The following is a 162796-nucleotide window of genomic DNA, read 5'->3' on the forward strand; positions in this document are numbered from 1 at the left end:
AAATAAAAACAGCTGTGTAAGTGATTACACAGCTGTTTTTATTTTTTGGATATTTCCGTATCTATCCATTGATCCAGACGGATGATACTTTGTTTTGCTCTCTCATAATCAATAGTTCGATAATGATGCATACCGCCTTCTTCTTCATCCTTTTCATCTGCCCATTTCACGATTTGCTGCAATGGCGTCCGTACGATATCGTTTGAAGGCAAAAATGAATCCGTATGAAATAAAATGGCCAGGGCAATTGTCTTTGCCTTTATTGGATTTTCACCAAGACGAATTAAAAGCTTATGGGCACGTTCTGCTCCTTTTATAGCGTGAATATCATTCTGCTTGTACAATTCATAATCCCATTTTCCGTTTTTATACCATGTATAATGCCCCATATCATGAAGAAGTCCTGCTTTTGACGCAATATCCACATCTAATTTTTGCTCTCTCCCCAAGTGAAAAGCATGATACGCCACTGCAATCGCATGGGCTAGTCCCGAGCGATTTAAATATTTTTGTGCAATATGATGTTCAAAGATATTTATTAATTTAACGTCTCGCATTTGCTCTCCCCCTTCTGCTGCATATATTTCATATATTATATGATAATCACTAAGACTTAGCTATTTTAATATCATAAAAAAATAAAAAAGGCAGTGAGCTTTTCTAACATGGCCCACTGCTCTTTTATAAAATTAATTATCCTACCGTTTTGATTTACGGTAGCCCGCATCCAGAGCTTCCTTTTCAGTACAAAACCAAACGATATTATCGTTCGTGGAAGCATAATAAGAACCACCTGGAACATGAAAAATATGAGAATTTGCATTTCCTTTAATTTTCCCTTTACAGTCAAGATTTGATTCTTGAACATCATTTGGGTTATTTTGATAATTGCTTTCCACAGATGTGCCGGATTGCGAAGCAGGTGACTTTTCTTTTGTCACTTGATTGTTCGAAGCATGATAACCATCTTCCTGAGCATAATTTTCAATGGACCAAATGCCAATACCTTTTTTTTGAGCCTCTTTTTGAATCGCATAAAATTCATCCACATATTTCGTATTGGGCGCATAAATATAGGCAACTCGCGCAAGGCCTTGTTCAAGAAGCATCTCATTAAACATTTTTCCATTAACATAAATATAAGCAAGCAAACGACCATACTTGTCACGGCCATTACCAATTCCAGGTTCTATTTCTATCTTCGTTCCAACAGAAAGGATTTTTTTCGTGTATTCAGATGCCTCTGGTCCAAAGGGCTGAACCCCTAGGCGGGGGTGATGTGTTTCCGGTGTATCCACACAAAGCATCCGAATCTTTTCGACTTTTCCATTTAGGTTGACCTCCACCGTATCGCCATCTATATTTTTAACGATTGTGGCAGATAGTAAATTCTTATTATTAACCTCTTCAGATGAAGAAGGTTCTTTTTCATTCTGAACAACTGGCGTTGTTGAATTTTTATCTGATTTGACTTTTTCTGCGACTTCACTTCCTGAACATCCTGAAAGAATGAATGATATCATTACAAAGAAAATAAATAATGGTTCAAAAAACTTTTTATTCATCAGTGATCCCCCTACCCGATTACCTATCAAACAGAAAAAAGAGAGAAGAAAATTTCTTCTCTCAATTTTAATTATTTTCAGTCGCTTTGGTTCCTTTATTCCCTTTTGGTCCTAAATATTCGTAATCGTTCGGATTAATAGGTGTATATCCCTGAGGCTTATAGAATCTTAATAGGTCTTTATAAACAACCTCATCGGACATTTGAAGTTCACTATTTACCTTATCACTAATATCCTTACATGCATTGGCTTTATCCACCACTGCACCAGTCGCAGTGGAATAGCATTTATCTTTAATCTGAATAACCTCAGGTGAGACAAAGTCTCCATTTCTGAATAGAGCCCAATTGCGGTGATCTTTTGATAATAAATCTGATCCAAACTCCATGTAATCCTTAGTATCAATTCCTAATAAATGCAGTAGAGTAGGACGAACGTCCACTTCACCGCCATACTGCTTTTGAATACCGCCTTTTACACCTGGAACATGAATAAATAATGGAACTCGCTGCAAATTAGCATTGATTGTTGGCGTAATTTCATCAACCCCAAGAACCTTTGCCATTGCATCATTATGGTTTTCTGAAATTCCGTAGTGATCACCGTACATAACAATTACAGTATTATCATATAAACCAGAAGCTTTTAAATCGTTAAAGAACTGCTCAAACGCTTGGTCCATATAATGTGCTGATTGGAAATATTGGTTAACCACTGTATCCCCAGTATCGCCTGCAGGAAAATCAGTATCTTTTGGATCCATTTCAAATGGGAAATGGTTCGATAAAGAAATAAACTTTGTATAGAAAGGCTGTTTCAAGCTAGTTAGTAATGGCATTGATTCTTTAAAGAAAGGTTTATCCTTCATGCCATAGTTCTTTGTATTTTCATCACTCATGCTATAGTATTCAGCATCAAAAAACTGATCATAACCTAAAGCTTTATACATTACATTTCGATTCCAGAACGTTTTATAGTTCCCGTGGAATACTGCTGAATTATACCCATAACCCTTTAGGATTGAAGGAGTTGCTTGATAAGTGTTTTGTGCTTTATTAACAAAAACGGCACCCTGGGCCATTGGATATAATGAGTTTTCCATCAAGAACTCGGCATCAGAGGTTTTTCCTTGCCCTGTCTGATGATAAAAGTTTTCAAAATAAAACGTGTTTTTGTCATGTGTTAGCGAGTTAAGAAACGGTGTTACTTCCTGCCCATCAGGCATTTTATAATTAATCATAAAGCTTTGAAATGATTCCATTGAAATATAAATGACGTTCATTCCTTTAGCTTTACCAAAATATTCAGGGTTTGGAGCAGCATAATTCGCTTTACGATAGTTCTCAACATCAGTAATATCACTTGAATCAGCTAATGCTCTTTGACTTGATGATTTAATATTTTGAATCACATCATAAATCGTAAAGTTATAAGCACCTAGATACTTCACTAAATAATTTCGGTCAAAGGAACGGCTTAAGAGCTGCGGGCGATCCTTTTCGGCTAGACCAAGATTAAATAAAAACGTAGTAATTGAAAAAAGCAAAACAATTTTAAAGGATTTTCTGTTCGTTACCGTTACTTTCTTAAATACTGTTAATGCTAAAGCAATTAAGATAAACATATCGGAAAAATAAAAAATATCAAAAGGTGACATTAATGAAAGGGCACTGTCCCCTAGTTGTCCCGCGTTTGTCTTAGTCTGCATTAAAACTGGCACAGTAATAAAATCATTAAAAAAGCGATAATAGGCAATATTAGCGTACAATAAGAACGATAAAAAGAAGTTGGTAATAATCATGACAAGCTTAGTACGCTTCTTAAAAAGCAGTGCAATTCCAAAAAAGAAAAGCGCTGAGCTTAATGGGTTAATCAATAATAAAAATTTCTGCAGGTTATTATCAATGCCTAAGTTAAATTCAATTTGATATGCCGCATATGTTTTGATCCAGAATAATACTACGGCAATGGCGAAGAATGTAATATGACTATTGCTGAATTTTTTAGGTAGTCTAATTTTATTCATCTCTATAATTCTCCTCTCACTTACCAAAATAAGCTCCGGTAAACGAACCTCAATTACTATAACACAGATTCTTATAAAATAAAAACATAAATTATGCCATTTTAAGTAATATATGACCTAAAACGTACGTCTTTTTTCTAAACCATTCGACAAACCGATTTCCCCCTTCGGCTTGTTCAAACCCGTGTCAATTAAATATCCCTTTAATCTTATGTTGGTTATATGTTGGACATGACTATTTTCAATCCTCAATTATATAAGACGATTTCACTTATAATTAGTTTCATCTTTTTCACCATTTAATTTCACCCAAATGATGGAAATCCTAAAACGAAAGTGATTTTCATCTATTCTATACCTGAAAAATAGAGGATGCAATATGATTTTTTACTTATCTTTAAAGATGGGGATTTTGCATGACTTCCATGGTTACTGGTTAGTCTAAACATATAGTTATTATAAAAAGGAGAAATAAATATGCCGAGAATAAGGCCTGAATTTACGAAGAGTCCATATTTCGTTGATGAACCCGGAAACTGGCATTTAAAACCTGGTGCACCAAAGGACTTGCAAGTTGAACTGACTAATTATTTGAATAATCTAGAAGAAATTGAACAACCAGGTACGATCAATGGTATCCAAATTGAGCCTTATGAACGATAATCATCAAGTTCAACCGAGTTTCTACTATAATATAGACATTCAGAAAGCGGTTACAAAAATAATTTTTAGGAGTGAAAATATGAATGTAAATCGTGTAAAACAAATATTATCTTCTTCCGCTGATATTGAGGTCAAATATAACGGCTCTTCCGTATGGATTGACCAATTAAATGAAGATGGAAAAACAGCAACAGTCCATTTACGGGGGCCACTAGAAGAAAGAACAATAGTGGAAATTGGTGAACTGATCGAAGAATAATTCATTTAAATACCATAAGTAAAGGCAGGTTTGATACCTGCCTTAAATCATGTCCTCATTTTCCTTATCAATGTCGCCTGGTTGCGGCTGTTCTTGCTGCACAATACTTCCAAGCACTTCTCGTTTATATTTACCTGCATCCTTCCCAGCGCCCGGCGCAATATTTGCCATTGGCAGCTGCTCTAATTCTTTCCCTCTGGGCATTATGCTTCACTCCTTTTTTATAACATATCCATTGAGATTCTAAATTATAAAAATGATGTCGAAAAAAAGGTTTTTTAAATTATATGGACTTTTTAGTCGAATCGTAGTTTTTATTAATTACCTCGTTTTTTTATGGAAATGTAATAACAAAAATGATAATGTTCTCAACAAGTCTGCTGATTTGCGCTCCAGGCGCATCGCTTTCCGCGGGCGTGCCGGAGCGAATCAACAGGCCAGCGGTGATGAAGATCCAAACAAAAAAATGCCGAGAAAAATACCCTTTCCCGACAATCTGACCAGCCATTTAGCTGGTTTTTTATTGGCAGTTAAGTATGCTATGTTTCGCAAGGAGTTGAATTGTCATATCATCCATCGGAGGATTATGCAGACCTGCTCGTACATCTCGATAATATCGCTGCAGGGGATTTTGTAACGAAAGGCTTTTGGCGCCAACGATTCTCATGGCAAGGTCTACTATAGAAATAGCCGAATTTGTAACCGTTAACTTTGCAGCACCCAATATTGGTCCCATCTTATCCCTTTCTTGTTCACTCGAAATATCCCATTGTTTTGCAACGCTATATAAAAAATACTCTGACTGCATAAGTTTTAACTCTATTTCTCCTATTTTTTGCTGAACGTTTGGCAAATCGATTATGGTGCCTTGAATACTATTAGGTGCATAGTTTTCAGCAAATTGGATGGCATACTTTTTAGCGGCTTTTGCAATTCCAAGATAACAAGCCGGGATATGAAGAAGCCAGCCGTTTGCTCTTTTGTTTTCGAAGCGAACTCGTTCAACGAAGTTCTCATCAGGTATCATTACATTGTTAAGAATTAAATCATGACTCCCTGTGCCTCTTAAAGCGATACTGTCCCACGTTTCTTCTATCTCGACCCCATTTGTAGACCGTGGAATGAGGAAGTTGCCAATTTCATTTGAATCTTTTATCGCTGCATTGACAATAAAATAGTCAAGAACAGGAGACATTGTCGTAAAGGTTTTCTTGCCATTAATCAACCAATTATTTCCGCTTTTTTGTGCGTAAGTCACTGGCCTGCCCCCGCGTGTTGGACTTCCGGTCATTGGTTCTGATTGAGCACTATTAATTAAAGCGCCCTGTTTCACCTTTTCACAAAGCACTTTAAAAATGCCTTCATCCCATGGTTCTTTTTCACTTAGATTAAGAAGGATTCCCATATGCCAGCCTATTGATAGAGCGGTTGCACCATCGCCTTCGGCAATCATCTCCTGTAAGCGAATTAACTCATATAGGGAAATTTCCTCCCCTCCGTATTTTTTCGGGACTGTTAATGAAGTATAGCCAGAGGTTTTTAAATCCTGAATATTTTCAAACGGAAAGCTCCCTTCAATATCTATTTGATGGGCCCTTATAAGAAACTTTTTTGATAGATTTTTCATAAACGCTAATCGCTCGTCAAAAGATTTAATATCATGAAAATTCATCGAACATCGCTCCCATTTTCCATTGTTATTTCTATAGTAACATGCCAGCAACCATCCATCATTTTTTATTATGAATGCAAAAATAATAGAGAGAAATTTGTCTATTTTTGGTATAATTTGTTATTATACGGTAACTTGAAAGGGAGCTTTGATGTGGCAGATTTTATAAAGGATTTGTTTCTTCATTTTTTTATAATAATGATCATTCCTCTTGTCCATAAATTACTTTCAAAACAGAAAAAAGAAAGGAATTTCCAAATTGCTTTTAGCTTGCAGGTACAAAATTTAAGCTTGTTTTACCAAAACAGCCCCCCAATTAATTGGGGGGCCTCTTTATTGAAGATTAGCAAACCGCTCAAGGTCACGATTTTCACCAATAATAACTAAGACATCACCATAACCGATTTTTTCATCTGGTGAAGGTGATATATTAATTTCGTTATCATGGCGAATGGCAATTACACTAATATTATACTCTGCCCTAAGGTCTATCTCTCTTAAAGTTTTTTCCACCATCCTATCAGGGATTTTCACCTCTTCAACACTATAATCCTTTGAGATTTCGATAAAATTCAACACGTTAGGTGATAAAAGCTGATGAGCCACTCTAATTCCCATATCACGTTCAGGAAATACGACCCAGTCTGCACCAACTTTTTTAAGCACCTGACCATGAAGCTTATTTAAAGCTTTTGCGATTACCTTTTTAACCCCCAGCTCCTTTAGGAGCAAAACGCTTAAAATGCTAGCTTGGATATCATTGCCGATGGCCACGATCACATTGTCAAAGTTAAGGATTCCAATTGATTTTAATGCCTCTGAATCAGTTGAATCCGCTATGACTGCATGTGTCACATACGGATGGGAGTCCTCCACCCTTTCTTCATTCACATCAATACCAAGTACTTCCTGGCCGGATTCATATAATTTATTGGCAATACTTAACCCAAACCTTCCTAAACCAATTACTGCGTATTGATCAGCCATATCGTCAATATACCTCCTTGATGTTTTTACCCGATCATGATTTTGCCCTATGGATATCTGAATGCATTTGGGTTTCTCCGCATTGTTACCGCAAAAGTCAGTAATAAGCACCTATTAAAATGATGGAGGCAAAACCCAGAACGAGAATCTTAGGTGGATTAGGAAAATTCTTTTTTCGCTGCATAATATTCCCCCTATCCTGCGTAATATCCAACCTTACTTTTTCCAAACTTTTACCTAATTATTTTGTAATTTTAATAGAATTGTGTCCAACCTCACAGTCAATTAAAGAAAATTGTTTTATAATACTCAAAGAAAATTTTCCCAAACAAAATGCTTTTATCGAGGGGGATTACTTTATGAACCAAGGAACAAAACAACTTTTTATTCAAACGGGAAGTCTTGTTGCTGGCTTTATGAACTGGGTACTTATTTCATCACTTATGCCTTTTATCAATGCGGATATTCAACTTTCCTCAACTCAGATTGCCTGGGTAACTGCCGTTCCTGTTATTTTAGGCTCCCTTCTTAGGGTTCCGATAGGTTATTGGACGAATCGATACGGTGCAAGAAAATTGTTTTCAAGCAGTTTTATCATTCTCCTTATACCTATTGCTGTAATTAGTTATGCGAATTCGTTACTAATGTTAATAATAGGCGGTTTTATGCTTGGAGTTGGCGGAGCAATATTTTCAATCGGTGTCACTTCTTTACCTAAGTATTTTGAAAAAGCTAAACATGGCTTTATAAATGGGATTTATGGGGCAGGGAATATTGGAACAGCGGTTACATCCTTTTTAGCTCCTGTTTTAGCCAATCAATTTGGCTGGAGAATGACTATAAAGATATACCTCATTGTCATTTTGGTTTTTGCCTTAATTAATTTTCTCCTAGGGGATCGTGAAGAAAAGAAAGTTATTCATCCATTATCCGAGCAAGTCAAGGAAGTATATAAAAACCCAAAACTTTGGTTCTTAAGCTTGTTTTATTTTATTACATTTGGTTCATTTGTGGCCTTCACCATTTATCTGCCTTCATTCTTAGTCAATCATTTTGAATTGAATAAGGTAGATGCCGGCCTGCGGACGGCAGGCTTTATTGCTTTAGCAACATTATTCAGACCTATCGGCGGCTGGCTCGGGGATAAAATCAATCCATTTCTTATCCTTATGGCAGTATTTTTCAGCCTGACATTTGCTGGATTTCTATTATCATTTACCCCATCTTTACCTATATATTCCTTTGGCTGTTTGCTAGTTGCCTTCTTTGCCGGCATCGGTAACGGGGCCATCTTTAAGCTTGTCCCGTTATATTTTTCAAAACAGGCAGGTATTGTCAATGGGATTGTTGCTGCAATGGGCGGCTTAGGAGGTTACTTTCCGCCGATTATACTAACCATTCTCTTTAATTTTACAGGTCATTATGCAATTGGATTTATGTCTCTATCAGAATTTTCATTAGCAAGCTTAGTCATTGTTGTTTGGCTTTTTTATCAGGAAAAACTGGATATATCCTCAAAAATTGTTAACCATGCCGTTGATGGAATCTGTGTAACCGATAATAACGGGATCATTCAAAAGGTCAATCCGGCCTTTACAAAAATAACTGGTTATACACAAAAAGATGTAATCGGGAAAACACCTAGCGTTCTTCAATCTGGTGAACATGACAATGAATTTTATAAAAGTATGTGGTCTGAATTAAAAACAAATGGAGTTTGGGAAGGTTTCATTTGGAACAAACGGAAAAACAATGAGATATACCGGGAATGGTTAACCATAACCGCTATCAAAGACGACATAGGGGAAATTAAAAATTACGTTGGCATGTTTTACGAAGATATGGTTAAGCCCGCAAAAAAATAAATCATGCGAAGGGATCCTCTATTGAGGGTCTCTTTTTCATTTGTTTTTAGTTAAAAATGTGATAAATATTACAACTTTTTGTCATTGCACCACAGTTCACAATTCCTTCACCATTTTTGTGACGTACGTCACAAAATTCATGTTACCATCTGATTTATAGTAACAACATAAACAACATTTACTCTTTCAAAGATAATTTTTAAAAGAATTTTAGGGGGAATAAAAAATGGCTCGAATTAATTATTGGAATCCAGAAGATGAAAAGTTCTGGAACACAGAAGGAAAAAAACATGCCAGGCGAAACCTATGGATCTCTGTTCCTTCATTGATGCTTGCATTCATCGTTTGGCAGATTTGGTCAGTTGTTGCAGTACGTCTTAACGATATCGGTTTCCAATTTACGGAGGAACAATTATTTACACTCGCTGCAATTCCGGGACTAGTCGGTGCAACCCTTCGTTTTGTCTATACATTCGCAGTTGGTTCAATAGGAGGAAAAAACTGGACTGTAATATCTACCGCCATTTTAGCAATACCGGCAATTGGAATTGGTTTTGCTGTCCAGAATCCAGATACTCCGTTTTCTGTCATGCTTTTGCTTGCAGCTCTTTGCGGACTTGGCGGTGGTAACTTCTCTTCTTCTTCTGCTAATATCAGCTTTTTCTTTCCTAAGAAGGAAAAAGGAACAGCCCTTGGTATTAACGGCGGTTTAGGTAATATGGGTGTATCAGTCGTTCAATTCGTAACACCTTTAATTATTACTTCAGGAACTTTCGCATTGGTCGGTGACAAACAAGTATTAGCAAACGGCCAGGAAGTATGGTTACAAAATGCAGCATTTATTTGGGTAATCCCAATCGTAATAATGACACTCCTTGCTTTATTTAAAATGGATAATGTCCCAGGCGCTAAACAATCTGTTGCAGATCAATTTGTCATCGTAAAACGTAAGCACACATGGATTATGACCGCTCTTTATGTTGCAACATTTGGTTCATTCATTGGGTATTCTGCGGCATTTCCGCTTTTACTAAAATCTCAATTTCCTGAACATATCTCACTTGCCTTCCTTGGTGCGCTTGTAGCCGCTGCTGCAAGACCTGTTGGCGGCTGGCTTGCTGACAAACTTGGCGGCGCAAAAGTCACTGCCTATGTATTAGTTATCATGGGGATTGGTGCAGCAGGAGTTATTTATTTCTTAAATGGCAAACAATTTGCAGGTTTCTTAATGGCTTTCTTGGTATTGTTCCTTGCATCTGGTATTGGTTCTGGCTCAACATTCCAAATGATTCCTAGCATTTTCATTCCTAAAGAAGCAGCACCGGTAATTGGCTTTTCAGCGGCCTTCGCTGCCTATGGATCATTCTTTATTCCTAAACTTTTTGGATGGTCTGTAAATGCAACTGGTACTCCAGTAACAGCTTTTTATTTCTTCATCGGTTTTTATGTTGTCGCCTTTGGTCTTAACTGGTTCTTCTATCAGAGAAAAGCAACTGTGGCCAAAACGATTGCTAAGCAAGTTGGATAATAAAAAAGAGTGTCAGGCACCGCGACGGTAGCTGACACTCTTTTTTTATTAATCTAATATTTTTATTGTAATTTGCTTTTTGCCCCATTGAATCGCTTTTTGTTCAGAAGGAATAAACACATCTATACGATTTCCTTTAATTGCTCCTCCTGTATCAGCAGCTGTAGCGACTCCATATCCTTCAACATATACTTTACTTCCTAATGGAATGACTTTTGGGTCCACTGCAATTACCTTTGCATTAGGGTTGGCGTTTAAATCAACACCTGTAGCTGTTGTGCCGGAACATCCTTCACAGGAGGCCGTATAGGCTGTAGCCTTAACAGTAATTTCCTTTGTCTTCTCAGGTTCACTTACCTTAGCCTCAGGCTTAGGAGCAGGTGCAGGTGCAGATGGAGCAGGAGCTGGAGCCGCTTTTGCTTCGACCGGTTTACTTACTGCAACTGATTCAGTTTCACCTGGGCTCCCTGTTGCAGCTGTTTTAACAGGCTCAGGCTTATTTATATTCTTATTGGTCAAACCTTGATAGATTACGAGATTTAAACCTGGATGAATTAAATCTGTGTTCAATTCATTCCATTCTTTTATTTGAGTAACCGATACTTGGAATTTTTGAGCAATATCCCATAATGTATCATCCTTTATTACCGTATATTGCTTTTCTGTTGCAATCGTTAATACATCTCCTGGATGAATCAGGTCAGTAGAAAGATGATTCCATTTTTGAATGTTTTCTACAGATGTATTATGTACTTTTGACAGATCCCAAAGGGTATCTCCTTTTTTTACAGTTAATTCTGCCGCATGTACATTAGCGCCTACAGTTCCTGAGAGTGCAGCAACTGCGATGAATGTTTTTAATTTACTTATCATTGTTTGTTCCTCCCATGTTCTCTCGTTGCTAACTTGTACTCATAATAACATGAAATTTTCTGAAACAAAGAACAGGGAGATGTTAATTAAATGACAAGAATGGCAATTATATTACGATAATATTTCTGATTAACTGAATAATCTGAAATCAAAATAAGAATAGTGCAGATTTTATCCACACTACTCCTTAATACAGACTAATTTATTTTTGCAATCGAAACAGCGCATGCTTTATATTCGGCTGTTCCAGAGATTGGGTCATATTCATTTAATGTTAATACATTCGTTGGGGTTTCACTCCAGTGGAAGCTCATAAACACAAGGCCAGGGACAACTTGTTCCGTAATCTTTGACTTAACCTCAAGTACTCCTCTTCGCGAACGTACCTGTACAATCTCCCCATCGGTAATGTCTAAAGCCACAGCGTCATCTGGATGGATATCAACTGTTTCTTCAGTTTGTTTAATTTTCACACCTGCGGCATAATGACGAGTCTGAGAATGAGTATTATAGGACTCATATCGTCTGCCGGTTGTTAACATAAACGGATACTCCTCATCTGGCAATTCCAATGGAGCCGTATAATCCACCGGTACAAATGGTGATTTTTTAGCAAGTGGGTCAGCTCGATGGAACCTTTCATGCATAATGAAGGTACCTGGATGTTTTTCATCAGGACATGGGTAATGGATGCTGTACTCTTTCTCAAGCCTTTCATAAGATATACCGCCGTACATCTCCCAAGCAATTCTTCTGACTTCATCCCAAATTTCTTCACTGTTGTTATAATGCATTGGATAACCCATCAACGTAGAAAGCTCACAAAGAATTTCCCAGTCTTCCTTTGTATTTGGATGAGCCTCAACCGCTTTACGAACCCTTTGAATTCTGCGGTCTGTATTTGTGTATGTTCCCTCTACCTCTCCCCACGACTTAGCTGGTAAGACTACATCCGCCATTTTTGCAGTTTCGGTTAGGAAGATGTCTTGAACAATTAATAAATCAAGCTTTTCAAATAATGTTTTTGTATGATTTATATGAACATCGGCAAGAAGGGGATTTTCTCCAATAATATATAATGCTTTTAACTCCCCCATTTCTAAGCGATCAAAAGTACGTGTTTGTGTATCGCCAGCCTGAGGATTGAGCACAACGTTCCATTCTTTTTCATAACGGGTGCGAAACTCTTCATTTGTTAGGCTCATTGCACCAGCAAGTTGATTTGGTAAACAGCCCATATCCCCTGCCCCTTGAACATTATTTTGTCCCCTTAGAGGCATAATTCCTGTACCTTGCTTCCCAATGTTTCCGGTTAGTAGGGCAAGATTGGCAATATCAAATACATTGTTAACACCGCAGTGATGCTCTGTAATTCCAAGGGTATAGGCAATCATAGATCCACTCGAACCCGCATACTCTCTAGCCGTTTCCACGATATCTTTAGCTTCCAGCCCGGTTATGGATGATGCATACTCTGGTGTGTAAAGCTCTACTTGTTGTTCAAGTTTTTCAAAGTCTATTGTAAATTGCTCGATAAATTGTGGGTCGTAAAGTCCTTCCTTTAAGATCACATGAATAAGGGCATTGATTAAGGCAATATCTGTGCCGACGTTGATTTGAAGATGACGATGGGCGATTTTGACCATATCTATTTTCCTTGGGTCAATCACGATTACTTTTAGCCCTGATTTTGCTGCTTTTTTAATACGATTAGCAATAATCGGGTGAGCTTCAGTCGTGTTAGATCCCATTAACAGCAATACTTCAGCCTTATCAAAGTCTTCAAGAGTATTTGTAGGGAAACCGCTTCCAAAAACAGTTGCCAGACCGGCAACGCTCGGAGCATGTCACGTTCGGTTACATCCGTCGATATTATTGCTATTAATGACGGTTCTCATGAATTTTTGTGTAATATAATTGGATTCATTTGTACTTCTTGCACAAGCGAACATGCTGATCGCATTAGGACCCCAATTGGTCTTAATTTCCGATAACTTATCTCCTATTAATCGATAAGCCTCTTCCCACGTTGCTTCAACAAGCTTACCGGCTTTCTTAATAAGCGGAGACGATAACCTATTTTTGGCGTGCACATATTCATAAGCAAAGGCACCCTTAACACATGTTTGCCCTTTATTGACTGGTGCTTCCTTGTCACCGCGGATTTTCATAATTTTATTATCTTGGACTTCAAGAACTAAACCACAGCCAGTACCACAATACCCACAAATCGTTTTTACAAAATTAGGTTCTCCCACTGTCTTCCCTCCCATAAAAAGATACATACCTATATAATCATATTAATCTATTTATCACGATTGTAGATTTCTTTTTTTCAAAAATATTGTACATTTTATGAATGACGAAAATGGGAATAAAAAAACGAGAGAATGGTTTCTCTCGTTTAGTTTAGGCTGTTTTAGCTGGCAATAAGATATTAAAGGTTGTTCCCTTGTTTAGTTCACTTTCAACAAAGACTTCGCCATTGTGGCTTTCAATAATTTTGAAGCTTACCATCAGCCCTAAACCATTGCCAGTTTTTTTGGTAGTGTAAAAAGGTTCACCAAGTTTGTTTAACTTATCCTTTGGAATCCCTACACCCGTATCCTGAATCGAAATCTGAACATTATTTTCATGTATCATCGTTTTTACGTGCAAATCACCGCCGTTTGGCATTGCTTCAATTCCATTCTTAATGAAATTTAAAAACACCTGCTTTAAACGGTTCTCATCACATTCAATTTGTATAATTTCTTGATTACAGTCAAAATCCAGACGGACATTTTTCTTTCTTGCCTCAAATTCAAGTAAGGAAACCACATTTTTAATAACTGGGACAACATTTTTTTCTTCTAATTCGACTGCCTTTGGTTTTGCCAAAACCATAAAATCCTCAACAATGGTATTTACCCTTTCAATTTCATCGAGAATAATGTTTAAAAACTCAAACCGCTCAGGATCCTTCTCATCTAACTGCAAAAATTCCGTATAGCCTTTCATAGAAGTCAGCGGGTTACGAATTTCATGTGCTACTCCTGCGGCTAATTGTCCCACAGCAGCCAGTTTATCCTGGCGATGAAGAACTTCTTCTGTTTTCTTTCTTTCTGTAATATCATTGCGGATCGCTAAATATTGATATGGCTTTCCTTGTTCATTTAAAAATGGAACAATCGTGGTATCCACCCAATAATACGTTCCATCCTTGGCTTTATTTCGAATTTCACCTTTCCAGACCTTCCCCTCACCAATGGTTTTCCAGAGGTTTTTGAAAAACTCCTTAGTATGCTGGCCAGAATTAAGTATTCTGTGATCTTTTCCGATTATCTCATCACGACTATATTTTGAAATCTCACAAAACTTATCATTGACACTAGTTATGATTCCACGTGAATCAGTAAACGCTACAATAGAAGATTGGTCAAGGGCAAATTTTATATCATTATTTTCTTTGATGGTTTCTTTTAAATGCTCCTCAGCACGTTTACGATCGGAAATATCTGTTCGAATGGCTACATATTGATATGGTTTTCCCTTGCTATTTAGAAATGGAACAATCGTGGTATCGACCCAGTAAAGTGTGCCATCTTTAGCACGATTGCAAATTTCTCCTTTCCATACCTTGCCTTGTCCGATGGTACTCCAAAGTTCCTTAAAGAAATCTTTTGAGTGATATCCGGAATTGAGAATTCGATGGTCCTCACCAATTAATTCTTCGCGGTTATACTGGGAAATCTCACAGAATTTTTCATTTACGGTGGTAATCCTTCCTTTTTCATCCGTAATGGCTACGATGGATGATTGGTCGAGGGCAAAGGTGATATCGCGAACTTCTTTGGTTGATTCTAAAAGACTCTTCTCCGCTAATTTGCGCTGTGTGATATCTGAACGAATCGCGATATATTGGACCGGCTTCCGCCGCCTATCTAAAAATGGAACAATGGTAGTATCCACCCAATAAAAGGAGCCATCCTTTGCTTTATTTCTTATTTCTCCGCGCCAAATTTCCCCTGATTGAATGGTCTTCCATAAGTCAGTAAAGAACTCTTTTGGATGATATCCAGAATTTAATATCCGATGGTTCTTACCAATTATTTCATCCCGGGAATACTTTGAAATTTCTTCAAATTTATCATTAACATAAATAATTGTTCCATATGGGTCTGTAATGGCAACAATAGCGGAAGCATCCAATGCTGATTTAATGTCCTTTAAATTTGTATCTGAGGCAGCTAGTTGTTTGCTGATCAAGGTGCTCGAGACAATTAGGCCGCCGATAATAAGGACGGATACAAATATCACCAAATAAATAAAAAAGGAGCTATCTTTAAAGGACCCATTTATTACTTTAGTTGTGGAGGCAATAATAGAAGATTTTTTTAACAAAATATTCCCTTCTGCAATGGCTCCAGATATGATAATAGCACTTACTGGTTTTAACCAGACTAGGTTTCCAAATGTATTGCTTTTTGGAGAAAAAAGAATCCATAAAGAAAATAAAAAGGAAGTAAAAATTAATATGCCTGAAAAAATAAATAAAAGTACATTATATTTAATCGTCACGTTCATTGCATAAATACCAATAACATGGATTGCGATTACAGCAAGTGCTAATAAAAAGCTCCCAATTATCAAATGGTAAAAATGGATTTTTCTACTAAAGAACGGGATAAAGGCCAACCCTGTAAAAGCTATGCCAATAAATATGGAAAGAATGGTTAACGGAATATGATAACTGGATAGCAAACTTGTATCAGATGCAATCAGCCCCATGAAATTCATAATCCATATTCCTACGCCCATGGAAATTGTCCCGCCAAGGAACAACAGCCGTTTATTTTGATCCGATGACCGGATTAAGGTAAACATGTCTAATGCTGTATATGAAGCCATTATGGTTAAACCAATCGCAATGATAAAAAAATAAGGGTGAAACGTTTCTGCCATTTCACTCATTAACTAGCTTCCCCCTTTATTCTAGTCTATTTCTACTATGATTGTAATGTAATCAAATCGGTTATGGAAGTCCTAATTCGTAGAAAACCCATAGTAAAATTTATTTTAACATTTTTCTCCTTTGTCATGATTTAAATCAATTCATTGGTAATCTCAACCGTGATAAAAGTCTTATTTTTAAAATAGTTAAAATTTTTCAAAAAAAGGTCTACACATTTTCTGATTTTTTGTTTATACTGTACTATAACAAAGGGAACAAAAATAAACTGTATTAATAAAGGAGGAGTTTTAAATGTTAATGAATCCAGTAGAGTTTTTCCGTACGTTACCTAAAAAGGAATGTCCAGAATGCGGCCAGCATATGGAGGAGCAAGCTGAATCTTACTTAATGGAATGTGATCGTTGTTTGTCAAAAAGAGAAGAATAAATTTTTGCCCTTTCTGTACTATAACAAATAATAAATTCATATCTGTATTATCAAAGGAGGAGTTTAATATGTTAATGAGCCCGGTTGAATTTTTTCGTAATTTGCCCAAAAAACAATGTCCAGAATGCGGCCAGCATATGGAGGAGCAAGCTGAATCTTATTTAATGGAATGCGATCACTGTTTATCTAAAAAAGAGGAATAAAATGAAAACTCTCCTGAGAAGGAGAGTTTTTTATTTTCAAGCAATGTAATGGCCTTGTTAATTTTAAAACTGTTGATTGGAGCGGAAGGCGCGAATCAACAACTAAGTTAACAGAGCAGTTTTCAAAAAATTCCTTTTTAAAAAGAATTAAGTAAGCATAATCCTTTTTTAAGAAGCAAAACCTGTTCATAAGGAGTTGATTCGAATGGCGAAAAAAGAAGATTACCTATCGACTGCACCAAAAGAAAAACTCATTACTGTTAATACAGGTGCGGTTTTTCCTAACTTAAAAAATGTCCCCGGAGACTCAGTTGACGAGCATGAGGCACTTGAGGAAGCAAATACCATTATTGCAGAAGGTGAAATTGGCCAGCAAAACGAAAATCTATAATAAAAAAAGGACTGTCCGATAACAGACAGTCTTTTTAAAAACACATGTATTATATTTTAGGAAGCTCACGAATTTCCTGTGCCATATGATTGCCACACATTGGACAAAGTAAATCGTCTGTAACAAAATCCTTTCTCATCCAGCCAATACATGAATCATCCATACAGGAATAAACTTCGGTATCCACTAGAATTGTCTCAATTTCTTCGTCTTTTGCCCGTTTGCCATAAAAAATTGGAACCGCCTCCTTTTTTTATAGTATGTCCTAAAAAATACCTTTCATTTCGAGAAATTTTTTTGCTAAAGGAGAATAAAACAATATGAAGTTGAACTCAAAACGATTTACGGTTGCAGGTACAGATATTGAAGAAGTAAAGAGGTTAAATGAACAGTCAGGTTTAAGCTACAATGAAGTAAAGCAGTTATTGGCTGAACAATACATCAAGAATATCAATAAAGGAATAAGAATTTAATAACGAAAGCCTTCCTGAACTGGAAGGCTATGCTTTTGCCTTTTTTAAATATGAAGGTTTTACTGTTCCTTTTTTCGTAAGTTTTAGATGCTGTTTTTGATTTGAAGTCGTAGATAAAAACACATAGGTGCCACCTACAAACAGCCCTCCGCCGATAATATTTCCAATGGTAACAGGAATTAAATTATGAAATGCGCCTGCAAGGGTTATCGTATCTGGATGCGGCAGGATTAAGGCAAGTGAAAACGTCACCATATTGGCCACACTATGCTCGAATCCAGAAGCAACAAAGGCAAACACCAACAGCATCATAACAGCTATTTTGCCTCCATCTCCTTTCACGTGCATAGGGATCCAAACAGCTAAACAAACAACCCAGTTACAAAGGATGGCTCGAAAAAATAACTCCATCGTTGAATATTCCATTTTATGAGCCGCTGTTTCCATTAAAAGCTGACTATTATCCAGCGTTGAAAAAATCCCGGAATACAACACTAGCAGGGCGAAAAAAACAGCACCTATGAGATTTCCGGTATAGCATGCAATCCAATTTTGGAGTGTATCCTTCCATGAAGTTTGTTTATTTAATGTACTCACTGTGAAATACATAGTATTACCGGTAAATAATTCGGAACCGCCATAAATAATTAAAACCAGGGCGATTCCAAAAAAGATGGAAGTCATCAATGATGCCACTGGTGAGTGAATATCAAAAAAACCTTCTCCCAACCGAAATGATAACATAATGCCAAATCCAATATAAATGCCAGACAGAGCTGCTCTTATTAAATACTTAATGACCGATTCATCAAGTATTTTTTTCTTTTTTAATGCAAGACTAATCACTTGTTCCATTGGTTGAAGTTCCATAAGAAAGACTCCTTCTGATTGTGAATTAATTCACATATAATTTATATAAACATCATAAACCTCCATTTCCCTTTTGTTAATAAGTAAACCTTGAACGATATTTGACAGTTTATAAAGCGATTTCAACCCAATGCTGTTGATTTGTGTTCCAAATAACATAGGTCAAAATCAATATTAGCCTTTAATATAGCCAAATGAAAAAAGCTAGAACTTTATACAAAGTCCTAGCAAAATTTGTTATTCCGTATGATCGATAATAATTTTTTCCTCGTGCCTTTTCGAAAGAATTTTACTTTTTTTCCTGTTCTCTTTTGATTGAAAAATAATATCAAAGTCATAATCCTCTGGATATAGTTCACTTGCTGCAATATAAAGAGTTAACCTTTTGTGGTTTACTGACACTTTTTCCCCTTTAATTTGTACTACATAATTCCCTTGTGAATCTGGCCCCTGATAAACGATACCAAATTCATTAGCAGGTGAAACCTTGACATTGTCACCCTGTTGATATTTTGGAATTTGCAATTCTGTTCTGCTGGCTTTTTTTTGGTTCTGATATTTATTGATAATTACCTGTTTCTCGATTTCCTTCAGTTTCCATGGATCTGTTATGGCAGTTGTATAATTTTTTTCTTCCTTATAGGTAATCCTATGTGCCTTTTCAATTATTTTCGGATGAATGCCAAGCTTTAAAGCAATCGCAAACGCCTGGCTTTCCCCTCCCCTGCCAATATTTAAGCGATATGTTGGACTAAGTGTGTTTAAGTCAAACTCCATTGACCCATTAATAAAACCATGGTGATTTTCAGCAAATTCCTTAATTTCACTATAGTGAGTGGTTGCGAGGATGATAGCCCCTTTTTCATAAAGAGTTTCCAAAATCGCCGTGGCCAGGCCCATTCCTTCCCCTGGGTCTGTACCTGAACCTAGTTCATCTAATAGTGCCAGGGTTCTGTTATTTGTCTCTTTAAGGATGTTAATAATATTTACGATTCTTGAACTAAAGGTGCTCAAATTTTCGGAAATGCTCTGACCGTCCCCAATATCTACTAAAATCCTTTCAAAGATACATATTTTACTTCCTTCCGCTGCTGGAATATGGAGACCACATTGTACCATTAAGGTTAAAAGGCCTACAGTTTTAATTGTAACCGTTTTTCCTCCAGTATTAGGACCAGTAATCACTAATGCTTTTTGACTTTGCCCTAATCTAAACGATAATGGCACTGCCTTATCACCTAATAAAGGATGTTTTGCATCAATGATCTCAATTTCTTCTAAATCATTAACTTCCACTTTGACCGCATTAATTGAACGGCAGTACTTGGCCTTGGCGAATAAAAAGTCGTAATGCACCATGATTTCGATTGCAAGGTGGATTTGCTGCTCTTTTTCTTCGACTAATCCCGTTAAGAAATACAACACTTTTTGCACTTCTATCTCTTCATCAGCTTGCAGCCATGTCAGCTGATCCTGAAAAACAGCCATTTCTTCAGGTTCAATAAAAAGCGTGGAACCCGATGCTGATGTATCAAGCACCGTGCCTTTTATTTTATTCCGGTATTCCTTCTTAATAGGTATGACATATCTTCCATTTCGCTGACTGATTACATTTTCTTGCAAATAAGTTTTATATTTATTTGAGCGGATCAACTGCATGCTTTTTTCTTTAAGCCGTTCCTCGTGAATGGCCATTTGTTTTCTAATTTTTAGCAGATCTTTAGTTGCATAGTCATCAACTCTTCCATTTCGGATGCAGCGAATAATCTCGCTTGCCAGCTCTGGCAATTCATCGATTGTATCGACATAGGCGGAAACCCTTGGTGCATAAAATTCCTTATCCTTCATGTATCTTTTCATTTTGCCGCAGCAATCCAAAAAATCATACAGCTTTGATAGTTGATCAGGCCTTAAGGCGGCACCTTTATTCAAATTCTTTACTAGCGCATCCATTCCATACATCCCAGAAATGGGTACACTGGAACTCTTCTTTAAAATGTGAACAGCTTCGGAAACTTCATCAAGCCAAGCCTCTATTTGGTTTTTATTTGTTGAAGGTGACAGCTGCAGAATTTTTTCTTTTCCTTCTTTTGTTAACGCATACTGTGCAATCGTTTCTTTTATTTGTTGAAATTCTAACGTTTGAAAAGTATGTTGATTCAATTTTGTTGCCTCCTTTGTAATAAAAAAAAGCCGCAATGAACAATGTCATTGCGGCTGAAAAAAACGAGTTTAAAATACTCATTTTTTTATACAAAATTTATCCAAAATAAAAACTGTCTACAAGAGTGTACACAGCATCATTGGTAAAAGATGTATGCGTATGTTTGCCCATTGTTCTTAACTTCATTCCAACCATACTTAAATAAGCCTTCTCTGTACATAAAAAACAGACAAGCGCCATGGAATGAAAATATCCAATTGATTGGATTAGTTAAGAACGACACCTAACATAAAACATACTCCTTCTAAATTAAAAATTATAATTCAACTTTAGAATACGATATTTGGAATAGATTGTCAACAAATGTTCGGCAAAATAGGCTTTTGTTCACAAATTATCCATATCATTTTTCCGTGAACTTCTTTATCCTTTTGATAGGAGGGATTCAAAATGAAAAAGATTTATCTTATTTGCAGTCTAGCGGTGTTCCTTGGTATTACTGCGGGAATATCGTTTTTTCTAATACGCGATGCAAACGCTAAAATACCAGCAAATGTGACCCTAATTAACCAAAATAAAGAAAACTATAATTTTGGCAAGGATCAAACGAAATTAAAACTTGTTGAATTCATCTACACTCATTGTCCTGATATCTGCCCAACAACGACGCAAAAAATGGTGGGCTTAAAAAACGATTTAGTAAAAAGCGGTGTATTTGGCAAGGATATCGAATTTATCACCATCACAATTGACCCATATCGTGACACACCTGAAATCTTAAAAGGTTATATGAAGGGTTTTGAAATTAATAATGATGACAGCTGGCAGTTCTTAACTGGAGATAAACAAAAAATAAAAGAAGAACAGCAAAAAATAAAGCAGGTCACGGGGGCACTACAATTTCAATATAAAGACCCAGGGAATGGCCAATTCATTCATTCAACCTTTACCTATTTAGTAGATGAAAACAATACATTTATTGAAAAATTTCCGATGGGAAAAGAATTTAATAAAAAAGAAGTATACGAAAAAATCATGGATGAAATAAAGTAATAAAAAAAGCGGTTAATCCTTGAGGGATTAATCGCTTTTTATTACCTATTTTCCTATTTAATTCACGGATGAAGGAAATTTTTTAATTTGCTGTAAAGATAAAAGGTAATTTGACTTTGGTTTTGTTAAACTCGCTTTTATTCCTGCTTTTTTTAATTTGTTAACGAGATCAGTAAGCTGTTTTTTTGCCATACTTATCACCTTCTTTAATACTTCTTAAACCAATTCTACAACAAATTTATGAATAAAGTGTGAAAACGGGGAAAATTTTTTAGAAAATTTTTCTTACCCATCATTTCATTCCAATAGAATTCGCCCTTCCCTTGTTTTAATGATATAATTAATAGATATTTTGTTTTGGAGGATGTTTTAAATATGATTACTGTAAGTAACGTAAGTTTGAGATATGGTGACCGGAAGTTATTTGAAGATGTGAATATTAAATTCACTCCTGGTAATTGTTATGGTTTAATCGGAGCAAATGGTGCCGGTAAATCTACTTTCTTGAAAATTTTATCAGGTGAGATTGAAGCACAAACTGGAACTGTTCAATTAGGCCCTAATGAACGGATGGCCGTTTTGAAACAGAACCATTTTGAATACGAAGAATTCGAAGTTTTAAAGACCGTTATTATGGGTCATACAAGACTTTACCAAGTCATGCAGGAAAAAGACGCCATTTATATGAAAGAAAACTTCACCGATGAAGACGGCATGAAAGCTGCTGAACTTGAAGGTGAATTTGCCGAATTAAACGGATGGGAAGCCGAACCAGAGGCTGCTATTCTTTTAAAAGGGCTCGGAATCGGCGAAGATCTTCATTATAAAAAAATGGCCGATTTGACAGGGTCTGAAAAAGTTAAGGTCCTGCTTGCCCAGGCATTATTCGGCCGCCCTGATGTCTTACTTTTGGACGAGCCGACCAACCACTTGGATATCAAAGCGATACAATGGCTGGAAGATTTCTTAATTAACTTTGAAAACACTGTTATAGTCGTATCCCATGATCGTCATTTTCTAAATAAAGTTTGTACCCATATTGCGGATTTAGACTTTAGTAAAATTCAAATTTATGTTGGGAACTATGACTTCTGGTATGAATCAAGCCAGTTAGCATCAAGAATGGCATCTGATGCCAATAAGAAGAAAGAAGAAAAAATTAAAGAACTACAAAGTTTTATTGCCCGGTTTAGTGCAAATGCCTCTAAATCGAAGCAGGCAACGTCCCGTAAAAAACTCTTAGAAAAGATTACATTAGATGATATCAGACCATCATCCCGCCGCTACCCATTCGTTGGGTTTACACCAGATCGTGAAGTTGGGAATGATTTATTAAGAGTTGAAGGGTTAACAAAAACCATAGATGGTGTAAAGGTGCTTGATAATATCAGTTTCTTTATGAATAAAGGCGATAAAATAGCACTTGTTGGCACAAACGAAATCGCTAAAACGACGCTTTTTAAAATATTAATGGGCGAAATGGAAGCGGACAGCGGCACTTTTAAGTGGGGAATCACGACATCACAAGCTTATTTTCCGAAGGATAACTCGGAGTATTTTGAAAACAGTGATTTAACCCTTGTTGATTGGCTTCGTCAATTCTCTCCAAAGGATGACAGTGAAAGCTTTTTACGTGGATTCTTAGGAAGAATGCTATTCTCTGGTGAGGAAGTACTAAAAAAAGCAAGTGTCCTTTCTGGAGGAGAAAAAGTTCGCTGTATGCTTTCAAAAATGATGCTAAATGGAGCCAATGTGCTGCTATTAGATGAGCCGACAAACCATCTGGATTTGGAATCAATCACAGCTCTTAACAATGGATTAATCAACTTTAAAGGGTCTATGCTGTTTTCTTCCCATGACCACCAGTTTATACAAACGATTGCAAATCGTATTTTTGAATTAACACCTAATGGATTAGTTGATAAGCAAATGTCTTATGATGAATACCTAGAAAACGATGAAATTCAGAAACAAGTAGCAGAAATGTATAAATAATAATAGAAGGCACCATGAAATGGTGCCTTTTTCATTTACATTCTTTTCTGCTTTCTTCTTGAGGAAGGCTCTGCTCTTGAGCCTGTTTCAGTCATTGTTGTTCCTTGCCCTTCTACCTGTGGTGAGTTAAGTCCAATTGTAGACGGATCTGCTTTCTTCTTACTTCGTTTACCCACTTGAAACACCTCCCATTTTAGCTTTTGGAAGATTATCGCAACTTATGCGGAATATTTCTTTGAAACTTAGACATGATAATTTACAGGAGGAGGTGTTTAGAATGGCAAAAGTTGGAGTTGAACAATCTCTTACAAATATTTCACAGGCTCTTCGGGAAAAAGGATATGATGTTGTGGATTTAAAGCAGGAGTCGGATGCTCAAAACTGTGATTGCTGTGTCGTTTCCGGCCTTGATTCTAACGTAATGGGAATGCAGGATACGACAACAAAAGCGTCTGTTATTGATGCGAACGGCTTGTCTGCTGATGAGGTATGCCAGCAAGTTGAAAGCAGACTGCAATAATTTTTTTGAAAGACTAAAGGTTACAACTTTAGTCTTTTTTCTTACACTTCTTTTTTCGCATGTATATTAACCCGCGGGCTCTGTTCCGTTGAAGATTTTTTTAATTCTCCCGGCTTTTCTCCTCCTTCTTCGTCGGTTAACGCAGGAGTAAATTCACTTCCATATGTAGCTCCAATATTCAGTTTTCCCTTTAACTCTTTGATTCCAAGCTGTCCAAAATTATTATTTAACTCATATTTATCCAAAATGATTTTTTCTATATTTATTTTTTCAATAATAATAGGCGCCTCTTGGCTTTTTCCTTTTAATTCAGCTGGAATTTGTTCTTGAATTGTTTGCAGCGATTTTTTCAATTCTTCCAAATTCATTTCTAAGAAGAGTAATTTTTTCTTTAATTGCTTTTCGTAATCATTTTTACCGAATATATGGAATAAATCTTTTAATGACATGCTCACAAACGCTCCCTTACTTCCTGCCTTACTCTTAAGTATATGGGGAAATCAACTTAACATGTCCAAACTAAAAAGGAGGATGCAAAAAATGTTCTTTATTCCAACAGTAGATAATCTTGGGGTCATAAAAATCACAGGAATTGGCCTAGGCTCAACCTTTACCATTGGAAGTGCACAATTGATTTCACGGAAGAATACGAACAAGAAAAACCAAGGATTCGGGCAGCAATTAGCTGACTTTTCTACCATTTCTGTACCAATTTCTACAGTTGAGGATGCTGATATTCTAGACGCAATTGTCATTAACGGCTAGTCTATGGGTATGATTTCACCTTTTTCAATGATTCGCTGATAACCTACAAATAATAACCCATTCCAAAATTTTGCACTTAGTTGATTAGGGGCAATGGTATCTGGCAAGGTAATCTGCCTAAGAAAGTCACCATAAAATCTTTCTGTATATGTCTTTTTTAAATGCGGATGGAGTGGTGATGCGTTGCCTTTTATAGTTAAAATATTTCCGTTAAGCCCTAATTCAATATTTTCTTTCGGGACACCGGGGAGTTCGATCAACACAATAACTTCACTTTCACCTTCTAAAATATCAATGATAGGATAGGTGCGAAGCTTTTCCTCCTGTCCCGTTTTCCTATTTACTCCATCACTAGGGGAATTAAATTGCTGGTCGCTCATCATAAATTGTTTTGTAAATTCCTGATCAAAAATATTGGTCCAGAAATCCCCGCCATGCATATTCTTGGCAAGCTCCATCCATTGTTTCAATTTATCCATTTCCATCTAGCCACACCCCCTTCATGCTTATTTCCATCATACTACTTATCTCTAGAAATTAATCCAACTTTTCTTTATACCTCATAAAGATTTCGAAACCGCATATATTTATAAGCAAGTATAAGGAGGGAGATAAAATGCCAGCTCCAGTTCCATATATTAATATAAATATATTCATGATTAAAATTAATTCCTTTGAAAATGCTTCTGCCGTAAATATTGGGCAAAACCTTTTAGCCGAGTGGCATAATTCTGATAAAAAAAATCAGGGCTTCGGACAGAATTTTGGTGATCGTAGTGATTTTGTGGCAACTAGAAGTTTTGTGGATGATAAGGATCAAATTGACTCCCCAACCTCCTTCGACTCTCAACCAATCAATACTGTAAAGGAGTGATCTTTCTTGTTATTTGCCCCAATGGTTGTCAATTTACTTGGTTTCAAAGTCAATATTATCGATCAGGGGTCTAATATCATCATGGGTCCCAATCAACAGTTCGATTTATTTGTTTCAACAAAACGGAATCAGGGATTTGGAGAATTGAACGGGGACCTTTCGACTGTCAATATCCCAATTCAGGCGGTTACAGACCCAGATGTCATTGATAGTGCCTCTGTAAAAACCAGTATTGTTTAAACCATGACTCAAAAACTGCCGCCTGGCAGTTTTTTTGCTATAATGGTTAAGAGCTTAAAGTATTGGATGGATAAACTTGATACATAATGAATTTTGGCCTCCTATTTTATTGTCGCTTAAAGTGGCTTCCCTTTCTGTTATTTTAGTATTAATTTCCGGTACCCTTATTGGCAGACTGTTAACCAAAACTAATTTCAAAGGAAAAGTATTTGTAGAAACTTTTCTTTTACTGCCTATTGTTTTGCCGCCTACCGTAATAGGCTTTTTATTAATTTATTTCTTCGGCAGGAATAGTCCTGCCGGTATATTGATTGAGGAATTATTCCAAAGCACCATCATGTTTACCCCTTGGGCTGCGGTAATTGCGTCAACGATTGTCGCCTTTCCGCTGATGTACCAAACGGTTAAAACAGGTTTTCAATCTGTTGACAAAGATATTGAACAAGCTGCACGGGTTGATGGTGCGAACGAATGGAATGTCTTTTTACTCGTCAGCCTTCCTTTATCAACAAAATCAATCATTACCGGTATCATTTTAAGCTTTGCAAGAGCGCTTGGAGAATTTGGTGCAACTTTAATGTTTGCTGGTAATATTCCTGGTAAAACACAAACCGCCCCCACCGCAATTTATATTGCCATGGAATCTGGAAACATGAAATTAGCCTGGTTTTTAGTCATTGCAATGGTGCTGCTCTCCTTTTTGATGTTATTAGCCACAAACTTTACCCAAAAATAAAGCGATGGAGAGGTACCTTCTCTCCATCGCTTTATTTATGAATTATATTTTTTTCGTGAATTTTTTCGGCATGCTAATATATAGCACAGAAATCCCAAGTATTATAACTCCCATAATAGCATTAAGCTCCGTTAGTTGCTTATTGTGTGCTTTTTGAGCTTTAGTGGATGGCGCAGGTGAATCGGTTTTCTTTGAAACAGTTTTTGGCTCCTTATAATGAAGAGGAACCTCCTGTACCATTTGCCCTTTTGTATTTTTTATTAACAAGATTCCGTTTTGAGCTACTTCCTTTGTTGCCCCTTTTACATCTTCTGTAATGACCGTATCTTTATCAAGGTAATATTGTTTCTGATCTTTTTGATAGATTTCCCCTTGTTTGAGAATAGCGTTTTGAAAGTGTTTAAATCCAAAATCAAACAAAGCTGCAGTATCTTTATATTTATCATTTTTAAATTCTGATTTCAGAACGACAGCCGTTAATTTAATTTTGCCATTATCAGCTGTTGTGGCCAAGGTCTGCTTGGATTCAGTGGTAAAACCTGTTTTTCCGCCAGTAATTCCAGGATAAGGGAGTTCCCCCTTTAGTATGCGGTGATGTGTAACGAGCTTGGTACTCCAAGCTTGTCCCACCCACATGAGTTCTTTTGTGCCAAAGATTTCTTTAAATATTGGGTTTTTCATTGCATAATTTGTGATGAGTGCCATATCCATTGCGGTCGTGTAATGGTTCTCGTCAAACAATCCATTTGGATTCGTAAAATGAGTATTTTTTACACCAATAGTAGTATTTAAATATTGATTGATATTTTCTGCAAAATGCTGAACACTTCCATCTAAGAGTTCAGCAATGGCAACTGCTGCATCGTTTCCAGAGTTAATCAGCATTCCTTGAATAAGCTTCTTTAAGGGGACTTGTTCCCCCTCTACCAGATAGACCCTTGTACCATCTTGTCTGACTGCATTGGCGCTGACTGTTGCAATACTGTTTATATCCCCTTTTTCAATCGCATAGATGGCAGTTGCAATTTTAGTAACGCTTGCAGGATACATTTTTTGTTCGGCATTTTTCGAATATAAAACGGCACCTGTCTCAGAATCCAACAGGCAGGCAGCCTCACTTTTAATTTCTAATGGAGGTTCCTCTGCTGCAAAGGCTTTCATTTGCCACGAGAGTACAACAAGGAAAACTATGAAATAAGTAAATATCTTTTTCAAAACAAAACACCCTAACTTAAACTATTTCCTATTTGATTTTATCAGATTCTTTTTAAAAAAATAGTATTTTCAAAAAATTGATATAAAAAAAACCTGTCCGTAATCGTAACAGGTCAAAAATGGTTAAGCTCTTTTCTTCGATATTAGTAAAGTTATTTGGGTCATGATTAAGGGTAGAGAGGCTTTTCTTCGATAAGCTAAATATTTCGGTTCCCAAACATTCGTATACTTTTCTTTGAACTTTCTTAAGTCTTGGAAATGATAAATAAAGTGGCCATGAAGGAAAATTTGGGCGGCTATTTTCTCACTTAAAAATGCAAACTTCGATAAGCCAACATTAGCTAGAGGTGCCATCCCCATATTAAAGCGGTGATAGCCATTTACTTTAGCCCAATCTATTAAAGAAAGAAAAAGAAAATCAATAATTCCAGGCTCTACCTCCGGCTTAAATCTCATTAAATCCACTGATATGGTCTCTTTGTCATCGTAGACATACATGATGCTCATAAAGCCAAGAATTTGTTTATTTTCATCACGTACAATTGCAAGAGGAGCCCTATTTAGATAATCTTCATCAAAGAAACCAAGGGAAAAGCCCTTCTCTGATCTCCCTTGAAGCCAATCATTTGAAATCTCTCTTAATTCAGCAAAAAGTTCATTCGAAAAAGGTGGCTGAATTAATTCAAAGGAGTATTGGTCGCGATTAAATTTACTTCTAAGTGCACGAAGCCCTTTCATTTTGCTCCCTGAAAGTGAGAAGTCCTTCAAATCCACAAAGGCTTCTTCCCCTAATTTAAAGAACGCAAACCCGTGACCATGAAGGAATGGGAGCATCTCGTCACTTACTTGATAGAAAACAGGCGTAAATCCATGGAGATCAGCAATTTCCTGGAATTCCTCTATCGCACTCGATAATTCACTCTTTTCCCCTATTGGATCCCCTAGTACCACTAATTTATCAGCATATTTTTGAAATGGTATTAAAACATTTTTATGTTTATTCCAAAAGATGTATTTATCATGTAAAAAGATTAGATGAGTTAAAACTTTTCCATGATACTTCTTCAAATGGTGATTGATTTCATCTTCAAAATCAGAAGACCTTTCCAATTTCCACTTCTTCGGCAAGCTTATGAAATAGCCAGAGATAAGAATTAATAATGCAATAACAAGCCCGATACTCGCACTCTTAAATAAATCACGGTAATCGAGAATTACATACGGCAAAAATTTTGTCGGAATGGCTAATTTCGCCTCAGGTAAATTTAGATAGCCGATAATGAGATACGTTGAGGTGATAATTAAAATGATGGTCATATCAAAAATCGTTTTTCCCCAAGTCAGCACATAACTCTCCCGGTAAAATTGATCTTTAGAGATTCTTAGTAACAGTGCTACAATAATTAAAAAAATCGCTTCCTCATAATCAATCCCTTTAAAAATGGAGAATAGTGCAGCGAGGATTAAAGCAAACATAGTCAAATCGTAAGTCCGCTTTACACTGTATTCGATCCCGCGAGACAATCCCAAAAGTAAAAATCCTGCAGCAACGGAAAGCTGATGGGATACATTTATAATCGGAAAAGATAGCAGCTCCTGTGCAATTCTTAACCGGGACATAATGCCAGGTACACTCGCTGATAATAACAATATTAACCCTGATAAAAATACAAGCACTGTCAGGATAATATGACTTAGTCCTTGAATAATAGCCTTAGGCAAAGAGTTCCAGGATTTGTTCCACTTTTCCCAATATAGTTTTACAAAAAAGATTAAACTTGTGAAAAATGGGATGAAATAATATCCAATTCGATAAAAAAGAAGCAAGACCAAGATTTTCTCTTCAGGGATATGTAATTCTTGCATTCCCCACAAAAAAACCAAATCAAACGAGCCTAGTCCTCCAGGAATCATACTAATGATTCCAGCACAGGCTGCCACAATATAAACAGGAAAAAGCTGTTCAAAGGTAATTGCTATCCCCAATACATTACATAAAACAAATATCGCTATAAATACAGCTAACCATTCAATGATCGAGATGATGACAAGTTCAACTGCTATTTTGTTTGTAAATTGGGACTGATTGTCCTTTTTTGATTTTAAAATATGTATAAATAAAAAGATCGGAAGATATAAACCAACGCCCCAAACAGCAAAATAGAGCCATTTTGTATCAATAAACAAGGGAAAATGATGATAACCAAGAGCTACAATCCATGAAAGAAAAGAGATTCCCGTTAAATAAAAAAGAGAAACGGAAGCAATTACACCTAAAAGCCGCCGTTTATCATGCTCAAACTTATGAAAGAAATAAGTTCTTAACATGGCTCCGACCAATCCGCCAAAACCTATTAAATTTGAAAAGGAATTGGCAATAAAGGATTGTTCTAACAGCTCCCTTTTTGGAACTTTTATTTGTAAAATCCTTACAAGGACAACATCATACAAAAGCATCGGCAGAACAGCACAGAAAGTAACAGCAAAAATTAATAATACTGTGAAAATATTAAGTTGATTAAGTTCATTTTTGAGTAATTGTAAATTTAAATCCCCAGTAAATTTTTTCATTTCAACTATGGCAAAAATTAATAAAAATAATGGGAAAATAAACTTTACTACTTTTAAGATTTTTTCTTTTTTAATCCCCAATAAAATAACCACCTATTTTTTCATTCCTAATCTAACTATAAACTTTCCGATAGGAAAAATAAAAGAAAATTAATTCCAACTACCTACATTGTTGACATTTTATTTACCGTTCAATCGTTTATCTAATATTGTAAAAAAAGAGACAAGTTTTCATACCTCCTACGCATAAGTATTAAATAGGACAAATTATCGAGGGGGGTTTCAAGTGAAATTTTTAGTGTTAAAGAAAGAAACACTTCTATTTTTTCTAGCTGTGGGTGTCGTTCTTGCCACCATCTCTGCTTGGTTTATGTTAAAAGCAGGCGATGTGACTGTATTTAATCAACAAGCGAAAAAGGATACTCGAGAAATTCATATGGTCACTGCAGAATTTAAATCAACGATGAAGAATGGTAAAGAAATTGAGGCTTACCGTTGGGATCCCGGCACCATTTCTTTAGAAAAAGGGGAAAAGGTTAAACTATATATCAGTGGAATAAACGGCGAAGCACATCCCTTTTATATTGAAGGAACAAAGATCAAGGGTACTGTGAAAAAAGGCGAAGAAACAGTAGTCACGCTTCAATTTAAAAGAGAAGGAACTTATAGGCTAATTTGTGAGACCCACTCGGACCGGTCACATAATGGGCCGATGATCGCTTATATAGTCGTCGATTAGAACAGGAGTCTTTCTCCTGTTTTTTTGTGCTGTTTTTTTCTTTTTCCTATAAATATATTGATAACATTGACTTCCTCTTGTACAACAGATTAATATATAGCAAAATTTTTTATAGTACAGAACTATTCGTTGTTCAAAAATTGTTCAAATTTCACCCGAAAAACCCCTTAGAAATATCGATTTCACAATTTCTTAACATATGCTCATAGTTACACAAACTTACGCTGTTATACTTAAGGTATAAATAGCACTTCAAACTGTTATATAAAATTACTAATTAAATTTAGAGGTGAAAGACAATGGAACAATGGAAAGGATTTACAAAGGGAGTTTGGACAAAAGAAGTAAATGTTCGGGATTTCATTTTGAAGAACTATACTCAATATGAAGGAAATGATTCCTTTCTAGCTGGTGCAACAGAATCAACAAAGCAATTATGGGCCCAGGTTATGGAACTCACGAAGCAGGAACGGGAAAAAGGCGGAGTTCTTGAGATGGATACCGAAACCGTTTCTACTATTACCTCGCATGGCCCCGGATACCTGGATGAAGAACTTGAAAAAGTAGTCGGTGTTCAAACAGATAAGCCTTTCAATCGTTCCATGCAGCCTTTTGGCGGGATTCGGATGGCAAAAGCAGCCTGCGAAGCTTACGGCTATCAACTAAGTCCTGAAATTGAAAGAATCTTTACCGAATTCAGGAAAACCCATAATCAAGGTGTATTTGATGCTTATACAGATGAAATGATGCTTGCCCGTAAAGCTGCCATTATCACAGGCCTGCCAGATGCATATGGACGCGGACGCATTATTGGTGACTATCGCCGTGTTGCCTTATATGGTGTTGATTTCTTAATTGAGGAAAAGAAAAAGGATCAACAGAATACCAGCAAGGTAATGACAGAAGAAAATATCCGGCTGCGTGAAGAAATCGCGGAACAAATTCGTGCTCTCTTTGAATTAAAAGAGCTAGGAACTTCCTATGGATTTGATATTTCCAACCCCGCCCAAAGTGCACAAGAGGCCTTTCAATGGTTATATTTAGGATATTTAGCTGCCATTAAGGAACAAAATGGTGCAGCAATGAGCCTTGGACGGGTTTCTTCCTTCTTAGATATTTATGTCGAAAGGGATTTACAAAATGGATCCTTAACAGAGGATGAGGCACAAGAACTAGTTGACCATTTTGTTATGAAGCTCCGACTTGTTAAATTTGCCCGGACTCCTGATTATAATGAATTATTTAGCGGTGACCCAACATGGGTAACCGAATCTATTGGAGGAATGGCTCAAGACGGACGTTCACTTGTAACGAAAAACTCTTTCCGCTTCCTTCATACCTTGGACAATTTAGGACCAGCTCCAGAACCAAACTTAACGGTTTTATGGTCACCGCAGCTCCCTGAAAACTTTAAACAATATTGTGCGAAAATGTCGATTAAGACCAGCTCCATTCAATACGAAAATGACGATATTATGAGCCCCGAATACGGCGATGACTACGGAATTGCCTGCTGTGTGTCTGCGATGGAAATCGGCAAACAAATGCAGTTCTTCGGAGCACGTGCGAACCTAGCGAAAGCACTTCTCTATTCGATTAATGGCGGGGTAGATGAAAAGCTTAAAATTCAAGTTGGGCCTGAGTATCAGCCAATTACCTCAGAAGTATTAATTTACGAAGAAGTAATGGGGAAATTTGACTTAATGATGGAATGGCTTGCAGGCCTTTATATAAATACCTTGAATGTCATCCACTATATGCATGATAAATACAGCTATGAAAGAATAGAAATGGCTTTGCATGATACAGAAATAATAAGGACAATGGCAACTGGTATCGCTGGTTTGAGTGTAGTGGCAGATTCACTTAGTGCCATAAAATATGGCGAAGTGAAGGTTATCCGGGATGAAAAGGGGATCGCTGTTGATTTTGAAACTTCCGGTGACTTCCCTAAATACGGAAACAACGATGATCGGGTAGATAGTATTGCAGTCGAAATCGTGGAGCGTTTTATGAAAAAGCTTCGGAAACACCAAACTTATCGCAATTCTGAGCATACTATGTCTATTTTGACTATTACTTCTAACGTTGTTTACGGTAAGAAAACGGGAAATACACCTGATGGCCGCCGTACGGGAGAACCATTTGCACCTGGTGCAAACCCAATGCATGGCCGTGATACAAAAGGTACATTAGCTTCCCTTTCTTCCGTTGCCAAACTTCCATATAGCTATGCAATGGATGGAATATCCAATACCTTCTCCATCGTACCAAAGGCATTAGGAAAAGAAGAAAATAATCAGATTTGTAATTTAGTTTCTATCTTAGATGGCTATGCAATGAAAACCGGTCATCATCTAAACGTTAATGTCTTTAACAGAGAAACACTTTTAGATGCGATGGAACATCCAGAGCTATATCCTCAATTAACCATCCGTGTGTCTGGTTATGCAGTAAACTTTATTAAATTGACAAAAGAACAGCAGCTGGATGTCATTAACCGTACTTTTCATGATTCTTTGTAATTTAACTATTCGTGGGCTCTTTTTAGTGGAGCTCCTGCTTTTAAACGAAAGGGGAACATCATCATGATTGGAAATATTCATTCTATCGAAACACTTGGAACAGTCGACGGACCAGGAATACGTTATGTTGTTTTTACACAGGGCTGCCTTTTGCGGTGCCAGTTTTGTCATAACGCGGATACTTGGGAAATCGGTACCGGTAAGCAAATGACCGTTTCCGAAATCATGGATGATTTAATGAGTTATCTCCCCTTCCTTCAAGCCTCTGGAGGCGGTATAACAGTTAGCGGCGGGGAACCATTGTTACAGATTCCTTTTCTCATCGAATTATTTAAGGAATGCAAAAAGAAAGGAATTCACACCACCATCGATTCCTCTGGCGGCTGTTTCTCCCATTCTAAGCTTTTTATTGAACAGCTTGAAGAATTATTACAATATACGGATCTCATTTTATTAGATTTAAAACATATCGACCGAAAAAAACATATCCAATTAACTGGAATGACAAATGATCACATTCTCGTATTTGCCAAATTTTTATCCGGCCTTAATGTACCAATTTGGGTAAGACATGTCCTAGTCCCAACCGTTACGGATGACGAAGAAGATTTACAAAAGCTCGGTGAATTCATCGGTACACTGGTAAATGTCCAAAAGATTGAAATTCTCCCCTATCATAAACTCGGAGTTTACAAATGGGAAGCTCTAGGACATGAATATCCATTAAAAGATGTAGAACCTCCAACCGAAGAAAAAGTAGATTCTGCCTATCATATGTTAACAGCCCATTGGAATTAAAAAGCGGAACAATTCCGCTTCAGGCTGTCGAAAAACTTTCGATAGCCTTTTATTTTATTTATACACTTTAGTTATTCACCGCGTTACTTTGTTATAATATTATTTGTTTAGACTTTGGAACATGTCTGGTGATTGGCGCTCCAGGCACTTCGCTTTCCGCGGGCGTGCCGGGGAGCCTCCTCGGCGCTGAAGCGCCTGTGGGGTCTCCCCAGCCCCGTACTCCCGGAGGAGTCTTCGTGCCTTCCGCGCCAATCACCATAGTGTTTTTCAATAAAGTCCTTTACTTAACTAATACATAATAAAATGTGGTGAAATCAATGTTTAAGCCAAAAGAATCAAGCCAAAGTGAATATGAATTTGTGTCTATTGATGAATTAGTTCCTAACGACCACCTCCTCCGTCTTATCGATAGATTTATTGATTTTTCATTCCTTCTTGAAAAAGTTCGGCCATTTTATAGTAATGAAAACGTCGCCCATCTGATCCCCTTATTCTTTTTAAAATGATGTTTATTGGTTATCTTTTCGGTATTCGTTCCGAAAGACAACTAAAAAGAGAAATAAAAATGAACATCCCCTCTGCTGGTTCCTAGGTCTGAAATTCCACGATCCGGTTCCCCATCACTCTACAATTAGTTGGAATCGTCAACATCGTTTTAAAGATACTGAAATCTTTCAGGATATTTTTGATGAAATTGTTGTTCAGGCAATGTTAGAAAAAGTGTGTTGCAATACCTTAAGTTGATTTGCCTCCCTGTTGATTGGAGCGGAGGGCACTCGACTCCTGCGGGATAGAGAGGTCACTGGAGACCCCGCAGGCGCCAAGCGCCGAGGAGGCTTCAGGACCTCCCCGCGGAAAGCGAGTGCCAGGAGCGGAAATCAACAGGCCCAATTGCAGGGACAATCTATAAAATTGTTATTTAGATTCTGACAACATAAAAAATTGCCGAGAAAAATACCCTTTCTTGACAATCTGAAGCGGAACAATTCCGCTTTTTCTTTTTACAAAAAACTATTAGCAATCTCTTCATCTTTTGGCATTTTAGCAAGGATTAAATTGATTATTTCACTATTCTCCTATATACTCTTATCATTGGCTATTTTTGCGAGGTGAAAATTTTTGTTTCAATTACTGATGGATCATTCAGATATAAATGCCTTAACGGCTCTTTATGTCAGCATTTATTTAGGAATGATGCTGAAATACCTTTGGGCTTGGGGAGTGGAATATTCCTTTACTGGCTCGCAGACAAATCCTGCATATACAAAAATTATTCACCCTTCGTCTTTTTATAAGAAAAAAAGCCGTTTAAATGGGAGTTTTATCCTGATTAGAATTGTTAAATATATTCGTAGAAAAGAATGTTCTCAGGATGATTCCGAGGAACCTATTTCCTTCCTTTTTACTTAACATTCAAAATCACATTTTTAGGAGGAAATATGAAAACAAAACGTTCTTCACTCATTCTTGTTGCTTTATTATCCTTAACAACGCTAATTCTATCTGCCTGTTCTTCTCAATCTCAAAGTGGTAATAACAATGGATTTTTCCACACCTATTTTGTAAATCCATTTTCGACGATCATCCACTCTACGGCAGATTTTTTGGGCGGAAATTATGGCTTAGCGATTATTATTGTTACCCTTATTATCAGACTTGCATTAATGCCATTTATGTTACGACAATATAGAAATCAGATGAATATGAAGGAAAAAATGGATGTCTTAAAGCCTGAAATGGACGCTATTCAAAAGAAAATGAAGGCTGAAAAGGATCCAAAGAAAAAGCAAGAGCTTCAAGCTGAAATGATGGGGCTTTATCAAAAGCATGGCGTTAATCCTTTAAATATGGGATGCTTGCCAATCCTCATTCAAATGCCGATTTTGACAGGCTTTTATTATGCAATTCGAGGTTCAAAGGAAATTGCCCACCATAAATTTTTATGGTTTAGCCTTGGACACCCTGACATTTTTATTACGATTATCGCCGGGCTTATATATTACTTCCAGTTTAAAGTTTCACAATCCAATATGCCGTCTGCCCAGCAGGAACAAATGAAGTACATGGGGTTATTATCACCGTTGATGATTGTTATGTTTTCATTTAGCGCCCCAGCTGCTCTTCCGCTTTATTGGGTAGTAGGCGGTACGTTCCTAATCGTTCAAACAATGATAAGCCGTAATCTGTATCAATCGAAAAAAGCGGCGGAAGTTGCTGTTAAACAAAAATAATTCACTCCTTAACAGAAGCATTGATTTCCGATGCTTCTTTTTTACCCTATTTGTGCTTAAGGATAGTTTCTTTCCATTTTGGAATGCTATTCTTGTACAACTAAGAAAAAGGGGTGCTAAAACAAATGAAAAAAGGATTATTCTTAACATCTGCCTTACTTTTTAGTCTTTATCTAACTGGTTGTGCAAATAAAAATGTAAATGATGATGTAGCCAACCGGAACAGAAATGAGATTGAACCTGGACGGGTTAATTATCAAAACCCGAATCATGGCGGTCCAGCTATCACAGGTGTTGATACCAGTGACTCTGAACTTGACCGAAATATGAACATGCGAAATGTCCGTAACAACGTTGGGAATAATCAATCAAAAATGAGGATTGCTGATAAGGCAGCTGATAAGGTAACCAGCCTTTCTGAGGTTGACAGCGCCAATATCATTGTTACAGATAACAATGCCTTTGTTGCCGCTAAACTGGACAATTCAGCCCGCAATAAATTAACCGGTGATATCGAAAATAAAATATCGCGAAAAGTAAAATCTGTTGACCCGGATATTGACAATGTATATGTATCGGTTAATCCCGACTTTTATGATCGGATGAACACCTATGCCAATGATATTCGGAATGGAAGACCTATTTCAGGATTAATCGATGAATTCTCCAAAACGATTCGACGTGTTTTTCCTGATGCTCGATAATATAAAATAAGGACTGCAGGCAATGCCTTGCAGTCCTTATCTTATGCATCTTGAAAATACTCTTTGTAAAAACCGCCAACTTTCCCGGAATTATCTATAATGTAATAAAATTCTTCTGTTTCATTTTTTACATCATAGATTTTCTCAGCAGTTAACGCGTTATGAACGAGGTATTTTTTTGCATCCGTATGAACACACTTCACTTTTTTTACTGTTTCACGATCACGCCAAGATAAATGGATCATTGCTGCCACCGTCCCTATTAGTCATTGTCCATTTCCTAGTATAATCAAAATGGATTGTATTGTGCAACAACTCACCATATTAGATTGAAATTAATTTTTAACTGCTTCGATAGCTTTTTCTTTTAAAAGATATTTTTGTATTTTTCCTGAGGCCGTCATTGGATAGGCATCGGTGAACTCAATGTAACGAGGGATTTTGTGCCTCGAAATTTTCCCGATGCAAAATTCTCTGATTTCTTCTGCCGTTGCCTCCTCGCCCTCTTTTAAAATGATCCAGGCCATCACTTCTTCTCCATATACTTCATCAGGGACACCAATTACCTGAACATCCAGTATCTTCGGATTGGAGTAGAGAAATTCTTCAATTTCACGTGGATAAATATTTTCTCCACCTCTAATAATCATATCCTTTAAACGGCCGGTTATTTTGCAATAGCCGTTTTCACCCATCACGGCCAAATCGCCTGTATGGAGCCATCCTTCAGCATCAATTGCCTCATTTGTAGCTGATTGGTTTTTATAGTATCCCTTCATCACATGGTAGCCTCTAGTACAAAGTTCTCCTTGATTCCCAAAAGGAACTTCTTTTGATGTACCTGGTTGAACTACTTTAACCTCGACTTTCGGAAGGGCTTTTCCTACGGTCTCTACGCGTAAGTCAATCGGGTCATCCGTTCTAGTTTGGGTTATCACAGGTGATGCCTCTGTTTGTCCATAGGCAATCGTTATTTCTGTTGCTCCCATTTTCTCAATAACTGCCTTCATAACCTCAATGGGGCAGTTCGAGCCTGCCATTATTCCCGTTCTTAAAGTTGATAAATCATATTTCTCAAAGTCGGGGTCATTCAATTCTGCAATAAACATCGTAGGGACTCCGTGAAGTCCTGTACACTTTTCATCCTGTACTGTTTGTAAAACCCTTTTCGGGCTAAATTCCTGCACAGGAACCATTGTCGCACCCACTGAAACACAAGCCATTGTCCCTAGAACACAACCGAAGCAGTGGAAAAATGGCACTGGAATACAAAGTCTATCTTGTGCGGTCAGCTTCATACAACTGGCGATATTAAAGCCATTATTAACGATATTATTATGGGTAAGCATTACACCTTTAGGGAAACCCGTTGTCCCAGAAGTATACTGCATATTTATGACATCATCCGGCTCCAGTGAATCCATTCTCTGATTTAATTCTTCATCAGAGACCGATTGGCCAAGCTTCATTATATCAGCCCAGGAATAGGTTCCAGGATAGCGTTTGTCCCCGAGGACTATGACATTTTTTAGATATGGCAGACGGCTGCTTTCCAGCTTACCTGGTTCCGATGTCCTTAATTCTGGTGCAATTTCATAGAGCATATCAATATAGGAGGATTCCTTCCATGCATCCATTAGAATAATGGTTGTGGAATCTGATTGTTGCAGAAGATACTCAAGTTCCGCTGTACGATAGTTGGTGTTAACGGTAACTAGTACTGCTCCCATCTTACCTGTTGCAAATTGAGTAATCAGCCATTCAGGAGTATTGGTCGACCAGGCAGCAAGCTGTTCACCCTTATCTATTCCTAGTTTCATCAAACCCTTAGCTGCAAGCCGGCAAATATCATTAAATTCGCGATAAGACCATCTTAAATCCCAATCTGAGTATATCACTGCTTTATTGTCGGGCTGTAATTTTGCTTTTTCTTCTAAAAGCTCACCAATGGTAACATTTAATAATGCCGACATTCTTCCATCCCCCTTATGTACATAAAAATACAATAAAACGCTTTCAAAAGTATGTTACCATATTTATACGAATATTCAATATTTTTAAAATATAATTCTTTTCTGTGAACACTCTATGAACATTTTATGAACCTTTTTTATTTTTAAGAATTAGGGGTTCTCAAACTAAAAGAAAACCATTACAATAGTAAAAACTGAATATTCAATCCATTTTCCAAGGAGGCATTCTCACATTGAAAATTATGAGTAATGAGCAGCTGGTTGTAACGTATCGGGACGCTTTGAAGTCTGGTAAGGAAAAGGAATGGATTAAAATATTAAAGGATGAAATTCAACGACGTGGATTAAGACCATTTAAGAATCGACAATGAATCGTAACATGCCAAAAACCGCTGAACCATTATTCAGCGGTTTTTCAATTTCCCCTATCCCTCGAGAAGCAAACTCTCTGGGTCTTCGAGCATTTCTTTTATTTTACTTAGGAAGCTTACCGCCTCTTTTCCATCAACAATACGATGGTCATAAGAAAGAGCCACATACATCATCGGACGGTTCTCCGATTTCTCTTTATCTATCGCAACAGGTCTTAGCTGAATTTTGTGCATTCCAAGAATTCCAACCTGTGGTCCATTTAATATCGGAGTTGACAGTAATGAGCCAAACACCCCTCCATTGGTAATCGAAAAAGTTCCCCCCTGTAAATCGTTTAAAGAAAGTTTATTGGTTCTTGCTTTTTCGGCAAGTTGCATGATATCCATTTCAATTTCCGCAAATGTTTTCCGATCGGCATCTCTTACCACGGGAACAACGAGTCCTTCTTCTGCGGCAACCGCAATACCTATATCATAAAACTTTTTAACTAACAGCTGATCCCCCTGAATTTCCGCATTTAAATAAGGAAATTTCTTTAGAGCTGCAACAACTGCTTTAGTAAAAAAGGACATAAAGCCAAGCCTGACTTCATTTTCCTCGAAAAATTTATCCTTTCTCCTTTTTCGAAGGTCCATGACCGCTGTCATATCAATTTCGTTAAAGGTTGTCAGCATGGCAGCGGTTTGTTGTACCTCTACAAGTCTTTTAGCAATTGTTTGGCGCCGGCGCGACATTCGCTCGTATAAAATGGGTTTAGAATCATTTTGACTCGACACCATTTCTTCAGCTTTTCCTACTTTTTGAGTATTATTTTGTACCGGATGTTGATAGGATGAAACATCCTGCTTTCTTATTCTTCCTAGAGGATCCACTGCAGGAATATCATTCAGATTGAGCCCTTTTTCTCTAGCTAGCCGTCTGGCTGCTGGGGAAGCAATCGGACGGGAATTTAATTCTTCTTTCTTTTCTTGACCATCGGCAGCAGCAGCTATAGGTTGTATTGGTTGATGGGCTATTGGCTCAGGCGGTTTTTGTTCAGTTTCAACCACAGTATTGCTTTGACCGCTCTCATCAACAGCAGCAATCGTTTCCCCTACTTGCACCGTATCACCTTCTGCAAATTTCTGTTCAGTAAGCGTTCCTGAAAAATCTGAAATAATTTCTATATTGACTTTATCCGTTTCTAGTTCGACAAGATAATCGCCTTTTTCTACATGTTCCCCAACATTCTTTAGCCACTTCGCAATCGTTCCTTCTGAAATCGATTCAGCTAATTCCGGTACTTTAATTTCAGCCATGGTGTAAACCTCCTTTTTCTGGCCTTGTTAAGGCTGCTTGAAGAATTTTTGATTGGGCAAGTTTATGAACATTCGGTTCCCCTTCCGCTGGGCTTGACCGGCGCCGGCGGCCAATATAGTCAACCTTCATTCCGGCTGGTACAATTTCATTAATTCTCGGCTCCACAAAATTCCAGACTCCCATATTTTTTGGCTCCTCTTGAGCCCAAGCCACTTCTTTGATATTTTCGTACTTTGCAAAAATTCCTCGTAATTCATCAGCTGGAAATGGATATATTTCCTCAAGTCTAATGACCTGAAGCCAATCATAACTGTCAGATTCCTTTACCTGCTCTGCAATATCAATGGATATTTTTCCAGAACAAAGGACAATTTTTTCAACCTTTTTATCGTCTCTATCTGATTGGAAATGTTCCATTACCGGTTTAAATTCTCCTTCACTTAAGTCAGCAGCCGTCGATGAAACAAGCGGGTTACGTAAAAGGCTTTTCGGCGACATAATAATTAGCGGCTTTATCTCTTCCTTTGTTAGCATAGCAGCCTGACGTCTTAACAGGTGAAAATACTGGGCAGCACTTGAAAGGTTTGCGACCGTCCAATTTTTTTCTGCAGCGGATTGTAAAAATCTTTCGACCCTTCCGCTGGAGTGTTCTGGGCCTTGCCCTTCATACCCATGCGGAAGCAACAAAATTAGACCAGACTTTTGTCCCCATTTTGCCCTTCCGGCAGCGATGAATTGATCAAATATAACTTGTGCGGCATTGGCAAAATCACCATATTGTGCTTCCCAAATCACTAAGGTTTCTGGTGAAAAGACATTATACCCATATTCAAAACCAACTACAGCGGCTTCCGTTAAGGGACTATTATAAACCGCAAATGATGCTTTTGCTGACGAAAAATGATGAAGCGGTGAATAGGTTTCACCTGTTTGACTATCATGGAGCACAAGATGACGATGGGCAAATGTACCGCGCTCTGAATCCTGTCCTGTAAGCCTAATAGGGGTTCCTTCAGCCAAAATCGTCGCAAATGCAAGGTTTTCAGCTAAGGCCCATTCGATTTTCCCATTTTCTTCAAGTGCCTCTGATCTTCTTTGCAATATTTTTTCTAGTTTGTGGAAAACGCTGAATTCCTTTGGCCATTGAAGCAATTCGCTGTTCAGACTTTGAAGTATTTTTAAAGGAACCTTGGTGATAATTGATTCATGTTCTTTCTTGAATTTTGGTGGTTCAGGAACACTTATTTCCGTATCTTTCTTAATCATTGAAACTTTTTCATTGGCATTTGCTAATCTATCCCGGATTTGTTTTTCTAGTTCTGCTAACTCGTCTTGTTTTATGACGCCTTGATCCATTAAACTCTTCGCATAGATTTCTTTGACGGTAGGGTGCTTAGTTATCAACGAATACATTTGCGGGCTGGTTGTCATTGGCTCATCCATTTCATTATGGCCAAACCTTCTATACCCGATTAAATCGATTAGAAAATCTTTTTGGAATACATAGCGATATTCTGCGGCGAAAATAGCTGCAGCGATACAGGCCTCTGGATCATCCGCATTTACATGCAGGATGGGAATTTCAAATCCTTTGGCAAGGTCACTTGCATACCTGGTCGAGCGTGAATCCGCCGATTCCGTGGTAAAGCCAATTGTGTTATTGGAAATAATATGAATGGTGCCGCCTGTACGATATCCCTTTAACCTGCTTAAATTGAGTGTTTCAGCGACAATTCCCTCTCCAGGAAATGCTGCATCACCATGAATTAAGATTGCAAGCGCAGATTTACTATTATCTTCAGCATAACCAGGCTTTGTTCGATCGTCCTGTGCCGCCCTTGTAAATCCTTCTACTACCGCTCCAACATATTCAAGGTGGCTTGGATTATTGGCAAGCGATATTCTAGCCCTGACAGAATGATCGCCATCCAACTCTCTGTTGAGCCCAAGGTGATATTTGACATCGCCAGTCCAGCCAAAGTTGATGCCTGTTGATCCTTCCGATGGGACAAGTTCTTTATTTGGGGCATGCTGAAACTCTGCAAATATCATTTCGTATGGTTTATTAAGGACGTGGGCTAGGACATTTAATCTGCCTCGATGCGCCATTCCAATATTAATATTTTCAGCACCATCAATAACAGCCTCAGAAATAACCTCATCGATGAGCGGGACCATTGCATCAAGTCCTTCAATTGAGAAACGCTTTTGACCAACAAACGTTTTATGGAGAAACTTTTCAAATTCTTCGACTTCCACAAGCCTTTTTAAAATATTTTTTCTTTTTTCATTTGTTAGGTTCGTACGAAAACGGCTGTCCTCAATTCTTTCCATTAACCAATTTTTCTCTCTGACGTCATGTACATGGTCAAATTCAAATGCAATCGATTTTGTATAAATCTCTTTTAAATAAACAAACGCTTCTAGTGCGTTTTGATAAGACGATGGGCTATTTTTTGTCAGAATATCAGCCGGTAAATTTTTTAAATCCTCCTCACTGATTCCATGGCTTTTTAATTCTAAGTGTGTTACATCTGGTTTTTGATTCCCTAACGGATAAATATTTGCTGCCAGGTGACCGTAAGTACGGATATTTTCAGCAAGCTTTACAGCTGCAAGGATCTTTTCACTCTCAACCAACGGTGCCTTCAGATTTGTTACTGGAACAGTAATTCCTGCTTCGATAAAATCCTCCTCGTTTAATTGTTCAAAAATCACTCTCATATCCTGCTCAACTGACAAAGGATCCTCATTATATTTTTCAAATTGTTCCATTAAATAGCCAAGATTAGGCCCAAGAAAATTATTTAGGAAGGCTTTTTTATTTGCATTTGGTCTGGTCATTCATCAATCCCCCTTAAAACGTATGTATCCTGTCGGACTTTAAATGAATCTATATATCTTTACGTTTACGACCCTGTTTAGTGTGTGTAATTTTGAACAAATAATTTCATATGAACAACAAAAAAAAGACCGAACCGGTCTTTTTTAAAGGAAAACTTTTTTTAAAGATATGTGCTTAAGTGTTTTAGAGTTTATTTTTCGTTTTTCGATAATATTTGGTTCTAAAAATTCTTTTACTTCTTTTTGCCCACAATTTAAGCATGTAGGAGAATGAGCACTAACACTGAACATATTAATACCATCTTCAAAGGTAAAGGCACCATGTTCTTGGCAATCAACTAACAGATGATAACTTATCTTCGACTCCCTCATTGCTCTCAACCCTTTCTACAACTTGGTCTTGATTCTATTATAATAGGATATCGTTATAATTAGTTGTGTTAAAATTTAGAATTTTCTCTATTAATTGATCGGAAGAATCATGCTGACCTTTGTTCCCACGCCTTCTTTACTTTCAATCGAAATGGACCCATTGTATTTCATAATTAACCGTTTGGCAATCGATAATCCTAAACCCGTTCCTCCGTTTTCTCGGCCACGCGCTTTATCTACTCGATAAAAACGATTGAATACTTCCGGTATATGTTCACTAGATATGCCAATTCCTTTGTCGGTAACAGATAAAAATATTTCACGACCTCTTTTACAAGCGGAAATCCAGATAGTTTTATTTTCCTGTGAATACTTGATCGAATTGTCGATGAGAATAATCAGGATTTGTTCTAAATGCTGCTCAGCGATCGCAGCTTTAGGAATTGGCTGTTCTATTTCAAGTTTAAACTGGTACTCGGGATGAACAATCTCGATATTTTTAATCAAGTGTTGTAAAACAGCAGGAATATCCGCTTTATCCCCACTTTTTACACGTGGATTTTCAGCACGTGTTAATAGTAGTAAATCATTTATCAGCTTTTTTAACCTTGATAGTTCCTGTAATGAGGCATCAAGGGATTCATCAAGAATAGCAGGATCCTTTTTCCCCCAGCGATTTAATAACGACAAATGCCCTTCAAGGATTGAAACGGGTGTCCTCAATTCATGGGAAGCGTCCTCCACAAATTGTTTTTGCTTCATGAATGACTTCTCTATTTCATCCATCATTTCATTAAAAACGTTTGTAAGGTCTGTTAATTCATCCTTATGCACGTATAATTCCACTCTTCCTTGAAAACCATTTTCTTTTATCCTTTTCATGGCTCGGGCCAAATCCCTGACTGGTCTTAGCAGCTGTTTTGAAAGAAAAAACCCGCTAATTGCACTAAAAAGAATGGCCGCTGACCCAAAAATGGTCATGACCCAAAAGAGATTACTCATCATTTTATGATAATTGTTTAATTGCCGTACGATCTCAAGGGTTCCTTTAAACTTTTGACTCATTAAAGGGTATCTCGCAACAATAGCTTCATTACCTTCGATGGACACTCTTTCAGTCGTTCTATTTTTTGCTGGAGTTGGCTCTAACACTGAAAAATCGCCATTTTTATCAGAAACAAGCAGTTCTCCCTTTTGATTGTACACCCTAATCAACTGATCTTTATCGTTCATTTTTCTTATAAAGACTTCACTGTTTTCTATATCCTGTTGAGATAAAGGGCCCGGCTTAACTTTATAAAAGGCAGCAATATCTGTGATGGTTCTATTTATGGCAATTTCTTCTCGATTCAACATCCATTTTGACACGGTATGATATTCTAAAAGGCTAAACAAGAAAAAGGTTAGAAAAATGGCTGTTGAACTGCTTAAGACTAATTTAGTCTGCCAGGGAAGCCGTTTTAAAAAATAGCCTATTTTCTTTTTCATCTCATAACATATCCTGTTCCGCGCACTGTTTGGATATAGCTGGCTTCATTTTGATCATCAATTTTATTTCTCAGATAGCGCACGTAAACATCCACTACATTAGTTTCTACCCCAGTGCTATAACCCCAAACTTTATTTAATAGTACTTCCCTTGTTAGAACTATATTAATATTGGTCATAAAAATCACTAAAAGGTCATACTCGCGTTTGGTTAAAGCAATCACCTTATCGCCTTTTTTAACCACACAGGATTCCAGTTCAACTACAATATCCTTAAAGGTTATCGTTGTTAATTCTGTTGTTCCTAATGCTTCAACCCTTCTAAACAAGGACCTCAATCTGGCAAGTAATTCCTCGATTGCAAATGGTTTAACAATGTAGTCATCTGCCCCGCTATCCAGGCCGGAGACACGGTCGAGAACACTATCCCTTGCTGTAATCATAATGATTGGCAGGGTCTTATTTGCCTGTCTGATCCTGCGGCAAACCTCGAGACCATTTAATTCCGGCAGCATTAGATCAAGCAGGATGGCGTCCCAGGTTTCAGTAAGGGCCAATTGCAACCCGGTACGGCCATCTGAGGCAACTTTTGTTTCATAACCTTCATAATTCAATTCAAGCTCAATAAATCTGGCTAAGTTTTTTTCATCTTCAATGATTAATAATTTAGGCATACTTCCACGCTCACAATGTATTTTCTTTTATTTTAACTGATGTTTGTCATGAAAAAAATTAATTACTGCATGTACAATTTCAATCGACTGGTATGACATAAGAGAAAGTGCGGTTAGTGAAAAGAAGCCAACAATGACAAAACGAACCCAAGGCATCTTGCATTCCTCCTTTTCCAGCAGTCTAAGCATTTAAGCTAGAATTGAAGCCATTATAGCGCTGAAAAAGGAAAGCAGTATGAAAAGAAAATGAGAATCTCATAAAAATAAATGTTGATTGGAGCGGAAGGCGCGAAGACTCCTGCGGGAGGCTCCCCGAACCGCCCTAAGGTGCGCGAAGCGCCTGGAGCACAAATCAACAGCAAAATGATAAAGAAAAGCACACGTACGAAACGTGTGCTAACGATTGGAAACCCTCATTTTGGTTAAGCCTGTTCTTAGCAGCAAGAAAGAAGCAAACCTAAGCAAAATGAACTTATTTAATCTGAATTATTAACAAGCGGGTTCCCAAATATTATTCATACAATTACATCATACAAGAGAAATCATAAAGATAAATGAAAATATCATTAAAAATAGATTAGAAATGATTATTTAGAACGAGCTGAGGGTTTACCGAAAAGTCTTTTAACATTGTAGAAATTTTATCCGCAGCGTCAATGGGGTTTTCGGCAATAATATCAAAAAATTCTCCTTCGTAATCTCCTCTCGCATGATCATAGCGTGGGTCATAATAGTGCTCAAGTAAAATTCGTATCATTTCAGGATAATTTTGATCCTCTAATGTTTGCATAAGTACTTTTTTAATATCATTATCCTTTATCCTTCTTAACACCTTTTCTAAACTAACTGAAATTTTTTCCAGATACCAAGGCTGATCTTTATAGGGCAGTACATATTCGGTAACAAGCTGCCGAACTCGCTGCTCTATTGGTGAATGAAGATAAATGTTAATGCCTTTAAACTTGCTGGTCATTAATTCCTCCGGCTGGACTGCTTTGCCAATTCGCTTGCTTTCTGCCTCAACTAGATAATAGTCAAAACCGTGGATTTCTTGTAAACCTTTAAAAAGAAGAGCGTCGAATGTTTTTTGGTTATATCCTTCACCTAGACCAATGGTACCAAAAATCGAACCTCTATGGCCGGCCATTTCTTCAAGATCCAAAACAGCATATCCCTTCTTTTTTAAAATTTTCAAAACCTCCGTCTTGCCGACACCAGTCAAACCATGCAATACAATAGCTTTGTTCGGCAGCATCGTTGGCAAATTTTCAAGGATATAATTACGATAAGCCTTATATCCGCCGACCAAACGCCATGAATAAAGACCGGCGAATTCTAAAAATGTTACGACTGCCTTGCTGCGCATTCCGCCGCGCCAGCAATGGATAACCAGTTCTCCATCCGTATTAAAGGATTTAATAGTTTGAAGTAAATCGGGTATTTTAGGAGATACAAGCTCCATCGCTCTCCATTTTGCTGCTGCCTGTCCAACTTGTTTATAAATAGTCCCTATTTCTTGGCGTTCTTCGTCAGTGAATAAAGGCACATTTATTGCTCCAGGAATAGCACCATCGTTAAACTCAATTGGCGAGCGTATATCAATGATGATCGGATTCTTCATCGTCATAAGTTCTTCAACAGTTTTTTCCTTCATAGATATTACACTCCCTGTAAAATAAATATTAAAACAAACAAAAACTTCCTCTATGGGAAGTTTCGTACAAATGTTTTTCAGCAAGAAAAAAATTTTATATATTACGAGTATAATCATATTATAAGGGAGATAATCAACTCTATCAAGAATTTCAAAATTCCTGCTAGCATTTAACACTTTTTCCTATCCAATTTTTGATTCTTGTTTAAAAACAGACATTAATTTTTCCATTTCCACTAGATCATTTCTTTCAAATAACTCCACTATTTTACTTCCGACAATAACACCATCACAATTAGCTGTTAATTCTAATGCCTGATGTTCATTAGAAACTCCAAATCCAGCCAAAACAGGAATCGGACTAACTTCTTTCACCTGTTTTAAAAATTGATGCAACTCACTGTCGTATTCATTTCTCGTTCCTGTAATCCCCTTTATTGTTACAGAGTATAAAAATCCTCTCCCCTTACTAGCAATCGTTTTTATTCTTTCGATTGGAGTTGTAAGGGTAACAAGACGAATTAATTCTACCTGTTCTTCTTCAAGCTGGGGCGCAATAAGCTCCTCTTCTTCCACAGGCAGGTCTGGAATTATACAAGCGTCCACGCCCGCATTGCTAATATCACGGACAAATTCACTGATCCCATAACAGTAAATAGGATTTAAGTAGGTCATAAGGATAATCGGAATAGTAACAATCTTTCTTGCTTTTTCGATTTCAGCAATAATCCCTTTTAAGGTTGTACCTTTTTCTAGTGCTCTAATCCCGGCCTGCTGTATCGTAGGCCCGTCGGCTACCGGGTCAGAAAAAGGGACACCAACTTCAATGGCAGAAGCCCCAAACTTTTCTAGTAAAACCAGGCGGTCTACTAAACAGTCCAATCCGCCATCCCCTGCCATTAAATAAGGAACGAACGCTTTTCTTTGATCGTTTTTTAATAAAGTAAAAGTTTGTTCGATACGATTCATGATTATTTCTCCCCCTCAAGCCTGTTTTTCACAGCATCCACATCTTTGTCACCGCGTCCGGACAAGCAGATAACAATACTTTCAGTAGTATCCATTTCTGCTGCAAGTTTTACAGCAAAGGCAACCGCATGGGAACTTTCAAGTGCCGGAATGATTCCCTCCAGCTTTGATAAAAGCTGAAAGGCGTCTAGTGCCTCTTTATCGGTGATAGATTGATAGTTTGCCCGGCCGATATCTTTTAAATAGCTGTGTTCTGGTCCCACACCAGGATAATCAAGACCCGCGGAAATCGAATGGGCTTCTTGAATCTGACCATTTTGATCCTGAAGTAAATACATTAAAGACCCATGTAATACGCCTGGTTTGCCTTTTGTTAAAGAAGCAGCATGATATTCTGTATCAACACCTCGACCAGCTGCTTCTACGCCATAAAGCTTGACTTCCTCATTCTCAATAAACGGATGGAACATGCCCATTGCATTACTTCCGCCGCCGATGCAGGCGACAACTGCATCAGGAAGCTTTCCTTCAAGCTTATAAAATTGTTCTTTTGTTTCTTTGCCGATTACACTTTGAAAGTCCCTAACCATTTGTGGAAATGGGTGCGGCCCCATTACAGACCCTAATAAATAGTGGGTATCATCGACATTGGCAACCCAGTACCTTAAGGCCTCGTTCACAGCATCTTTTAAGGTAGCACTACCAGATGTCACACTCACAACCTTTGCACCCAGCAATTCCATCCGAAACACATTTAGTGCCTGCCTTTTGATATCTTCCTCACCCATAAAGATGATGCAATCAAGATTTAATAAAGCACAAACCGTTGCCGTTGCCACACCATGCTGCCCGGCACCTGTTTCAGCAACAATCTTTCTTTTCCCCATTCGTACCGCAAGAAGTGCCTGACCAATCGCATTGTTAATCTTGTGTGCACCCGTATGATTTAAATCCTCGCGTTTTAGAAAAATTCTAGCTCCCCCAGCATGCTTTGTAAGATTCTCGGCAAAGTATAATGGAGTTTCTCTCCCCACATAATCTTTTAATAATCTTTGAATTTCAGCGTGAAAGCTGGGGTCCTTCTTTGCATCTTCATAAGCCTCACCAAGCTCAATGACTGCCTTCATAAGTGTTTCTGGTACGAATCTTCCGCCGAAAATGCCAAAATGGCCTTTTTCGTTTGGTAATGTATATGTGTTCATTTTGTAATCCCTCCAATTAAGCTTCCTTTTACCTTTTCAATAAATGTTTTTATCTTCTGGAGATCCTTTTTTCCATCCGTCTCGACTCCTGAGCTTACATCAACCATAAAGGGTTGAATTATATGGATGGCCTCTTCCACATTGCCTGCGTGCAATCCTCCGGCAAGAATGACCCGTTTTCGATTTATTAGACTTAAATTGACCTCGCTCCAATTAAAAACAGTGCCATTTCCACCTCGATATTTTCCTTTTGGACTGTCAAGTAACAAATAGTCACTCGGAAAATTCTTATAGGTTTCTAAATTCTCATTTCCCTGAAAGCTAATGGCTTTGATTACTGGTAATGATAGTGATTCGCTATAAGAAGCACTTTCATCACCGTGTAATTGGATATGAGTAAGGCCGACAACGGACGCAATTCTTTCTATTTCTTCCTTTGATTCATTAACAAATACCCCAACTTTAAACACTTCTTTAGGTAAAAAGGCAGCTATTTCTTTTGCCTTATCAACCGAAACCTTCCTTTTACTTTCTGCAAATACAAACCCCATGGCATCAGCACCAAATTGGGCGGCCGCAATTCCTGTTTCCACATCGGAAATCCCGCAAATTTTTACTTTCATCTTCGTGCACCTTCCTTCAGAGGTAAGCGAAAATCCAAAAAGGATTGTTTCACGTCTGCACTTTTCATGAAAGCCTCCCCGACTAAGATTCCATTTGCACCTGCATTTCTTACCCGTTCCACATCTTCTTGACAGTGGATGCCACTCTCACTTATGAGATAGGCACCCGCATCTCTTACAACAGTTGCTAATTGCTCTGTAACTTCCAACGAGACGTGAAAGGTTTTTAAGTCACGATTATTTACGCCAATAAGCTTGGCACCAGTTTTCAGGGCCGTTTCCAGTTCCACCAGATTGTGAACCTCCACCAATACTTCCAACCCTTTGCCCTTTGCGTATTGAAAAAGTTCCATTAACTTAAATTCGTCTAATGCTGCAACAATTAGCAAAACAATGTCTGCGCCATGAGCTGCTGCAAAATCAATTTGAACTTGATCAATAATAAAGTCTTTACATAGAATCGGCAGGTTCACTGTGTTTCGAACCGTCAGCAAATCTGAAAATGAACCTTTAAAAAAGCTTTGATCCGTCAGGACAGAAATCGCGGAAGCTCCATATTCTTCATATAAACCTGCCTGAATGGCTGGTGGAATCTTATCGTTAATAATTCCTTTAGAAGGCGATGCCCGCTTAAATTCGGATATAATGGAAATTTCTTCAGCTGTTTGCAGCTTTTGAATAAACGACCTTCTCTGGCGTACAACGGAATGCAATGACTGTCTCCCTTGAAGGAGTAAGGGAAGTTCTTTTTTCTTTTGAGCAATAATTTCATCTAAGATTGTTTCCACTTAAATCGCCTCTTTCTTACCGGATGCTTGGGATTTTTCAATTAAGCTAGTTAATTTTTCATAAGCAGCACCGGAATCAATGATTTCCCTAGCAGCTAGAATTCCGTCCTTAATGGAATTTGCTTTGCCCGCTGTAAAAATCCCCATTCCTGCATTAAGCAATACCGTATCACGGTAAGCACCTTTTTCACCTTTTAACACTCTGACTAATATTTCGGCATTATCTTTTGAATCCCCGCCCTTGATACAACTATTATCATATTGCGGGAGATTGACCTCTTCTGGATGGAAGGATTGGCTCGTTATGATTCCATCCTCTAAAAGAGTTAGATAGTTTTCTCCTTGGAGGGAAGCTTCGTCCATAAAACCTGCCCCATTAATGACAATGGCTCGTTTACGGCCCAGCTTCTTTAGAGCATCGGCAAACACATTTATTAAGTCTCTTCGATACACACCGAGCATTTGATAGTCTAAATCAATCGGATTTGTCAGCGGTCCGATAAAATTAAACACTGTTGGTATTTTCAATTGTTTTCGAACGGTCATTACTTTTTTCAATTTTGGATGGACATTCGGTGCAAATAAAAAGGATAATCCTATTTCTTGAAGAATTTCTTCTGTTCTTTCTGCTGTCAGATTTAAATTCACCCCTAAGTACTCTAGAACATCGGCACTTCCTGTCTTGCTCGAAACACTCCTATTTCCATGTTTGGCAACAGGGATTCCGGCGCCAGCAATTACAAAAGCAGAGGTCGTGCTGACATTAAAGCTCGAGGAACCATCCCCTCCTGTTCCACAATTATCAATTACACCTGGCAATCTCTTTTTAAAGTTCAGGGTATTGGCCTTCATTGCTTTGACAATGCCCGTTATTTCATCAACTGTTTCTCCTTTGGACTTCAACCCCATTAGAAAAGCAGCTATTTCTGATTCTGAAACTTCTTCACCTAAGATGAAATCGACTGCTTCTTTCATCTGGCTTTCAGAAAATGATTCACGCTCAGCTAACTGGAGTAAATAATTCTTCATTCGTCCTCATCCTTTCAATCTCAAGTAAAAAGTTTTTCAAAATTTGTTTCCCAGCTGGTGTTCCAATTGACTCCGGATGAAACTGCAGACCATAGACTGGATATTTCCGATGCTTAATCGCCATAATTTCTTGGTCATCATTTGACTCTGCAACACTTTGAAGGACTTCAGGCATACTGCATTTCTCAATAATCAAGGAGTGATAGCGCATGACTTCCAATACGTCCGGCAGGTCTTTAAAAACTCCTTCACCATTGTGAGAAATGATGGATGTTTTACCATGTTTGATTAATTCAGCCCTTTGAATTTCCCCTCCGAAAGCCGCTCCAATCGCCTGATGGCCAAGGCAGATTCCTAAGATTGGGTACTGTTTATAATAGGTTTGAATCACTTCAATACAAATTCCGGCATCCTCAGGTTTACCTGGCCCGGGTGAAAGAATTATCGCTTTAGGTTTTAACTCTTTAATTTTGTCAACGGTGATTTGGTTGTTTCTAATTACCTCAACCTTTTCCCCAATTTCACCTAAATACTGATAAAGGTTGTAGGTGAATGAGTCGAAGTTATCAATCAATAAAATCATTTCTCACCCTCCAAAAAGGAATTTAATTTATTTAACGTTTCTTGATATTCTGATTCCGGGTTCGAGTCGTACACAATCCCTGCACCAGCTTGAATATAGGCAATGCCCTCCTTTAAAATCGTCGTTCTGATAGCCAAGGCAAAATCCATATTTCCGCTAGCCGAAACATATCCAATCGCACCTGAATATAGCCCTCTTTTTGACTTTTCTAATGAGTTGATAATCTCCATTGCCCTAACTTTTGGGGCTCCTGAAACAGTCCCTGCCGGTAAGCATGCTGCCAAGGCATCAATCGCTGTTTTATCCGAATTAAGAACCCCGCTCACTTCTGATACCAAGTGCATCACATGACGGTATTTTTCAACTGCCATATACTTATCAACTTGAACGGTACCGAACTCACAGATTTTCCCGAGATCATTTCGGCCAAGATCGACCAGCATCTTATGTTCAGCTAATTCTTTTTCATCATTTTTTAATTCCTCTTCTATTTTTGAATCTTCTTCACTGGTCCTGCCACGTCTTTTTGTACCAGCGATTGGATTGGAAATGACTGTAGTCCCCCTTGTTTTTATTAAGCTTTCGGGTGATGACCCAATTACGGTATAGGCATCAAAATCGATGTAGAACATATACGGAGTTGGATTATGTGCTCGATGCTTCCGGTAAAGGGATAAAGGGTCTCCTGCAAAAGCTGACTTCATTCTTCTCGAAAGGACCACTTGAAAAATATCACCTGCTAAAATATGCTCTTTTGCTATCTCAACATTTTTGATAAAGACCTCTTGACTCGTTTCAGAATAAAAACCAGTAAATTTAAATGGCTCCTCGTTTTGATAGAAAGTAGGCTTTTTTAGTTCTTCAATTCTCTGATCAATCCGTTTTTCTATTTCTGTTATCGGATTCTCTTTAGAAAGCTGACATCCGCAAATCATAACCTTTTCTTCAAGATGGTCAAAAACGATAACTTCTTCATAAAACATTAAGTGAACATCCGGCATTTCCATTCCATTTGGGAATTCTTCTCCAATAATTTCATACTGCCGGATAATGTCGTATCCTACATATCCAACTGCTCCTCCAATAAACGGAAAAGGCAGCTCTTTAAGGCTTTTATGAGGTAAAAGCTCCTTTAAAACCTCGATTGGATTTCCCTGCACTACTTTTTTTTCACCAATACGATTGAAAATTTCATTACAATCCCCTTTTGAAATTAGCTCAAAGGCTGGATCTGAACCAATAAAGGAATAGCGGCCCGAGTCATTGTATTTATGCGAACTTTCCAACAAGAATTTTTTGTTACCGCTGATTTTTTGTAAAATCGAAATCGGTGTGAGAGTATCTCCTTTTATTTCCTGTACGATATATTTGGATTTAGTTGTCATGATCAAGCTCCCTTCTGAATAAAAAAAATCGCCCTCTATATGCGCATGGAAAAATTGCGCATATAGAGGACGATTCTCGGACCGTGGTGCCACCTCCATTTGAAGCAGGAACAAACCTGCTTCCTCTTTCGGATACAGAATAATTTCATTCGATATCCTATCCTTTTAACGGTGGAATTCCGTGCATCCCTACTTTTTGTTCAAGATGCCTCTCACAAGTCCATTCCACAATTCCTTTCTTATCGGGCTCTCACCATCCCCGACTCTCTGGAAAGAAACAAAATTGTGTACTCCTCTTGTTCAACGATATTTCAATATTGATTTATAAATACAAAAAGGGCCCTCCATCCAAAAAAGGACGGAAGACCCGTGGTGCCACCTTCATTAGCTAAAAAATTAGCTCACTTTACCGATATCGAAGCAAAAAGCTTTAATATCTGTCTCTTGTAACGATGAGATCTTCGCCAAAGCCTACTGACCAATCAAGGAGGTTCGGTTTGGAGGCTCGGAAGTCCATTCCCTTAAACGTCAACACTGATTTACACCAACCATCAGCTCTCTTGAGAATCCGTTAAAGGTACTACTCTTCGTCAATGCCTTACGTTCATATTATTGTTTATTATATTATTACAATGCAACCTTCATTGTCAACTGTAAATTTTTTTAATCTTCAAAATCATCATTAAGATACTTGAATCAACTTCCATTTAAAGGATTAGTTTTTTAAAACTGATTAAGTGAATATTAACAGTAGAAAATAATTTAAGGCGGGATCGAAGATTAATGGAACATATTGAACGGTTAGGCCAAAATCCACGAGATGCAAAAAAGAAACAGTCTCGGGCAGGGCAAAAGAAGTCCAATGAGGTTTCAAGTCAAAAGTGGGCTATTATCTCGCTATCTTCCATTCCATTAGTGATGACCTTAGGAAATTCGATGTTAATTCCAGTTTTACCAACTATGGAAAATAAATTATCGATTTCCTCTTTTCAAACCAGTATGATCATTACGGTATATTCCATCGTTGCTATTTTTTTAATCCCAGTAGCCGGATATTTATCTGATCATATAGGGAGAAAGAAGGTCATTATTCCAAGTCTTATTATCGCCGGAATTGGCGGACTGCTATCTGGCTGGGCAGCATGGAAATTTGATAATGCTTATTGGCTGATTTTAATTGGACGTGCACTTCAAGGTGTGGGTGCTGCCGGAGCAGCCCCAATTGTTATGCCACTCGTCGGCGACATGTTTAAGAAAGACGACGATGTCAGCTGTACACTTGGTTTAATTGAAACCTCCAACACCTTTGGAAAAGTATTAAGTCCGATTTTGGGTGCATTTTTAGCCGGATTTATTTGGTTTTTACCTTTTTTCTCTTTTCCAGTTTTTTGTTTTATTTCTGTGTTAATGATGATTTTTCTTGTTAAATGTCCCAAAACATCTGCTAAACCAGTCCCGTTTAAGGATTTTTTTATAAATGTCAAGAAAACCTTTACGGAAAAAGGGCGTTGGCTTTATGCCATCTTTTTTATTGGCGGCATTCTCATGCTCGTCCTATTTGGAATTCTCTTCTACCTGTCTGAAATATTTGAAACGAAATATGGGATAAAGGATATCAAAAAAGGTTTCTTTTTAGCATTACCGCTTGGGGCACTTTGCTTATCATCCTTTATTAGCGGCAAGGTTATTAAAAAAAATAAAGTATTAATGAAATGGTTAACCTTTGGCGGAATGGTTGCTGCTGCATTTTCTATCGCTGCCCTCTGGTTTTCCATTCAGCTGTGGTATATGCTCACAATGTTTTTAATAAGCGGGGTAGGAATTGGTATCGGTCTCCCTTGTCTCGATGCCTTAATTACCGAAGGGGTTGAGAAAGAGGAACGGGGTACTATAACATCTATATACAGTTCTATGAGGTTTATCGGAGTAGCGGCTGGGCCTCCGATTATTGCTTTGTTTATGAAGCATTCTAATCACTGGATTTTTATCCTTCTTAGCAGTTTAAGTATTTTGGCGGCCCTGGTCGCGCTGAAAGCCATTAAACCGCAAGAAAGCTGAGGAATTGCCCTCAGCTTTTTTTACAATTCTATATTCTTGGACTCTGATATACAAGTGTTGATTTTCGCTCCGGGCATTCGCTTTCTGCAGGGAGGTCCTGGAGCCTATTCTTTTAGTCTTGGTTTGGCTGGATCACAATTTGGCATATCTGTGTTTGTTGATTCAGCTATTTTCATGAGGTAATAACATTCTTCACGTGACATATGATCTGCCATTAGCGGTGAAAACGTACCTAGAGCTTGAGCACTTAGTTCTAACTCTTCAATTTCATGGAGGAAATTTTGAAATAATTTGATTTCTAAGACGGCATCTGAATTCATTTTATCCAAGGCTGGGAATGAGGTGATGTTCGTCCTTAAATAGCCAGCCAATTCAACTGCTTTTAAATAAAAATCCTCAAAATGCTTTGTGTACATATCACTTTTTTCTTTAAGTCTTTTTTCCACTCCGTCTAAATTGGAAGAAATCGCTCCGGCATGCCCGGCAGCATCCAATAACCAAACGAGATGATGATGAAGCTCATGGTAAACAGGCGGAAGCCGGCCTGATTTTAAGTTCGTAATGATACGTAAATATTCTTCTAATTCATTGACCATATGATTAAGAAAAGTTGGAGAAAGATGGATTTTTATCTTAGCGATTAAATGTCTTTTAATTAAACTTAATTTAAATTCCCGGAGTTTTAGGACCTCTGTTTCAGCATTAACCGTTAATTGTAATACATCTGCTGTTTTGGCCTGCCCAAGAAGATTATCAAAAATTTGAATAAAGGCTGCAGCTTTTTCGATTTCCTCTTTTTCAAAGGGTGCTAAAGCTTCTAGAATAAAGCGGGAATGATCCCCTAATATTTGGAGCCAGAATCGGTGCTCAAATCGTGCTGTTTTCTCAAAATCATCATTCATGATAATGCCCCCTCAGGTAAAAATACACATACCAATCTGATGTTATTCCGGCTGCTTTCGTTTTATGATAAAAAAAATTTGCCGGCAAACATGGTATGCCGGCTTTTAACAAAAATTATTTGACTGGTTTCTTAAGGAATCCGATTAAAAGAGCTGATACTACTGAGCCAATTAAAATGGCCATTGCATACAGTAAAGCACCATTTTCTACTAATGGGACAACGAAAATACCGCCATGCGGGGCACGGAGTCCGATTCCAAATGCCATTGAAAGCGCTCCTGCAATGGCCGAACCAGCCATAATGGAAGGAATGACACGAATCGGGTCAGCTGCCGCAAATGGAATTGCTCCTTCTGTAATAAAGGATAAACCCATTACATAACATGCTTTACCTGCATCTCTGTCCTGTTCATTAAATTTATTTTTAAAGATTGTTGTGGCAATCGCAATTGCAAGAGGAGGCACCATACCTGCAGCCATAATGGCTGCCATAGGTCCGTAAACACCACTAGCCAATAATCCTGTCCCAAATACGTAGGCAGCCTTGTTTACAGGACCACCCATATCGAAAGCCATCATTAAGCCAAGGACAATACCTAAAACAACAGCATTACCTGTTCCTAGATCTGTTAACAAATTGGCAATTTCCTTATTAATCCAGGCCACTGGATTATTAACGACATAGTGCATCAAAAACCCAGTAATCGCAATGCCTAACAAAGGATAAATCAAAATACTTTTAATTCCCTCAAGTGAACGTGGAAGTCCTGCAAATAATTTCTTTAAAAGTAGTACAATGTATCCTGCAAGGAAACCGGCAACCAATCCACCAAGGAAGCCTGCTCCCCCGTGAGCTGCCATCATACCGCCTACCATACCTGGAGCGAAACCTGGACGATCGGCAATACTAAGGGCGATAAAACCGGCAAGAACAGGGACGATAAGTGCAAAAGCATTATCACCGCCAATTGCCTTGATTACAGCTGCAATTGGATTGTAGGAAGGATCATCCGGATTAGCGGAATTATAACCAAACATAAAGCTGATGGCAATTAAAATCCCACCACCGACAACAAACGGAAGCATGTTGGATACACCGTTCATTAGATGCTTATAAAAACCTTTACGCGCAGTTTTTGGCTCGGAATTTTTTTCATTTTGGCCGCCATTTCCATTATAAATGGGAGCATCCTGTTTTACTGCACGGTTAATTAATTGTTCCGGGCGGCGAATTCCCTCGGCAACGGCAGCTTGAATCACATGTTTGCCTTTGAATCTTTCCATTTCTACATTGATATCAGCAGCAATAATGACAGCTGCAGCATTTTCAATATCATCCTTCGTTAAAACATTCTTTGCGCCGCCTGAACCATTTGTTTCAACCTTAATGTCCACTCCCATTTCGGCAGCCTTGGCTTTTAAAGAATCTGCGGCCATATAGGTGTGCGCAATACCAGTCGGACAGCCTGTTACAGCAACAATTGAATCTTTCTTATTGGAGATTACCGTTTCCTGTTTATCTTCTTTATCAAATCGGTTAATCGTATCCAAAACTTCCTCAGCTCTGGTTGCTTTCAAAAGCTCGTAACGTACTTCAGCTTTCATTAACATACCGGAAAGACGAGCTAATGCTTCCAAATGTGTATTATTCGCACCTTCAGGGGCAGCAATCATGAAAAAGAGATGTGCTGGTTTCCCATCTAAGGATTCATAATTTACACCAGAAGCAGATTTACCAAATACAATGGCAGCTTCATTAACCGCTTTTGTTTTCGCATGAGGAATGGCAATCCCATCACCAATTCCTGTAGTGCTTTGAGACTCACGCTTTAAAATCGCTTCTTTAAATTCTGCTTCATCGGTGATTTTTCCAGCTTTAAATAGAACCGAAACAAGTTGATCAATTGTCTCTTCTTTTTGATTGCCTTCAATATTTAATAGAATCGTATTTTGGGATAACAATTCAGTAATTTTCATCGTCTTTTCTCTCCCTTAGAGAATTTCTTTTATATGCACCTGTGAGAGGAGCTCATCTACTTTTTCTTTTGTACATAATCCAAATGAAAATGCCGTTGCACTACCTGATGCAACACCATATCGAAAAGCTTCTTTGAGGTCTGAAGTTCTTTCGTAAGCTGCCAGGAATCCTGCAACCATCGAGTCTCCTGCTCCAACGGAATTTTTAACCTCTCCTTTTGGCACTTCAGCCAAATAGGCAGTGTTCTCACTAATCAATACAGCACCCTTGTCTGCAAGCGATACAATTACATGTTGGGCACCCATTTCGGCAAGTTTTTTCCCATATGGGATAACTTCCTCCGCAAAAGTAAAAGCAGTGTCGAAAAGCTCTCCAAGTTCATGATGATTTGGTTTGATTAAAAACGGTTTATAAGGGAGAACTTTTTTTAGCAGGTCTCCTTCTGCATCAACAACAAATTGCACTCCCGTTTCCCTACAAATCTTCACTAGCTCTTCATATGTCGTTTCAGGCAAAGAGGAAGGTAAACTTCCTGCCAAAACCAATAAATCGGTTGAACCTAACTGACGAATTTTATCCTTTAGCTGATGAAAATCTAGGTCGGTAATGGTAGGCCCCTTGGCATTGATTTCAGATTCTTGGCCTGTTTTCAGCTTGATATTGATCCGGGAATCTTCGGCCACCTTCACAAAGTCTGTTTCAATGTTTTCTTTATTTAGGGATTGCTCGATATATTCTCCGGTAAAACCACCTATAAAGCCTAACGCCTTACTCTTCGCCCCATATTGTTTTAAAACCCTGGAAACATTAATCCCTTTACCTCCTGGAAACTTTGCTTCACTTACCGATCGATTTAATTCTCCCAGACTAAAGCTTTCCAATTGAACAATATAGTCAACAGATGGGTTTAACGTTAATGTGTAAATCATGAAGTCACTACCTTTATGGATGTCTTATTTACATACTGATTTTGTATTTCTTCCTCTAATTCATTAGTAATAATAGATGCTTCATGGATGTCAGCAATTTTCGCGAATGATATTTCAGCAAACTTTGTATTATCGGCTAAAATATATGCTTCTCTTGAAAGAGAAATTGCCTTCTGCTTAACCATAGCTTCCTCCTGATCCGGTGTTGTAAAGCCGAACTGCGGGTGAATGCCATTCACTCCCATAAAGCATTTGTCAAAACGATACAGGTCGAGACTGGCTAAAGCTCCTCGTCCAATAAAAGCATTTGTATTCGGTTTTATTAGTCCACCGATTAGATAAGTTGAAATTCCTTTATTTAATAACGGTGTTAAGTGCATTAAACCATTGGTCACTACCACAATATTTTTAAGCGGTAAGAATTCAATCATTTCAATTACCGTTGAACCTGCATCAAGGTAAATCGAATCTCCCTCCTCCACCAAACTTGCGGTATACTTGGCTATCAGTCGTTTTTCGTGAAGGTTTTTGGCGGATTTCTCAATCATGCTTGGTTCTTGGAGTTTGCCCTGTAATCTGGAAGCACCGCCATGAATTCTCTTTAAAAACTTTTGATCCTCTAATTGTGATAAATCCCTGCGGATTGTAGATTCCGAGGTATTAGTTATGTCTATAATTTCTTGGATTTTCACGACACTTTTCTCTTTTAATAATTGGAGAATTACGCGATGTCGTTCTGGTGTTAACATATTATCACCACCTGAAATTTCTTTTCTTGCTTTAATATTACTGAAACCGATTGCAAAAATCAATCATTTTCTTTCAAAAACAATCAATTCGTGATTGTTTTTGAAAGTTTTTTGACAATTGATCACAAAGAGCAATAAAAAAAGCACCAGTTAAGTTGGTGCTACTAAATATTATTTCACCAAAATAAGATTTAACTAAGATTACTTCTCGGATTTTCAATAAAAATGTGTATAATAATAAAGACTAATAAAAAATAAAGGATGATACCCTTGAACATTACTGGCCATACAGTAGAAAAACTAGAAGATCCTTTCGGCTTATTATCTGGGGATCGCTACGAATTTTTCCTAGATTTAGATATTGATGAAGAAGATGAACTCTTTTCAGATAAAGGTGTAGGTTTAAAGGTCATTTTCGTTGTGGATCAAAATGAAGCAAAGCTTTCTACCTATCATTTTTTCGAAAAAGGAAGCGAAAAGGTGCTGGACTTTGCCCTTGAGGAAGATGAGGAAGAGCTGGTTCTTACATATTGTAAAGAAAATGCTATTGAATAATAAAAAGCAGGGTATCAATTTACCCTGCTTTAAATCTGTTTACATAAAATTCTTACTATGATTATGAATGACCTGAAGCTCTTTTGTTGTTTGCTTCATTTCACTTTTGCATATTGGACAACGGGGCTCTTCACTGCTTTTAAAATTGTCGCGAATCCAGCATTTACAATCCTCTGAACTACAAACCCAAATTTTTGTTTCCTCTAATTTGATTTCTTCGTCATTTCTTCTACCAAATGCCACAACTTTCACCCCTTGTTTTTAGTACATTAAAAAAGTGAATATAGATAAAAAGGTGATGCCCTAACAGTGCATCACCCTTTTAATTAACAAAATTAAGCTTTTTGAACGTTAGCAGCTTGTGGTCCACGAGCGCCTTCAACGATTTCGAAAGAAACTGCTTGGCCTTCTTCTAATGTTTTGAAGCCTTCTGATTGAATAGCTGAGAAGTGAACGAATACGTCTTGACCGCCTTCAGCTTCAATGAAACCGAAACCTTTTTCTGCATTAAACCATTTTACTTTACCGTTTTTCATGGATATTACCCCCAAAAAATTGTTCACTTTAAGTCAATTTTACATTTAAATAAAAAAGCCGCAATTGCACTTTTGGGGCAATAGACATCACCCACATCATTCGTGCAGTTACGACTACTTAATCCAATAAATATTTAACGAACATTAAAGCGTAATTTAATATTATACCCAATCCTGTCTTTTGTCAATCAAAATCACCCTTTATTAAAATTACCTTTTAAGAATATTTCCATAAAGTTGACTGTGAATTTTTGAAAATCCGCATCCAGTCCAATGTAATCAAGGGATTCTGGCGGTTCTTTTTCTGGTCGCGGACGAAAATCAGCGATACTCTTTCCCTTGGCTGTTCCGAACTCCTCCACTCTTACTCTCCTGGGTATATATTTGACCAGATCGGGTTCCGTTAAAGCCATTAAGGGGACGACATCATGAAGTGGAGCCCCTTTAATTCCAGGTACATTTTTTTGATAGGCTTTAAAATAGTAATCAAATGCTGGAACTATTAACGGTCTAAAAGGGGTAGGGCTATTTTCACCAATATACTGAATAACATCGGGAGATATAAGGGCTTTATTGGTAATGTTTAATGGATGTAAGTAAATATTATGTGCTTTTTCCATGACGGTATTTGCGGCAATGGGGTCGACAAAAAAGTTGGCTTCCGCCTCCGCTGAAATATTCCCAGGTACTAAAAAAGCTCCTCCCATAATATAGAAGGCTGATACATCCTTTAATGCCTGGTTTCCATATAAAATAAACATTAATGCCAATTCTGTTAATCTTCCGACCGATACAATAATAATATTGTTTTTATATTGAGTAACAATTTCAAGGATTTTATTAATATCATAAACCTTTACATTTTTGATAGTATCAGGAGGTTTAATCGGGCCTAATCCTCCCTGGCCATGGATTTCTGGATAATATCGCACTAGTTCTCCAGATAATGGACCAGCAGTACCTGCAATAATAGGAATGTCCTCTCTGCCGCCCAGATTTAATAAATAGGCTGTATTTTTAATCGATTTCTCTTTCGGTGTATTTCCATAACCACTTACAATTCCTACCAGGTTTATTTTCGGATTTAGTAATGCGTACATAATCGCAAAGGAATCATCGATTCCTGGGTCGGCAATCATCAGTACATTATAGGCCATTACCACTCCTCCGATTTCATTGATAAACTAATACTTATAAAAAAGTATGCTGTCTATCTATATGTAAGAACGGAATGAAAAAAGCCGACTCGATAAATTCGAATCGGGCAACTGCCGTATCTTATGCTTGTTTCTTTATTTTTACTGTTGTTTTCTTCTTTGGAGCAGCTGCTTTATTTGGCTTTGTTCGATCAATAGATGCCTGTAAGGCAGCCATTAAATCAGTCACATTGGAAGGAGCTTCCTTCGCTGCAGCTGTTACCGTTTCTTTTCCGTTCCGTTTTGATTCAATTAATTCCAACAATGCTGTTCGGTATTCATCCGTGTATTTTTCCGGTTCAAAATTGGAGGTCAATTGATCAATTAATAAGATTGCCGTATCCAATTCTTTTTTTGTTACCTTATCTTCTGAAGGTACATTTGGTACATCCCCGGCTTTACGGACTTCGTCTGGATAATGGATGGTTTCCATCACCAATGTGTTTTCATATACACGGATCACGGCCATTTGTTCTTTTGAACGAATAATGATTTTGGCAAGACCCACTTTCTGTGATTCCTGAAGCGCTTTTCGCAGCAAAGAATAGGCTTTGCCTCCCCCTTCATTTGGGGACATATAATAACTTCTATCAAAATAAATCGGGTCAATCTCTTCCATGTTGACAAAATCAATAATTTCTACTGCTTTATCTTCGTTTTCCTTGCGTAGCTTCTCGAGGTCATCATGATCAAGTACGACAAACTTTCCTTTTGTATATTCATATGCCTTGACAATATCTTCTGGTTTTACTTCCTCTTCACACACTGTACAAATCTTTTCATACTTAATCGGGGCATGACATTTATTATGAAGGGTCCGAAGCTTAATATCTTTATCCTCTGTAGCCGTATGAAGCTTGATGGGAATGTTGACAAGCCCAAAGCTGATACTTCCCTTCCACATCGTATGCATAACTAATTCTCCAATCTTTTTATTTTTATTGTTCGATTCCACAGGTTAAACATTCCCTAAAACAATTGGAAATGGATGAAGTCAAAAATTAAATAGCAAACTAAACAGAAAACGAAGGGAACTTTCAGATGAAACCTATGCTGCCTAGTTTGACCTTTGAGCTGCCCAATCAATCGGATTGGCTTTATGAGGTTAAATATGATGGGTTCCGAGCTATTTTGGAATGGACTTCAAGTGGGATTCAATTAATAAGCCGAAACGGAAAATCATTATTGCCCCAATTCCCAGAAATCGAGAATTTTTTGCTTCAATATGAAAAACAATTTCAGCCCTTTTTACCGCTTCAGCTTGACGGTGAACTGGTTCGGCTTGAAAATCCCTACAAAGCAAATTTTGCAGCGATTCAAGTTCGCGGCCGCTTAAAATCAGCCAATAAAATTACGGAACAGGCTGAATCTTCCCCCTGCCGCCTTATGGTTTTTGATTTGCTTTTATTAAAAGGAAAATCGCTTTATGCAACTGCCTTTTATAAACGAAAAGAAGAGCTTATGAAATTATTTCAAACAATGGGTCTAGCTCATGAACCTGATCCGCAAAATGACTCGCTTCTTCAGCCGGTCATTGCTCATCAGGATTTTGATGAATTATGGGAAAAAGTCATTTTATATGATGGGGAAGGGATTGTTGCCAAACAAAAAAACAGTCTTTGGGAGGAAGGGAAACGTTCCTTACAATGGTTAAAATACAAGAATTGGAAATATGTCACCTGTTTTATAACCTCTTATGAAAAAACAAATGGGTACTTTTATGTTGGCGTTTATAAGGATAAGAAAGTTTTAGGGATAGGCCAGGTTCTGTTTGGATTTAAACCGGATGAAAAGCAGGCACTACAACAGACCATAAAACAAAATATGATTCGTGATGATGGGCAATTTATCCATGTAGAACCCGCCATTTGTATCGAGGTGAAATACTTAGAGTTATATGAAAACCAATTGCGTGAGCCCCACTTTGACCGTTTTCGCTTTGATGTCCAACCAAAGCAGTGTTCATACGAAAAATTCATGTTTGGCCAAAAAAACTTACCAAATAACCTGGAAATTACTCATCCTGATAAGCCCTTATGGGATAAACTCGAAATTCGGAAAGCTGATTATATTCTTTATTTACGTGAGGTTTCACCTTATATGCTCCCATTTTTACATAACCGTTTGTTAACGGTAATCCGCTATCCACATGGCATGTTTGGAGAAGCCTTTTATCAAAAAAACTGCCCAGAGTATGCTCCTGAATTTGTTCAAACACATTTAACAGATGGAATCGACTATATTCTTTGCAATAATCTTAAAACCTTGATATGGCTTGGAAATCAAATAGCGATTGAATTCCATGTTCCCTTTCAAACGATAAACAGCAAGGGCCCCAGTGAAATTGTTTTCGATCTGGATCCTCCTTCTCAGGATGAATTTCATTTGGCAATCAGAGCGGCTTTATTTATCAAAGAAGTACTCGACCAGTTAAATTTGATCGGTTTTATCAAAACGTCTGGCAACAAGGGGCTGCAAATTTACCTGCCATTGCCTGAAGGGGAGTTTACTTACGAGGATACAAGGCTGTTTACCAGCTTTATTGCTGAATATTTAATCTCAAAGGATCCTTATTCTTTTACGATTGAAAGAATGAAAAAAAATCGAGGAAATCGGTTATACGTTGATTATGTTCAGCATGGAGAGGGCAAAACTATTGTTGCCCCCTATTCATTGCGGGGAAATCAACATGCCGGAGTGGCAACACCTCTTTATTGGGGAGAAGTAGATGAAAAACTCGATCCAAAAAGCTTTACTATGCAAAATGCCCTTGCTCGAATCCGTAAACAAATCGACCCCTTCAAGAATTATCAGCAAACGAAGGCTATTCAGCCCTTTGGCCCAGTGCTGGAAGTTTTAAAAAAAGGTACAGCAAAAAAAGGATAAGGTGATTCCCTTATCCTTTTAGTGTTTCGTGAATAAATTGCTGGGCATCAGCTTGCAGCATCTCGTATGCATTTTGCTCCGTTAAGTCGTTTCTTGAAGTCATTGAATATGACTCTTTATCCAGATCAACCTTCACTGTACCCGTAAATAGGTATGTTGCATTGCCAATTAAGTCAATGGAATAGGTTCCGTTGTCATGATGGACAATACATTGGACCCGTCCGCCATTATTATAGACCTTAATCGTCTGTTCGAATTCATTTAACCCTTGTAAACAAGTGACTAAAGCAGAAGCAGACATCGCGGTACCGCAAGCATTTGTAAAACCAACCCCCCGTTCAAAGGTACGGACATAAATGGAACCTGTCTCGAGCGGTTTAACAAAACTGACATTAACTCCGTCAGGAAACAATTCATTAGGACCGTTTACTTTTTCACTAAGTTCTTTTTGGATATCAAGCTGAAGCTGGTCTTTATCAACGATTGCAATTAAATGTGGATTCGGTACTGCAAGTGCCGTAAACTTTAATTCATTTGATAACTCTTCAATTTTTTCGTTCCGTAATGTAGCTTGATTTAAATTTAATGGCAGTGCCGTCAATTCAAAAAGGACTGGGGAAATTTCCACTTGATAGGTATGAACCTCCGGAACCAGGTCCTTTTGTTTACTTACCTTTAAATCTGCTTTCATTGTTTCTACGACCGCTTCATTTAGCCCCTTTAGTTCGCAAATGTATCGTGCTACAAGACGAAGCCCATTTCCACACATGAATGCCTCTGAACCATCCGCATTGAAGACCCGCATTCTCCCATCAGCATGGTCACTTTTCATTACAAAAAGGATTCCATCTGCACCTAATTCTGTTTCCCGATTACACAATAACCGTGCAAGATTCGCCCTCTCTTTTTCCGAGAATGTATAGTTATTGGTTAGTTCATCGATAATGAGAAAATCATTACCAGACCCATGCCCCTTGATAAAGTTAATTTCCAAATTCATTACCCCCACAATAGCATTTTATTGTATCATATCATCTTTCGACAAAGAATTCATGAATTAAAAATGCCATCCCCAGAAGCTTGTCCCTTTCGGATTTAAGTTCACTTAAGGTAAGCACAGGGGTATTAGGATTTGGAAACAATGGACTCCATTCAAAAGGCATCCAGCCCCTTCTAAGGCGCCCTAATTGTTTATTATTTTTATTAATCACTTCTTCATCCATAAAAACAGAAGAGCCTTTCACAGCGCCAATCATTCTGCCCGAATTGTCGAGCAATACTTTCTTTCCTTTCCTCCATGGATGTTTCTTAATTTCGAGACAGCCTAGGTGGTTTTGGTATTGGTCGTACACATTTATCGTAGTCAGCATTCTTCTTTTAACGTGATAAAAACCAATTACTTCCTCCTTCGCATTATAGAGAGCATAAGTTTGCCGCCTGTATTTTTTAATTCTGCCCGCTAAATGACCATTCGGAAAATAGAGCTGTAATTCTGAAGATTGTGTATTCATAAAAAGCACCAATAATTCACTGGCTTCAAATAAAGAATAGGTAGTGCTTTTAGAGTTAGACATGTTCCGAGCAATGGCAATCGACTGATGAATTTTATAAAGATAGAACTGAAAACTAAAAAAACTATAAATAATAAATGGAAGGGTTAATAGCATCATCTGCTGATTTTTAACAAAAGAAATATTTCCGAAAACAAGTAAGCTGGCGGGTAACAGAGCTGCAATACTACCATTTAAGTGGATTTTGGCGGCATCACGGTAATATTCGTATATTTTCATTTTGAAAACCCCTTATCGATTCCTAATTCTAGTTTATTTATCTGCTATTAAAAAAATGATAGGAGATTTTCGATTTTAATAGATAAAAAAGAAGAGTCCGATTAAGACTCTTCTTTTTTATGGATATATTCTAAGATGGTTTTCATTGATTTTCGAGCATCCTCGTACCCCTGATTATAAAGTTCTTCAAGTCTTCCAGGATTTCGTTCCATCCGGCCAACCTTAAGCGGCTGGGTGGGGCGAATTATCAGTACCCTGCCCTTTTTCTCTTCTTCCTCGAGATAGGCAACCGTTTCATTATAAACTTGGTATCGTTCCCTAAGCGATCGTTGCAATCCTTTATACTCAGGATACTTCCGATCAACAAGAAAGTGAAATTTTGAAGGCTTTTTCTGGTAGCCCGAATTTCTAGTTAGAACAACCACATTTTTCAAAAATCCATCCTGCTGTGCCTTTTTGATGGGGATTGGGTCAGTAATGCCGCCATCCAGTAATATTTTTTCTTTAAACCGTACTTCTGGAGCAATAAACGGAAGTGAACTTGAGGCACGTAATACCGTTAAAAAGTCCTTCCCGTACTCTCGTTTGGTAAAATAGACAGGCTGGCCAGTCATACAATCTGTTGTACCGACGACAAATTCGCCGGAACTGTTATAGAAGGCTTCATAATCGTATGGGACATGTTGGTTAGGAATCTCATCGAAAATAAAATCCATCCCAAAAAATTGACGATTCTTAAAATAATTTTTCCATGAAATATATCTAGGATCAGAAGCATATTCAATCGTTACAGTCTTATTTCTTCCTTTTTGCTTCGACAAATAGGAAGCGGCATTACATGCACCAGCAGATACGCCGATGACATAAGGAAAAAACAGCTCCTGCTCTAAAAAGTATTCAAGGACTCCAGCAGTATAAACTCCACGCATCCCACCGCCCTCTAATACCAAACCGACTTGATTTATCACACTGCTTCTTCCCTTCATCCATAGCTATAATAATAGTCATTATAAGATATATGCACCTATTTGCAAAACGAAATGACTCTGCTATACAGCAAGCTCTTTTTTCCGAAAAATCATAACACTTAATGCCAACAGAATGATGATACAGACTCCAGCCAACAAACCTGCTGGTAAAAGATACTCCGAAACTCCTTTATCTAACAAAAGTTCATTCGCATAGGACGTTAATTGAGCGGGGCTCCATTCAAGCCAGCTAGATAAAGTACTTGACACTATACTCACAATAATAACAACAGCTAATGAGATAAACCCAGCCGTTCCCGACGTCCTAAGCATAGAACTAAAAAATACAGTCACAGTTAATATAAAGGTAAACCACAAGGCATATAAGAAATAGCCTTGCAAAAATTCGCCAAACGGAACCCAATCAAATAATAAACCTGTATAATACCATGTTGCTAGACAACCAATAAAAAAAGAAAACCACATTATCAATACTCCCCCAGCCCATTTTGATGTTATAAAGGAAGTAAATGAAACCGGCTTTACCAAAATCATTGCTGCAACACCGCTTTTTCTTTCCGCAGCGATAATCCCCATGGTCGAAAGGACAATAATTAAAACACCTAGAGTGGTGTATTCCCCCAGTCCTTGCATAATTACCTCACGGGCCGTCGGCGTCGGAATCTTAATGACAGCACCTTCAGGCAAGCCCCCAAGTGAATCAATGATTTGCGGCATGTAATATGTGATTATTGGCTTCTGAACACCAATTAAGATAAAAGTAATTGGCATCCAAATCCATTTAAAGTTTCTCCACATTTCTAACAGCTCTTTTTGCAAAAGCGTCATCCACTGGCTCATTTCCTCACCACCTTCATAAAAACATCTTCCAGTGTAATTCTGCTAAGTTCAAATTTTTCAAGCGGCCAGTTTTTCTCTAAAATTTCTTGCAAAAAGATTTGTCTTGCACGCTCAATATCCTTAACGAATACACTGTTCCGTTTGCCATCAATATTCACTGATTGTGTTAATTCATGATTGGCAAAATAATTTTCAATTTCCTCCGATTTGGATTTAAAAATAAAGTCAATTTTTGCTTGCTGGTGGCGGTCACGAAGTTCATTCATTGTCCCGGACTCTACGATTTCTCCATTATGTAAGAACAATATCTCGTCACAAACCTCTTCGGCATCATTTAAAATATGGGTGGAGAATAGAATGGTCGTCTCTTTCTTTAACCCTTCTAACAGATCTAATACTTCCCTTCTGCCTAATGGGTCAAGGGCAGATACAGGTTCATCAAGCATAATCAACTCTGGACTGTGAATAAGTGCCTGGGCTATACCTAATCGCTGTTTCATTCCTCCGGAGTATTTTCCAACCCTCCGATTTTTAGCATCCATAATCCCAACAAGCTGCAATAATTCTATGGCTCGTTCTTTCGCCTGTTTGTGCTTTAAACCAGCAAGCTTTCCGGCATAGATTAGGAATTCAAGCCCTGACATCCATTCATAAAAAACAGGAAATTGTGGGAGATAACCAATGAAACGACGAATGTCCTCACCTTTTTTGGCATCGGTAAAAGTAATCGTGCCGGAAGTAGGTGCCATCAAACCGGATAGCATCCTTAATGTGGTTGTTTTTCCTGCGCCATTAGGTCCTAGAAGCGCAATACATCTTCCCTTTTCTAAGGAAAAATCCAGCCCTTTAATCACCTCCGTACCCTGGAAACTCTTTTTCAATCCAGATATTTGAATAAGGGACATTAGTTATTTCTCCTTCCAATCACAAAGTAAAGGATTGGACCAATAATATTTACAAACAAAATAATGATCACCCAAAGCCATTTGGGACCATTAGTTTTTTCAATCCTTACTAAATCAATAATAGAAACAATTAATAAAATAAGCTGAATAATGACGATTGGCAATAATATGGGTGTATATTGAGCTAAAGCATCCATTTTTAGTTCCCCCTTTGTTTTCTTAAATACATTTATATGACGTTTGAACTATAAAAACGTTCAAAAAACCCGGCAAATTTTTTTGCCGGGTTCACCATTTATATTTATTTAAGCAATCTGAAAATGAGCGGGAATTGATATTGATTTCCCTCGTACGCTTTCACAGCTGCAATAATTGTGAAAATAAAAGCCGCAATGCCTACTGCCCATAATAAGACAACGCCAATTAAAAGAAGTACCAATATTCCAGATATGACCGAGTAAACAAAATAAGAAATAGCAAAATTAAAATATTCTTTCCCATGATAATTGATGAATGATGATTCATCTTTCTTTATTAACCAAATTATTAAGGGTCCTAAAACCGGAAAAAATATACTTAGCACATATATCCCTGCGGCCAATAACCTTTCTTCACTCTTTACCATTTTTATTTCCCCCATTGAAAAAGTATTTTTCTCTCTACCTTACTATTTACGCTGTACACTATTAAAGGTTTCATTAAACACATCAAATTCCGCTCTTTTTTTGAAAAAGCCGAAAATTCCCTACTTTCCCTTAGGGACACTAGTTGGTAAAATAGATAAAATACTAATATTAAGTTTCAGAAAGGCTAAATTATGACGAACATACTTTTAAAAAATGCAACAATTTATCCGATAACATCAAAACCGATCAAATACGGTGATGTTCTCATAGAAGAAGGGAAAATAAAAAAAGTTGGCAAAAATATTGTTACTAATTCGAACGTTAAAATCATGGACTGCAGTGAATTATTTCTTTTTCCAGGCTTTATAGATGTTCATACTCATCTAGGACTTTACGATGAAGGTACGGGTTGGGCAGGTAATGATGCCAACGAAACGGCTGAAGCACTAACTCCCCATATCCGTGCAATGGACGGCGTTTATCCATTAGATCCCGCTTTTTCAGACGCTATTAAAAACGGCATCACCACGGTCCATATTATGCCAGGAAGTGCGAATGTAATTGGAGGAACTACTTCCGTCATTAAAACATCTGGGAAAAACATCAAAAAAATGATTGTTCAAGATGTTGCCGGATTAAAAATTGCTTTAGGTGAAAATCCGAAAAGAATACACAGCCACGGCAATAGTGACTCCATTACACGAATGGGTATCATGGGGATGCTTAGAGAGGCCTTTTACCAAGCGATTCATACTGATAACCCTGATGACTTACGAATCAGTCCATTAATCATGGCATTAAAAAGGGAGATTCCAGTTCGAATACATGCTCACCGTGCTGATGATATCATCACAGCGTTACGATTTGCAGAAGAATTTAATCTGGACTTAAGAATTGAACATTGTACCGAGGGACATTTAATAGCAGAAGAACTTGCAGGAATTGGTTTAAAAGTGTCTGTAGGTCCAACCCTGACAAGAAGGTCAAAGGTCGAATTAAAGAACAAAACCTGGAAAACTTATCAAGAATTGACTAATCATGGTGTTGAAGTATCGATAACGACTGATCATCCTTATACCCCAATCCAATACTTAAATATATGTGCAGGCATCGCCACTCGCGAAGGGTTACCCGAGCAAAAAGCACTTGAAGGTATTACGATTAATCCGGCAAGAAATTTAAGAATAGATCAGCATGTTGGCAGTATTGAAGTGGGAAAGGATGCTGATTTGGTGTTATGGAGCCATCATCCTTTCCATTACTTAGCAAAGCCAAAATGGACGATGATTGCTGGTGAAATGATTTATTCAGACCTGTAGAAGGTTGTAGAAAATTGGAATAAAATCTTGTTGAAAATGTGCTAAAAACCTATTTCTTTTTTTGATTATTTTTAGTATCATACACTAAGTAAGTCTGTTTTAAGTCCTGAAAAATTTGGAGGTTTATGGACATTCCGGTTTAACAAAAAATGATATAGGGAAGGCAAATGGTGCGCCACCAGTTTTTCTGGTTCTAGTGGGTTCGATTCCCACCCCGAAATTTTTTACGCAACTTTATAAAAAATTTCGAGGGTGGGCCGCTTCTTTTGACATGGGATCGGTATGCCCTAATGGAGGGATAATCATGCTAAAGAAACGTGATCTACATGACAGCCATACATTATATGAATTAATGACGCATCCAGATGTCTTCCCTTTCGTTCGCCAAAAAGCGGCTTCCTACGATGAATTCTTATTTATCACGAAACAAACGATTGAAGCAGAAGAGCGCGGAGAATTAATTTCCCGTACTATTCTTGATGAGTGGGGTACTCCAATTGGAACCATCAATTTGTTTGACATTGAAGAGAATGCCGGATTTTTGGGAACCTGGCTTGGAAAGCCTTATCATGGGCAAGGCTATAACAGCCCTGCTAAAGAGGCCTTCTTCCAAGAACTCTTTTATGAGTTAGGGATTGAAACTGTTTTTATGCGGATTCGAAAAATTAATATTAGGTCTATTAAGGCTGCCGAAAAACTTCCTTATGTTATAAAGGCAAATGAATCAAGAAAATCACTTTATGATCAATTGAATGCTAATGAGGAAGTATATGATTTATATGAAATTCCAAAAGACTTGTATACGCTGCATTTTCTCAGAAATGGGTCTTCTCAGGACGATTCTTCACATTTATTGGAAGCATAATAGCAATCGGTTAACACCGATTGCTTTTTTATTTGTATAAAAACTAGATCGTTGATTTACGCTTCAGGCGCGAGCGGTTCGCGGGCAGTCCGGGGAGTCTCGCGCCTTACGCTCCAATCAACTTAGTTATAATTTCAATAAAAAAAGACCAAGACGTAATATACGCCCTAGTCATTCATTTTAGTAATAAAGTTATATTATTAATCCGTTACATTTTGTTCCAGCGATTCATTTACCTCGCTAAGACCCATTTGGAGCAAAAATTCTTCTAATTCCTCATTGGTTAATGTTTCAAAACGGCCATCATGAAAAAATATTTGAGTTTGATTAGGATTAATTCTATTGATATTAAAACTCATTTTCTTTGCTCCTTTCATCGATGATTATTTCCTATTATCCACAAAATAACCGTTTTTAATTCCAGAAGATTAAATGTTTTAACAATTAAAAAAAGACCTGAATTTAAACAGGTCCTAGATCTTATGTATTTTGCCGAGGACGTCTATCCCGCCAGTGACTGGTATGATGCTTCCTGTAATAAAATCAGATTTTTCATCAGCGAGAAAGGTTATGACTCTTGCGATATCTTCTCCTGTTCCCTGCCTTTTGACAGTATTTTGATCGGCTGACAACACTGCTTCCTCTATTTTCTTTTCCTTCCATTCGTTAATGATATCTCCTGGACTAACCATATTGGCCGTTATTCCATTCTCCGCTTCTTCAATTGCGATCGTCCTCGTTAGTGAGGCTAAACCTGCTTTTGCAGCTGCAAATGTGGAACGATACACCCATCCAGGTGCGGTTTCGACACGGTCAAACCCGAGCGTGATAATCCTTCCCCATTTTTGCTGTCTCATTCCTGGAATGAACAGCTTTGATAAGTAAAAAACAGCACTCAAATTACCTTGCAGAAGGTAGTTCCATTCTTCGAAGGTATATTCGGTCATTTTCTTTCTCTCATGAATATACGGCCCGGCATTATGAACAATCATCTCCACAGTTCCATATTCAGTCAGAATTTGATTAACCATTCGAATGCAATCTTCCTTATTTGCAACATCCCCTTGAACTGCGATGTTTTTCGTACCAAACGTTTCCGTTAAATTTTGTGCTAACAAAACAGCTTCTGATTCACTTGTACGATAATTAATCACAACCTGATATCCTTTTTCTGCAAGCTTATAGGCGGTCATTTTTCCGATGCCAGAGGCTCCGCCTGTAATCAAAGCCGTTTTTATTTTCACGACCATTACCTCACTATTAAAAAAATTTCTCTCTTTACTATATGTTAAAAAGATTCATTTATATATGCAAATTTTAAACAAATGTACCCTTAAACAATCAGCACAAGTTTTAATAACGGATGGGCGAGTGTTTGCATAGTATGAGTGTGAGATATCAATAAAAAGGATGTGACAGGATGCAGACTGTAATCAACATTTTCAGCTTGAAAATTAACAGTGTCTCTAACAACGGGTCTGTCAACATCGGTGAAGCCCTTCATAATGCCCATACTGCCAATACAAAATCTCAGGGTCAAAATACTGCTTATGGTGATTTTGCACCTCCGAACGCCGCAATGGAAAATGTCTTTATTGATCCTGATGTCAATGATATGGGAGATATCGCAAATCCGTCGAACGTCTTTAGCAATCCGAGATAAAGGACTGAAAAAAATGCCTTTTCAGATAAATGTTTTTAATATTAAAACAAATTCAATCGCTAATAACGCCAATATTTCTCTGGGGCCTTCCGTCCAAAACAGCCATACAGCCAACCAAAAGTGGATTGGTGCGAATTTAGCACTAGGAGACTTATCACCATCAAGTTCCTGTTCCTTTAATGGATTCGTCGATCCTGACGTAAGTGATCAAGATCAAATCGCCAACCCTTCCTTCCCAATTTCGACTCAATTCTAGACTTTAGAGAGGATGAACAAAGATGTTCCCTTGGAATATTTTCCCTTTTAATAAAAATATGAAGGATACCATGAAAAATATGAAGCCTGAAGAAATTGAAAATTTTGTCCAGGATCTCATGCGAAAAATCATGCCTCAAAACATGATGGGAATGATGAACCCTCAGGATCTAATGAACGGTTTTCAATCTTCCGTTTCACAGCAACCGCAAATGACAGGAGTGTTAAATTCTGCTGCCTTTGAAACACATGATTTTGTATTTGTGAGAATTCCGCTTAAAAGTGAAGAATGGCTCAAACAACTCCGCATTTATCACACGTCTAACAAATTGATTGTTGAACATATTCCTGAGCAGGAAGATAAACATACCATAACCTTGCCGGCAATTGTCCGAAAGAAAGGGGCAGCAGCCAATTATAAGGATGGAGTCCTTGAGATTAAAATTCCCAAAAATATAGATATGCAATATTCACAAATCGACGTGACAGAAATCTTGTAGCCGTCGATTTTTTTTGCATGTTTTTGACAAGGAAAAATAAGATGAGAATAGGGATGATTAAAATGGGGTGGTATGATGGAAGTTGATAAATTAAAAAAATGGTTAGATGTGGCCCAGCAATTTCAATCCGAGAAATTTTGGAATCAAATTTTCAATGAAAATAATAGACCTTCTTCAAATAACAATCTTTCCTTAAATCCTCTATCAGCCGTAAATGAATTTTTCCCAAAATGTGATTTATACGAAACGGAAAATGAACTTATTGTCGAAGCCGAAATACCAGGGTTAGAAAAGGAACATCTCCAAATCTCCGTGCAGCAACAGATCTTGACAATCAAGGGAGAATTTAAAGCCTTACACCAAAATCGAAAATATTATATGAAGGAACGAGTAAGCCGCTCATTCAAAAAGGAATTAATATTACCATACCCGATATTCGTTCAAAAGATAAAATCTGAAATTCGCAATGGTGTATTAACCTTAACCATGCCAATGAACCGTGAGGAAGTCGAGGATATCCCTATCACCTTCGATCAATCCAATCCTGAATAGAGGGCTTTTATGCGATTTCTATTTCGCTTTTTTATCTCCAAAAAAGCTTTTTTACAAAAAATCACGGAATTAGAAAAAAAGATTTCCATCCTGGAAGCCAATTTACACGAATCTAAATCTTCCCCTGATGAAACCATCCAAAAAGAAAACCAGACGACCATTAAAATTGAACACCTTCAGGTTGATAAAATCATTATTGAACATTTAGATTATGCCAATAACTTTGGTCAATTAGGAATTAAAGATTTGTCAGGTAAATTAAATATTGGCACAAGCTATGAAGGCGATCTTACTAAATTAGTTGATGAAAAAATTGCAGAGAAGCTTTCAAAACAGGCTAAGGTAAACCTAAAAGCTAAAAAAGAAGATTAAGACAGCCATTGCGGCTGTCTTTTAATGTCCCTCTTTTTGCCCCTCCATGTTCATCCTTCCATGGAATCTTTCGCGTTGGGATCCTCTTTTTCACTAGGAGTTCCGACAACAAACTCTTTTTTAGGCATATTGTGCATATCCCTAGCTGTAACATGTGTAATGATATAGTACGTACCTTCTTGGTCAAACGATTTCTCAAGACGGTAAATGCCATTCTTTGGGTTTTTAATCGCGATTTTTTGATGCTTTTCATCCTTCGAACGCCAAATCTCAAATATCACTTCATCAGCATCATTAACCGCTTCCTTTCCTTGAGAAACTTTTGCTTCAAAAGTGACAGGCTGATTTAATTTTGCCGGTTCCGGATTGATTGATAAATTCACTTCCACCATTTCTGGCAGATCGGCTGATTGCTCCTCTTCTTTACTGCAGGACACAGCCACAATCAGGAATAGAATAGAAATAATACCGATTACAAGCTTTTTCATTATAGGTCACTCCTATCTTAATTCTTCCATCATTTCAATATGAAGCGCGATTAACTGTATTTTAACTTCCTCCGCAATTGTAGAATCGACAACTCTCTTAGTGGCGGAGTAGTATTTTTCATACTTGCTTTTCCTTATTCTAGGATGGGAGTTTTTGTCCAATAGCTCCCTTTTAAGGGCCTCATGTAATATTTCTTCACTACTTTTTTCACCCGGTGCTAATAACCGATTGTTCCAAATCGAGCGGTATTGTTCTAATAAAGCATCAAAATTCATAGGCAAAGATATCCCTCCTCTTTCCTGCCATTGCCATTGTTACATATTTACTATCATTATTGCAAAAAATAAATTTTAACAATATAAAGAAAGGAGAAAACTATGTCTACGCCCTATAAATGCCCAAATTGCAAAACAAATCGAAGCCGCTTTAATATTATTCAACAAGTCTCTCATTCAGTAAAGCTTGACCCTCATTCTGGTGCGGTTGTCAGGGAATATGGTGAAAATGAATTAGAGCCGTTTCACATCCCCTATAATGGACCTGAATATCGGATTCAATGCGCTGCATGCGGCCTGATTGAGGAAGAACGAACCTTTATAAAGTTTGGTGAGCAGCCAATATAAACGAAAAACACCTTATTTTTAAGGTGTTTTTCGTTTATTTTAGGCTGTTTTCTTTTAGAAAGTCCTCAGAATCCACTTTCCAAGCATCTGCTGGGGAAAAGCGAATTAAGTGAATGTTCCCATTGAATGATTGACTTCCCCTATTCTTAATAAACCAATCCACTACGACTGGTACATCTAAACTAATTTCCTCAGTTAAATCCTCTGGAGGAAGCTCCTCCATCCTAGAAATTCTAACATTTTCGACTTTAACTAAAATGGGCTTCCACTTAATATTTTGCAGAGAGGCCTCAGCAGTAATCTGTTTATCCTGCTGTTTAAAGCCGGCTATGTAGGCATTTATAACATCATATGGATTCGCTTTTCCTAAATAATCATCTAGTTTTCCAGATGCCTTCAACACCATGAGCATATGTGATAAATCCATTGAGTTGGTTCGGTGTGTTGTACTGCCATAAAAATGAATACAAAAATGTCCTGGAAAATTATTCTTAAGTGCTCCAGCTCCATGAGGCATTCCATGCATGGAGGCCCCAATCCATTGGTCTTTATGCATTACGATAATCGCACGCCGTTTCCAGCTCCATTTTCCCCCATAGATTTTCTTCATGATCTTTGTATCTTTAGTGGTTAAAGGCTGTACATCTGCATGATGACTACCTGCACGGCGCTGTACTTTAAATTGTTTCCCCGTTTCAATGTCCATGACGGTGAATTTGGTATACTTTGGTAAAATATGATTGACTTCATTCCAATTTAACATCTCTATTTTATAGCTAATATCTGTGGAAGCTTGAACACCTTGTCCATGTAGGAGGATGACAATTAATACGAATAATATCGATACTCTCTTCATGAAATCCCCCCTTAATGTGAATTTTTCTACATTAAAAGAGTTACCTGAAGAAGAAATTATCATGCATGGATTTAACGATTTTTCTTATCATTTTCAAGGATAAAAAGCTGTGTTTGAATTTGTGGCCAATCGATATTCTCCCCAATAAATACAAGATTTAACGGTAAATTCATATACTCCTTCATGTACAAAGGCATGCCATAGGAAAATTGAAAAAGAAATGGATGGTCTGAATACTCAAACTTGATATATCCTTTAATTCGATATACAGTATCAGGCAAACCTTTCAAAAATTCTTCAAATTCAGTCTGTCTTATTGAAGTAGTAAATTGGTAAACAAATGTGGTTAAATTTAACGGAATCTTCAGCGATTTTTTATCGAACGAAACAGTAAGATTTCTAAGTTGGGTTATGGAAACCTGAGAGTAATTCGTCAAGAGACATCTTGCCTTTGGATTGACAGCCTGCATTTCAAAAGTAATATTAGCCTGCTGGCCCTCCGTTAGTTCATTCATTTTGTTAATGAGAATGAAATCTGCATGTCTTACTTGTTCAAGGATGAGCTGCTGCAGCTGCGGACTTAGTGACTTTCGGTTGAGCCATCTTGTACCGTCGACAGTAGTAATGATCCCTTTTATGTCAAGCTTATCCGCAAACAACGGAGAAAGGATTGCATCTAGAACCTCTACAGGGTGTGCAGCCCCTGTTGTTTCAATATAGATAACCTCTGGTTTCTCATCTAATAACAATCCTTGCAGCTGTGCCTCAAGCTTATCTTGAATCGAGCAGCAAATACAGCCGCCCAACAATTCCTTTAAGGACACATCATTATCATCAATGGCATCCGAATCAATGGAGACCTTTCCAAGTTCATTCATCATCACTGCTACTTTTCTTCCAGTTTTCTGTTCATCCTCAAGCAATCGTTTTAACAACGTTGTTTTTCCACTTCCTAAAAATCCAGATAATATATAAACCTCAGCTTTTTTCATCATAAAATCCCTTCTTACCTTCTAAGATTCTTATATTATAGCTGAAAAAGCGGATGAAAAAATCATCCGCTTTTAAAAAGGTTAATTGCTTCTTTTAAAAGAACCGGTGCTAATGCAGCTAGTTCTTCCACTGATTTGTCAGCATTAATTAAAAAATCCTCCACCTTTTTTTTCGTTACTTCCGATAATCCATCCGAATATTTTATTTTTTGAATAACGGAATCCATTTCAGATTTGAATCCGTTATGAAAAAACGAGTTTAAAGGAGCGTAGCCTAAAAAGGAAAATAAAATTACAGCTATGCATAGCTTTCTCATGGTTCTAATACTTCCTTCCATTCATTTACTGTCCATTTTAGGAAAGAAGCTTTAGAAATATACTGGAACATATAAAAAACCCGACTCCTATTGGAATCGGGAATTGTAGGCTATTTCATGATGCCTTTTAACACTTCAACTGCCTTTTGCAATTGAGTATCACTCGTTTTGATTTTTTCTCTTAAAAGATCCATTAGCTTCAAAGTAGCGTCACCTTTTAGCACCCCATTTTCTGGGAGTTTCTGTGCTTTTTGGAATGCGATAACAGCTGCTTTCGTTTTTTCATCAAAGAAGCCATCCTCACGGCCTGGATCGTACCCAATAGCTTTTAACATTTTTTGCGCTGTCTGAACCTCAGTTGAAGAAGTAGAAAGCGCTAGCTCTTTATCTGGATTAATGATTGGCAATGTTGCATATTCAGGTAAGGCTACTTCGTAATCTGGTTTAATTCCTTTTTTATGAATCCAATTGCCGTTTGGTGTCAGCCATTTTGCGATGGTGTATTTTAAGTTGGAACCATCCGCAAAATCTGAAGCAGTTTGAACCGTTCCTTTGCCAAATGACTTTTCCCCAACTAACGGAACACCAGCAGATTCTTTTACAGCTGCGGAAAGAATTTCAGAAGCACTCGCACTTCCTTTGTCAATCAAGACAACTAAAGGAAGGTTTGGATTACCCTTATTTTCAGAAGGTATTTCCGTAATCTTACCGTTACGGTCTTCTTCTTTAACAATAACTTTTCCTTTTGGGACGAACATACTGGAGATTGTTACAGCTTGATCCAATAATCCTCCAGGGTTTTGCCTTAGGTCTAATACAAGGCCCTTCATACCCTTCTTTTGTAAGTCATTCAATGTTTTAACAAGCTCGTTAGATGTATTGCTTGAGAAACTGATAATTTGGACCTTGGCAATTTGGTCATCCACCATTTCACCATAAACAGTTTCAATTGGTATCTCATCTCGAACAATAGGTACACTCATTGGAGCACCAGTGCCAGCTCTTTGAATAGATAATTCAACCTTCGTACCCTTTTTACCACGAATCATTGTCACGGCTTGGGTTGAGTTCATACCCTGCAGGCTTTTACCATCCACTGATAGGATGATGTCATTCGGTTTTAAGCCTGCTTTTTCAGCAGGTGATCCTTTGATCGGTGAAACGATTGTAATATGGCCGTCTTTTTCTTGAATTTCTGCACCTATACCCTCAAATGACGAGGAAATGCTGCTATGAAAACTCTTTGCTTCATCTTTACTCATATAATCTGAGTAAGGGTCATCGAGAGCCTCAACCATTCCGTTGATGGCCCCATTGATCAGCTTATTTTGACTTGTTCCCTTATAGTACTTACTTTTCAATGTATCATAAGCTTCATATAGCTTATTAAATTCCTGCCTATCGCTAGCAGCCGGCACGACCTTTTCTTTGCCAAACGAGAAGGCAACTGTTGTTATTCCTGCAGATAGAAAAACGATAAAAAACAAAAGCATAATAAAATGGAATTTCTTGAAACGGATATAACTTGACCTATTTTCCGTCATTTGCTCCTGTTCAACCTTTTCCAGGTCTTTTTTCTCTTCCTCCAAAGCCTTCACCACTTTCATTAACCGTAAAAAATATGAAATGTCCAAGTTAAGCATTTTAATTTTAACCCTTAGTGTTTAGAATAACATCTTTTTAATAAATTTAACAAAGAAAAAGTAAAGAAAATAGAGCAAATGCTTGAAAGCTAAAAAAAGCACCTGCCATAAGGAAGGTGCCATTGACATTTTTTATTACGTTAAATCTTTACTCTTTTCAAGCGAAGCGAATTCGTTACTACGGATACTGAACTAAACGCCATCGCAGCACCTGCAACCCACGGAGCTAACATTCCCATTGCCGCGATTGGAATACCTCCAGCGTTATAAATTAAGGCCCAGAAGAGATTTTGGCGGATATTTTTTATTGTCTTTTGGCTTAATGAAATCGCTTTTGGAATCAAGGTTAATTCTCCGCCTAAAATGGTGATATCGGCCGCTTCAATGGCGACATCGGTCCCGGTTCCAATTGCAATTCCAATATCGGCAACGGCAAGGGCAGGTGCGTCATTTATTCCATCACCAACCATCGCAACCCTTCTGCCTTTTAGCTGAAGTTCTTTTACATGATTAGCCTTTTCCTCAGGTAAGACTTCCGCGATTACTTTTTGGATTCCTACCTGGGCAGCAATCGCTTTAGCTGTCCGCTCATTATCACCTGTCAGCATAAAGACCTCAATCCCTAGCTGATGTAATTGATGGACCGCCGTTTTAGCTGTCTCTTTGACGGTATCTGCAACAGCTATGACACCCATAATGGTGGAATTGATAGCAATAAACATTGCTGTTTTTCCTTCGTTCTCAAACCGATGCAAGTCATGTTCCACATCTGAATAGGGGATTCTTTTTAGATTCATAAGCTTGCGGGTGCCGATATAAATTTCCTCATAGCCTATTTTCGCTTCAATCCCATAACCTGGTATGGCCGCAAATTTTTTTACTGGTAGAGTACTTGTCCTATTTTCCAATCCAAACTTAACAATCGCCTCTGCAAGTGGATGCTCAGAAGACTTCTCAGCAGAGACCAGATATTGGAGGACTTTTTTTTCATCCCGGTAGGCGATAAAATCCGTAACGATTGGTTGCCCCTTTGTAATCGTTCCTGTTTTGTCCAAAACAATCGTGTCAATTTTATGGGCTGCCTCTAAATGCTCTCCTCCTTTGAAGAGAATACCCACTTCCGCTCCTTTACCAGTTCCAACCATGATGGAAGTCGGAGTTGCCAGCCCAAGTGCACATGGACAGGCAATAACGAGGACAGCGATGGATGTTTCTAATGCGGATGGGATATTCCCGGGATTAATAAACAGATACCAAATAAAAAAGGTTAGGACTGATATGGTAACCACCACAGGGACAAAGTACCCTGAAATAATATCAGCAATCCGTTGTATTGGAGCCTTATTTCCTTGAGCCTCCTCAACAATTTTGATAATTCCTGCCAGAGCTGTATCCTTTCCCACCTTTACAGCTGTCACTGTGATCGTTCCATTTTTATTTATCGTCGAACCAATCACCGTATCACCTGGGGATTTCTCAACGGGAATAGATTCTCCGGTAATCATTGATTCATCAACTGAAGTTTTACCTTGGATTACTTTTCCGTCAACCGGAATTTTTTCTCCAGGCTTCACTAATATAAGGTCTGACACCATTACTTCATTTATCGGAATTTTGAATTCGACCCCTTCGCGAAGGACGATGGCTTCCTTTGCCTGCAAGCTAAGCAGTTTGGAGATTGCAACCGTTGTTCTTCCTTTTGCCATTGCTTCAAACAATTTGCCAAGCAGGATTAAGGTGATGAGCACGGCACTAGTTTCAAAATAAAGATGGGGGGAATATAGGTGATTATTAAGCGTTTTTAAACCTTCAAAAAGACTATAAAAATATGCAGCAGAGGTTCCCAGTGCCACTAAAACATCCATATTAGCACCTTTATTTTTCAATGCATTATAAGCGGCAATATAAAATGGTCCCCCTATATAAAATTGGACTGGTGTTGCCAAAATTAATTGAAACCATGGATTCATCAAAAGGTGTGGCATGGGCAGGTTGAGCTCTACTGGTACATGATCAAGCATGGTATAAAGTAATGGAAAAGAAAGAATAATAGATAGAATAAGTAATTGTTTCTTATGTTTTATTTCTTCTTCCTTTAGCTGCCTTTTTTCCTCTCTTTGCATTTTCTCCTTGGCTCCATAGCCAATTCTTTCAATTCTTGCGATAATGTCATCACTAGTAACAAGATCAGTCTCATATGAAATAGCGGCACTTTCCATGGCTAAATTAACATTAGCTTCAACACCGTCCATTTTATTCAAAACCTTTTCAATTCTGGTTGAACATGCCGCACAGGTCATCCCTGATATATCTAACTTTAGCTGCTCTTTCACTTTGTTCACCTCAATTAATACAGTACCCTGGCATCCTATGTTTTTCGATGATATTTGTCACTAGCACTAGTTTTGCTTTATAATAAATTCTCCATAAAAACAAAAACCTCCTCCTTTTATGGAAGAGGGGTTTGAATATTATTCTTTAATGGCTGCTTCTAAAGCCACTTCAATCATATCGTTAAAGGTTAATTGTCTTTCTTCAGCAGTTGTTTCTTCTCCTGTTAAAATATGATCACTTACAGTTAAAACAGAAAGTGCTTTACGACCAAATTTAGCTGCTAATGTATAAAGTGCGGTTGTCTCCATTTCAATCGCTAAAATCTGATATTTCGCCCATTTTTCCAGCTCAGCATTATCGTTATAGAAGGAGTCAGCGGTAAAAATATTCCCCACTTTTAAATTTAGCCCTTTCTCTAAACCAGCATCAAAGGCCTTCTTTAATAAATCAAAGCTTGCACAAGGGGCGAAATCAACATGACCAAAGGTTAGACGGTTTATATTGGAATCAGTTGAACTTGTCATAGCAAGAATTACATCACGTACCTTAACATCCTTTTGAATAGCTCCACAGGTTCCAACGCGAATTAAATTTTGGACATTATAGCTTTGCATCAATTCATTTACATAAATAGATATGGAGGGAACTCCCATCCCAGTTCCTTGAACGGAAATTCTCTTACCTTTATATGTACCAGTATAGCCAAACATATTTCGAACTTCGTTATAGCATTTTGCATCCTCTAAAAACGTTTCTGCAATATATTTTGCACGAAGCGGATCTCCGGGAAGCAATACCGTATCCGCAATTTCGTTCTCTTTTGCACCAATATGTACGCTCATTCAAAATCCTCCTAACAAAAAGTAGTACAGTATTATTCTGCACCATTGACAATATAACATAAACAATTTTCAATAGAAAAGCTTATTTAGAAACGGACATGAAATTTTAAAATTGTGGGAAGCTATTTTTAGAATTAAAAGGAGGTTGAGTTTTTTGGGAAAGAAACATCGAAGCCGCATAAATGGACAAAAGAAAAATAATCATATCCCTGCAGAGGCAATCGTAGCTGAACACGAAGCACATGCAAAGGAACATAATGCCTCAGGCGGACGTAAAAGCTAAGAAAAAAACCTAAGGATGTTTTCCTTAGGTTTTGTCATTTTTTAGAGAAGCATGATTCGATTAATCGGAAACCAGCCGCCAGGCTTTAATTGATAATAGTGCTGACCACCGCGGCCTTCATCAATTAAAATGATATCACCGGTCGTTAGAAATCTCCCACTATAATCAGCAGGGATTCTGTCCGTCACATTAAAGCAGCTGAAAGTCTCCTGCAAACAATGATCTCTGCTATTTGCTATAATCGTTGTTCGATATACCTCTTTATGCCCCTTATTTTCCCGGTACTTTGGAGTTTGAAAGATCGTCACATCATATTGAATACTTGCTCTTCTAGTTAATACTTTGATCATCATATACCTCCAATTATTAGAATTAATTTTATATTCTAAATAATTGGCGATGACCTATGTCGAATCCTTCTAAAAAATTCCACTTTTTTTGTCGAATATCATTTTTTTTACTTATTTGCCGCTGATTCATGTGAGATAATAGCGAATTGACAGAGAATGCTTAGGAATAACCACCGATAACCGTTTGGATTTTTTGTGCTAAATATGGAATATCTGCATTTGTAACCGATAAACGCACATTCGTTTCATCTGTTCCCATTGCTTCAGAGAATAAACCTGATAGACCTCTAGCCCGGCGATCGACTTGGAGCATTATTTCCAGGGCTCCATTACTTGCTGGGAAGAAAACGACTTCAAGTTCATCTAAGCGGCCGCAGAAGGGTCCGGAAGTAGGTACGAATTCAAATTCTTGAACAAAGGGAAGGCGTCCCCGCAATCTTCTTGGCGCCTCTTCACAATCAGCTTCCCTTATTCTAAAGCCGAGATTATCAATAGCATTAAATACTGCAGTCATTAATGGATTAGGGACCACCTTTAACTGATCCTGATCATTTGGGTCGACTCCACCTTTAATATCAAGACCAGTCGAAACCCAAACCTTAGATCTGCCGATTGTCAAAGGAGCATCATAGGGCAATTGGAAAGTAAACGGAATTTCTTTTCGTTCATTTGACCTAATGGTAAAGGGTGTCGTTAAGCGGAAACGATCGATAGTAGCTGTGACCGTATACTTTCGGTCATCAGATTCTCTTAAATAGGTAGTGTTTAATGCTAAATAAATTTCATCAATTTGCTGCTCTACTTTGCCGCCTCTAATTTCTACAACACCCTTAACGGTCTCTCCCGGCATATACGTATCCTTTTCTAATTTTGTGTCTACTGATGCAGACCCAATCCCTACACTAGCAAATACTTTGTTAAAGAACGACATTTTTTTCTCTCCCTTGATTAAGTATAAATTGTTGAATATCATCTTTTATTTGAGCGCAATTGTCATAAGCTATATCGATTTGCAGGAGCCTGCGAATGATGTGTTTAGCTTGATCCGATATCTCCAATTCCTCTTCCCAGCTTTTTTCCGGTTTATTTTCGTGAAAGGTAAAATTGGAATAAAGCAAAAATAAAAGAAAATGGCCCAGTCCATAGAAATCCGCCTGTTGGTTCACTTCTTTACGTAAGTCCAGTTCCCGGCGTTTTTCCTTGCTTTTAAAATTCAAAGGTTTTGCAAGTCCTAAATCAATAAGCCTAATCTTAGATCCGTCTAAAATGACATTAGGAATACGGATATCGCGATGGATAAGGTTACGACAATGCAGATATTCAATATGTTCTAATAATTCGAAAGCAATCCTAAACGCTGCCCTTTCAGGAATGACCATTTTTTCAGCAAAAATCAATTGTTCAAAATTCTTGCCGTCAATAAATTCCATTGTATAATAGGGGATTTTTTTAAATGTCCCGTCCTCAAAATACGTTGGGAATCCTGGATTATCAATCGAATTTAATAATACTTTTTCCAACTCAAAGCTTTGTTTTCCAGCCTTAGTCATTCTTTTGTGAAGGCGAAGTGCTTTTAAAACCTTTTTCGTTTGAGTAACTAAATCAAATACTAGATAGCTGTGCCCATAGCTGCCCATACCGAGATGGCTGATCACCTGATAGCGGTCAGCCAGAATCTTTTCATTGGCGAATGGTCTTTCGAAAAGATTGGAAAATAATAAAATGATTTTTTTTACCATTTATTTAACTGCTAAAGAAACTAGACATAAAACTGCCGCTTTTATGCTTCTTTTTATAATGATGGTGCCCTAGATGGTTGTGATTATAATGGTTCATTTTCTTCCAGGCACCACTTGATGAACTGTATTTATGATGCCCATGGCTCAGTTTGCTCTTAATAATTGATTTAAGGATTTTTTTGAACATTCCAATCCCTCCTCATCTTCGTACCAATATATACGAATAAAAAAAATAATGGTTTCGCTATTTCAAAAAAAATAATTCCTTACATCGAATCAAACAAAAAGCGAGCACAGAATGCTCGTCTTTCGTTTTCATCTATTTAAAGAAGAGGTTTTTCCCTTCTTTCATTCAATGTTTATTATTCATCTTGCACTTCTTCATCGATGATACTTTTCTCAATTAAATATTCAAAGGTAATGTCAGCGAGTTCTTCCAATTCTTCTTCACTAGGAACGTATCCCCTTTTTACAAGCTCATGAAAGAAAAATTCGGCAATTTCTTCTGTATCAATAAATACTTCAATTTCTCTCATAGCATCGCCCCCTTTTTACAGAATGTATGATGTACATGGCCTTTTCATGCTATTTCAATTTATTAAAAAAAGAAACATGTCTTTTTTTAATCGGACAAGCATATGTTGAAGTAAAGAATCCTACTTGAGGTGATATCATGTTAAATTTACAAACAAAGTTCGAGGCATTGATGGAAGATGTTAACAAAGAAGATGGGCTCACTGTCAGAATGATGGAAAACTTCCTCGGCGCGATGTTTTTTCTGATTAAGTGGGCAGGAATTCCTTTTGTTTTGTATTTACTGTTTGCGGTTACACGCTTATAGGTTACACATGGCTTTTGCCATCGTTACTTACAAGGCTTTCTAATTTTCTGAGGATAACGCGCATGACTTGATAATATTCTTGATCATGAAATAATTCATATAAAATTCGATAATCATTGAAAATATCTAAGAGGTTGTCAATTAGTTCCTTCTTTTCCTTTTTACGCTCAATTTCTTCAAATTCCGCTTTCCTTACCATGTTTTGCATATTAGGATTTTTTGTTGGTTTTTCCTGCTTATTCACTAAGTATAAGAGGCCTAGTTTTTGAATAAATGTGTCTGCACTCTCTGCATCCGCTACAAGCGTCAGTTCCTCTTCTCCTGCTTCAAGCCACTCCCCATCACTTACCCTGGATAGCTCATAAATAACATCTTCCCATGCATCATCTTTATAGCGCCATATTTCGGTCCGAAAGCCAACCACTTTAAATAAATCTGCTCCATAACCGGCTACTTGAACCAAATCACCGATAAAAAATTTATATTCTATATCAATTTGCTCCTGTTCCATTATCGTGCCGTCATATTCAGATAGTAATTGCAAGGCTTCCTCAATGAACAGCCCATCACTCTTATTTACTTCATACACATACTTTCCGTCGAGCCATTTTACATCTGAGACTCTGCCAACAGTACCATATATTGTAATCACGACCGTATCACCGATCTTGTACTTCGGTTTTTTTCGTTTTGCCATGTCCTCCCATCCTCTCAAATGATTAGTCGTGAATTTTGATTACAATAGTATATGCGCACCTATTTATAAAAGCGCATGACAAATATAAAATGAAAAAATCGCCTCCAACGGGGAGACGATTTTCCTTTTAAACTTTATTTTCCGAAATGATGTACATCTGCCAGGCCTCATCAAAAATAGACATCGATTCCAAATAATTACCATTCAATTCAAGATACGAGCTTAATTCGTGGTAATCAGATGAATTTTTTGGAAAACTATGATCTAAATAGGCATGATTCGCAAATAGGCTGATTGCGTCCTTTGGAGCGGGATGCCGATATTTCATTAGGAAATGATAAAATGATTTACTCATGATTAACGCCTTTCTAATCCGTTTTATTTATATCCCATACTATAACGGATATAGTTGTCAGCGTAAAGTTTCACATACCAAAAGCAGCCTGACATTAAGGCTGCTAAAGTTTAGGAAGAGAAATCAAAGTAATTTTTCTTTAATAGCCTCGGAATTGCCATTAGTTCTTCAAATGTAATTACTTTTCCAACCTTACGGCAATCAATTAAATATAATTGATTCTCAATTTCTTTTACAATCGGCTCACTTTGATAGACCATCGAACAATCCGGACAAGAGAGGGTCGGCGTCTCAGAGATTTCAATTGCCCTGGTTCCATCTGGGATTTCCCAATAAACCGAACCTGTCATTCTCTTAACATTTGTGCCGCTGCACCATTCACATACCATTTACCCTAAACCCCCTCTGCAGTGTTGCTGGAATTAGTTGTTTCATTACTTTCCTTTTCTTTTTCGGTTTGTGCCTTAAATTTCTTATCCTTCAATTCATCCCGTTTGCTTCGTTTATCTTTAAGCGATGTATGGGCAGGGTCTTGGTTGTAATCCTTACGCCGGTTCAGCCTTGATAATCCTTCTGGAACGAGATTAAAGTGCTGGTCATTCATAATCCCCGATATCCCGGCAAGGGAGCGTTTTTCTTCCATATCTGGATAGACCTCTTTAAAGTAGTTTTCCGCCCTGCCTGGGACATAGTTTTCCGGTTCAGGATACGAAGTAATAACGCCCTCAAAATTCCGTAGGACAACCTTTTCCGCACTTTGGGAAATTAAATAATTCGGCTGAAGGGCAATTTTTCCGCCTCCTCCTGGTGCATCAACGACAAAGGTAGGCACAGCATATCCGCTTGTATGTCCTCTTAATCCCTCAATAATTTCAAGGCCTTTTGAAACAGGAGCGCGAAAATGCCCGATACCTTCTGAAAGATCACATTGATAAATATAGTATGGCCGTACACGAATTTTCACGAGGTCATGCATCAGTCTTTTCATGATTGGAACGCTGTCATTAATACCTGCTAGAATAACAGACTGATTGCCGACTGGAACACCGCAATTGGCAAGCATTTCACAGGCACGTTTCGATTCCTCGGTGATTTCGATGGATGTATTAAAATGGGTGTTCAGCCAAACCGGGTGATATTTTTTTAATATGTTACAGAGATTTTCCGTAATCCGCTGCGGGAATACAACCGGAGCCCTCGTACCAATCCGAATAATTTCTACATGCTCGATTTCCCTTAGGTTCTTTAGAATATACTCCAAAATATTATCATTAATAAGCAGTCCATCCCCTCCAGAAATCAATACATCCCTTACCTGCGGGGTTTGCCTGATATATCCAATCGCTGCATCCAGCTGCTTCTTCGGAACACCCATGCCAATTTGCCCGGAGAAGCGCCGTCTTGTACAATAGCGGCAATACATGGAACATTGATTGGTTACTAAAAAGAGCACCCGGTCTGGATACCGATGGGTTAACCCTGGAACGGGAGAATCTTCATCTTCGTATAATGGATCTTCGAGGTCATATTTAGTCTTATAAATTTCTTTAGAAATTGGTACAGACTGCATTCTAATCGGACAGCGTGGGTCATCCTGATTCATCAAGGAAGCATAATAGGGTGTAATATTTAAGGGGATGGTTTTCGTCGAAATTCTTACGCCCTCTTCCTCATCCGGTGTCAAATTAATTACTTTTTTCAAGTCATCTAACGTTCGAATCGTATTGGTTAGCTGCCACAGCCAATCGTTCCACTGTTCTTCGGTAACATCTTTCCAAAGCTCAATATCCTTCCAATGCCTTTTTGGCTTATATAAAAATTGTTTCATCACAATTCCTCCATTCGTGACCTTTACTTAATAATATGCAAGAAACGTGCCAATGCTTAAAAGCTTGAGCGCCCGTTTGGAGGAACATAAAAGCGCCGAAAATTCGGCGCCCTCAGTCTAGTACTTTTTTAATTTTATATTGTAACGTTTGTCTTGGGATCTCTAATATCTTAGAAGCTTGATTGATATTTCCATCACTTAACTCCAGTGCATTTTTTATTAACCGTTTCTCTAACTTTTCAATATTTTTCCTAAGTGAAAGCTCTCCAGTTGAATCAAAACTACTTTCTTGAGGTACAGAAAGATGCTTCAACATCATTGGCAAATCCTCGACCGTCAGGTATTCTTCTCCAGAGATATTCATCATATATTCAATCGTATGCTTTAACTCGCGTACATTCCCTGGCCATTGATACTCCATGAAAAAGGATTCACACGAATTTTTAATACCCTTTATGTTTTTAGCCAATATAATGTTGAATTCCTTAATAAAGTGTTCTGTTAGAAACAAAATATCTTCTTTTCGCTCCCTTAACGGCATCAGGGAAAAGGTGAACACATTTAACCGGTAATAAAGGTCTGACCTGAGCTTCTGGTCATGAAGTGCTCCGTTTGGATGTATATTCATCGCGGCTATGACACGAACATTCACAAGTATGTTTTCCGAACTCCCGACCCTTCTAACCATTCCATCCTCTAACACTCTTAGCAGCTTTGCCTGCAGTTCAACCGGCATGGTATGTAACTCGTCTAGAAAAAGGGTTCCCCCATCTGCCAGCTCAAATAGACCTTTGCGTTCAACCGCCCCAGTGTAGCTTCCTTTAGCTGTCCCAAAAAGAATACTTTCAAGCAGGGTTTCGGGGATTGCCGCACAATTTTGCGCTATGAATGGACCATCTGAGCGCAGTGACTCATGATGGAGGCCCTGAACAAATAATTCTTTTCCAGTGCCGCTTTCCCCGTAAACAAGAATTGGAGAATCCGATTTAGCTAATCTTTTCGCCTCTTCCTTCAAGCTGTTGAAGCGCTGATTAACCGTCAATAAATCCCTTAGGGTATACCTAACCTGCTTGGCAGACTTTTTCTTGCTGCTTTTATTTAACCCTTTTTGCAGATCTAGTAACCTTTCTGCAAACAGCTTCATTCTCGAATAATCTTTAGCGATTTCAACGGCACCGATGATTTCTTCGCCTAAAAAGATTGGCAGAGTCGTATTCATCGTATCAATTCTTGTCCCATGCAAATTCATATATTCCTGGGTTTGATTGTAAATCGGCTTTCCTGTTTTTATGACCCTTAACAAAGTACTGGATTCTTCTGAAAGGGACGGAAAGGCGTCAAATAAATGCTTCCCCAATACTTCCTTTACTGTCATACCATCATGCCTTGCTGCCACTTCGTTATAATATATCGTTTTTCCTTCCGTATTGACCACATGAATTCCTTCATCAATACTCTTTAGAATGGCACTTAGAACTTCTTGCGTTAAAGCGGTTAATTGGGCCATTTATTTCACCTGCCTTTTTGATAGGATAAGGTGCCGAAAAATGGTCATACCTGAGCCGAAAATTTAGCAGTTTGCCAGATTCTTTACCCACATATTCATATTTTCTAACTTGTCAAAGATATAGCAATTATTCATTAACCTTCCCCTATAGGAATACCCAAGCTGGTATAAAACAGCATTCATGCCAAAGGATAAGGATCTTGCTATCGAATAGGCACAAAAGATTCCTTTTCTTTTCAATTCAGCCTCAAGTTCTTGAAGAATAAGCTTCATTAATCCATACTTCCGGTGTTCTGTCAGGGTCGCACAATCTGTTAATTCCGCATTTTTATAAAATCCATTGATTTCGGCAGAGGCAGCGCTGACTATTTTACCCTGATAAAAAAATGCATAATAAATCGTTTCATCCTTCATGGTCTTTTTAATATATTCCGGATCATGCATCGGAGTGGGATAGATTTGAAACACTTGGGCATACAGGGCGGCAAGCTCTGCCGCATAGTTTTCGTCTGCCTTTTTCAGTTCATATTCTTTGGGAGGAAACGCTTTTTCGACCGATGTATCTAATTGATAAATACTGTGGATCATCCCGTCTTCTGTAATCCAATGGTCGTTTTTCTTTCTTTCTGGTGTATAAAACTTTGAAAAAAAATGAGCATCGGATCCAAGAAAATAACGATCGACGACCGCTTCAGGCTGGAGAGCATATTCGAGTAATTTCAGTAAATCTTCTGTACGCGCCTTAAATATTAGCTTTTCCACTTTGTGCTGTTTAACAAGTTCTTCTGCTTTAGCTACTAGCAGGTTCAAATTCCCCCGATAATCATCCACCCGAATTCGTTTATTAAAAGGGTCCAGAAAGACCTCCAGGAAAAAATGACTGTCCTCCAAATAAATCGTTTCTGATGTTTGATTCATTCAATACCCTCCTTTAACACCCTGAAACTATTTGAAAAAAAGTCTGGCCTAGAATTAAGCCAGACATCGTGATGTTATTCCATCTTAAAGCTAATTAATTTTAATTCGGTCATTTCCTCAACGGCATATTTGATTCCTTCTCGTCCCATGCCGCTTAACTTCACTCCGCCGTAAGGCATTTGGTCAACGCGAAACGTAGGAATATCATTAATCATTACACCGCCAACTTCCAATCTTTTCGCCGCCTGAAGTCCATGATGGATGTCATTGGTAAAAATTCCTGCCTGCAGGCCATATTTTGAGTCATTGACCATCTCAATAGCCTCATCCATGGTCCTAAACCGATTGATATGAACAACAGGAGCAAAAATTTCTTCACAAGAAACCTTTTCGCTTGCGTCTACATCGACCAAAACAGTTGGCTGATAAATTCCATCCGAATTACTGCCGCCAATTTTTATCCCTGCACCGCTTGCAACTGCTTCATCCACCCACTCTTTCGTACGCTGAACATCTCCTCTTGAAATCAATGCGGAGATATCTGTATCTTCATCCAATGGATTTCCGGTTTTGAGTTTTTTCACTTCTTCTACGAACTGTTCCGTAAATACTTCCAATAGCTTTTCATGAACAAATATCCGCTGGATGCTAATGCAAACCTGCCCCTGGTAGGAAAACGCGCCTGTGACAATCCTTGGGATGACCTTTTCAAGGTTGACCCCTTTGTCGACAATTACAGCTGAGTTTGAACCTAATTCCAGGGTTACTCGCTTTAAACCGGAGTTTTCCCGGATATATCTGCCAACTTCAGGGCTTCCCGTAAACGTGATCATCTTTATTCTTTCATCTTTCATTAAAATATCGCCGACACTGCGTCCGCTTCCGGTAACCACGTTTAAGGCTCCCTCCGGTAACCCTGCCCGGTGAAATAATTCAGCAATTTTATATGCCGACAATGGGGTTTGGCTCGCCGGCTTTAACACCACTGGATTCCCTGCTGCAATCGCTGGTCCTACTTTATGTGCAACAAGATTCATAGGGAAATTGAATGGCGTAATTGCTGCGATGACACCAATGGGCTCTCTAACCGTAAAAGCAAGCCTTCCTTCCCCGCCTGGCGCTGCATCCATAGGAACTGTTTCCCCATGGATTCTTCTTGCTTCATGGGAAGCGAAGGTATAGGTCATGATTGTCCGGTCCACTTCGGCGCGGGCAGCTTTAAGCGGTTTTGCAGCCTCTTGAGAAATGATCTTAGCACATTCCTCTCTTTCTTCCTTTAGAAATCCTGCTACTTTTTCTAAAATTTCCGCACGGACAAATGCTGGCAGCGATGCTAATTTTGCTAAAGCCTGCTCAGCCGAAGCGATAGCATCCAGGACATCGTTCTTTCCGGCAACTGCGATATCCGCAATATGCTCAAGATTATAAGGGTTCTTTAATTCCGTATAGGTTGCTGCAGGACGGTATTCTCCGCCAATCCATAGTGACTGTTTCAAAATATAATCCTCCATTCCCTTGTTTTACCATTATTTTACCAATTTATTTGAAAGAAGGGGTTCAAATTGTCTTACTTTTTTGACAACAATGATGAATGGCTTTTTCTAACACTTCCATCCCCTCATCCAGCTGCTCATCCGTTATAACAAGTGGAGTTAATAAGCGGATGACATTGCCATATAATCCCGCTGTCATGATAATAAGTCCATTTTGATGGGACATTTTAATGATTTCCTGAACAAGGTCTTTATTAGGTGTTTTGGATTTAGAATCCGTTACAAATTCAATGGCACACATTGCGCCGAGATGACGAACTTCACCAATTTGTGGATAATGAGTTCTAAGTTTATCCAACCTAGTTTGGAAGGTCTTGCCAATTAATTCCGCTCGACCTAATAAGCCTTCGTCCTCAATGGTTTTCACCACTTCAAGTCCGGCAACACAGCCAAGAGGGCTGCCGCCATATGTGCCGCCAATTTCTCCTACGTTAGGAGAATCCATAATTTCAGCGCGGCCGGTCACGGCACTAATCGGCAATCCTGCCGCGATAGATTTAGACATCGTTAAAAGATCCGGTACAACATCAAAATGCTCGATGGCAAACATTTTTCCAGTGCGGCCAAATCCAGTTTGAATCTCATCAGCAATAAACAAAATCCCATGCTTTTCACATATTGCTTTGACTCCTTTCACAAAGCCTTTAGAAGGGATAACAAATCCCCCTTCACCTTGTACCGGTTCCATGATCACCGCTGCTATTTCTTCTGGAGGAACTTCACTTTGGAAAAAGGTTTCAAAACGCTGAAGAAGTGCAGCATCTAACTGTTCTGAGGAGTCAAATTCTGAGCGATAATAATAAGGGTATGGCCACTTATAGGTCTCGGGTGCAAAAGGACCGAACTCATATTTATATGGTTTGACCTTGCTTGTTAAGGACATCGCCATATATGTTCGTCCATGAAAGCCTCTTTCAAATGAGATGATCGCTTTTCGACCGGTATATTTTCGTGCTATTTTCACAGCATTTTCAACAGCCTCTGCCCCGCTGTTTAAAAAGAAGGTTTTCTTTTTATGATTCCCGGGAGTAATCCGGTTTAAAGTTTCGGCGAGCTCAATATAGGGCTCATACATCATTACGTGAAAGCACGGATGAAGATAGGCATCAATCTGGCGGTGTAGTGCCTCAACGATTTTTGGCGGACAATGGCCGACATTTAATGAGCCAATCGCACCAGCAAAATCAATAAAGGTATTGCCATCAACATCAGTAATTAATGCTCCTTCCCCTTTTACCGCAAAGGTTGGGATGGTATTAAAGGGTCCTTTTGGTACATTGTGTTCTTTCCTTGCTAACAGTTCAATTGCTTTCGGACCGGGAATTTTTGTTTTCAATTGAATGGAGCTCTTTTTTGTTTCCTTTTTGTTACTCATCCACTTCACACCATTCCAATAAAGTAAAGGCAATAATCTCACTAGCAGCAAATAGATCCTCTAAATTAATATGTTCGTTAGCATCATGGGCTGTCTCCGTAATTCCCGGCCCGAAGACTACGACAGGTGTGTTCCCAACATTTGATAGGATTCCTCCATCCGTTCCCCATGGACTAGCTTCTATGGCCGGCTGATTTCCTTTAACTTCTATGAAACTCTTTGACAGCTCTTTTATCAAAGGATGATCGCCCTCAAGGCTTCCTGGCAGCCATCTGCCGCCAAACCACTCAATTTGCAAAGGGTTCTCGCAAAGCCATTCATCCTTTTCGTTCAATTCTCGTAAACAAGTTTCCATTTCTAATTGGGCAGTTTGAATCGTTTCCTCTGGAGATACTCCCATTCTTCCTTCGAGTATCGCGGTGTCAGGCACGGAAGATGGCCACTCACCACTTTTGATTTTTCCAATATTGATTGGAATCGGAATTGGGATTTTTTCGAATAGAGGATCGGAAATCCTTGCATTTCTATCTTTCTCTAATTGTTGTAATCTTTGAATAACAATTAAAGATTTTTCAATAGCGCTGACCCCTTCATACCTCGTACCCCCATGTGCAGCCCTTCCCTTAACGGTAATTCTGAACCACATCGACCCCTGCTGTTTTGGGAAGATTTTCATATTTGTCGGTTCCGGAATGATTGCCCCGTCTGCCTGATATCCCCGGAGTACGGCAGCAAGTGTTCCAGCACCTCCGCTTTCCTCCTCAATAACACTTTGAAAAATAACATCGCCCTTTAACTTTATTCCATTGGCTATTAACGATTCTATCGCCATAATAAGAGCAACATTCCCGCCCTTCATGTCGGTTGCTCCTCTTCCATAAAGCTTGCCGCACTCTATCATTCCACTAAAAGGGTCCTGCTTCCAGTTACTTACATCTCCCACAGGCACCACATCGATATGTCCATTAAGAATGATCGATTTGCCTCCACCTGTGCCTTTTAGAACGGCAACTAAATTGGGATTTCCTTCGAAACTTTCCCGGTCACAACAATAGGCTGGATGATTCTTCAGCTCATCGCCGCCAATCTCCCATATATCCAGTGTTAAGCCAAGCTGACGGCATTTTTCGATAACAATTGCCTGGGTCCCGCTTTCATTTCCTCTTGTACTATCCTCTTGAACAAGGATTTGTAGCAGTCTTGCTCCCCTAGCCCGATTTTCCTTTAGCCACTGCTTAATGCGGACTTTATTTTTTTCCATGTGATTCACTCCTTTTGCACAGATTTTGCTAGTATGGTATTCTACGAATATTTTCACTTTTATTAAATTCACTGCCCGTCTTAGTGACGACATTTTCTAAACTATATGGCGCAAATAATTCGGTCAGAAGCAGTCCATCTTCTGTTACTTTGAATACGGCCATTTCCGTTATAATCAGATCGACACACTTGGATGAGGTTAACGGTAAAGAACAGGCTGGAACAATTTTGGGATTGCCATTCTTATCACAATGATTCATGACTACAATGACTTTTTTCGCTTTTTGGGCAAGTTCCATCGCACCTCCCATTCCTGGAACCTTTTTTCCTGGTACAATCCAATTCGCTAAGTCGCCATTCTGACTAACTTGAAGGGAACCTAAAATGGTAATATCGACTTTTCCTCTACGGATCATCCCAAATGCAATGGCACTATCTGTGTAGGAACCTCCACAGGTGAGGGTGACAGGAAATCCTCCAGCATTGCATAAATTTTCATCCTCTTCACCCTTGGTCGGACTTGGTCCCATGCCGGTTATGCCATTTTCAGCATGAAACATCACCTTTGTTTCTTCAGATAAATGGTTAGGGACAAGAGAGGGGATGCCGATCCCGAGATTCACGACCATTCCATTTTGAATTTCCTCGGCTGCCCTTCTAGCCATTTGATTCCGAATATCTACTCCCATGCCCATTTCCAATTCACCCCCTTCGAAGGTATGACATAATTGACGAACACTCCTGGGGTAATGATTTCATCCGGGGCCAGACTTCCCATTGGAACAATTTCTTCCACTTCCGCAATCGTAATGTCCCCAGCCATTGCTACGAGTGGATTAGTGTTGCGGGCACTTTTGTCATAAATCAAATTCCCGTACTCATCGGCCTTTTTCGCAAACACGATTGAAACCTCTGCAGTTAAGGCGGTTTCCACAAGATAGTTCTTTCCATTTAGTGTAAAAAGAGGTTTATTCTTTGCCACAATCTCATTATCCATGCCAATATCGGAAAGGATTGCCGGCAGACCAACTCCCCCGGCACGAATTCTCTCAGCCAAGATCCCTTGTGGTGAAAACTCAACCACAAGCTTTCCCTCGTGCATTTGCTGGCCGGCAAAGGGGTTAGAGCCGATATGGGAGGCAATTACTTTATTGGCCCGCTCCGCTTTGACCAATTTACCGATTCCTATGGTTGGAAAACCAGTATCGTTTCCAATTAAGGTAAGGTTTGTAACACCTTTTTCCAGAATTCCATCAATTAAGGTCGGCGGCGATCCAACCCCGCCAAAACCTCCAAACATCAATGACATACCATCATGGAATAATTCCATGACATTCTCAAGCGTCGTAATTTTGCCGAAGGGATTTTCCATTTACACATCACCTGCCATTTATGGATTCATTTGGTTTGAAAAAGCTTCAAATGTTTCTTTTAATAGTGCAGCAAGTTCCTCGATTTCCCTTTTTGAGATTGTTAAAGGCGGGGAGACGATGATAGCGTCACCGTTTACACCGTCGATTCCCGCACCTGCTGGATAAATGAGCAGCCCTTTTTCTTTGGCGAGGGACACGATTTTCTGTGTGACTTGCGCACTTCTTGGGAAAGGAGTTTTGGCACCGACTTCTTCGACAAATTCTATACCTTGCAGCAATCCTTTACCTCGAATGTCACCAATAAACGAAAATTGGCCTTTTAATTTTTCGAGCTGATTTTTTAAATAAGTACTCTTACAATCTACCTCTTTTAAAATTTCGCTTTTCTCTAAATATTCCAAAACAGCTAAGGAGACAGCGCATGTTTGGGGGTTAGCGCTTAATGTATGGCCGCTCATCACGGATTTAGAGCCTGCCAATATTGGCTCCATTACCTTTTCGCTTGCAACGGCGGCAGCTATTGCTGCGTATCCCGCCCCCATTCCTTTTCCTAAGGCGACTATATCCGGCGTAACTCCCCATTGCTCGCAGGCAAGCATTGTCCCGGTTCGTCCAAACCCAGTCATCACTTCATCAGCAATAAAGAGAATGTCATGGGCTTCACATATTTCTTTAATCTGTTTGAAATAATCCTTTGGCGGCGCGATGGCTCCTCCTGCAGCACCAATCACAGGTTCAGCGATGAAAGCAGCTATTTTGTCCGCACCAATTCGTGTAATGGCGGTTTCTAGTTCTCGGGCGCATAAATAATTACAGGATGGTGCCTCTAGGCTGTAGGGGCATCGGTAACAATAAGGAGGGTTGATGACGGGAAATTCTTCTAAGAGGGGGACAAATCTTGCTCTTCTTCCTGTATGCCCCGACATCGAAAGGGCTCCAAGTGTGATTCCATGGTAACTGACCCAGCGGGATAATATTTTGGTTTTGGTTTGAATTCCTTTTTCCTGCCAATATTGGATGGCCATTTTCATGGCTGTCTCGGTTGCTTCTGAGCCGCTGTTGACAAAAAAGCTCCAATTAAGCCCTTCAGGTGTTAGCTCAGCAATTTTCTCAGCAAGCTTTTCGGCCGCTTCACTGGTAAATTGCGAGCGATAGACAAAGGAAACTTTATTGGCCTGCTCATTCATCGCGTCAATAATTTCTCTTACACCGTGGCCAATATTAGCTGTAACAGCACCAGACGAAGCATCCAAATATTTTTTTCCTTCTTTATCAAATAAATAGACCCCTTTGCCATAATCAATCACTGGGTATGTTTCATCAAGCATTGGTTTAATTAAAAAAGAACGCTCCATGGGGCGGACACCACTTTCTTCTTAAAATAAGTCAGGCCTCATAGAAATTGTATGAAACATCTATTTGTTTCTTTCATCTTATTTTTAATCGTTATGGAGAATAAAAAAACAGACACCTATGGGTGCCTGTTTAGGTAACGATCATCCTATTTTTAAGTTAACCAAATCCTCATCCTGTTCTGCTAACTGACGGAAATAGTCTGTCTCTTCATTTTCGATTACAAAGTCTAGGACTTGCTGTGCTTCAGAGGTACGGTTGAGTAACGCTAAATAACAAGCCTTGTTGTAATGAGCAAGTAAGTTTTCATCTTCCATTTCCAAAACCCGATTAATCATTTCTAATGCTTTTTCATTTTCATTTAAATAACTCAAAGTAACACTTAGCTGCAATTTAATGGAGGGGTCGAAGGGATGAATTTCCATTCCTTTTTCCAGCAAATCCTTAGCTTCAGCATATTTGCCTTGTTTATTTAACCATCGGCCTAAATGGGAATGGGCATGATTTTCAAATGGATTTTCAGCAATTACCTGTTTCATTCTTTTTTCAGCCTCTGCTAAGTCTCCTTGTTCACCAATAATATAGGCGGCAACCGATTGAAGATGGGAATTTTCAGAATCCTCCTGTAAACATTTTTCAAACAACGGCCATGCAGCTTGATAGTCCTTGGAATCCAAATAGATCATGCCTAATTGATAGGCAATCCTATCATCCCATGCAGCGGATATTGCCTTCAGCAACACCTTAATTGCGTCATCCATTAAATCAAAATCCTCATAAAACTTAGCAAACCGGCTTACAAGATTCAGATTGTCAGGATTCAATTTTATAGCCGTTTCGTACAACCCAATTGCTGTTCCAAAAATTTTCATTTGTTTAAATCGATTTTTCAACTTTCGGACAAACCGAGTAAATACATTCCCTTCATCCTCTTCCAACCAGTCAATTCCCCTGAAATGTTCCTCTACAGCTTCAGCAGCCAGTTGGAACATAGAACCCTTTTCTTCGCTCGTTCCGTTGAAATGATGAAGGAATTCCTCAAGGGCCGTCCATCGATTAGAAGCTGCGGTAAATTGGATAAGCGTCTTAAATAAATCTTCATCCTCGTAATACTTATTTAAAAGTTGTTTCAGTCGTAAAGATACCTTTTCCCACTTTTTCAGTTTAATAAACAGCTTGGCTTGGTGGTGAAGCAGTTCTGGCTGTTCAGGTTCTATGTCCAATGCAGCCATTAAAGTACTCACTTCCGCTTCTATATTTCCAAGCGCTCCGTGTGTATAGGCAAGCATGTCGAGTCTCCAGGCCTCCGGGGACGAGCCTTGCAAATTTTCTAGCTTGTTTAATAAATTATGCAATCCTTTCTCATCCAAAATTGAGGTCAAGTATTCCACATTTACATTTATCGGGGCAATTTCCAGGAGACGAAGTAAATAGTCCACCTCTTCTTCCGGCTTTTCCTGGTATAATGCTATTTCCGCAAGCTTTAGATAGGCATGAACGACTTTTGCATCCAGCTCTAAACACTTTTTATAGGCATCCTCTGCTAAATCAAGCTGATTCAGGTTAAAGTAAACCGCACCTAGACGGTAATAAGGAAAGGAATCTACTCTAACTTTTAAAGCGGATTTGTAGGTAGCAATCGCTTGAGCATATTGCTGTTTTTCTTCATATAAAGTCCCTTGAAAACATTTATATTCAATAATATTAGGATGTTGGGCTGATTTTTCACCGAGGAATTCAATCGCCCGGTCGACAAGGGTTGTTTCTTCCACCAAACCCACATAGATTTCTAATGCATCATACAGGTTAGAGTGTATAAATTCCATTCCCTTTTCAAAAAGACTTAACCCATCCTCTAATAATGGAAGGATTTCCTCCTCTTTTGCCCAGTCAGCAAATATCCTGCCACAGTTAATTAAAAATTCACTGTCATTTTCGAAACGTCCTGCATTCTTTTTTAAATATTGAACAGCTTCTTCTTTTTGGTCGTCATTAGCCATCGATTCTGCCATTCCAAAATAGGCAAATCGCTCATCAGGAAATAAACTTATACAAGTTTGATAGATATTAATAGCTTTTGACCATTCTTCTTGGTCCTTATATAAATCCCCAAGCCGGACATATATTTGAGAGGATTTTGCCAAATGTATGCCAGATAACAGTATTTCCTCCGCTTTTTCCCACTGATCAAATTCCAACTCTAACAGGTCTGCGGCAGCAAGATAGGCAAACGGGGTTTCATTGTCTAATTTCATAGACACTAAGTATCCTCTTAATGCTTTCCGGAGTTTACCTAATTTTTGATCCAGATGTGCTCTCTCATACCATGCATGGGCATCCTTGGGCTCCTCTTTGATGAGCGCATTATATAGCTTCCGGGCATTTTCATACTCGTTCTTTTCCCTTAAGACTGCTGCATGGTTCATTCGGATAAATCGGTCGTCAGGAGCAAGCATCATACTAATCTTTGAAAAAAACTCTGCTTGCACGATATCCTTTTGATATAGATAGGAAAGTGCTAAATAGCTCCAAATATAATATTGATCAGGATCAAGCTGGAGCGAGCTCCTGAAGAAATGGGCTGCTTCTTCAGGTTTGTCAAAATAGAGTGAAATTCTGCCTTTTAAAAAATGATATAAGGTACTAAATGTTTTCCGGGTCGTCTTGGCCAGCTGATCCTCAGAAAGTTCCATTTTTGACAATCTTAAGTAGGCCTGTGCAACATGGAGGTTGAAGAAATCACTATTTGGATATTCAAGTAAAAGCTTCTCTGCACATGCAATGATAAAATCTCCATATTCATCAAAGGAAAAATGCTTTACAACATAAATGGGAGTGTACGGAATTTCAATGTTTTCTTGCAAGAATTGAAAAAAGGATTCCTTGTATCTACTTTCGTCCTCTTCCATTTTTTCACCGAAATCATGAAGTGTCCGAAAATAGGTGTCCTCTTCATGGGAAAGGAAGACTATCTCCTCAGCTCTTTCATTAGGCACCGCAACAATTGACATATAATTGGTTGCGCGATTGGCTTTTTGAAGCTCTTCGCTCGAAACATACATCCCTTCTAGCATGTTTGGATCCTGGATATGGTAAAAGTCAAACCGGCTGTCATAGCCCGTCATTACTTGTACATGGGATGAATGTTCAAAATCAACACTCAACAGGATTGGTATGCCCTGCTTTAATAACTGCTCATAGCGCTCCTTGTTACCAATAAAGTATCGGCAGGAAAACCCAAGTTCTTCAAGATAGGCAACAGTGGTCGATAGTCTAGAGCCCGTAAAATCAAAAATGTGGCTGGCAATTTCATCCTGCGTTTTATTCATCCCGTAATAATTAAGGATCATTTCTAAACTGGCCGGGACGCAATAATTGCTCTTTTGAACGATGGGTCTTATCTTTAGCTTGATTAACTCTCCAGCTTCTTTTTTCCGAATAAAAAGTGAAGATGTTAAGCTTTCCTCTTTAATAAAGTCTTCCAGGCGAGTGAAATCCTCAAGTTGATAGAAAGCATTCCCTGTCAAATGGCGGAAATACTTTTGATAGACATGCAGAGGAATGCGTTCGTTCAATTGCTTAATTACTTCTAGCATTTCACAGGGCTTTCCAAGGTCGCGGTAGCGTTTTACTTTTTCCACAAGGAAGGTAAGCGTTTCTGGATACAGTGCTTCCCCTTCCTCTATAAGTTTTAATGCCTCCATGGGGCGGCCGTTGGCAGCATATAAATCGGATAATAGTAAGTAACAGTAACGGCCACGCTCTGGATCCTTTAAACCCATTTTCAGGAATTCCTCTGCCTTTTCTCGATTCCCCATTTGCAAGTGAATATACCCAAGCTTATCCTCAATAGGCCTGGAAGATTCTTGGAGTTTTTCAAGTAACGGATCAATCTCCATGAAGCGTTTCATTTCTAGTAAACAACGAATCTTGGAAAAATACGCGCTTTCCAGGCTTTCACTTTTGCTAATATCTTCCTTACTTTCAGTTATGACATGTGTAATAATTTCTTCTGCCTCCAGGGGTCTCCCGCCATCCAATAATTCCTCACAATACCAGGAGGCCGTTAACAGATTCTGAAAGCGCCGGTAGGCAAAACGGACGATAAAGGCACTATAGTTATACATTAAAAAATGGTCAGTACACTTAAGTATTATTTTAAAATCCTCTGCGGACTCTATTTTTTCAAATTCCTTTTTCAAATCAGTGTATCGTAAAGATTTCAAACGAGAAATTTCGCCATTTAATACCTCAAGGGCCTGATAGAATTGTTCCTGTTCATAAAGGGCTTTAAGTTGAGTAATAATCGTCATTTTACACCTCTGCATTCGAAACCTTTTCTTTTAGTCTAGCATATTAAAAAATGCTCGATATTCCTAGAGAATTCCAGAAAAAAATAAAAAACCCGCTACATAGCGGGCTTAAGCCATTACTGTTTCTTTCTTTTGTTCTGTTGCTGTTTTTTCGATAATGTCTCTTGCAATCCAGACGCCGCAGGCGCTTGCCTGGGCAAGACCCCTCGTAATACCGGCACCATCTCCGCCAACATACAGGCCGCTGATTTCTGTTTCAAATCGGTCATTTAATTTTGGTCTGGCGGAATAGAATTTTGCTTCCACACCATAAAACAAGGTATGTTCAGATGCAAGACCAGGTGTTACTTGATTCAATGCCTCTGTCATTTCAATTAAGCTTTTTAATGTGTTATATGGAAGGACTAGTCCAAGGTCACCAGGTACCGCTTCTTTTAATGTTGGTTCTAAGAATCCCTCTTTAATCCGTTTCTCCGTTGATCTTCTGCCCTTTAAGATATCGCCATATTTTTGGACGATTAGTCCGCCATTCGAAAGGCTGTTTGCTAAGCGGGAAATTTCATGCGCATATTCATTCGGCTTATCAAACGGATCGGAAAACGTGTGCGAGACAAGCAGGGCAAAGTTCGTATTCGGGCTGCCTAGCTTTGGATTCTTGTAGGCATGACCATTTGCCAGCATGATGCCGGAATGGTTTTCAACCACGACATGGCCTGATGGGTTGCTGCAAAAAGTACGCACCCTGGTTCCAACAGATGTATTAAAAACAAATTTTCCTTCATATAAATGCTCATTGATTTCCTGCATGACAATATTGGAAGTTTCCACGCGGACACCAATATCCACTTGGTTGCTAATCATTTTTAATCTGCGGGTTTTCAACATATCGGTAAGCCATTTAGAACCGTCTCTTCCTGGCGTGATAATCACTTTATCAGCGTAAATATTTTGTTCGCTTTTTAGCTTAATTCCCCTAACCACATGACCCTCAGGAGTTTTTTCTGTAAGTAAATCTTCTACTTCTGTTTTAAATTGCATCTCAATCTTATCTTTTAAATATTCAAAAATACTTTTCAAGATTTCGAGGTTTTGTTCTGTACCCAAATGGCGAACCTGGGCACGCAACAGCTTAAGTCCTGCAGCAAAGCCGCGGCGTTCGATATCCTTTACTTCTTCAGTTAAAGGGTCTGTTATGCTTTGGGTAGCCCCGTGCTGTAAATTGATTTCGTCTACATAGCGAATTAGCTCCACTACTTGAGAGTCAGACAAATAGTCCGTCATCCAGCCGCCAAATTCACTTGTGATATTAAACTTCCCGTCCGAGTATGCACCGGCGCCACCAAACCCATTCGTAATCGAACAGGCAGGCAAACATCCAGCAAAATCCTTCTTCCCAGCGGCCGGTGGACACTTTTCAATTTTCTTTTGTAAAATTGGGCAATTACGTCGATAAATATCATGTCCTTTATCAACTAATAAAACCTTTGCGTTCGGCATTTTTAGTGTAAGTTCATAGCAGGCGAAGATTCCTGCAGGTCCGGCACCCACTACAATCACATCATATCTCGTATTCATTGTCCAATTACCTCCAAAGTCGTTTTACTCAACATTGGTAAATATATCATGCATTTTTCCCACCGTCAACATTAAATACGAACTATTTTTTATATTATGTATATATTGTTCGTGTTTTAGTTATTAATCTGAATGTTAGAACAAAACTAAGGCTGACTTTTCTGAGTCAGCCTTTTTCCATTTTAATAAGCCCAGCTTGCGCCGATGATGATTAACAAGATAAATAGAACAACGATTAAGGCAAAGCCTCCAAACCCGCATCCTGCTCCAAATCCTACTCCTCCAAAACCTACTCCGGGATAACCGCAGCAGCCATCATAACCAAATCCATGACCATAATGCATATAAGAATCACTCCTTGAGAAATTGTTCTAAATTATTCTTTCCTCTGCTACTTTATGAACTAGGTACTTGACCTGTCTGTGCATTCGCCTATATTATGAAAGACAATGAAAATAAAGCAGGTGAATTGATGAAATCGATATTGAAAAATTTTATTAATGGCATATTAACGATTGTGCCGATCATTCTTGTGATCTATGTGATTTATAAAACCTTTATGTTTTTAGATAGTCTGCTTGGAAATACGCTTAAGCCTTATTTTAAAGATGATTACATACCTGGAATCGGCTTACTGACTACTATCGTATTAATAACTCTTTTAGGCTGGTTATCTACGAAATATTTAACTGGTAAGATTATTAAACTAATTGATAAGCTTCTCGAAAAAATCCCCGTTGTCAAAACAATTTATTCCGTGATTAAAGACACCGTCCAATCGTTTCTAGGTGATAAGAAATCTTTTTCCAAGGTTGCCCTTGTCACGCTTCCTGGAACGGAAATGAAAAGCATTGGTTTTATTACATCTGATCAGTTGGAAACCTTCCATGACCCGCTTAAAGACCATGTAGCGGTTTATATTCCCCAAACCTTCCAAGTTGCCGGGTTTACATTTTTAATTCCAAAGGAGCAGGTTGAAGTGATTGATGTGAAGGCGGAGGATGCGATGAAATTTGTCCTCTCTGGCGGGATGACCTCATCAAGTAAGCAAAATGGAAAAAATGCATAAAAAAAAAGCCGCTCCTCGCGGCTTTTTATTTTGCTTCAAATAGTTTTGAATATTCCGGGTAGCCTTCTTCTGCTAATCTTTCTTTCGGAATAAATTTAAGGGCAGCGGAATTAATGCAGTACCGTAATCCTGTTGGATTTGGACCATCATTAAACACATGGCCTAAATGGGAATCTGCCGATTTGCTCCTCACTTCGGTGCGAATCATAAAATGGCTGAAATCCTGCTTTTCGGTCACTTCATCCTCATGTAACGGCTTGGTAAAGCTCGGCCAGCCGCAGCCGGCATCGAACTTTTCGAGAGAGCTGAACAGCGGCTTTCCGGAAACAATATCGACATAAATGCCTTCCCTTGTTTCATTCCAATATTCATTGCGAAAGGGAGGCTCTGTCCCATTATTTTGTGTCACCTCAAACTGCATCGGTGTTAAATCTTTTTTCAACTGATTCAAATCTTTATTTTTCATTCGTGTTTCCTCCCCAGTGACTTTGAATATATCCGGCACGTCCTGAGCCAATTTGATACCGTTCGTAATCGGCTGGATTTTTCTTATAATATTGCTGGTGATACTCTTCGGCCGGATAAAAGGTTTGTGCCGGCAGAATTGGTGTCACAATCGGTTTGTTAAAGCGGCCGCTTGCCTGCAATTCTTGTTTGGATTCTTCCGCCAGTCTCTTTTGCTGCTCATCATGGTAGAAAATCGCTGTCTGATACGATTGACCGCGATCGTAGAATTGACCGCCTGGATCAGTTGGGTCAATTTGCTGCCAAAACAGCTCAAGCAATTTTTCGTATGGAAAAACCTCAGGATCAAAGGTTATTTGAACCGCTTCATAATGCCCGGTTGTATCACTGCACACCTGCTGGTATGTCGGATTTGCCACAGTTCCCCCTGTATACCCGGAAATCACACTTCTAATGCCCGGCTGTTCATCGAACGGTTTCACCATACACCAAAAACAGCCGCCAGCAAATGTAGCTAGTTGGTTTGTCCTTTCCATGTTCCCACCCCTTCGTTTACTTTGATTAAAAGTATACAAAATCTAAATCCAAAAATAAAATTCCCTGACTGAAATATAAAAAAGTACCGGATCAGTCATGTTGCTGATCCGGTATAAAGTCTCTTAATATTTACTTCGCTGCTTTATTTGCTTATTAATATTCTTCCATTGCTTTCTGACTTCCGCTTGTGCCCGCTTATCTGATTTTCGTTCAATAAACGCAAGCTCTTTTTGCAGCTTATTGTAACTCGACAGGCGTTCGGAAGAAAGTGTTCCTTCATGAATGGCCTGCACAACAGCACAGCCAGGCTCATCTTTATGCTGACAATCACGAAATTTACATAAATCTGCTAATTCTTCAATATCCGAAAAGGTCTCTGAAAGGCCATCTGCACTTTCCCAAAGCTGCAGCTCCCTCATTCCCGGAGTATCAATTAACACACTGCCATTTGGCAATAACACCAGTTCTCTGTGTGTCGTCGTATGACGCCCTTTATCATCGCCCGAACGAATTTCTTGAACCAGCTGCTTATCTTCACCGAGCAATCGATTCGTTAAAGTTGATTTTCCGACACCTGAGGAGCCGAGCAAGGCGATCGTTTTTCCAGGCTGCAAAAAAGGTTCAAGCTTTTCTAACCCTTCATTTGCCTCGGCACTAATAGGTATCACCGGAACCCCGCCGAAGGCAATCGCTTCGACCTCCGCCGCCTTCTCGGTTACATTGGTGCAAAGGTCGGCTTTGCTTAAAACGATAACCGGGTTTGCCCCGCTTTCCCATGTTAATAAGAGGTACCGTTCTATTCTACGTAAATTTAAATCCTCGTTTAAGGAATTAACAAGAAAAACCGTATCCACATTGGCAGCCACTATTTGTTCCTCCGCCGTATCTCCTGCCGATTTTCGTGAAAATTTACTATTTCGCGGCATAATTGCCAGGATCGTTCCTTTACCTTCCGCAACTCTTGGTTTCAAGCTGACCCAATCGCCAACAGCAGGAAAGTCCTCTCTCAACTGAGCATTAAAACTGAATTTCCCGGATACCTCACATAATAATTCTCCCTGCTCAGTCCATACTCTGTACATTCGTTTATGCTCCAGCGCCACTCGGCCAAGGAGACATTCGTCATTTGTTTTTAATAGTTCAAAATTATTTTTAATCGTTTCGGTTAAACCAATTGTTTCTAAATTCATCTTTATTCCTCCAGCGAATATTTTTCCAAAACAAAAAACCATAGGCACACACAGCCCATGGCTTTATTCGCATACGAAAATAAAGACAAAAATACCTAAACGGATTGGTTTTGGGCTGTGCAAACAATATTCAAATCACGGAATACATTCTTCACTTCAATTAACATTGCACATCACCCACTTTCAAGCATATTTGATATAAGTATATGTTTAAATTATCCATTTGTCTATAAAAAATGCAAAAAATCCATTTTGCGGAATTTGATGATAGGCACCTGACTAGGAAAGTTTGAATAAATTAAGATGTAATTAACTAGCTGGGAGCTGAATCGAATGTCTGAAGAACGAACACACATCGATTACCTTCAAAAGGCCGCGATGTATGATATGCTGGCGCAGTTTTATAAATACACTGCCCCAAACCTTCATATTCATTACTATTTAAAACATGTGAAATACATGAACAAAGCCTTGTACATCATGAGGAATCATTCTCAGGAAGAAGCTATGGTCCGTTTCGTTCACACCTCCTATGATTCCCCTGAAGTTGATATTTATATTAATGGACAACGGGCAGTCCGAGAGCTTGGATTTAAAAGTGCAAGTAACGCGCATTCCTTAAAAGCTGGCAAATACCATATAGATATTTATCCCGCCGGAAATTTAGTGGACAGCATCCTAAATAAAACAATTACGGTCGAGCCGGGTAAATCCTATACCCTACCTGCCATTGACTCGGTCAAAAAAATGCGTCTTCTTATGTTTGAAAATCATCCTGAAGTACCAGCAAATGAAGCGAAGGTCCGCTTTATCCACTTATCACAGGATACCAAGGGACTTGATATTGCTGTCAAGGATCGGGATGTGATTTTCCCGAATATATCTTATAAGCAGGCAACGGAGTATTTAGGGCTAACACCTATGACGGTAGATCTGGAGGTGCGAGAAGCAGGCAGCAGGATGGTGCTTTTACCAATGCCTAAGGTCCAGTTTAAAGTAAATGAAAGCTACACAATTGTTTTTGTTGGCGGATTAAAGGAAGAACCCGAACTACAATTTATCACTTTAAAAGATGAATGAACACAAAATAAGGTGCCTCTAACAAGGCACCTATTTCACGGGAACTAATATCGTAAAGGCGATATCATCCTTTTTTAAATTAAATTTTTTCACTTTAATTTTGAGGTCACTCTTAAGCTTCAAATTTTGCATGTTCACATACACTTTTTTTTCATTCGGGCGAATGTCTACTCCCATAGGAATCTTATAGTTTTCACGAATAAAGTTCAGCACATATGAAATTGGGAGATTTAATCGTCCGATGGACATCGTCTTTTGTTTTAAGACTAAATCCCCATTTTTAAGCGCCTTCGGTTCAAAAGTTAATTTCAAATTAATTTCTTCACTAAAAAATGGCAGAATTCCGTATAACTCCACTTCATCACCCAACACAACCCGATAATCAATCGACGAATCGGCAGCTTCCTCCTGCAAATAATGATTGATCAGCCGATTTAAATCGTTTTTATTTGAGTTGACCTGGAAGGAAACATAATCTCCACTTGGGCCTTTTAATTTTCCGTTTTCTTTATCATCTGGCGGAATCATGATCAGCGACAGCACGATAATACCGCACAGAAGGTTAATTCCTAACAAGAGGAGAAAACCTATTTTCCATTTATTTTTCATAAAATCTAATTCTCCTCTGTACTAACCATATAGGGCTTCTTTTCAAGATCAGGGATTACCTGTTCACCGAAGGTATCATTCAACCTTTCGGCAATCAATTCATAGCCTTTGTCATTTGGATGAAAATTATCAGTATACAATAAATTTTCATCCGCATTTAAAAACACATCTTCAATAGGGACAAAATAGGCATTGGGGTAATTGGCAATCACGGTTCTTCCAGCATTATTCCAATCAGATACAATCGTATCCATTTCTTCAATATCTGGAAACCATTTTGAGAAAGGATTATATAATCCGACTAACACAATTGAGGCATTTGGATTTTCATGGACAATGGTTTCAAAAATTTGAGTTAAATGCTTCCTATAAGTCTCTTTTTCCTTATCAAAAACAGAAAGCTGCAGGTTGGATAGATTGTCCCTAACCACTTTCATAATATCGTTTCCGCCAATCGTAATGACCACCACATCTGCCTTTTGCAGGACAGACTTCATTTCTTGTGATTGGAGCCTTTTTAACAATTGGGTAGTCCGATTGCCTTTGACACCATAATTATAGAAATCCACTTGTTGGATTCCTTTATCTTTTTCCAGCAAGGTGTCTAAATAAGGCAGGTAACCACCTTGATTGGTACTATCACCGACACCTTGAGTTAATGAATCTCCAGCTGACAATACCGTTAATTTCCGTGGTAAAAAATCAGCGGGAACCGGCTCAAAAACTTGCGCCGCCGTTTGCTTTGCCGGATTTAGAGTCAACTGATTAGACCCAGAACAAGAAGATAAAAATAAGGCCGAGAGAATTAGAGGGGTGAAAAACTTTTTCATCTTTATTCACCTTCCTTCTAAATTATTGTTATTATAACACGATGAGAAAAATTCAAAACAAATATGCCTAATTTCCTTTTAAAGCAAAAAAATAGACCTCCTTAGAGATCTATTGCAATGTTTTGATATTATCGATGATTTCATCATACGGAACATCCTTAAAACCAGAATACGATTTTTTGATTTTTCCATCCGGGCCCACTAAGTAAAAATACGTTTGATGGATAACTTGGTCCCCTTCAACTGGTTTTTTTACCAATGTCTTAAAGGTATTCATGGCATATTTTTCAATATACTGTTGAGAATAACCCGTTAAGAGTGTCCAGTTATGAAGGTCCGCTCCATATTGTTTTGCATAATTTCCAAGCTTTTCAGGTGTATCCACCGTTGGGTCTACACTAAAAGAAACAAACTCGACATTTTTTAAGCCTTCGTCCTTAACCATTTTTTGCAGCTTGGTCATATTTGCTGTCATTGGCGGGCAAACATCGGCACAATTTGTAAACACAAAATCCGCAACCCAGATCTTCCCTTTTAAATCCTTCAAACCAAATGACTTATTGTTATTGCTGGTAGCAGAAAAATCTTTTACTGGCCAATTAACAGCACCCTCTATTTCTTTTTTTCCACATGCTGAAAGTAAAAGCATTAACATAAGTAGTACGACAAATGATAATCGGAGCTTCATATTTTCACCTACAACCTTTTCTTTTCCATTACGTGAATAGTTTAACAAAGATTAGAAAAAGAAGAAAGAAAAAGGCGCATTAATCAATAACTCCTGTTTTAACAATCCTATTTTTCACATGGACCTCAAAGTTTGCTCGCTTATATATTTCTCTCCATTCCTTTTTGGTCAGATTTTTCCCGCGTAAATGTGCTTTATATTCATTTCCAATTCCCACTGGATCCACGCCTAGTTTTTGAAAGTACTTCATTAATCCTTTGATGTCTTTCTCCATCACCTGATTTAGTTTTTTTTCAATAAACTTAACAGAGGCAGGATTCGAATAGTCCAATGCTTCCGTGGATTCCAATAAGCGGGAATCCAGCTTTACCTCTAATTTAAATTTTAGATTTTTCTTGTCAATTAGTTTGAGCTTAGCATGACTGTTTATATTATCAATGTCAATAAACAATTTGCTGTACACATCTCGAATCGAATGCTCTCCTTTTTTCATTCGAATCTTTTCAAAATCAGAACGTTTAAAACCAAGTTCATGGGTCCCTGCGTTATACTTATCAGATAAAATTTTTAAATAAAAGTGCTTTTTTGGGCCAAGCTCGGCAACATATCGGTCATCCTTAAAAAGGGCTAAAGCTTTAATGATTACATCTCGATTTTGTACCTTTAAAACAGGCAGCACCGGGTCTTTCCCGATATCATAATAATTATGATTGAATTCCTGGAGGGTGGGAGAAAGTATTTGCTCACTTTCAACATTTTGTTTGATTAAATTGTATAGGTAAGTTCCAAGGCTGATTTTAGAGTTTGTTTTGTCCACGTCCAAAATATCTTTAGCCGAGCCGTCTGCAATTGTTAGATATACCATATTTCCAACAGTGGAATCACGATTGAGTGCATCAACCAGCTGGATGACTCCTTTTTCTGCCAATTCCTTGCTATAAATTACACAGCGCATCTGTCCAGTGACTAGCTTTTGATTGGATTGCAGATTCTGACCTTGTCTTAAACCCTTACTCGTATTCGCTGTTGTGGTAATCATTTTTGTAATGTTTTGTGCCACTGGATCAAACTGATGAACGACTATTGTTCCTCTAATCACATTTTTCTTTTCTAAATCATAGCCTACGGCTGTTACAAGACCCAATTTTTCAAGCTGTTTTGGCTCGACACAGCCGGAAACAATAACTACACATAAAATCAAGACTGTGAAGAAAATTCGTTTACGAACCTTGAGCATTGGCTGCCTTCCTCCTCATAAACCTTTTCTTCATAAATACCATGGCAGACAGCATCACAGGATAACAAAATGCCAGGACAAATCCCATTTTTGCGACATAATCTGTTACAGTATTCATTTGAATCCTAGTATGTACGAAAAAAGCCAGAGCCCAACCTAGAATCCCAATGATCCAAATTCCATGTTTCTGCTTCATGTTGATGACCCTGCTAAATCCCTTTGATGCCGCCCAGAGATATGCACTCATATTGGGTAAAATAATTAACATCCAAAAGGAAACGGCAATAAATTCAAATCTCTCCAAATTAGGAAGGCGTACAATTTTAAACATCGATAAAACAGGCCAAATGGTACGAGCCAAACTATCTTCGGCAAAGAACATAATGGAAACAAGTGTGACAACGCTAAAAAGGATCGTTGTATATAAATTTCCTATTTGTGCATACAGCAGAGAATTTTTTTTATCCTTAATAAAGGGATAGAAAAACATTAATAATTCAAATCCCATCATGGATAGGCAGGAACCGTACATCCCTTTTACAAGGTGCTTGAAATCAACATTTAAAATGGGAAATAAGTGGGTCGTATCAGCATATTTCATTGGTACAATGAGAACGGTGGCAAGCCACAATGTACCTAAAACAGCCAGGAAAGCTAATCCGACAACAATTCTAACTCCCCCTTGAACGGCATAAACAGACAAAGCAATTAGGACCAGGGAGAGCTGCCATGTCGGTAAATTTGGAAAGATCCAAACCTGGACAATCTCGATATAATTCATAAAAATAGTAAAAAAGCAGGCCGCTAAGTAGATCATATAAATGATGTTCAAAATATTGCCCAACCATTTTCCAAACATATCAACTTGAATTCCATACAAATCTGCACTGTCATATTGTTTAAGCATTAAGAACATGGCCCAAATGACAATACCCGTAATCACCCCCGCAAGAAAGACAGAGATCCAGGCATCATGTTTGGAATCTAAATAAACAATTCGTGGAAGTCCAACAATTCCCACCCCTGTTTGCACTTTATGAATAAAAAACACAAGGAGAAAGGCGTTAAATAAAAGCCCTGCTCGTGGATGTAAATTCACCTTCATTTCTACCGCTCCTATTCATCTACATCCTTCTTTTGTTTTGCCTTTTTGAGTGGATACCGATCATTGTCAATCGGCTGATTTGTTACAGGCCTTTTAGAAAGATACTCAAGGGGATACCTGAACATACTGTATCCTAAATCCGAAAGTCTCAGTGGATAGGCTGGAGATAAATAAGGCCGGCCCAACGAATCTAGTCTTAATAGATGAATCAGGAAAAAACAAAAGGCAACCATTATACCAATCCCACCCCAAAAGCCGGCTAAAATAATAATCGGAAACCGGATGATCCGGATGGCCGTACCCATTAAATAACTCGGTGTTGTAAACGACCCAAGGGCACTAAGGGCAATAATAATAATTAAAATATTACTCGTAAATCCCGCATCCACTGCTGCCTGCCCGATGACGATACCACCAACGATACCCATCGTCTGCCCCACTTTAGTAGGCAGTCTTGCACCCGCTTCTCTTAACATCTCGATAATAAATTCCAGCAGCAATGCCTCAAATACAGGAGGGAAAGGGACATTGGACCTTGATTGCCCTAAAGAAACAAGCAATGGGGAAGGAATGACTTCATAATGGTACGTTAATACGGATACATATGCTGGGGTCAAAAGCACGGATAAAAAAATAGCTGTTAGACGGAGCATCCGTAAGAAAAAAGCCATATTCCAACGCATATATATATCTTCGGTTGATTCAAAAAAGGTAAAAAAAGGAGTTGGCCCATAAAGAGCTGCAGGACTGCGATCCATTAGCACTGCAACCTTACCACTTAATAAGGCAATAGAAATTCTGTCCGGCAGTTCCGTTGTCATTAACTGCGGAAATACAGACCAGCTATTGTTTTCAATCAATTGTCCAAGTACTGTGGTATCAGGAATATAGTCAACCTTCAAATTTGAAATTCTCTGCCTAAAGGTTTCTACATTGTTTGGATCAGCGATATCTTTAATATAGACAATCTTAATTCTTGCTTTTACCCTTGTATTAACTTCAACATCCTCAAAGCATAATTGCCCATCCTTAACATTACTCCGCAAAATATTCACATTAATCGGAAGAGACTCAGTAAACGATATTTTTGGTCCGTAAACGAGCGCTTCTGTTTCTGCCTTTTCCAGAGACCTTTCAGCTGTCTTGCTTACATTTGCCAGCAGTCCGCAAGGTTCACCATCAACATAGATGTAGGCACTTCCTTCGATTATAGACTCGACAATTTCTTGAAGCTGATTGGAAGCAGATATTTGAGCAATCGGAAGAATTTGGGCAACCTCTTCAACCGTCATATTCTTTGAAAAGTTGGTTTGCAAGGTTTGAAGGATAAATTCATCAAGGCTGGATTTATCAATTAAACTACTTAAAAAGCTTGTTAAAATCTTTTTCCCATCTTTTTTAATGGTTCGAAAGCTGACATCTGAGCAGGATGCAAGTGCCTCTTCTAATTGTTTTTTAAGTTCATCGACATTTAAACTATGCGATTTATGTTCCTCTGCCTGCTTTTTTTCTGATCTCCACTTGAACATATTCAACACCTTTAATCCGTCTGTTTTTTTTATTTTTACCAAAAAACCAAATTATACCCAAAAGAAAACCGGGCATACATTTCATGAGTTAGAAAGGTTTCTTTCATAAAATGGATATGGTATGATGAATGAGTATTCATTCATATTTTTTGGAAAATTGGAACCTTTTAACTAATAGAGGTGTTTATCATGAAGCGTTTTGGACCAATCATGGTTTTAGAAGGCCCAAATAACAGTAAGGTCCCTTATTCCCGAAGCTTATTCATCAATGATTCCGAAAAGCTTTTGGTCGATACCGGAGCAGACCCGAACCTATTAAAAGAGATTTATGAGGATTACGGACTTGACTTAATCATCAATACACATTACCATCCTGATCACACTCGCTTTAACTACTTTTTTACGGACATCACAAAATGGATAAACCCCATTGAATTTGAAACGTCACAGTCTATTGAAAGGGTGGCTAAGGCGAATGGCGTTTATCAGGAATGGGGCCCGATTGGTGTAGAGAAATGGAAAAAAAACCTCCCGCAGGAATGGGTGAAAAACCTTGGAGAAATATCGGGGATCTATGATTATGAAGTGGAATATCGCTTTGGAAAAGTAAAGGTACATTTTCTTCATACACCTGGTCATACAAGCGGGCTGTCATGCCCTTACTTCCCGGAACAAGGCGTTGTATTTGCTGGTGATTACGATATGACCTCTTTTGGTCCATGGTATAACGGTACTGATGGGGATATTGAGGATTTTATCACTTCAGGTAAACGTCTGCTGTCCCTTGATGCAGAAACCTATATTACCGGCCACCAAAAAGGGATTTTTTCAAAGCAGGATTTTCAGAAGGCGATGGATAAATTCCTTGGAATCATTGACAGGCGCGATCAAACTATTGAGAAATATGTCCGTGAAGGACTTTCGTTTGAAGAACTCACAAGCATAGGAATTTTCTACCCGAAAAAAAGTTTGGAAAATACCATTCTTAAAACATGGGAACGGAGCGGTATCCGCAAACATCTGGACAGATTAGGCTTGTCGGTACCCGAAGCTGGCAAAGAAGCAGTAAAGACAAAATAAGGATGGCGCCCTTTGATGGCACCATCCTTTTATTAATCGACGTAATACATTAAGGCTAAAGCACCTGGTCCAGTATGGGTACTGACAATTGGACCAGTGTAATCAATTTCGATGTCTTGTAGGCCGGTTAATTCCATAATACTTTCTTTTATTTTTACCGCCAGTTCATGTGCTTCGGCATGAGCAATTCCGACGCCGCGAATCGTCTTCCCTTTTACATCCTCAGCAAACTGCTTGACCATAAATTTGACAACCTGGGAATGACTGCGCACCTTCGTAACGGGTGTATATTCCGCACCCTCAAGTGAAGCAATCGGCTTGATATTTAAGAGAGAGCCGATAAAGGCCTTGCCTTTTCCAATCCGCCCGCCTTTAACCAAATTCTCTAACGTATCCACCATAATATATAATTTCGTATGGTCGCGAATCGATTCTAAACGGTCAAGGATTTCCTCCATGCTTTTCCCCTGCTTTGCCATTTCGGCTGCTTCCTTAACTTGAAAGGCAAGGGCCTTGGAAATAAATTTTGAATCGACTACGGTCACTTTTGACTCTGACATTTGGGCCGCACTTTCTGCTGAGCGAACCGTACCGCTCATTTTTCCGGTCATATGGATAGACAGGATTTCATAGCCTTCTTGGCCAAGGCGATCGTAAACTTCTAGAAAAGAACCCGCTGAAGGCTGGGAGCTTTTCGGCAATTCATTTGCAGCGCTCATATTTTCAATAAATTCAGCCGGATCTAAATCCACCCGGTCCAAATAGGTTTCTCCATTTATCGTTATCGATAACGGCACGATTACAACCCCCAATTGTTCAGCCGTTTCTTTGGAAATGTCTAGCGTTGAATCGGTTACAATTTTAATTTTGCTCATTTGTTCACTTCCCTAATGTTACTGCTTTGTATTATACAGGTTTAGGGGATTGATTGGAACAAAATCACGGGTTTTCGTTATTCATTTTGTTAAAAGAGGGCTATGAAACCCCGGCATTTGGAATAAACAACTCTTAATTTCGTCTCTCCATTTTTTTATGAACTTTTGGGCATTAGGAGCCGCTCTTAATTCCCTTCTCTTCATCTTTTACAGACTATTGGGTATTAGGAACCTCTCTTAATTACCGTCTCTTCATTTTTTACAGGCTTTCGGGCATTAGGAACGTCTCTTATTTACCGTTTCTTCATTTTTTACAGGCTTTCGGGCATTAGGGACGTCTCCTATTTACCGTTTCTTCATTTTTTATGAACTCGAGGGCATTAGGACCCGCTCTTAATTACCATCTTATAATTTTTGGAGGCTAACAGGCATTATGCCAAGCTCATAATGGACATTTATCATTAATATAGCCAATAACAAAAAGAACACCGGTTTCCCGGTGCTCCCCTTACATTAAGCATTATTCTTTAATTCTGCCACTTTAAATAATTGTTCATAATCCGGCCATTTCATGACCTTCTTCAAGTAGTCTTTAAAGGAGTAGCATTTTTTAGGGCTTGGCTCCTTGTAGATTGACGTAATATACGTCTGTAAACGGACTTGGATCATAAATTTATAAGTGCTATCTTCCCCCAATACAGGAATTTCGACGACTTTAACCTTCTGTCCAATATCATTTTTGAACTCTAGGCTTTTGAATAACAAAATATCAATCCTCTTTTTCACCCGTTTGATTATATTATACATCTTTTACTTCCCGAAATGTGTCTAAATATGCTTGGGTGAAAAAATATTTTGTGAACATTTTAATTGGAATTTGATTTAATTAAGAATAATGGAGGGGTGTTTTTACGGTGACGGTCTGCATCTAGGAGGTTGGCTTTGGTGAGGTCGTGATGGCAGTAGGAACAGAGCAATGTTCCGGTGTCACAGCTGCTGAAGGAGGGTTTATGGCAATGGAGGCAGTTTTTTTATACATTTCAATAGCTCCGTATCAATTGCTAGATAGTAAACTAAAATAATCATTTTATGAATTTTATTTCCATAAAAGAAGAGAATCCAAGTTAGTCCTGAAGTAAAAATGAAATATAATGGTATCTCATGGATTTTGGATTGGTAAAAGATATTTTTTGGAAAATGTAAAAATAGACCTTGATTTTTACCATTATTTATGAAGTTCCACCGAAAAAGTTAAATCATTTTTTTCAAAAGCAGCGATTGTTCCTAATGGGAAATTAATGAAATCCTTGGATTTCCCTTCAAAAAGTGGGCCAGCAGCATTTGATACCCTTAAAATAAACTGATTATATAAATAATCATCTCCAGATATCTTTCGAGTTCTTACTGAGTAATTAAAATCCAGGTTTGCATCATTGTTTACCTTTAAAATGGACTAGGATTATTTACTTGTAAAAATTGTTTTGATTCTTACTCCCCCTTTTAATTTTTCTTTAATCATTTTTGTTCTTATTAAAGAACAAACCTACAAAATATTATCTCCTACTATAAAAATATTTGTAAAATGGCAATTTCCCTTAATTTCAAAGGTTTTTTACGATTTTTCTCTTGTTTTCTCTGATTTTCTAATTGAAATTGTATTTTATAAAGAATATACTGTTCTTTATAATGTACTTACATCAAGATTAAAATTGGATTAAAATTAAAGGGGTTTGGGATTATGATCGGGATTAAGATTAAGGAGATGAGGCAGGAAAAGGGTTATTCTATTAGTGAGCTGGCGAATATAGCAGATGTTTCAAAATCGTATTTAAGTCATATCGAACGAGGATTACAATCCAATCCTTCGCTCCAATTCTTATACAAGGTCGCTAAAGCCTTGGGGACAAATCTTGAATATTTATTGGAGAAGGAACAAACAGAAAATGATGCCCCCATTGAATTAGATGATGAATGGGTCGTGCTAATAAGAGGGGCTGTGGAGGATGGACTAAAGAAAGAAGACTTCCGGGAATATCTTAACTATATAAAATTTCAAGCCTGGATGAAGGAACAAATGAGTAAGTAATAGAACGTGAAAAAAGACCTTAAGAGCGGTAATCCACCCCTTAAGGTCTTTTTATTTATGCTTCCACTAATTCTTCTTCCTGTAGCTTTTTCAACCGTTTCCGGTATACAAACTTTGATAAGTTAATACTGACCTCATAAAGCAATAAAAGCGGCAGTGTTACGACAAAGTCAGACATAAAGTCAGGCGGTGTGATCACAACCGCAATAATAATTAAAACGAAATACGCGTACTTTCGGATTTTTGCTAGCACAAACGGATTGATGATTCCTAATGAAGTTAAAAACATAACCACCACTGGGAGCTCAAACAAAACTCCAAAAGGAAGAGTCATATTCATAATAAAACTAAAATAACGTTCCGCAGTGAAATTCGTGACAAACATGCCCTGTCCCATATTCACGAGGAAATCTAAAACCATCGGGTAGATGACAAAATAGCCAAAGGCCAGTCCGCTAATAAATAAGAAAAATAATGCCGGGACGTAAGATAATGTAATTCTTTGTTCATTCGGTCTTAGCGCTGGCTTTACAAATAACCAAATTTGTAATGCTAAAACAGGAATCGTCGCAGCCACGGCCACAACAGTTGCGAGCATAAAGTAAATCCACATAATGTCACTTGGTCCAAGAACCTGCAGTTTTTGATCTCCGACAAACCATTTATAGATATCATCAACGTAAATAAAGGCACCGATAAAAAAAACAGCAAAGGATATCACCGTTATGATAATCCTTTTACGCAATTCCTCTAAATGGTCTACTAAGTGTAATTCTTTATCTTCCATGTACTTCCCCTGCCAATTTTAAAGGTAAATATGATTTAATAAATATCGAGAAGAAAAAGGTGCAAGACACATATCTTACACCTTATTTAGTCAACTTTTCTTTTTCATCCTTAATATCTTCCATTACATCTTCTGTTAATTCACGTGTTGATTTTTTAAATTCTTTAAGAGTTTGTCCAAAAGCACGACCAATCTCTGGAAGTTTCTTTGGTCCGAAAATAATCAGTGCTAACACTAAAATTAAAATTAGTCCTGGAACGCCGATATTCGAAAACATGGATCTACATCCCCTTTAACTTTTGTAATTTCTACTACGATTATAGTATTGAAAAATCGATTTGGGTAAATTTTATGCAATATTTCATATTAAATTCACAAAATCTACAAAAAAAATATATTTGTGATAATTACCAATTGCTAAGTATAAAAAGCTCTCCTTAGACAATTTAACAATAACCAGTTTTATAGTCAATGGCAATTTATTTAATAGAATTTTTATAATATTTTGACAACTATTTTTTTTTTGCATATAATTTGAACATCAGGAACATATACTAATGGAAATTTGAAAGGGAATGGATGTGAAATGGTTGGAATTTTCACTTTGTAGTTTTGACGGAGCCCTGCCAGTGGAAGTGACCATTGATGATGACAATGGTAGATACACCATTCGTAAAAGCGATCGGAGTGGAGAATATTTTAATAGCCCAAAAGAATTAATCGCCTGGGTCAAAGCACATTTCCGTGAAGAAGAATTTTGCCATCCACATGAATTTAGAGGCATGCTTGCAAAACTGACAGAGTATGAAGTAAATGGATCCTATTTTTAAAATAAAGGTTAAGAAAAGCACCAGCGATGAGCTGATGCTTATTTTTATGTTACTCTTTTCGGTCATAAATCCGAAATTCATAATCGTAGGGATTTTTTTCATCCTTTATTCCTTTTTCACAAGAAATTTGTTCCCACTGTTTAGGATCAAATTCAGGGAAAAAGGTATCACCGGCAAATTTTTCGTGAATATGGGTGATGTATAGGCGGTCTGCATATGGGAATGTTTCTTTAAATATTTCCGCCCCGCCAATAACAAAAATTTCATCGCTTTGCTCGCGGCAGTATTTAACAAAGTCTTCGATTGAATAAAAAACGGTACAACCTTCGGATTCGTAACCTTTTTGACGGGTAATGATGATATTCTCCCGGCCCGGCAGTACCCTGCCAATGGATTCGTGCGTTTTCCTGCCCATAGCAATCGGATGCCCCATTGTAACCCGTTTAAAAAACTTTAAATCCTCTGGCAGGTGCCAAGGCAATTGATTTTCTTTGCCGATTACTCTATTTTCGTCCATGGCGACAATAAATGAAATCAAACGCTGTCCCCTCCTTTGTTATAGAAATTCATGTTAAACAGCTACCTCTGCTTTAATATGTGGATGCGGGTTATAACCAGTGATTTCAAAATCTTCAAGCTTATAATCAAAAATCGATGAAGGTCTAGTTTGTATCTTTAGTTGTGGCAAGGATCGCACTTCACGGGATAATTGTAATCTCGCCTGTTCAATATGATTAAGATACAAATGAACATCCCCGCCAGTAAAAATCAATTCCCCCACTTCGAGGTCACATTGCTGGGCTACCATATGTGTTAACAGTGCGTAACTTGCAATGTTGAAGGGAAGACCTAAGAAGGTATCGACCGATCTTTGCTGCCACATACACGATAGCTTGCCATCTGCAACATAAAATTGAAAGGCATAATGACAAGGTGGCAGTTTCATTTCATCCACTTCACCAACATTCCAGGCATTGACAAGCAGTCGTCTAGAATTTGGGTTTTGTTTAATCTCGTTAACGACCTGTTCAATTTGATCGACAAACTCTCCGTTTTTCTTTTCCCATTTTCGCCATTGGGATCCGTATACCGGGCCAAGTTTTCCATATTTTTCGGAAAACTGATCATCCTCTATGATTCGTTTCTTAAAATTTTCCATCTCTTGATCATACAGTTTTTTAAATTCCTCATCTACTTGACTTCTGATTCCAAAGTCAGTCATATCAGGTCCTTGGTATTCATCGCTTTCAACCCATTTCTTAAACGGCCATTCATTCCAAATATTATTGTTATGTTCAAGTAAATAACGAATGTTCGTGTCCCCTTTTAAAAACCATAATAGTTCACTTGCTACCAATCGAAAAGGCACACGTTTCGTTGTTAAGAGCGGGAATCCTTTGCTTAAATCAAATCGGATTTGCCGGCCAAATACAGACAAAGTACCAGTTCCTGTGCGATCCCCTTTTTGCACACCATTTTCTAGTAAATCTTCCAGTAACTCTAAATAATCTCTCATTTATAATTTCCCCTCTGTATGTATTCTTCTTTTTTACAACGAGTTTAAATTTCTTTCAGTAAAAAATTTTATATTTATGATATTAGATTATTACCCCAAATTAATTTTAGATTAATGTCAGAAATGAGTATAGCATTTTATAACAAAATGCGAAATCCACCTTTGTCCAAAATAAAAAGACAAACCCCAGTAACAAAGGCTTTATCCCTTGATTATTATTAATTTTTTAAATGATTTTCTATTAACTCAATAAATAAATTGATAGATTTTGTGTGCAGTTCAGGAGATATAGTTATAACCGAAAAATTTCTCTTTATTGGTGTCCCTTTAACCTTTAATGCTCGAATGGTATCCATTAGTCTTTCTTTTTTAAAAGTAAGTTCAGATAAGTAACTAATCCCAAGCCCCGCTTCAACTGCTTCTTTAATAAGCTGAGTGCTGCCAAACTCCATCAACCTTGGAGGACTTATTTGTAAAGCTTGAAATAATTTTTCTGTTGCATCTCTTGTCCCAGATCCCTCTTCACGGACAATCCAATTTTCTTGTTCCAACTGTTCTAGTGAAACTTCCATTTTGGAGAAATTTTGATAATTCCCCCCTGCCACGATAAACATTTGGTCTGTCGAAACTGTTTTGATAGCTATATTTCGCTGAGATATATCCCCTTCCACAATCCCTACATCGATTTCATGACTGGTGATTGCTCTGGCAATATCTCTTGTGTTCCCAATCTGCACCGAAGGGATGATATTAGGAAATAGATTCTTCATTCTTGCAAGTATATGTGGTAACACATATTCTCCAAAAGTATAGCTCGCACCGATTTTTAATGGTCCAGTAGGCTCGTTATTTAATTCATTCACCAACATCGTCATTCGTTTATATAAGGCAGTTATTTCTTTTGCATGTAGGTAGACAATGTTACCCGCTTTAGTAAGCTCTACACTTTTGTTTGTTCGCAATAGAAGTTTGGTGCCAATGTATTTTTCTAATTGTTGTATTTGCTGGCTGACGGCAGGCTGAGTCATATGAAGCTCTTCCGCAGCTCTAGAAAAGTTTCTTTTATCAGCTACAGAGATAAAAACCGATAATAGTTGATCCATCTGTTCACTCCATCTATCGTATTTACTTATTACAACTATAATAATCATTTATTTTCCTTATTGTAAATCATTCGATACGATAATATTAACTAATGCGAATGAGGGGATGAAAAAATTGGAACAAAAAGCTTTAATCAATTCCAGTCCTATCGGGCATAAAAAAGCTGAAAAAAAGTTAAATGTTTCTTTGATATATGGAATAGGTTTTACATTGATTATCGCCTTGTTCGGTTTTATATTGGCAGCACTACCAGGTCTTAATCATATTGGACCACTTGCGTGTGCCATTTTACTTGCAATGATTTATAGACAGGTTTTTGGATATCCTGAAAGATTGCGTACTGGGATTCAATTTTCATCAAAAAGACTTTTAAGGTTGGCCATTATCCTTTATGGCCTAAAGCTTAACATGGCCGTAGTTTTCCATCAGGGATTGCCCTTTTTGTTAAGAGGAGCCGGTACGATTATTTTTTCAATTGTTGTCTTGATGATCATTGCAAAATGGCTGAAAGCAGATCTTAATCTTTCATTTTTATTAAGTGTTGGTACTGGTATTTGTGGTGCTGCTGCTATCGCAGCGGTTTCACCAATTGTTAAAGCAAAAGATGAAGATACGGCTATGGGTGTTGGCATCATCGCATTAGTCGGAACAATATTTTCAATCGTTTATACGTTAATCATTCCTTTATTATCTATTAGTCCAATAGATTACGGAAATTGGGTTGGAACCAGTCTGCATGAGATAGGTCATGTTGCTTTAGCCGCTGCACCTGCAGGTCAGGATGCGCTTACTCACGCATTACTAGCTAAACTTTCACGAGTATTTTTATTAATTCCGGTTTGTTTTATCCTTATGCTTTGGATGAAAAAGAAAGGTAAATTAGAAGGAGAGGCAAAATTCGAATTTCCATGGTTTTTAATTGGGTTTATCGCGATGAGTTTTGTGGGGAGCTATATCATAGGCCACGGGATTTTACTATCCGAAAAGGTAATGTCTGATATTGCAGCTGTCACATCATTTCTTTTAACCATGTCTATGATCGGATTAGGATTTAATATTAGCTTAAATGAACTGCGTACCAAAGCAATTCGCCCACTTATTGCTATTTTAATTGCTTCTTTTCTATTGTCACTTCTAACCTATATGTTAGTTTAGTTTTTAGGGAGACAATTTGAAAAAAGCAAAACTAAAAAATCCTTTGATAATAAAATAGAAGCACGAACATAACTGAGGTTTGTGCTTCAATTTCTATTCAATTTTTATTTTAAAAAATTAGTTTAAATTTTTAATAAAAAGATACGTTTCAGGAGCTTTGAAACGCAAGAGCTCTTTCGTCTCTTTATTTAAATAGTACATCGCAAAGCTTTCAGCAAAATATTCTTCCGGATATAAGAAATAACTGGTACCAGGGAAAATTAGATTGTGTTCCTTTTCCCAAATATCATGAAATTGGGTAGTTCCGCTTATGTCATTGTAAACATATCGGTCAATGGAATGGGCCATTTCATGGAGCTCTAAGTTAACAGATCCGTGACCTTTCCCCTTTTCGCTTGCACCGATTTTCACCAGAACAACCTTTGAACCGCCTATTCCTGGGACATCATCCCACGTAACGTTGTTTTGATAGCCTCGTGGTGTTTGCCCCGCCAGATTACTTGCTGTAGGGTTGTCGGTAAGTTTCCCGGTAAACAGCTTAAGGTTAATGCCTTGGTTAGTGATTTTATCTAAAATAGTACTTGGAAGCGAACCTATTCGTGTTATGATCGCGGCAGCTTCTTTTTGATTGAATGGCTGTTTCGTAAGTATGATAATTTGATTTAGTTGGTCTAGCGATTTATTTGTAGTAAGTGATTGATAGAGGATAGAATTTCTCGGATAATCCACAAGTCTAACACCATCAATTGCCGCCTGAGATGTGGTATTTATGGAAAGGAACAAGCAAATCATCATGATTGCAATTACCCATTTACGCATGCTAATTCCCCCAATTTGTACATTATTGTTTTAGTAGAATTATAACATGGTAAATAGATTGGTAGATTCGGAATTTCATAGGTAAAAATGGGGATTATTTCTAATTTAAGATTTTATAAAGATAGTTCATTAACCGTTACAGCATAGATTGGGCTCCCTCGGGCAATGAAAGAGCATTTCATTTACCTTACTCACTAAATTTAGCTCCCACCGGCAATGAAATGGCGTTTCATTTACCGTACCCACTTAAATTTAGCTCTCGTGGGAAATGAAATGGCATTTCATTTCCCGCACCCACTTAAATATAGCTCCCTCAGGCAATGAAAGTGAATTTAATTTAACGTACCCACTAAAATATTGCTCCAACGGGCAATGAACCCCGATGCATTATCTTCAAAAAAGAAAAAGCCGCCAATTCGGCAGCAGCTTTCCATATCAAAAAATTAAACTTCCAACCCAAAGTTTCGGCATAGTGAAGCTAGGCCGCCTGAGAAGCCGCTGCCGACTGCATTGAACTTCCATTCGCCGTTATGGCGATAAAGCTCGCAAATGACGACAGCCGTTTCTACGGAGAAATCCTCGCCGAGGTCGAAACGAAGGATCTCGCGATTCGTTTCTTCATCGACAACACGGGCAAAGGCATTGCTGACCTGCCCGAAATTCTGGTTTCTTGCCTCGGCATCATGAATTGTGACCGTAATCGCAATCCGGCTTACATGCGATGGGACTTTACTTAAGTCAATTTTGATTTGTTCGTCATCGCCGTCTCCTTCACCGGTGCGGTTATCCCCGGTATGTTCAACAGAACCGGAAGGATGAACTAAATTATTGTAAAAAATAAAATCTAAATCCTGTGTCACCCTGCTGTTTGCATCCGTTAAAAACGCCGAAGCATCCAGATCGAAATCATGGCCGCCATGATAACGGTTTGTATCCCAGCCAAGACCGATAATGGCCTTCGTTAACCCCGGATTCGTTTTTGTTAAATCAATTCTTTGTCCTTTAGATAAGTTGATGCCCAAAAGTATCACCTCATTATGAATATGATCGAACTACTTCACTTAGGCTTGCTGCATTGGTGCCGCTGCCGATTGCCGCAAATTTCCACTCATTGTTATTGCGATAAATTTCGCCGGTAACAAGACATGTCAAGCCGCTATAGTTATCGGATAAATTATATTTGATTAACTCTTGATTGTTGGTTGGATTTACAACTCTGATAAATGCATTGCGGATCATGCCAAAATGCTGCTTTCTCTTTACACAGTCATAAATATTTACAACGAAAACCAGCTTTTGAATATTAGCAGGTACTCTGCTTAAGTCGATCATAATTTGCTCGTCATCGCCATCGCCAGCTCCTGTCAAGTTGTCGCCGGAGTGCTGAACGCTGCCGTCATTGCTTTTTAAATTGCCAAAATAAATCACATCTTTATTGTTTTGCAACTTGTCATTGGCACCGAGCATAATGACTGAAGCATCACAGTCGACGTTCGCGGAAGACCCGCCGCCGCCAAACAAAGAACCTAATAATCCGCCGCCACCGCCGCCTTGCACAGGGTCCCAGCCTAATCCTACCATGATTTTCGCAAGCCCAGGGTTCCCTTTTGTTAAATCCACTCTTTGACCTTTTTGTAAATTAATTGCCATATCAATCACCTCATTAAATTATTGTTGTTTCATTTTCTTGAAATTATCTTGAAGCTGCTCTAACCGCTTTGTTCCTTCTAAACGCATGCGTTTGTTTTCTTCTTCAATCGCTTTTGTTTCCTGCATGCCCTTGATGATGATGTTCCAGGATTCTTCAATCGTTTCAATTTTAATGCTTGGGCCGCCGGCAAGCCTTGCGATATCCGTGCTTTGCTGGGAAATGTTTTGTGCGTTTTTCAGGAGCATTTCATTAGTGCGGCGGTCAAGCTCACTCATCGAATCAGCTACAAGCTTTTGCCTTTTTGCCGCGACTGCCTGAATTAAACCATTTTTAAAAATTGGAATCGTTGTCACAAAGGCTGAATTGATTTTTCCAATCAGCTTCGTATTTCCTCTTTGCAATAACCGGATTTGCGGTGCCGTTTGCAGCGCTACCATTTTGGCCATTTCTAAATCATAAATACGCTGTTCTAAAAGCTCGATGGCATTCCGAAGGGAATCGAGCTGCATGGAAGCTAGCTGATCTCCTGCGGCTGCGCGGGCTTCAAGCTGCGGCAGCTGGTGGTTTTTTAGGTCCTCCACTTTGATTTCGCCTGCCACTACGTATTTTTCCAGCGTTAAGTAAAATTGATAGTTTTGTTCATACATTTGCTCGAGCATTGTTGTCGACTCGACCATTTCTTGACGGTATTTTGAAATTTCTATATAGACCTTATCAATTTCTGAACCCATGGTTTGATATTTGCCAAAAATCTTTTCGATCATCTTTTCGCCTTTTTTGAACAGCTTGCCAAAAAAGCCGGGAGATGATTTTTGAAAGTCCTTTGGATCAAAACGGTCCATGATGCGGCCTAGCTGTTTGAGCAGTTCCCCGGAATCTTCCACCTTTGTTGTCCGCATATTTGCGAGGATTTGATCGGAAAAGCGTGAGACCTGTACCGCTGGTTCTTTCCCAAACTCTAATACTTGAATCTGGTCGCGTTCATCAATGGTGCGTGCTAAATTTTGAATTTCTGGCTCTTTGCGAAGAGCCAGCTTTATATCAGATACTTTTGTTTCTGTTAATACGTCATCAGTGCCGGCCGGCGTTAAGCCGCTTGAAGGATTTGGCGATAGATTCACTCATTAATCTCCCCTTAAATTTTTTAAGATTCCTTGAAATAGACCTTTTTTAAAAAGAGAAGGCTCTTTATATTCCAAATCAAATACCATGTCTTCGAGCCAGTGTTTATCAAATAACCGGTCATCGAGATAATTTTCGATATCATTGTGCCCGGTGGGATTATACAAAACAATATCTACACCAAATTGATTGAGTATAAGTAATAAAGCTGCATCAGCCCTTGAAAGCATACCAGTTAATTCATTGTTGAATAAAATTAATTTAGGAACATGCTGGGAATAGTCAAACTTCTCCAATAACTGAATCACGTTCTTCGGGATAAACATTGACTGTGTAAACAGAAAAATTTTTACATCTTCCATGGTTTCCATTGGCAATGGCTTTAAATCCGGTTCATGGCAGATTTCTCTGATTGCATTTGCCATTCCTTTTTGCAGTCCTGTTGGTAAAAAAGAATATGGCCAATAATGGGATTGCATTATCTTTTCCGGGCTTATTAAGCCATCCCGGCCCAATGCGTTACGGTAATGGTAGCGAAAATCGCTATTGCTGGATATCGCAAAAGGCAGCTGGCGAATGAGAAAACTTTGTTCGAATTGGCTAAGAGATTGCAGCCGGTCCCAATATTCTTTTCGATTTTTACTAACTCCAAGTACTTTGGCAAAAACGGACGGGATCTTGACATGTCCATTCTCAACAGAAAAATCTGGGCGAATCATCGCCGGTTCCTTACTAAGGATAAACAGCTCATCATAAGTAGTCTTCAGCGTAATGGATGAGGGAGTATACTCCCTTAACTGCCAAGGCTTGTAAAGACCCGATCCCTCCTGATTAAGAATCGTTTCAATTTCTTTTGAAGCCCTGTATGCCACTGTCGTTTTCCGGCTCCGTTTTTCTTTAGGAAAGGGTTCCGCCGGCTGCTGGTTTGGATATTGATGGGTGAAGACGGGTTCGTGAATCATTCCTCCCAAAACATCTTTACCATCCGGATGAAAAATAACAATGTCACAGCCAAGTTTTGCTAAATAAAATAAAAAATATTGATGACTCTTTTTAAAATCACCGTACCACAAAAACTTTGGCATTTCTTTTTCAGGATTGGCTTTTTCGAGAACGGGCTGCAAATGATTGACCGACCACTTGACCACATCTACGAGAACCCGCCTTAGCTCGTGATTTTTCAATCCGTCATTCTCCATGCTTGCGTATAATTCCAGCATTGCTATCATGGCCTCTCTCAGCTTTCGATGAATAGCAGGGACCAGTGATTTTAGTAAAAGCTGGTCGCCATCCAGAAAAGCAGTAAAGCGATTGATCGATAGCTTCTGTTCCTGATGAATATTCAGCACTTTTTGAATTGCTTGAAAGTGGGCGTTGTTGATGGATTTATCAAGTGAATCTTCACTTAACAACTGTAAGCCCCAATCATGCGCATTCACATAATCAAAAAGCTGGTTATAGTATTCATCTGTATCTATGGGTACGCCAAAGAATTTCCCCAGGACCTGCCCAATTTGAATCGTTCCATTTTCTAATGAGTATTCCGGCCGTTCCGGTAACATTTTTTTTAATAATCCGTGCCAATTTTCAAATGAAAGGGCCCCAATTGGTCGGACGATTAACTGATTATATGATGGGTGCATTCATAATCCCTTCCTCTGAAAGCGAAAGATTTTTCAAACCTAGCAAATTATGTAAGGTTACTATTTCATCATATCACAGTTATAAAAATGGTTCATTTCTTTATACGAAAGTGTTCGAAAAATGTTTCATTTTTAGAGCAATTTCCACCTTTTTCACCTTTTTCCTTGTCCCTACATATTATTTGAGTACTCAAACTTAAGTAGGTGACACGAATGCGGTTTTTATATAAGCGGCCGAAGATGAAACTAATCGATGAGGAAATAAATGACGTCCTCGAAGTGATGAGTGCAAGCGCTTTTATTTATCTGGATTTACTTGTGTTCAGTTTAATCTTTACACTTCTGCTTGTTCCCGTACTCCATTCGATTGGACTGTCCATATTATTTTTTATTGCTTGCTTTATTCTTTTTTCTTCCCTCTATTATTTTGTTTTCACTCGGATATTAAAGTAAAACAGTGCTTTAAAAACTGTTGGAGAATTTCTTCCCCTGCCAAAGCACCTGAGTTTCCGGTTAACATTAGTCCGGGTTTCTTGGACACGCTGGCCAATTCACCATGGTTTGGGACAAATCGATATTGGCAGATATCTAAAAAGTCCAAATCTAAAAGCGAGTCACCAGCGCCGGCAATCGCCTTTATTCCTTCCCGCTGACAAATATATTCTAGGGCGGCGCCTTTACGAATGGCCATCGGCATAAAGTAAAGCTTCTTCCCTTGTAATGAAATTCTCCAGCTATACTTTGCGGCCAATTCATTTAATTCACTTTTGACATTTGAATCGGGGAAACCATTTAATATGTAATAGAAAAATAGATTTTCTACTTGCTTTAATTGCCCATCTAAATGGTACCCCTCACGCTCGAAAATCGATAACAATTCTTCCGGAGAAGCCGAATCCATTGCTAACGTTTGAAAAATATGATTTGACCATTCCTCTAATAGTTCACCTTGATATAAAATATTGGCACCATTTGTGGTAATCGCATATTTTAACGAAATATCTTCGGTAAAAATCGTAAATCGATTAAATTGTTCTGTCGTTCTTGTGGTCACTGGGATAAATAAACTATGACGGGAAATCTCCTTTAACGTAAAAAAAGAGGATTCCGTCATATAGGCAACCCACCTGCCATCTTTTTTTTCGACAGGTTTAAGTAGAGTCCCTTCCGGAATCCCAAGCTCATCAAGCGCTCTTTTAGAATAAACAAGAGTCCGGTCTAGATCAGAGGCAAAAATCATCTATTTTTTCTCCTTCACTGATTTGATTAGACCGCAGCACAAATAATTCAAGTCAGGGTATTCGACTACTTCGACACCCTTTTCTTTTGCCAGCATGAGAATGTGCTGGACGAAAGGACTGGAAGAATCACGCATCAATATTTTCCATGGGACTCTCCTAAGCAATACCCTGGTCGTTTCCCCAACTCCTGGTTTTATATAATTGGTACTTTCAATCGCAAATTCAGCCTGGATTTTCTTAACATCTTTCATCCCTAAAAAATCAGCTTCAATTTCCGAATCTCGTTTTTGCACAAAGAGTTCATATGCTTCTGCATCAATATACGCAAACTCCTCATCTATTAACCTAATAAATTCATTTGATACATCCTCTGCTTGAAGCTCCCTGTAAAACTTTGCCCCATGAAAATCTTCTGGACCAATATATTGATCATTTAGAACGGTTCGGCTTACAAGGCCCGAGACAGTGGAGTTTAAACAAGCGCTCGGAATTAAAAAATCCTCTCTTGTTCCAAAAAGCTTGGTACAATAGCCTGGGTCTGCCATAACTGCGAGCTTATCATCAAGGGCAATTCCATACTTTTGCTCAAATTCCTGACAGGCCTTTATCAGTTCTATTGAAATCGCGCCTTTTCCGGTCCAGCCATCCACGAATTGAATGATTCCATCGGGATGTTCGTTAAGAATATATTGAATGGCATTTTCGTCAATTCCGCGGTCACGGATAATAGAAATACTATAATGCCTTAGGGACAGATTGTAACGCCTTTTTAAATACCGCTTGATGAGGATTCCGACTGGTGTTCCGGCACGGGCCAGGGAAACGAGAACCGTTCTTTCTCCCTTTAATTGATAGATTTGCTCTGCCACAATGCCAATACACAACGCCACTTTCCGCTTATACTCATGGAGGGTTTTCCAAAATAAATCAACATACTCTTTTGGAGGCTGGTACTCGATTGGCAACGATTCACTATAATGACCGCCTGATTGCATCCTAACTTCCCGGTTTTTGGTCGAATCCTCAAGCTTAATGGCACTTAAATCCTTTAATAAGAAAAGAACATCATCTTCAGGATAACTTCCAATAAGCGCTGGCTTTTTGAACGTTTTTTGCATATTATTCACCTCTTGCATTAGAAAAAAAGACGAGCTTCACAGACTCTATTTGTAATGGTGCTAATGCATCCAAGAACGGCTGAAGATTCTTAATTTCTACTTCTCTTTCAAAAAATAAAAATAATTCATCATAATATCCTGGCGGTATATTATAAACAAAATGAGTGACATCCCATTCTTCAGGATTAGGAAAGGTGAGGCCGAATCTTGCTCCATACCCTTCTCTATCTTCAATATAAATAGGGCTTCTGGTAGTGGATTGATAGGAGACGCCCTTCCCCATAGCCGCTGCTAATTTCATTGGCAGGTACATGAATTCTCCCGTTCCAAGACAAAGCGTGTTTTGACCTGAACGTTTTTCTTTTAAAAACTTAGCTGCTTCGGCCATTTTTTGTTGATTCGCAAGGTGTTCGGCACTGTTTAAGCCGAATCGCCCAGTTTCGTTTATATATGGAACGTTGTTTCTATCATGAAAAGGGCTTGATGTAAAATATTGGGCTAGTCGAACCTCTTCAATCGACATCTCCATTTGATTAGCTTGATTAAATTCATGGGATTGTTCTTCCAACCCTCTCAACTGCTGGACCTTTACGGTACCGGATAAAAGACTCACCACCTTAATCGTAATACCAAGTTCTTTCTCTAGCCGAAAAAATTCCGCTTTGTTCCCTTCTGAACGCCAATCCAAAATCGACACAACTGTATATTCCTTACGAGGAAATTGTTCGTGAATCGACCGAATAATATTGATTGCCGTCTTTCCGGTCGTCATTTCATCATCAACAAGAATGATTTCCCTTTTATTTTGAAGGAGTTCCCGCGCTATATAACAGCGGTGTGAAGTAGCATGTGAGTGCTCTTCCTCGAAGGTAATCCCAGGTGTTTGATTTACTAGTTCTTCTCTCGTCGTATGAAAAAAATCGGCATTTTGAAAGCAAGAAAAAAACGCGTGTCCGAGGGCAGTGGCCGTTTCCGCAAACCCAATCACAATCGGATTAATATTTGGAGGAATAAATTGATGATCCTCGACGTCTTCACCCTGTTGAAAGGAGAAAAGAAGGCGATCCTTCTCACGGCATTCCAATTCTTTTATTGATTCTATAAATCTGGCTGCTAGAAGTGCAGCTGTGACCAGCCCCTTATTTGCATCAATGGGCAAATGTTTGCCAAGTACTTTGCTTACAAACAAAAACGAGCGTTTTTTATTAATCCTTGCTGCCATCGTAAAAAGGGCGTCAATAGGTAATTGATAGGGATTTTCTGTGACTTCAATTTCCGTATTAATGGCGTCAAGGACGTGAAACGTAAACTTCTTTTTTGATAAGGTCAATGTTGGTGAATTCTTCATGTAACACCCCGTAAAGCTGTGATTTTAATAGGATTTTCTTGGCCCAATAATAATGAGGTTTAATCTCGTTCATTTTATTAGCAAATTCGCTTTTCATGACCCCAATTTCACCTGTGGCCGCCTTTACAATATTACTCGCATCAATATACTCCTCGTAGGAAACCACATTTAGCGCCTGGACAATCTTGATATGGGAGGGATGAATAATTGTTTTTCCCGTTAAGCCGTTGGCGATATCCATTATCGTTTCCCTAATCAGCCCATCCAAATGATTGTCGATTAATTTAGCTCTCCATTTAAGCCCTTCATCCCCAAAGCGTTCACGAAATGGAGTTTGTCTGAGCTGCGGCTTCAGCATTCTATTTTTAGCAGAAAAATATTCCCAAACAGGGCCAGAAACAACATAAGGGCTGTCAAATCGTTGAAAAACATTGATAATATCAGTTATGCAATCTCTTAATACTGCAATATCGTAAACTGTCGTATCAGCACTTCGGCGGATCCCATATAGTCCACAAAAATCGGTCGCACCTAAGCGAATATTTAGAACATTTTCCTTATATCGGTCGACCTGCTGTTTTATCGATAATAATTCTTCCATTCTTGTTTCTTTTTGAATAACCTTTGCTGTTTCAAGGATGGGCATTGCATAAAATGGATGCTGCTCGGTATGAAGCTGCTGCACCTCGCTTAATAAGTTTTCACCATTTTCAGCATTAAATTTTGGGAGTACAACACCTGTTAAAAGACGTATAGCATCGCCCAGCTGTTCCGTCACTCGTTTGAGCTGCTCAAGATCCCGAATCCGTACAAACATAAGCGGCAAATCTTCAAAGTTTAAAAACCCTTTATTCAATTCTCCGAATAAATGTATCAGCTCCCTAATCAGCAGTCTTTCAGCCCGATGAACTTCCTTATCCCCTACCGCATCCTCAAGGTCAATCACAAGCGAAGTTAACCCGTCGTGCTTTTTTGAGAGAATTTCCTGATGTATATTCGGCCGGGTTGCAGGCATATAGAGAGTCGCACCCAAACCATAGGATAACAGCTCACGCTCTGAATATTTACTAAAGCTTTGCGGCTTTTGATAAAAATACTGATCCATTTCATTATCATAAAAATATGTAAAAAACCTCATTGTTAAATACCTCTCTTTAAAGGTAAAAAATAAGGGAGACGGACTCTCGTCAGCTCCCTAATATTAATGCAACTATGTTATGAATTACGTTCTTTGCTGCCTTCTTTATTCTTATTCATGAAGTGTACAATAAATGTCGCTCCAAATGTTAACAGTAAGATGATAAAGAAGTAAAGTGACTCAATATGAATATCAAAGACACCGAGGAACATCTTTACGGAAATAATGAGAATTAAGATATAAGCGGATGTTTCTAGCTCAGGTACTTTATCAATTAAGGTTAAGAATACACCGGCCACACCTCGCATCATTAACACACCCAGCATACCGCCAACTAATAATACCCACACTTCGTTACTCACTCCAAATGCGGCAAGGACGCTGTCTACGGAGAAGGCAATATCCATTAATTCAACGGATGCTACTGTTCCCCAGAAGGTACCAAACATGCGAATCAATAACCCTTTTTGGTTAATTCCTTCTGCCTCCTCATCACCGTCATCTTCTCCACCCTTTTGTTTATCAATAAAATACTTAATTGATAACCATGCAAGGTATGCGGCGCCAAGGACCTTCACCCACCATAGCTCAATGAGGTAAACCCCGATTCCAATTGCGATAAAACGGAAAACATAAGCCCCAATTAAACCATAAAATAATGCCTTTTTCCGCTTTTCAGGCGGTAAATGCTTGACCATGACGGCTAAAACAAGGGCGTTATCCGCTGATAGTAACCCTTCTAAGATAATAAGTGTACCAATAAGTCCCCAACTGACCGGATCGGTTAATACCTTTCCCCACATATCCAAATCAAAAAATTGAGCATATGTGTCAATAATCCCCTGCAAAACTGACATTAAAGAAATTCCTCCTAGTTTGTATACAAAATTTTGTAAAAAGACCCAGCCGAGCGCCGGGTCTCTTAATTTTTAAAATTAGCCAACCTGTAATCCAAAGTCTGTTGCCAGTGCTGCTAAACCGCCTTGATAGCCGCTCCCAATGGCACTGAATTTCCACTCACCATTGTGGCGGTATAATTCACCGACAACGATAGCTGTTTCAATTGAGAAATCTTCCCCTAAATCATAACGGATAAGTTCTTCACCTGTAGCCTCATTAAAAATGCGGGCGTATGAATTAGAAACCTGACCAAAGTTTTGGTTTCGGCTGGCCGCATCATGAATGGTAATCGTAAATGCGATACGCTGAACGTTTGCCGGAATAGCCGTTAAATTGATGGTAACCTGCTCGTCATCCCCATCACCGGCACCTGTGCGGTTATCTCCTGTATGTACAACGGCACCATTTGCACCTTGAGGGTTGTTGTAGAAAACAAAGTCTGTTTCATTCGTCACTTTTCCATTTTCCCCGAGCAAGAATACTGAAGAGTCTAAGTCAAAATCATTTCCGCCATCGTATTTATTCGTGTCCCATCCAAGTCCAACCACTACATTTGTTAGTCCTGGATTTGTTTTTGTTAAATCAACCTTTTGCCCTTTTGATAAACTTACTGCCATTTTTCATTCCTCCATTTTAGGTAATAGTCTATTTACGAGTCTTTCTTAAAAAAGTTTCATTTATAATATAAATTTTTTTTTTGCTATTTAGCAAATGTACTCGAATTAACTCATCCATTTTGGCGGAGTATTTTTATCCCAATAGATAGATCCTAGTTCATAATGATTTTGAAACTCATCATGATAGGTGTGGTAATGAAAATTAAACCAGTAGCCTGCCTGCGGCGGATTATCTCTTCGAACATGAAATCGTAGAATATCTTTTCCATCAATCGCATTTTTTATATTAAATATTTTTTCCGAATGTCCCGTTCCGGGATGCTCAGTGATTGTGAGATTTCTTAAATCCTCTTCAGGAAATTGGTCAGTTGTTTGATTCAAGGCGATTTCAATATTAGGTAAAATGATTTCACGAAATTCATCTTCGATAACTGGTTTAATTTTGCTGCCAAACTTTTGGTATGATTGTAATTCTGCCTGCTTCAATAAATATTGCATAAACTTTTCTCTATCAAACTCTGATTCTTCTAAGTAGGCGGTTGTTTGCGAGAAACTGTTGGCTGGGGCCGGTGTCTGGAAGACATCCCGCTCGCTCAAGTTGTCTGCATTTACGGCATTCATCAGCTGTGTTGGCGTGACGAGACCGAAAGTTAAAACAGATACCGTGACAAAAAGTGATTTACGGAGCCATTTTTTCATATTCCTTCACCTAAATTCTTTTGAGAATTTTATTGATTTAAAATGTGCCTATACAAACTATTATACTTCCATTTTCACAAAAATGGAAAAGAACAGATTGTTAATAATAGAAAAACTGAGACCGGCTTTTGTCTCAGTTTTATTTTTCAATATAACCAAAATGAAATTTGGCATTTTGTCTGCGAAACACTTGAAAGCCGTATCTTTCGAAGCGGCTGCTTCGAAAATGGTCTTTTAGGATCACGCGAAATTTGGCCACCCGTAAAGCTTCTTCCATCGTTTCTTCATCCAAATCGTTATAAATGGCAAAATGGGTTAGCGCCTTGATTCCTACTGACCCAATAATACTCTCTTCAAACATAGGATCAAAATATACACAGTCCACAGAGGCATCATTTAGACCTTTTAAATAGTCAAGTGAAGCTGCTTGAATGACATTGATTCTTTCCATTGCTTCATTCATTTGAGGAATCCCGGTATCCCAGGTTTTTAGGCCTTCTTTTACAATATAGGCCAAGTATTTTTGCCCTTCTGTTCCCGTAACAGAACCTTCTCTGCCTACAAGTAAACTTGCGACGATCGAATCGGAGGCTAGTCCTAATGTGCAATCTAAGACAGTCATACCCTTTGATAGCTTAGCTGCGTCAGCAAATGGATCATGTTCACCTCGCAGTAGTCGTTTGATCCGAAACATCGCTGAATTTGGATGAAAGAAAAAAGGTTCATGTTCCCCTTTTTGAAATAATTCCAGCCGTTCTTTTCCAACCACCAGGCAATCGCTGGACCATTTTTCTTGTAAAAGCTGGACTGACTTTTTCTTTCTTGGAATATAGGGAACATCGAGCCGAGTGGCGATGTTCATTGCTTTTTCATTTAATTGTTGAGTTGTTCTTCCTGAAGTAGTAACAAACATTTCTTACCTCGTAATGGTTAAATTATAAAAAAAGGATGTCAATTGACATCCACATTAGCAGTTTGCTTCAAAAGCAGACTTTAAATTTTCCATAATGAATTCGAGCGGCATACCTTCGATATCATGACGCGGGATGAAGTGAACGACCTTATTGTCCTTTAGCAGGGCCATTGAAGGTGACGAAGGCTCAATCCCTTCGAAATATTCACGCATTTTTGCAGTTGCATCCTTATCTTGTCCGGCAAATACTGTCACTAAATGATCCGGCTTTTTGTCGCTATTTAATACAGCCTGAGTTGCTGCCGGGCGTGCTAAGCCTGCCGCGCATCCACAGACAGAATTAACAACCACTAGTGATGTACCTTTAACATTTCCCATAAAATTTTCTACTTCTTCTGCTGTAGAAAGCTCCTGAAAACCTGCCTGTGTTAACTCTTGACGCATCGGTAAAACCATTTGTCTCATGTATTCTTCATATGCCATTGACATAATAATCCCTCCAATTATAAGTTTTCCAGTGTTAGAATACTATATTTTCTCTTTCTAATGCAATTTTGAAATCAGTTTTCTGATTTTCTTGCTTCAGTCATTTGTTTCCAGACAGACCCCTTGGCTTCTTCCCCGCCTTCGATTCGTTCAATCGCCATTTTAATTTGCAGGCTAACTTCAAATTCCGGGTCATTTTCAGCAGCTCTTAGAGATGACAAAGCCTTTTCATCCCCTTCTTCATATAAAAACATCGCAGCCCGCCAGCGGACAAGTTTGCTTGGGTCTTTAAGGGCCGATATCATTTCATCAGCTGCTTCCGGGAATCCCAAGTCCGATAAACAATCTCCCGCTGTCCTGCGAACCGTGACTGTCTTATCCTTCAGGGCTTTAAATAAAAGAGGTAATACGGCACGGTCTTTTATCATTCCGAGATAGACCGTGGCTAGTCTGCGAATGGATGGCTTCTCATCCGCTAATGCCTTTTCGAGGACCGGTAAATCCTCGAGCTCAGGATCATCCATTTGCTCTAGCAGCTGATAGCGTACCTGCCAGTCAGGATTAGTCAGCGCTTCAAGTGTTACCTTTTTCCGGGTGAGGATTGGTTTTGCTTTTGTTATAGAATCTTTTTGCTGAGCACTTTCAACCAGTGCTTCTAATCGTTCTTGAGGATAGGCGGCAATTAATTCTTCCACTACGTCCTGACCTATTTGGTCGAAGTCTCCGTAACGGACACCCTGATCTGCCCATTTTCTTAATAAAATATAGTTTTCGTCAGGGAGCTGCGCCTTTTCCCTTGCCTTTAAGAAGTATTCAGGCATTCCGAAACGTTTTTCGGTCGTGCCATCAGTTAACTTCACTTGGAGGGGAATATCTTTAAACATTTGAACTTCTACTTTAATTTCACCGAAATGCTCATTTACCTGGTTTTCTGTCTCGTTAGATTCGCCTGCCGCTTCTCCAAACGACTGACGGACTTGAGGGAGCAACACTTTCCAGTCAAATTTAGCATTCCTTTCAACGGCCAAGAAATCAGCAACGTGATACACACCCTTGATTCCTTCTATTTGAAGGATTGCCTGAATTACAGGAGGAGCCTCGGTAGACGTTTCTTTTTTATAATTATGGCTCTTCCCCATTGGCAGTTCTTGATCTAAAATAATTTTCATTGTATTCGGACTTGGCGTTGGTTCAATCGCCTTAATTTTCAACACAATCACCTTATTCTTAATGTTGTTATCTCTATCAAGTTTAACACAATGGTGGTCATTGATTCATGGAGGATGCTCTTATTTTTTAGGTTAGAAATGCGGTTTCGCGAGTAAATTACCTTTTTCGGCGAGTAAACATAAAAGTTTAGCGGGTAAATCATAAATTTCCGCGAGTAAACCACAAGAATCCGCGAGTAAACCGTAAAATTTCGCAAATAAACAGAAAATACCCGTACCTTAGATTCTACACTCCACAAAAAAGTACGCCAGAGGCGCACTTTTTATTCATTTTCCGCAAGTTCAGCTAGATATGACCATCGTTCAATTAAATATTCGAGTTTTTCGTTCAATTCTGCTTCCTGTTTCATTAGATCCTGCGCTTTTGTGAAATCGCTGCCCGACTTCCCTAATTCCTCCGAAACTTCTTCAAGCTTTGCCTCGGTTTTAGCAATAACCTCATCAATTTCTTCCCATTCTTTTTTCTCTTTAAAGGTCATTCTTTTCTTTTTTTCCTTTTCAGGAGCTTTTGGAGCTGGTGCCGAAACTTTCACAGCTTTCTCTGCTTCAAGAGCCGTTTCTTTCTCAAGATATTCTGTGTAATTACCATAAAAGGAATCAATGATCCCTTCACCGCGTAAAACAAGCAGCTGCTCTGCTACTTTATCAAGGAAATAGCGGTCATGGGAAACCGTGATTACCACTCCAAGGAATTCTTCGAGATAGTCTTCAAGGACGGTCAAGGTTTGGGTATCTAAATCATTAGTCGGCTCGTCCAGTAAGAGAACGTTTGGTGCAGTCATTAAAAGCTTTAACAGGTAAAGACGACGCTTTTCCCCACCAGACAACTTACGTATCGGCGTTCCATGTGTAAACGGAGGAAACAGGAACCGTTCAAGCATTTGGGCCGCCGAGATTGTCTTACCATCCGATGTTTCCACAATCTCAGCAGTTTCCTTAATATACTCAATCATCCGCTTATTTTCATCCATGTCTTCGCTTTCCTGCGTATAATAAGCGATTTTCACGGTCTGTCCCATGATGAATTCACCTTCATCAAGCGGAATTCTTTGGGCGAGAATATTTAAAAGGGTTGATTTCCCCGCACCATTCCTGCCAATGATCCCAATTCGATCCCCCGGCTTCACTAATAAATCAAAATGATTTAAGATTGTTTTTTCTTCATACCGTTTGGATCCATCCTTCAGTTCAAAAACCTGTTTGCCAAGTCTGCTGCCATTTAACGAAATATCAAGTTTCTCACTTGAAGGCTTACCTGATGCAAGCTTTTCATCTAGAGCTTCAAAGCGTTGAATACGGGCCTTTTGCTTCGTTGTTCTTGCTTTTGCGCCGCGCCGGATCCACTCTAGTTCACGCCGGAACAGATTTTTTCTTTTTTCAAAGGTCGCTGCTTCATTTTCTTCGCGAATCGCCTTTGCTTCTAAAAAAGCCGCATAATTTCCTTTGTAGCTATATATATTGCCCCCATCTAATTCAAACATCCGATTGGCAACCCGGTCTAAAAAGTAGCGGTCATGGGTTACCAGCAAAATGGAACCGCTGTATCTGCTCAAATAATCCTCCAGCCATTTAACGGAATCAAAATCCAGATGGTTAGTGGGCTCATCAAGAATAAGTAAATCAGGTTCAGCAATCAATACCTGTGCTAAGGCGACACGTTTTTTCTGACCGCCAGACAGCTCACCAATTTTCTTTGTAAAATCCTCGATTCCCAATTTCATTAAAATCGATTTAGCATTCGTACTCGCATCCCAAGCATTTAACGCATCCATTTGCTTTTGCAATTGAAAAAGTTGTTCCTGAACCTTTGCATCGGCCGGAGCTTGCTCCAGATCCATTAATGTTTTTTCGTATTCCCGCATTAACTTTAAAATGGGCGCATCACCATGGAAGACTTGTTCGAGCACAGACTTGTCCGCATCCAATTCGGGCTGCTGGTCTAAATAAGCTATGGAATAATCCTTTGCAGTGATAATTTTACCTTTGTCAGCAATATCAACACCTGCAATTATTTTTAATAAAGAGGATTTGCCTGTCCCGTTTATCCCGATCAAGCCTACCCGTTCCTTTTCACTAATCGTGAAGGTAATATCATTAAAGAGCTGTTTCTCCCCATAGGTCTTTGACACATTTTCAACTGTTAGCATTTTCATGAGTCTTGCCCATCCCATTCTTGGTAAAATTGTTCTAAAAATAAGACCATCATTTTGTGACGGCTGGCGGAAATATTTTTGGCAGCTTCTGTATTTAAAAGATCCCTTAATTTCAATAGTTTTTCGTAGAAATGATGGATGCTTGTCGATTTTCCTTTTCGATATTCTTCCAAACTCATTTCTTTTCTTACCGAAATACTAGGATCGTAAATAGGCTGTCCTTTTTTCCCGCCATAGGCAAACGCTCTTGCAATTCCAATTGCCCCAATGGCATCCAATCGATCAGCATCCTGAACAATCTTTGCCTCGATTGATTCTAGAGTGGTTTTTCTTCCGCCTTTATATGAAATCGATTCAATAATTTTTACGATATGATTTTTGTCCGTATCCGTTATTGAGATAGAGCTTAAAAAGGATTCAAGTTTTTGCTTACCTTTTTCCGCACTTTCATTTAATTTTTCATCTGGTATATCATGCAGAAGCGCCGCCATTTCTATGATAAACGGATCTCCAGCTTTTTCTTCCGTGCAAATATGTAAAGCGTTTCGACGGACACGGTCTACATGGAACCAATCATGGCCTGTTGCATCTTCACCTAATTCCTGTCGAACAAATTCTTCGGTTTGTTTTATGACCATTTAAAGCACCTACCTTCACCCCTGTTATTTTATCATGAAAAACAAACAAAAAATAACCCCGAATGTTTCGAGGTTATTTTTTGTTTGCTTGACGTCCGCTTTTTTTCTGGCTTTGTGAACTAGTATTTCCAATTTGAAAATCACTGCCTAGTTCAATATCATTTCGGTTATCCTGTTTTTCAATTTGAGCTCTTGTTTGATTTGCATTCTGCCTTCCTTGTTTACTCATGGCCAATCCCCCTTCTGCTTAGATTGCGTGCAATCTTAGTATGCTCCAGTGGGGGAAAGTTATTTCATGGCATTATGCCAGCTGATTCCCAGGGTATTTTCACCTGCATGGACGCCAATGACTGCACCTAATGGGCAACAAATCACGTTTAATTCAGGAAATTGCTTACCAATTTCAGCTTTCCATTCCACCGCATGTTCTTCATGCAGACCATAGAGAATATACACCTCTTTAAATTGTTGCTTCTCATACGCCACCCTAAAGTAATCGAGGATTTTTTCCTTTGCCTTTTTCTCGCTACGGACCTTTTCTTTTACGTTCAGTGCACCATCTTCAATCGATATGATCGGCTTTACGTTTAACAAGCTTCCCAGGAAAAATTGGACGCCTGTCATCCTGCCGCCGCGATGCAGCTGCTCCAAGCTGCCAACAAGAACATAAGTTTCATTCGTATCTCTAATCCGTTCCATTTCCTCAATGACCTCTTCTAGCCCGCTGCCCGTTTCAAGCAGATTCATTCCTTTTTTGAGTAATGCCGACATAGGATAGGTAAGAATCTTCGAATCAAAGGTTGTTACTGGAATATTTACAAGGTTTGCTGCCTGCTCACTTGAGGATACTGTCCCACTTAGTTTGCCTGATAAATGGACACTGACGATTTGGTCATAATCCTTTTCGAGCTGTTCATACAAAGCCTGGAATGCACCTATAGATGGCTGTGAGGTGGTGGGAGGATTTTTTAAGTGTTTTAATCTTTCAAATAACTGTGTTGGAGTCAAATCAATCCCATCTGCATACACCTCTCCATCCAAAACAATCGATAATGGAATGGAATACACATCTGGATGATTTATTAATTCATTATCTAAATAGGCAGTGCTATCCGTTACCCATGCTGTTTTGACCAATGCCATCACCCCTTTTTATTAGTATGTGGTCATAATACTAAGTTAGAACCATCGTACCTTTATTTTTGAATATTGTAAATATTATTAATAAAAAATAAAACCGGCTGATTAGGCCGGTTTTACTGTAAGTATTGTCTCTATATCTTTTGCGATTTCACTTGGTTTTGTCTGAGGGGCAAAACGCTTAATGACGTTTCCATTAGCATCGACTAAAAATTTGGTGAAGTTCCATTTAATAGTATTAAGGCCTAACAAACCAGGAGTTTTCTCCCTTATGTATCTAAACAATGGATGGGCATAAACCCCGTTAACATCCACCTTTGCGAACATTGGGAATGTTACACCATAATTTAATTCGCAAAAGGATTTAATCTCTTCCTCACTGCCAGGATCTTGGTTCATAAATTGATTGCAAGGAAACCCAAGGATTTCTAACCCTTTATCCTTATAGGTTTCATAAAGTTCTTGCAGCTCCTTAAATTGAGGGGTGAAACCACATTTACTTGCCGTGTTTACAATAAGTACAACTTTCCCTTCATATTGCTTTAGCGAAATTTCTTGTCCATCTATCGTTTTAGCATTAAACTGATAAATTGTCATCCTTTACCCCCTATTTCCTGCCAACATAAATGCCTGAAGCTGTTCCATTGTGGTGACCATAAAATCAGTCATTTCAATCAAATCATCCATTTGCTCTTCACCAATTATTCTTTCAAAATCAATTGCAATGGTATTTTTGATTTTTCTAGGTTTGTTTAAAGGATTATATTCTACATATTGAGTAATTTTCCTCTTTTCGCCCCAAATATCTAAAAATATTGTTTCAATCGCTTGAAAATCAGAGGCATTTTCCAAATGTTTGAGGAAAAATTGCAATTTAACATAGCTTCCGGCAAGCTTTTCAGGCAGTGAGCTGGGCAAGAGCTCAGCTGCCAGGTTAACAAGCTTGGATTCCATTTCAATTCTGGCAGTAACAGAACCTGCTGGCAATTGAAAGGATAGGTCAAATGAACGCGACATTTTTGCCATGTTTATGATATCATTTCGGTCCGTAATAATGATTTCACCGCTTAAATCAAAGTCATAAAGTGCACCTTCAATAACTACTTTCATATTATCAAAGGCAGTAGGATCAAACATCTCATTTCTCTCCTTTAGAAAAGGCCTAACGCATTGCCGTTTTCATCCACATCCATATTCAATGCTGCTGGTTTTTTGGGAAGTCCCGGCATTGTCATTACTTCTCCTGTTAAGGCAATGATGAATCCAGCGCCAATTGATGGTTTAAACTCCCGGACTGTTACGGTGAAATCCAATGGTCTCCCTAACTTGGAAGGATCGTCTGATAAGGAATATTGTGATTTTGCCATACAGACAGCTAAATTGGACCAGCCGAATTTTTCAAAATCCAGCAATTGTTTTTTCGCTTTTGGAGAGAACTCAACATCCTTTCCTCCATATACCTGCTGGACGATTGCCCTTACCTTTTTTTCGATGGAATCAGAGAGGTCATATAAAGAGTGGAACTTATTTTCCTCCTCATCAATGACGGTTAAAACTTTTTCAGCAAGTTCAATACCGCCTTCCCCGCCCTTTTCCCAAACCTCTGTTAAGGCAACTGGAACCTTTTCGCGTTTACACCACTCTAATAAAGTCTCCACCTCTTGGTCTGTATCAGAAACAAATTTATTAATTGCCACCACAATTGGCAGTCCAAAGCTTTTAATGGTTTCAATGTGTTTCTGCAAGTTCGCAAAACCAAGCGTTAAGGCAGGAATGTTTTCTTTCGATAATTCCGTTTTCGCAACACCGCCATGCATTTTCAAGGCTCGGATTGTCGCCACAATGACAACCGCTTCTGGTTTTATGCCGGCACTTCTGGATTTTATATGTAAAAATTTCTCAGCGCCTAAGTCAGCACCAAAGCCCGCTTCGGTAATGACATAATCGGCAAGATTGGCCGCAGCCGTCGTAGCAATCACACTGTTGCAGCCATGGGCGATATTTGCGAACGGCCCGCCGTGAATTAGGGCAGGAGTATGTTCAATGGTTTGGACAAGATTTGGTTTTACCGCATCTTTTAATAACAGGGCTAAGGCTCCTTCAACACCTAAATCACCCACTGTAACAGGTTCCTTATTGTAATTATAGGCAACGACCATTCGTGATAAGCGTAATTTTAAATCCTTTAAATCAGTGGCTAAACAAAGGACTGCCATAATTTCCGAGGCAACTGTAATATCAAAGCCATCTTCTCTTGGTACACCCTGCAGAGGACCGCCAAGGCCGATGATCACTTTTCTTAAGGCCCGATCGTTCAAGTCCACAGCCCGTTTCCAAACAATTCTCCGCTGATCGATCCCCAGTTCATTTCCTTGTTGGAGATGATTATCTATAAGAGCTGCAAGGGCATTATTTGCCGTCGTAATCGCATGTAGATCTCCTGTAAAATGCAAATTGATGTCCTCCATCGGAAGAACCTGTGAATATCCTCCGCCAGTGGCTCCGCCTTTTATTCCCATTGTTGGTCCTAATGAAGGTTCGCGCATCGCAATCATTGCTTTCTTGCCAATACGATTGAAGGCATCTCCCAATCCAACAGTTACAGTCGATTTACCTTCACCCGCCGGTGTAGGATTAATCGAGGTCACAAGAATAATTTTTCCGCTTTCTTTTGTCTTGATTTTGGCTAAAGCTTCATTCGAAATTTTCGCCTTATATTTTCCAAAAAGCTCAAGATCATCTTCTTCTAAACCAATTTTTTTGGCGATCTCGATAATTGGCTGCATTTTTGATTCTTGGGCAATTTCAATATCGGACTTAACTGTAGTTTTCATTACCACCATAATCCCCCACATTCAGCATTTAGAATATAACTACGTCTATATTGTATCAAAAATGCGCTTTCATACCGAATGTTAATTATGAACAAATTATTATCTTTTCTGAATTTATAATAATGTTTATAATAAAAAATAATGAATTTTTTAAATTTTCATTGACGGACAACGGTGAACCGTTGTAATAATAAATGTATTATTTTAATAATAAAGGGGTTGGTCACTTGCCTATTAACATTCCACAGCAACTGCCTGCACGGGAAATTTTAGAGCAGGAAAATATTTTTATCATGGACAATGAGCGTGCTACGAGTCAGGACATCAGGCCATTAAATATACTCATTTTAAATTTAATGCCTGAAAAGGAAAAAGCGGAAACACAGCTGTTAAGATTATTGGGTAATTCACCCCTTCAGGTGAATGTTAAGTTTTTAAAAACAGACTCTTATGAATCTACCAACACTAGTAAACAGCATCTTGAACAGTTTTACACTACCTTTCCTCAAATTCAAAACCAGAAATTTGACGGGATGATCATTACTGGTGCCCCAGTTGAACTTTTAGAGTTTAATCAAGTGAAGTATTGGTCTGAACTAAAAGAAATTATGGATTGGACCAATAAAAATGTAACTTCCACTTTACATATTTGCTGGGGCGCGCAGGCAGCACTTTACTATCATTATGAGATTGATAAATTTGAATTGTCTCGTAAATGTTCAGGCATTTATGCTCATCGAATTTTCGAACAAAATGATATCTTACTTAGAGGGTTTGATGATCAATTTTATGCCCCTCATTCAAGGTATACAGATGTATCCATTGAAGCGATTAAAAGGAATCCGAAACTAAAGCTGCTGGCTGCTTCCGAGCAGGCTGGGGCCTTATTAATTGCTTCAAGAGATAGAAAGCATGTTATGATTACTGGTCATTTAGAATATGAATCTGATTCACTTGCACAGGAATACGATCGCGACCTCAACAAAGGATTAGAGATTCATATGCCTGAAAACTACTTTCCAAATAATGACCCAACCCAGCCGCCAATCAACCGCTGGCGTTCCCATGGCCACCTATTCTTTTCAAATTGGCTTAATTATTATGTCTATCAGGAAACCCCATTTAATTGGGATTAGAAAGCATCGGCGTTCGCCGGTGCTTTTTGGTTTATTTTGCGTAAGATATAGAAAGAATATATCGAAAAGGAGGAATAATCGTGGAGACAATAGTCGCATTGCATCGTAATCATTTTGGTGAGATTATCAGCTTTGTCACTTCTGAAGGACGGATTATATCCTATAGGAAGGCTTTATTGGAGGCAGGATCGGGTCAAATCCATGGAATATCATCCGTTCAAGGTGCTGATGGAACAATTTCGTTAACACCAGAGTCCTCTCAATCATTCGACGATTATCCGAACCTATTTTAAAAGCACCCGGCTTCGGCCAGGTGCTTCTTTTAATTTTGTTCGTTTTGTTTTTGAATTTCTTTCAATGCTTCCATCCGGTTCGGGTCCTCTTCAAAAAACTGAACCAAGTCCCCGATTCGATCGATGGAATCCCAGCTTAAATGATGCTCAATCCCCTCAACATCAGCATAGATGTTTTCATCTTTAACTCCAATAATTTTGAGAAACTGTTCAAGCAGTTCATGTCTAAAGACAAGTCGCTTGCCAATTTTATTGCCTTTTGGGGTTAAACTGAGTCCTCTATATTTTTCATACACCAAATACTCATCTTTATCCAGCTTTTGAACCATTTTTGTTACTGAGGAGGGATGTACAGATAACGCTTCGGCAATATCAGAGACTCTCGCGTATCCTTTTTCTTCAATCAAATTATAAATTTGTTCAATATAATCTTCCATGCTCGGTGTTGGCATCCCTTACCCTCCATTGTCCATCATCATTAAAAGTTTACTATAGATAAAAACGAGTGACAAGGCTATTTATCTCTGAAACAAATCCTAAGGCATTTATTTTGGTGCAGGCTCAGCAAAAATAAATTTAATTTTTTGCTCCTTTTCATCAAGATAAAGCTTTGCATTAAAGGTTTTATCTTTATTTGTAAATCCCTCAATCAATTCTGTTGTGCCTTCTTTAAGTAGCATTTTAATATTCTTTTGGGTTATGTTCTTTCCAAGAATTTTTTTGGAAATGGTAAAATCGCACTTATTATTTTTAAAATTAGAGCAACCATAAAAGCTGCCCTTATCAACAATCGACCCATCACATTTCTTACAGGGACCTAATTTTGTATAACTTCTGGTCTTCGTTGTTTTCTTCCCTGGGGTAAAATTTTCCTTCACATCATCTGAAAAGGACCAATTATTTGCTTGACCAATTCCGGATGTTATTAAGTGCAATACCATCTTTTTCGTCTGTTCCATAAACTGCTTCGGTGAAGCGGAGCCGTCTGATATTTCTTTTAGCTTTTGCTCCCACTTTGCTGTCATTTCCGGTGAGGCAAGTATCTCTTGACCAATGGCACCGATTAATATTTTGGCCTTGGCGGTGGCATACACTAAATTTTTGGTTACTTCAATATAATGCCGATCCTTCAGCATCGTAATGATACCTGCTCTAGTTGCCTCTGTCCCGAGTCCTTCCGTCTTCGCCAAAATTTTCTCTAATTCTTTATCCTCAATATGCTTGCCAGCCGTTTTCATTAAAGTTATTAACTGCCCTTCTGTATATCGCTTGGGCGGCTGCGTTTGGCTCTCTTTTACCTCTACTTTTTCGGTAATTCCCTGCTCCCCTTTTGCCAGCTGCGGCAGGGCAGCGTCATCATCATGGTCCTTTGGTTTTAAAACCTTTCTCCAGCCTTCTTCAATTTGAACCTTCCCCTTCGAGATAAACTCTGCTCGTCCATCTACAAGGGTTGTTACCGTAGTATATTCGAAAATGGCTTTTTTGTAATGAATCGCTAATAAACTTTTAACTACTAAGTCATAAATTTTCCGCTCGTCCGGATCTAACTTTTCCATAGTTGGAATTTGCTCAGTTGGAATGATGGCATAGTGATCGGTCACTTTTTTTTCATTTACATACCGTTTATTATCTGCAATGGAGGAAATCGGCAATGGGAAAAAGCCTTGATAGTCTTTAAGCTGCCCTAATTTATTAAGAATTTCCGGGAAGGTGCCCGCTTCTTCTTTTGTCACATAACGTGAGTCAGAGCGTGGGTAAGAAACATTTCCTTTTTGGTAGAGTTTTTGCAGAACATCCAGCGTTTTTTTCGGCGGGAACTTAAATAATTTATTGGCCTCTGCCTGGAGAGCAGAAAGATTATATAACAAAGGCGGGAAAAATTCTTTTCGCTCGGAGATCACTTCCGCGATTTCAGCCGGTTTACCTTGGCAAAATGCAGCAACCTTTTCGGCCAGCTCCTTTTTATTTACACGAGTTTCACCATCATTCTGCCATTTCCCAATGTATCTTTTTTCATTTATTAAGAAATGAGCCTGAACCTCCCAAAACGGTTCAGCTTTAAAATTTTCTATTTCTAATTCCCTCTTAACGATTAAAGCTAATGTAGGTGTCTGAACTCTTCCAACCGAAAATACATCGGAAAAACCTTGTTTTTGAAGAAGCAGGCTGTAAAGTCTGGATGCATTCATCCCAACCACCCAGTCTGCACATGCACGGGTATAGGCTTCAAAAAATAAGCTTCGTGTATCGTTTTCATCGAGCAGCTTATTAAATCCTTCTCGAATGGCATTCGCGGTTAAGGATGAAATCCAAAGCCTTTTCATTGGCTTATGGCATTTTGTTATTCTTAAAATATTGCGGATAATTAACTCTCCTTCACGCCCAGCATCACCGGCATGAATAATTTCCGTTACCGCAGGATTTGAAACTAGCTTTTTAATAACCGCAAATTGTTTAGCCTTATCTTTCGTAACTTCATATTCAAACTGTTCTGGAATGATCGGCAAATTATCCAAGGACCACTTTTTCCAGCCAGACTGATATTTTTCCGGAGGAACTAATTGGCAAATGTGGCCAATCGCCCACGTTACATAGGCACCATTTGAAAAAAGTTCATTTGGAAAAATTTCAATAAAGCCGTTTTGTTTTTTATGCTTAAAGATGGACGCCAGCGTTGAACCTTGATCTGGTTTTTCAGCAATAATTAGCTTCATAATAATTGTCCCCTTTTGATTAAACATCTCCGATTTCATTTTACCTATTTCGAACTATCCTCGTAAAGTAATAATCATATCCATAAAAAAACCTTTCCGGTGAGATGGCCGGAAAGATTTACGTTTATCCATGTTCTACTGAATATACCAATTTTCTTCTGAAATAATATTTGAAACGGTTAATATAAATGATGGAATCCTTTCTACATTAAAGACAATCGCACCGATATTCCTGTTAAACATAATAAATGCATCCCCATGCGAGAAATTTCCAAGTTTATCACTAATCTGCTGCAAGGACATCAAAACTGCCTGTTTTTCAGCTGCCTCAATCGTTATCTGTGGTGAGAATCTTAAGATCCATTCGTCTCCGTCAATCGAAAATCGATACATGACATCCCCACCAAACATGTAATATTTACTAATTAAACATATGAAAAAGTAGGAATTTTATGTTATGAATTGGATAAAAAACCGCTGCCATTCCTTGACTGTCCATTTCCCTTATTGTATATTTAAAACATCATGTAACCGAACATGATAATATTCATCATTGGCACCAAATAAGGGGTGTCTTGAAAGGCTTAGGAGGAAGAAATACATGCAAAACGGTAAAGTAAAATGGTTTAACAATGAAAAAGGTTTTGGTTTTATCGAAGTTGAAGGCGGCGACGATGTATTCGTACACTTCAGCGCTATCACAGGCGATGGCTTCAAATCATTAGAAGAAGGCCAAGAAGTTTCTTTCGAAATCGTTGAAGGAAACCGTGGACCACAAGCAGCTAACGTTGTAAAACTATAATCTAATAATAACCATTCAAGGGCTGACGATTTCGTCAGCCTTTTTAATTCGTCAGTTTTTTCCCATACTCCTGCAGCTTTTCTCCAACGGTGCATTGTGATATGCAAAAACGGTGCGCAGCCCTCCGACCGCCTTCTTTTTTCATATAATGATGCAAAAAACAGCCTTCACAGTAATGATTTATCATGTTCTCGACCTGAATTAAGAGCTCTTTTCTAGCTTGATCCTTCACTAATTCCGTGCACCCCCAATCTTATAGGATTAATGTTTTGGCAAAGATTTCTTTTCCTTCTAGTGCTTGGGTAGCCAGCTTATCTGCCTCTTTATTATCTTTTCTTGGAATGACCGTGTATCTTGGCATAAGACCAAGTGCTTTGATTTTTTCCTCGATTCGATCAAGCCAGCTGTTTAACGTTGCTTCATAGCACGGCCACTCCCCTTCAAGCTGTTTTAGCACAACCTGGGAGTCCCCCTTAAATTCACAGGATAAATGTTTAACGCCTAAATCCTCTAAAATATTTAAAGCATAATAAAAGGCAGCATATTCGGCTTCATTGTTAGTTTCCATTTCATTAAATCGCTCATTAGCGCGAATCCGATATTTCTTCTTCCCCTGCTTAAAAAAGATAACTACACCGAGACCTGCTTCATTTGTTTCCTTTTGAAAGCCCCCGTCAAAAAATACAGTAATATCATGTGGATCCTCTTCGATTTCTGTTAACAGTTTTCTCATTTCCTTTAAAATCCAAGAGGTTCCTTTTTCATCATAAAAATACAAATCCGTTATTTTCCCAGAGCGCTCCAAATCCTCTCCTATCTCAATGGCTGTTTCCCCAGAAACCCATTCAGATGAGAATTGGACCTTTTCATTACTTTTTAATTTATGATACCACTCGAGCCTATATTTCATTGTTTTCAGTCCTTCATGAAATTTTCATTCACCATTATATATATTCTTTTTTATCATACCCACTTGTGCCATATAAAAAATATTTTCCTGCAGGACTGTTTTAATATATGGTAAACTTTCATTATTACATTGATGGAGGAATCGTAAATTGATTGAGGTCTACATTGATGGAGCCAGTGCCGGTAATCCTGGTCCTAGCGGTGCAGGGATTTTCATTAAAGGAAACGGAATAGTTGAAAAATATTCAATTCCCCTTGGAGTTATGTCAAATCATGAAGCGGAATTTCAAGCTTTTATTAAAGCGTTAGAGGTTTGCTTAGAAAAGGGATTTGCTGACTCTGTTGTTTCCTTTCGGACTGACTCCGAATTAGTCAACAAAGCTGTTGAAAAAGAATTTGTCAAAAACAAACTTTATTCTCCTTTACTTGAAACGGCATTGCAATTAGCTAAACGGATTGATTTATTTTTTATGAAGTGGATACCAAGTGCTGAAAACAAAACAGCTGATGAGCTTGCCAGACAGGGCATTCAAAAAAATGAAATTGGGGAGTAATTAACACCATGAAAAAACCAATTTATGCTGATTTAAGTTTGCTCCTTGTCACTTTAATATGGGGAACTACTTTTGTATTAGTGCAAAATGCCATCGACTTTATCGCCCCCTTTGCTTTTAACGGGATCCGATTCTTCATTGCAGCAATATTACTCATTATCTGCCTGCTTATTTTTGAAAGAAAGCAATTACAATTTTTGAATTTCAAATTAATTAAATCAGGGGTCTTTATTGGTTTTTGGCTGTTCCTTGGCTATGTGACACAAACAATCGGGCTATTATATACGACCACCTCAAAGGCTGGATTTATCACAGGATTAAGCGTCGTATTAGTTCCATTATTTTCAATGTTTTTATTAAAGCAAATGCCCAGCCGGAATGCGGTATTAGGTGTGATTACCGCCACACTTGGCTTGTTTATGCTGACCATGACGGATGTAAGTTCATTAACTATTGGCGATGGATTTGTTTTTATTTGTGCGATTAGTTTTGCCATGCATATCATTTTTACTGGTAAATTTTCAAGCAAGTATCCATCACTTTTATTAACAGTCATTCAGATTACAACCGTTGCCGTTTTATCGATAATCTCCTCATTTCTTTTTGAGGATTGGCAAAAATCCTTTAACATGACTAGTTTATTATCAAATTCAGTGATCCTTGCTTTAATTATAACAAGTGTTTTTGCCACTGCTATGGCCTTTTTCATTCAAACCAATTTTCAAAAATATACCTCAGCAACAAGGGTTGCTTTAATTTTCGCAATGGAACCGGTTTTCGCTGCAATTGCTGGCTATCTATGGGCAGATGAACGCCTCTCCGTTAGTGCGTTGTTTGGCTGCATACTTATTTTTATGGGAATGATCTTTGCGGAGATGCCGGTTAACAAAATTCCTTTCCTTAAAAAAAATAAGAGTATTGAAGGATGAAAAAACTCCCTTTTCCATTTTGGAAGGGAGTTTTTTTCTTTATAAAGCAAGCAGTTCTTTTTCTTTAATAAACTTTATGGCGCCGCTTCTGGTTTTAATCCTATTTGAAGCTAATGTTTCCAGCAGTGAAACATAAAAACTGCCATCAAAGCTTTTTTGCGCTTTTAAAGTCATTTCAATTGCCGTATTGATGATTTCATCGGAAGCATTTGTATAATGTTTCCCGAAAAAAATAAAACCAATGGCATCCTCTTGAAACTGAAATCCCTTTCCTTTCAAGAAGTGTAAATAATCTTCCACCGTCCGCATTTACGTTCCATCCCTCTCCCTGCAGTCTAAAAGCGTCCCTTTAGAATCTTAACGTAAATTTGGGGATTTTTCTATTCTTTTTTGTACATTTATGGCCTAAAATTCCCACTAAAACCCCTAGAATTGCTCCGCCAATTACTTCTTCTGGCTGATGACCTAACACTTCTTTCAGCTTTTTGGGTTTCTCTTCTTTAAATTCTACACTTTCATCTTTTTGAATCTTTTCAATTAAATCATTCATTGAGTTTACCTTTAAGGTTAGCTCCCCTGTTTGCCTTCTTACCCCTTGGGCATCGTACATGACAATCAGCCCATAAACAAGGGATAAAGCAAAATCAACAGTAGGCAGACCACGCTGCAAGGCAATATACGTTGTTAAGGTTGATACGCCCGCTGAATGAGAACTAGGCATCCCGCCTGTCCCAAAAAAAAGCTCTGGACGCCATTCCTTCTTTTTAAAATAGTGGATAGGAATTTTCACACCTTGTGCTAGTCCAATGCTAAAAAGGGCTAAATAAACACCTTTGTTCATTTTATCACCTCTGCCCTTATTGTTAGAAAGCCTGAGTTTTATTATTCCTAATGGAGATACTAACATAATGGGAGGTGATTGTTTATGGGTAAAAAAGTCGGGGCAAGTAGAGGTGTTAAAGCACCCGGTGTGAATCCGCAAGGTTACGGTCAGGATGCAGAATTTGCTGAGGAACCGAAAAGTAAATTAGAAAACGCAGCCAAGAAGAAAAATACAAAATGATTAAAAATCTGGCTGCCCACAGACAGGCAGCCAGATTAGCCTTACTTGTTTTTAGGAAACATATGCTTCATCAAGCGGCAGCAAACGCTGCACGCCACGAAGCTCTAATTCCATTAATTTATTTAAAGCTTTTTCTTTTTCAATTCTCAGTCCAGCTTCATCTAAGGTACAGCTTACAGGAACATCGCATTTAATTTCTGCGAGCTTCCTCGATAGGTGAAGCATTTCAAGATCCTGTTCAATTTTCGTTTTGTTGGATTTAGAAAGCATGTCCAAGTTTGCGATAATTCCCTCAACATGTTCAAATTCCTGCAAAAGCTTTAATGCCGTCTTTTCACCAATTCCTTTAACTCCTGGATAATTATCACTAGGGTCACCCATTAAAGCTTTTAAATCAATCATCTGCCTTGGAGTAATCCCTTTTTCTTCCCAAAAGGTTTGCGGCGTGTGTACATGGTAATTCCCATAGCCTTTTTTCAACAGGATGACGGAGATTCTCTCATCAAGGAGTTGAAGGATATCTTGATCACCCGTCAAAATCGAAACCTGTGCATATTCTTTGGATTGATTGGCAATGGTTCCGATGCAATCATCTGCTTCATACCCTTCTAGTCCAATATTAGGTATGTCAAATGAGGCAACGACCTCTTTTACTAAATCAAATTGCGGGATAAGCTCAACAGGAGCCTCGCCGCGGTTCCCTTTATATGCATCAAATAACTCTGTTCGAAAGGTTTTACTGCCCATATCCCAACAAACGGCAAGGTGGGTTGGTTTAAAAGAAGATACAGCGGTAAATAAATGCTTTACAAAGCCATGAATTCCATTTGTCGGAATTCCTTTAGAATTTATCATAAATTGTCCTGTAACCGCAGTTGCATAAAAAGCACGGAATAACAAGGCCATTCCATCAACTAGCATAAGTGAAGGTTTTTGAATATTGTTCATTTTTGACCTCCTAAAATTGTTGGTAGAAAAAACAACACGTTCACCATTATAACATAATCTCAGGTCAAAATTTATTCTATTTTATTTTCTTCATAGGAAATCCAGTCGCTAAAACTTCCAACGTAAAGCTTTACATTGATATATCCGGCTTCCATTAAAGAAAGAAAGTTTGGTGTAGCAGTTACCCCAGAGCCGCAGTAAACAATAATTTTCTTGTCTGCCCCAACATCCGAGAACCGCTCTTTTTGTTCTTCCTCCCCTTTATAGCTTCCATTATTTAAACCAGCCATCCAAGGTTTATTGATTGCCCCCGGAATATGGCCTGCTTTCTTATCAATGGGTTCTTCAATGCCTAAATACCGCTTTTCTTCACGTGAATCGATTAAAACGACTTTTTCGTTTTTCTTTAAAGCTGCTTCTTTCACTTCCTCAATATCCGCCATTATTTCCGGCTTTAATTGGATTTGAAGCTTTTCTTTCTCAAAGGAGGGCAGATCCGTAGTTGTTGGATAATTAGCTTCCAGCCACTGCTTATAGCCCCCATCAAGGACATAAACCTTTTCATGTCCAAGATAACGGAGAAGCCACCAAAACCGGCCAGCATATGCACCTTCCCCATTATCATAGGCGACAATCACCTTTTCGCCATCAATTCCTGCAGTTTCCAGTTTATCGACAAATTCAGTTAAATCTGGCAGAGGGTGACGCCCGCCATGCTCACGGACAGGGCTTGACAGATCTTTTTCCAGATCAAAATAGACAGCACCAGGTAAATGGCCAGCTATATATTCTGCTCTTCCTTTCTCAGGATTAGCTAATGAAAACCGGCAATCAACAATTCTTACATTGCTAGCTTGTAAATTTTTTTGTAACCATTCTTTATCCAGGATAAACTTCAAGATCTTCCCCCCATTTTCATATTATTTTTGTAATTGCTCCTGTATTTTGGTCAAAAGTTCAATGGAGACTCCACCTTCTAATGCAGCAAGGAGGCCTTGGTAATAATCTTTCACCTGCTCCTCCATTTGACTTAACAAACGGCTAAATTCAATTGCTAATTTTCTATCATAATGTTCCTTTAAACGAATTGTTTCCTGCTTTAGATATTCATCTGCAAGTGGATTTAAAGTATTATAAAGTTCCTCACTCATCAACTTCTTCTCATTTTTTTCGAAAAATGATTTTGGATTTTTAAAATACGAGACTGCTTTGGAAAACTGCTGATTATTTAAGCGAGTAAAAGCTGTTTGGAAATCAATATCCTCTCCATGCATAATTTCAAACGTCGAAAAAGAAAGGTCTTGATTTACTTCAAGAAACTTCCTGGTAACTGCTAATTGATAATCAACAAAGCGTTTTTCGATAAACCTGTCTAATCTTACGGTTGTTGCCCTCATTTCCTGGGCCAAATCAAAGCCAAGGCTTTCTAGAAATTCATCCAGTGCACCCTGCAATGCCTTTTTCAAATTGCGGCCATCGTCTCTTAGAGTTGAAGGATTAAATGCTTCTTTAAAGAAATCGCTAAATCTTAAGAATACTCGCTGCTTGATGTAATAAACTAATTCATCCGCTTCTTGGTTTAATCGGCCTTGAATAGCCTCAGGTGTTTGTTGTTCAAACAATCCCTGAATAACTGCCTTTTGTTTTTCGATCTCAAGCCGTTTTAGTTCCTTAATTGACTTGTCTTCTTTTGAATTTTGAATTAGCTTGTTCACTAATCCTTGAACACGAGATAACTCCGTTTCTGCAGAAGAAACAGTCATTTCTGTTAAGTCATTTGTAATGAATTGATAAAACGCTTCTTCAAAATTGGCCATTCCAGAGCTTCCATCATGTGTTGGACTGGTTTTCTCTTTTAAAGCAAGCAGGCTCGATAAAGAATAGAGGTGCGGATTTCTTATGCCATATTTAACAAGCTGTTCTCCCACATAAGCGGCCACTGCCTCCTTCTCTGCCTCATTTTCAGCAAGGTCGATGGCATTAATCAAAAAGAACATTTTATCCATTTGAAATGATTCTTTGACACGCCCGAGCTGGATCAAAAATTCACGGTCTGCTTTTGAAAAAGCATGGTTGTAGTAAGTGACAAACAGGATAGCATCTGAGTTTTTGATATAATCAAAAGCGACACCTGTATGACGGGCATTAATGGAATCAGCTCCTGGAGTGTCCACAAGGGTAATGCCTTTCCGTGTTAACTCGCAATCATAATAAAGCTCAATCCATTCGACATAACAGGATTTTTCCTCTTTTGCAACAAACTCTTGAAACTCGGTTAAATCTGTTTCCATGATGGTCCCAAGTTGATTGACAAATGTATCATAGCCCTTATTAAAGGCTTGCAGAAAAGCAAAATGGGTCTTTTCTAAAACACCTACTTGACCTTCCCCAAGCATAATTTGATTAATTCTCTTGGAAGCCTCAGCAAAATCGTCAGCATGAAACTCAAAAACCTTCAAGGAGCGATTAACATCCTCGAGCATGGTGGTTTTTTCTTTAAATTTCACTAATACCGTTCCATGTGGAGTTTCATTTGTTACTGGTTTGATTTTATTAATGGCAGCCGTCGTCGGATTGGGCGAAACGGGCAGCACTTTCTCCCCCATCAGGGCATTGGCGAAAGAAGATTTCCCTGCACTAAATGCACCAAATAAGGCTACTGTAAAGCCCTTATTATTTAATCTATTTGCTTTTTCGACTAATTCTAGTGAGAGCTTGTTAAAACCAGGCAGATTTTGAATCAGCTTTGAAGTATGATGCAAGCGATCAATGGTAACTTGCAAACGATTTTCTGCAATTGGCTGAAACGATTTTGCTTCTTTAAGAGGAAGAATCTCTGTGACTGAAGGGACAGGCTTGCTGCTGTTGTTATTTACAACGATGGTTTCACCTTCAGATTTGATCAATTCGTATTCTTCTACTTCCCTTTGGTTAAACAAGTGATGAAAATCTTCTTTTAGGTCTTCTGATTGGGTCAGCTTTTCTGAAATGAGTTTTTCGATATTCATCAAGTTTTGTTCAGAATTGGTTATTTCTGATAAGGCGTTTACGTATTTCTCAACATTACTATATTCCTTTTCGAACTTGTTCTTTAATTTGATATTTTGTTCTGTTAAAGAATCCAGGTAACGAGCCTTAAATTCACTTAATTGATTTCTCGCAATCTTTTTTATTTCATTTGCGACATCCTCTGTATAATGAAGAAGATATTCTCCTGATAAACGGGCACCTGCCTTAACAGTTTTCTGTAAACTTTCTAGCGGGACTGATACCGAAAATCCCTGAGCCAAACTTAGAAGTTCCCCATGGTCAAGCTTGGTTTCCTTCAAGGTCCGCAGTAAATATTCTCGTAAATGCCACTCAAGCTGTGATTTCGTTTTATCAAGTATATCTTGATAAAAGCGGTTCAACCTTGCTTCCCTCTCCTCTTGAGTTTTTTGTTTGGAGAAGAGGAATCCAACCTTAAATTCTGGCTGACACGATTCTAAATAGCCTTCGGCCAAATGCCTTGTTTGAAACGGCATGAGATAGGCATTTTTCATAATTTGGGCTATTTCATGATCGAAATCATCATCCTTATCACCTACTCCTTCCTTTAATTTCTTTAAATCAGAAGTGATATTTTGATAGGATGCTGACAATGTCTGTTTTTCTTGATCGGGTAACTCATTTAATAATTCCATGGCTGGAGCAAGCTTCTCTTCTTCTGCTTTTTTTAAGTCGTCAAGATGGTCTTGAGTGATTTTTTTCAAAGAATGAAAAATAGATGGGAGCAGAAATTGATCCTTTGCCGCTAATTTTTCAGCAATGAATTCCTGAAGATCGAGAAATTCATTAAATGGGCTGTCCTTATATTTTAAGGAAGTATAAAAAATCCTCGCAGGCTTTACCCCCCATGAAGCAAACGAATCGACAACACTTTTTTGGAATTCTGAAAAACTTAATTCTTCATCTTTATGCTTATCGATTTGGTTGATGACCAAATATACTTCTTTACCAGCTTCGGTAAGTTCTTTTGTAAACAAGAAGTTTAACTCCGCTTGAACATGATTATAGTCCATCACATAAAAAATAAGATCGGCGAGATGAATCGCTGATTCGGTTGCTATTCGATGAGCATCATCAGCTGAATCGATACCAGGAGTGTCCATAATCACCGTATTAGGCGGTAAATGGGAATCACTGTGGCTAATCTCAATTTCCTCAATTTTGTCCCCGTCTTTGCAATAGTTTTTGACCAATTCATAATCATACGGGGCTAAATAAAGCCTTGGTTTTTCATTTTTGAAAAACACCTTGGCGTATTCCTCCCCAGACTTTACTTTCACTAGATTGGCGCTAGTTGGTATTGGGCTTGATGGAAGCAAATTTTCGCCGACGACCTGGTTTATCATCGTCGATTTTCCGGCAGAAAAATGACCGCAAAAGGCAATCGTGAACTCACGATTTTCTAATTTTTTGGCTAGTTGCTTCACCTTTTCTGCATGATGCAGGTCCTCTTGTCCCAATAAATACTCATTTATAGAAACAATTTTTTGTTTAAGTGTTTGTATCGTTTCATTTGGATTAGCTGTTTTAATCATTTCTTATATACCCCTTAACAACATGATAATAAGTTTTATTTTATACGATAATTCAAACTTTTCCTATCTTGACACTAGAAAAAACAAAAATAACCAAGGCAATCCCCTTGGACAAGCTTGCGAAAATCTTTGTATAGCCTTTTATTTCATTCACTAACTTTTTTAAAAAAATTATTAATTTTAGGTCTTTCAACATGTCTATTGATTTGCGCTCCAGGCGCTTCGCTTTCCGCGGGCGTGCCAGGGAGCCTCCTCGGCGCTTTGGCGCCTGTGGGGTCTCCCCTGCCCCGTACTCCCGCAGGAGTCTTCGCGCCTTCCGCTCCAATCAACAGATTGGCAAAAATCACATTAACCATAATTAAAAACTGCCCCAATCGGAGGC

177 protein-coding genes, 1 pseudogene and 2 other annotated features are annotated in these 162796 nt (G+C 38.4%); of the genes and pseudogenes, 50 read left to right on the forward strand and 128 right to left on the reverse strand.

Features of this window, described 5'->3' with window-relative positions:
* Positions 1-38: 38 nt before the first annotated feature.
* From ACIFOT_RS02315 to ACIFOT_RS02325, 3 genes are all read right to left on the reverse strand, one after another.
* A complete protein-coding gene (locus ACIFOT_RS02315) occupies positions 39-557 on the reverse strand; it encodes an HD domain-containing protein (protein ID WP_430061265.1) in 519 nt (172 codons plus the stop codon).
* A gap of 141 nt (positions 558-698) precedes the next feature.
* The gene (locus tag ACIFOT_RS02320; protein ID WP_430061267.1) at positions 699-1565 is read right to left on the reverse strand and encodes a thermonuclease family protein; all 867 of its coding nucleotides are present in this window, start codon (positions 1563-1565) and stop codon (positions 699-701) included.
* Between the two features lie 67 nt (positions 1566-1632).
* Positions 1633-3591, reverse strand: a complete 1959-nt coding sequence (locus ACIFOT_RS02325) for an LTA synthase family protein (RefSeq protein WP_430061269.1) — start codon at positions 3589-3591, stop codon at positions 1633-1635.
* Positions 3592-4068: 477 nt separating this feature from the next.
* Between ACIFOT_RS02325 and ACIFOT_RS02330 the strand changes: the two genes are divergently transcribed.
* Positions 4069-4254 carry a hypothetical protein gene (locus ACIFOT_RS02330; RefSeq protein ID WP_430061270.1) on the forward strand — a complete coding sequence of 62 codons (186 nt, stop codon included), beginning with the start codon at positions 4069-4071 and terminating at the stop codon, positions 4252-4254.
* A 79-nt stretch (positions 4255-4333) separates the two neighbouring features.
* Positions 4334-4513: a small, acid-soluble spore protein, H family gene (locus ACIFOT_RS02335; RefSeq protein ID WP_430061272.1), complete on the forward strand. Its 180-nt coding sequence runs from the start codon at positions 4334-4336 to the stop codon at positions 4511-4513.
* Positions 4514-4555: 42 nt separating this feature from the next.
* Here the strand turns inward: ACIFOT_RS02335 and ACIFOT_RS02340 are convergent, their stop codons facing one another.
* From ACIFOT_RS02340 to ACIFOT_RS02350, 3 genes are all read right to left on the reverse strand, one after another.
* Entirely contained in the window at positions 4556-4717 is a 162-nt protein-coding gene (locus tag ACIFOT_RS02340) for a hypothetical protein (protein ID WP_430061274.1), read from the reverse strand.
* Positions 4718-5033: 316 nt separating this feature from the next.
* Positions 5034-6185, reverse strand: a complete 1152-nt coding sequence (locus ACIFOT_RS02345) for an acyl-CoA dehydrogenase family protein (protein ID WP_430061276.1) — start codon at positions 6183-6185, stop codon at positions 5034-5036.
* A 333-nt stretch (positions 6186-6518) separates the two neighbouring features.
* Positions 6519-7172, reverse strand: a complete 654-nt coding sequence (locus tag ACIFOT_RS02350) for a potassium channel family protein (RefSeq protein ID WP_430061278.1) — start codon at positions 7170-7172, stop codon at positions 6519-6521.
* A 359-nt stretch (positions 7173-7531) separates the two neighbouring features.
* Between ACIFOT_RS02350 and ACIFOT_RS02355 the strand changes: the two genes are divergently transcribed.
* Positions 7532-9037 carry a nitrate/nitrite transporter gene (locus ACIFOT_RS02355; RefSeq protein ID WP_430061280.1) on the forward strand — a complete coding sequence of 502 codons (1506 nt, stop codon included), beginning with the start codon at positions 7532-7534 and terminating at the stop codon, positions 9035-9037.
* A gap of 226 nt (positions 9038-9263) precedes the next feature.
* The gene (locus ACIFOT_RS02360) at positions 9264-10565 is read left to right on the forward strand and encodes a NarK family nitrate/nitrite MFS transporter (protein ID WP_430061282.1); all 1302 of its coding nucleotides are present in this window, start codon (positions 9264-9266) and stop codon (positions 10563-10565) included.
* A gap of 48 nt (positions 10566-10613) precedes the next feature.
* Here ACIFOT_RS02360 and ACIFOT_RS02365 read toward each other — a convergent pair whose 3' ends face one another.
* From ACIFOT_RS02365 to ACIFOT_RS02375, 3 genes are all read right to left on the reverse strand, one after another.
* Positions 10614-11438 (reverse strand): LysM peptidoglycan-binding domain-containing protein, encoded by an 825-nt coding sequence (locus tag ACIFOT_RS02365; protein ID WP_430061284.1) that lies wholly within the window; start codon positions 11436-11438, stop codon positions 10614-10616.
* Positions 11439-11635: 197 nt separating this feature from the next.
* Positions 11636-13723 (reverse strand): formate dehydrogenase subunit alpha, encoded by a 2088-nt coding sequence (gene fdhF / locus ACIFOT_RS02370; RefSeq protein ID WP_430061286.1) that lies wholly within the window; start codon positions 13721-13723, stop codon positions 11636-11638.
* Positions 13724-13847: 124 nt separating this feature from the next.
* Positions 13848-16391 (reverse strand): PAS domain S-box protein, encoded by a 2544-nt coding sequence (locus tag ACIFOT_RS02375; RefSeq protein ID WP_430061288.1) that lies wholly within the window; start codon positions 16389-16391, stop codon positions 13848-13850.
* A gap of 292 nt (positions 16392-16683) precedes the next feature.
* Here ACIFOT_RS02375 and yhfH (ACIFOT_RS02380) point away from each other — a divergent pair, with 292 nt between their 5' ends.
* From yhfH (ACIFOT_RS02380) to ACIFOT_RS02390, 3 genes are all read left to right on the forward strand, one after another.
* Positions 16684-16818: a protein YhfH gene (gene yhfH / locus ACIFOT_RS02380; RefSeq protein WP_090757656.1), complete on the forward strand. Its 135-nt coding sequence runs from the start codon at positions 16684-16686 to the stop codon at positions 16816-16818.
* A 68-nt stretch (positions 16819-16886) separates the two neighbouring features.
* Positions 16887-17021, forward strand: a complete 135-nt coding sequence (gene yhfH / locus ACIFOT_RS02385) for a protein YhfH (RefSeq protein WP_430061290.1) — start codon at positions 16887-16889, stop codon at positions 17019-17021.
* A 205-nt stretch (positions 17022-17226) separates the two neighbouring features.
* The gene (locus ACIFOT_RS02390) at positions 17227-17412 is read left to right on the forward strand and encodes a hypothetical protein (protein ID WP_430061292.1); all 186 of its coding nucleotides are present in this window, start codon (positions 17227-17229) and stop codon (positions 17410-17412) included.
* A gap of 49 nt (positions 17413-17461) precedes the next feature.
* On the opposite strand, the gene ACIFOT_RS02395 is transcribed toward ACIFOT_RS02390, so the two are convergent.
* Positions 17462-17647, reverse strand: a complete 186-nt coding sequence (locus tag ACIFOT_RS02395) for a cold-inducible protein YdjO-related protein (RefSeq protein ID WP_430061576.1) — start codon at positions 17645-17647, stop codon at positions 17462-17464.
* A gap of 85 nt (positions 17648-17732) precedes the next feature.
* On the opposite strand from ACIFOT_RS02395, the gene ACIFOT_RS02400 reads away from it, so the two are divergent.
* Positions 17733-17885, forward strand: a complete 153-nt coding sequence (locus ACIFOT_RS02400) for a hypothetical protein (protein WP_430061294.1) — start codon at positions 17733-17735, stop codon at positions 17883-17885.
* 27 nt (positions 17886-17912) lie between these two features.
* Here ACIFOT_RS02400 and ACIFOT_RS02405 read toward each other — a convergent pair whose 3' ends face one another.
* Positions 17913-18755, reverse strand: a complete 843-nt coding sequence (locus tag ACIFOT_RS02405) for a formate/nitrite transporter family protein (RefSeq protein ID WP_430061296.1) — start codon at positions 18753-18755, stop codon at positions 17913-17915.
* A gap of 237 nt (positions 18756-18992) precedes the next feature.
* The gene (locus ACIFOT_RS02410; RefSeq protein WP_430061298.1) at positions 18993-20918 is read right to left on the reverse strand and encodes an endonuclease MutS2; all 1926 of its coding nucleotides are present in this window, start codon (positions 20916-20918) and stop codon (positions 18993-18995) included.
* A 451-nt stretch (positions 20919-21369) separates the two neighbouring features.
* Between ACIFOT_RS02410 and ACIFOT_RS02415 the strand changes: the two genes are divergently transcribed.
* On the forward strand, positions 21370-21972 hold the full coding sequence (locus ACIFOT_RS02415; RefSeq protein ID WP_430061300.1) for an SCO family protein: 603 nt from the start codon (positions 21370-21372) through the stop codon (positions 21970-21972).
* Positions 21973-22029: 57 nt separating this feature from the next.
* On the opposite strand, the gene ACIFOT_RS02420 is transcribed toward ACIFOT_RS02415, so the two are convergent.
* Positions 22030-22164: a hypothetical protein gene (locus tag ACIFOT_RS02420; protein ID WP_430061302.1), complete on the reverse strand. Its 135-nt coding sequence runs from the start codon at positions 22162-22164 to the stop codon at positions 22030-22032.
* A gap of 183 nt (positions 22165-22347) precedes the next feature.
* Here ACIFOT_RS02420 and ACIFOT_RS02425 point away from each other — a divergent pair, with 183 nt between their 5' ends.
* A complete protein-coding gene (locus ACIFOT_RS02425; RefSeq protein WP_430061304.1) occupies positions 22348-23967 on the forward strand; it encodes an ABC-F family ATP-binding cassette domain-containing protein in 1620 nt (539 codons plus the stop codon).
* Positions 23968-24002: 35 nt separating this feature from the next.
* On the opposite strand, the gene ACIFOT_RS02430 is transcribed toward ACIFOT_RS02425, so the two are convergent.
* On the reverse strand, positions 24003-24143 hold the full coding sequence (locus tag ACIFOT_RS02430; RefSeq protein WP_223595448.1) for a YuzL family protein: 141 nt from the start codon (positions 24141-24143) through the stop codon (positions 24003-24005).
* Positions 24144-24244: 101 nt separating this feature from the next.
* Between ACIFOT_RS02430 and ACIFOT_RS02435 the strand changes: the two genes are divergently transcribed.
* The gene (locus ACIFOT_RS02435) at positions 24245-24487 is read left to right on the forward strand and encodes a YkuS family protein (protein ID WP_223595446.1); all 243 of its coding nucleotides are present in this window, start codon (positions 24245-24247) and stop codon (positions 24485-24487) included.
* 41 nt (positions 24488-24528) lie between these two features.
* Here the strand turns inward: ACIFOT_RS02435 and ACIFOT_RS02440 are convergent, their stop codons facing one another.
* Positions 24529-24936 carry a hypothetical protein gene (locus ACIFOT_RS02440; RefSeq protein WP_430061307.1) on the reverse strand — a complete coding sequence of 136 codons (408 nt, stop codon included), beginning with the start codon at positions 24934-24936 and terminating at the stop codon, positions 24529-24531.
* A gap of 91 nt (positions 24937-25027) precedes the next feature.
* Between ACIFOT_RS02440 and ACIFOT_RS02445 the strand changes: the two genes are divergently transcribed.
* Complete coding sequence (locus tag ACIFOT_RS02445; protein WP_430061309.1) at positions 25028-25252, forward strand: hypothetical protein; 225 nt, start codon at positions 25028-25030, stop codon at positions 25250-25252.
* Here ACIFOT_RS02445 and ACIFOT_RS02450 read toward each other — a convergent pair.
* Positions 25249-25737, reverse strand: coding sequence for an Hsp20/alpha crystallin family protein (locus ACIFOT_RS02450; RefSeq protein WP_430061311.1), 489 nt, complete (start codon positions 25735-25737; stop codon positions 25249-25251). The genes ACIFOT_RS02445 and ACIFOT_RS02450 overlap by 4 nt on opposite strands.
* Positions 25738-25868: 131 nt before the next feature.
* Between ACIFOT_RS02450 and ACIFOT_RS02455 the strand changes: the two genes are divergently transcribed.
* From ACIFOT_RS02455 to modB, 3 genes are all read left to right on the forward strand, one after another.
* Positions 25869-26126, forward strand: a complete 258-nt coding sequence (locus ACIFOT_RS02455) for a hypothetical protein (protein WP_430061313.1) — start codon at positions 25869-25871, stop codon at positions 26124-26126.
* Between the two features lie 6 nt (positions 26127-26132).
* The gene (locus tag ACIFOT_RS02460) at positions 26133-26366 is read left to right on the forward strand and encodes a hypothetical protein (RefSeq protein ID WP_430061315.1); all 234 of its coding nucleotides are present in this window, start codon (positions 26133-26135) and stop codon (positions 26364-26366) included.
* A 79-nt stretch (positions 26367-26445) separates the two neighbouring features.
* Positions 26446-27102 (forward strand): molybdate ABC transporter permease subunit, encoded by a 657-nt coding sequence (gene modB, locus ACIFOT_RS02465; RefSeq protein ID WP_430061578.1) that lies wholly within the window; start codon positions 26446-26448, stop codon positions 27100-27102.
* A gap of 42 nt (positions 27103-27144) precedes the next feature.
* On the opposite strand, the gene ACIFOT_RS02470 is transcribed toward modB, so the two are convergent.
* Together ACIFOT_RS02470 and mprF are read right to left on the reverse strand one after the other, a co-directional pair.
* A complete protein-coding gene (locus ACIFOT_RS02470; RefSeq protein ID WP_430061317.1) occupies positions 27145-28317 on the reverse strand; it encodes a D-alanyl-D-alanine carboxypeptidase family protein in 1173 nt (390 codons plus the stop codon).
* 123 nt (positions 28318-28440) lie between these two features.
* Positions 28441-30969 carry a bifunctional lysylphosphatidylglycerol flippase/synthetase MprF gene (mprF, locus tag ACIFOT_RS02475; RefSeq protein WP_430061319.1) on the reverse strand — a complete coding sequence of 843 codons (2529 nt, stop codon included), beginning with the start codon at positions 30967-30969 and terminating at the stop codon, positions 28441-28443.
* A gap of 205 nt (positions 30970-31174) precedes the next feature.
* Between mprF and ACIFOT_RS02480 the strand changes: the two genes are divergently transcribed.
* The 7 genes and pseudogenes from ACIFOT_RS02480 to ACIFOT_RS02510 all read left to right on the forward strand — a co-directional run bounded on the left by ACIFOT_RS02480 (position 31175) and on the right by ACIFOT_RS02510 (position 37885).
* Positions 31175-31627 (forward strand): cupredoxin domain-containing protein, encoded by a 453-nt coding sequence (locus ACIFOT_RS02480; protein ID WP_430061321.1) that lies wholly within the window; start codon positions 31175-31177, stop codon positions 31625-31627.
* Between the two features lie 299 nt (positions 31628-31926).
* Entirely contained in the window at positions 31927-34152 is a 2226-nt protein-coding gene (gene pflB, locus ACIFOT_RS02485) for a formate C-acetyltransferase (protein ID WP_430061323.1), read from the forward strand.
* Positions 34153-34215: 63 nt separating this feature from the next.
* The gene (gene pflA, locus ACIFOT_RS02490; protein ID WP_430061325.1) at positions 34216-34950 is read left to right on the forward strand and encodes a pyruvate formate-lyase-activating protein; all 735 of its coding nucleotides are present in this window, start codon (positions 34216-34218) and stop codon (positions 34948-34950) included.
* Between the two features lie 317 nt (positions 34951-35267).
* Positions 35268-35661: pseudogene (locus ACIFOT_RS02495) on the forward strand (transposase); the annotation flags it as partial.
* A gap of 408 nt (positions 35662-36069) precedes the next feature.
* Entirely contained in the window at positions 36070-36360 is a 291-nt protein-coding gene (locus ACIFOT_RS02500) for a hypothetical protein (protein ID WP_430061327.1), read from the forward strand.
* Positions 36361-36389: 29 nt separating this feature from the next.
* Positions 36390-37181, forward strand: coding sequence for a membrane protein insertase YidC (gene yidC, locus ACIFOT_RS02505; protein ID WP_430061329.1), 792 nt, complete (start codon positions 36390-36392; stop codon positions 37179-37181).
* Positions 37182-37306: 125 nt separating this feature from the next.
* Positions 37307-37885 carry a YhcN/YlaJ family sporulation lipoprotein gene (locus tag ACIFOT_RS02510; protein ID WP_430061331.1) on the forward strand — a complete coding sequence of 193 codons (579 nt, stop codon included), beginning with the start codon at positions 37307-37309 and terminating at the stop codon, positions 37883-37885.
* Positions 37886-37926: 41 nt separating this feature from the next.
* Here the strand turns inward: ACIFOT_RS02510 and ACIFOT_RS02515 are convergent, their stop codons facing one another.
* A complete protein-coding gene (locus ACIFOT_RS02515; RefSeq protein ID WP_430061333.1) occupies positions 37927-38130 on the reverse strand; it encodes a DUF6501 family protein in 204 nt (67 codons plus the stop codon).
* A 90-nt stretch (positions 38131-38220) separates the two neighbouring features.
* Complete coding sequence (locus ACIFOT_RS02520) at positions 38221-39858, reverse strand: AMP-binding protein (protein WP_430061335.1); 1638 nt, start codon at positions 39856-39858, stop codon at positions 38221-38223.
* Positions 39859-40100: 242 nt separating this feature from the next.
* Between ACIFOT_RS02520 and sda the strand changes: the two genes are divergently transcribed.
* Positions 40101-40229: a sporulation histidine kinase inhibitor Sda gene (gene sda, locus ACIFOT_RS02525; RefSeq protein WP_430061580.1), complete on the forward strand. Its 129-nt coding sequence runs from the start codon at positions 40101-40103 to the stop codon at positions 40227-40229.
* A gap of 54 nt (positions 40230-40283) precedes the next feature.
* Here sda and odhB read toward each other — a convergent pair whose 3' ends face one another.
* From odhB to trpE, 14 genes are all read right to left on the reverse strand, one after another.
* Positions 40284-41528 (reverse strand): 2-oxoglutarate dehydrogenase complex dihydrolipoyllysine-residue succinyltransferase, encoded by a 1245-nt coding sequence (gene odhB, locus ACIFOT_RS02530; RefSeq protein ID WP_430061337.1) that lies wholly within the window; start codon positions 41526-41528, stop codon positions 40284-40286.
* The gene (locus tag ACIFOT_RS02535) at positions 41521-44373 is read right to left on the reverse strand and encodes a 2-oxoglutarate dehydrogenase E1 component (protein ID WP_430061339.1); all 2853 of its coding nucleotides are present in this window, start codon (positions 44371-44373) and stop codon (positions 41521-41523) included. Before ACIFOT_RS02535 ends, odhB begins: the two co-directional genes overlap by 8 nt.
* Before the next feature lie 144 nt (positions 44374-44517).
* Complete coding sequence (locus ACIFOT_RS02540; RefSeq protein ID WP_430061341.1) at positions 44518-44745, reverse strand: hypothetical protein; 228 nt, start codon at positions 44743-44745, stop codon at positions 44518-44520.
* Between the two features lie 90 nt (positions 44746-44835).
* Positions 44836-46233, reverse strand: a complete 1398-nt coding sequence (locus ACIFOT_RS02545; protein ID WP_430061343.1) for a HAMP domain-containing sensor histidine kinase — start codon at positions 46231-46233, stop codon at positions 44836-44838.
* On the reverse strand, positions 46230-46907 hold the full coding sequence (locus ACIFOT_RS02550) for a response regulator transcription factor (protein ID WP_430061345.1): 678 nt from the start codon (positions 46905-46907) through the stop codon (positions 46230-46232). The genes ACIFOT_RS02545 and ACIFOT_RS02550 overlap by 4 nt, the downstream gene beginning before the upstream one ends.
* Positions 46908-46934: 27 nt before the next feature.
* Positions 46935-47063: a hypothetical protein gene (locus tag ACIFOT_RS02555; RefSeq protein ID WP_335443136.1), complete on the reverse strand. Its 129-nt coding sequence runs from the start codon at positions 47061-47063 to the stop codon at positions 46935-46937.
* Positions 47064-47484: 421 nt separating this feature from the next.
* Positions 47485-48561, reverse strand: coding sequence for a tRNA 2-selenouridine(34) synthase MnmH (gene mnmH / locus ACIFOT_RS02560; protein WP_430061348.1), 1077 nt, complete (start codon positions 48559-48561; stop codon positions 47485-47487).
* 183 nt (positions 48562-48744) lie between these two features.
* On the reverse strand, positions 48745-49530 hold the full coding sequence (trpA, locus tag ACIFOT_RS02565; RefSeq protein WP_430061350.1) for a tryptophan synthase subunit alpha: 786 nt from the start codon (positions 49528-49530) through the stop codon (positions 48745-48747).
* Positions 49531-49532: 2 nt separating this feature from the next.
* A complete protein-coding gene (gene trpB, locus ACIFOT_RS02570) occupies positions 49533-50732 on the reverse strand; it encodes a tryptophan synthase subunit beta (RefSeq protein ID WP_430061352.1) in 1200 nt (399 codons plus the stop codon).
* Positions 50729-51355, reverse strand: a complete 627-nt coding sequence (locus ACIFOT_RS02575; protein ID WP_430061354.1) for a phosphoribosylanthranilate isomerase — start codon at positions 51353-51355, stop codon at positions 50729-50731. Before ACIFOT_RS02575 ends, trpB begins: the two co-directional genes overlap by 4 nt.
* Positions 51352-52143 (reverse strand): indole-3-glycerol phosphate synthase TrpC, encoded by a 792-nt coding sequence (gene trpC, locus ACIFOT_RS02580; RefSeq protein WP_430061356.1) that lies wholly within the window; start codon positions 52141-52143, stop codon positions 51352-51354. Before trpC ends, ACIFOT_RS02575 begins: the two co-directional genes overlap by 4 nt.
* A complete protein-coding gene (gene trpD / locus ACIFOT_RS02585) occupies positions 52144-53172 on the reverse strand; it encodes an anthranilate phosphoribosyltransferase (RefSeq protein WP_430061358.1) in 1029 nt (342 codons plus the stop codon).
* On the reverse strand, positions 53144-53755 hold the full coding sequence (locus ACIFOT_RS02590) for an anthranilate synthase component II (protein WP_430061360.1): 612 nt from the start codon (positions 53753-53755) through the stop codon (positions 53144-53146). Before ACIFOT_RS02590 ends, trpD begins: the two co-directional genes overlap by 29 nt.
* Positions 53752-55140, reverse strand: coding sequence for an anthranilate synthase component I (gene trpE / locus ACIFOT_RS02595; protein WP_430061362.1), 1389 nt, complete (start codon positions 55138-55140; stop codon positions 53752-53754). The genes ACIFOT_RS02590 and trpE overlap by 4 nt, the downstream gene beginning before the upstream one ends.
* Before the next feature lie 62 nt (positions 55141-55202).
* Positions 55203-55453, reverse strand: a binding site (T-box leader).
* A 38-nt stretch (positions 55454-55491) separates the two neighbouring features.
* Positions 55492-55743, reverse strand: a binding site (T-box leader).
* Positions 55744-55923: 180 nt separating this feature from the next.
* On the opposite strand from trpE, the gene ACIFOT_RS02600 reads away from it, so the two are divergent.
* Complete coding sequence (locus ACIFOT_RS02600; RefSeq protein WP_430061364.1) at positions 55924-57198, forward strand: MFS transporter; 1275 nt, start codon at positions 55924-55926, stop codon at positions 57196-57198.
* Positions 57199-57302: 104 nt separating this feature from the next.
* Here ACIFOT_RS02600 and ACIFOT_RS02605 read toward each other — a convergent pair whose 3' ends face one another.
* The 4 genes from ACIFOT_RS02605 to ACIFOT_RS02620 all read right to left on the reverse strand — a co-directional run bounded on the left by ACIFOT_RS02605 (position 57303) and on the right by ACIFOT_RS02620 (position 61757).
* Positions 57303-58100, reverse strand: a complete 798-nt coding sequence (locus ACIFOT_RS02605) for a DUF2935 domain-containing protein (protein ID WP_430061366.1) — start codon at positions 58098-58100, stop codon at positions 57303-57305.
* Between the two features lie 115 nt (positions 58101-58215).
* A complete protein-coding gene (locus ACIFOT_RS02610; RefSeq protein ID WP_430061368.1) occupies positions 58216-60078 on the reverse strand; it encodes a PTS fructose transporter subunit IIABC in 1863 nt (620 codons plus the stop codon).
* A gap of 15 nt (positions 60079-60093) precedes the next feature.
* The gene (gene pfkB, locus ACIFOT_RS02615) at positions 60094-61008 is read right to left on the reverse strand and encodes a 1-phosphofructokinase (protein ID WP_430061370.1); all 915 of its coding nucleotides are present in this window, start codon (positions 61006-61008) and stop codon (positions 60094-60096) included.
* The gene (locus ACIFOT_RS02620; protein ID WP_430061372.1) at positions 61005-61757 is read right to left on the reverse strand and encodes a DeoR/GlpR family DNA-binding transcription regulator; all 753 of its coding nucleotides are present in this window, start codon (positions 61755-61757) and stop codon (positions 61005-61007) included. Before ACIFOT_RS02620 ends, pfkB begins: the two co-directional genes overlap by 4 nt.
* A 261-nt stretch (positions 61758-62018) precedes the next feature.
* Here ACIFOT_RS02620 and ACIFOT_RS02625 point away from each other — a divergent pair, with 261 nt between their 5' ends.
* Positions 62019-62312, forward strand: a complete 294-nt coding sequence (locus tag ACIFOT_RS02625; RefSeq protein WP_430061374.1) for a DUF6509 family protein — start codon at positions 62019-62021, stop codon at positions 62310-62312.
* A gap of 39 nt (positions 62313-62351) precedes the next feature.
* On the opposite strand, the gene ACIFOT_RS02630 is transcribed toward ACIFOT_RS02625, so the two are convergent.
* The 4 genes from ACIFOT_RS02630 to ACIFOT_RS02645 all read right to left on the reverse strand — a co-directional run bounded on the left by ACIFOT_RS02630 (position 62352) and on the right by ACIFOT_RS02645 (position 64957).
* Positions 62352-62555 carry a cold-shock protein gene (locus ACIFOT_RS02630; protein WP_430061376.1) on the reverse strand — a complete coding sequence of 68 codons (204 nt, stop codon included), beginning with the start codon at positions 62553-62555 and terminating at the stop codon, positions 62352-62354.
* Positions 62556-62647: 92 nt separating this feature from the next.
* A complete protein-coding gene (locus tag ACIFOT_RS02635; RefSeq protein WP_335443164.1) occupies positions 62648-62848 on the reverse strand; it encodes a cold-shock protein in 201 nt (66 codons plus the stop codon).
* 194 nt (positions 62849-63042) lie between these two features.
* Positions 63043-64005: a nucleoside hydrolase gene (locus tag ACIFOT_RS02640; RefSeq protein WP_430061378.1), complete on the reverse strand. Its 963-nt coding sequence runs from the start codon at positions 64003-64005 to the stop codon at positions 63043-63045.
* A gap of 121 nt (positions 64006-64126) precedes the next feature.
* Positions 64127-64957: a Ku protein gene (locus ACIFOT_RS02645; RefSeq protein ID WP_430061380.1), complete on the reverse strand. Its 831-nt coding sequence runs from the start codon at positions 64955-64957 to the stop codon at positions 64127-64129.
* Between the two features lie 128 nt (positions 64958-65085).
* Here ACIFOT_RS02645 and ACIFOT_RS02650 point away from each other — a divergent pair, with 128 nt between their 5' ends.
* Positions 65086-66930: a DNA ligase D gene (locus ACIFOT_RS02650; protein WP_430061382.1), complete on the forward strand. Its 1845-nt coding sequence runs from the start codon at positions 65086-65088 to the stop codon at positions 66928-66930.
* 10 nt (positions 66931-66940) lie between these two features.
* Here ACIFOT_RS02650 and dapF read toward each other — a convergent pair whose 3' ends face one another.
* From dapF to ACIFOT_RS02685, 7 genes are all read right to left on the reverse strand, one after another.
* Entirely contained in the window at positions 66941-67924 is a 984-nt protein-coding gene (dapF, locus tag ACIFOT_RS02655) for a diaminopimelate epimerase (RefSeq protein WP_430061384.1), read from the reverse strand.
* Between the two features lie 37 nt (positions 67925-67961).
* Positions 67962-68720 (reverse strand): hypothetical protein, encoded by a 759-nt coding sequence (locus tag ACIFOT_RS02660; RefSeq protein ID WP_430061386.1) that lies wholly within the window; start codon positions 68718-68720, stop codon positions 67962-67964.
* Between the two features lie 101 nt (positions 68721-68821).
* On the reverse strand, positions 68822-69688 hold the full coding sequence (locus tag ACIFOT_RS02665; RefSeq protein ID WP_430061388.1) for a patatin-like phospholipase family protein: 867 nt from the start codon (positions 69686-69688) through the stop codon (positions 68822-68824).
* 81 nt (positions 69689-69769) lie between these two features.
* Positions 69770-70549: an ABC transporter permease gene (locus tag ACIFOT_RS02670; protein ID WP_430061390.1), complete on the reverse strand. Its 780-nt coding sequence runs from the start codon at positions 70547-70549 to the stop codon at positions 69770-69772.
* The gene (locus ACIFOT_RS02675; RefSeq protein ID WP_430061392.1) at positions 70546-71454 is read right to left on the reverse strand and encodes an ATP-binding cassette domain-containing protein; all 909 of its coding nucleotides are present in this window, start codon (positions 71452-71454) and stop codon (positions 70546-70548) included. Before ACIFOT_RS02675 ends, ACIFOT_RS02670 begins: the two co-directional genes overlap by 4 nt.
* Entirely contained in the window at positions 71454-71651 is a 198-nt protein-coding gene (locus tag ACIFOT_RS02680) for a PLD nuclease N-terminal domain-containing protein (RefSeq protein ID WP_430061394.1), read from the reverse strand. Before ACIFOT_RS02680 ends, ACIFOT_RS02675 begins: the two co-directional genes overlap by 1 nt.
* A 104-nt stretch (positions 71652-71755) precedes the next feature.
* Positions 71756-72079, reverse strand: a complete 324-nt coding sequence (locus ACIFOT_RS02685; RefSeq protein ID WP_430061396.1) for a DUF4870 domain-containing protein — start codon at positions 72077-72079, stop codon at positions 71756-71758.
* A gap of 192 nt (positions 72080-72271) precedes the next feature.
* Between ACIFOT_RS02685 and ACIFOT_RS02690 the strand changes: the two genes are divergently transcribed.
* On the forward strand, positions 72272-73399 hold the full coding sequence (locus ACIFOT_RS02690) for an amidohydrolase (protein ID WP_430061398.1): 1128 nt from the start codon (positions 72272-72274) through the stop codon (positions 73397-73399).
* A gap of 304 nt (positions 73400-73703) precedes the next feature.
* Complete coding sequence (locus ACIFOT_RS02695; RefSeq protein ID WP_430061400.1) at positions 73704-74264, forward strand: GNAT family N-acetyltransferase; 561 nt, start codon at positions 73704-73706, stop codon at positions 74262-74264.
* Positions 74265-74464: 200 nt separating this feature from the next.
* Here the strand turns inward: ACIFOT_RS02695 and ACIFOT_RS02700 are convergent, their stop codons facing one another.
* Complete coding sequence (locus ACIFOT_RS02700; protein ID WP_430061402.1) at positions 74465-74623, reverse strand: hypothetical protein; 159 nt, start codon at positions 74621-74623, stop codon at positions 74465-74467.
* 114 nt (positions 74624-74737) lie between these two features.
* Complete coding sequence (locus ACIFOT_RS02705; protein ID WP_430061404.1) at positions 74738-75508, reverse strand: SDR family oxidoreductase; 771 nt, start codon at positions 75506-75508, stop codon at positions 74738-74740.
* Between the two features lie 176 nt (positions 75509-75684).
* On the opposite strand from ACIFOT_RS02705, the gene ACIFOT_RS02710 reads away from it, so the two are divergent.
* The 5 genes from ACIFOT_RS02710 (at position 75685) to ACIFOT_RS02730 (ending at position 77606) form a co-directional block, all read left to right on the forward strand.
* Positions 75685-75927, forward strand: coding sequence for a spore germination protein (locus tag ACIFOT_RS02710; protein WP_430061406.1), 243 nt, complete (start codon positions 75685-75687; stop codon positions 75925-75927).
* 13 nt (positions 75928-75940) lie between these two features.
* Positions 75941-76183, forward strand: a complete 243-nt coding sequence (locus ACIFOT_RS02715) for a spore germination protein (RefSeq protein ID WP_430061408.1) — start codon at positions 75941-75943, stop codon at positions 76181-76183.
* 22 nt (positions 76184-76205) lie between these two features.
* Positions 76206-76682, forward strand: coding sequence for an Hsp20/alpha crystallin family protein (locus ACIFOT_RS02720; protein ID WP_430061410.1), 477 nt, complete (start codon positions 76206-76208; stop codon positions 76680-76682).
* Between the two features lie 72 nt (positions 76683-76754).
* On the forward strand, positions 76755-77234 hold the full coding sequence (locus ACIFOT_RS02725) for an Hsp20/alpha crystallin family protein (RefSeq protein WP_430061412.1): 480 nt from the start codon (positions 76755-76757) through the stop codon (positions 77232-77234).
* A gap of 9 nt (positions 77235-77243) precedes the next feature.
* A complete protein-coding gene (locus ACIFOT_RS02730; RefSeq protein ID WP_430061414.1) occupies positions 77244-77606 on the forward strand; it encodes a hypothetical protein in 363 nt (120 codons plus the stop codon).
* 50 nt (positions 77607-77656) lie between these two features.
* On the opposite strand, the gene ACIFOT_RS02735 is transcribed toward ACIFOT_RS02730, so the two are convergent.
* Together ACIFOT_RS02735 and ACIFOT_RS02740 are read right to left on the reverse strand one after the other, a co-directional pair.
* Complete coding sequence (locus ACIFOT_RS02735) at positions 77657-78094, reverse strand: FixH family protein (RefSeq protein ID WP_430061416.1); 438 nt, start codon at positions 78092-78094, stop codon at positions 77657-77659.
* A gap of 12 nt (positions 78095-78106) precedes the next feature.
* Positions 78107-78370, reverse strand: coding sequence for a hypothetical protein (locus ACIFOT_RS02740; protein ID WP_430061581.1), 264 nt, complete (start codon positions 78368-78370; stop codon positions 78107-78109).
* Between the two features lie 102 nt (positions 78371-78472).
* Between ACIFOT_RS02740 and ACIFOT_RS02745 the strand changes: the two genes are divergently transcribed.
* Positions 78473-78718 carry a DNA alkylation repair protein gene (locus tag ACIFOT_RS02745; RefSeq protein ID WP_430061418.1) on the forward strand — a complete coding sequence of 82 codons (246 nt, stop codon included), beginning with the start codon at positions 78473-78475 and terminating at the stop codon, positions 78716-78718.
* Positions 78719-78752: 34 nt separating this feature from the next.
* On the opposite strand, the gene ACIFOT_RS02750 is transcribed toward ACIFOT_RS02745, so the two are convergent.
* The 6 genes from ACIFOT_RS02750 to deoD all read right to left on the reverse strand — a co-directional run bounded on the left by ACIFOT_RS02750 (position 78753) and on the right by deoD (position 85702).
* On the reverse strand, positions 78753-79574 hold the full coding sequence (locus tag ACIFOT_RS02750) for a hypothetical protein (protein WP_430061420.1): 822 nt from the start codon (positions 79572-79574) through the stop codon (positions 78753-78755).
* 71 nt (positions 79575-79645) lie between these two features.
* On the reverse strand, positions 79646-80566 hold the full coding sequence (locus tag ACIFOT_RS02755; RefSeq protein ID WP_430061583.1) for a CobW family GTP-binding protein: 921 nt from the start codon (positions 80564-80566) through the stop codon (positions 79646-79648).
* A gap of 62 nt (positions 80567-80628) precedes the next feature.
* A complete protein-coding gene (locus ACIFOT_RS02760) occupies positions 80629-80883 on the reverse strand; it encodes a hypothetical protein (RefSeq protein WP_430061422.1) in 255 nt (84 codons plus the stop codon).
* A 110-nt stretch (positions 80884-80993) separates the two neighbouring features.
* Complete coding sequence (locus ACIFOT_RS02765) at positions 80994-82490, reverse strand: S41 family peptidase (RefSeq protein ID WP_430061585.1); 1497 nt, start codon at positions 82488-82490, stop codon at positions 80994-80996.
* A gap of 176 nt (positions 82491-82666) precedes the next feature.
* Positions 82667-84859, reverse strand: coding sequence for a heavy metal translocating P-type ATPase (locus ACIFOT_RS02770; RefSeq protein WP_430061424.1), 2193 nt, complete (start codon positions 84857-84859; stop codon positions 82667-82669).
* A 138-nt stretch (positions 84860-84997) separates the two neighbouring features.
* On the reverse strand, positions 84998-85702 hold the full coding sequence (gene deoD / locus ACIFOT_RS02775; protein WP_430061426.1) for a purine-nucleoside phosphorylase: 705 nt from the start codon (positions 85700-85702) through the stop codon (positions 84998-85000).
* 154 nt (positions 85703-85856) lie between these two features.
* Between deoD and ACIFOT_RS02780 the strand changes: the two genes are divergently transcribed.
* A complete protein-coding gene (locus ACIFOT_RS02780; RefSeq protein WP_096911902.1) occupies positions 85857-85985 on the forward strand; it encodes a hypothetical protein in 129 nt (42 codons plus the stop codon).
* 41 nt (positions 85986-86026) lie between these two features.
* On the opposite strand, the gene ACIFOT_RS02785 is transcribed toward ACIFOT_RS02780, so the two are convergent.
* The 5 genes from ACIFOT_RS02785 to ACIFOT_RS02805 form a co-directional block, all read right to left on the reverse strand.
* Positions 86027-86338, reverse strand: coding sequence for a hypothetical protein (locus tag ACIFOT_RS02785; protein WP_430061429.1), 312 nt, complete (start codon positions 86336-86338; stop codon positions 86027-86029).
* Between the two features lie 157 nt (positions 86339-86495).
* Complete coding sequence (locus ACIFOT_RS02790; RefSeq protein WP_430061431.1) at positions 86496-87266, reverse strand: sporulation protein; 771 nt, start codon at positions 87264-87266, stop codon at positions 86496-86498.
* Positions 87253-88074 (reverse strand): serine/threonine-protein kinase, encoded by an 822-nt coding sequence (locus ACIFOT_RS02795; protein ID WP_430061433.1) that lies wholly within the window; start codon positions 88072-88074, stop codon positions 87253-87255. The genes ACIFOT_RS02790 and ACIFOT_RS02795 overlap by 14 nt, the downstream gene beginning before the upstream one ends.
* Before the next feature lie 4 nt (positions 88075-88078).
* The gene (locus ACIFOT_RS02800; protein ID WP_430061435.1) at positions 88079-88261 is read right to left on the reverse strand and encodes a hypothetical protein; all 183 of its coding nucleotides are present in this window, start codon (positions 88259-88261) and stop codon (positions 88079-88081) included.
* A gap of 175 nt (positions 88262-88436) precedes the next feature.
* Complete coding sequence (locus tag ACIFOT_RS02805) at positions 88437-88610, reverse strand: YozD family protein (RefSeq protein ID WP_223593216.1); 174 nt, start codon at positions 88608-88610, stop codon at positions 88437-88439.
* Positions 88611-88747: 137 nt separating this feature from the next.
* On the opposite strand from ACIFOT_RS02805, the gene ACIFOT_RS02810 reads away from it, so the two are divergent.
* The gene (locus ACIFOT_RS02810; RefSeq protein WP_430061437.1) at positions 88748-88915 is read left to right on the forward strand and encodes a hypothetical protein; all 168 of its coding nucleotides are present in this window, start codon (positions 88748-88750) and stop codon (positions 88913-88915) included.
* A 1-nt stretch (position 88916) separates the two neighbouring features.
* On the opposite strand, the gene ACIFOT_RS02815 is transcribed toward ACIFOT_RS02810, so the two are convergent.
* The 15 genes from ACIFOT_RS02815 to ACIFOT_RS02885 all read right to left on the reverse strand — a co-directional run bounded on the left by ACIFOT_RS02815 (position 88917) and on the right by ACIFOT_RS02885 (position 107366).
* Positions 88917-89612 carry a hypothetical protein gene (locus ACIFOT_RS02815; protein WP_430061439.1) on the reverse strand — a complete coding sequence of 232 codons (696 nt, stop codon included), beginning with the start codon at positions 89610-89612 and terminating at the stop codon, positions 88917-88919.
* Between the two features lie 127 nt (positions 89613-89739).
* A complete protein-coding gene (locus ACIFOT_RS02820; protein WP_430061440.1) occupies positions 89740-89967 on the reverse strand; it encodes a YozE family protein in 228 nt (75 codons plus the stop codon).
* A 110-nt stretch (positions 89968-90077) separates the two neighbouring features.
* A complete protein-coding gene (locus ACIFOT_RS02825) occupies positions 90078-90356 on the reverse strand; it encodes a YokU family protein (protein ID WP_430061442.1) in 279 nt (92 codons plus the stop codon).
* A gap of 5 nt (positions 90357-90361) precedes the next feature.
* A complete protein-coding gene (gene ablA, locus ACIFOT_RS02830) occupies positions 90362-91795 on the reverse strand; it encodes a lysine 2,3-aminomutase (RefSeq protein WP_430061444.1) in 1434 nt (477 codons plus the stop codon).
* A 112-nt stretch (positions 91796-91907) separates the two neighbouring features.
* Positions 91908-93302, reverse strand: a complete 1395-nt coding sequence (locus ACIFOT_RS02835) for a sigma-54 interaction domain-containing protein (protein WP_430061446.1) — start codon at positions 93300-93302, stop codon at positions 91908-91910.
* A gap of 63 nt (positions 93303-93365) precedes the next feature.
* On the reverse strand, positions 93366-94220 hold the full coding sequence (ablB, locus tag ACIFOT_RS02840) for a putative beta-lysine N-acetyltransferase (protein WP_430061448.1): 855 nt from the start codon (positions 94218-94220) through the stop codon (positions 93366-93368).
* 74 nt (positions 94221-94294) lie between these two features.
* A complete protein-coding gene (locus ACIFOT_RS02845; RefSeq protein ID WP_430061450.1) occupies positions 94295-95731 on the reverse strand; it encodes an aldehyde dehydrogenase family protein in 1437 nt (478 codons plus the stop codon).
* Positions 95732-95777: 46 nt separating this feature from the next.
* Complete coding sequence (gene gabT, locus ACIFOT_RS02850; RefSeq protein WP_430061451.1) at positions 95778-97148, reverse strand: 4-aminobutyrate--2-oxoglutarate transaminase; 1371 nt, start codon at positions 97146-97148, stop codon at positions 95778-95780.
* Positions 97141-98409: a peptidase gene (locus ACIFOT_RS02855; protein WP_430061453.1), complete on the reverse strand. Its 1269-nt coding sequence runs from the start codon at positions 98407-98409 to the stop codon at positions 97141-97143. The genes gabT and ACIFOT_RS02855 overlap by 8 nt, the downstream gene beginning before the upstream one ends.
* Before the next feature lie 28 nt (positions 98410-98437).
* Positions 98438-99103 carry a 3-oxoacid CoA-transferase subunit B gene (locus ACIFOT_RS02860; RefSeq protein ID WP_430061455.1) on the reverse strand — a complete coding sequence of 222 codons (666 nt, stop codon included), beginning with the start codon at positions 99101-99103 and terminating at the stop codon, positions 98438-98440.
* Positions 99088-99780 (reverse strand): CoA transferase subunit A, encoded by a 693-nt coding sequence (locus tag ACIFOT_RS02865; protein WP_430061457.1) that lies wholly within the window; start codon positions 99778-99780, stop codon positions 99088-99090. The genes ACIFOT_RS02860 and ACIFOT_RS02865 overlap by 16 nt, the downstream gene beginning before the upstream one ends.
* 18 nt (positions 99781-99798) lie before the next feature.
* On the reverse strand, positions 99799-101136 hold the full coding sequence (locus tag ACIFOT_RS02870) for an aspartate aminotransferase family protein (RefSeq protein ID WP_430061458.1): 1338 nt from the start codon (positions 101134-101136) through the stop codon (positions 99799-99801).
* Positions 101137-101277: 141 nt separating this feature from the next.
* On the reverse strand, positions 101278-105447 hold the full coding sequence (locus ACIFOT_RS02875; RefSeq protein WP_430061460.1) for a tetratricopeptide repeat protein: 4170 nt from the start codon (positions 105445-105447) through the stop codon (positions 101278-101280).
* Positions 105448-105555: 108 nt separating this feature from the next.
* A complete protein-coding gene (locus ACIFOT_RS02880; RefSeq protein WP_430061462.1) occupies positions 105556-107022 on the reverse strand; it encodes an NAD(P)/FAD-dependent oxidoreductase in 1467 nt (488 codons plus the stop codon).
* Positions 107023-107204: 182 nt separating this feature from the next.
* Positions 107205-107366 carry a YjcZ family sporulation protein gene (locus ACIFOT_RS02885; RefSeq protein ID WP_430061463.1) on the reverse strand — a complete coding sequence of 54 codons (162 nt, stop codon included), beginning with the start codon at positions 107364-107366 and terminating at the stop codon, positions 107205-107207.
* A gap of 128 nt (positions 107367-107494) precedes the next feature.
* Here ACIFOT_RS02885 and ACIFOT_RS02890 point away from each other — a divergent pair, with 128 nt between their 5' ends.
* Positions 107495-108091, forward strand: coding sequence for a DUF502 domain-containing protein (locus tag ACIFOT_RS02890; RefSeq protein ID WP_430061465.1), 597 nt, complete (start codon positions 107495-107497; stop codon positions 108089-108091).
* Between the two features lie 25 nt (positions 108092-108116).
* Here ACIFOT_RS02890 and msrB read toward each other — a convergent pair whose 3' ends face one another.
* The 3 genes from msrB to rsgA all read right to left on the reverse strand — a co-directional run bounded on the left by msrB (position 108117) and on the right by rsgA (position 110283).
* Entirely contained in the window at positions 108117-108557 is a 441-nt protein-coding gene (msrB, locus tag ACIFOT_RS02895) for a peptide-methionine (R)-S-oxide reductase MsrB (protein ID WP_430061467.1), read from the reverse strand.
* Complete coding sequence (gene msrA, locus ACIFOT_RS02900; protein ID WP_430061469.1) at positions 108547-109092, reverse strand: peptide-methionine (S)-S-oxide reductase MsrA; 546 nt, start codon at positions 109090-109092, stop codon at positions 108547-108549. Before msrA ends, msrB begins: the two co-directional genes overlap by 11 nt.
* 123 nt (positions 109093-109215) lie before the next feature.
* Positions 109216-110283, reverse strand: coding sequence for a ribosome small subunit-dependent GTPase A (gene rsgA, locus ACIFOT_RS02905; RefSeq protein ID WP_430061471.1), 1068 nt, complete (start codon positions 110281-110283; stop codon positions 109216-109218).
* Between the two features lie 333 nt (positions 110284-110616).
* Here rsgA and ACIFOT_RS02910 point away from each other — a divergent pair, with 333 nt between their 5' ends.
* Positions 110617-111363 (forward strand): DUF4397 domain-containing protein, encoded by a 747-nt coding sequence (locus tag ACIFOT_RS02910; RefSeq protein ID WP_430061473.1) that lies wholly within the window; start codon positions 110617-110619, stop codon positions 111361-111363.
* Positions 111364-111393: 30 nt separating this feature from the next.
* On the opposite strand, the gene ACIFOT_RS02915 is transcribed toward ACIFOT_RS02910, so the two are convergent.
* The 6 genes from ACIFOT_RS02915 to ACIFOT_RS02940 form a co-directional block, all read right to left on the reverse strand.
* Positions 111394-111972, reverse strand: coding sequence for a YpmS family protein (locus tag ACIFOT_RS02915; protein WP_430061474.1), 579 nt, complete (start codon positions 111970-111972; stop codon positions 111394-111396).
* A 5-nt stretch (positions 111973-111977) separates the two neighbouring features.
* On the reverse strand, positions 111978-112802 hold the full coding sequence (locus tag ACIFOT_RS02920) for an SGNH/GDSL hydrolase family protein (RefSeq protein WP_430061476.1): 825 nt from the start codon (positions 112800-112802) through the stop codon (positions 111978-111980).
* 109 nt (positions 112803-112911) lie between these two features.
* The gene (locus ACIFOT_RS02925) at positions 112912-113490 is read right to left on the reverse strand and encodes an SCO family protein (protein ID WP_430061478.1); all 579 of its coding nucleotides are present in this window, start codon (positions 113488-113490) and stop codon (positions 112912-112914) included.
* Between the two features lie 79 nt (positions 113491-113569).
* Positions 113570-114727, reverse strand: a complete 1158-nt coding sequence (locus ACIFOT_RS02930) for a Ger(x)C family spore germination protein (protein ID WP_430061480.1) — start codon at positions 114725-114727, stop codon at positions 113570-113572.
* Positions 114711-115832 carry a GerAB/ArcD/ProY family transporter gene (locus ACIFOT_RS02935; RefSeq protein WP_430061482.1) on the reverse strand — a complete coding sequence of 374 codons (1122 nt, stop codon included), beginning with the start codon at positions 115830-115832 and terminating at the stop codon, positions 114711-114713. Before ACIFOT_RS02935 ends, ACIFOT_RS02930 begins: the two co-directional genes overlap by 17 nt.
* Positions 115833-115843: 11 nt before the next feature.
* The gene (locus tag ACIFOT_RS02940) at positions 115844-117361 is read right to left on the reverse strand and encodes a spore germination protein (RefSeq protein ID WP_430061484.1); all 1518 of its coding nucleotides are present in this window, start codon (positions 117359-117361) and stop codon (positions 115844-115846) included.
* Positions 117362-117550: 189 nt separating this feature from the next.
* On the opposite strand from ACIFOT_RS02940, the gene ACIFOT_RS02945 reads away from it, so the two are divergent.
* Complete coding sequence (locus tag ACIFOT_RS02945; protein ID WP_430061486.1) at positions 117551-118441, forward strand: MBL fold metallo-hydrolase; 891 nt, start codon at positions 117551-117553, stop codon at positions 118439-118441.
* Between the two features lie 32 nt (positions 118442-118473).
* Here the strand turns inward: ACIFOT_RS02945 and ACIFOT_RS02950 are convergent, their stop codons facing one another.
* Both ACIFOT_RS02950 and ACIFOT_RS02955 read right to left on the reverse strand, forming a co-directional pair.
* Positions 118474-119316, reverse strand: coding sequence for a DegV family protein (locus ACIFOT_RS02950; protein ID WP_430061487.1), 843 nt, complete (start codon positions 119314-119316; stop codon positions 118474-118476).
* A gap of 513 nt (positions 119317-119829) precedes the next feature.
* Entirely contained in the window at positions 119830-120081 is a 252-nt protein-coding gene (locus tag ACIFOT_RS02955; protein WP_430061586.1) for a DUF2535 family protein, read from the reverse strand.
* A gap of 191 nt (positions 120082-120272) precedes the next feature.
* Between ACIFOT_RS02955 and ACIFOT_RS02960 the strand changes: the two genes are divergently transcribed.
* Positions 120273-120398, forward strand: coding sequence for a hypothetical protein (locus ACIFOT_RS02960; RefSeq protein WP_430061489.1), 126 nt, complete (start codon positions 120273-120275; stop codon positions 120396-120398).
* Between the two features lie 656 nt (positions 120399-121054).
* Positions 121055-121402 (forward strand): helix-turn-helix domain-containing protein, encoded by a 348-nt coding sequence (locus ACIFOT_RS02965; protein WP_430061491.1) that lies wholly within the window; start codon positions 121055-121057, stop codon positions 121400-121402.
* 55 nt (positions 121403-121457) lie between these two features.
* On the opposite strand, the gene tatC is transcribed toward ACIFOT_RS02965, so the two are convergent.
* A complete protein-coding gene (tatC, locus tag ACIFOT_RS02970; protein ID WP_430061493.1) occupies positions 121458-122189 on the reverse strand; it encodes a twin-arginine translocase subunit TatC in 732 nt (243 codons plus the stop codon).
* 82 nt (positions 122190-122271) lie between these two features.
* Entirely contained in the window at positions 122272-122466 is a 195-nt protein-coding gene (tatA, locus tag ACIFOT_RS02975; protein ID WP_191271979.1) for a twin-arginine translocase TatA/TatE family subunit, read from the reverse strand.
* Positions 122467-122779: 313 nt separating this feature from the next.
* Between tatA and ACIFOT_RS02980 the strand changes: the two genes are divergently transcribed.
* A complete protein-coding gene (locus tag ACIFOT_RS02980; protein WP_430061588.1) occupies positions 122780-123019 on the forward strand; it encodes a hypothetical protein in 240 nt (79 codons plus the stop codon).
* Positions 123020-123068: 49 nt separating this feature from the next.
* On the opposite strand, the gene ACIFOT_RS02985 is transcribed toward ACIFOT_RS02980, so the two are convergent.
* The 3 genes from ACIFOT_RS02985 to ACIFOT_RS02995 form a co-directional block, all read right to left on the reverse strand.
* On the reverse strand, positions 123069-123557 hold the full coding sequence (locus tag ACIFOT_RS02985) for a dihydrofolate reductase (RefSeq protein ID WP_430061495.1): 489 nt from the start codon (positions 123555-123557) through the stop codon (positions 123069-123071).
* Positions 123558-123590: 33 nt separating this feature from the next.
* Entirely contained in the window at positions 123591-124535 is a 945-nt protein-coding gene (locus ACIFOT_RS02990; protein ID WP_430061497.1) for a thymidylate synthase, read from the reverse strand.
* A 218-nt stretch (positions 124536-124753) separates the two neighbouring features.
* The gene (locus ACIFOT_RS02995) at positions 124754-125638 is read right to left on the reverse strand and encodes a LysR substrate-binding domain-containing protein (RefSeq protein ID WP_430061499.1); all 885 of its coding nucleotides are present in this window, start codon (positions 125636-125638) and stop codon (positions 124754-124756) included.
* A 106-nt stretch (positions 125639-125744) separates the two neighbouring features.
* On the opposite strand from ACIFOT_RS02995, the gene ACIFOT_RS03000 reads away from it, so the two are divergent.
* A complete protein-coding gene (locus ACIFOT_RS03000; RefSeq protein WP_430061500.1) occupies positions 125745-126794 on the forward strand; it encodes a YeiH family protein in 1050 nt (349 codons plus the stop codon).
* Between the two features lie 117 nt (positions 126795-126911).
* Here ACIFOT_RS03000 and ACIFOT_RS03005 read toward each other — a convergent pair whose 3' ends face one another.
* The 5 genes from ACIFOT_RS03005 to ACIFOT_RS03025 form a co-directional block, all read right to left on the reverse strand.
* Positions 126912-127613, reverse strand: a complete 702-nt coding sequence (locus ACIFOT_RS03005) for an anthrax toxin lethal factor-related metalloendopeptidase (protein WP_430061502.1) — start codon at positions 127611-127613, stop codon at positions 126912-126914.
* A 443-nt stretch (positions 127614-128056) separates the two neighbouring features.
* Positions 128057-128635, reverse strand: a complete 579-nt coding sequence (locus ACIFOT_RS03010; protein WP_430061504.1) for a TerD family protein — start codon at positions 128633-128635, stop codon at positions 128057-128059.
* Positions 128636-128648: 13 nt separating this feature from the next.
* Complete coding sequence (locus ACIFOT_RS03015; protein WP_430061506.1) at positions 128649-129263, reverse strand: TerD family protein; 615 nt, start codon at positions 129261-129263, stop codon at positions 128649-128651.
* A gap of 18 nt (positions 129264-129281) precedes the next feature.
* Positions 129282-130385 (reverse strand): toxic anion resistance protein, encoded by a 1104-nt coding sequence (locus tag ACIFOT_RS03020; RefSeq protein ID WP_430061508.1) that lies wholly within the window; start codon positions 130383-130385, stop codon positions 129282-129284.
* A 3-nt stretch (positions 130386-130388) separates the two neighbouring features.
* Positions 130389-132029, reverse strand: a complete 1641-nt coding sequence (locus tag ACIFOT_RS03025) for a YceG family protein (protein WP_430061510.1) — start codon at positions 132027-132029, stop codon at positions 130389-130391.
* 213 nt (positions 132030-132242) lie between these two features.
* On the opposite strand from ACIFOT_RS03025, the gene ACIFOT_RS03030 reads away from it, so the two are divergent.
* Entirely contained in the window at positions 132243-132482 is a 240-nt protein-coding gene (locus tag ACIFOT_RS03030; protein ID WP_430061512.1) for a hypothetical protein, read from the forward strand.
* Here the strand turns inward: ACIFOT_RS03030 and ACIFOT_RS03035 are convergent.
* From ACIFOT_RS03035 to ACIFOT_RS03115, 17 genes are all read right to left on the reverse strand, one after another.
* On the reverse strand, positions 132463-133269 hold the full coding sequence (locus tag ACIFOT_RS03035) for a hypothetical protein (protein ID WP_430061514.1): 807 nt from the start codon (positions 133267-133269) through the stop codon (positions 132463-132465). The genes ACIFOT_RS03030 and ACIFOT_RS03035 overlap by 20 nt on opposite strands.
* Positions 133270-134388 carry a cysteine protease StiP family protein gene (locus ACIFOT_RS03040; RefSeq protein WP_430061516.1) on the reverse strand — a complete coding sequence of 373 codons (1119 nt, stop codon included), beginning with the start codon at positions 134386-134388 and terminating at the stop codon, positions 133270-133272.
* A 1-nt stretch (position 134389) separates the two neighbouring features.
* The gene (locus tag ACIFOT_RS03045; RefSeq protein ID WP_430061518.1) at positions 134390-135736 is read right to left on the reverse strand and encodes a phosphoribosyltransferase family protein; all 1347 of its coding nucleotides are present in this window, start codon (positions 135734-135736) and stop codon (positions 134390-134392) included.
* Positions 135678-136874, reverse strand: a complete 1197-nt coding sequence (locus ACIFOT_RS03050; RefSeq protein ID WP_430061520.1) for an HpcH/HpaI aldolase/citrate lyase family protein — start codon at positions 136872-136874, stop codon at positions 135678-135680. Before ACIFOT_RS03050 ends, ACIFOT_RS03045 begins: the two co-directional genes overlap by 59 nt.
* Positions 136875-136951: 77 nt before the next feature.
* Positions 136952-137731, reverse strand: a complete 780-nt coding sequence (locus ACIFOT_RS03055) for a TerC family protein (RefSeq protein WP_430061522.1) — start codon at positions 137729-137731, stop codon at positions 136952-136954.
* Between the two features lie 78 nt (positions 137732-137809).
* Positions 137810-138391 (reverse strand): TerD family protein, encoded by a 582-nt coding sequence (locus ACIFOT_RS03060; protein WP_223593342.1) that lies wholly within the window; start codon positions 138389-138391, stop codon positions 137810-137812.
* 105 nt (positions 138392-138496) lie between these two features.
* A complete protein-coding gene (locus ACIFOT_RS03065; RefSeq protein ID WP_430061524.1) occupies positions 138497-139090 on the reverse strand; it encodes a YpjP family protein in 594 nt (197 codons plus the stop codon).
* A gap of 139 nt (positions 139091-139229) precedes the next feature.
* On the reverse strand, positions 139230-140003 hold the full coding sequence (locus tag ACIFOT_RS03070; protein ID WP_430061526.1) for a class I SAM-dependent methyltransferase: 774 nt from the start codon (positions 140001-140003) through the stop codon (positions 139230-139232).
* A gap of 54 nt (positions 140004-140057) precedes the next feature.
* Positions 140058-140492 (reverse strand): BrxA/BrxB family bacilliredoxin, encoded by a 435-nt coding sequence (locus ACIFOT_RS03075; protein WP_430061528.1) that lies wholly within the window; start codon positions 140490-140492, stop codon positions 140058-140060.
* Between the two features lie 71 nt (positions 140493-140563).
* Positions 140564-141700: a conserved virulence factor C family protein gene (locus tag ACIFOT_RS03080; protein ID WP_430061530.1), complete on the reverse strand. Its 1137-nt coding sequence runs from the start codon at positions 141698-141700 to the stop codon at positions 140564-140566.
* Positions 141701-141981: 281 nt separating this feature from the next.
* Positions 141982-143871, reverse strand: a complete 1890-nt coding sequence (locus ACIFOT_RS03085) for an ABC-F family ATP-binding cassette domain-containing protein (protein WP_430061532.1) — start codon at positions 143869-143871, stop codon at positions 141982-141984.
* On the reverse strand, positions 143868-144509 hold the full coding sequence (locus ACIFOT_RS03090) for an HD domain-containing protein (protein WP_430061534.1): 642 nt from the start codon (positions 144507-144509) through the stop codon (positions 143868-143870). Before ACIFOT_RS03090 ends, ACIFOT_RS03085 begins: the two co-directional genes overlap by 4 nt.
* A 73-nt stretch (positions 144510-144582) precedes the next feature.
* Complete coding sequence (locus ACIFOT_RS03095) at positions 144583-144738, reverse strand: hypothetical protein (protein WP_430061536.1); 156 nt, start codon at positions 144736-144738, stop codon at positions 144583-144585.
* A gap of 59 nt (positions 144739-144797) precedes the next feature.
* Positions 144798-145646, reverse strand: coding sequence for a DegV family protein (locus tag ACIFOT_RS03100; protein WP_430061538.1), 849 nt, complete (start codon positions 145644-145646; stop codon positions 144798-144800).
* A gap of 108 nt (positions 145647-145754) precedes the next feature.
* Positions 145755-146246 (reverse strand): glutathione peroxidase, encoded by a 492-nt coding sequence (locus tag ACIFOT_RS03105; RefSeq protein WP_430061540.1) that lies wholly within the window; start codon positions 146244-146246, stop codon positions 145755-145757.
* 3 nt (positions 146247-146249) lie between these two features.
* On the reverse strand, positions 146250-146786 hold the full coding sequence (locus tag ACIFOT_RS03110) for a hypothetical protein (RefSeq protein WP_430061542.1): 537 nt from the start codon (positions 146784-146786) through the stop codon (positions 146250-146252).
* A gap of 14 nt (positions 146787-146800) precedes the next feature.
* Positions 146801-148483 carry a formate--tetrahydrofolate ligase gene (locus ACIFOT_RS03115; protein WP_430061544.1) on the reverse strand — a complete coding sequence of 561 codons (1683 nt, stop codon included), beginning with the start codon at positions 148481-148483 and terminating at the stop codon, positions 146801-146803.
* 227 nt (positions 148484-148710) lie between these two features.
* Here ACIFOT_RS03115 and metA point away from each other — a divergent pair, with 227 nt between their 5' ends.
* Complete coding sequence (metA, locus tag ACIFOT_RS03120; protein WP_430061546.1) at positions 148711-149619, forward strand: homoserine O-acetyltransferase MetA; 909 nt, start codon at positions 148711-148713, stop codon at positions 149617-149619.
* A gap of 80 nt (positions 149620-149699) precedes the next feature.
* Positions 149700-149912 (forward strand): DUF3892 domain-containing protein, encoded by a 213-nt coding sequence (locus tag ACIFOT_RS03125; protein WP_430061548.1) that lies wholly within the window; start codon positions 149700-149702, stop codon positions 149910-149912.
* A 29-nt stretch (positions 149913-149941) separates the two neighbouring features.
* Here ACIFOT_RS03125 and mntR read toward each other — a convergent pair whose 3' ends face one another.
* The 3 genes from mntR to ACIFOT_RS03140 form a co-directional block, all read right to left on the reverse strand.
* Complete coding sequence (gene mntR, locus ACIFOT_RS03130) at positions 149942-150364, reverse strand: transcriptional regulator MntR (RefSeq protein ID WP_430061550.1); 423 nt, start codon at positions 150362-150364, stop codon at positions 149942-149944.
* Between the two features lie 93 nt (positions 150365-150457).
* Positions 150458-152626: a DNA topoisomerase III gene (locus ACIFOT_RS03135; protein WP_430061552.1), complete on the reverse strand. Its 2169-nt coding sequence runs from the start codon at positions 152624-152626 to the stop codon at positions 150458-150460.
* A gap of 135 nt (positions 152627-152761) precedes the next feature.
* On the reverse strand, positions 152762-153019 hold the full coding sequence (locus tag ACIFOT_RS03140; RefSeq protein WP_430061554.1) for a hypothetical protein: 258 nt from the start codon (positions 153017-153019) through the stop codon (positions 152762-152764).
* Positions 153020-153227: 208 nt separating this feature from the next.
* On the opposite strand from ACIFOT_RS03140, the gene cspD reads away from it, so the two are divergent.
* Positions 153228-153428 carry a cold-shock protein CspD gene (gene cspD, locus ACIFOT_RS03145; protein ID WP_024027115.1) on the forward strand — a complete coding sequence of 67 codons (201 nt, stop codon included), beginning with the start codon at positions 153228-153230 and terminating at the stop codon, positions 153426-153428.
* 43 nt (positions 153429-153471) lie between these two features.
* On the opposite strand, the gene ACIFOT_RS03150 is transcribed toward cspD, so the two are convergent.
* Together ACIFOT_RS03150 and ACIFOT_RS03155 are read right to left on the reverse strand one after the other, a co-directional pair.
* Positions 153472-153660 (reverse strand): zinc-finger domain-containing protein, encoded by a 189-nt coding sequence (locus ACIFOT_RS03150; RefSeq protein WP_430061556.1) that lies wholly within the window; start codon positions 153658-153660, stop codon positions 153472-153474.
* Positions 153661-153681: 21 nt separating this feature from the next.
* Positions 153682-154338 carry a reverse transcriptase-like protein gene (locus ACIFOT_RS03155; protein ID WP_430061558.1) on the reverse strand — a complete coding sequence of 219 codons (657 nt, stop codon included), beginning with the start codon at positions 154336-154338 and terminating at the stop codon, positions 153682-153684.
* A gap of 148 nt (positions 154339-154486) precedes the next feature.
* Between ACIFOT_RS03155 and ACIFOT_RS03160 the strand changes: the two genes are divergently transcribed.
* Together ACIFOT_RS03160 and ACIFOT_RS03165 are read left to right on the forward strand one after the other, a co-directional pair.
* The gene (locus tag ACIFOT_RS03160; protein WP_430061560.1) at positions 154487-154891 is read left to right on the forward strand and encodes an RNase H family protein; all 405 of its coding nucleotides are present in this window, start codon (positions 154487-154489) and stop codon (positions 154889-154891) included.
* 8 nt (positions 154892-154899) lie between these two features.
* A complete protein-coding gene (locus tag ACIFOT_RS03165) occupies positions 154900-155820 on the forward strand; it encodes a DMT family transporter (RefSeq protein WP_430061562.1) in 921 nt (306 codons plus the stop codon).
* Between the two features lie 39 nt (positions 155821-155859).
* Here ACIFOT_RS03165 and ACIFOT_RS03170 read toward each other — a convergent pair whose 3' ends face one another.
* Positions 155860-156129, reverse strand: coding sequence for a DUF6123 family protein (locus ACIFOT_RS03170; RefSeq protein ID WP_430061564.1), 270 nt, complete (start codon positions 156127-156129; stop codon positions 155860-155862).
* A gap of 40 nt (positions 156130-156169) precedes the next feature.
* A complete protein-coding gene (locus ACIFOT_RS03175; RefSeq protein WP_430061566.1) occupies positions 156170-156661 on the reverse strand; it encodes a divergent PAP2 family protein in 492 nt (163 codons plus the stop codon).
* An 84-nt stretch (positions 156662-156745) separates the two neighbouring features.
* Here ACIFOT_RS03175 and sspL point away from each other — a divergent pair, with 84 nt between their 5' ends.
* A complete protein-coding gene (gene sspL / locus ACIFOT_RS03180; RefSeq protein WP_289985394.1) occupies positions 156746-156883 on the forward strand; it encodes a small, acid-soluble spore protein L in 138 nt (45 codons plus the stop codon).
* A gap of 51 nt (positions 156884-156934) precedes the next feature.
* Here the strand turns inward: sspL and ACIFOT_RS03185 are convergent, their stop codons facing one another.
* The 4 genes from ACIFOT_RS03185 to ACIFOT_RS03200 all read right to left on the reverse strand — a co-directional run.
* A complete protein-coding gene (locus ACIFOT_RS03185) occupies positions 156935-157831 on the reverse strand; it encodes a 5'-3' exonuclease (RefSeq protein WP_430061568.1) in 897 nt (298 codons plus the stop codon).
* Positions 157832-157902: 71 nt separating this feature from the next.
* Positions 157903-158730, reverse strand: a complete 828-nt coding sequence (locus tag ACIFOT_RS03190) for a sulfurtransferase (protein WP_430061570.1) — start codon at positions 158728-158730, stop codon at positions 157903-157905.
* 21 nt (positions 158731-158751) lie between these two features.
* Positions 158752-162414, reverse strand: coding sequence for a dynamin family protein (locus ACIFOT_RS03195; RefSeq protein WP_430061572.1), 3663 nt, complete (start codon positions 162412-162414; stop codon positions 158752-158754).
* Between the two features lie 146 nt (positions 162415-162560).
* Positions 162561-162796: hypothetical protein (locus ACIFOT_RS03200; RefSeq protein WP_430061574.1), on the reverse strand; the 236-nt coding region annotated here is incomplete at its 5' end.

The sequence above is a fragment of the Neobacillus sp. NRS-1170 genome (assembly GCF_050468025.1).

Excerpts from the sequence above, each read along its gene's own strand:
- ACIFOT_RS02730 (WP_430061414.1), top strand. The coding sequence starts at position 77,244 with ATGCGATTTCTATTTCGCTTTTTTATCTCCAAAAAAGCTTTTTTACAA.
- ACIFOT_RS02645 (WP_430061380.1), bottom strand. The coding sequence starts at position 64,957 with ATGCATACGATGTGGAAGGGAAGTATCAGCTTTGGGCTTGTCAACATT.
- ACIFOT_RS02635 (WP_335443164.1), bottom strand. The coding sequence starts at position 62,848 with ATGAAAAACGGTAAAGTAAAATGGTTTAATGCAGAAAAAGGTTTCGGT.
- ACIFOT_RS02790 (WP_430061431.1), bottom strand. The coding sequence starts at position 87,266 with ATGTCGTTCTTTAACAAAGTATTTGCTAGTGTAGGGATTGGGTCTGCA.
- tatC (WP_430061493.1), bottom strand. The coding sequence starts at position 122,189 with ATGGAAGATAAAGAATTACACTTAGTAGACCATTTAGAGGAATTGCGT.
- ACIFOT_RS02400 (WP_430061294.1), top strand. The coding sequence starts at position 17,733 with ATGAAGTTGAACTCAAAACGATTTACGGTTGCAGGTACAGATATTGAA.
- ACIFOT_RS03075 (WP_430061528.1), bottom strand. The coding sequence starts at position 140,492 with ATGTCAATGGCATATGAAGAATACATGAGACAAATGGTTTTACCGATG.
- ACIFOT_RS03040 (WP_430061516.1), bottom strand. The coding sequence starts at position 134,388 with ATGCAAAAAACGTTCAAAAAGCCAGCGCTTATTGGAAGTTATCCTGAA.
- ACIFOT_RS03060 (WP_223593342.1), bottom strand. The coding sequence starts at position 138,391 with ATGGCAGTAAGTTTATCAAAAGGGCAAAAGGTTGATTTAACAAAAACA.
- ACIFOT_RS02800 (WP_430061435.1), bottom strand. The coding sequence starts at position 88,261 with ATGTTCAAAAAAATCCTTAAATCAATTATTAAGAGCAAACTGAGCCAT.
- ACIFOT_RS02990 (WP_430061497.1), bottom strand. The coding sequence starts at position 124,535 with ATGAGAGATTATTTAGAGTTACTGGAAGATTTACTAGAAAATGGTGTG.
- tatA (WP_191271979.1), bottom strand. The coding sequence starts at position 122,466 with ATGTTTTCGAATATCGGCGTTCCAGGACTAATTTTAATTTTAGTGTTA.
- ACIFOT_RS02445 (WP_430061309.1), top strand. The coding sequence starts at position 25,028 with ATGTTCTTTATTCCAACAGTAGATAATCTTGGGGTCATAAAAATCACA.
- ACIFOT_RS03045 (WP_430061518.1), bottom strand. The coding sequence starts at position 135,736 with ATGAAGAATTCACCAACATTGACCTTATCAAAAAAGAAGTTTACGTTT.
- ACIFOT_RS02745 (WP_430061418.1), top strand. The coding sequence starts at position 78,473 with ATGTCTACGCCCTATAAATGCCCAAATTGCAAAACAAATCGAAGCCGC.
- ACIFOT_RS02865 (WP_430061457.1), bottom strand. The coding sequence starts at position 99,780 with ATGGAAAATCCCTTCGGCAAAATTACGACGCTTGAGAATGTCATGGAA.
- cspD (WP_024027115.1), top strand. The coding sequence starts at position 153,228 with ATGCAAAACGGTAAAGTAAAATGGTTTAACAATGAAAAAGGTTTTGGT.
- yhfH (WP_090757656.1), top strand. The coding sequence starts at position 16,684 with ATGTTAATGAATCCAGTAGAGTTTTTCCGTACGTTACCTAAAAAGGAA.
- ACIFOT_RS02365 (WP_430061284.1), bottom strand. The coding sequence starts at position 11,438 with ATGATAAGTAAATTAAAAACATTCATCGCAGTTGCTGCACTCTCAGGA.
- ACIFOT_RS02765 (WP_430061585.1), bottom strand. The coding sequence starts at position 82,490 with ATGAAAGTGGTGAAGGCTTTGGAGGAAGAGAAAAAAGACCTGGAAAAG.
- ACIFOT_RS02785 (WP_430061429.1), bottom strand. The coding sequence starts at position 86,338 with ATGATGATCAAAGTATTAACTAGAAGAGCAAGTATTCAATATGATGTG.
- ACIFOT_RS03000 (WP_430061500.1), top strand. The coding sequence starts at position 125,745 with ATGAAAAAATTGGAACAAAAAGCTTTAATCAATTCCAGTCCTATCGGG.
- ACIFOT_RS02550 (WP_430061345.1), bottom strand. The coding sequence starts at position 46,907 with ATGCCTAAATTATTAATCATTGAAGATGAAAAAAACTTAGCCAGATTT.
- ACIFOT_RS02995 (WP_430061499.1), bottom strand. The coding sequence starts at position 125,638 with ATGGATCAACTATTATCGGTTTTTATCTCTGTAGCTGATAAAAGAAAC.
- ACIFOT_RS03170 (WP_430061564.1), bottom strand. The coding sequence starts at position 156,129 with ATGCGGACGGTGGAAGATTATTTACACTTCTTGAAAGGAAAGGGATTT.
- ACIFOT_RS02610 (WP_430061368.1), bottom strand. The coding sequence starts at position 60,078 with ATGAAAATTACTGAATTGTTATCCCAAAATACGATTCTATTAAATATT.
- ACIFOT_RS02355 (WP_430061280.1), top strand. The coding sequence starts at position 7,532 with ATGAACCAAGGAACAAAACAACTTTTTATTCAAACGGGAAGTCTTGTT.
- pflA (WP_430061325.1), top strand. The coding sequence starts at position 34,216 with ATGATTGGAAATATTCATTCTATCGAAACACTTGGAACAGTCGACGGA.
- ACIFOT_RS03025 (WP_430061510.1), bottom strand. The coding sequence starts at position 132,029 with ATGCACCCATCATATAATCAGTTAATCGTCCGACCAATTGGGGCCCTT.
- ACIFOT_RS02510 (WP_430061331.1), top strand. The coding sequence starts at position 37,307 with ATGAAAAAAGGATTATTCTTAACATCTGCCTTACTTTTTAGTCTTTAT.
- trpA (WP_430061350.1), bottom strand. The coding sequence starts at position 49,530 with ATGAATCGTATCGAACAAACTTTTACTTTATTAAAAAACGATCAAAGA.
- ACIFOT_RS02405 (WP_430061296.1), bottom strand. The coding sequence starts at position 18,755 with ATGGAACTTCAACCAATGGAACAAGTGATTAGTCTTGCATTAAAAAAG.
- ACIFOT_RS02715 (WP_430061408.1), top strand. The coding sequence starts at position 75,941 with ATGCCTTTTCAGATAAATGTTTTTAATATTAAAACAAATTCAATCGCT.
- ACIFOT_RS02965 (WP_430061491.1), top strand. The coding sequence starts at position 121,055 with ATGATCGGGATTAAGATTAAGGAGATGAGGCAGGAAAAGGGTTATTCT.
- ACIFOT_RS02920 (WP_430061476.1), bottom strand. The coding sequence starts at position 112,802 with ATGAAAAAGTTTTTCACCCCTCTAATTCTCTCGGCCTTATTTTTATCT.
- ACIFOT_RS02545 (WP_430061343.1), bottom strand. The coding sequence starts at position 46,233 with ATGAAAAAGAAAATAGGCTATTTTTTAAAACGGCTTCCCTGGCAGACT.
- msrB (WP_430061467.1), bottom strand. The coding sequence starts at position 108,557 with ATGAAAAATAAAGATTTGAATCAGTTGAAAAAAGATTTAACACCGATG.
- ACIFOT_RS02695 (WP_430061400.1), top strand. The coding sequence starts at position 73,704 with ATGCTAAAGAAACGTGATCTACATGACAGCCATACATTATATGAATTA.
- ACIFOT_RS02660 (WP_430061386.1), bottom strand. The coding sequence starts at position 68,720 with ATGAAAATATACGAATATTACCGTGATGCCGCCAAAATCCACTTAAAT.
- ACIFOT_RS03065 (WP_430061524.1), bottom strand. The coding sequence starts at position 139,090 with ATGAAAAAATGGCTCCGTAAATCACTTTTTGTCACGGTATCTGTTTTA.
- ACIFOT_RS02455 (WP_430061313.1), top strand. The coding sequence starts at position 25,869 with ATGCCAGCTCCAGTTCCATATATTAATATAAATATATTCATGATTAAA.
- ACIFOT_RS02960 (WP_430061489.1), top strand. The coding sequence starts at position 120,273 with ATGGCAGTAGGAACAGAGCAATGTTCCGGTGTCACAGCTGCTGAAGGA.
- ACIFOT_RS02815 (WP_430061439.1), bottom strand. The coding sequence starts at position 89,612 with ATGGCAAAACGAAAAAAACCGAAGTACAAGATCGGTGATACGGTCGTG.
- ACIFOT_RS02860 (WP_430061455.1), bottom strand. The coding sequence starts at position 99,103 with ATGGGCATGGGAGTAGATATTCGGAATCAAATGGCTAGAAGGGCAGCC.
- ACIFOT_RS03050 (WP_430061520.1), bottom strand. The coding sequence starts at position 136,874 with ATGAGGTTTTTTACATATTTTTATGATAATGAAATGGATCAGTATTTT.
- ACIFOT_RS02725 (WP_430061412.1), top strand. The coding sequence starts at position 76,755 with ATGATGGAAGTTGATAAATTAAAAAAATGGTTAGATGTGGCCCAGCAA.
- ACIFOT_RS02835 (WP_430061446.1), bottom strand. The coding sequence starts at position 93,302 with ATGGCCCAATTAACCGCTTTAACGCAAGAAGTTCTAAGTGCCATTCTA.
- ACIFOT_RS03035 (WP_430061514.1), bottom strand. The coding sequence starts at position 133,269 with ATGATTTTTGCCTCTGATCTAGACCGGACTCTTGTTTATTCTAAAAGA.
- ACIFOT_RS02915 (WP_430061474.1), bottom strand. The coding sequence starts at position 111,972 with ATGAAAAATAAATGGAAAATAGGTTTTCTCCTCTTGTTAGGAATTAAC.
- ACIFOT_RS03115 (WP_430061544.1), bottom strand. The coding sequence starts at position 148,483 with ATGAAAACTACAGTTAAGTCCGATATTGAAATTGCCCAAGAATCAAAA.
- ACIFOT_RS03015 (WP_430061506.1), bottom strand. The coding sequence starts at position 129,263 with ATGGCAATTAATTTACAAAAAGGTCAAAGAGTGGATTTAACAAAAGGG.
- odhB (WP_430061337.1), bottom strand. The coding sequence starts at position 41,528 with ATGGCTGAAATTAAAGTACCGGAATTAGCTGAATCGATTTCAGAAGGA.
- ACIFOT_RS03140 (WP_430061554.1), bottom strand. The coding sequence starts at position 153,019 with ATGTATCGATTTTCGATTGACGGAGACGAATGGATCTTAAGATTCTCA.
- ACIFOT_RS02750 (WP_430061420.1), bottom strand. The coding sequence starts at position 79,574 with ATGAAGAGAGTATCGATATTATTCGTATTAATTGTCATCCTCCTACAT.
- ACIFOT_RS02825 (WP_430061442.1), bottom strand. The coding sequence starts at position 90,356 with ATGGTATGTGAATGGTGCAGCGGCACAAATGTTAAGAGAATGACAGGT.
- ACIFOT_RS02945 (WP_430061486.1), top strand. The coding sequence starts at position 117,551 with ATGAAGCGTTTTGGACCAATCATGGTTTTAGAAGGCCCAAATAACAGT.
- ACIFOT_RS02535 (WP_430061339.1), bottom strand. The coding sequence starts at position 44,373 with ATGACCAGACCAAATGCAAATAAAAAAGCCTTCCTAAATAATTTTCTT.
- ACIFOT_RS03155 (WP_430061558.1), bottom strand. The coding sequence starts at position 154,338 with ATGAAATATAGGCTCGAGTGGTATCATAAATTAAAAAGTAATGAAAAG.
- ACIFOT_RS03055 (WP_430061522.1), bottom strand. The coding sequence starts at position 137,731 with ATGTCAGTTTTGCAGGGGATTATTGACACATATGCTCAATTTTTTGAT.
- ACIFOT_RS02670 (WP_430061390.1), bottom strand. The coding sequence starts at position 70,549 with ATGAGCCAGTGGATGACGCTTTTGCAAAAAGAGCTGTTAGAAATGTGG.
- pflB (WP_430061323.1), top strand. The coding sequence starts at position 31,927 with ATGGAACAATGGAAAGGATTTACAAAGGGAGTTTGGACAAAAGAAGTA.
- ACIFOT_RS02685 (WP_430061396.1), bottom strand. The coding sequence starts at position 72,079 with ATGGTAAAGAGTGAAGAAAGGTTATTGGCCGCAGGGATATATGTGCTA.
- ACIFOT_RS03105 (WP_430061540.1), bottom strand. The coding sequence starts at position 146,246 with ATGACAATTTATCAGTTTAATGCTAAAACGATAGATGGACAAGAAATT.
- ACIFOT_RS03175 (WP_430061566.1), bottom strand. The coding sequence starts at position 156,661 with ATGAACAAAGGTGTTTATTTAGCCCTTTTTAGCATTGGACTAGCACAA.
- ACIFOT_RS03085 (WP_430061532.1), bottom strand. The coding sequence starts at position 143,871 with ATGAAAATGCTAACAGTTGAAAATGTGTCAAAGACCTATGGGGAGAAA.
- ACIFOT_RS02600 (WP_430061364.1), top strand. The coding sequence starts at position 55,924 with ATGGAACATATTGAACGGTTAGGCCAAAATCCACGAGATGCAAAAAAG.
- ACIFOT_RS02520 (WP_430061335.1), bottom strand. The coding sequence starts at position 39,858 with ATGTCGGCATTATTAAATGTTACCATTGGTGAGCTTTTAGAAGAAAAA.
- ACIFOT_RS02710 (WP_430061406.1), top strand. The coding sequence starts at position 75,685 with ATGCAGACTGTAATCAACATTTTCAGCTTGAAAATTAACAGTGTCTCT.
- ACIFOT_RS02845 (WP_430061450.1), bottom strand. The coding sequence starts at position 95,731 with ATGGAGGATTATATTTTGAAACAGTCACTATGGATTGGCGGAGAATAC.
- ACIFOT_RS02555 (WP_335443136.1), bottom strand. The coding sequence starts at position 47,063 with ATGCCTTGGGTTCGTTTTGTCATTGTTGGCTTCTTTTCACTAACCGCA.
- ACIFOT_RS02875 (WP_430061460.1), bottom strand. The coding sequence starts at position 105,447 with ATGACGATTATTACTCAACTTAAAGCCCTTTATGAACAGGAACAATTC.
- ACIFOT_RS02935 (WP_430061482.1), bottom strand. The coding sequence starts at position 115,832 with ATGAAGGTGAATTTACATCCACGAGCAGGGCTTTTATTTAACGCCTTT.
- gabT (WP_430061451.1), bottom strand. The coding sequence starts at position 97,148 with ATGAGTAACAAAAAGGAAACAAAAAAGAGCTCCATTCAATTGAAAACA.
- ACIFOT_RS02740 (WP_430061581.1), bottom strand. The coding sequence starts at position 78,370 with ATGAATTTTGATGCTTTATTAGAACAATACCGCTCGATTTGGAACAAT.
- ACIFOT_RS02720 (WP_430061410.1), top strand. The coding sequence starts at position 76,206 with ATGTTCCCTTGGAATATTTTCCCTTTTAATAAAAATATGAAGGATACC.
- ACIFOT_RS02940 (WP_430061484.1), bottom strand. The coding sequence starts at position 117,361 with ATGTTCAAGTGGAGATCAGAAAAAAAGCAGGCAGAGGAACATAAATCG.
- ACIFOT_RS02805 (WP_223593216.1), bottom strand. The coding sequence starts at position 88,610 with ATGAGAGAAATTGAAGTATTTATTGATACAGAAGAAATTGCCGAATTT.
- ACIFOT_RS02320 (WP_430061267.1), bottom strand. The coding sequence starts at position 1,565 with ATGAATAAAAAGTTTTTTGAACCATTATTTATTTTCTTTGTAATGATA.
- ACIFOT_RS02855 (WP_430061453.1), bottom strand. The coding sequence starts at position 98,409 with ATGGAAAAAAATAAAGTCCGCATTAAGCAGTGGCTAAAGGAAAATCGG.
- ACIFOT_RS02820 (WP_430061440.1), bottom strand. The coding sequence starts at position 89,967 with ATGAGTAAATCATTTTATCATTTCCTAATGAAATATCGGCATCCCGCT.
- yidC (WP_430061329.1), top strand. The coding sequence starts at position 36,390 with ATGAAAACAAAACGTTCTTCACTCATTCTTGTTGCTTTATTATCCTTA.
- deoD (WP_430061426.1), bottom strand. The coding sequence starts at position 85,702 with ATGAGCGTACATATTGGTGCAAAAGAGAACGAAATTGCGGATACGGTA.
- ACIFOT_RS02640 (WP_430061378.1), bottom strand. The coding sequence starts at position 64,005 with ATGGCCTATAATGTACTGATGATTGCCGACCCAGGAATCGATGATTCC.
- ACIFOT_RS02590 (WP_430061360.1), bottom strand. The coding sequence starts at position 53,755 with ATGATTTTATTGATTGATAACTTCGACTCATTCACCTACAACCTTTAT.
- ACIFOT_RS03095 (WP_430061536.1), bottom strand. The coding sequence starts at position 144,738 with ATGAGTAAACAAGGAAGGCAGAATGCAAATCAAACAAGAGCTCAAATT.
- ACIFOT_RS02345 (WP_430061276.1), bottom strand. The coding sequence starts at position 6,185 with ATGAATTTTCATGATATTAAATCTTTTGACGAGCGATTAGCGTTTATG.
- ACIFOT_RS02330 (WP_430061270.1), top strand. The coding sequence starts at position 4,069 with ATGCCGAGAATAAGGCCTGAATTTACGAAGAGTCCATATTTCGTTGAT.
- yhfH (WP_430061290.1), top strand. The coding sequence starts at position 16,887 with ATGTTAATGAGCCCGGTTGAATTTTTTCGTAATTTGCCCAAAAAACAA.
- ACIFOT_RS03030 (WP_430061512.1), top strand. The coding sequence starts at position 132,243 with ATGCGGTTTTTATATAAGCGGCCGAAGATGAAACTAATCGATGAGGAA.
- ACIFOT_RS02540 (WP_430061341.1), bottom strand. The coding sequence starts at position 44,745 with ATGAGGGAGTCGAAGATAAGTTATCATCTGTTAGTTGATTGCCAAGAA.
- ACIFOT_RS02930 (WP_430061480.1), bottom strand. The coding sequence starts at position 114,727 with ATGCTCAAGGTTCGTAAACGAATTTTCTTCACAGTCTTGATTTTATGT.
- ACIFOT_RS02515 (WP_430061333.1), bottom strand. The coding sequence starts at position 38,130 with ATGATCCATTTATCTTGGCGTGATCGTGAAACAGTAAAAAAAGTGAAG.
- ACIFOT_RS03185 (WP_430061568.1), bottom strand. The coding sequence starts at position 157,831 with ATGAACAATATTCAAAAACCTTCACTTATGCTAGTTGATGGAATGGCC.
- ACIFOT_RS02390 (WP_430061292.1), top strand. The coding sequence starts at position 17,227 with ATGGCGAAAAAAGAAGATTACCTATCGACTGCACCAAAAGAAAAACTC.
- pfkB (WP_430061370.1), bottom strand. The coding sequence starts at position 61,008 with ATGATTTACACATTAACGTTAAACCCATCTGTTGACTATATTGTTCAA.
- ACIFOT_RS02340 (WP_430061274.1), bottom strand. The coding sequence starts at position 4,717 with ATGCCCAGAGGGAAAGAATTAGAGCAGCTGCCAATGGCAAATATTGCG.
- ACIFOT_RS02360 (WP_430061282.1), top strand. The coding sequence starts at position 9,264 with ATGGCTCGAATTAATTATTGGAATCCAGAAGATGAAAAGTTCTGGAAC.
- ACIFOT_RS02810 (WP_430061437.1), top strand. The coding sequence starts at position 88,748 with ATGTTAAATTTACAAACAAAGTTCGAGGCATTGATGGAAGATGTTAAC.
- trpE (WP_430061362.1), bottom strand. The coding sequence starts at position 55,140 with ATGACAACTAAATCCAAATATATCGTACAGGAAATAAAAGGAGATACT.
- mnmH (WP_430061348.1), bottom strand. The coding sequence starts at position 48,561 with ATGAAGGAAAAAACTGTTGAAGAACTTATGACGATGAAGAATCCGATC.
- ACIFOT_RS02375 (WP_430061288.1), bottom strand. The coding sequence starts at position 16,391 with ATGAGTGAAATGGCAGAAACGTTTCACCCTTATTTTTTTATCATTGCG.
- ACIFOT_RS02620 (WP_430061372.1), bottom strand. The coding sequence starts at position 61,757 with ATGTTAACACCAGAACGACATCGCGTAATTCTCCAATTATTAAAAGAG.
- ACIFOT_RS02650 (WP_430061382.1), top strand. The coding sequence starts at position 65,086 with ATGAAACCTATGCTGCCTAGTTTGACCTTTGAGCTGCCCAATCAATCG.
- ACIFOT_RS02675 (WP_430061392.1), bottom strand. The coding sequence starts at position 71,454 with ATGTCCCTTATTCAAATATCTGGATTGAAAAAGAGTTTCCAGGGTACG.
- ACIFOT_RS02625 (WP_430061374.1), top strand. The coding sequence starts at position 62,019 with ATGATACCCTTGAACATTACTGGCCATACAGTAGAAAAACTAGAAGAT.
- ACIFOT_RS02870 (WP_430061458.1), bottom strand. The coding sequence starts at position 101,136 with ATGGAGCGTTCTTTTTTAATTAAACCAATGCTTGATGAAACATACCCA.
- sda (WP_430061580.1), top strand. The coding sequence starts at position 40,101 with ATGAGTAATGAGCAGCTGGTTGTAACGTATCGGGACGCTTTGAAGTCT.
- msrA (WP_430061469.1), bottom strand. The coding sequence starts at position 109,092 with ATGGAAAGGACAAACCAACTAGCTACATTTGCTGGCGGCTGTTTTTGG.
- rsgA (WP_430061471.1), bottom strand. The coding sequence starts at position 110,283 with ATGAATTTAGAAACAATTGGTTTAACCGAAACGATTAAAAATAATTTT.
- ACIFOT_RS02415 (WP_430061300.1), top strand. The coding sequence starts at position 21,370 with ATGAAAAAGATTTATCTTATTTGCAGTCTAGCGGTGTTCCTTGGTATT.
- ACIFOT_RS02435 (WP_223595446.1), top strand. The coding sequence starts at position 24,245 with ATGGCAAAAGTTGGAGTTGAACAATCTCTTACAAATATTTCACAGGCT.
- ablA (WP_430061444.1), bottom strand. The coding sequence starts at position 91,795 with ATGAAACAATTTTTATATAAGCCAAAAAGGCATTGGAAGGATATTGAG.
- trpB (WP_430061352.1), bottom strand. The coding sequence starts at position 50,732 with ATGAACACATATACATTACCAAACGAAAAAGGCCATTTTGGCATTTTC.
- ACIFOT_RS02735 (WP_430061416.1), bottom strand. The coding sequence starts at position 78,094 with ATGAAAAAGCTTGTAATCGGTATTATTTCTATTCTATTCCTGATTGTG.
- ACIFOT_RS02880 (WP_430061462.1), bottom strand. The coding sequence starts at position 107,022 with ATGAATACGAGATATGATGTGATTGTAGTGGGTGCCGGACCTGCAGGA.
- ACIFOT_RS02680 (WP_430061394.1), bottom strand. The coding sequence starts at position 71,651 with ATGGATGCTTTAGCTCAATATACACCCATATTATTGCCAATCGTCATT.
- ACIFOT_RS02425 (WP_430061304.1), top strand. The coding sequence starts at position 22,348 with ATGATTACTGTAAGTAACGTAAGTTTGAGATATGGTGACCGGAAGTTA.
- ACIFOT_RS02325 (WP_430061269.1), bottom strand. The coding sequence starts at position 3,591 with ATGAATAAAATTAGACTACCTAAAAAATTCAGCAATAGTCATATTACA.
- ACIFOT_RS02890 (WP_430061465.1), top strand. The coding sequence starts at position 107,495 with ATGAAATCGATATTGAAAAATTTTATTAATGGCATATTAACGATTGTG.
- ACIFOT_RS03090 (WP_430061534.1), bottom strand. The coding sequence starts at position 144,509 with ATGGTCATAAAACAAACCGAAGAATTTGTTCGACAGGAATTAGGTGAA.
- ACIFOT_RS02605 (WP_430061366.1), bottom strand. The coding sequence starts at position 58,100 with ATGAATGATGATTTTGAGAAAACAGCACGATTTGAGCACCGATTCTGG.
- ACIFOT_RS02885 (WP_430061463.1), bottom strand. The coding sequence starts at position 107,366 with ATGCATTATGGTCATGGATTTGGTTATGATGGCTGCTGCGGTTATCCC.
- ACIFOT_RS02795 (WP_430061433.1), bottom strand. The coding sequence starts at position 88,074 with ATGGTAAAAAAAATCATTTTATTATTTTCCAATCTTTTCGAAAGACCA.
- ACIFOT_RS02315 (WP_430061265.1), bottom strand. The coding sequence starts at position 557 with ATGCGAGACGTTAAATTAATAAATATCTTTGAACATCATATTGCACAA.
- ablB (WP_430061448.1), bottom strand. The coding sequence starts at position 94,220 with ATGAATCAAACATCAGAAACGATTTATTTGGAGGACAGTCATTTTTTC.
- ACIFOT_RS03165 (WP_430061562.1), top strand. The coding sequence starts at position 154,900 with ATGAAAAAACCAATTTATGCTGATTTAAGTTTGCTCCTTGTCACTTTA.
- ACIFOT_RS02760 (WP_430061422.1), bottom strand. The coding sequence starts at position 80,883 with ATGAGAAAGCTATGCATAGCTGTAATTTTATTTTCCTTTTTAGGCTAC.
- ACIFOT_RS03070 (WP_430061526.1), bottom strand. The coding sequence starts at position 140,003 with ATGTTTGTTACTACTTCAGGAAGAACAACTCAACAATTAAATGAAAAA.
- ACIFOT_RS02420 (WP_430061302.1), bottom strand. The coding sequence starts at position 22,164 with ATGGCAAAAAAACAGCTTACTGATCTCGTTAACAAATTAAAAAAAGCA.
- ACIFOT_RS02925 (WP_430061478.1), bottom strand. The coding sequence starts at position 113,490 with ATGAAGCTCCGATTATCATTTGTCGTACTACTTATGTTAATGCTTTTA.
- ACIFOT_RS02910 (WP_430061473.1), top strand. The coding sequence starts at position 110,617 with ATGTCTGAAGAACGAACACACATCGATTACCTTCAAAAGGCCGCGATG.
- ACIFOT_RS03110 (WP_430061542.1), bottom strand. The coding sequence starts at position 146,786 with ATGTTTGATCCTACTGCCTTTGATAATATGAAAGTAGTTATTGAAGGT.
- ACIFOT_RS02755 (WP_430061583.1), bottom strand. The coding sequence starts at position 80,566 with ATGAAAAAAGCTGAGGTTTATATATTATCTGGATTTTTAGGAAGTGGA.
- ACIFOT_RS02575 (WP_430061354.1), bottom strand. The coding sequence starts at position 51,355 with ATGAAAGTAAAAATTTGCGGGATTTCCGATGTGGAAACAGGAATTGCG.
- ACIFOT_RS02950 (WP_430061487.1), bottom strand. The coding sequence starts at position 119,316 with ATGAGCAAAATTAAAATTGTAACCGATTCAACGCTAGACATTTCCAAA.
- ACIFOT_RS03135 (WP_430061552.1), bottom strand. The coding sequence starts at position 152,626 with ATGAAGCTAATTATTGCTGAAAAACCAGATCAAGGTTCAACGCTGGCG.
- trpD (WP_430061358.1), bottom strand. The coding sequence starts at position 53,172 with ATGAAGAATTATTTACTCCAGTTAGCTGAGCGTGAATCATTTTCTGAA.
- ACIFOT_RS02350 (WP_430061278.1), bottom strand. The coding sequence starts at position 7,172 with ATGGCTGATCAATACGCAGTAATTGGTTTAGGAAGGTTTGGGTTAAGT.
- ACIFOT_RS02335 (WP_430061272.1), top strand. The coding sequence starts at position 4,334 with ATGAATGTAAATCGTGTAAAACAAATATTATCTTCTTCCGCTGATATT.
- ACIFOT_RS02450 (WP_430061311.1), bottom strand. The coding sequence starts at position 25,737 with ATGGAAATGGATAAATTGAAACAATGGATGGAGCTTGCCAAGAATATG.
- mntR (WP_430061550.1), bottom strand. The coding sequence starts at position 150,364 with ATGCCAACACCGAGCATGGAAGATTATATTGAACAAATTTATAATTTG.
- ACIFOT_RS02440 (WP_430061307.1), bottom strand. The coding sequence starts at position 24,936 with ATGTCATTAAAAGATTTATTCCATATATTCGGTAAAAATGATTACGAA.
- ACIFOT_RS02700 (WP_430061402.1), bottom strand. The coding sequence starts at position 74,623 with ATGAGTTTTAATATCAATAGAATTAATCCTAATCAAACTCAAATATTT.
- sspL (WP_289985394.1), top strand. The coding sequence starts at position 156,746 with ATGGGTAAAAAAGTCGGGGCAAGTAGAGGTGTTAAAGCACCCGGTGTG.
- ACIFOT_RS03195 (WP_430061572.1), bottom strand. The coding sequence starts at position 162,414 with ATGATTAAAACAGCTAATCCAAATGAAACGATACAAACACTTAAACAA.
- ACIFOT_RS03005 (WP_430061502.1), bottom strand. The coding sequence starts at position 127,613 with ATGCGTAAATGGGTAATTGCAATCATGATGATTTGCTTGTTCCTTTCC.
- ACIFOT_RS02690 (WP_430061398.1), top strand. The coding sequence starts at position 72,272 with ATGACGAACATACTTTTAAAAAATGCAACAATTTATCCGATAACATCA.